The sequence below is a fragment of the Methylobacterium sp. JK268 genome, assembly GCF_054052225.1.
In genome coordinates, this window is the sequence record NZ_JBSVZN010000008.1 from 54,681 (window position 1) to 257,025 (window position 202,345).

The 202,345-nt window shown below is 70.9% G+C and carries 196 protein-coding genes, 2 tRNA genes, 1 other RNA gene and 1 pseudogene; 94 read left to right on the top strand and 106 right to left on the bottom strand.

Annotated elements, in window-relative coordinates; translation table 11 throughout:
- The first annotated feature begins 218 nt into the window (after positions 1-218).
- A complete protein-coding gene (locus ACW9J6_RS10195; protein WP_457116357.1) occupies positions 219-1,016 on the top strand; it encodes a quinoprotein dehydrogenase-associated SoxYZ-like carrier in 798 nt (265 codons plus the stop codon).
- On the opposite strand, the gene ACW9J6_RS10200 is transcribed toward ACW9J6_RS10195, so the two are convergent.
- Complete coding sequence (locus ACW9J6_RS10200) at positions 1,017-1,943, bottom strand: cyclase family protein (protein ID WP_457116358.1); 927 nt, start codon at positions 1,941-1,943, stop codon at positions 1,017-1,019.
- 130 nt (positions 1,944-2,073) lie between these two features.
- Here ACW9J6_RS10200 and ACW9J6_RS10205 point away from each other — a divergent pair, with 130 nt between their 5' ends.
- The 9 genes and pseudogenes from ACW9J6_RS10205 to ACW9J6_RS10245 all read left to right on the top strand — a co-directional run bounded on the left by ACW9J6_RS10205 (position 2,074) and on the right by ACW9J6_RS10245 (position 9,638).
- The gene (locus tag ACW9J6_RS10205; protein WP_457116359.1) at positions 2,074-3,654 is read left to right on the top strand and encodes an ATP-binding protein; all 1,581 of its coding nucleotides are present in this window, start codon (positions 2,074-2,076) and stop codon (positions 3,652-3,654) included.
- A 37-nt stretch (positions 3,655-3,691) separates the two neighbouring features.
- The gene (locus ACW9J6_RS10210; protein ID WP_457116360.1) at positions 3,692-4,396 is read left to right on the top strand and encodes a response regulator transcription factor; all 705 of its coding nucleotides are present in this window, start codon (positions 3,692-3,694) and stop codon (positions 4,394-4,396) included.
- A gap of 239 nt (positions 4,397-4,635) precedes the next feature.
- The gene (pqqA, locus tag ACW9J6_RS10215; RefSeq protein WP_012335429.1) at positions 4,636-4,725 is read left to right on the top strand and encodes a pyrroloquinoline quinone precursor peptide PqqA; all 90 of its coding nucleotides are present in this window, start codon (positions 4,636-4,638) and stop codon (positions 4,723-4,725) included.
- 74 nt (positions 4,726-4,799) lie between these two features.
- On the top strand, positions 4,800-4,889 hold the full coding sequence (pqqA, locus tag ACW9J6_RS10220; protein ID WP_012335429.1) for a pyrroloquinoline quinone precursor peptide PqqA: 90 nt from the start codon (positions 4,800-4,802) through the stop codon (positions 4,887-4,889).
- 46 nt (positions 4,890-4,935) lie between these two features.
- On the top strand, positions 4,936-5,835 hold the full coding sequence (gene pqqB, locus ACW9J6_RS10225; RefSeq protein ID WP_457116361.1) for a pyrroloquinoline quinone biosynthesis protein PqqB: 900 nt from the start codon (positions 4,936-4,938) through the stop codon (positions 5,833-5,835).
- A 490-nt stretch (positions 5,836-6,325) separates the two neighbouring features.
- Positions 6,326-7,410: pseudogene (gene pqqC, locus ACW9J6_RS10230) on the top strand (pyrroloquinoline-quinone synthase PqqC).
- Positions 7,411-7,430: 20 nt separating this feature from the next.
- Positions 7,431-8,570, top strand: coding sequence for a pyrroloquinoline quinone biosynthesis protein PqqE (pqqE, locus tag ACW9J6_RS10235; protein WP_457116362.1), 1,140 nt, complete (start codon positions 7,431-7,433; stop codon positions 8,568-8,570).
- Complete coding sequence (locus ACW9J6_RS10240) at positions 8,567-9,292, top strand: hypothetical protein (protein WP_457116363.1); 726 nt, start codon at positions 8,567-8,569, stop codon at positions 9,290-9,292. The genes pqqE and ACW9J6_RS10240 overlap by 4 nt, the downstream gene beginning before the upstream one ends.
- Entirely contained in the window at positions 9,273-9,638 is a 366-nt protein-coding gene (locus ACW9J6_RS10245; protein WP_457116364.1) for a hypothetical protein, read from the top strand. Before ACW9J6_RS10240 ends, ACW9J6_RS10245 begins: the two co-directional genes overlap by 20 nt.
- Positions 9,639-9,660: 22 nt before the next feature.
- Here the strand turns inward: ACW9J6_RS10245 and ACW9J6_RS10250 are convergent, their stop codons facing one another.
- A complete protein-coding gene (locus tag ACW9J6_RS10250; RefSeq protein WP_457116365.1) occupies positions 9,661-10,659 on the bottom strand; it encodes an NAD-dependent epimerase/dehydratase family protein in 999 nt (332 codons plus the stop codon).
- Positions 10,660-10,750: 91 nt separating this feature from the next.
- Between ACW9J6_RS10250 and ACW9J6_RS10255 the strand changes: the two genes are divergently transcribed.
- Positions 10,751-11,641, top strand: a complete 891-nt coding sequence (locus tag ACW9J6_RS10255) for a LysR family transcriptional regulator (protein ID WP_457116366.1) — start codon at positions 10,751-10,753, stop codon at positions 11,639-11,641.
- A 13-nt stretch (positions 11,642-11,654) separates the two neighbouring features.
- Here ACW9J6_RS10255 and ACW9J6_RS10260 read toward each other — a convergent pair whose 3' ends face one another.
- From ACW9J6_RS10260 to ACW9J6_RS10280, 5 genes are all read right to left on the bottom strand, one after another.
- Positions 11,655-11,900, bottom strand: coding sequence for a hypothetical protein (locus ACW9J6_RS10260; RefSeq protein WP_457116367.1), 246 nt, complete (start codon positions 11,898-11,900; stop codon positions 11,655-11,657).
- A 97-nt stretch (positions 11,901-11,997) separates the two neighbouring features.
- Positions 11,998-12,795, bottom strand: coding sequence for a formylmethanofuran dehydrogenase subunit C (locus ACW9J6_RS10265; RefSeq protein WP_457116368.1), 798 nt, complete (start codon positions 12,793-12,795; stop codon positions 11,998-12,000).
- Positions 12,792-13,727, bottom strand: coding sequence for a formylmethanofuran--tetrahydromethanopterin N-formyltransferase (fhcD, locus tag ACW9J6_RS10270; RefSeq protein ID WP_457116369.1), 936 nt, complete (start codon positions 13,725-13,727; stop codon positions 12,792-12,794). The genes ACW9J6_RS10265 and fhcD overlap by 4 nt, the downstream gene beginning before the upstream one ends.
- Position 13,728: 1 nt before the next feature.
- Positions 13,729-15,363: a formylmethanofuran dehydrogenase subunit A gene (locus ACW9J6_RS10275; protein ID WP_457116370.1), complete on the bottom strand. Its 1,635-nt coding sequence runs from the start codon at positions 15,361-15,363 to the stop codon at positions 13,729-13,731.
- Entirely contained in the window at positions 15,357-16,448 is a 1,092-nt protein-coding gene (locus tag ACW9J6_RS10280) for a formyltransferase (protein WP_457116371.1), read from the bottom strand. The genes ACW9J6_RS10275 and ACW9J6_RS10280 overlap by 7 nt, the downstream gene beginning before the upstream one ends.
- A gap of 322 nt (positions 16,449-16,770) precedes the next feature.
- Between ACW9J6_RS10280 and ACW9J6_RS10285 the strand changes: the two genes are divergently transcribed.
- The 7 genes from ACW9J6_RS10285 to fae all read left to right on the top strand — a co-directional run bounded on the left by ACW9J6_RS10285 (position 16,771) and on the right by fae (position 23,870).
- Entirely contained in the window at positions 16,771-17,769 is a 999-nt protein-coding gene (locus ACW9J6_RS10285; protein ID WP_457116372.1) for a beta-ribofuranosylaminobenzene 5'-phosphate synthase family protein, read from the top strand.
- Between the two features lie 189 nt (positions 17,770-17,958).
- A complete protein-coding gene (locus ACW9J6_RS10290) occupies positions 17,959-18,852 on the top strand; it encodes a methylene-tetrahydromethanopterin dehydrogenase N-terminal domain-containing protein (protein ID WP_457116373.1) in 894 nt (297 codons plus the stop codon).
- 142 nt (positions 18,853-18,994) lie between these two features.
- The gene (locus ACW9J6_RS10295; RefSeq protein ID WP_457116374.1) at positions 18,995-20,122 is read left to right on the top strand and encodes an ATP-grasp domain-containing protein; all 1,128 of its coding nucleotides are present in this window, start codon (positions 18,995-18,997) and stop codon (positions 20,120-20,122) included.
- Positions 20,123-20,134: 12 nt separating this feature from the next.
- The gene (gene mch, locus ACW9J6_RS10300; protein ID WP_457116375.1) at positions 20,135-21,109 is read left to right on the top strand and encodes a methenyltetrahydromethanopterin cyclohydrolase; all 975 of its coding nucleotides are present in this window, start codon (positions 20,135-20,137) and stop codon (positions 21,107-21,109) included.
- Between the two features lie 226 nt (positions 21,110-21,335).
- A complete protein-coding gene (locus tag ACW9J6_RS10305; protein WP_457116376.1) occupies positions 21,336-22,253 on the top strand; it encodes an ATP-grasp domain-containing protein in 918 nt (305 codons plus the stop codon).
- A gap of 5 nt (positions 22,254-22,258) precedes the next feature.
- Positions 22,259-23,107, top strand: coding sequence for a triphosphoribosyl-dephospho-CoA synthase (locus ACW9J6_RS10310; protein WP_457116377.1), 849 nt, complete (start codon positions 22,259-22,261; stop codon positions 23,105-23,107).
- 247 nt (positions 23,108-23,354) lie between these two features.
- Entirely contained in the window at positions 23,355-23,870 is a 516-nt protein-coding gene (fae, locus tag ACW9J6_RS10315; RefSeq protein WP_457116378.1) for a formaldehyde-activating enzyme, read from the top strand.
- Positions 23,871-24,011: 141 nt separating this feature from the next.
- Here the strand turns inward: fae and nadC are convergent, their stop codons facing one another.
- The 5 genes from nadC to ACW9J6_RS10340 all read right to left on the bottom strand — a co-directional run bounded on the left by nadC (position 24,012) and on the right by ACW9J6_RS10340 (position 29,711).
- The gene (nadC, locus tag ACW9J6_RS10320; RefSeq protein WP_457116379.1) at positions 24,012-24,881 is read right to left on the bottom strand and encodes a carboxylating nicotinate-nucleotide diphosphorylase; all 870 of its coding nucleotides are present in this window, start codon (positions 24,879-24,881) and stop codon (positions 24,012-24,014) included.
- A gap of 2 nt (positions 24,882-24,883) precedes the next feature.
- Positions 24,884-26,380, bottom strand: coding sequence for an L-aspartate oxidase (locus ACW9J6_RS10325; RefSeq protein ID WP_457116380.1), 1,497 nt, complete (start codon positions 26,378-26,380; stop codon positions 24,884-24,886).
- On the bottom strand, positions 26,377-27,375 hold the full coding sequence (nadA, locus tag ACW9J6_RS10330; RefSeq protein ID WP_457116381.1) for a quinolinate synthase NadA: 999 nt from the start codon (positions 27,373-27,375) through the stop codon (positions 26,377-26,379). Before nadA ends, ACW9J6_RS10325 begins: the two co-directional genes overlap by 4 nt.
- Before the next feature lie 123 nt (positions 27,376-27,498).
- Entirely contained in the window at positions 27,499-28,446 is a 948-nt protein-coding gene (locus ACW9J6_RS10335) for an NUDIX hydrolase (protein ID WP_457116382.1), read from the bottom strand.
- A gap of 47 nt (positions 28,447-28,493) precedes the next feature.
- Positions 28,494-29,711, bottom strand: coding sequence for a GNAT family N-acetyltransferase (locus tag ACW9J6_RS10340; protein ID WP_457116383.1), 1,218 nt, complete (start codon positions 29,709-29,711; stop codon positions 28,494-28,496).
- A gap of 136 nt (positions 29,712-29,847) precedes the next feature.
- Here ACW9J6_RS10340 and ACW9J6_RS10345 point away from each other — a divergent pair, with 136 nt between their 5' ends.
- From ACW9J6_RS10345 to ACW9J6_RS10355, 3 genes are all read left to right on the top strand, one after another.
- Positions 29,848-29,985 (top strand): hypothetical protein, encoded by a 138-nt coding sequence (locus ACW9J6_RS10345; protein WP_457116384.1) that lies wholly within the window; start codon positions 29,848-29,850, stop codon positions 29,983-29,985.
- Between the two features lie 147 nt (positions 29,986-30,132).
- Positions 30,133-30,369, top strand: a complete 237-nt coding sequence (locus ACW9J6_RS10350) for a DUF6894 family protein (protein ID WP_457116385.1) — start codon at positions 30,133-30,135, stop codon at positions 30,367-30,369.
- Between the two features lie 138 nt (positions 30,370-30,507).
- Positions 30,508-31,905, top strand: a complete 1,398-nt coding sequence (locus ACW9J6_RS10355) for an adenylate/guanylate cyclase domain-containing protein (RefSeq protein WP_457116386.1) — start codon at positions 30,508-30,510, stop codon at positions 31,903-31,905.
- Positions 31,906-31,939: 34 nt separating this feature from the next.
- Here the strand turns inward: ACW9J6_RS10355 and ACW9J6_RS10360 are convergent, their stop codons facing one another.
- Positions 31,940-32,164: a hypothetical protein gene (locus ACW9J6_RS10360; RefSeq protein WP_457116387.1), complete on the bottom strand. Its 225-nt coding sequence runs from the start codon at positions 32,162-32,164 to the stop codon at positions 31,940-31,942.
- A gap of 171 nt (positions 32,165-32,335) precedes the next feature.
- On the opposite strand from ACW9J6_RS10360, the gene ACW9J6_RS10365 reads away from it, so the two are divergent.
- Together ACW9J6_RS10365 and ACW9J6_RS10370 are read left to right on the top strand one after the other, a co-directional pair.
- The gene (locus tag ACW9J6_RS10365) at positions 32,336-33,496 is read left to right on the top strand and encodes a DUF3095 domain-containing protein (protein WP_457116388.1); all 1,161 of its coding nucleotides are present in this window, start codon (positions 32,336-32,338) and stop codon (positions 33,494-33,496) included.
- 52 nt (positions 33,497-33,548) lie between these two features.
- On the top strand, positions 33,549-35,291 hold the full coding sequence (locus ACW9J6_RS10370; protein ID WP_457116389.1) for a patatin-like phospholipase family protein: 1,743 nt from the start codon (positions 33,549-33,551) through the stop codon (positions 35,289-35,291).
- Positions 35,292-35,309: 18 nt separating this feature from the next.
- On the opposite strand, the gene ACW9J6_RS10375 is transcribed toward ACW9J6_RS10370, so the two are convergent.
- From ACW9J6_RS10375 to ACW9J6_RS10410, 8 genes are all read right to left on the bottom strand, one after another.
- Positions 35,310-36,119, bottom strand: coding sequence for an isocitrate lyase/PEP mutase family protein (locus ACW9J6_RS10375; RefSeq protein ID WP_457116390.1), 810 nt, complete (start codon positions 36,117-36,119; stop codon positions 35,310-35,312).
- Positions 36,116-37,249 carry a bifunctional transcriptional activator/DNA repair enzyme AdaA gene (locus tag ACW9J6_RS10380; protein WP_457116547.1) on the bottom strand — a complete coding sequence of 378 codons (1,134 nt, stop codon included), beginning with the start codon at positions 37,247-37,249 and terminating at the stop codon, positions 36,116-36,118. The genes ACW9J6_RS10375 and ACW9J6_RS10380 overlap by 4 nt, the downstream gene beginning before the upstream one ends.
- Before the next feature lie 159 nt (positions 37,250-37,408).
- On the bottom strand, positions 37,409-38,680 hold the full coding sequence (locus ACW9J6_RS10385; protein ID WP_457116391.1) for a hypothetical protein: 1,272 nt from the start codon (positions 38,678-38,680) through the stop codon (positions 37,409-37,411).
- A gap of 268 nt (positions 38,681-38,948) precedes the next feature.
- Positions 38,949-40,202, bottom strand: coding sequence for a cytochrome P450 (locus tag ACW9J6_RS10390; RefSeq protein WP_457116392.1), 1,254 nt, complete (start codon positions 40,200-40,202; stop codon positions 38,949-38,951).
- Between the two features lie 6 nt (positions 40,203-40,208).
- Positions 40,209-41,492, bottom strand: coding sequence for an NAD(P)/FAD-dependent oxidoreductase (locus tag ACW9J6_RS10395; protein WP_457116393.1), 1,284 nt, complete (start codon positions 41,490-41,492; stop codon positions 40,209-40,211).
- Complete coding sequence (locus tag ACW9J6_RS10400; RefSeq protein WP_457116394.1) at positions 41,485-41,700, bottom strand: ferredoxin; 216 nt, start codon at positions 41,698-41,700, stop codon at positions 41,485-41,487. The genes ACW9J6_RS10395 and ACW9J6_RS10400 overlap by 8 nt, the downstream gene beginning before the upstream one ends.
- A gap of 129 nt (positions 41,701-41,829) precedes the next feature.
- Positions 41,830-42,804: a glutathione S-transferase family protein gene (locus tag ACW9J6_RS10405; RefSeq protein ID WP_457116395.1), complete on the bottom strand. Its 975-nt coding sequence runs from the start codon at positions 42,802-42,804 to the stop codon at positions 41,830-41,832.
- Positions 42,805-42,862: 58 nt separating this feature from the next.
- Entirely contained in the window at positions 42,863-43,780 is a 918-nt protein-coding gene (locus ACW9J6_RS10410) for an alginate O-acetyltransferase AlgX-related protein (protein ID WP_457116396.1), read from the bottom strand.
- A gap of 79 nt (positions 43,781-43,859) precedes the next feature.
- On the opposite strand from ACW9J6_RS10410, the gene ACW9J6_RS10415 reads away from it, so the two are divergent.
- From ACW9J6_RS10415 to ACW9J6_RS10435, 5 genes are all read left to right on the top strand, one after another.
- Entirely contained in the window at positions 43,860-44,378 is a 519-nt protein-coding gene (locus tag ACW9J6_RS10415; protein WP_457116397.1) for a 2'-5' RNA ligase family protein, read from the top strand.
- Positions 44,375-45,124 (top strand): phosphatase PAP2 family protein, encoded by a 750-nt coding sequence (locus tag ACW9J6_RS10420; RefSeq protein WP_457116398.1) that lies wholly within the window; start codon positions 44,375-44,377, stop codon positions 45,122-45,124. The genes ACW9J6_RS10415 and ACW9J6_RS10420 overlap by 4 nt, the downstream gene beginning before the upstream one ends.
- Positions 45,125-45,213: 89 nt before the next feature.
- On the top strand, positions 45,214-45,987 hold the full coding sequence (locus ACW9J6_RS10425) for an enoyl-CoA hydratase (protein ID WP_457116399.1): 774 nt from the start codon (positions 45,214-45,216) through the stop codon (positions 45,985-45,987).
- Entirely contained in the window at positions 45,987-46,946 is a 960-nt protein-coding gene (locus tag ACW9J6_RS10430; protein ID WP_457116400.1) for a threo-3-hydroxy-L-aspartate ammonia-lyase, read from the top strand. The genes ACW9J6_RS10425 and ACW9J6_RS10430 overlap by 1 nt, the downstream gene beginning before the upstream one ends.
- Complete coding sequence (locus ACW9J6_RS10435) at positions 46,943-47,467, top strand: prolyl-tRNA synthetase associated domain-containing protein (RefSeq protein WP_457116401.1); 525 nt, start codon at positions 46,943-46,945, stop codon at positions 47,465-47,467. The genes ACW9J6_RS10430 and ACW9J6_RS10435 overlap by 4 nt, the downstream gene beginning before the upstream one ends.
- Here the strand turns inward: ACW9J6_RS10435 and ACW9J6_RS10440 are convergent.
- Positions 47,457-48,242 (bottom strand): trypsin-like serine protease, encoded by a 786-nt coding sequence (locus ACW9J6_RS10440; RefSeq protein WP_457116402.1) that lies wholly within the window; start codon positions 48,240-48,242, stop codon positions 47,457-47,459. The two genes, ACW9J6_RS10435 and ACW9J6_RS10440, sit on opposite strands and share 11 nt — an antisense overlap.
- A gap of 722 nt (positions 48,243-48,964) precedes the next feature.
- On the opposite strand from ACW9J6_RS10440, the gene ACW9J6_RS10445 reads away from it, so the two are divergent.
- The 4 genes from ACW9J6_RS10445 to ACW9J6_RS10460 all read left to right on the top strand — a co-directional run bounded on the left by ACW9J6_RS10445 (position 48,965) and on the right by ACW9J6_RS10460 (position 52,066).
- Positions 48,965-49,552 (top strand): helix-turn-helix domain-containing protein, encoded by a 588-nt coding sequence (locus tag ACW9J6_RS10445; RefSeq protein ID WP_457116403.1) that lies wholly within the window; start codon positions 48,965-48,967, stop codon positions 49,550-49,552.
- Positions 49,553-49,556: 4 nt separating this feature from the next.
- Entirely contained in the window at positions 49,557-50,078 is a 522-nt protein-coding gene (locus tag ACW9J6_RS10450) for an N-acetyltransferase family protein (RefSeq protein ID WP_457116404.1), read from the top strand.
- A 70-nt stretch (positions 50,079-50,148) separates the two neighbouring features.
- The gene (gene kdsA / locus ACW9J6_RS10455; RefSeq protein ID WP_457116405.1) at positions 50,149-51,000 is read left to right on the top strand and encodes a 3-deoxy-8-phosphooctulonate synthase; all 852 of its coding nucleotides are present in this window, start codon (positions 50,149-50,151) and stop codon (positions 50,998-51,000) included.
- A gap of 646 nt (positions 51,001-51,646) precedes the next feature.
- On the top strand, positions 51,647-52,066 hold the full coding sequence (locus ACW9J6_RS10460; protein ID WP_457116406.1) for a PulJ/GspJ family protein: 420 nt from the start codon (positions 51,647-51,649) through the stop codon (positions 52,064-52,066).
- Between the two features lie 70 nt (positions 52,067-52,136).
- Here the strand turns inward: ACW9J6_RS10460 and ACW9J6_RS10465 are convergent, their stop codons facing one another.
- The 5 genes from ACW9J6_RS10465 to ACW9J6_RS10485 all read right to left on the bottom strand — a co-directional run bounded on the left by ACW9J6_RS10465 (position 52,137) and on the right by ACW9J6_RS10485 (position 58,353).
- Complete coding sequence (locus ACW9J6_RS10465; RefSeq protein ID WP_457116407.1) at positions 52,137-53,645, bottom strand: ATP-binding cassette domain-containing protein; 1,509 nt, start codon at positions 53,643-53,645, stop codon at positions 52,137-52,139.
- A gap of 28 nt (positions 53,646-53,673) precedes the next feature.
- Complete coding sequence (locus ACW9J6_RS10470; protein ID WP_457116408.1) at positions 53,674-54,600, bottom strand: branched-chain amino acid ABC transporter permease; 927 nt, start codon at positions 54,598-54,600, stop codon at positions 53,674-53,676.
- Positions 54,601-54,613: 13 nt separating this feature from the next.
- Complete coding sequence (locus ACW9J6_RS10475; RefSeq protein ID WP_457116409.1) at positions 54,614-55,489, bottom strand: branched-chain amino acid ABC transporter permease; 876 nt, start codon at positions 55,487-55,489, stop codon at positions 54,614-54,616.
- Between the two features lie 189 nt (positions 55,490-55,678).
- Positions 55,679-56,938, bottom strand: a complete 1,260-nt coding sequence (locus ACW9J6_RS10480) for an ABC transporter substrate-binding protein (protein ID WP_457116410.1) — start codon at positions 56,936-56,938, stop codon at positions 55,679-55,681.
- A 167-nt stretch (positions 56,939-57,105) separates the two neighbouring features.
- Positions 57,106-58,353, bottom strand: a complete 1,248-nt coding sequence (locus ACW9J6_RS10485; protein WP_457116411.1) for an ABC transporter substrate-binding protein — start codon at positions 58,351-58,353, stop codon at positions 57,106-57,108.
- A 301-nt stretch (positions 58,354-58,654) separates the two neighbouring features.
- Here ACW9J6_RS10485 and ACW9J6_RS10490 point away from each other — a divergent pair, with 301 nt between their 5' ends.
- On the top strand, positions 58,655-59,458 hold the full coding sequence (locus ACW9J6_RS10490; RefSeq protein WP_457116412.1) for a flagellar hook basal-body protein: 804 nt from the start codon (positions 58,655-58,657) through the stop codon (positions 59,456-59,458).
- A 55-nt stretch (positions 59,459-59,513) separates the two neighbouring features.
- On the opposite strand, the gene ACW9J6_RS10495 is transcribed toward ACW9J6_RS10490, so the two are convergent.
- The 13 genes from ACW9J6_RS10495 to ACW9J6_RS10555 all read right to left on the bottom strand — a co-directional run bounded on the left by ACW9J6_RS10495 (position 59,514) and on the right by ACW9J6_RS10555 (position 75,095).
- On the bottom strand, positions 59,514-60,032 hold the full coding sequence (locus tag ACW9J6_RS10495; RefSeq protein ID WP_457116413.1) for a 2,4'-dihydroxyacetophenone dioxygenase family protein: 519 nt from the start codon (positions 60,030-60,032) through the stop codon (positions 59,514-59,516).
- Between the two features lie 11 nt (positions 60,033-60,043).
- Positions 60,044-60,754 carry an SDR family NAD(P)-dependent oxidoreductase gene (locus ACW9J6_RS10500; RefSeq protein ID WP_457116414.1) on the bottom strand — a complete coding sequence of 237 codons (711 nt, stop codon included), beginning with the start codon at positions 60,752-60,754 and terminating at the stop codon, positions 60,044-60,046.
- Positions 60,755-60,840: 86 nt separating this feature from the next.
- Positions 60,841-61,266, bottom strand: coding sequence for a type II 3-dehydroquinate dehydratase (aroQ, locus tag ACW9J6_RS10505; RefSeq protein ID WP_457116415.1), 426 nt, complete (start codon positions 61,264-61,266; stop codon positions 60,841-60,843).
- Between the two features lie 14 nt (positions 61,267-61,280).
- Positions 61,281-63,164 carry a bifunctional sugar phosphate isomerase/epimerase/4-hydroxyphenylpyruvate dioxygenase family protein gene (locus ACW9J6_RS10510; RefSeq protein ID WP_457116416.1) on the bottom strand — a complete coding sequence of 628 codons (1,884 nt, stop codon included), beginning with the start codon at positions 63,162-63,164 and terminating at the stop codon, positions 61,281-61,283.
- 93 nt (positions 63,165-63,257) lie between these two features.
- A complete protein-coding gene (locus ACW9J6_RS10515; protein ID WP_457116417.1) occupies positions 63,258-64,661 on the bottom strand; it encodes an MFS transporter in 1,404 nt (467 codons plus the stop codon).
- Positions 64,662-64,806: 145 nt separating this feature from the next.
- On the bottom strand, positions 64,807-65,664 hold the full coding sequence (locus tag ACW9J6_RS10520) for a shikimate dehydrogenase (RefSeq protein WP_457116418.1): 858 nt from the start codon (positions 65,662-65,664) through the stop codon (positions 64,807-64,809).
- 123 nt (positions 65,665-65,787) lie between these two features.
- Entirely contained in the window at positions 65,788-66,699 is a 912-nt protein-coding gene (locus ACW9J6_RS10525; protein ID WP_457116419.1) for a LysR family transcriptional regulator, read from the bottom strand.
- Positions 66,700-66,738: 39 nt separating this feature from the next.
- Positions 66,739-67,872 carry an N-methyl-L-tryptophan oxidase gene (solA, locus tag ACW9J6_RS10530; protein ID WP_457116420.1) on the bottom strand — a complete coding sequence of 378 codons (1,134 nt, stop codon included), beginning with the start codon at positions 67,870-67,872 and terminating at the stop codon, positions 66,739-66,741.
- A gap of 65 nt (positions 67,873-67,937) precedes the next feature.
- A complete protein-coding gene (locus ACW9J6_RS10535) occupies positions 67,938-68,939 on the bottom strand; it encodes a DUF4167 domain-containing protein (RefSeq protein ID WP_457116421.1) in 1,002 nt (333 codons plus the stop codon).
- Between the two features lie 382 nt (positions 68,940-69,321).
- Positions 69,322-70,209, bottom strand: a complete 888-nt coding sequence (gene prmC, locus ACW9J6_RS10540; protein ID WP_457116422.1) for a peptide chain release factor N(5)-glutamine methyltransferase — start codon at positions 70,207-70,209, stop codon at positions 69,322-69,324.
- Positions 70,206-71,285, bottom strand: coding sequence for a peptide chain release factor 1 (gene prfA, locus ACW9J6_RS10545; protein WP_457116423.1), 1,080 nt, complete (start codon positions 71,283-71,285; stop codon positions 70,206-70,208). Before prfA ends, prmC begins: the two co-directional genes overlap by 4 nt.
- A gap of 140 nt (positions 71,286-71,425) precedes the next feature.
- On the bottom strand, positions 71,426-73,687 hold the full coding sequence (gene ptsP / locus ACW9J6_RS10550; RefSeq protein WP_457116424.1) for a phosphoenolpyruvate--protein phosphotransferase: 2,262 nt from the start codon (positions 73,685-73,687) through the stop codon (positions 71,426-71,428).
- Positions 73,688-73,859: 172 nt separating this feature from the next.
- Complete coding sequence (locus ACW9J6_RS10555; protein ID WP_457116425.1) at positions 73,860-75,095, bottom strand: aspartate kinase; 1,236 nt, start codon at positions 75,093-75,095, stop codon at positions 73,860-73,862.
- A 174-nt stretch (positions 75,096-75,269) separates the two neighbouring features.
- On the opposite strand from ACW9J6_RS10555, the gene ACW9J6_RS10560 reads away from it, so the two are divergent.
- From ACW9J6_RS10560 to ACW9J6_RS10575, 4 genes are all read left to right on the top strand, one after another.
- On the top strand, positions 75,270-76,619 hold the full coding sequence (locus ACW9J6_RS10560; RefSeq protein ID WP_457116426.1) for a glycerophosphodiester phosphodiesterase family protein: 1,350 nt from the start codon (positions 75,270-75,272) through the stop codon (positions 76,617-76,619).
- Positions 76,620-77,225: 606 nt separating this feature from the next.
- Complete coding sequence (gene ubiG, locus ACW9J6_RS10565; protein ID WP_457116427.1) at positions 77,226-77,975, top strand: bifunctional 2-polyprenyl-6-hydroxyphenol methylase/3-demethylubiquinol 3-O-methyltransferase UbiG; 750 nt, start codon at positions 77,226-77,228, stop codon at positions 77,973-77,975.
- A gap of 22 nt (positions 77,976-77,997) precedes the next feature.
- Positions 77,998-79,374: a TAXI family TRAP transporter solute-binding subunit gene (locus ACW9J6_RS10570; RefSeq protein WP_457116428.1), complete on the top strand. Its 1,377-nt coding sequence runs from the start codon at positions 77,998-78,000 to the stop codon at positions 79,372-79,374.
- 151 nt (positions 79,375-79,525) lie between these two features.
- Positions 79,526-79,798: a hypothetical protein gene (locus ACW9J6_RS10575; RefSeq protein WP_457116429.1), complete on the top strand. Its 273-nt coding sequence runs from the start codon at positions 79,526-79,528 to the stop codon at positions 79,796-79,798.
- Positions 79,799-79,805: 7 nt separating this feature from the next.
- Here ACW9J6_RS10575 and ACW9J6_RS10580 read toward each other — a convergent pair whose 3' ends face one another.
- Genes ACW9J6_RS10580 through ACW9J6_RS10595 form a run of 4 tightly spaced genes read right to left on the bottom strand, consistent with a single transcriptional unit; the run spans position 79,806 to position 83,955 of the window.
- A complete protein-coding gene (locus ACW9J6_RS10580; protein ID WP_457116430.1) occupies positions 79,806-80,702 on the bottom strand; it encodes an ABC transporter permease in 897 nt (298 codons plus the stop codon).
- 1 nt (position 80,703) lies between these two features.
- Entirely contained in the window at positions 80,704-81,660 is a 957-nt protein-coding gene (locus tag ACW9J6_RS10585; RefSeq protein WP_457116431.1) for an ABC transporter permease, read from the bottom strand.
- Entirely contained in the window at positions 81,657-82,934 is a 1,278-nt protein-coding gene (locus ACW9J6_RS10590) for an ABC transporter substrate-binding protein (protein ID WP_457116432.1), read from the bottom strand. Before ACW9J6_RS10590 ends, ACW9J6_RS10585 begins: the two co-directional genes overlap by 4 nt.
- A 31-nt stretch (positions 82,935-82,965) precedes the next feature.
- Entirely contained in the window at positions 82,966-83,955 is a 990-nt protein-coding gene (locus ACW9J6_RS10595) for an ABC transporter ATP-binding protein (protein ID WP_457116433.1), read from the bottom strand.
- A 207-nt stretch (positions 83,956-84,162) separates the two neighbouring features.
- Here ACW9J6_RS10595 and ACW9J6_RS10600 point away from each other — a divergent pair.
- From ACW9J6_RS10600 to ACW9J6_RS10610, 3 genes are all read left to right on the top strand, one after another.
- Positions 84,163-84,237: transfer RNA gene (locus ACW9J6_RS10600), tRNA-Thr, on the top strand.
- A 92-nt stretch (positions 84,238-84,329) separates the two neighbouring features.
- On the top strand, positions 84,330-85,529 hold the full coding sequence (locus tag ACW9J6_RS10605) for a DUF6538 domain-containing protein (protein ID WP_457116434.1): 1,200 nt from the start codon (positions 84,330-84,332) through the stop codon (positions 85,527-85,529).
- A gap of 1,372 nt (positions 85,530-86,901) precedes the next feature.
- Positions 86,902-87,384, top strand: coding sequence for a hypothetical protein (locus ACW9J6_RS10610; protein WP_457116435.1), 483 nt, complete (start codon positions 86,902-86,904; stop codon positions 87,382-87,384).
- 85 nt (positions 87,385-87,469) lie between these two features.
- Here ACW9J6_RS10610 and ACW9J6_RS10615 read toward each other — a convergent pair whose 3' ends face one another.
- On the bottom strand, positions 87,470-88,546 hold the full coding sequence (locus tag ACW9J6_RS10615) for an energy transducer TonB family protein (protein ID WP_457116436.1): 1,077 nt from the start codon (positions 88,544-88,546) through the stop codon (positions 87,470-87,472).
- A 533-nt stretch (positions 88,547-89,079) separates the two neighbouring features.
- Here ACW9J6_RS10615 and ACW9J6_RS10620 point away from each other — a divergent pair.
- The 3 genes from ACW9J6_RS10620 to ACW9J6_RS10630 all read left to right on the top strand — a co-directional run bounded on the left by ACW9J6_RS10620 (position 89,080) and on the right by ACW9J6_RS10630 (position 91,103).
- Entirely contained in the window at positions 89,080-89,652 is a 573-nt protein-coding gene (locus ACW9J6_RS10620; protein WP_457116437.1) for a hypothetical protein, read from the top strand.
- Positions 89,653-90,062: 410 nt separating this feature from the next.
- Positions 90,063-90,620: a recombinase family protein gene (locus ACW9J6_RS10625; protein ID WP_457116438.1), complete on the top strand. Its 558-nt coding sequence runs from the start codon at positions 90,063-90,065 to the stop codon at positions 90,618-90,620.
- Between the two features lie 219 nt (positions 90,621-90,839).
- On the top strand, positions 90,840-91,103 hold the full coding sequence (locus ACW9J6_RS10630) for a hypothetical protein (protein WP_457116439.1): 264 nt from the start codon (positions 90,840-90,842) through the stop codon (positions 91,101-91,103).
- A 25-nt stretch (positions 91,104-91,128) separates the two neighbouring features.
- On the opposite strand, the gene ACW9J6_RS10635 is transcribed toward ACW9J6_RS10630, so the two are convergent.
- From ACW9J6_RS10635 to ACW9J6_RS10645, 3 genes are read right to left on the bottom strand one after another with little or no spacing between them, the layout of a single operon-like run.
- Complete coding sequence (locus tag ACW9J6_RS10635; RefSeq protein WP_457116440.1) at positions 91,129-91,659, bottom strand: hypothetical protein; 531 nt, start codon at positions 91,657-91,659, stop codon at positions 91,129-91,131.
- On the bottom strand, positions 91,659-91,988 hold the full coding sequence (locus ACW9J6_RS10640) for a hypothetical protein (RefSeq protein ID WP_457116550.1): 330 nt from the start codon (positions 91,986-91,988) through the stop codon (positions 91,659-91,661). Before ACW9J6_RS10640 ends, ACW9J6_RS10635 begins: the two co-directional genes overlap by 1 nt.
- The gene (locus ACW9J6_RS10645; protein ID WP_457116441.1) at positions 91,939-92,223 is read right to left on the bottom strand and encodes a DUF6626 family protein; all 285 of its coding nucleotides are present in this window, start codon (positions 92,221-92,223) and stop codon (positions 91,939-91,941) included. The genes ACW9J6_RS10640 and ACW9J6_RS10645 overlap by 50 nt, the downstream gene beginning before the upstream one ends.
- Before the next feature lie 186 nt (positions 92,224-92,409).
- Here ACW9J6_RS10645 and ACW9J6_RS10650 point away from each other — a divergent pair, with 186 nt between their 5' ends.
- From ACW9J6_RS10650 to ACW9J6_RS10660, 3 genes are all read left to right on the top strand, one after another.
- Positions 92,410-93,573: a hypothetical protein gene (locus ACW9J6_RS10650; RefSeq protein ID WP_457116442.1), complete on the top strand. Its 1,164-nt coding sequence runs from the start codon at positions 92,410-92,412 to the stop codon at positions 93,571-93,573.
- 242 nt (positions 93,574-93,815) lie between these two features.
- Positions 93,816-94,133, top strand: coding sequence for a hypothetical protein (locus tag ACW9J6_RS10655; RefSeq protein WP_457116443.1), 318 nt, complete (start codon positions 93,816-93,818; stop codon positions 94,131-94,133).
- 122 nt (positions 94,134-94,255) lie between these two features.
- Positions 94,256-94,768 (top strand): CinA family protein, encoded by a 513-nt coding sequence (locus ACW9J6_RS10660; RefSeq protein WP_457116444.1) that lies wholly within the window; start codon positions 94,256-94,258, stop codon positions 94,766-94,768.
- A 280-nt stretch (positions 94,769-95,048) separates the two neighbouring features.
- Here ACW9J6_RS10660 and ACW9J6_RS10665 read toward each other — a convergent pair whose 3' ends face one another.
- From ACW9J6_RS10665 to ACW9J6_RS10675, 3 genes are all read right to left on the bottom strand, one after another.
- Positions 95,049-96,329 (bottom strand): hypothetical protein, encoded by a 1,281-nt coding sequence (locus ACW9J6_RS10665; protein WP_457116445.1) that lies wholly within the window; start codon positions 96,327-96,329, stop codon positions 95,049-95,051.
- A gap of 507 nt (positions 96,330-96,836) precedes the next feature.
- Entirely contained in the window at positions 96,837-97,721 is an 885-nt protein-coding gene (locus ACW9J6_RS10670; RefSeq protein ID WP_457116446.1) for a DMT family transporter, read from the bottom strand.
- A gap of 218 nt (positions 97,722-97,939) precedes the next feature.
- Complete coding sequence (locus ACW9J6_RS10675; RefSeq protein ID WP_457116447.1) at positions 97,940-98,608, bottom strand: GntR family transcriptional regulator; 669 nt, start codon at positions 98,606-98,608, stop codon at positions 97,940-97,942.
- Between the two features lie 90 nt (positions 98,609-98,698).
- On the opposite strand from ACW9J6_RS10675, the gene ACW9J6_RS10680 reads away from it, so the two are divergent.
- Genes ACW9J6_RS10680 through ACW9J6_RS10695 form a run of 4 tightly spaced genes read left to right on the top strand, consistent with a single transcriptional unit; the run spans position 98,699 to position 102,956 of the window.
- Positions 98,699-99,709, top strand: coding sequence for a TRAP transporter substrate-binding protein (locus tag ACW9J6_RS10680; protein ID WP_457116448.1), 1,011 nt, complete (start codon positions 98,699-98,701; stop codon positions 99,707-99,709).
- 11 nt (positions 99,710-99,720) lie between these two features.
- Positions 99,721-101,607 (top strand): TRAP transporter large permease, encoded by a 1,887-nt coding sequence (locus ACW9J6_RS10685; RefSeq protein WP_457116449.1) that lies wholly within the window; start codon positions 99,721-99,723, stop codon positions 101,605-101,607.
- Positions 101,608-101,616: 9 nt separating this feature from the next.
- Positions 101,617-101,955: a cupin domain-containing protein gene (locus ACW9J6_RS10690; RefSeq protein ID WP_457116450.1), complete on the top strand. Its 339-nt coding sequence runs from the start codon at positions 101,617-101,619 to the stop codon at positions 101,953-101,955.
- An 11-nt stretch (positions 101,956-101,966) separates the two neighbouring features.
- Positions 101,967-102,956 carry an NAD(P)-dependent oxidoreductase gene (locus tag ACW9J6_RS10695; RefSeq protein ID WP_457116451.1) on the top strand — a complete coding sequence of 330 codons (990 nt, stop codon included), beginning with the start codon at positions 101,967-101,969 and terminating at the stop codon, positions 102,954-102,956.
- Between the two features lie 212 nt (positions 102,957-103,168).
- Here ACW9J6_RS10695 and ACW9J6_RS10700 read toward each other — a convergent pair whose 3' ends face one another.
- Positions 103,169-105,448: a hypothetical protein gene (locus tag ACW9J6_RS10700; protein WP_457116452.1), complete on the bottom strand. Its 2,280-nt coding sequence runs from the start codon at positions 105,446-105,448 to the stop codon at positions 103,169-103,171.
- A gap of 455 nt (positions 105,449-105,903) precedes the next feature.
- Positions 105,904-106,386, bottom strand: coding sequence for a DUF3280 domain-containing protein (locus tag ACW9J6_RS10705; protein ID WP_457116453.1), 483 nt, complete (start codon positions 106,384-106,386; stop codon positions 105,904-105,906).
- A 300-nt stretch (positions 106,387-106,686) separates the two neighbouring features.
- Here ACW9J6_RS10705 and ACW9J6_RS10710 point away from each other — a divergent pair, with 300 nt between their 5' ends.
- The gene (locus ACW9J6_RS10710) at positions 106,687-106,893 is read left to right on the top strand and encodes a hypothetical protein (protein ID WP_457116454.1); all 207 of its coding nucleotides are present in this window, start codon (positions 106,687-106,689) and stop codon (positions 106,891-106,893) included.
- A gap of 143 nt (positions 106,894-107,036) precedes the next feature.
- On the opposite strand, the gene ACW9J6_RS10715 is transcribed toward ACW9J6_RS10710, so the two are convergent.
- Positions 107,037-108,371 (bottom strand): leucine-rich repeat-containing protein kinase family protein, encoded by a 1,335-nt coding sequence (locus ACW9J6_RS10715; RefSeq protein WP_457116455.1) that lies wholly within the window; start codon positions 108,369-108,371, stop codon positions 107,037-107,039.
- A gap of 152 nt (positions 108,372-108,523) precedes the next feature.
- On the opposite strand from ACW9J6_RS10715, the gene ACW9J6_RS10720 reads away from it, so the two are divergent.
- On the top strand, positions 108,524-108,736 hold the full coding sequence (locus ACW9J6_RS10720; protein WP_457116456.1) for a hypothetical protein: 213 nt from the start codon (positions 108,524-108,526) through the stop codon (positions 108,734-108,736).
- Positions 108,737-108,961: 225 nt separating this feature from the next.
- Here the strand turns inward: ACW9J6_RS10720 and ACW9J6_RS10725 are convergent, their stop codons facing one another.
- The 5 genes from ACW9J6_RS10725 to ACW9J6_RS10745 form a co-directional block, all read right to left on the bottom strand.
- Entirely contained in the window at positions 108,962-109,702 is a 741-nt protein-coding gene (locus ACW9J6_RS10725) for a glycosyltransferase family 2 protein (protein WP_457116457.1), read from the bottom strand.
- On the bottom strand, positions 109,699-111,360 hold the full coding sequence (locus ACW9J6_RS10730) for a phosphotransferase (protein WP_457116458.1): 1,662 nt from the start codon (positions 111,358-111,360) through the stop codon (positions 109,699-109,701). Before ACW9J6_RS10730 ends, ACW9J6_RS10725 begins: the two co-directional genes overlap by 4 nt.
- 2 nt (positions 111,361-111,362) lie before the next feature.
- Entirely contained in the window at positions 111,363-111,743 is a 381-nt protein-coding gene (locus tag ACW9J6_RS10735) for an HAD-IIIC family phosphatase (protein WP_457116459.1), read from the bottom strand.
- A gap of 338 nt (positions 111,744-112,081) precedes the next feature.
- Positions 112,082-112,157: transfer RNA gene (locus ACW9J6_RS10740), tRNA-Phe, on the bottom strand.
- 115 nt (positions 112,158-112,272) lie between these two features.
- A complete protein-coding gene (locus tag ACW9J6_RS10745; RefSeq protein WP_457116460.1) occupies positions 112,273-113,913 on the bottom strand; it encodes a DEAD/DEAH box helicase in 1,641 nt (546 codons plus the stop codon).
- Between the two features lie 238 nt (positions 113,914-114,151).
- On the opposite strand from ACW9J6_RS10745, the gene ACW9J6_RS10750 reads away from it, so the two are divergent.
- A complete protein-coding gene (locus ACW9J6_RS10750) occupies positions 114,152-114,634 on the top strand; it encodes a hypothetical protein (RefSeq protein ID WP_457116461.1) in 483 nt (160 codons plus the stop codon).
- A gap of 84 nt (positions 114,635-114,718) precedes the next feature.
- Here ACW9J6_RS10750 and ACW9J6_RS10755 read toward each other — a convergent pair whose 3' ends face one another.
- The 6 genes from ACW9J6_RS10755 to ACW9J6_RS10780 form a co-directional block, all read right to left on the bottom strand.
- Entirely contained in the window at positions 114,719-115,150 is a 432-nt protein-coding gene (locus tag ACW9J6_RS10755; protein ID WP_457116462.1) for an HIT family protein, read from the bottom strand.
- Positions 115,151-115,166: 16 nt separating this feature from the next.
- Positions 115,167-116,333 carry a M20 aminoacylase family protein gene (locus ACW9J6_RS10760; RefSeq protein WP_457116463.1) on the bottom strand — a complete coding sequence of 389 codons (1,167 nt, stop codon included), beginning with the start codon at positions 116,331-116,333 and terminating at the stop codon, positions 115,167-115,169.
- A gap of 113 nt (positions 116,334-116,446) precedes the next feature.
- Entirely contained in the window at positions 116,447-117,949 is a 1,503-nt protein-coding gene (locus tag ACW9J6_RS10765) for a hypothetical protein (protein WP_457116464.1), read from the bottom strand.
- Between the two features lie 357 nt (positions 117,950-118,306).
- A complete protein-coding gene (locus ACW9J6_RS10770) occupies positions 118,307-120,544 on the bottom strand; it encodes a xanthine dehydrogenase family protein molybdopterin-binding subunit (protein WP_457116465.1) in 2,238 nt (745 codons plus the stop codon).
- A gap of 12 nt (positions 120,545-120,556) precedes the next feature.
- On the bottom strand, positions 120,557-121,570 hold the full coding sequence (locus ACW9J6_RS10775) for an FAD binding domain-containing protein (RefSeq protein WP_457116466.1): 1,014 nt from the start codon (positions 121,568-121,570) through the stop codon (positions 120,557-120,559).
- The gene (locus ACW9J6_RS10780; protein WP_457116467.1) at positions 121,567-122,088 is read right to left on the bottom strand and encodes a (2Fe-2S)-binding protein; all 522 of its coding nucleotides are present in this window, start codon (positions 122,086-122,088) and stop codon (positions 121,567-121,569) included. The genes ACW9J6_RS10775 and ACW9J6_RS10780 overlap by 4 nt, the downstream gene beginning before the upstream one ends.
- A gap of 158 nt (positions 122,089-122,246) precedes the next feature.
- Between ACW9J6_RS10780 and ACW9J6_RS10785 the strand changes: the two genes are divergently transcribed.
- The 4 genes from ACW9J6_RS10785 (at position 122,247) to ACW9J6_RS10800 (ending at position 126,324) form a co-directional block, all read left to right on the top strand.
- The gene (locus ACW9J6_RS10785) at positions 122,247-123,629 is read left to right on the top strand and encodes a M20/M25/M40 family metallo-hydrolase (protein WP_457116468.1); all 1,383 of its coding nucleotides are present in this window, start codon (positions 122,247-122,249) and stop codon (positions 123,627-123,629) included.
- A gap of 478 nt (positions 123,630-124,107) precedes the next feature.
- Positions 124,108-125,418 carry a tricarballylate/proton symporter TcuC gene (gene tcuC / locus ACW9J6_RS10790; RefSeq protein WP_457116469.1) on the top strand — a complete coding sequence of 437 codons (1,311 nt, stop codon included), beginning with the start codon at positions 124,108-124,110 and terminating at the stop codon, positions 125,416-125,418.
- A 61-nt stretch (positions 125,419-125,479) separates the two neighbouring features.
- The gene (speG, locus tag ACW9J6_RS10795; RefSeq protein ID WP_457116470.1) at positions 125,480-126,031 is read left to right on the top strand and encodes a spermidine N1-acetyltransferase; all 552 of its coding nucleotides are present in this window, start codon (positions 125,480-125,482) and stop codon (positions 126,029-126,031) included.
- 59 nt (positions 126,032-126,090) lie between these two features.
- Positions 126,091-126,324, top strand: a complete 234-nt coding sequence (locus ACW9J6_RS10800) for a hypothetical protein (RefSeq protein WP_457116471.1) — start codon at positions 126,091-126,093, stop codon at positions 126,322-126,324.
- Between the two features lie 42 nt (positions 126,325-126,366).
- On the opposite strand, the gene ppa is transcribed toward ACW9J6_RS10800, so the two are convergent.
- Both ppa and ACW9J6_RS10810 read right to left on the bottom strand, forming a co-directional pair.
- Positions 126,367-126,903 (bottom strand): inorganic diphosphatase, encoded by a 537-nt coding sequence (gene ppa / locus ACW9J6_RS10805; protein WP_457116472.1) that lies wholly within the window; start codon positions 126,901-126,903, stop codon positions 126,367-126,369.
- Positions 126,904-127,016: 113 nt separating this feature from the next.
- Positions 127,017-127,523 carry an N-acetyltransferase family protein gene (locus ACW9J6_RS10810; RefSeq protein ID WP_457116473.1) on the bottom strand — a complete coding sequence of 169 codons (507 nt, stop codon included), beginning with the start codon at positions 127,521-127,523 and terminating at the stop codon, positions 127,017-127,019.
- Between the two features lie 233 nt (positions 127,524-127,756).
- On the opposite strand from ACW9J6_RS10810, the gene ACW9J6_RS10815 reads away from it, so the two are divergent.
- Positions 127,757-128,482: a fused DSP-PTPase phosphatase/NAD kinase-like protein gene (locus ACW9J6_RS10815; RefSeq protein WP_457116474.1), complete on the top strand. Its 726-nt coding sequence runs from the start codon at positions 127,757-127,759 to the stop codon at positions 128,480-128,482.
- A gap of 91 nt (positions 128,483-128,573) precedes the next feature.
- Here the strand turns inward: ACW9J6_RS10815 and ACW9J6_RS10820 are convergent, their stop codons facing one another.
- The 3 genes from ACW9J6_RS10820 to ACW9J6_RS10830 all read right to left on the bottom strand — a co-directional run bounded on the left by ACW9J6_RS10820 (position 128,574) and on the right by ACW9J6_RS10830 (position 130,853).
- Complete coding sequence (locus tag ACW9J6_RS10820; protein WP_457116475.1) at positions 128,574-129,467, bottom strand: DMT family transporter; 894 nt, start codon at positions 129,465-129,467, stop codon at positions 128,574-128,576.
- A gap of 135 nt (positions 129,468-129,602) precedes the next feature.
- A complete protein-coding gene (locus ACW9J6_RS10825) occupies positions 129,603-130,367 on the bottom strand; it encodes a carbonic anhydrase (protein WP_457116476.1) in 765 nt (254 codons plus the stop codon).
- A 321-nt stretch (positions 130,368-130,688) separates the two neighbouring features.
- Positions 130,689-130,853 carry a hypothetical protein gene (locus ACW9J6_RS10830; protein WP_457116477.1) on the bottom strand — a complete coding sequence of 55 codons (165 nt, stop codon included), beginning with the start codon at positions 130,851-130,853 and terminating at the stop codon, positions 130,689-130,691.
- Between the two features lie 344 nt (positions 130,854-131,197).
- Here ACW9J6_RS10830 and ACW9J6_RS10835 point away from each other — a divergent pair, with 344 nt between their 5' ends.
- From ACW9J6_RS10835 to ACW9J6_RS10845, 3 genes are all read left to right on the top strand, one after another.
- Entirely contained in the window at positions 131,198-131,884 is a 687-nt protein-coding gene (locus ACW9J6_RS10835) for a cysteine hydrolase family protein (RefSeq protein ID WP_457116478.1), read from the top strand.
- Between the two features lie 25 nt (positions 131,885-131,909).
- Entirely contained in the window at positions 131,910-133,490 is a 1,581-nt protein-coding gene (locus tag ACW9J6_RS10840) for a regulator (RefSeq protein WP_457116479.1), read from the top strand.
- A gap of 283 nt (positions 133,491-133,773) precedes the next feature.
- A complete protein-coding gene (locus ACW9J6_RS10845; RefSeq protein ID WP_457116480.1) occupies positions 133,774-134,682 on the top strand; it encodes a metal ABC transporter substrate-binding protein in 909 nt (302 codons plus the stop codon).
- Between the two features lie 507 nt (positions 134,683-135,189).
- On the opposite strand, the gene moaD is transcribed toward ACW9J6_RS10845, so the two are convergent.
- The 5 genes from moaD to ACW9J6_RS10870 all read right to left on the bottom strand — a co-directional run bounded on the left by moaD (position 135,190) and on the right by ACW9J6_RS10870 (position 139,294).
- Positions 135,190-135,441 (bottom strand): molybdopterin converting factor subunit 1, encoded by a 252-nt coding sequence (moaD, locus tag ACW9J6_RS10850; protein WP_457116481.1) that lies wholly within the window; start codon positions 135,439-135,441, stop codon positions 135,190-135,192.
- Complete coding sequence (pgsA, locus tag ACW9J6_RS10855; RefSeq protein WP_457116482.1) at positions 135,438-136,037, bottom strand: CDP-diacylglycerol--glycerol-3-phosphate 3-phosphatidyltransferase; 600 nt, start codon at positions 136,035-136,037, stop codon at positions 135,438-135,440. Before pgsA ends, moaD begins: the two co-directional genes overlap by 4 nt.
- A gap of 99 nt (positions 136,038-136,136) precedes the next feature.
- Entirely contained in the window at positions 136,137-138,143 is a 2,007-nt protein-coding gene (uvrC, locus tag ACW9J6_RS10860; RefSeq protein ID WP_457116483.1) for an excinuclease ABC subunit UvrC, read from the bottom strand.
- Positions 138,144-138,192: 49 nt separating this feature from the next.
- The gene (locus ACW9J6_RS10865) at positions 138,193-138,354 is read right to left on the bottom strand and encodes a YqaE/Pmp3 family membrane protein (protein ID WP_457116484.1); all 162 of its coding nucleotides are present in this window, start codon (positions 138,352-138,354) and stop codon (positions 138,193-138,195) included.
- An 88-nt stretch (positions 138,355-138,442) separates the two neighbouring features.
- Positions 138,443-139,294, bottom strand: a complete 852-nt coding sequence (locus ACW9J6_RS10870; protein ID WP_457116485.1) for a LysR substrate-binding domain-containing protein — start codon at positions 139,292-139,294, stop codon at positions 138,443-138,445.
- Between the two features lie 126 nt (positions 139,295-139,420).
- Between ACW9J6_RS10870 and ACW9J6_RS10875 the strand changes: the two genes are divergently transcribed.
- From ACW9J6_RS10875 to hisG, 5 genes are all read left to right on the top strand, one after another.
- A complete protein-coding gene (locus ACW9J6_RS10875; RefSeq protein WP_457116486.1) occupies positions 139,421-140,428 on the top strand; it encodes a bile acid:sodium symporter family protein in 1,008 nt (335 codons plus the stop codon).
- Positions 140,429-140,646: 218 nt separating this feature from the next.
- Positions 140,647-141,915 (top strand): O-antigen ligase family protein, encoded by a 1,269-nt coding sequence (locus ACW9J6_RS10880; protein ID WP_457116487.1) that lies wholly within the window; start codon positions 140,647-140,649, stop codon positions 141,913-141,915.
- 112 nt (positions 141,916-142,027) lie between these two features.
- Complete coding sequence (gene hisS, locus ACW9J6_RS10885) at positions 142,028-143,548, top strand: histidine--tRNA ligase (RefSeq protein ID WP_457116488.1); 1,521 nt, start codon at positions 142,028-142,030, stop codon at positions 143,546-143,548.
- Positions 143,549-143,996: 448 nt separating this feature from the next.
- The gene (locus ACW9J6_RS10890) at positions 143,997-145,133 is read left to right on the top strand and encodes an ATP phosphoribosyltransferase regulatory subunit (protein ID WP_457116489.1); all 1,137 of its coding nucleotides are present in this window, start codon (positions 143,997-143,999) and stop codon (positions 145,131-145,133) included.
- Positions 145,130-146,110 (top strand): ATP phosphoribosyltransferase, encoded by a 981-nt coding sequence (gene hisG, locus ACW9J6_RS10895; RefSeq protein WP_457116490.1) that lies wholly within the window; start codon positions 145,130-145,132, stop codon positions 146,108-146,110. Before ACW9J6_RS10890 ends, hisG begins: the two co-directional genes overlap by 4 nt.
- Positions 146,111-146,320: 210 nt before the next feature.
- Here the strand turns inward: hisG and hemA are convergent, their stop codons facing one another.
- Positions 146,321-147,565, bottom strand: coding sequence for a 5-aminolevulinate synthase (gene hemA, locus ACW9J6_RS10900; RefSeq protein ID WP_457116491.1), 1,245 nt, complete (start codon positions 147,563-147,565; stop codon positions 146,321-146,323).
- A 162-nt stretch (positions 147,566-147,727) separates the two neighbouring features.
- Between hemA and ACW9J6_RS10905 the strand changes: the two genes are divergently transcribed.
- Entirely contained in the window at positions 147,728-147,895 is a 168-nt protein-coding gene (locus tag ACW9J6_RS10905; RefSeq protein ID WP_457116492.1) for a hypothetical protein, read from the top strand.
- A 124-nt stretch (positions 147,896-148,019) separates the two neighbouring features.
- Positions 148,020-149,309 carry a UDP-N-acetylglucosamine 1-carboxyvinyltransferase gene (gene murA, locus ACW9J6_RS10910; RefSeq protein WP_457116493.1) on the top strand — a complete coding sequence of 430 codons (1,290 nt, stop codon included), beginning with the start codon at positions 148,020-148,022 and terminating at the stop codon, positions 149,307-149,309.
- Positions 149,310-149,346: 37 nt separating this feature from the next.
- On the opposite strand, the gene ACW9J6_RS10915 is transcribed toward murA, so the two are convergent.
- Complete coding sequence (locus tag ACW9J6_RS10915) at positions 149,347-149,664, bottom strand: hypothetical protein (protein WP_457116494.1); 318 nt, start codon at positions 149,662-149,664, stop codon at positions 149,347-149,349.
- A 172-nt stretch (positions 149,665-149,836) separates the two neighbouring features.
- Here ACW9J6_RS10915 and ACW9J6_RS10920 point away from each other — a divergent pair, with 172 nt between their 5' ends.
- The 7 genes from ACW9J6_RS10920 (at position 149,837) to ACW9J6_RS10950 (ending at position 155,948) form a co-directional block, all read left to right on the top strand.
- Positions 149,837-150,277, top strand: coding sequence for a DUF2948 family protein (locus ACW9J6_RS10920; protein ID WP_457116548.1), 441 nt, complete (start codon positions 149,837-149,839; stop codon positions 150,275-150,277).
- Between the two features lie 47 nt (positions 150,278-150,324).
- Positions 150,325-151,623 carry a histidinol dehydrogenase gene (gene hisD / locus ACW9J6_RS10925; RefSeq protein WP_457116495.1) on the top strand — a complete coding sequence of 433 codons (1,299 nt, stop codon included), beginning with the start codon at positions 150,325-150,327 and terminating at the stop codon, positions 151,621-151,623.
- A gap of 88 nt (positions 151,624-151,711) precedes the next feature.
- Positions 151,712-152,200: a UPF0262 family protein gene (locus ACW9J6_RS10930; protein ID WP_457116496.1), complete on the top strand. Its 489-nt coding sequence runs from the start codon at positions 151,712-151,714 to the stop codon at positions 152,198-152,200.
- 38 nt (positions 152,201-152,238) lie between these two features.
- Entirely contained in the window at positions 152,239-152,703 is a 465-nt protein-coding gene (locus tag ACW9J6_RS10935) for an arsenate-mycothiol transferase ArsC (protein ID WP_457116497.1), read from the top strand.
- A 131-nt stretch (positions 152,704-152,834) separates the two neighbouring features.
- Entirely contained in the window at positions 152,835-154,115 is a 1,281-nt protein-coding gene (locus ACW9J6_RS10940) for an O-acetylhomoserine aminocarboxypropyltransferase (RefSeq protein WP_457116498.1), read from the top strand.
- A 108-nt stretch (positions 154,116-154,223) separates the two neighbouring features.
- On the top strand, positions 154,224-154,637 hold the full coding sequence (locus ACW9J6_RS10945) for a response regulator (protein ID WP_457116499.1): 414 nt from the start codon (positions 154,224-154,226) through the stop codon (positions 154,635-154,637).
- A 9-nt stretch (positions 154,638-154,646) separates the two neighbouring features.
- Positions 154,647-155,948 (top strand): O-acetylhomoserine aminocarboxypropyltransferase/cysteine synthase family protein, encoded by a 1,302-nt coding sequence (locus ACW9J6_RS10950; protein ID WP_457116500.1) that lies wholly within the window; start codon positions 154,647-154,649, stop codon positions 155,946-155,948.
- Positions 155,949-156,421: 473 nt separating this feature from the next.
- Here the strand turns inward: ACW9J6_RS10950 and ACW9J6_RS10955 are convergent, their stop codons facing one another.
- The 3 genes from ACW9J6_RS10955 to ACW9J6_RS10965 form a co-directional block, all read right to left on the bottom strand.
- Positions 156,422-157,171: a hypothetical protein gene (locus ACW9J6_RS10955; RefSeq protein WP_457116501.1), complete on the bottom strand. Its 750-nt coding sequence runs from the start codon at positions 157,169-157,171 to the stop codon at positions 156,422-156,424.
- A 565-nt stretch (positions 157,172-157,736) separates the two neighbouring features.
- A complete protein-coding gene (locus ACW9J6_RS10960) occupies positions 157,737-158,702 on the bottom strand; it encodes a C45 family autoproteolytic acyltransferase/hydolase (protein WP_457116502.1) in 966 nt (321 codons plus the stop codon).
- Between the two features lie 14 nt (positions 158,703-158,716).
- Positions 158,717-159,454, bottom strand: a complete 738-nt coding sequence (locus ACW9J6_RS10965; RefSeq protein ID WP_457116503.1) for an RNA methyltransferase — start codon at positions 159,452-159,454, stop codon at positions 158,717-158,719.
- 282 nt (positions 159,455-159,736) lie between these two features.
- Between ACW9J6_RS10965 and ACW9J6_RS10970 the strand changes: the two genes are divergently transcribed.
- A complete protein-coding gene (locus tag ACW9J6_RS10970) occupies positions 159,737-160,951 on the top strand; it encodes an NADP-dependent isocitrate dehydrogenase (RefSeq protein WP_457116504.1) in 1,215 nt (404 codons plus the stop codon).
- A 213-nt stretch (positions 160,952-161,164) separates the two neighbouring features.
- Here ACW9J6_RS10970 and ACW9J6_RS10975 read toward each other — a convergent pair whose 3' ends face one another.
- From ACW9J6_RS10975 to phaC, 3 genes are all read right to left on the bottom strand, one after another.
- Entirely contained in the window at positions 161,165-161,509 is a 345-nt protein-coding gene (locus tag ACW9J6_RS10975; RefSeq protein WP_457116505.1) for a DUF1330 domain-containing protein, read from the bottom strand.
- Between the two features lie 13 nt (positions 161,510-161,522).
- Positions 161,523-162,236 (bottom strand): orotidine-5'-phosphate decarboxylase, encoded by a 714-nt coding sequence (pyrF, locus tag ACW9J6_RS10980; RefSeq protein WP_457116506.1) that lies wholly within the window; start codon positions 162,234-162,236, stop codon positions 161,523-161,525.
- 74 nt (positions 162,237-162,310) lie between these two features.
- Positions 162,311-164,059 (bottom strand): class I poly(R)-hydroxyalkanoic acid synthase, encoded by a 1,749-nt coding sequence (gene phaC / locus ACW9J6_RS10985; protein ID WP_457116549.1) that lies wholly within the window; start codon positions 164,057-164,059, stop codon positions 162,311-162,313.
- A gap of 158 nt (positions 164,060-164,217) precedes the next feature.
- Here phaC and ACW9J6_RS10990 point away from each other — a divergent pair, with 158 nt between their 5' ends.
- Entirely contained in the window at positions 164,218-164,550 is a 333-nt protein-coding gene (locus tag ACW9J6_RS10990) for a hypothetical protein (RefSeq protein ID WP_457116507.1), read from the top strand.
- A 70-nt stretch (positions 164,551-164,620) separates the two neighbouring features.
- Here ACW9J6_RS10990 and ACW9J6_RS10995 read toward each other — a convergent pair whose 3' ends face one another.
- From ACW9J6_RS10995 to ACW9J6_RS11025, 7 genes are all read right to left on the bottom strand, one after another.
- The gene (locus ACW9J6_RS10995; RefSeq protein ID WP_457116508.1) at positions 164,621-165,634 is read right to left on the bottom strand and encodes a peptidoglycan -binding protein; all 1,014 of its coding nucleotides are present in this window, start codon (positions 165,632-165,634) and stop codon (positions 164,621-164,623) included.
- A gap of 22 nt (positions 165,635-165,656) precedes the next feature.
- Positions 165,657-166,643: a flagellar motor protein MotA gene (locus tag ACW9J6_RS11000; RefSeq protein WP_457116509.1), complete on the bottom strand. Its 987-nt coding sequence runs from the start codon at positions 166,641-166,643 to the stop codon at positions 165,657-165,659.
- Between the two features lie 159 nt (positions 166,644-166,802).
- A complete protein-coding gene (locus tag ACW9J6_RS11005; protein WP_457116510.1) occupies positions 166,803-167,624 on the bottom strand; it encodes a TIGR00282 family metallophosphoesterase in 822 nt (273 codons plus the stop codon).
- Between the two features lie 4 nt (positions 167,625-167,628).
- Positions 167,629-168,210, bottom strand: coding sequence for a 5-formyltetrahydrofolate cyclo-ligase (locus ACW9J6_RS11010; RefSeq protein WP_457116511.1), 582 nt, complete (start codon positions 168,208-168,210; stop codon positions 167,629-167,631).
- A gap of 6 nt (positions 168,211-168,216) precedes the next feature.
- Positions 168,217-168,373, bottom strand: a non-coding RNA gene (gene ssrS / locus ACW9J6_RS11015) — 6S RNA.
- A 57-nt stretch (positions 168,374-168,430) separates the two neighbouring features.
- Complete coding sequence (gene eda / locus ACW9J6_RS11020) at positions 168,431-169,081, bottom strand: bifunctional 4-hydroxy-2-oxoglutarate aldolase/2-dehydro-3-deoxy-phosphogluconate aldolase (protein WP_457116512.1); 651 nt, start codon at positions 169,079-169,081, stop codon at positions 168,431-168,433.
- Complete coding sequence (locus ACW9J6_RS11025) at positions 169,078-170,016, bottom strand: sugar kinase (protein WP_457116513.1); 939 nt, start codon at positions 170,014-170,016, stop codon at positions 169,078-169,080. The genes eda and ACW9J6_RS11025 overlap by 4 nt, the downstream gene beginning before the upstream one ends.
- Before the next feature lie 234 nt (positions 170,017-170,250).
- Between ACW9J6_RS11025 and ACW9J6_RS11030 the strand changes: the two genes are divergently transcribed.
- From ACW9J6_RS11030 to ACW9J6_RS11065, 8 genes are all read left to right on the top strand, one after another.
- Positions 170,251-170,481 (top strand): hypothetical protein, encoded by a 231-nt coding sequence (locus ACW9J6_RS11030; RefSeq protein ID WP_457116514.1) that lies wholly within the window; start codon positions 170,251-170,253, stop codon positions 170,479-170,481.
- Between the two features lie 81 nt (positions 170,482-170,562).
- Positions 170,563-170,916 (top strand): hypothetical protein, encoded by a 354-nt coding sequence (locus ACW9J6_RS11035; protein WP_457116515.1) that lies wholly within the window; start codon positions 170,563-170,565, stop codon positions 170,914-170,916.
- Positions 170,917-171,040: 124 nt separating this feature from the next.
- The gene (gene glmM, locus ACW9J6_RS11040; protein WP_457116516.1) at positions 171,041-172,381 is read left to right on the top strand and encodes a phosphoglucosamine mutase; all 1,341 of its coding nucleotides are present in this window, start codon (positions 171,041-171,043) and stop codon (positions 172,379-172,381) included.
- A gap of 155 nt (positions 172,382-172,536) precedes the next feature.
- Entirely contained in the window at positions 172,537-173,481 is a 945-nt protein-coding gene (locus tag ACW9J6_RS11045) for an outer membrane protein (protein WP_457116517.1), read from the top strand.
- A gap of 184 nt (positions 173,482-173,665) precedes the next feature.
- A complete protein-coding gene (locus tag ACW9J6_RS11050) occupies positions 173,666-174,505 on the top strand; it encodes an outer membrane protein (RefSeq protein ID WP_457116518.1) in 840 nt (279 codons plus the stop codon).
- Between the two features lie 168 nt (positions 174,506-174,673).
- On the top strand, positions 174,674-175,561 hold the full coding sequence (locus ACW9J6_RS11055; protein ID WP_457116519.1) for an outer membrane protein: 888 nt from the start codon (positions 174,674-174,676) through the stop codon (positions 175,559-175,561).
- A 73-nt stretch (positions 175,562-175,634) separates the two neighbouring features.
- Positions 175,635-176,402, top strand: a complete 768-nt coding sequence (locus ACW9J6_RS11060) for a glucose 1-dehydrogenase (protein ID WP_457116520.1) — start codon at positions 175,635-175,637, stop codon at positions 176,400-176,402.
- A 92-nt stretch (positions 176,403-176,494) separates the two neighbouring features.
- Complete coding sequence (locus tag ACW9J6_RS11065; RefSeq protein ID WP_457116521.1) at positions 176,495-176,782, top strand: hypothetical protein; 288 nt, start codon at positions 176,495-176,497, stop codon at positions 176,780-176,782.
- An 82-nt stretch (positions 176,783-176,864) separates the two neighbouring features.
- Here ACW9J6_RS11065 and ACW9J6_RS11070 read toward each other — a convergent pair whose 3' ends face one another.
- Positions 176,865-177,413, bottom strand: coding sequence for an HNH endonuclease (locus ACW9J6_RS11070; protein WP_457116522.1), 549 nt, complete (start codon positions 177,411-177,413; stop codon positions 176,865-176,867).
- A gap of 531 nt (positions 177,414-177,944) precedes the next feature.
- On the opposite strand from ACW9J6_RS11070, the gene ACW9J6_RS11075 reads away from it, so the two are divergent.
- Together ACW9J6_RS11075 and ACW9J6_RS11080 are read left to right on the top strand one after the other, a co-directional pair.
- Complete coding sequence (locus ACW9J6_RS11075; RefSeq protein WP_457116523.1) at positions 177,945-180,566, top strand: DUF3772 domain-containing protein; 2,622 nt, start codon at positions 177,945-177,947, stop codon at positions 180,564-180,566.
- Entirely contained in the window at positions 180,566-181,072 is a 507-nt protein-coding gene (locus ACW9J6_RS11080; RefSeq protein WP_457116524.1) for a CAP domain-containing protein, read from the top strand. Before ACW9J6_RS11075 ends, ACW9J6_RS11080 begins: the two co-directional genes overlap by 1 nt.
- 167 nt (positions 181,073-181,239) lie before the next feature.
- Here the strand turns inward: ACW9J6_RS11080 and ACW9J6_RS11085 are convergent, their stop codons facing one another.
- The 3 genes from ACW9J6_RS11085 to ACW9J6_RS11095 form a co-directional block, all read right to left on the bottom strand.
- On the bottom strand, positions 181,240-181,863 hold the full coding sequence (locus ACW9J6_RS11085; protein ID WP_457116525.1) for an FMN-binding negative transcriptional regulator: 624 nt from the start codon (positions 181,861-181,863) through the stop codon (positions 181,240-181,242).
- 195 nt (positions 181,864-182,058) lie between these two features.
- Entirely contained in the window at positions 182,059-182,892 is an 834-nt protein-coding gene (locus ACW9J6_RS11090) for a flagellar motor protein MotB (RefSeq protein WP_457116526.1), read from the bottom strand.
- 27 nt (positions 182,893-182,919) lie between these two features.
- Complete coding sequence (locus ACW9J6_RS11095) at positions 182,920-183,690, bottom strand: motility protein A (protein WP_457116527.1); 771 nt, start codon at positions 183,688-183,690, stop codon at positions 182,920-182,922.
- A gap of 191 nt (positions 183,691-183,881) precedes the next feature.
- On the opposite strand from ACW9J6_RS11095, the gene ACW9J6_RS11100 reads away from it, so the two are divergent.
- Together ACW9J6_RS11100 and ACW9J6_RS11105 are read left to right on the top strand one after the other, a co-directional pair.
- Entirely contained in the window at positions 183,882-185,669 is a 1,788-nt protein-coding gene (locus tag ACW9J6_RS11100; protein ID WP_457116528.1) for a glucan ABC transporter ATP-binding protein/ permease, read from the top strand.
- Positions 185,670-185,942: 273 nt separating this feature from the next.
- Positions 185,943-186,083, top strand: coding sequence for a hypothetical protein (locus ACW9J6_RS11105; protein ID WP_457116529.1), 141 nt, complete (start codon positions 185,943-185,945; stop codon positions 186,081-186,083).
- Between the two features lie 100 nt (positions 186,084-186,183).
- On the opposite strand, the gene ACW9J6_RS11110 is transcribed toward ACW9J6_RS11105, so the two are convergent.
- Both ACW9J6_RS11110 and ACW9J6_RS11115 read right to left on the bottom strand, forming a co-directional pair.
- Entirely contained in the window at positions 186,184-186,867 is a 684-nt protein-coding gene (locus tag ACW9J6_RS11110; protein ID WP_457116530.1) for a glutathione S-transferase family protein, read from the bottom strand.
- Positions 186,864-187,301 (bottom strand): DoxX family protein, encoded by a 438-nt coding sequence (locus ACW9J6_RS11115; RefSeq protein WP_457116531.1) that lies wholly within the window; start codon positions 187,299-187,301, stop codon positions 186,864-186,866. Before ACW9J6_RS11115 ends, ACW9J6_RS11110 begins: the two co-directional genes overlap by 4 nt.
- 86 nt (positions 187,302-187,387) lie before the next feature.
- On the opposite strand from ACW9J6_RS11115, the gene ACW9J6_RS11120 reads away from it, so the two are divergent.
- Positions 187,388-187,840, top strand: a complete 453-nt coding sequence (locus ACW9J6_RS11120) for a MarR family winged helix-turn-helix transcriptional regulator (protein ID WP_457116532.1) — start codon at positions 187,388-187,390, stop codon at positions 187,838-187,840.
- A 40-nt stretch (positions 187,841-187,880) separates the two neighbouring features.
- On the opposite strand, the gene ACW9J6_RS11125 is transcribed toward ACW9J6_RS11120, so the two are convergent.
- On the bottom strand, positions 187,881-188,138 hold the full coding sequence (locus ACW9J6_RS11125; RefSeq protein WP_457116533.1) for a DUF6894 family protein: 258 nt from the start codon (positions 188,136-188,138) through the stop codon (positions 187,881-187,883).
- An 11-nt stretch (positions 188,139-188,149) separates the two neighbouring features.
- The gene (locus ACW9J6_RS11130) at positions 188,150-188,839 is read right to left on the bottom strand and encodes a hypothetical protein (RefSeq protein WP_457116534.1); all 690 of its coding nucleotides are present in this window, start codon (positions 188,837-188,839) and stop codon (positions 188,150-188,152) included.
- 134 nt (positions 188,840-188,973) lie between these two features.
- Between ACW9J6_RS11130 and ACW9J6_RS11135 the strand changes: the two genes are divergently transcribed.
- Positions 188,974-189,525 carry a DUF4337 domain-containing protein gene (locus ACW9J6_RS11135; protein WP_457116535.1) on the top strand — a complete coding sequence of 184 codons (552 nt, stop codon included), beginning with the start codon at positions 188,974-188,976 and terminating at the stop codon, positions 189,523-189,525.
- A 3-nt stretch (positions 189,526-189,528) separates the two neighbouring features.
- Here ACW9J6_RS11135 and ACW9J6_RS11140 read toward each other — a convergent pair whose 3' ends face one another.
- The 4 genes from ACW9J6_RS11140 to ACW9J6_RS11155 are packed head-to-tail and all read right to left on the bottom strand — an operon-like array spanning position 189,529 to position 193,724.
- Entirely contained in the window at positions 189,529-190,785 is a 1,257-nt protein-coding gene (locus ACW9J6_RS11140; protein ID WP_457116536.1) for an FCSD flavin-binding domain-containing protein, read from the bottom strand.
- The gene (locus ACW9J6_RS11145; protein ID WP_457116537.1) at positions 190,782-191,066 is read right to left on the bottom strand and encodes a c-type cytochrome; all 285 of its coding nucleotides are present in this window, start codon (positions 191,064-191,066) and stop codon (positions 190,782-190,784) included. Before ACW9J6_RS11145 ends, ACW9J6_RS11140 begins: the two co-directional genes overlap by 4 nt.
- A complete protein-coding gene (locus ACW9J6_RS11150) occupies positions 191,063-193,246 on the bottom strand; it encodes a molybdopterin cofactor-binding domain-containing protein (protein WP_457116538.1) in 2,184 nt (727 codons plus the stop codon). The genes ACW9J6_RS11145 and ACW9J6_RS11150 overlap by 4 nt, the downstream gene beginning before the upstream one ends.
- A gap of 10 nt (positions 193,247-193,256) precedes the next feature.
- Positions 193,257-193,724 (bottom strand): (2Fe-2S)-binding protein, encoded by a 468-nt coding sequence (locus tag ACW9J6_RS11155; RefSeq protein WP_457116539.1) that lies wholly within the window; start codon positions 193,722-193,724, stop codon positions 193,257-193,259.
- A gap of 194 nt (positions 193,725-193,918) precedes the next feature.
- Between ACW9J6_RS11155 and ACW9J6_RS11160 the strand changes: the two genes are divergently transcribed.
- Positions 193,919-194,515 (top strand): Uma2 family endonuclease, encoded by a 597-nt coding sequence (locus tag ACW9J6_RS11160; protein ID WP_457116540.1) that lies wholly within the window; start codon positions 193,919-193,921, stop codon positions 194,513-194,515.
- 16 nt (positions 194,516-194,531) lie between these two features.
- Here the strand turns inward: ACW9J6_RS11160 and ACW9J6_RS11165 are convergent, their stop codons facing one another.
- The 3 genes from ACW9J6_RS11165 to scpA form a co-directional block, all read right to left on the bottom strand.
- A complete protein-coding gene (locus tag ACW9J6_RS11165) occupies positions 194,532-194,756 on the bottom strand; it encodes a hypothetical protein (RefSeq protein WP_457116541.1) in 225 nt (74 codons plus the stop codon).
- 137 nt (positions 194,757-194,893) lie between these two features.
- The gene (locus ACW9J6_RS11170) at positions 194,894-196,741 is read right to left on the bottom strand and encodes a M23 family metallopeptidase (protein ID WP_457116542.1); all 1,848 of its coding nucleotides are present in this window, start codon (positions 196,739-196,741) and stop codon (positions 194,894-194,896) included.
- 80 nt (positions 196,742-196,821) lie between these two features.
- The gene (gene scpA / locus ACW9J6_RS11175) at positions 196,822-198,984 is read right to left on the bottom strand and encodes a methylmalonyl-CoA mutase (RefSeq protein ID WP_457116543.1); all 2,163 of its coding nucleotides are present in this window, start codon (positions 198,982-198,984) and stop codon (positions 196,822-196,824) included.
- Between the two features lie 198 nt (positions 198,985-199,182).
- On the opposite strand from scpA, the gene ACW9J6_RS11180 reads away from it, so the two are divergent.
- A complete protein-coding gene (locus ACW9J6_RS11180; RefSeq protein ID WP_457116544.1) occupies positions 199,183-200,187 on the top strand; it encodes an NAD-dependent epimerase/dehydratase family protein in 1,005 nt (334 codons plus the stop codon).
- Positions 200,188-200,191: 4 nt separating this feature from the next.
- On the opposite strand, the gene carA is transcribed toward ACW9J6_RS11180, so the two are convergent.
- Positions 200,192-201,409, bottom strand: coding sequence for a glutamine-hydrolyzing carbamoyl-phosphate synthase small subunit (gene carA, locus ACW9J6_RS11185; protein WP_457116545.1), 1,218 nt, complete (start codon positions 201,407-201,409; stop codon positions 200,192-200,194).
- Positions 201,410-201,573: 164 nt separating this feature from the next.
- On the opposite strand from carA, the gene ACW9J6_RS11190 reads away from it, so the two are divergent.
- Positions 201,574-202,032 (top strand): GatB/YqeY domain-containing protein, encoded by a 459-nt coding sequence (locus tag ACW9J6_RS11190; RefSeq protein ID WP_457116546.1) that lies wholly within the window; start codon positions 201,574-201,576, stop codon positions 202,030-202,032.
- The last annotated feature ends 313 nt before the right edge of the window (positions 202,033-202,345 follow it).

Genomic DNA, 202,345 nt, shown 5'->3' on the forward strand with positions numbered 1-202,345 from the left:
AAGCCCTTGCCGGCGCGCGAACCGTCGAGGGAGTGCCCGTGCGCTTCAGGTTCGCGCGACGTCCCGGCACGCCGGTCGCGGCTTGTGCCGTGGCGGGCCGGCACCACCCAATCGGGGGCATGGCAGCGGGCGGCCCAAGCCCATACATATGAACGCAAACAGAGAGCGGCGCAGCGAGACTGCCGCGTCCGCCGCGGGGAAGCGATGAGGAGTGCGCGATGATCCGAACCGCCTGGACACCGGCCCTTGCCGGTGCGGTCCTGTCCGCTCTCGCGGCGACCGCCGCATGGGCGCAGGAGGACGCGAAGGCCGAAGCCGCCTGGAGCGAATTGCGGCCCAGCGTCACCGGCGACCGGCCGATCCAGGACGGCGCGGGGGTGCTGGCGCTCGACACCCCCAAGCGTGCCGAGGACGCCGCTATCGTGCCGATCGGCATCCACATCGCCCTGCCGGATGGCGACACGCGCGCCATCAAGTCCCTGACCTTGGTCGTGGATGAGAATCCCTCGCCGGTCGTCGGCACCTTCACCTTCCCGACGCCGCAGCACCGGTTCGACCTCTCGACTCGGATCCGGGTCAACTCCTACTCCTTCGTGCGCGCCATCGCGGAGACGCAGGACGGCGCTCTCTACATGACCAAGGCCTACGTGAAGGCGGCCGGCGGCTGCTCGGCGCCCGCCGTGAAGGATCCGGCCGAGGCCAAGGCCAATCTCGGCAAGATGCGCTTCCGGGCCTTCGCGGAGCGCGGCGAGGCGCAGGTGCAGGTCCGCCACCCGAATTATTCGGGGCTGCAGATGGATCAGGTCACCCGGCTCTACACGCCGGCCTGGTTCGTGGAATCGATGAGCGTCCGCCAGGGCGAGACGCCGCTCTTCACCATGACGGGCGGCATCTCGGTGAGCGAGGACCCGACCTTCCGCTTCAGCTTCGCCGGCAACGGCGAGCCGGTAACGGTGGTGGCCAGGGACACCGAGGGCCACACCTTCACGCAGAGCTTCCCGGCCTCCGGCTCCTGATCAGGGCGGCGTGGGGCGCATCACGCCGTCGGCGCCGCGCGTGAGCGGCGCGGCCTGGATCGGCAGCGGCGCGCCCGGGGCCTCCTCGACGCTCACGCCCTCGCGCCAGCCGGGCGGGGCGATCGCCACGTAGCGGGCGAAGCCGCCGGTGCCGCCGAGGGGCTTGGCGAAGCCGATCACGATCAGCGCGCCGGCCTCTGGCACCTTGTCGAGATTCGTGACCCCCTCGGCCTGCGCGAAGTTGTTGTGCATCAGCCACGCCTCGCCCTCCAGGTTCGGCGTGGTGTCGGTGTCGAGCGGCTCGTGGCCGTGGAACAGGATCCTGCGCTCCAAGTGCAGCAGCTTCAGCGCCGCGAGGGCGACGCCCGGGAAGGGCTTGCGCCCGAAGCGCTCGGCATCGGCCCAGCGCTTCGACCAGTCGGAGCGAACCATCACGACGGCGCCCTCCGGGATGCGCCCGTGCCGCGCTTCCCAGGCGGCGACGTCCGCGACCTGAAGGTGGTAGCCCTCGTCGCGGGCGACCTGCGGCGTGATGTCGATGACCACGAGCGGGCGCAAAGCGTAGGTGGCCGGCAGGTCGCTGATCGTGGCGCCGAGAGGGTTCCAGTGGGCCGGCGGATCGAGCTGCGTGCCGTACTGGTCGGTGGTCAGGTCGTAGGCCGTCGCCACGAAGCCGTGCTTCTCGTAGGTGAAGGCCTCGCCCGCCTCGGCGAAGCCCTGGACCGCGCGGCCCGCCCGGGCGGCCTTGAATCGGGCCTGCGCGAAGCCCGGCCAGACCGGCTGGTCGGGCGCGAAGGCGTGGGTGAGGTCGATGTACTTCGCGCGTTTCAGGGCCGTGTCGTAGAGCGACCAGAGAGAGGTGTCGTCCGCGCGGGCGAAGCCGGGCAGGCCGAGAGCGAGGATCGCGATCGTCAGGGTTCGTCTCATCGCACGTCTCCGGGGAAGCGGGTCCGAGCGTGACGCAGCGGGAGGTCCGGCACAATCCGGCTTTTCCAGCCGAGGGCGGCCCTGCCTCCGGCCCGCCGCTGTGGCAGATTGCGCCCGCGGGAGGAGCGGTATGGGCTCGTTGCGGGTACGGTTCGGTCTTCTGGTCGGGAGCGCGGCCGCGCTGGTGATGCTCGCGGCGGTGGGCCTGTTCTGGTCCCTCGACGCGGCCGAGCGCACCCTCGACAGCACGCTCGAGGCACAGGTGCGGCTGGAGCTGATCGCCGAACTCTCCGGGCGCCTCACCGAGTACGGGCTCGCCGCCGTGGAGGCGGTGGGGGAGAATCCGAGCCGGCCCGAGCGCCTCGCCAATGCCCGCGACGAGGTGGACAAGGCGCTCACCGCCGTCGACGAGGGGCTGAGCAAGGCCATCGCCCGCAGCGACGCCATCGTGGACCGCACGCAATACGCCGCCCGCTCGCGGCCCCTGGCGCGCCTGCGCGCCGCCCGCGTGATGCTGGACCGGCAGGTGGCGCAGATCCAGCACGAGCCAGATCCGGGCAAGCGCGGCGACGCGATCCGGGGCGCCCTCAACGCCTTCGGGGCCGTCACCGGGCAGCCGCTGACCTTCCTGGTCGAGGCCGAGCGGCGCGGCGTCGAGAGCGCGGCCGGTCAGGTGCGGGACCTCGCGGTGCGGCTGCGCTCGCTCTCCCTCGGGGTAGCGGGGCTCGCGGTCGGGGTGCTGCTCCTCGTCCACCGCACGCTCACCCGCCCGCTCCTGCGGCGCATCGACGACATCCGCGCCGGCGCCGCCGCCATCGGCCGCGGCGAACTCGACACCCGTCTCACCGTCGCGACCCACGACGAACTCGGCCTGCTGGTGGCGGGCTTCAACCGCATGGCGGCGCGCCTGAAGCGGCGAGAGACCCGCGTCGCCGCCGACCGCGCCGCCCTCGAGGAGACGGTTGCCCGGGCCACCGCCGACCTGCGCGCGGCCAACAGCCGCCTGGAGGAGATCGACCGCTCGCGGCGGCGCTTCTTCGCGGATGTCAGCCACGAGCTGCGCACCCCGCTCACCGTCATCCTGGGCGAGTGCGACCTCGCCGCCCGCTCGCCCGAGACCCCCGACGCGTTCCGGCCGGTCATCGCCACCATCCGCAAGCGCGCGCTGCGCCTTCACCGGCGGGTCGGCGACATGCTGCGCATCGCGCGCTCGGAATCGGGCCAGATCGAGCTGGAGCGCAAGCCCGTCAGCCTCGCCGCGGTCCTCTCCGAGGCGGTGGAGAACTGCGCCACCGAGGCCGCGCGCCGCCGCATCGCCCTCGACTTCCACCCGAGCGAGACCGACGTCGAGGTCCAGGCCGATCCCGAGTGGCTGCGCCAGATCGTCGAGGGCCTGATCGACAACGCGCTGCGCCACGCCGCCGGGGCGACCCGCGTCTGGGTCTCCCTGGCGGAAGGCCGTGGCGGCGCCGAGGTGACGGTGGCCGATGACGGGCCGGGCTTCCCGGCGGAGGCCGAGACGCTGTTCGAGCGCTTCCGCCGCGGTGGCAATTCGTCTTCTGCACAAGGCTTCGGCATCGGTTTGGCCCTGGCGCGCTGGGTCGTCGAGCGCCATGATGGCGTCATCCGCCTCGGATCGGCCGGGGGAGAGGAGCGCGGCGCCCGGGTCACCCTGGTCCTGCCCGCGGAAGCCAGGGAGGATGCGGCGTGACGGCGCCCCAGGATCCGGCCGGCGGGACGGCCACCCGATGACGAGCGTCCTGGTGGTCGAGGATGACGGCGACATCCGGTTCATGCTGGCCCGCGGCCTGACGGCCGAGGGCTTCTCCGTGAACCTCGCGGGCAGCATCGACGAGGCGCTGGCCTCCGCTCGCGACCGGGTGCCGGAGGCGGTGCTCCTCGACATCATGCTGCCGGACGGCTCCGGCCACGAGGTCTGCCGCTCCCTGCGCGAGGGCGGCTACCCGGGAGCGATCCTGTTCCTGAGCGCCAAGGACGAGGTCAGCGACCGCGTCGACGGCCTCGCGGTCGGCGCCGACGACTACATCGTCAAGCCCTTCGTGTTCGACGAGCTGCTCGCGCGCCTGCGCACTCACCTGCAGCGCCGCCGCGCCGCGGGCGAGCCGCGCACCCTGGTGACGGCCGGGCGCCTCTCCCTCGACTCCGCCACCCGTCAGGTGCGGTTCGGCGAGGTCACCGCCCGCCTCACCCAACGCGAGGCGGAACTGCTCTCGGTGCTGATGGAGCGGGCCGGGCGGCCGGTGACGCGGGGCGACATCTTCGACCGGCTCTGGGCCAACCAGGGCGGCCTCTCGCTCAACGTCGTGGACGTCTACGTGGGCTACCTGCGCACCAAGCTCGGCGACGTCGCCCGGGCCGGGGGCCCCTCGATCGTGACCGTCCGCGGCCGCGGCTTCATGCTCGACCTGCACGAGCCCGGCTACCGCCAGTAACCTCTCGTTTGCCGCTCACGAAATTTTTTAGGGCGCGAGGTATCTTGCCCAAGGCCCTGCGGAATCGGCACAATAAGACCGGTTTGAGAGCCCGGACCAATGGGTGGGAGTCTCGCAGGCAAAATACCGCTTGCAACCATCGGGCGGATTGCCGATATATCCCGGGTGACAGAAAACACTGTCATCTCAACATCTTAGGTTTCTCTTATGAGGGGCCTGAGCAGCCTAGGAGAAGCGTCATGAAGTGGGCTCTGCCTGTTGTCGCCGAAGTCTGCGTCGGCATGGAAGTCACCTCCTACGAGTCGGCCGAGATCGATCCCTTCAACTAAGGGCTCGTCCGGCGCCTCCGGCGGTCTCGCCGCCGGGGGACCTTGTCTCGACCATCATCCCGAGGGGTAGCATCATGAAGTGGGCTCTGCCTGTTGTCGCCGAGGTCTGCGTCGGCATGGAAGTCACCTCCTACGAGTCGGCCGAGATCGATCCCTTCAACTGAGGGCTTCTCCGGCCGGAGGGTGGCGACGCGCTGACGTGAGAGGCTCATGCAGGCGATCATCCTCGGCTCCGCGGCGGGTGGCGGCGTTCCGCAGTGGAATTGCCGCTGCCCCAACTGCGCCATGGCCTGGGCGGGCGACGCCCGGGTCCGGCCGCGCACCCAGTCGAGCCTCGCCGTCTCGCCGGACGGAGAGACCTGGCTCCTGGTGAACGCCTCGCCGGACATCCGGCAGCAGCTCTTCGCGACCCCCGCCCTGCACCCGCGCCGCTCCCTGCGGCACTCCCCGATCGGGGCGGTGCTGCTCACGAACGGCGACGTCGACCACGTGGCGGGCCTGCTGACTTTGCGCGAGAGCCAGCCCTTCCGGCTCCACGCCACCCGCAACATCCTCGAATCGGTCTCCGCCAACCGCGTCTTCGACGTGCTGGCGCCCGAGCACGTCTCGCGGCGGGAGGTGGCGCTCGACGCGCCCTTCGAGCCGGTGGCGGGCCTGACCGTGACCCTCTTCGCCGTGCCCGGCAAGGTGCCGCTCTGGCTGGAGGAGGGCACGCCCGAGATCGGCGCCGAGACCGAGACCACGGTCGGCGCGATGATCGAGGCCGGGAGCCGGCGCCTCGCCTACGTGCCGGGCTGCGCCCGCGTGACGGAGGACCTGCGGCGCCGCCTCGCTGGCGCCGACCTGCTGCTCTTCGACGGCACCGTCTTCCTCGACGACGACATGATCCGCGCCGGGGTCGGGACCAAGACCGGCTGGCGCATGGGCCACGTGCCGATGACCGGGGAGGGGGGCTCGATCGCCGGCCTCGCCGCGGTGCCGATCGGGCGGCGGGTCTTCGTGCACATCAACAACACCAATCCGGTGCTGGTGGAGGAGTCGGAGGCGCGCCGCGCGGTGGAGGCCGAGGGCTGGACCGTGGCGCATGATGGACTGACGCTGACGGTCTGAGCGTGGCCGCGACGACGCCGGGCGAAAGGGCGGGCGCGCGAACCCTCCCCCCTCTGCGGGGGAGGGTGGCGAACGGAGTGAGCCGGGAAAGGGGAACCACGCTTCAAGATGTGGCGCCCTGCACCACGGTCCAGCCCGCTTCGGAAGCGTGGGTCCCCTCTCCCGCCCGGCTCCGCCGGGCACCCTCCCCCGCAGAGGGGGGAGGGTGGGGCGGTGGTGGGCCATAAGTACAACTTAAGTACAGGAGCGCTTGCCGCGAGGAGTATTCATCTCTCCTTGATCCACCGCAAAGCATGTCGGCCGCGCCATATGCGATCAGCGCAGATCCGGCGCGCGGGATCATCCGATCCGACATCGACATCACCGGCCGGATTGCCAGGAAAGTGAAGGGCCGAACCCTTGACCGGCGCGGCGGGAGCCGCCACCTCGGCTCCGGGAGGAACGGAGCCGCTAGCGCTTCGAACGATCATCAGAAGGCCACCGACCCGCCATGTCCGCAGCCCTGTCCCTCACGCTCCCGACCGCGCCCCAGCCCGATGACGGGCGCCTGCTCTCGCCCGCCGACCTGGAAGCGGCGCTCCGCGACATCGGCGCCCGCCGCTACCACAACCTGCACCCGTTCCACCGCCTGCTGCACGACGGCAAGCTCGACAAGGATCAGGTCCGGGCCTGGGCGCTCAACCGCTACTATTATCAGGCGATGATCCCGGTGAAGGATTCGGCGATCCTCGCCCGGATGCCCGACGCGACCCTGCGGCGGATCTGGCGCCAGCGGATCGTCGACCACGACGGTGACCATGAGGGCGACGGCGGCATCGAGCGCTGGCTGAAGCTCGCGGAGGGCGTCGGCTTCGACCGGGCCTACGTGACCTCGACGAAGGGCATCCTATCCGCCACCCGCTTCTCGGTCGAGGCCTACGTGCATTTCGTCGCCGAGCGCTCGCTCCTCGAAGCGATCGCGTCGTCACTCACCGAGATGTTCTCGCCGACGATCATCTCCGAGCGCGTCGCCGGCATGCTCAAGAACTACGACTTCATCACCAAGGAGACGCTCGCCTATTTCGACAAGCGTCTCACCCAGGCGCCCCGCGACGCGGACTTCGCCCTCGACTACGTGAAGCAGCACGCGACCACGCCGGCCCTGCAGCGGCAGGCGATGGACGCCCTGATCTTCAAGTGCACCGTGCTGTGGACGCAGCTCGATGCGCTCTACTTCGCCTACGTGTCGCCCGGGATGATCCCGCCGGATGCGTGGCGCCCGGGCGAGGGCCTGGTGGAGGGCCGCGCGTGAGCCTGACCCCCGACGACGTGCCGCGCCTGCCGCGGGGCGTGCGGATGCGCTTCGACGGCGTGCGCGGCGCCCACGTGCTGCTCGCGCCCGAGCGCACCTTCGACCTCGACCAGAACGCCGTGGCTGTCCTGTCGCTGGTCGACGGCGCGCGCAGCATCCGAGAGATCGCCCGGATGCTGTCCGAACAGTACGATGCGCCCGCGAGCGTGATCGAGCCCGACGTCATCACCATGCTGGACGGGCTCGCGGAGAAGCGCGTGCTGGAGACGACACCCGCCGCCTGAGGCGGCGCGAGGATCCCCCGATGAACGCCGTCACCCCGACCCTTCCGGCCCCGATCGGGCTCCTCGCGGAGCTTACCCATCGCTGCCCGCTGCGCTGCCCCTATTGCTCGAACCCGCTCGACCTCGACAAGCGCTCGACGGAGCTCGACACGGCGACGTGGCAGCGGGTGCTGGCGGAGGCGGCGGCGCTGGGCGTGCTCCACGTCCACCTGTCGGGCGGCGAGCCCACCGCCCGGCAGGACATCGTCGAGATCACCAAGGCCTGCGCCGATCTCGGCCTCTACTCGAACCTCATCACCTCGGGCGTCGCCGGGGCGCTCGCCAAGCTCGATGCCCTCTCCGAGGCCGGGCTCGACCACGTGCAGCTGTCGATCCAGGCGGCCGAGGCGGGCAATGCCGAGAGGATCGGCGGCCTGAAGAACGCGCAGCCGCAGAAATTCGCCTTCGCCGAGAAGGTGGTGGCGCTGGGCCTGCCGCTCACCCTCAACGCCGTGATCCATCGCGGCAACATCGACGAGGTGCCGACGATCATCGATCTGGCGATGAGGCTCGGCGCCAAGCGGCTGGAGGTCGCCCACACGCAGTATTACGGCTGGGCCTACGTCAACCGGGCCGCCCTGATGCCGGCCAAGGCCGACGTGGACCGCTCGATCCGCGCCGTCGAGGAGGCACGCGAGCGGCTGAAGGGCCAGCTCGTCATCGACCTCGTGGTGCCGGACTACTACGCCAAGTACCCCAAGGCCTGCGCGGGCGGCTGGGGCCGGCGCCTGATGAACGTGACGCCCACCGGCAAGGTGCTGCCCTGCCACGCCGCAGAGACCATTCCGGGCCTCGAATTCTGGAACGTGCGCGACCGCGCGCTCGGCGACATTTGGGCGAACTCCCCCTCCTTCCAGGCCTATCGCGGCACTTCCTGGATGCAGGAGCCCTGCCGCTCCTGCGACCGCCGGGAGAAGGATTGGGGCGGGTGCCGCTGCCAGGCGCTGGCGCTGGCGGGCGACGCGGCCGCCACCGATCCGGCCTGCTCGCTCTCGCCGCTCCACGCCAAGGTCCAGGCGCTTGCCGTCGCCGAATCGGCGCTGGAGACCGCGCCCGACTACCAGTACCGCACGATCGGCGGCGCGCCGGTGGTGCCGCAACCCGAGGGAGTCACTGCGTGAGGTCCGCCCTTCTCCTCTGCCTGCTCGGTTCGCTCGCCGCGACGCCTGCGCGGGCCCAGGCGAATGCCGAGCCGGCGGCTGCGCCGCAAGCCGCACCGCAATCCGCGCCGCAGGGCGCCGCGCCGAGCGCCGTCGATCTGCTGTTCGACGCCAACCATTACGCGGCGACGCCGCCCGGCAGCCGGATCACCTACCGCTACGTGCGCTTCAGCGGGATCAAGGACGGGCCGTTCGGGCCGCCGATCGAGGACCGCATCGTGGAGAGCGTGGGGCCCGGCAAGGAGCCCGCCAGCCGCGACCTGACGATCGAGGCCTTCACGGGCGAGCGCCGCCTGCCGACCGCCCATTACGAGAACATGTCCGGCAACCCGTTGCTGGCCCAGTTCCTGGAATACCACACCCTCGACCTCGGCAAGGCGCTGGAGGGCAACCCGCGCTACATCAAGAACGCCATCCGCAAGGCCCTGCGCGAAGGCGGACCCGCCGCCCCGACCGAGGTGGTGGTGAAGGGGCAGACGCATCCGGGCTGGCGCGTGGTGCTGCGGCCCTTCGTCAACGATCCGGTGAAGGACAAGCTGCGCGGCTTCGACGGCCTCACCTACACCTTCGTGCTCTCGCCCGCGGTCCCGGGCGAGATCGTCTCGATCGACGTCGAGGCGACGAACCCGGACGGCGGCAAGCTCTTGCAGGAGACGGTGACGTATGAACCGAGCGTGGGTTAAGGGAGCGCTCGGCGCGGGCGCCCTCCTGGCGGGCGTTGCGTGTGCCGCCGCCGACGACAACGACTATCCGACCGAGGCGCGGGCCGACTACGTGTTCGGCTGCATGGCGGCGAACGGCCAGACCCGCGACGCGCTCCAGAAGTGTTCCTGCTCGATCGACGCGATCGCGGCGATCCTGCCCTACGACAAGTACGTGCAGGCCTCGACGATCCTGTCGATGCGCCAGGGCATCGGCCAGCGCGCCAACGAGTTCCGCGCAACCAAGCTGTTCGACGACAAGGTCGCGGAACTGCGCCGCGCCCAGGCCGAGGCCGAGATCCGCTGCTACCGGGCGAGCGTGAACTGAGGGGCCCCGCGGGACGCAACGCTCAGCGGGCCTGCGTCGCTGGCCGCGCCGACGCGGCCGCGTCCGGGAGGGCGCCGAGGGCCGCCAGCGTCGCCCGCACGGCCTTGTCGAGGGGCGTGTGCGGCTCAGCCCCGAGTTCCGCGACCATGCGGGCGTTGTCGAGCCGCAGCGGCACCTTCCAGAGATAGAGCATCTCGCGCACTTCTCGCAGGAACGGGACGAACGGCGCTGCGGGCCGCGTCAGGGCCCAGGGCACGCGGCGGATGGTCAGCGTCTCGCGGCCGATCGCCCGGGCGATCGCCGACACCATGTGGGTGCCGTCGGGATCCCAATGTCCGCCCGCATGGAAGCGTGCGAAGGCCGGGAGGGCCGCATCCCGCTCGGCGAGGCGCACCATGGCTGTGGCGACGTCGGGCAGGTAGGCCCATTGGTGGCCGATGCCCGCCGGTCCCGGGTACCAGACCGACCGCACCGGCCGGCCCCTCTGCGCGAACAGCGTGAACCAGGAATTCCCGGTCATGCCGGGACCGAAATAGTCGCCCGCCCGCACGATCAGGCTGCGCACGCCCTCCCGCGCCGATTCCTCGAGGCGCCGCTCCATGGCGACGCGGATCGCACCCTTCCGGGTCTGCGGATGCTGGGGCGCGTCCTCGTCCGGATGCGGAAAGGCGTCCGGCCCGAAATTGTAGACGGTGCCGGGAAAGAGCAGGCGGGCCTCGGCCGCCCGCGCCGCCGCGAGGCTCGCCTCCAGCATCGGCATCACGAGCCTGTCCCAATCGCGGTAGCCGGGCGGATTCACCGCGTGCACGACGAGGGATGTGCCCCGCGCCGCCGCCGTCACGGCCGCCGCGTCGCGGGCATCGCCCGTGATCCAGGTGACACCGTCGCCCGGCCGCCGGACCGAGTCCGGGGCGCGATGCACGGCCCGCACGCGCCAGCCGCCTTCCTGCAGTCGCCGCGCCACCGCGCCGCCGATCCCTCCCGTCACCCCCAGCACCAGGGCGTCCCGCGTCGTGTTCATGATCCTCTCCTCATTCGCGTTGGAGGGACGATCGCAGAGGAGAGGATATCCGGGAATTGCGGAGGGAAGAGGAACCGATATACAAAATTGTATGACGGATCCGAGTTGGGATCACTGCCGCGCGGTTCTGGCCGTCCTGGAGGAGGGCTCCCTCTCGGGCGCCGCTCGGGCGCTCGGCCTGACGCAGCCCACGATCGGCCGCCAAGTCGCGGCGCTGGAGGAGGCGCTCGGCGTCGCGTTGTTCACGCGCTCGCCCGCCGGCCTGGTGCCGACGGAGGCCGGGCTCGCGCTGCGGCCGCATGCCGAGGCGCTGCGGGCCGCCGCCGCCGCGCTCGTCCGCAGCGTGGCGCCCGCGGGGGAGGGGGTGGCGGGCGCGGTCCGGATCACCGCCTCCGAGATGGTGGGCGGGGCGGTGCTACCGCCGATCCTTGCGCGGCTCCACGCGGCCCATCCGGGGCTGGCGCTTGAGCTAGTGCTGTCGGACCGGGTACAGGACCTGCTGCGCCGCGACGCCGACATCGCCGTGCGGATGACTCCGCCCGTGCAGGAGGCGCTGGTCGCGCGCCGGGTCGGGGCGGTGCGGCTCGGCCTCTTCGCGCGCCGCGACTACCTGGAGCGGACGGGCGTCCCGGAGCGCCCCACCGACCTTCCCCGGCACAGCCTCGTCGGCTTCGACACGCCGACCGCGTTCCTGCGCGGCTTCAGCTTCGGCGACCTGCCCGTCACGCGCGAGCTGTTCGCGTGGCGCAGCGACAGCACGCTCGCGCAATTCGCCGCGATCCGGGCGGGATTCGGTATCGGCGCCTGCCAAGCGGCCCTGGCGGCCAGCGAGCCGGACCTCGTGGCGGTGCTTCCCGAGACCGGTTGGGACCTGCCGACCTTCGTCGTGATGCACGAGGACCTGCGGCAGGTCCGGCGCTGCCGGGTCGCTTTCGACGCGCTCGTCGCCGGTCTGGAGGATTACTGCTCCTCGGTTCGGTGACACCTGTCCTGCATCACCAGACGAGCTGCGCGGCCGATCCCGATGTCGGCGTCGATGCGGTGCCCTCCGAGGCGTCGCGCTCGACCCCGCCGGGCATGGCGTTGTCGATGGCGCTCTCTCGGGCGGCCAGTTCGACCACGCCGAGGCCGCCGCGGCTGTCCCGCTGCGCCTCCGCGACCTTCACGCCGCCGAAGAGCGCGAAGGTCGTCCCGTAATCGGGCGTCAGCGCGTGAGCCCGGTTGTAGCCGCCGAGGACCATCGGCCCTCCCGCGGTCCGACCTTCGGCGCCGATCGAGGAGGGCGACGGCCCACGTCGGCGCAATCGGGCGACACGGGGCGCAAAAGCGCGGGGACGGTCAGCCGAGCGGTGCCAGCAACTCGCCCTTGCCGAGCGTTGCGAGGTCGCCGGCGCGGCGGCCGAGCCGGGCGCGGGCGAGGGCGGCGAAGCGGGCGGAGATCGGATCGAGCGCCTTGGCCAGCAGCCGCAGGAACACGAGGTCCTGCACGCCGGTGTCCACGAAGGTCGGCAATAGGGCGCCGTGGCGCTCCACGAGGAGCGTGCCGCGGCGCATCCCGTAGCCCGGATGATCGCCGATGGCGCCCGCCACGATCGTGCCGGCGATCATCCGCGAGCCCGCCAGCGCGCCCGCGGCGTCGGCGACGATCAGCCCGGCGCGCATCCGGTCGCCGAGCCGGTCGCCCGCCCGGCCGCCGATGATGAGCGTGGCGCCGTCGAGCCCGCCCGCCGCCCCGTGCAGGGCCCCGCCCGCGCTCTCGGCGGCGTCGCCCGCGATGGTGATGGTGCCGCCCTTCGCGGCGGTGCCCGCGAAGGGGCCGGCCGCGCCCGAGACGCGGATCGTCCCGCCGGTCATGCCGGCGCCGAGGCGCTGGCCGACATCGCCCTCGACCTCGATGAGGCCGGTGGTCAGCCCGGCCCCGACATGGTCGAGGCGGTCCGAGCCGCCCTCGATCCGCAGGGTCTCGCCGTCGCGCCGCTGGAGCGCGAAGCAGTCGCCGAGCGCGACGCCGTGACGGCTCGTGCCGACGGGCAGCCGCGCGGCTTCCGCCTCGGAGAGGCCGGCGAGCCGGGCCGGGGTGAGGCCCGCGAGGTCGAGGCGCTCCGGAGGCGCCTGGCGCAGGGTGAGGACGCTCATGCCGCCGCCCCGTCGAGGAGGTCCCGCAGGTGGAAATGGTGGCGGCCGAGATTGCCGCCGTAATTGCCGGCCGTGACCGCGACGAGGCCGAGGTCGCGCCCCGCCGCCGTCGCCGCGTGCAGGGCGGCCCGCATCGAGGCGGCGATCGCCCCGGCCGCGAGCCCGTCGATCACGATCTCCAGCACCACGTTCACCTCGGGCGGTAGGGCCGAGCCCGCGCGGCCCTTGAGCGTCGGGCAGTAGGCGTCGTTGGTGGAGGCCATCATGCCCTTGGTGCGGGCGCCGACCTTGGAGCCCGAGCGCACGATGCCGCCCGGGAAGGGCAGGATCACGTCCGGCACCCCGCGCGCCGCCGCGACGGCGATCTCCGCCACCTTGAGCGTGTCCGCGTGGGCGCGGCCGAGAAACAGCAGGTTGCCCCCGCCCACCGCCCCCTCGACCGTCGGGACCGAGTGCTCGCAGAGGAACTCCCCGTCCATCACCGGCGTGCGCCAGAACCGCCGCCCGCCGAAGCGCTTGGCGACCGAGAAGCCGTCGCCGAACATCTGGATGGCGCCGCCGAGCTTGATCGCCTTGCCCTTGTGCGGATCGTCCCAAGCGATGCCCGCGAAGCAGGCGCTGCCGGGCGCGGTCAGCACGCATTGCCCGACGCGCTTCAGGAGCTGCCCTTTCAGCCCCCCGGCGTCGAAGCCGAAGAGCAGCACCCGCACGCCCGGCCGCCCATCCGGCGTCTGGTCCGGGGCGAGCACCGCGTCGATCCCGGCCTCGACCCCGCAGCCGATCACCGAGGTGGCGAAGCCCGTCATGGTGGTGGCGGCGATCATCGCCCATTCGGGCGTGTCGGCGGTGAGCACGAGGGCCGTGCCCGCCATGTCGAAGGCCTCCGCGAAGGTGTCCTCGACCCGGATGCCGTGGAGAGTGAGGTCCGTCATCTCAGCCCCTCAGGCTCACCGGCGCGAAGGGGTCGCGCTCGCCGAAGGCCGCGTCCGGCACCGAGAAGCTGCCGAGCCCCGCCCCGAACCGCGCCTGCAGGTAGGCGTCGCTGCGCCGCGCCATGCCGGGATCCGCCTCGACCGTGACGCTGAGCGTGCGCCCCGCGCGCCGGGCCACCACCTCGCCGTCCCGCACGATCACCACCCCGTCCTTGAACACCCGGTGCGCCCGCCCGAACATCGCCGTGCGGTCGCGCTGGTCCCGGTAGACCGCGATGTCGGCCTTGGCGCCGGGCCGCAGGTGGCCGCGATCGTTCAGCCCGAGCAGCTTCGCCGGGCCCGAGCGGGTGAGCTGCGCCACCTCGCTCAGGCTGTACTCGCGCGTGAGCGCCTGCAGGCCCGAGCGCTCGGCCGCGACCTTCGGGTGGCCCGCCACCTCGCGGTCGCGCTCCTCCTTGTCCATCAGCAGGTGCAGGATGCGCGGATAGGCCGTGAACGGCCCGCCGTTCGGGTGATCGGTGGTCAGGATGGTGCGCTCGGGGTCGGGCGAGAGCAGCATCAGTTCGAGGCCGATCGCGAATTGCAGCGAGGAGGTCGGGCCGCGGTCGCGGTAGCGGAACGGCACGATGCCGCCGCCCTCCGCGTCGCCCGCGTTGATGATCCACTTCTTCGGGCTCGCTCCCTTGCGCCCGCCATACTGGCGCAGGATGTCCAGCGAGATCGTGCAGGTCTGGCCGAACACCACCTGCCCGACATCGAGCGTGGCGTTGGGATGGCGGGCGAGCGCCTCGGCGAGGCGGGGCGCCGCCGAGGCGAAGCCGCCGCCCATCGGGTTCTGCGGATCGAGGGCCGCGTAGGCGTAGAACTGGGCGTGCGCGAAGTGGATGCGCCGGCCCTGCGCCGCCTCCAGGGTCTCGACGAAGCTGTCGTCGGCCCCCGGCAGGCCGAGATTGCTGCAATGGACGTGGAGCGGGTGGGGCACGCCGATCGCCTCGACCGCGTCGAGGAGGCCGTCGAGAATCTGGCGCGAGGTCAATCCGTAGGCCGGCACCTCGTCGTCGAGGGCGAAGCGCACCGCGCCGTCCTTGAAGGCGTCGGCGCCGCCCGCATTGATCACCTTGACGCCGAGCGCACGGGTCGTGGCGAGATTGAGCGCCACGAGGTCGCGGACGGCTGGCGCGCCCTCCCTGTCGCGCAGGAGCTGGAGCAACTGGTCGTCGTTGCCCATCACGCAGAGCCCGCCGCGGTCGAGGAGCGGGATCGTGGCGAGTTCGAGCTGCGTCGCCAGCGCGTTCGCAGGCGGCATCGCCGGCTCGACGGCGGTGGTGTAGCCCATCCGCGCGTAGAGGGAGCCGATGTCGAGGGCCGAGCCGTGCGGGGAGGGCGCGTCCGCGCTCTCCGCGACGCCGAGCTCCGGCAGCAGCAGGCGCGACAGCACCACGTTGCCGCCGGCGATGTGCGAGTGGACCTCGATCCCGCCGGCCATCACCACGCAGCCCGCGGCGTCGAGGGTCTCGTCGGGCGCGCGGTTCGCGGGGGCCTCGACGATGCGGCCATCCTCGATCCAGACGTCGCCGACGGCGTCGCGCCCGGCGGTCGGATCGACGACCCGACCGCCCGTGATCCGGGTCAGCATGAGGCGGTGCGCTCCTGAGGGATGAGGCGGTCGTGCAGGGCCGCGATCAGGGCGGAAGCCTGCGGCGCGGGGCCGGGCGTCGCCGCCTCGTGCCAGGTCAGCGTCGCGCGGCGCGGGTGCCAGAGCGTGCCGCCATGGCTCTCCCCCGGCACGCCGACCGCGAGCACCACCTCGGCCTCGTCGCCCTTCGGCGCCCCGAGGAGCGCGACGGTCGGCACGCGCGCGACCCAGGCGGGGCAGGGGGCCGGCAGGGCGGCGAGCCACAGCGCCGCGTCGATCTCGCCCGCCGCGGCCTGCCGGGCGGCGTCGAAGCGCCAGGGATCGTGCACCGGGAGGCCATCGTGCACCGGGAGGCCATCGTGCACCGGGAGGCCCTGGCCGAACCCGACCCGGGGCCCCTGCGCGGTCCGCCACGCGGAGACCTGGATGGCGGCCCGGCCCTGATGGGGATCGGAGACCGGCAGGGCGAAGAAGCGTGTCGTCTCGGTGAGATCCTTCACGAGCCCGCTGATCATCTCGGCGCCGAGCGCGCCGGTCTCGGCGGGATCGTACAGCACCACGCCGTAGAGGGCGCCGCGCAGGCGCGCCGCCAGCTCGGAGAGGGGAGTCTCGCCGCCGATCCGCCCGGCGACGAGCGCCCGCAGCAGGCCGATCGCGGCCGGCAGGCCGGCCTCGCCCGTGGCGTAATCGGCGCCCTGTCCGGGCGCGAGGGAGAGGATGGCGCGCCCGGTCCCCGCGGCGCGGCCCCGGGTCGGGCCGGTCGCGGCAAGTTCGGGCAGCAGCGGGCTCCCGGCGGCGCGGTCCCCCAGCACGAGCACGAGGTCCGCCCGGCCGACCGCCTCGCTCGGCGTCGTCGTCATGGATCCGGAGGAGGCGAGGGCGCCGAGATCGGCGTAGAGCCCGTCCGACCCGGCCGGATCCAGCGAGGCGCCGATCGCCTCGGCCAGCCGGAAGGCGGCCTGGATCGCCGCCACGTCAGCGCAGAGCCCCGCCACGACGGGGCTGCGCGCGCCGCTCAACAGACCGGCCGCGGTGGCGAGCGCCGCCTCGGGATCCGTCGCTTGCCCTTTGACCCAGGCTGTCATCCACCCTCGCCCACCAGCCCGGCCGACCGGCCGGCTCGAACCCGTTCCGCGGCGGCCGGCGCCGCCGCCTCGCGCGGATGATGAGGCCCGGCACGCCTCCGCGGGGCCTGCCGGGACGTTTGCACCCCGGTCCTGCGGCAGGCAAGTCCCCCTGAAAGTCGGGGCGGGCCCGCCGTTTGCGGCCGTGAGGTGCGTTGCGCCGGGACCGGCCCCTGTGGGACAAGCGGCACGCGCGCCCACCGGGCCGATGCCCGCGCCCCACCCGGCCGGGTAAGGGCGGGAGCGCGCCGGCGCCCGGGCGCCGCGCAGGCAGGGGACCGGTTTGGCGGAGCGCGACGGCACAGGGCAGGAGCGGGTGCGCGTCTGGGCGCCGGCCCGGCTGCATTTCGGCTTTCTCGACCTGCATGGCGGCCTCGGGCGGCGGTTCGGCAGCATCGGCGTGGCCGTGGACGCTCCGGCCATCGACCTCACGGCCGAGGCCGCCTCCGTCCTGACCGTGACCAGCCGGGAGCCCGGCCTCGCCGCGGAATGCGAGCGGGTGCGGGGCTACGCGGTGGCCGCGGCCACCCGGCTCGGCGTGCCGGCTACGGGCGTCTTTCGGCTTCAGGGGGCGATCCCGGCCCATGCGGGGTTCGGCTCGGGCACGCAGCTCGCGCTCAGCACCGCGGCGGCGCTGGCACGGCTCCACGGGGCGCCCTTCGCGCCGGCCGATTTCGCCGCCGCCCTCGATCGCGGCAACCGCTCGGGCGTGGGGCTCGCGGCCTTCGTCACCGGGGGATTGATCGTCGATGGCGGCCGGGATGCGGGCGACACCCCTCCGCCGATCGTCGCGCGCCTGACCTACCCGGAGGCGTGGCGGATCGTTCTCCTGCTCGACCGGCGCGAGACGGGCGTGCACGGGGCGGCCGAGCGCCACGCCTTCCAGGCCCTGCCGCGCTTCCCCGCCGAGGAGGCGGCCGAGATCTGCCGCATCGTCCTGATGCAGGTGCTGCCCGCCGCGGCGACGGGCGAGGCGGAGCCCTTCGGGCGCGGCATCACCGAGATCCAGCGGCGCATCGGCGACTACTTCGCGCCCTATCAGGGCGGGCGCTACGCGAGCCGCGCGGTGGCGGCGGCGCTCGCCGAGGTGGAGGCACTCGGAATCGCGGGCTTCGGCCAGAGTTCCTGGGGACCGACCGGCTTCGCCCTGGTGGGCTCGGCCCCCGAGGCGGAGACCCTCGCGGGGCGCCTGTCCGCCCGTCATCCCGACCTCACCGTGCTCGTCGCCCGCGGGCGCAACCACGGCGCCGCGATCACCCGCGACACCGCGCCGGCCGATTGAACCACCTGATCGCGCCGGGGCTTGCCCCTAGACGAGCCCGCGCCCCGGAAGCCGGACCATCGTCGGGGTCGGCGGCCCGCCGAAACCCGCTATCACTATCCCTGGGGCAGGGTGGCGTACCGGCGTGCCCGCGGCGAACGCTCGTCCGGCGGCGCGCCCGGCCCGGACAGCGAGCGAGGAGATCGCGCCATGGCCCGTTCGATCCTGCACATGATCACGCCCCTCAAGCACATGAGCCCCTTCGACGTGAACATGGCGGTCGATGCGGGCTTCGAGGTCGTGACGACCTATACGGGCGTGACGGTGCCCGAGGTCGGGCCGCTGGTGCAGGATTCGATCTTCTCCCGCGCGCCGCAGGACGGGGTGCGCACCGGCATCTTCATCGCGGGCAAGAACGCGGAGGACGCCCTCGACATGGTCGACCGCGCCCGCAAGGCCTTCGTGCCGCCCTTCGTCAACCACATCTTCGCGGACCCGGCCGGCTCCTTCACGACGGGCGCCGCCATGGTGGCCCTGGTCACCAAGGCCCTGCGCGACCGCTTCGGGCAGGGCCTCGGCGGGCAGCGCATCGTGATCTTCGGCGGGGCGGGCGTGGTCGCCTACGTGGCGGCGGTGATCGGCGCCGTCGAGGGCGCCCGGCCGATCCTCGTCGGGCATGACGGCCAGGAGCGGGTCAGCAAGATCGCCGCGACGATGAAGTGGCGCTTCGACATCGACGTCGAGGCCGTGGACGGGTCGAGCGGCGAGGCACGGCGCGCCGCGATCGCCGAGGCGGACGTGATCCTCTCGGCGGGGCCGGCGGGCGTCGCGATCCTGTCGGCCGAGGACCTCGCGCACGCGCCGCGTCTCAAGGTGGCCTCGGACGTCAACGCGGTGCCGCCGGCCGGCATCGCGGGCATCGACGTTCATGCCACGGACGCGCCGCTTCCGGGCGGGCGGGGGATCGGGATCGGGGCGCTCGCGGTGGGCGACGTGAAGTACAAGACCCAGGCGGGGCTGTTCCGGCGCATGCTGGCGGCGTCCGAGCCGCTCTGCCTCGATTTTCGCGATGCCTACCGGCTGGCCGTCGAGATCGCGGGGTGAGGCGGAGCGGGCCAGCAGGGGGCGGTCACGCGCCCGCTCCGGCTCCCCGACGCGGGGATTCCTCCCTCGCAGGAGGGGCAGCGACGCGCGCGCCCGAACGTCGCCGGACTGCACCGCCACCTCACCGCTCCGCCTCGTCGCCATGCCCCGCCGCGACGCGATCCTGATCGCCGCCCAGTCGGGGCGCGCTCTCGCCGCGGCGGCGCGGCGGGCGGGGCTGCGGCCGTTCGTGGCCGACCTGTTCGGGGACGACGACACCCGCGGGCTCGCCGCCGGCTACCGGCAGGTCGCGGGCCGGTTCGGGGCCGGGCCGGCCGGGGCGAGCCTGCGCGACGCGCTCGCCGCGCTCGCGGCCGAGGCCGGCGACCCTCTCGGCCTCGTCCTCGGCAGCGGTTTCGAGGGCTCTCCGGCCCTGATGCACGAACTCGACCGGCGCCACCGCCTGATCGGCGCCGCCCCCACTACTGTCTCGGGGCTGAAGGATCCGGCCCGTCTCGCCGCCCTCTGCGCGCTCCACGCGATCCCGCACCCACCCGTCAGCCTCGGGCCCGTCGCGGATCCCGAGGCCTGGCTGTTGAAGCGCCGCGGCGGCTCCGGCGGCAGCCACATCCGTCCCGCCCGGCCCGGTTCCGTCCCGCGGGGCGCCTATCTCCAGCGCCGCGTGCCCGGCACGCCGATGTCCCTCACGGTGCTGGCGGATGGCCGGACCTGCCTCCCGGTCGCGGCGACGGCGCAATGGACGGCGCCGGGTCACCGGACGCCCTTCCGCTACGGCGGCGCAGTCGATCCGGGCGCCATGCCGCCGGGCGTGCGCGCGGCCGCGACGGCGGCCGTGGAGGCGCTGGTGGCGGCCACGGGCCTCGCCGGCCTCGCCAGCGCGGACCTCATGATCGACGGCGCCGACTGGTGGCTCCTTGAGGTCAATCCCCGGCCGGGCGCCACGCTCGACGTCCTCGATCGCCGGGGCGAGCCGCTCCTCGCCCGGCACGTCGAGGCCGCGTCCGGCCGTCTCGGCGGGGCCCTGGCCCTTCCTCCAGATGCGGTCGCCACCGAGATCTGTTACGCCCAGGCCGCCATCCCGCGCGTGCCGGCCGTCGCGTGGCCGGATTTCGTGATGGACCGGCCGCCGGCCGGCAGCCGGATCCGCGCCGGAGCCCCGATCTGCACGGTGCGGGCCGAGGGCGCGGATGCGGAAGCGGCCCGCCGCACGGTGCGTGCCCGGGCCGAGGCCGTGCCGGACCTCGTCGCCGGAAGGGCCGCGTGGCCGTAGGGGAGAGAGTGCATGAGTTCCACCACCGTCCGCCCGAGCGTGAACGCCATCGCGGCGCCCCTGGTCGAGGCGCTGGTCGCCGACGCCGCGAAGCTGCGGCTGACGGTGTCGGCCCATCGCGACCAGGCCCGGCTCGTGGACGCGGGCGCGACCGCGCCCGGTTCGATCGAGGCGGGGCGGCGCATCGCCGAGATCTGCCTGGGCGGTCTCGGCACGGTCTCGATCGCGCCGAGCGGCCCGATCGCCGCCTGGCCGACGACGATCGTCGTTCACACCGCCGATCCGGTGCTCGCCTGCCTCGGCAGCCAGTACGCGGGCTGGAGCCTCGCGGACGAGGGCGGATCCTCGGGGTTCTTCGCCCTCGGCTCCGGGCCGGGCCGGGCCGCCGCGGCGGTGGAGCCCCTGTTCGAGGAGCTGCACTACAAGGACAACGCCGTGCAGATCGCCCTGGTCCTGGAATCCGCGACCGCGCCGCCGGACTCGGTCGTCGCCAAGGTGGCGCAGGCCGCGGGGGTGCGTCCCGAGGCCGTGACCTTCATCTACGCGCCGACGCAGAGCCTCGCCGGATCGACCCAGGTCGTCGCGCGCGTGCTGGAGGTGGCCTTGCACAAGGCCCACACAGTCGGCTTCGACCTGACCCGGATCGTCGACGGGACCGGCGCCGCCCCGTTGAGTCCGCCGCACCCGGACTTCGTCCAGGCGATGGGCCGCACCAACGACGCGATCATCTACGGCGGCCGGGTGCAACTCTTCGTCGACGCGGACGACGCGGATGCGAGGGGCCTGGCCGAGGCCCTGCCGAGCACCACCTCGCGGGACCACGGGGCGCCCTTCGCGGAGATCTTCGGGCGCTTCAACGGTGACTTCTACGCCATCGATTCGCACCTGTTCAGCCCGGCCGAGGTGGTGGTGACCTCCCTGCGCACGGGCCACAGCCACCGGGGCGGGCGGCTGGTGCCGGACCTGGTCGAGCGCTCCTTCGCGTGAGGCGGCACCGCGCGCTCGAACCCTCCCCCCCACCGCGGCGGAGCGTGGCCTGCGGAGCAGGCCGGGAGAGGGGCCACCGCGACGCTGCGGAATCTAGCGCCCTTCGCCACGCTCCCGCTCAAGCCGGAAGCGTGGTTCCCCTCTCCCGCCCGGCTCCGCCGGGCACCCTCCCCCGCAGAGGGGGGAGGGTTTGGTTTCGATCACCTTCCCCCGGAGACTCACCCGCATGCGCATCGGGCTCGCGGCCGATAACGGCGCCTGGCACAAGGGCCGCTTGCGCGCCGCGCTGGCGCGGCTCGGCGCAGAGCCGGTGCTGTTCTCGCTGGCCGACGTGACGGTCGAGACCGGTCACCCCGAGCCCCTGCGGGTCCCGGGCTTCGGCGACGCCCTCCCGGACGGCGTCCTCCTGCGCACCATCGCGGGGGGCACCTTCGAGGCGACGACGATGCGGCTCGGCGTGCTCCACGCCCTCGTGGCGGCGGGCTGCGTGGTCTGGAACGGTCCGGCTTCCATCGAGCGCTCCGTCGACAAGGCCATGACCAGCCTGCTGCTCGCGCGCCACCGCATCCCGACCCCAGAGACCTTCGTCCTCTCCCGGCGCGACGCCGCTGCCGCGCTCGTGGCGCGGGAGGCGGCCCCCGGGCGGCCCCTGGTGCTCAAGCCCCTGTTCGGCTCGCAGGGGGAGGGGCTGCAGCTGATCGTTCATCCCGACGACCTGCCCCCGGAGGAACTGGTCGGGCGCGTCTACTACCTCCAGCGCTACGTCGCCCGGCGCGACGGGGCGTGGCAGGATTACCGGGTCTTCGTCTGCGACGGGCGCGCGGTGGCCGGGATGATCCGGCAGGGAGACGGCTGGATCACGAACGTCCACCGGGGCGGGCGGCCGCTGCCCTGGTGCGTACCGCACGCCGCCGCCGCCCTCGCCGAGGCGGCCGCGGCGGCGGTGGGCGTCGCCTATACGGGCATCGATCTCGTCGAGGACGGGGAGGGCGGCTTCCTCGTGCTGGAGGTGAACAGCATGCCGGCCTGGTCGGGGTTGCAGCAGGTGACGGAGGTCGACATCGCCGGCACGATCGCGGACGGCTTCCTCGCCGCCGTGCGGGCGCGCAGCGGCGCGGGGCCGCGCCTCGTCGCGCAGGGGTGAGGCCGATGGATCCCGGCGCGATCGCGGCGGCCTACCGCGCGGCCTGCCGGGCGGAACTCGCCGCGCTCAAGCCCGGCAACGTCCACGTCTACGCCGACGGCCATCGCATGACGCTGGCGGATTTCGAGCGCAGCGCCGAGGTCTCGGCCGGCCCGCTCACCGCGCCGGGGGCGCGGGTCGGGGCGCGGGCGGAGGCGGCGGTCGCCGCCACGATGGCCGCGGTGGGCCAGAACACGAATCTCGGCATCGTGCTCCTCTGCGCGCCACTCGCCGCGGCCGCGGAGCGGCCGGGTCCGGTGCGGCCCGCCCTCGACGCCGTGCTGGCGGATCTCGACGCCGCCGACGCGGCCGGGGTGTTCGCGGCGATCCGCCGGGCCAATCCGGGCGGCCTCGGGCGCGCGGACCGGCACGACGTGACCGGGTCTGGGCCCCCGCCGCCACTCCTCGCCGCGATGGCCGAGGCGGCGCCGCGGGACCGCATCGCCCGGGCCTACGTCACGGGTTTCGCCGACCTGTTCGAGACGGGGCTGCCGGCCCTGGCCCGCGCCCGGGCGGACGGGCTCGGCCCCCCCTGGACCATCACCGCCGTCCACCTCGCCTTCCTGACCGCCTTCCCGGACAGCCACGTCGCCCGCAAGTTCGGTCCCGCGCGCGCGGAGGCGGTGCGGGAGCAGGCGCAGGCCGCGCTGGGCGACCTGCGTCTCGGCGAGGCCGCGCTCCCGGCTCTGCTCGCGCAAGACCGCCTCCTCAAGGAGGCCGGAATCAACCCCGGGACCAGCGCCGACCTGACCGTCGCGACCCTGTTCCTGGACGCCCTCGAACCCTCCGGGAGGTCGGAAGTCCGGCCAAGTTGAGCGCGCGGCAGGGCAACCTGCCAAAAAGTACAAATCCCTTTCCCGGCAATGCGTTCGTTCGGCGCGGAAATGGCCGCGCTCGACCCAGATGGGCGCTTGTTCGGGATCGGGGGCCGCTGTAGGGTCCGCCCCGCTGTCTGGGAACCGGTTCGGCCCTCCGGCCGGACGCCGCAACAAGGATGGCGCGCTTCCAGCCGTGCCTGCATCGTGGGCGGCTCATCGTTTGGACTCCTGGGAGAAACCCCGCATGGCGACGATCAACAAGGTGCTGGTGGGCGAAGCCCTCGTCGGCGACGGCAACGAGGTTGCTCACATCGACCTCATCATCGGCCCGCGCGGCAGCGCCGCCGAGACGGCGTTCTGCAACAGCCTGACCAACAACAAGCACGGCTTCACCAGCCTGCTCGCGGTGGTGGCGCCGAACCTGCCCTGCAAGCCGAACACCCTGCTGTTCAACAAGGTGACGATCAACGACGCCCGCCAGGCGGTCCAGATGTTCGGCCCGGCGCAGCACGCCGTCGCCAAGGCCGTGCAGGACAGCGTCGCCGAGGGCATCATCCCGGCGAGCGAGGCCGACGACATCTACATCCTGGTTGGCGTGTTCATCCACTGGGAAGCCGCGGACGACGCGAAGATCGAGAAGTACAACTACGAGGCCACGAAGCTGTCGATCGAGCGCGCCATCAAGGGCACGCCGACCGCCGCCGAGGTCACGCAGCAGTACAAGACCGCGCAGCACCCCTTCGCCGCGAACGTCGCCTAGACAGGAAACCGTCCGGAGCAGCCAGCGGCCCCTCCGCCGCCCCCACCGCCGCCGGCGAAGGGGCTGTTCCAGCGACTGGCCTCCATTTTCCTCGGACGTTGACGTAATGGCGGGAGGGCTTCGGCCCTCCCGTTCCTTTTGTCAGGCCACGTCCAGACCCAGATCGATGATCGCCGCGCTGTGGGTGATCCAGCCGGCTGAGATCAGGTCGACACCCGCGGCCGCCACCGCGCCCACGGTCTCGCGGGTGATCCGGCCCGAGGCCTCGCTGACCGCGCGGCCGTCGATCATCGCCACGGCCTGCCGCAGCGTCTCCGGTCCCATGTTGTCGAGGAGCACCGCGTCGGCGCCCACCGCCAGCGCCTCCTCGAGCTGAGCCAGCGTGTCGACCTCGACCTCGATCTTCACGAGGTGGCCGGTCCCCGCCCGTGCCCGCCGGATCGCCGGCCCGACGCCACCCGCCACCGCCACGTGGTTGTCCTTGATCAGCACCGCGTCGTCGAGGCCGAAGCGGTGGTTGGCGCCGCCGCCGGCCCGGACCGCGTGCTTCTCCAGGCCGCGCAGGCCCGGCGTCGTCTTGCGGGTGCAGACGATGCGGGCGTGCCCGTGCGGGCGGGCCGCCTCGACCAGCGAGGCGGTCGCCGTGGCGACCCCGGAGAGCCGGCACAGCAGGTTGAGCGCCACGCGCTCGGCCGAGAGGATCGCCCGGGCCGGTCCGTCGAGCCGGATCACCGCGTCGCCCGGCGCGATGCGGCTGCCGTCCGGCCGCTCGACCGTCACGGCGACCGCCGGATCGAGGAGCGCGAAGGCCAGGGCCGCCGCGTCGGTCCCGGCGACGATCCCCGCCTGCCGGGCCACGATCGCTCCGGAGAAGCGGGCCTCCGACGGCACGATGCTGTCGGTGGTGAGGTCGCCCGCGCGGCCGAGATCCTCCAGCAGCGCGGCCCGCACGACGGGCTCGACCAGGAGGCGGGGGAGGGGCGAAAGGGGAAGGGCGACGGAATCGGACATGGTCACGGGACCTCGGCGACGGTGAGGGTGGCGGCGAGGCGGCGCGCCTCGGACAGGGTGATCTCGGCGTGGCGGGGCGCCTCCTGGGCCGGATGGTCGGCCCGCCAATGGGCGCCGCGGCTCTCGCGCCGGCGCAGGGCCGCGGCGGCCACGAGGAGCGCCACGGCGGCCTCGGGCGAGCCCGCGGCGTCGAGCCGGGCGAGGCGGCGCAGCGCCCGGGCCAGGCCCGCCTCCTCGCGCACGACGCCGACCGCTCGCTCCATCAGGGCGCGGATCTCCGGGAGGGTATCCGGCGCGGGCGGCGCCTCCGCGGCGTGCCCCCGGCCGGGCCGCCCGGCGAAGGCGGCGATATCCGCCGCGATGACTGGCGCGAAGGCGAGGGCTTCGAGGAGCGAGTTGCTGGCGAGGCGGTTGGCGCCGTGCAGGCCGGTGGAGGCGACCTCGCCACAGGCCCAGAGGCCGGGGAGCGAGGTGCGGCCCCGCGCGTCCACGCGCAGGCCGCCCATGTGGTAGTGCGCCGCCGGCCGGACCGGGATCGGGTCCATTGCCGGATCGAACCCGGCCTCCCGGCAGAGCGCCGCCACGGTGGGGAAGCGGCGGGCCACGTCCACCCGGCGGGCGTCGAGGAACACAGCCGCCCCCGCCGCGCGCCGGGAGAAGATCGCCCGCGCAACCACGTCGCGCGGCGCGAGGTCGGCGCCCGCGATCCCCGCCATCACCCGCCCGCCCGCCGCGTCCACGAGCACCGCGCCCTCGCCGCGCAGCGCCTCCGTGGCGAGCGGCAGCGGGCCCTCGCCCGGGACCGCGATGGCGGTGGGGTGGAACTGCACGAACTCGACGTCGCGCAGCACCGCCTCCGCCCGCGCGGCGAGGGCGAGGCCCGATCCCACCGCGCCCGCCGGGTTCGTCGTGGCGCCGTAGAGCCCGCCGATCCCGCCCGTCGCCAGCACCACGGCGCGGGCCGGCAGGTCGGTGGTCCGCGCGCCGGACGCGACGCGCAGGCCGGCGACGCGGCCGTTCGCGTCGCGCAGCAGCGCCACGGCGTGCCCCACCAGGGGGACGATCGCCGGAGAGGCGAGGGCCGCCCGCCGGAGCGTCAGCAGCACTGCGCGGCCGGTCGCGTCGCCGCCCGCCTTGACGATGCGCCGCCGCCCATGGGCGGCTTCGAGCCCCAGCGCCAGGGCGCCGGACGGCGTGCGGTCGAAGGCGAGGCCGAGTTCCGCGAGCCACGCGACGGCGCCCGGACCCGCCTCCGCCACCTGCCGGGCGGTGTCCGGGTCGGACAGGCCGGCGCCGGCCGCGAGCGTGTCGGCGGCGTGGAGCGCGGGCGCGTCGTCCTCGCCGATGGCCGCCGCGATGCCGCCCTGCGCCCAGGCGGTGGCGGTGCCCTCGCCCAGGGGCGCGGCGGTGACGAGCGTGACCGGCAGGGGGGCCAGTCTCAGGGCCGTGGCGAGGCCGGCGACGCCGGCCCCGACCACGATCACGCGATCCGCACTCATGCGCGCACCGCCAGCATCCGCTCGACCGCCCGCCGGGCGGGGGCGACCAGATCCGCCGGCACCGTGACCTCGTGCGTCATGGTCTCGAGGGCGCGGCGGATCTTGGCGAGCGAGATCCGCTTCATATGCGGGCAGATGTTGCAGGGCTTCACGAACCGGACGTCCGGATTGCGCAGCGCGAGGTTGTCGGCCATCGAGCACTCGGTGATCATCACGACCTCGGCGGGACGGCGGGTCTCGACGAAGTCCTGCATGGCGGCCGTCGAGCCGGCGAAATCCGCCTCCGCCACCACCTCCGGCGGGCATTCCGGATGGGCGAGGACCGACACGCCCGGATAGGCCTCGCGCACATCGCGGATATCGGCCGGCGTGAAGCGCTCGTGCACCTCGCAGTGGCCGGGCCAGGACAGGATCTCGACCTCCGGCATCTCGGCCTGGACGTTGCGGGCCAGATACTCGTCGGGGATCAGCAGCACGCGGGGGGCGCCGAGTGAGGCCACCACCGCGCGCACGTTCCCGGAAGTGCAGCAGAGGTCGGATTCCGCCTTCACCGCCGCCGAGGTGTTGACGTAGGTGACCACCGGCACGCCGGGGTGGCGGCGCCGCAGCGCCCTCACGTCGGCGGCGGTGATGGACTCCGCGAGCGAGCAGCCGGCCCCGGGATCCGGGATCAGCACGGTCTTCTCCGGATTCAAGAGCTTGGCGGTCTCCGCCATGAAGTGCACGCCGGCGAGCACGATCACCGCCGCATCCGTCCGCGCGGCCTCGCGAGCGAGGGCGAGGCTGTCGCCCACGATGTCCGCCACCGTGTGGAAGATCTCCGGCGCCTGGTAATTGTGGGCCAACACCACCGCGCCGCGCCGCCGCTTGAGCTCCGCGATCGCCGCCACCTCCTCGGCCAGGACCGGCCACTCCATCGGCGGGACGTGGCCGCGTACCCGGGCGTAGAGATCCGGCAGGGGCATTCCGCCCGTGGTTGCAGAACCGAGCGCCATTCCGGCCTCCGTAGTTTTGCTCATGATGAGCATTTGCCCGGCTAGCCTATGCCTGGTGCCGCAGCCTGTCTAGTTATGTTGGAAGTGAGCATAAGTTCTGGGCGTGACAGCCCGGGCGATTTGTCAGCCCCGGCGCCCAGGCGAGAGGCGCAGACCGGGGGCGGGGCGCTCCAGCAGCACCTCGCGGCGAAAGCGCATGAGGCGGGCGGGGCGGCCGCCGGTCTCGGCGCTGATCGCCTCGGTTTCCTCGACGAGGCCCTGCTGGGCGACGAGGCGGCGGAAGTTCTGCTTGTGCAGGAGAACCCCGGACAGCGCCTCCACCACCCGCTGCAATTCCCCGAGGGTGAAGGCCGGCGGCATCAGCTCGAAGACCACGGGCCGGTACTTGATCTTGCCCCGCAGCCGGCCGAGGGCGGTGGCGAGCATGCGGCGGTGATCGAGGGCCATGGGCTCGCCCGCGACGGCGTCCGACGCGCCCGCTTCGGGCACGAGGCCGGCCTCGAACAGCAATTCGTAGCGTTCGAGCACCCGCTCCTCGTTCCAGCCCGCCTCGGCGCTGCCGAAGGCGAGGTGGATCCGGTCGCGGCGCCGCTGCTCGGCCGATCCGGGCGCGGCGCGGGCCCAGGCGTCGAGCCGTTCGGAGAGCGCGTCGAGCGGGGCGGGGCGGCCCCGCCGCCAATCCTCGTAGGGGAAGTAGCGGTACCAGCCCTGCCAAGCGGCGCCCTCGGCGGACCGCGCCTCCCGCACCAGGGCGAGGTAGGCGATCGAGAGCGCGTGCGCGCCGCCGCCGCCCGGCCGCCGGTCGCGGTCGCCGAAGGTATAGAGCTGCTCGACATAGCCGAGAGTCTGGCCGGTCCGGCGCTCGACCCAGGCCCGCAGGCCGCGCTCCAGGGTCGGGTGGGCGGGCTCCAGCGGCCCGGCGGGCAGGCCCTCGCCGCGGCCCGGCGGCTGGTCGGGCACCAGCACGGTGAGCACCCGCGGCTCGTCCCGGCTCGCCGCCAGGATCACCGCGGCGAGGCCGACCGAGGGCGCCGCATCCGCCTCCCGCGCCTCGTGCCCCGCCTCCGCCATGCCTTGCCCGCTCCCCGTTCCCGGCGCCCTTAACACGGAGCGCGCGATCAGCCCTCGTCGCGGCGATACGGGGAGGATTGCGCGTACTCCTCCAGGGCCTGCCGGACGTAGGACGATTCCCGCCGCAGGTAGTCCTTGATCGCGCCGCGCAGGGACGGATCGGCGATGTCGTGGGCGGAGTGCATCAGAACCGGCCGGTAGCCCCGGGCCAGCTTGTGCTCTCCCTGCGCGCCCGCCTCGACCCGCGCCAGGCCGCGCGCGATCGCGAAATCGATCGCCTGGTAGTAGCAGACCTCGAAATGCAGGAAGGGGTGATCCTCGATGCAGCCCCAGTTGCGGCCGTAGAGGGCAGTGTCGCCGATCAGGTTGATCGCCCCCGCCACGTAGCGGCCCTCGCGCCGCGCCATCACCAGCAGCACGCGTTCCGGCATCCGCTCGCCGAGGAGCGAGAAGAAGCGGCGGTTGAGGTAGGGCCGGCCCCACTTGCGCGAGCCGGTATCCATGTAGAAGCGGTGGAAGGCGTCCCAGTGCGCTTCGGTCAGGTCGGAGCCCGTCACCCACTCCACCGTGATGCCGTTCGCGAGCGCGTCCCGCCGCTCCCGCTTCACGGCCTTGCGCTTGCGGGAGGCGAGCGCGGCCAGGAAATCGTCGAAGCCGCGGTAGCCGGCATTGTCCCAGTGGAATTGCTGGTCGGTGCGCTGCAGGAAACCGAGGTCGCCCGCTTGCGTCCACTGGCCCTCCGGCATGAAGGTGACGTGGATCGAGGAGGCCTTGGTCTCGCGCCGCAGGGCCCGCAATCCCGCCACCAGGGCGGCCATCGCCTCCGCGGCCGGCTCGCCCGGCGCCACGAGGAGCCGCGGCCCGGTGACCGGCGTGAAGGGCACGCTCACCTGGAGCTTCGGATAGTACTCGCCGCCCGCCCGGGCGTAGGCGTCCGCCCAGCCGTGATCGAAGACGTACTCGCCCTGCGAATGGGATTTCAGGTAGCAGGGCGCCACCCCGACGAGGCGGCCCGCGCGCTCCACCGCCACGTGGACCGGCAGCCAGCCCGTCCGCCCGGAGACGCAGCCCGCCTCCTCCAGGGCCGACAGGAAGGCGTGCGTCACGAACGGGTTGTGGGTCTCGCCGGTGCCCGCCAGCGATTCCGCCGAGAGGGCGCAGCGGTCCCAGTCGGCGGCCGCGATCTCGGCGATGCGCGGCACCACCCGGACCGTCAGGGCCTCCGGCGAGGCCGGGCCGCCTTGTGCTTGACCGCCGCTCTCCATCGCCCCGCACCTAAGGCCCGGGCCCCCGCGCAGCAAGGCGCCGCGACGCCGCGGCGGCTGATCTCGGAGGCCGCGCGGCGGGCCGATCCCGGCGGCGGGCCGGCTGGTGCCGGGCGGGCTCCGGTCGATCCTCCCGATGGGCGGCCGGTGGATGCTGCCGCCGGGTTCGGCGCTGCTCGGCGAGGACATGCCCGGGCTGAAAGGGCCGCTCGAACGCCTCGCCCGGGTCGTCGAGCGCGGCTGGCGAAGGGTGCTTCCCCGAAGCGGGGCGTGACGAAACGGCCACGGGTTGTCCCCGATCTTCGCTGCGACGCGGCAGACAGCCATCGTTCAGACTTGTTCCACCATCATGTGACGATCCTCACAGAACGGGGCACCGGATTGCCGGACACTGGCGCCACGTTCGAAAGCGGATCGAGCCATGACCCACCTGTATTTTCACTGCGGTCGCACCGGCGAGCTGCTCCTCGACTATCGCGGGGCGGCGGTGACCGACTTGAACGAGGCCCGTGATCGCGCGCTGGCGGTGGCCCGCTCGATGATGGAAACGGCCTACGGCCACGAGGACTTCTCCGACTGGTTCGTCTGCGTCGGCGACGAGGAGGACGAGGAGGTCCTGCGGATCCCCTTCACCTCGGCCCTGCCGACCCTGCACTGACGGCGCGGCCCACCGCCGCAAGGCCCCTCGCCGCTGCGGAGGGGCGCTCCACCTCTCCGAGGGCCGGGGCCGGACCCGGCCTCGCGAGACGCCGGTGCAGCAGCGGCCCACCATGATCCTCCGGAGCGGGCGCGGCGCGTGACGGCCCCCGTTCTCCTCTCCCGGCTCCTCTCCGGTTTCGGGACCCTGCGCGAGGTCGATGCCGCCGGCCGCATGCGGCGGGTGCTCCGGGCGCAGGAGGAAGCCGGTCTCGCCGTCGCCTTCCGCGCGCGGCTCGGTGCGATCGTGGTCGTCTCGCTCTGGCTGCTGGTCCTGGTCCCGGCCCCGCGCGACCTCTACTACCTCTCCCTCGCCGCCCTGTTCGTCATCCTCGGCTGGATCCCGTATCGCCTGAGGCGGCACCGCCGCGCCTCCGCGATCAAGCTCGCGTTCATCCTGCTCGATGCCGGGCTGGTGACGGCCTTCGTCGTGCTGCCGCCGCCCGGAGGCTTGGCGGTCGACTGGCCGATCCAGACGCGCCTGAGGCTGACCGAATACCTCTACGTCCTGCTCCTCCTCGGGGAGGCGAGCCTGTCCTACTCGCCCCTGGCGGTGGTCTGGACGGGCCTGTCGATCGTGGGCGCGTGGTCCGCGGCGGTGGCGGCCGTCTACCTGCGCGAGGACAGCCTGCGCTACCGCGACGTCGCGCGATCCGGCCCGCTCACCGACGACGCGGCCCTGCGCGTGGTCTTCGACCCGCACTTCGTGAGCCTCGGCTCCTGGTCGACGCAGATGGTCCTGACGGGGCTGCTCACGGCCCTGATCGCCCTCGCCGTGGCCCGGGCGCGGGCGGTGCTCGTGGCGCAGGTGCGCGGCGAGGTGGTGCGCACCGACCTCGCCCGCTACGTCTCGCCCGACGTGGCCGAGGCGCTGGCCGAGCGGGCCCATTCCGGGTTCGGCGCGCCGCGTGAGCGGGTGGTGGCGGTGCTGTTCGCCGACCTCGTCGGCTTCACGAGCCTCACGGAGCAGTTGCGGCCCGACACGGTCGTCGCCCTGCTGAAGATTTTCCGCGAGCGCTGCTGCCGGGTCGTGTTCGAGATGGGTGGGACGCTCGACAAGTTCCTCGGCGACGGGTTCATGGCCACCTTCGGCTGCCTCTCCGACGAGCCGGGCTGCGCGCGGGCCGCGATCGCCTGCGCGATCGCCCTGCAACAGGAGATGGCGGCCTGGAACGCCGAGCGCGAGGCGGCGGGCGAGCCGCCGATCGCGCTCTCGATCGGACTGCATTGCGGTCCGGTCGTCGTCGGCACGATCGGGGCGCGGGAGCGGGTCGAGTTCACGGTGGTCGGCGACGTCGTGAACGTGGCGAGCCGCCTGCAGCAGGCGACCCGCGATCTCGAGGCCGCGATCGTCGCGTCCGACGGCTGCCTGGAGGCCGCGACCCGGTCAGGGTTCGCCGCCGACGGGTTCGATCAGCCCCGCGAACTCACCCTGCGGGGCCGCAGCCAGCCGATCCGGATCCGCGTCTGGCGGCCCGGGATCCCGGGCGGGCGCTGATCCGGCCGAGGCGCGACGGCCCGGACCCGTGCGGTCAGCAGCCGCGGCAGATCGCGGTGGCGATGATCCGGTCGATCTCGCGGCTGCGGCGATCGAGGTCGGGCCGCGTGCCGGCGCGGGCGTCGAGGGGGCTCCCGACGGGCTTGGTGACGCCGAGCGCGGTGACCATGCGAAATGGCTGCGGCATCGCCGTACCCGCCAGGGCCGGACCGGCGAATCCGAGGAGGACGGCGACGAGGAGGGGGCGGGTCGGTGTCATCGGGTCGTCTCCGGGCGTTGCGGCGCGGCCATCGCGCCATGCCCCTGAGTGCCGCCGACCCGCCGGACCCGCGTGCGGGAGCGCACGGGCCCGCGCGGCGGCCCGATTCGGCCCGCGCCCGGCCGTCGTGGTAGGTTTGCACGCGGGAGGAAGGCCATGGCGGAGAGGGCCATGAGGGCGACGACGGGCGAGGCCGGTCCTGGCTTTCGCTACGAGGACCTCGCCCCGATCACGGATTTCCGGAACGTTCTCGATGAGCGGGCCTACCGCCCGGTGCCTGACGCGTGGTGGGTCGCCACGACGGATGTGATCGATTCCACCGCGGCCATCGCGGCGGGACGCTACAAGGCGGTGAACTTCGTCGGGGCCGCGGCGATCGCCGCGGTGCGCAACGCGCTCGGAGGGCGCGACCTCCCCTTCGTGTTCGGCGGCGACGGGGCGGCGCTGCTCCTCGCCCCGGACGAGGCGGAGGCGGGCCGCCGGGCGCTCGCCGCTACGGTGGCCTGGGCCGCGGCCGAGATGGACCTGCGGCTGCGGGCGGCCCTGGTGCCCGTCGCGGCGATCGGCGCGGCCGGGCTCAGCCTGCGCGTCGGGCGCTACGCGCCCTCGCCGCACGTCGCCTACGCGATGGTCATGGGCGGCGGGCTCGCCTTCGCGGACCGGGCACTCAAGGCCGGCCACTACGCTGTGGCGCCCGCCGTGGGCGAGCGCCCGGACCTCAGCGGCCTGTCCTGCCGCTTCTCGCCGGCCCGCGCGCGGCACGGGCTGATCCTCTCGGTCATCGTCCTCGGCCGCGCAGGCGCCGATCCGCCCGCGGTGCGGGCGGTGTTCGGCGAGGTGCTGCGGATCGTGGCGGCCGCGCCCGCCATGGGCCGGCCGCTGCCGGAGGGCGGCCCGCCCCTGCGCTGGCCGCCGGCCGGGCTCAGCGAGGAGGTGCGGGCCGCCGATGCGCCCCGCCCGGCCGCCCGGCTGCGTCTCGGCCTGCGCACCCTCGCGTCCCACCTCCTGTTTCGCTGGCGCATCCCGGTTGGGAGCTTCTCGCCCGCGCGCTACCTGCACGAACTCGTCGTCAACGCGGATTTCCAGAAATTCGACGACGGCCTGCGCATGACGCTCGATTGCGACGAGGCCACCGTTGCGGCGATCGAGGCGGTGCTGCGCAAGGCCGAGGCGGCGGGCCTCGTGGAGTTCGGGCTGCACCGGCAGGAGGCGGCCCTCACCACCTGCATCACGCCGGTGCCGACCGCCAGCGACCACGTTCACTTCATCGACGGCGACGGCGGCGGCTACGCGCGGGCGGCACAGGCGATCAAGGCCAAGCGCGCGGCCTGACACGCGCCGGAGCGCCCGCCGGGAGCCGGCCAAGGAACAGGGGAGGGTGTCCATGGACATCGTCGCGGACACGGTCGCGCCGGAGATCCCGTTCCTGGCCCCGCTCGATCCCGCGGCGGCCTTCGCCCTGCGCGAGCGCCTGGAGCCGATCGCCGTGCCCGGCGGGCAGGTGCTGTTCGAGCAGGACGCGCCGGCCGACGCGCTCTACGCCCTCGTCTCCGGCGCCGTGGGAATCTCGGCGCGGGACCCCGTCACCGGCGCGATGCGGCCCGTCGCCCGGGTGCGCCCGCCGGAGACCGTGGGCGAGATGGCGCTCCTCTCCGGCGAGCCGCGCTCGGCCACCGCGACGGTGCTGCGCGATTCCTCCCTCCTGCGCCTGTCGAAACGGGCCTTCGACGACCTCACCGCCCGCCACCCCGCCACCATGCTGTACTTCGCGCGGCTCCTGGCCGGGCGCCTGCGCAGCACCTCGGCCCAGGCGCCGCTGGCGATGGCGCCGATGACCTTCGCGGTGATCGGCGTCACCGACGGAATCGACGCCACCGCCTTCGCGCAGGCGCTGGCCGCCCTGTTGCCGGGACGCACGACGCTCCTCGGCGCCTGGCCCGACGGCGCCGACGACACCTGGTTCCACCGGCTCGAAACCGCCCACGACCGGGTCGTCTACGCGGCCGAGGCGCCCGGCAGCGGCTGGGCCAATCTCTGCCTTCGGCGGGCCGATCACGTGCTCCTCCTCGCCGCCGCCGGCCGCCCGCCCCGCGCGGCGCTCTCGGGCCGGATCTCCATGCCGGTGCCGGGCTGGACGCATCACGATCTCGTCGTGATCGACCGCCCGGAGGCCGCCCGGCCCGGCCGCCTTCACCCGGAGCTGGAGGCGCTGCCGACCGAGCTGCGCCTCCACGCCCGCGCGGGCCATCGCGCCGACCTCGCGCGGGTGGCGCGGATCGCGAGCGGCACCGCGCGGGGCCTCGTCCTGGGCGGCGGCGGCGCGCGCGGCTTCGCGCATCTCGGGGTGATGCGCGCCCTGGCGGAGGCGGGCCTGCCCGTCGACCTCGTGGCCGGCACCAGCATGGGCGCCGTCACCGCCGCGAGCCTCGCGATGGGGTGGAACCTCGACGAGATCACGGCCCACGTGGTCTCGGCCTTCGTGGCGACCTCGCCCCTCAACGACTACACTTGGCCGATTGCGGCGCTCACCCGGGGCGCGAAGGTCGATCAGCGTCTCGCCCTGCATTTCGGGGACGTGCGGATCGAGGATCTCTGGCTCCCCTTCCTGTGCGTCTCCACGAACCTCACCACCGGCTGCGCCATGGTCCATCGCTGCGGCCCGCTGGTGCCGGCCCTGCGCGCCAGCATCGCGATCCCGGGCCTGCTGCCGCCGGTGCTCCACCCCGAGGGCGTCCTCGTCGACGGCGGCGTGATGAACAACCTGCCGGCCGACCTGATGGCGGCGCTCGGCCGCGGCACGGTGCTGGCGGTCGACGTCGCGGGCGACGTCGCCCTCGACACGATGCCGAGCCGCCCGCTGCGCTCGCGGCTGATGCGCCGGGCCTTCGGCGTGCCGGTCGCGATGCCGGGAATCACCCAGATCCTCCTGCGCGCCGCCACCGTGTCGAGCGACGCCTCCGCCGCCATGGCCCGCGGCCGCGCGACGGCGGTGCTGCGCCCCCCGCTGGCGGGGATCGACCTGCGGGCCTGGCGCAGCTACGCGGCGATCGAGGAGATCGGCTACCGGCACGCGCGGGAGCGGATCGAGGCCGGGGCGCTGGAGGCATGGGCGGGGGGCGTGGGGTGACCCGGCTTGGCGGCCCGCTCAACCGTCCTGAAGCGGACCCAGCGCCGTCCGCGCCGCCGCGCCGACCGCCTGCATGGCCACGGCGTGGGGATGGGGGCCGTGGCTGATGCGGGAGACGCCGGCGCGTGCGAGCGTGTCCCGGGACGGCGCGTGCGGACCGGCCATCACGTTGAGGGGAAGCGCGACCGCGGCGCAGAGCCGCGCGATCAGGTCCGGATCGATCAGACCGGGCACGAAGAACCCGTTCGCCCCGGCCTGCGCATAGATGCGGGCCCGCTCCACGGCCTCGTCCAGGAGGCCCGCGTGGCGTCTCGGTTCGGGTTCCTGCAGGAACAGGTCGGTGCGGGCATTCACGAAGAGCCCCACGCCGGCGCCATCGGCGGCGGCCCGCGCGGCGGCGATGCGGCCCGCCTGGGCATTCGGCGCGTAGAGCCCCCGCTCGCCCACAATCCCGTCCTCGAGATTGAGCCCGACGGCGCCCGTCGCGATGAGGCGCCCGACGCTCTCCCGGACCCCATCGGGCTCGCGTGCGTAGGCCCCCTCGAAATCCACCGTGACGGGAAGGTCCGTCGAGGCGACGATGCGCGCGCAGATGGCCAGAGCCAGCGTCATTGGGATCTGCTCGCCGTCCGGGTAGCCCTGGGCCGCGGCGACCGCCGCGCTCCCGGTGGCGATCGCCGCCGCGCCGGCCCCGGCGACCGCCTTGGCGGATCCCGCGTCCCACACGTTGTAGAGGATGACGGGAGCGCCGGATCGGTGGAGGGCCGCGAACAGCCGCGCTTTCTCGTTCTGCCTGGCGGCGGCCGATTCGGTTTCGACGTGGTTCACGAGGCGATCCTCCGCTCTTCCTGCCCCAACGAGATGTCCGGTCTGTCGTTGCCCGGCGCCGATGCGCTTGCTGGACGGGCGCCGAGGTAGCCGCATTCGAGTTCGATGAGCCGCCGCTTGCGCCACAATCCGCCGCCGTAGCCCGTCAGCGATCCGTCCGCGCCGATGACGCGATGGCAGGGAACGACGAGCGCGATCCGATTGGCGCCATTCGCCCGTGCGACGGCGCGCAGGGCATCGGGTCGCCCCACCGCGACGGCAATCTCGCGGTAGCTGCGGGTCTCGCCGGGCGGAATCGCCCGCGGGGCGGCCCAGACGGCGTGGGAGAAGGCGCTGCCCGGCTGGGCGATCGCCACGGTGAAGCGGGCGTCACGCCCCGAGAAGAAGCAGTCGAGCTCGGTCTCCAGCCGGTCGGTCACCGCCCAACGGCCGATCTGCATCCCGTACGTCGCCGCAGCGACGAGCGACGTCAGTTCGGTCGCGAGCGCCGCGCGATCGATGAATTCGAGGAGGTGGATCGCTGTCTCGTCGGCGACGGCGACCATGGGGCCGAGGGGTGTTCCGATCCAGTCGATGCGAAGCCTCGCGCTCCGTCGAAGGGCTGCGGGCGCGCGGCCGAGGAGGCGGGTGACGGCGTCGCGGAACGCGCTGGCGGAGTCGAAGCCGGCAGTCACCTGCGCGTCGATCACGCGGCCTGCCTCGCCGAGAGCGCGCATGCCCGCTTGGAGGCGCCGGGACCGCGCCATCGCCAGGAAGGTCATTCCGAAATTGCGCCGGAAATTCCGGCGAACCGTGGACGGATCGAGATCCATCGCGGTGATGTCGGCTTCCGTCCAGCGCCGCTCCGGGGCCGCGTCCAGGGCCGCGAGGAGCCGGGCGACCACCGGATCGTCCCCGATCATCGCGCTCAGCGGACGGCAGCGCAGGCACGGACGGTACCCCGCCGCGATGCAGGCCGCGGGACTGTCGCGGAACTGGCAATTCTCGAATCGGGGCTTCCGCGCCGGGCAGGACAGCCGGCAGAAGATCCCGGTCGTCACGACGCAGACGAAGGCGCGCCCGTCGTATCGATCGTCGCGGGCGAGAAGGGCCGCGTAGAGGATCTCGGGGCTTGGAAGGGCGAAGAGCATGGCCGAAGGCATAACGCCTCGCGAGGCGCGCCGCGGCCGGAAAACGGGCACGGATTTCCGTTGCGAGTCGGGGCGGTTTGGCCGTCCAGCCCGAGGCTCGGTCAGGCTCCGCGCGCCGCGCCCGCTCCGCCAGCGGGGTGACGCGGCGCGCGGGCCGCGTCAGGGCGTCGGCCGGGCCGCCTCCGGAGCGGGCGCGAGCAGGTCCTTGACCCGCGCCGGCCAATCGGCCGGAACCACGATCCAGCTCGGCAGGGCGGGCAGCACGCCCGCCGCGGAGCCGTTCCACCGCTCCGCGAGGGTGCGGCGGCTCTGCGCGTCCATCTCGCGGATCTTCAGCGCGAGGAGCTTCTCCTGGATCGGCAGCGTCTGAAGCTGCGCCTGCGCGCTCTGGGCGTTCTTGATCGCCACGAAGGTCATGTCGATCGCCCGCTGGATCTCGGGATTGTCGAAGGTCAGCCCCTCCGCGTAGCCGAGCGTGGTCACGGTGATGCCCATGGGGGCGTAGACCCGCCTGACCTCGGCCTCGACCGCCTCGATGACCGCCGCCTTCTCGCGGATGGCCTCGTCCGTGGTCCGCTTGCCGAACTCCTTGGCCATCGCCGCCTGCACGGTGCGGTGCAGGTTCTCGTCCACGACCTCGGCGAGGGAGCGGCCGTAGATCACGCTGGCGAAGTTCACCTGCGGGTCGCTGGGATTGCCCGGCAAGGGACGGGCGCCGAACCAGTAGACGAACTTCGCCGCGTCCTCCTCCTTCACGAAGGCGGAGATCACGATCCCAGTGCGCAGGGTGACCGATTCGGCGGTCTCGAACCGGATGCCCTGGTCCCTGGCCGAGGTGCCGCGCTCGCTGGCGCTCACCCACTCGCGCGAGACCGGCGAGCGGTCGACGATCATCAGGCGCGCGGCCGGCACGTAGTAGTCCGAGGACCAGCCGGGATTGCGGATCAGCGTGTGCGGGATCTGCACCCGCTTCATCGCCACCTTGCGCTCGCTGAGATAGGCCTCGGACATGAAGGCGGCCTGCCCGGAGCGGTTCTCGCCGATCTCCGGGATCAGGAAGGCGGTCTCGTTCGGCATCACCTCCCGGTACTCGGGATAGTCGCGGGTGTCGTAATAGGCCGCGGCGGACTCCGGAGAGACGTCGAGGAGGATCGCGGCGAGGAGGGCGGCGGCGCCCGGGCCGCGCCGCGCCCCGAGCCAGATCGCCCCGAGCGCGAGGAGCGAGGCGACGGCCACCGCCGTGCCGGTCTGGCCGGCCGCCTGCGCGGCGAGCGCCGTCTCGACGGCCGGCCAGTCGCCGTTCTCGAACTGGCGGGCGGCGATGCGGCCGGCGGCGGCTGCCGCCGCGGTGTCGGCGGGCTGCGCCCGCCAGAAGACGAGATCGAGGCCGACGACGAGCGCCGTCAGGCCGATGCGGACCGGAGAAGTCATGGAATGGAACTGTCGGTGAGACGCTGAGAGCACCCCGGAAGGCCGGGGAACCGTCACCGTGGGCGGAGGACGCCCGGGGTCTCGCCGGGGTCGCGTCGCGCGGTCCGCGCCTGTCCGGAATGGCGGCGCTGGACCGGATTCATCGCGCCGCACGCGCTGCGCCGCAATATGGAACAACCTGCGCCGCACGAAGGCCTGGGCGGCGAGCCATGCCGGCGCCGCGGGTCGGGCCGGGAACCGGAAGCATCCTCGCGCGTCGGCCCGGCCGTCAGGCGACGCCGTCGATCGACAGCCTCAGGTGCTGGGGCCCGCGCAGCGAGGCGCCGGGCCGGTAGGGTGGCGGGTCCTCGATCAGGCGGGGCGCCCTGAGCCGCCGGGCGAGCGCCACCAGGGCCGCTTCGGCCTCCAGCCGCGCGAGCGGCGCGCCGACGCAGAAATGCAGGCTGCCGCCGAAGCCGAAATGCTGGTTGTTCTCCCGGTCCGGATCGAACCGGTCGGGATCCGCGAAGCGCGCCGGGTCGCGGTTGCCCGAGGCGAAGAGGAGCACCACGGGCGCGCCCTCCGGGATGGTGACGCCGTCCATCCGGATCTCGGCCAGCGCCTTGCGGGTGCGGAAATGGACCGGCGGCTCGTAGCGCAGCAATTCCTCGATCAGCCGCGGGGCGATCTCGGGCTCGGCGCGCAGGCGCTCCAGGTGCTCGGGGAAGCGCAGCAGCGTCAGCATGCCGTTGGTGATCAGGTTCACGGTCGTCTCGTGACCGGCGATCAGCAGCAGGATCGCGGTCGCGATCAGGTCGTAATCGCCCATCCGGCCGACCTTCGGATCCTCGCCGGTGGCGAGGCCGGTGAGCAGGTCGTCCTTCGGGTGGCGGCGCTTGTCGCGGATGAGATCCTGCATGTAGGCGGCGATCTCGTCGAAGGTCTCGATGTTGCGCCCCACCGTCTCCTCGTCGTGGCGGGCATCCGGCTCCAGCGCCGTGGCGAGCTGGGTCGCCCAGCCGTGGAACCGCGCCTCGTCCTCGGGCGGCACGCCGAGGAGTTCGCAGATCACCGTGACGGGGAGCGGGTAGGAGAAGTGGTCGACGAGGTCGATCTCGCGCGCGTCCCGGCGCTGGTCGAGGAGGTCGGCCACGAGCCCGTCCACCCGCTCGTGCATCGCCCGGATCCGCGCGGGGGTGAACTCGCGCATCACGTGGCGGCGCAGCACGTCGTGGTCGGGCGGGTCGCGGAAGATGAAGGGCCGGTGCTTGGTCCGCACGTGGTCCTTGATCGGGTTGAGGATCCAGTCCTTGAGCGGGTTGCCGGTGCGCGGATGCGAGGCGGAGGGCAGGTCCTCGGAACTGATCCGCGGGTCGAAGACGAGGGCGCGCAGGGCGGCGTGGGTCGTGACCACGCAGGTGCCGTCGTCCTGCACCGCCACCGGCGCGGCGCGCAGGCGCGCGTAGAGCGGGTAGGGGTTCGGACGGTTGGCCTGGTCCTTCACCGCGGCGAACAGACTGGACTCGGGCGTCGGGTCGGGCATCGGGAACTAGCCTCGCGCCGGGCGCTGGGGGAAGCCGGGATCGGCGGGGACGACGCGGCCCTGGTCGGTCGCGCCGAGGATCGGCGGAAAGGCGTCCCGCGCCGCGATGCGCGCCGCGTAGGCCGGGAGCCAGCGGGTCGAATCGAAGGAGACGGCCGCGACCGTGCGTCCCTGCCGGGCGTAGACCGCCACGAAGCGCCGTTCCGCGAGATCGCCCTGCGTGACCGCCACGCTGTCGGCGCCGTTCGTCAGGCCGACCGACTTGATGTTGACGTCGAACTGGCTCGACCAGAAGGCCGGGATCTCCGCGTAGGGCGCCTGCGCGAGGCCCAGCAGGGTGCGGGCGGCGTGCTCGGCCTGGGCCACGGCGTGGCCCCAATGCTCGAAGGCTACCGGCCCGTCCTCGTAGAGCGGGTGGGGGAAGCGCGCGACGTCGCCCGCCGCCGCCACGCCGGGGACGGGCGTGCCGTCGCGGTCGAGGACGCGGCAGAGCGCGTCGCAGGCAACGCCGCCCGCATCCGCCGCGACGCCGCTGCCGCTGAGCCACTCGGTGTTGCGCAGGGCGCCGAGGGCCACGATCACCACCTCCGCCTCGATCGATCCGCCTCCGGCGAGGCGCGCCGCCCGCACCCGGCCGTCCGCATCGGCCTCCAGGCTCGCGACGCGGGTCGAGGGGCGGTAGTCGATGCCGGCCGCCCGCACCATTGCCGTCACCACGGCGCCGATGCGGGTCCCGAGCACCGAGGCGAGCGGCGTCGGGTTCGGGTCGATCAGGGTCACGGGCAGGCCGATCGACCGGCAGGCCGAGGCCGCCTCGCAGCCGATGAAGCCCGCGCCGATGATCAGCACCCGCTTCGGGCCGGCCGAGAGGGCGGCGCGCAGGCGCTCGGCATCATCGCGGTTGCGGATGGTGTGGACGCCCTGCAGCCGGCCCTCCTCGGGGACCGGCCAGGGCCGCGCCCGCGTGCCGGTGGCGATCAGCAGGCGGTCGAAGGGCAGGCGCTCGCCCGAGGCAAGCGCGACCTCGCGGGCCGAGAGGTCGAGGCCGATCGCGGCGGAGCCGAGGCGCCAGGTCAGGTCGAGCCCGGGGCGCGACGGCAGGGCGATGCGATCGGGCCGCGCCGAACCGGCGAGCACCCCCTTCGAGAGGGGCGGCCGGTCGTAGGGCGGGTGCGGCTCGTCGCCGACCAGGGTGATCGGGCCGCGGTGCCCCTCGCGCCGCAGGGCCTCGGCGCCGCGCAGCCCCGCGAGCGAGGCGCCGACCACGACGATGCGCTCCCCCTCAGCCATGGGAGGCGGCCTCCTCCGGCTCGACCTCCAGCAGGATCGCCCGCACCGGGCAGGCCTGCACCGCCCGCTCGATCTCGCGGCGGCGTTCCGGCGGCGGCGCCGTGTCGTAGACCAGCACCTCAGGCCCGTGGAGCGCGAAGCTGTCGGGCGCCGCGAAGCAGCATTGCGCGTAGGCTTGGCAGCGATTGAGGTCGACGACGACGCGCATCCGATCCTTCCCTCCTGTCCTCGCCGCAGGGCGCTCCCGCGCTGCAGCGAAACACCGCCGACAACGAAACGGCACGCGGCCGCGGTTCTCGCACGGGCGGATTCGTCGCGCCGCCGCGACGGTTACGGGTCAGCCGGCGAAACGCTCCGCGCGACCGTGCGGCGCATCGTAATCGAGGATCGGGCCGAGCGGCACGATCCCGGTTGGATTGATGCTCGGGTGGCTCTCGTAGTAGTGGCGCTTGATGTGGGTCAGGTTCACGGTCGGGCGGATCGCCGGCTGCTGGTAGAGGTCGCGCAGGTAGGGCGCGAGATTCGGGTAGTCCGCGATCCGCCGCAGATTGCACTTGAAGTGCCCGACATAGACGGGATCGAACCGAACCAGGGTGGTGAACAGGCGGATATCCGCCTCCGTCAGGCTTTCCCCGAACAGGAAGCGGCCCCGACCCAGCCGCGCGTCGAGGGCGTCGAGTTCCTCGAACAGGGCCGTCACCGCCTCCGCGTAAGCGTCCTGGCTGGTCGCGAAGCCGGCCTTGTAGACCCCGTTGTTGACGCGGTCGTAGACCCGGGCGTTGAGAGCATCGATCTCGGGCGTCAGGTCCGCCGGGCAGAGGTCCGGGCCGCCTGGGAAGGCGGCATTCAGCATCCGGATGATCTCGGCCGATTCGTTTGAGACGATCGTCGACCGCTCCTTGTCCCAGAGGACCGGCACGGTGACGCGCCCCGTGTAGGACGGATCGGCCTTGAGGTAGACCTCGTAGAGGCGCCGCGCGCCGTTCACCGAGTCCGGCGTCGCGCCCGGCGAGTCGCCGAACACCCAGCCCTCCGCGCCCATATGCGGGTCGACGACGCTGACCGAGATCGCCTCCTCCAGCCCCTTCAGGGCGCGCACGATCAGGGTCCGGTGCGCCCAGGGGCAGGCGAGGGAGACGTAGAGGTGGTAGCGGCCGGCGACCGCCGGAAACCCGCCCTCGCCCGAGGGGCCGGCGGCGCCGTCCCGGGTCACCCAGTTGCGGAAGGCGGAATCCTTGCGCACGAAGCGCCCGCCCGTCGCCTTGGTGTCGTACCACTGGTCCTGCCAGACGCCGTCGACGAGCAGTCCCATAGCGACCTCCTGATAGCCCGCTGCAGAGATGGGTCGCGCCGGGCGCGCGGACCAGCGGTCAGGCCGTGGCGGCGAGTTTGCGGGCCGCGGCGGCCTCGCAGTCGAAGCGATCGTCCGGCACCCGGTAGAGGAACCGTTCCGCCATCTCGACCAGGACGAGGTGCGGCTTCGTCGCCGCCACGTAGCCCCAATCCACGCTCGCTGACCACACGAAGTGCAGCTCGCGGAAGCTCTCGGCGAGCAGGCCGGTCAGGAAGAAGTCGCCGAAATGCGCGCAGGAATCGCCGAACAGCACGACCCGGCGGGGATCGGCATGCGCGCCCTCATTGCGAAAAACCACCCGGGCGCCGACGTGGAGGTCCATCGCCCGCCCCTGCGACTCGTAGGTCGCGACCAGGGCATTCGCCTCGACCCGCGCCGCGTCCCGCAGGTAGTGGAACATCCGGGCCGCCTCGCGCGGCCGTACGGGCAGCTTGGCGCCGAGGTCGAGCACCGCCTCGGACACGGCGTGGGGCCGCTCCGCGAGATCGCCGCGGGGGGAGGCCCCGAGGGCGCGCATGATCTCCGCGTAGGCGAGCCGGCAGCCCCGGTCCGTCCAGTGGGTGTCGGTGCGCAAGTAGAGCGGGGGATCACCCGCGCGGGCCGCCCGCATCGGCCCGACGAGATCGATCCAGGCGCCCGCCGCGGGTGAGCGGGAGAGCGCCTGGCCGAGGCGGCGGGCCGGCGACAGGGCCGGATCGAGGGCGATCCCGTCGAGCCGGTCCTCGTAGATGCTGAGCTTCTCGGGGACGATCACCTGGTGAAAGCGTGCCCCGAGCGCGGCGGCGCGCCTCGCCCGCCGCTCGATCAGGCGCCGCCAGCGCCACCGGAGCCAGGCATTCGGCAGAGTCGCGCGGTATTGCTGCAGCACCCGGTTGGTTCCTCCGATGAGGAAGAGCCAGCCGTCCCGCCCCACATGCACGCCGTGATCCGTCATGCGCGCCGCTGTAGCGGTGCCGCGCCCGCCTGAACAGCGGGCTCGACGGGAAAGGACGGAGCGCCATCTCGCAACGACCATGTCGCAGCCGCCCCTGATCCTGACGCTCTGCCTCGACGAGGCCGCCTTCACCCGCTTCAACGCGGAGCGCCGGGCGCATTTCCCCGCGGCCCTGAACCACATTCCGGCCCACGTGACCCTCTTCCACCACCTCCCCGGCGAGGAGGAGCGCGGCATCGTCGAGACCCTGGCGGCCCTGGCGCGGACCGAGGCGCCCGCCCCCGTTCGGGTTGCGGGCCTGCGCTTCCTCGGACGGGGCGTCGCCTACGACCTCGACGCCCCGGCGGTCGCGCGCCTGCGCGCCCGCCTCGCCCAGGCCTTCGCGCCCTGGCTGACGCCGCAGGACCGGCAGGGCTTCCGGCCGCACGTCACGGTTCAGAACAAGGTGGCCCCCGACGTCGCGCGGGCCCTGCACGGGCGGCTCTCGGCGGCCTTCGCGCCCTTCGACGCGACCGGAACCGGCCTCCTCCTCTGGCGCTATCTCGGTGGCCCGTGGGAGAAGCGGGCCCGCTTTCCCTTCGCCGGATCCGAGGCATGAACGGCATCGCGCAGCACAGCACCTTCCGGCACGCCGCCGCCGGCCTGTGGACGCGCCTGCGCCTGAACGAGGTGGGTCCGCTCGCCTCGCTCCTCGCGGTCAGCTTGTTCGGGTTCGGCTTCCTGAAGGTCGCCGGCGAGGTCTCGGAAGGCGACACCAAGGCCTTCGACGCGAAGCTGCTGCTGGCGCTCCGGCATCCCGGCGACCTCAGCCACCCAATCGGGCCGGCTTGGCTGCCCGAGACCATGCGGGACATCACTGCCTTCGGGAGCGTCTTCGGCATCGTCTACGTGACGGTCAGCGTGGTGATCTACATCGCAGTGACCCGGCGCGGCCGGGCGGCCCTGTTCGTGGCGGCGGCGGTCGGGGGCGGCAACCTCCTCTCGACACTCCTCAAGCTCTATTACCAGCGCCCGCGGCCTGACCTCGTGCCCCACGGCATGGAGACCTTCACGGCAAGCTTCCCGAGCGGGCACGCCACCCTGTCGGCGGTGACCTACCTGACGCTGGCGATTCTGCTCGCCCGCATCTCGAAGGGCCGCCGGGTCAAGGCGCTGGTGATCGCGCTCGGCGTGGCGACGACGCTCCTCGTCGGCACGAGCCGGGTCTATCTCGGCGTGCACTGGCCGAGCGACGTGCTGGCGGGCTGGTGCGTGGGGGCGGCCTGGGCCGCCCTGTGCTGGTTCGTCGCCCTGCAGCTCCAGCGGCGCCGGGTGGTCGAGGCGCCCGACCCGCCGCCGGTCTGACCCTCTCGCCCGAGCCTTGCGGCCCGGCTCCGCGTCTTCTAGCCAAGGGGCTTAAGACAGGGGACTTGGCCTCACCGGGGAGGAACGCGGTGGATTACGAGAACATCCGGGTCGAGACGCGCGGCCGGGTCGCGCTGATCACGCTGCACCGGCCGGCGCAGCTCAACGCGCTCTGCGGGCCTTTGATCGCCGATCTCAACCACGCCCTCGACGGCTTCGACCGCGATCCCGGCATCGGCTGCATCGTCATCACGGGCTCGGAGAAGGCCTTCGCGGCGGGCGCCGACATCACCGAGATGCGCGACCGCACCCATCCGGAATTCGCCATGGCCGACCCGTTCGGCGAATGGGACCGGGTCGGGCGGCGCCGGAAGCCGATCATCGCGGCGGTCGCCGGCTACGCCCTCGGCGGCGGCTGCGAACTCGCCATGATGTGCGACTTCATCCTGGCGGCCGACACCGCGAAGTTCGGCCAGCCGGAAATCAAGCTCGGCGTCATCCCGGGCGCGGGCGGGACCCAGCGCCTGACCAAGGCCGTCGGCAAGGCGAAGGCGATGGAACTCTGCCTCACGGGACGGCTGATGGACGCGGCGGAAGCCGAGCGCTCCGGCCTCGTCGCCCGGATCGTCCCCGCCGCCGACCTGCTCGCCGAGGCCTGGAAGACCGCCGAGACCATCGCGGCGATGTCGCTGCCCGCGGTGATGACCGTGAAGGCCTGCGTCGAACGGGCCTTCGAGACGACGCTCAGCGAGGGCGTGCGCTACGAGCGCGACGTCTTCTACGGGCTCTTCGCCACCGCCGACCAGAAGGAGGGCATGGCCGCCTTCCTGGAGAAGCGCAAGCCGCACTTCGAGCACCGCTGATGACGACGATCACCTTCGCCGACGTCGAGGCCGCCGCACGGCGGATCGCGGGCGTCGCCCACCGCACCCCGGTGCTCACCTCCCGCACCGCCGACCAGCGCATGGGCGCCCGGCTGTTCTTCAAGGCCGAGCCCCTGCAGCGGGCCGGGGCCTTCAAGTTCCGCGGCGCCTACAACGCGATCGCGGCGCTCACCGACGAGGAGCGGCGGCGCGGCGTACTCGCCTTCTCGTCCGGGAACCACGCCCAGGCCATCGCCTATGCGGGGGCGCTGCAATCGGTGCCGACCGTCATCGTGATGCCGCACGACGCACCCGCAATCAAGGTCGCGGCGACGGCGGGCTACGGCGCCGAGATCGTGCGCTACGACCGCTACCAGGAGGACCGCGAGGCGGTGAGCCGCCGGATCGCCGAGGAGCGCGGCCTCACGATGATCCCGCCCTACGACCACCCGCAGGTGATCGCCGGCCAGGGCACGGCCGTGAAGGAGCTGCTGGAGGAGACCGGCCCCCTCGACGTGATCCTGGTCTGCCTCGGGGGCGGGGGGCTGCTCGCGGGCTCGCTGCTCGCGGCCCGGGCGCTGGCGCCCGAGAGCGCTATCTACGGCGTCGAGCCGGAAGCGGGCAACGACGGCCAGCGCTCGCTGGCAGCGGGCGAGATCGTGCGCATCCCGGTCCCGGTCTCGATCGCCGACGGGGCGCTCACCACCCATCTCGGGCAGCACACCTTCCCGATCATCCGCCGGGAGGCCGCCGGGATCGTCACCGTGTCGGACGCGCAACTCGTCGCGGCCATGCGCTTCTTCGTCGAGCGGATGAAGCTCGTGGTGGAGCCGACCGGCTGCCTCGCCGCCGCGGCAGCCTTCGAGGGAGTCGTGCCGGTCGCCGGAAAGCGGGTCGGCGTGGTCCTGTCCGGTGGCAATGTCGACCCGGCGGCGCTGGCCCGCCACCTCGCCGCATGAGTGCGGCGACGCCGGAGGCGCTGTTCGCGTTCCTCGCCGAACTCGGGATCCCGGTGCGCACGGTCGCGCACCGGCCGGTCCACACCGTGGCGGAATCCCGCGACCTCAAGGCGGGCCTCCCCGGCGGGCACTCGAAGAACCTGTTCCTGAAGGACAAGCGCGACCGGCTCTTCCTCGTCACCGCGGAGGCGGAGGCGCGGATCGACCTCAAGCGTCTGCACACCGCCATCGGGGCGACCGGGCGGTTGTCCTTCGGCTCCGCCGAGCTTCTCGGGCAGGTGCTCGGCGTCCAGCCCGGTTCGGTGACGCCGCTGGCAGTGATCAACGATCGGGACCGGCGCGTCACGGTGATTCTCGACGCGGCGCTGATGACGCGGGACCCGGTGAACGTTCATCCGCTCCACAACGCCGCCACCACGGCCATCGCCCCCGGAGACCTGATCCGCTTCCTGGAGGCGACGGGCCACCCGCCCCGGGTGATGGCCCTGCCGGGACCGGCCGAGGAGACGCTCAGCGCCTGAGGGACGCGGCGCGGGTCGTCGCCCGCTCGGAGACCAGGCGGGCGCCGGCGGGCGCGATCACCACCAGGCTGCCGCAGGGCGGCGTGGAGGTGATGACCGCGCTCGCCACGCCCCAGAGGCTGCCGCCCGCGGTGACGACCGGCCCGCCCGAATCGCCGATGCAGACCTGAGCGCCCTGGGTGCGGGCGAAGGTCAGTCCGCTCGCCGTGACGGCGAGGGGCGTGAGCCGCGCGGTCTTGAGCGTGCCGGGCCGCCCGCCCGAGAGCCCGACCCCCGCGAGCACGAGCCGCCCCGGCAGCCGCCGCACCGCGCGGCCGACCGGCACCGGCACCCGGTCGCGGACCGGCCGGGCGAGGCGGATCACCGCGATATCGAGGGACAGGGCCTGGAGGTTGATGCCGAGATCGCCCGCCTCCGCCCCGTCGCGGTCCACGGCGAAGCGCGACACCGCGGCCGCCCGGTAGACCGGGGCGGTCGGCTGGCTGCCGCGGTAGAAGATCACCACGGCGCCGAGCGGGGTCTCGCCGATGCAGTGGGCGGCGGTCAGGACGAGGTCGCGGGCGATCAGCACGCCCGAGCAGCGCGTGACCTGGATATCGTCCTCCTGGCGGTTGACCGTCCCGAGGGCCACGGTGGCGCGGGTGAGGGCGTCGCGTCCGCTCGCGGGGATTCCGCCCTCGATGGCCTGCGCGGGCGGGGCGAGCGCCAGGGCGACGGGCAGCGCGAGGAGCGCGCGGCGCAGCCCGCGGAAGCAATGGCGCGGCGGTGATCCCATGCTGAGGCTCCCGGGCGGGGGTGTTCGATGATCCTACAGGGGCATCGATGGCGGGGCGATGGAATTGCGCTTCAACGACGCCCGAACCGTTCCCTCGTCGCGGAGGAGGATGCCCCACGGAGTGAAGCGGGAGAAGAGAGCCCCGTTGATGGACATCACTGACCCGTGGCGACGGACGCCCCAATCCTGACAATTCCGCCGACGGACCTCCGCAGGGCACCGTGACCGCTCGACTGCGTCGGCTGGGCAGTGGCTGGTATGACATCGCGAGACTTGCTCACCGTCGATCAGGCTGGTGACCTGCATCTCTCCTCCAGCGGAAGGTTCGCAAACCACAGCATCAGTTCCGACCAATGGCAATAAACCCATCTCCTCATGCTGAGGTGCGACCGCAGGGAGCCTCGAAGCACTCCGGAACAGGTTGTCCAAGGCACTCTTCTCCGGGATCTACGGTCAGGGGTGCTTCGAGGCTCCCTGCGGTCGCACCTCAGCATGAGGCGTGTTGTGTCCTTCAGAAGTGCTCAGCCGATCAGCCGGCTACAAAGATGTGTGGACACATTCGCTGCAAGGGGGAGGGGAGATGACGCTCGATCCTCAACGGCCTGGCGCCCGGCGGCGACCTGTGGATCCGCAGGCCCGCAGGGGCGGGAGAGTGCGCGTCGCGCAGCACTTCGCCGCTGCCGGGCCTTGACTCCATCATATTGGAAATTCAATCTCCCATCATGGAAACGGCATCGACCCTCGACCAGCGCCTTGCTGAGCGGCTGCGCTCCCTTCGCGCCGCGCGCGGCCTCACGCTCGACGCCCTCGCGCAGCGTTCTGGCGTCAGCCGCTCGATGATCTCGCTGATCGAGCGTGCCGAGAGCAGTCCGACCGCCTCCGTGCTGGAAAGGCTCGCCGCCGGCCTCGGTCTCCCGCTCGCGGCTCTGTTCGCGGTCGATCCACGGGACGAGGCCTCGCCGCTCAGCCGCCGCACCGACCAGCAGTCCTGGCGGGACCCCGGGACCGGCTATCACCGCCGCGCACTCTCGCCGCCGGGCTTCCCGACGCCCCTCGACCTCGTCGAGGTCGAGCTGCCGCCCGGCGTCACCGTCGCCTACGACAGCACTCGCGCGCCGCCCCTGGAGCAGCAGGTCTGGGTCCTAGACGGTGCCGTCACGATCACGATCGGCGACGCCGTCCACGCCCTCGGGACCGGCGACTGCCTCGCCATGCGGGTCGACAGACCCGTCGCCTTCCACAACCCGACCGACCGTCCCGCCCGCACGCTCGTGGCCGTGGCGACCGGCGGGGCCGACCGCACGAGGTGACGCCGTGACCGATCCGATCCTTCGCGCCCTCACCGGCGCCGAGACCCTGGCGCGCGCCGAGGCGCTGGCGGAGATCCTGATCGATTGCGTCGAGACCGGCGCCTCGGTCAGCTTCATGGCGCCGCTGCCGCGGGACAAGGCGCTCGCCTATTGGCGCGGCGTCGGGGAGAGCGCCGGGCGCGGCGAGCGGGTCGTGATCGTCGCGGAGGCGGAGGGGGAGATCCTCGGGACGGCGCAGCTCGTCCTCGCGCAGCCCGAGAACCAGCCCCACCGCGCCGACGTCTCGAAGGTCCTGGTTCCCAACCGCGCGCGCCGGCGCGGGATCGGCGCGGCGCTGATGCGGGCGCTGGACGCCCAGGCGCGGCAGGCGGGCAAGACGCTCCTGGTCCTCGACACCGCGAGCCCCGAGGCGGAGCGGCTCTACGTGCGGGAGGGCTGGCAGCGGGTCGGGGCGATTCCCGGCTACGCGCTGCTGCCGGACGGGCGCCCCTGCGACACGATCCTGTACTACAAGGCGCTCGCCTGAGGGGGGCGCCTCTCGTTTGCCATCATGGCCTGCGAGGGCGGCCCTCCCGCCCCGTTCCGGAACCCCGCCGATGTCGACCGACCCCTCCACCCCCGGCTCCGTCGTCACGGTCGGCGACGTGCGCTTCGGGAATCACCTCCCGCTCAGCCTGATCGCCGGTCCCTGCGCGCTCGAGAGCCGGGCGCACGCGCTGGAGGTCGCCGCGGCGCTCAAGGAGATGGTGGCGCCGCTCGGGATCGGGCTGGTCTTCAAGAGCTCCTTCGACAAGGCCAACCGCACCTCCGCCGGCTCGGCCCGCGGGATCGGGCTCCCGGAGGCGCTGCCGATCTTCGCGGAGATCCGCGAGCGCCTCGGGCTCCCGGTCCTCACCGACGTGCACGACGCGGGGCAATGCGCGCCGGCGGCCGAGGCGGTGGACGTGCTGCAGATCCCGGCCTTCCTGTGCCGGCAGACCGACCTGCTGCTCGCCGCCGCGGCGACCGGGCGGGCGGTGAACGTCAAGAAGGGGCAGTTCCTCGCCCCCTGGGACATGGCCCACGTGGCGGCGAAGATCACCGGGGCGGGCAATCCGAACGTCATCGTCACGGAGCGCGGGGCTTCCTTCGGCTACAACACGCTCGTCTCCGACATGCGGGCGCTGCCGATCATGGCGGAGGTGACGAAGGGGGCGCCGGTGGTGTTCGACGCGACCCACTCCGTGCAGCAGCCCGGCGGCCAGGGCGCGACCTCGGGCGGCCAGCGAGAATTCGTGCCGGTGCTGGCCCGGGCCGCGGTGGCGGTCGGCGTCGCGGGCGTGTTCATCGAGACGCACCCCGATCCGGATCGGGCGCCGTCCGACGGCCCGAACATGGTGCCGCTGCGGGCCATGCCGGACCTGCTGCGCCGGCTCGTCGCCTTCGACAGGCTCACGAAGGGGCTTTGACTCCTCCGCACGGCCGCCGGCTCGCTCACCTTCGCCCCATGTCGATGTCGCGGGTCGATCGTGCTGCGGCCCGGTCAAGGCGTCGCGTCCCAGCCTCTGCCGCGCCGAATCCGTCGGCGCCGAGCAGACATGGCAGGTCCGGGCACAGGGTGGCGGCTTCCCGATGGTCGATCGGGCGAGCGCGCACCCCAGAGCGCCGGACCATCCCGGCGACACCCCGTTGCGGGCTCTTCGCCGGTCCGAACGGCAAGGTCTTCCGCGCTGGCCTGAGCGCCCAGAGGCACAGGATCACCACGGGCGACGACGGCAACCTGCGCCCCGTCGCCATCAGGCGGCGTGACCGCCGCGAATCAACGGCACCGGCGAGCCGGACCATGTCGGCGACAACGACCAGGCCGGCGGCGTCCCGGCCTTCGACACCACCGACGCGATCTTCTTCAGCTTCACCCGCTATAAACGCGTCCGCCCGACCACGCTCGCAGACCGGTCACTCGCGATTCCGAGATCGCCGGCCCTGATCAGGCCTGCCCCGATGAGGTCGAAACCGAGCATGCCCGCATCCGCAATTCCGCCGCTTGGTCGCACCACCGGGGCGGTGGTGCGCCCGCAATGCTCGGGCAAGACCTCGCTTCGCGGACGCGCGGGCGTGACGAGAAGCACCCTGAGACAGGGCCGTCGCGGCCCCAGGCGCGGCGACGGGGAGGCCGGCTTCACGCTGGTCGAGGTCCTGGTCGCCTTCGCGATCGCGTCGTTGGCGAGCGTGATGGTCCTGCGCCTGGCGAGCGACCTGACCGTGGGCAGCCGCCGGATCGACGCGGCCGCGTTTCGCCTCGACGAGGCCGAGAGCCTCGTGCTGGTGCGGGCGGCGGCCGGCTCTCTGCGCGCGGGCCTCGAGCAGGGTCGCTTCGGCGACGGGCAGCCGTGGACGCTGAGCGTCGTCGATGCGGCACCGATGCTCGGCTGGCACGACGTGCCTCCGCTCTGGCGGGTCCGCCTCACGCTCGGCGGCCCCGATGGGCGCCTGATCTACACCACCCTCGTCGCGGGAGGACTCGGCGGCGGCTAGATCATGGTCCGATGATGGGGACACCGGTTCGTCGCAGACCATGCGGCGAGACCAACTCTCGGCGCCAGCCTCACAGATACCCCGCCCCGGCCTCCGCGGCGAAGCGGTCGGGCGTGCCCTCCCAGACGAAGCGGGCGTGTTCCAGCACGTAGACCCGGTCGGCATGCGGCAGGGCAAAGGTCACGTTCTGCTCTCCGAGCAGCACGGTGATCGGCGTCGTCTGGCGCAGGCGCTCCAGGGCCTTGGAGAGCTGCTCCAGGATCACCGGCGCGAGGCCGAGCGTCGGCTCGTCCAGGATCAGGAGCTTCGGGCGCATCATCAGGGCGCGGGCGATGGTGAGCATCTGCTGCTCGCCGCCCGAGAGGGTGCGCGCCATCTGCCCGCTGCGGCTGCGCAGGATCGGGAAGAGTTCGAGCAGCCAGTCGAGCTGGCGGGCGCTCTCGGCCTTGGGCAGGTGCTGGCCGCCGAGGTCGAGGTTCTCGCGCACGCTCATCTCGCCGAAGAGTTCGCGCGTCTCGGGCACCTGCACGATCCCGCCGCGGGCGATCGAGGCCGGGGTGCGTCGGCTCAGGGTCTCGCCCGCGAACGAGATCTGGCCCGAATAGGGCACCAACCCCGAGATGGCGTTGAAGAGCGTGGTCTTGCCGGCGCCGTTGAGGCCCACCACCGAGACGAACTCGCCCTCGTGCACGCGCAACGTCACGCCCTGCAGCGCCTGGGCCTTGCCGTAGAGCACTCCGACATTCTCCACCGAGAGCAGGGCCGCCCCGCTCCGGGAGGTCTGCGGGCGGGCGGCGGTCTCGATGGCGCCGCCGAGATAGACCCGCCGCACCGTTTCATTGCGCATGACCTCGGCAGCGGAGCCCTCGGCGACGCGCTCGCCGAGATACATGGCGTAGACGCGGTCCACGAGCGCCGCGACGCTCTTCACGTTGTGGTCGACGAGGAGCACGGCCTTGCCCTCGTCCCGGAAGCCGCGGATCAGCTCCGAGAAATCGGCGACCTCGCCCTGGGTGAGGCCCGCGAAGGGCTCGTCCACCAGCACTACCTTCGGGTCGCGGGCGATCGCCTTGGCGAGCTCCATGCGGCGCAGGTCCGCGAACGGCAGGGTGCCGGGGCGCCGGTCGAGAACGTCGCCAAGGCCGACCCGCGCCGCGATCGCGCGGGCGCGCTCCTCCACGTGCGGATCGGTGAAGAGCCGCAGCAGGTTGTCGGGCAGGAGCGCGAGCTTGATGTTCTCCAGCACGGTTTGGCGGTGGAGGGGCCGCGAGTGCTGGAAGACGAGGCCGATGCCCGCCCGGGCGACGCGGTGCGAGGGCCAGCCGGCGATCTCGACGCCGTCGAGGGTGACGCGGCCGGCATTGGGCCGCTCCAGGCCCATGATCAGCTTCATCACGGTCGACTTGCCCGAGCCGTTCGGCCCGATCAGGCCGAGGATCTCGCCCGGGCGGATGCCGAAGCTGATCGACTTCACGGCCACGAGGCCGCCGTAGCGCTTCTGGAGCCCCTCGACCGTGAGGAGCGCCTGGGCCGGCATCGCGGCGGGCGGCGGGGCCTTCTGCAGGGCGGACGCGGTCATACACGCACCTCTTCACGCGGTCGGGCGGTCACGCGCGCTGCCCCTGGCGCGTGAGGATGCCGAGGAGCCCGGCGGGAACGAACAGGATCACGGCGAGGGCCGCGGCCGAGACCACAAAGGTCGAGAGCGAGCCCAGCGGCCGCAGGAGCTCGCCCGCCGCGATCAGGAAGACGGCGCCGAGCACGCCGCCCAGGATGGTGCGCCGGCCGCCGAGCACCGCGCCGATGATCACCTGGACGCCGACCGAGACGTCGACCAGCGTGCCGACCGAGGCCGTGCCCATGTAGAAGACGAACAGCGCGCCGGCGAGGCCGGAGAAGAAGGCGCTGACGCAGAACGCCGCGAGCTTGTGCTTGGCGACGTTGAAGCCGAGCGCGCCGGCCTCCACCGGGTCCTGGCCGCTCGCCTGAAGGATCAGCCCGACCGGCGAGGTGGCGATCGCCACCAGCACGATCCCGGCCAGCGTCATGAAGCCGAGCGCGAGGTAGTAGTTGGTGGCGGCGTCGACGCTGATCACGTCCGGCACGGTCAGGCCGATCTCGCCGCCGGTGGTTTCGGCGAAGACGACGATCAGGTTCTGCAGGATCAGCACCGCCGTGACGGTGGTGAGGCCGAAATAGGGGCCGCGCACCCGCAGCGCCGGCAGGGCGAGGACGAGGCCGCCGATCACCGCCGCGACCGCCCCAGCGACGAGGCAGAGCGGGATCGAGACGCCGTTGCCGTTGAGGATGCCGGCCGTGTAGGCGCCGATGCCGATCAGGAAGGTCGGGCCGAAATTCACCTCGCCGGCGAAACCGAACAGGAGGTCCCAGGCCATCGAGAAGACGCCGAAATAGTAGGCGACGGTGAGGAGCCCGAGGATGTAGCCCGAGACCCAGAGGGGCAGGACGCAGGCGAGCGCCAGCCCGACGACGCTGAGCCAGAAGAGCGGGCTATGGAGGATCTTGCCGATCATGAGCCTGGTCTCCTCAGCGACGCCCGAGCAGGCCCTGCGGCCGCACGTACATGACCGCGACGAGCAGGAGCAGGGCCGGAATGGTCCGGTAGGCGGGATTCACCAGGTAGGCGGTGATGGTCTCGAGGTAGCCGACCACGTAGGCGGCGATGAGCGAGCCCGAGACGCTGCCGAGGCCGCCGAGCACCACGATCGAGAAGGCGCTCGCGGTGAGCGGACCCACGCTGTAGGACGAGACGCCGAGGAACTGGCCGAGCAGCACGCCCGCGATGCCGGCGAGCACGCCGTAGATCGCCCAGATGGCGATGTAGATCTTCGAGAGTTCGAAGCCGAGCAGCGTCACGCCGCGCGGGTTCATCGAGGCGGCGAGCACCACCTTGCCGGTCCGTGTGCGGTTCACCAGCGCCCAGAGCAGCGCGATGGTGCCCCAGCAGACGGCGGCGGTGAGGATCTGGTTCCAGGGGGTGCGCACGCCCGCGATGGTGACCACGCCTTCGACCAGCGGCATCACGGTCTTGGCATTGCTGGTGAACAGGTAGGCGATGAATTCCTGGATCATGATGCCCCAGAGCAGCGTGCCGGTGAGGATGAAGATCTCCTTCTCCTCCCCGGGGATAGCCTTGGAGCGGTCGATGGGCTTCACGACGACGCCGTAGGTGGCGAGCGTGAGGAGCGTGCACACCGCGACGCCGAGGGCCGCGCCCGCATAGGCGCCGAGCCCGTACTCGCTGGACGCCGCCCAGGCGACGACCGCGGCGGTGACCATGAGGGCGCCGTGCGAGAGGTTGAGGACGCCCGAGACGCCGAAGATCAGGGTGAAGCCGGTGGCGCCGAGCGCGTAGAGCGCCGAGATGGCGAAGCCGTCGATGAGAATCTGAAGGGCCGTCATGAGGATCCGGAATCGGGGGATCGCGAAGGGACGGCGTCCCTTCGCCGGGGGTCCCGGGGGCGGCGCCCCCGGGCGGACCGAGGGTCGTCCGCCATCCGATCGATTGCTTCGCAATGCGGATGCCGGCTTCGCTCAGGCGCCGCGCGGGCTTGCTGATCCGATCTCCGCTCTGATCGAGCGGATCCCGGATCAGTTCGCGGGGGTGCCGGTCTTCACGAAGCTCGGGAACTTCATGGACCCGTTGGCGACGTTCTGCGGCCAGACGGCGAGCTGCTTGCCGTCCTGCCACTGCATCATCATGCCGGAAACGAGGCCCGGCCCGTACTTGATCGAGTGAGTGAATTGATCGTCTTTGCCGTAGAACTGGATGCGCCCGAGGGTGCCCTCCCAGTCGGTGGTCTCCAGCGCCTCGACCAGCTTCTCGGCATCGGTCGATCCCGCCCGCTTCACGGCGTCGGCGATGTAGTAGACCTCGTCGTAGGCGGTGTAGCCGGCGTAACCCGGATAGCTGCCGAACTTGGCCTTGAACGCCTCCGCGAAGGGCGCGGTCTTCGGGGTCACGTTGGTGCCGGGCGCGGCGAACATCTCGAAGAGCACGCCCTCGGTCGAGCCGTTCGTCTCCTTCCAGAAGGTGGCATTGGTCGCCTGCGAGGCGATGCCGATCATCGGGATCGGCACCTGCTGGCTCGCCCATTGCACGGTCGGCTGCACGCCGACATGGGAGATGCCGGTGACGATCACGTCGGGCTTGGCGCCCTCGACGCGGCTGAAGATCGGGCTGAAATCCGTGGTGCTCGGCGAGAACCGGATGTGGTCGAGCACCTTGAGGCCGATCTTCGGCAGGCACTCCTCGTAGCCTTCGTCCAGAGGCTTCGTCCAGGCGGCGTCCTCGCTCATGATGACGGCCGTCTTCATCTTGCGGCCGTCGACCAGGATGGCCTTCGCGGCGTCGCAGACGGCCTGGGACTGGGCCTTCGAGGTCAGGTAGCCGTGGAAGGAGTACTTGTTGCGGGCGTAGTCCTTGTGGACGTTGAGCGGGATCTCGTTCGAGGCGGCGCCCGGCGTCACGAAGGGCAGCTTCAGCCGGGCCGACCAAGGCTGAAGCGCGAGCACCACCTCGCTGATGTAGCTCGCGATGACGGCGTGGACCTTATCCTCGCTGGCGGCGCGCTGGAAGGCGCGGACGGCGTCGGCGGCGGAACTCTTGTCGTCGTAGGGGAAGAGCTCGATCTTGCGGCCGTCGATCCCGCCCTTGGCGTTGATCTCGTCGGCGGCGAGCTGGGCGGCCTGCGGGATCGAGGCGCCGGCGATGGCCTGGGCCTCGGCGATCACCGCGATGCGGATCGGGTCGGCGGCCCGTGCCCCGGACGAGGCGGCGGTCACACCGAGCGTCGAGGCCAGAAGGGCGCGGACGAGCCGCCGCGACGCGGCCGGCGCGGGCATGGTCATGGGCATTTCTCTCCGATGCCGCTTCTCGCGTCGGACGCTGCGGCTTGGTGTGCAGTGTACCGCCTGCTTCCCGGACAACAAGGCCCGGAACCCGCATTCCCGGCGCAGAATGGCAGCGCTGCCGTCGCCATGCGCGGGCTGCATGGCGACGGCTTTCGCGGCGAGCCTCAATCGGAGGGCGTGCCGGCTTTCACGAAGGCCGGGAAGGTGAGCTTCGCATTGCTGACGGAGGCCGGCCAGACCGCGGCCTGGCGGCCGTCCTGCCACTGCATCATCATGCCGGCGATGAGACCCGGCCCGTACTTCACCGAGTGGGTGAATGGGTCGTCGCGGCCGTAGAACTGCACCCGGCCCATCGTACCGACGTAGTCGGTCTTCTCCAGGGCATCGACGAGCTTGTCCGGGTCGGTCGAGCCCGCCCGCTTCACGGCCTCGGCGATGTAGTAGACCTCGTCGTAGGTCGTGTAGCCGGCGTAGCTCGGGTAATTGCCGAACCGGGCCTTGAACGCGTCGGCGAAGGGGGCAGTCTTCGGGGTCACGTCGGTGGCGGGTGCGGCGAACATCTGGAAGAGCACGCCCTCGGCAGCACCGTTCGTCTCCTTCCAGAAGGTGGCGTTGGTGGCCTGCGAGGAGATGCCCAGCATCGGGATCGGCACCTGCTGGCTCTTCCACTGCACGGTGGGCTGGACGCCGACATGCGAGATGCCGGTGATGATGACGTCCGGCTTGGCGCCCTCGATGCGGCTGAAGATCGGGCTGAAGTCGGTCGTGCTCGGCGAGAACCGAATGTGATCGAGCACCTTCAGCCCGACCTGCGGCAGGCATTCCTCGTAGCCGGCATCCAGGGGCTTCGTCCAGGCGGCGTCCTCGCTCATGATGACCGCTGTCTTCATCTTGCGGCCATCGACCAGGATGGTCTTGGCGGCGTCGCAGACCGATTGCGACAGGGCCTTCGAGGTGAGGTAGCCATGAAAGGAGTACTTGTTGCGCTCGTAATCCTTGCGGACGTTGAGCGGGATGTCGTTCGATGCGGCGCCCGGGGTGATGAAGGGCATCTTCAGCCGGGCGGACCAGGGCTGGAGCGCGAGCACGACCTCGCTGATGTAGCTCGCGATGACGACGTGGACCTTGTCGTCGCTGGCGGCGCGCTGGAAGGCACGGACCGCGTCGGCCGCGGAGCTCTTGTCGTCGTAGGTGACGAGCTCGATCCTGCGGCCGTCGATACCGCCCTTGGCGTTGATCTCGTCGGCGGCGAGCTGAGCGGCCTGGGGGATCGAGGCGCCGGCGAGGGCCTGGGCCTCCGCGATGATACCGATGCGGATCGGGTCGGCGGCTTGAGCCGGGGCGGCGAGCAGGGTCGAAGCGAGGAGCGCGCCGAGGAGGCGGCGCGGGGGCGGATTCGGTGTGGGCGTCATGGGAATTCCTCTCCGGCCACTCGTCGTTGGGATGCGGCGGCTGAGGCGAAGAGTACCGCAGGACCCGCCGGTCACAAGCGCAGCCCGGCAGCGGCCTGCCCTCCCGTCTCCATTCGGGATCGGCAACGATCTTCCGGTTGAAAGACCGTCGATAACAGACAAATTCTCGATTTCACCACCATTGTTTCGCGATCATCTCTAGAAAAATCTGCTCGTTAAACGAATTTTAAGCGTGCCGAGTGATCGTTCCGACCCGTCGAGAGGGCGGTGGCCCGCGCAGACAACCTCGGGAGACGGGACGATGGGCCTCTTCGATGCGATGTCCAACTCGGTCACGGGGCTCAACGCCCAGTCCTCCGCCCTGAACACCATCTCCGGGAACATCGCCAACGCCTCCACGCCGGGCTTCAAGGGCGTCGACACGCGCTTCGCCGACCTGCTGACGGAGGCTCCCTCGGGCGGGGCCGCGGGGGGCGTCGCCCCGCGCGCGACGCTGACCACCGCGATCCAGGGCACCATCGCGACCACCGGCGTGCCCACGAACCTCGCCATCACCGGCGATGGCAGCTTCATCGTGAAGCAGAACACCGGCACGACCGCGTCGCCGAGCTTCACGGGCGAGGCGCTCTACACGCGCCGGGGCGACTTCACGGTCGGCGCGAACGGCTACCTCGTGAATGGCGCGGGCGACTACCTCGTCGGCGCCGGCGGGTCGGGCACGGGCGACGCGACGTCGACCCCCCTGATGCTGGCGGGCGCGGACGGGCTGTCCGACCTCTCCGTGTCGAGCGGCGGCACGCTCACCGGCACGTTCGCGGACGGGTCGTCGCGCGTGGTCGGCCGGATCACGCTCGCGCATTTCGCGTCATCGGACGGTCTGCAGGGCCTCGACGGCGGCACCTACGCGGCCACCGATCAATCGGGCCCGCCGACCTACGGCATCGGCACCGCGACGCTGACGAGCGGCGCGGTCGAGCAGTCGGACACCAACCTGTCCGACCAGTTCGCCAAGATGATCGTGACGCAGCAGGCCTACTCGGCGAACACCAAGGTCCTGACCGCGACCAACGAGATGCTGCAGGACGCCATCACGATGTACGTGTGACGGCTGAGGAAGCGTGGTGATCGCTGGGCGGGCGAGGGCACCCGCCCGGTCCCCGTCACCGCACGAATTGCGTCACGAACTCCGCCCCGAGCCCGATCTCGGAATAGTGCCGCCGGCACATCTCGATCTTGGTGAAGACGTCCTCGTAGCCGGTCTGCTTGCCCCAGGGATCGACGTAGATCATCACGCCGGTGATGTGAAACAGCGTGATCATCTCCGGGCAATCTTCCGGCACCACCAGGGTGTGGGTCTCGCCCGGCGGCTCGAAGACGTAGGAACCCGTCTCCGCCACCCAGTCGTGTTCCAGATAGTGCCAGCGACCCCGCAGGACGTGGCCGTGAACCGGCGCGGGATGACGGTGGCGGCTGAGGACGCCGGCGCGGCGGACCCGCAGCAGGTTCACCCAGTAGCCCTGCGAGGCGTTGAGGCAGAGCGGCCGGAACCAGACGTTCTCCGCCTGCGGCACCCACACGCGCTCGTCCTCGGGGATGGCTCGGGGAACCACGATCTCCTCCCCGGCTTCCGGCGGGAAGGGGAGCTGGTAGGGCATGCGGCGCGTGTCGGTGTCGGACATCGGGACCCCCGTCAGTAGATCAGGTAGCCGCCGTCGACCGGGAGGATGACGCCGGTGACGAAGGAGGCCGCGGGCGAGGCGAGGAAGACGGCCGCTCCGGCCACGTCCTCCGGCGTGCCCCAGCGCCCCAGCGGCGTGCGGGCGCGGATGGCCTCCTGGCGGGCGGGATCCTCCTGCAGGGTGCGGGTCAGCGGCGTCTTGATCCAGCCCGGCGCGATGGCGTTGACGCGGATGCCATCCTGCGCCCAGCCCGAGGCGAGGCTCTTCGTGAGCTGCGCGACGCCGCCCTTGCTCGACGAGTAGGCGGGCGCGAGGCCGGCGCCGAAGAAGCTCGTCATCGAGGCGATGTTGACGATGCTGCCGCGGCTCTTGGCGAGGTGCGGCCGGAAGGCCGAGGCCACGCGCATGGTGCCGGTGAGGTTCACAGCCACGACCTGCTCGAACAGGGCGAGGTCGTATTCCGATTCGCGACGGATGATGCCCGCCGCGTTCACCAGGATGTCGAGGGACGCGATCGTCCCGGCCAGCGCATCCACGGCCGCGCCGTCCGTGACGTCGAGCCGGTGGGACGGGTTGCCGGCCGCGTCCGGCGTCTCGCCCCCGGCGATGTCCGCGACGATCACGTCGGCGCCGGCCGTCCGCAGTCCGGCCGCGATCCCGGCGCCGATCCCGCTCATGCCGCCCGTCACCAGGGCGGTGCGGCCCGTCAGGTCGAAATTCATGCTCCCCCCCGTTCCATTCCTTGACACCTCTTATGCCACGCCGCGACCGGGCGTACACCCGGGGAGCACCTCGGGCCGGTGTCGCTTCACTCCGCCAGCAGGGCCTCCAGCGCGAGGTCGTAGGAGAGGGGGCCGAATCCCGCGATCACGCCCTTGGCCACCGGGGCGAGGTAGGAATGGTGCCGGAAATCCTCGCGGGCATGGACGTTCGAGAGGTGGACCTCGATGACCCGGGCCTTGGCACCGGAGATCGCGTCGCGCAGGGCGACCGAGGTGTGGGTGTAGGCGCCGGCGTTCAGGATCACGCCGGCATCCGCCGCACCCGCCTCCTGCACCCAGGTGACGAGGTCGCCCTCGTAATTCGACTGGTGGAAGGTGAGGGTGGCGCGGGCGCCGGCCCGCGCGCGCAGCCGCGCCTCGATGTCGGCGAGGGTGAGCGCGCCGTAGATGCCCGGCTCGCGGGTGCCGAGCAGGTTGAGGTTCGGTCCGTTGAGGACGTGGATCGGACGCATGACGGGCCTCTCGGTCAGCGGGTGGGGAGCGCCGGGTGGGGCGCCAGGCGGGTCTGGGCGGCAAGCCGAATCGGCGCGTTGACGGCGCCGTAGCCCCGGTAGCCCCGCCGCTCCACGATCTCAAAGGCGAAGCCCCCCTCGAGGAGGCTGCGGGTGTAGACCTGGAAGAACTCCGCGTCCCCGTCCCGGTCGTACAGGATGTTCCCCGCCCGCATGCGGGCGATCGTCTCGGCGGAGAGGTCGGTGCGCGTCTCGAGGTCGTCGTAGTAGTTCTCGGGGATCGGGAGCAGCGCGACCCCGGCCTCGCTCAGCCGCGCCACCGTGGCGAAGATGTCGTCGGTGGCGAGCGCCACGTGCTGGACGCCCCCGCCCAGCGCCTCCGACAGGAAGCGCGAGGAGAGCGTGCGCGCACTCTGCGAGGCGTTCAGCACGAGCCGCAGCCGCCCGCCCGGGGCCTCGACGACCTGGCTCTGGACCACGCCCCCGGGATCGACCACGTCCTGCACCGGCTGCTGCGCGAGGTCGAACAGGCCGGTGTAGAACAGGAGCCAGGTCAGCATCTCCTCGTGGCGCATGCTCTGCGCGAGGTGGTCGACCCCGGTGAGGCCCGCGTCTCGCGCGGGCTCCGGATCGAGGGGCGCGAAGTCGATCTCCCAGAGCCGGTCGAGGCCGCTGCGCGCATCCACGAAGTAGAGGAGGCTGCCGCCGACGCCCCGGATCGCCGGGATGTCGAGTTCGCCCGGCCCGACCGCCTGTCGATAGGGCTGGTCGAGGAGCGCGACCGCCCGGTCCACGGCGGCGCCCGCGTCGTCGACCTTGAGGGCGACCGCGCAGACCGAGGCGCCGTGCGTGACCTGGAAGGAATGGGCGAAGCCCTCCTTCTCCGTGTTGATCACGAGGTTGATCCCGCCCTGGCTCCAGCGCGTCACCGCCTTGGAGCGGTGCCGCGCGGTCCGGGCGAAGCCGAGGCCGGCGAGCACCGCCTCGAAGGCTTCCGCCTCCTCGTCGTCCATGGCGAACTCGACGAATTCCACGCCGGCGCAGGCGGCCCGGGGCGGCAGGGCCGGCAGATGGGCCGCGCCGGATCGGTTGCGCAGATCGTCGAGCAGGATCAGCAGGGAGCGGTGCCCGTCGAGGGCGACGCTGCGGGCCGAACCCGCCCGGAACCGGTCGCTGAAGATCTCCAGGGACATCAGGCCGTCGAAGCCGGTCGCCCCGAGCGCGTCCACGAAGGCCGCCACCGGCAACTCGCCCTGTCCCGGGAAGCAGCGGTAGTGCCGACTCCACGACAGGTAATCCATCGCGAGGCGCGGCGCATCGGCCATCTGGACGAGGACGATCTTCTCCTTCGGCACGGAGCGGATCGCCCCGAGATCGGTGCCGCGGGCGAGCACGTGGAAGCTGTCGAGGACGAAGCCGACCGCCGGGTGGTCGGCCCGCCGCACGATCTCCCAGGCGTCGCGGTAATCGTTGACGTGGCGGCCCCAGGCCAGCGCCTCGTAGCCGACCCGCAGGCCGCGCCGGGCCGCCCGCTCGCCGAGTTCGCGGAAATCCGCCGCCGCCCGGTCGAGCCCGCCGAGGCTGTCGGGCGAGACGTTGGAGCAGACCATGAGCAGGTCGCAGCCGAGGTCCTGCATGGTGTCGAACTTGCGCTCGGCCCGGGCGAAGACCTTCGCCCGCTGCGGCTCGGGCATGCCCTCGAAGTCTCGGAACGGCTGGTAGACGGCGACCGCGAGGCCGAGATCGGCCGCCATGCGGCGCACGTCCCGGGGCGTGCCATTGAAGGAGAGGAGGTCGTTCTCGAAGATCTCCACCTCGCGGAAGCCCGCCGCGGCGATGGCCTCCAGCTTCTCGCCGAGCGTCCCGCTCAGGCAGACGGTCGCGATCGCCAGCTTCATGCTCCGGTCTCCTCGGCGGGGTGATGGTGGTGCTAACGCCGGCGCCCCCTCGCGGCAAACCCTCCCCCGCGGCGGGGGAGGGTTCGGGTGGCGTCAGGCCCCGGCGAGCTGGCGGCCCGACAGCACCTGCTCGCGCAACCGGTCGTAATCCTGCTTCGGCAGCGGCTCGGCGCCCGGCCGGCCGAGATCCTTCATCGGGATGCGGTAGGTCTCGCGGGCGCTCAGCGCCGCCAGGGCGGCGATGACGGTGATCGCGAGGGTCAGCGCGCCGATGGTGAGCGGGATATTCGTGGCGCCGGGAGGCGCCACCGCCGTGAACAGGGCCGGCAGCATCGCGGTGATCGCCGTGCCGACGTTCTGCGAGATCGCCATCGCCGAGACGCGGGTCCGGGTCGAGAACAGCTCCGGGTAGAAGCTCGGATAGACCGCATTGTAGCCCTGGTAGACCACGCCCCACATCACCAGCGACATCACGACCGCGAGCGGCACGTTGTGGATGCTGATCGCGTAGAGGTAGCCGAAGGACAGGAGGCCGGAGCCCACCGCGCCCACCACGATCGGCAGCCGGCGGCCGATCCGGTCCGACAGGTTGCCGACATACGGGATCACGATCACCGCCACGATGTTCCCGAGCACCGGGATCCAGAGGTAGACGTCCTTCTCGAACCCGATTCCGTAGGCGGCCTGCACCGCGTAGGCGGCGCCGAAGATCGTGGCGACGACCGGGATCACGTTCATCAGCGCCATGCAGACGACCCGCAGCATGTCCGCCCAGCTGGTGCGGAACGCCTCCGTCACCGGCGAGTGCGGCACGCCGCCCTGCGCGCCCTCCTCGGCGAAGGCCGGGGTCTCCTCGACCTCGCGGCGGATGATGAAGCCCGCGATGATGACGACGAAGCTCAGCACGAACGGGATCCGCCAGCCCCAGCTGTTGAAGGCGTCGGCCGGCATGTAGTGGGCGAGGGGGAGGAAGACGGCCGCGGCCAGGATCTGGCCGGCCTGGACGCCCTGCAGCGTGAAGCTGGCGTAGAAGCCGCGCCGTCCGAACGGGGCGTGCTCCACGATCATCGAGCTCGCGCCCGAGATCTCGCCCGCCACCGCGAAGCCCTGGATCAGCCGCAGGATCACGAGGAGCACCGGTGCCAGGATGCCGACCTGCTGGTAGGTCGGGAGCAGGCCGACCGCGATGGTCGAGAGGCCCATCAGGAACATGCACAGGATCAGCACGTTCTTGCGGCCGTGGGTATCGCCCCAGTGGCCGAGCACGAAGGCGCCGATCGGCCGGCTCACGTAGCCGACGCCGTAGGTCGCCAGCGACGCCACGATCGCCACCGTCGGGTTGCCGGCCGGGAAGAAGATCTGCGGGAAGATCAGCGACGCCGCCGTGGCGTAGATGAAGAAGTCGTAGTATTCGAGGGCCGACCCGATCCAGCCGCTCGCCGCGGCCTTCCTGGATTGATGCGCCTTGTGCGGCGCGTGGTCGAGCGTCGTGTCCATGGCTGTTTCCTCCGGTGTGGGGATCGGTCGGTTCTTGTTGGTCTTGGTGGGCGGGAGCGTCGCCGGGGCTGCAGGCCCGGGTTCTCCCGCCGAGGGGACGCGGGGCGCGTCCCGGGGCTCCGTCGCCGGACCCGGCCGTCCGGCCTCAGGCCGCGCGGGCGGCGATGATGGCGTCGAATGCGGTCTCCATGGCCGCCTGCGGTGCCTGGAGGCCCGTGAACAGCCGGAACGCGTCGAGGGCCTGGTGGAGCGCGAGCGCCCGCCCGGTCATGGTCGGGGCGCCGACCGCCTTCGCGGCGGTCAGGAGCGGGGTCCAGAGCGGGGAGTAGACGGCGTCGGCGACCCAGAGCGAGGGACGCAGCAGAGCGGCGGGGACCGGCGTGTCGCGGTTGGGCAGCATGCCGATCGGGGTGCCGTTCACGACTCCCTGGGCGCCGTCGAGCGCGTCCTCGACGCGCTCGCAGACGCGGATCTCCACCTTCTCCGACAGGGCGGCGGCGAGAGCCCGGGCCTTGGCCGCGTCGGTGTCCACGAGGCGGATCGCCATGCCGGGGAACTCGCTGAGCGCCACCGCGATCGCCTTGCCGACCCCTCCCGCACCGATCAGGGCCACGGGACCGGTAGAGTCCGGTCCGAAGGTCTGAACCATGGCGCTGTGGAAGCCGCTCGCGTCCGTGTTGTGACCGATGAGGCGCCCGTCCCGCACCACGACGGTGTTCACGGCCCCGACCGCGCGAGCGCCGGGGGAGAGGTCGTCGAGAAGCGGGACGACCGCTTCCTTGTACGGGAAAGTGACGTTGACCCCGGAGAAGCCGAGGTGGCGCACGCCGTCGAGGAGCGTACGCAGCAGCCCCGTATCCGCCCCCGCGATCTCGATGAGCTGGTAATGGGCCCGCATCCCGAGGGCCTCGGCGGCCGCCTCGTGCATGGCCGGGGACGCCGAATGCTTGATCGGCGCGCCGATCAGGCCGAGCAAAACACGCTTCTGCTGCGCTTGTGCCATCGCCGGTCTCGCCTCTTCAGGCCTGATTTGCGCTCGGCCGGACCGAGCCTCCCTAGAGGCATGGATAGCGCAGTCGCGGCGCCTATCACAAATACCAAATCGAGCGAAGATCGTAACATGATGTTACGGTCGCGGGGTGGACACGGCCGCCTCCCGGGTCATCTCCTCGCGCAGCATGCGCACGAAGCTCGACGCGAACAGGCTCGGCGTCGCGCCTGCCTTCGCGGCGATCCAGGTGCGGAAGCTGGGCGCCTCGGCGATGCGCAGCACCCGGATCCCCGGGAAGGCCCCCTGCGCGATGGTGAACTGGTCGATCACGGCGACGCCGAGCCCAGCCCGGACGAGGGCGCAGACCGTGGTGCCGAAGCGCGCCCGGATCGTCGTCTCGTAGGAGAGGTGCCGCTCGCGGAAGATGTCGGCCATGATCCGGCCGTAGGGATCGTTCGGGTCGATGCCGATCAGCGGGTAGCGGACGATCTCCTCCGCGGCGATCGTCTCGCGGGCGGCGAGCGGATGCGCCTCGGGCACGATGCAGAGCAGGTTGCCGGTGGCGAGGGGCTCGAAGGTGAGGCCGGGATGGTCGAGGCGGTAGCTCATCGCCACGACCTCGCCCTTGCCCAGCAGCAGGTAGTCGATCGCCTCTTCGAGCTTCAGGATGTTGATGTCGATGAGCAGCTGCGGGTGCTTGGCGCGCAGCCGCTCGATGGCCCGGGGCACCATGACGTGGCAGATCGACGGCACGGAGCCGATCCGCAATTCCTGGCCGCTGCCGCTCTGGGCGTGATCCACGACGTAGCGGAGATCCTCGACCTTGTCGAAGACGGCGTTGATCTGCTCGAACACCGCCCGCGCCTGCTGCGACGGGACGAGGCGTCCGCCCTGCCGGTCGAACAGGCGGATGCCGATCGCGTTCTCGGTGTACTTCATCAGCCGGCTGATGCCGGGCGCCGAGACGTTGAGGAGGCGGGCCGCCCCCGCGATGCTGCCGGTGATCATCACCGCCCGGGCGACCTCGATCTGGCGCAGCGTCAGCATCGGCGGCCCCTGGATGGTCGAGGATGCGCCGCCCGGGACCTAACCGAGCCGGCCGAGGCGGAACAGATCGATGTCGAAGGGCGTCGCGCCGGCTGTCGCCAGGTCGGCCAGGATCTCGCCGACGACGCTGCAGAACTTGTAGCCGTGGCCGGAGCAGGGCGAGGCGACGATGACCTGCGGCAGGTCGGGAACCGCGTCGATCACGAAGTGCTCGTCGGGCGTGTTGGTGAACAGGCAGGCGCGCAGCGCCATGGTCGGCCCGTCGGCCCCGGGGAAGTAGCGGCGCACGGCCTCGCGCAGCACCGCCTCGTCGCGCGGATGCACGTCGCGGTCGATGGTCTCGGCCGGGCCCGTCTCGTTGAAGTGGTGGTAGCGCCCGATCTTGAAGCCGGGCTGCCCCCAGGCGGGGAAGCCGTAGAAGTGCCCCTCGTCGAAGAGCGCGTTGAAGACCGGGAACCGGTCGAGGGCGAAGGCGGCGGGCTCGGCCGGCTGGAACCAGCCCAGCACCTGCCGCTCGGGCACGGCGCGGCCGGCCAGGGCCGGGACCAGGTCCTGCATCCAGGCGCCGGCCGAGAGGATCAGCCGTCCCGCCTCGTAGGTGCCGCGCTCGGTCCGCACCCGGACGCCGCCGGAGGCGGTGGGCTCCCAGGCGAGGGCGCGCTCGCGGGCGCGGATCTCGGCCCCCTCGCCCTGCGCGAGCGCGACGTGGGCGACGATCGCGCGCTCCGAGGCAACGAAGCCGCCCTCCGGCTGCAGGAGCGCGAGGTGACCCTCCGGCAGACGGTAGCCGGGGCAGCGGGCATTCAGCTCGGCGGCGCTGAGGAGGTCGTGCGGCAGCCCGTGCACGCGGCAGGCGTCGAGGGCGCCCGCGACGACGCGGCTCCCCTCCGGCCCCGCATCGACGGAGCCGGTGATGAAGAGGAGCTGCTCCCCGAAACGGGTCTGCGCCTCGCGCCAATTGGCGTAGGCGCGCCGCAGGAGCGGCACGTAGGCGGGATCCTCGAAATAGGCGAGGCGGATGATCCGGTTGACGCCGTGCGAGGAGCCCATCGCGTGCGGGATGTCGAACCGTTCGAGCCCGAGCACGCGCTGCCCGCGGCGGGCGAGATGCCAGCAGGCGGCCGATCCCATGCCGCCGATTCCGAGCACGATGACGTCGTAGGTCTGCGACACCGATCTGGTCCTGTCCCGTGATACGGCCGACGACCCTCCCCGCAGAGGGGGAGGGTGGGGGGCGCTCACTCCGAGGGCGCGTCCGAGGCGGCCTTCGGGAACAAGTCGCTGCCGCCCTCGGTGCCTTCCGGCGCCGCGCCCTCGTAGCGGGTGCGGCGGCGGCGGCGCTGCCGGGCCGGGGCCTCCGCGTCGACCGGCGGGGAGCCGGCGATCGCGGGTTCCTCGATCGGCTCGGGCGTGGCGGGCGCGGGAGCGGGCGGGCGCACCGGGTTCATCAGGAAGGCGGGGAGCCCCGTCTCCTCGGCGGCCGGCAGGTCCTGGCGCGGCTCCTCGCGGCGCGGCCGCTCCCGGCGGAACTCGCTGCGGGCACCCTCGGCCCGGCCGTTCTCCCGGTAGCCGTCCTGACGGGATTCACCCCGGAACTCCTGGCGGGGCTCTGCCTGCCGCTCCGGCCGGTCCTGACGCTCCGGGCGATCCTGACGCTCCGGGCGATCCTGCCGCTCGGGCCGGTCCTGACGCTCGGGTCGGTCCTGACGCTCTTGGCGCTCGGGACGGTCCTGCCGGTCCATGCGCTGCGGCCGCTCGCGATTCTGGAAGCGGTCGCGACGGTCCTGTTGCCGGTCCTGCTGGCGGTCGAAGCGGCCGGAACGGTCGTCCCGGGCCTCGTAGGGCTGCGGCTGCTGGGCCGGGTCGACGTAGTCGTCGGGCTGGCCGTAGCCGTTCGGCGCGTAGCCGTGGCCGCCGCGCTCGGCGCCGGGGCCGTAGCCGTTCGCCTGCATCCCCTCGTCGTCGCCCTCGTCGTCCTCGTCGAAGGGCTGACGGAAGCCGCCGAATTGCTGCCGATACTGCTCGTTCGCCGCCGCGATGATCCGCACGTAGTGCTCGCCGTGCTGGAAGTAGTTCTCAGCCATCACCGGGTCGCCGCTGGCCTGGGCGTCCCGCGCGAGCTGCGCGTACTTCTCGGCGATGTGCTGGGCCGTTCCGCGGATCTTAACGTCGGGACCGTTCGATTCGTAGGCCCGGGTGAGTGGATTCGGGCCCTTGTTGTTGCGGTTGCGGCCGCGCATACGCCGGTTCTGGTTTGGTCTCATCGGTCTCGACTGACCCTCGTTCGACTTGAAACTCATGGGGACACCACGGGACGGACAGCGCGTCTGCGGCAGTCCGGCAGACCGTCAGGCCCGTCCGCGGTCCCGCGACGATGTCCGTCGTTCACTGCACGGCCGCGGGCTCACGCGAAATCGGGTCGCCCAGCACGTGTCAGTACGGACCACCGAACCGGACCGCTTCATGCCCCTTGGTCTGTCCGGTGGGGAAGATCGTCCAAGTTCCGTGCCTGGAGAAACGTGCCTCACTTAGCCAGGCTTGTCTTACCGGACCGTTCACGATCTGCGTCGCGACCCTAGCGGGTTCGGCCGGCCGAGCCAAGCGAAATTGCGCGCAACGGCATCAGGAACTTGAGGAATCTGCCGCAGAAGCCAGGACCACCGCCCGGGGATGGCCCGCGAGGTCGCGCCGGACCTCGATCACCCGCAGCGTGGCGGCCTCGGCGACGTGACGCAGCGCCTCCTCCTGGTCGTACCCGATCTCCACGATCAGTCGTCCTTCCGGTCCCAGCAACGTCCCGGCCTGCCCGAGAATCGACCTGTAGGCGTCAAGTCCATCGGTGCCGCCATCGAGGGCGAGGCGCGGGTCGTGAAGACGGACCTCGTCGGCGAGACCCTCGATGATTCTGGTGGCGATATAGGGCGGATTCGCGACGACCACGTCGAAGCGGCCGGTCAGGGACGCCGCCCAATCGCCCTGCAGCCACAACGCGCGGGCGCCGACGCCGTTCTGGTGCGCATTGTCGCGGGCGGTGAGAAGGGCCTCGCGGGACCGATCGAGCCCGACGCCGCGGGCGAGCGGCCACTCGCTGAGGAGGGCCACCAGGAGGCAGCCGGTGCCGGTGCCGAGGTCGAGGAGCCGGAGGCGGGCGTTCCGGGGATGGCCCAGCGCGAGCGCCGCCTCCACGACGGTCTCGGTGTCCGGGCGCGGCACCAGCGTCGCCGGGGAGAGCCGGAAGGGCAGGCCCCAGAACTCCCAGGACCCGAGGATCCGCGCGACGGGCTCGCCCGCGGCCCGTCGCGCCAGCGCGGCGGACAGCGCCCCGGCCTCGGCCTCGTCGAGGGGCGTCGTTCCGGCGAGGACGAGGTCGACGGTTCGAAGCCCGAGCCGGTCGAGCAGCAGCAGCCGGGCGTCGAGGGCGGCGGTCTCGATGCCGTTCTCCGCCAGGAAGGCCGCCGCCCGTCCCTGCGCGTCCGCGCGCGCGAGCCCCGCCGCGATCGGCGCGCTCACCCGAGCCCCTCCGCGGCGAGGAGCGCCGCCTGGTGCTCGGTCACGAGGGCGTCGACGAGTTCGTCGAGGGCGGTGCCGGCCAGGACCTCCTCCAGCTTGTAGAGGGTGAGGTTGATGCGGTGGTCGGTGACCCGCGCCTGCGGGAAGTTGTAGGTGCGGATCCGCTCGGAGCGATCGCCGCTGCCGACCTGGGCCCGCCGGTCGGCGGCCCGGGCGGCGTCCTTCTGGCTGCGCTCCTGCTCGTAGAGCCGCGCGCGCAGCACCGCCATGGCGCGGGCGCGGTTCTTGTGCTGGGACCGCTCCTCCTGGACGAAGACCACGATGCCGCTCGGCACGTGGGTGATGCGGATGGCCGATTCCGTCTTGTTGACGTGCTGGCCTCCCGCGCCCTGCGCCCGCATGGTGTCGATCTTCAGGTCCGCCTCGTTGACGTGGATGTCGACCTCCTCGGCCTCGGGCAGCACCGCAACGGTGGCCGCCGAGGTGTGGATGCGCCCCTGCGTCTCGGTCTCGGGTACGCGCTGGACCCGGTGGGCGCCGCTCTCGAATTTCAGCCGGGCGAAGACGCCGCGGCCCTTCACCTCGGCCACCACCTCGCGGTAGCCGCCCATGGTCCCGGGGCTCTCCGAGATGGTCTCGATCCGCCACCCCTTCAGGTCGGCGTAGCGCGCGTACATGCGGAAGAGGTCGCCCGCGAACAGCGCCGCCTCGTCGCCGCCGGTGCCGGCGCGGATCTCGAGGATCGCGCTCTTCTCGTCGGCGGAATCCTTGGGCAGGAGCAGGATCTGCAGCGCCTTGGCGGCGGCCTCGCGGGCCGCCTCGGCCTCCGGCTTCTCCTCGGCGGCAAGCGCCCGCATCTCGGGGTCGCCCTCCTGCAGCATGGCCTCGACGCCGCGCAGCTCGGCTTCCGCCGACCGGTAGGCGCGGATCGCCGCCACCACGTCGTCGAGGTCGGAGAGTTCGCGGGAGAGCTGGACGAAGCTCTCGGAATCGGCCTCGCCGGCGCTGAGGGTCGCGGTGACGATGTCGTGCCGCGCCAGAATGGCGTCGAGCTTTTCGGATGGGATCGCGATCATCGGAACGGTTATATGGGCTCGGGCCTGGCCGGATTCAGCCCGCGGCGGCCGTGCGCGCCGCCGGCCGGGAGGGTGGCGTATAGCAGGTCTGCGCCGGCTGGCGAGACGCCGAAGAGTGCAACCCCCGCCTCGGCGCAGGCTCAGACGGGGATGCCGCGGGCCTCCGCGAAGGCAGCGAGCGCCGGCCGCAGGGAGGTCCCGTCGCCGGTGCGCGCGAGTTCGTCCTTGACGAAAGCCGCGACCTCCGCGGCGTCGAGCGCGAGCACCATCGCCTTCACGGGGCCGATCGCGGCGGGCGACATCGACAGGGCACGGTAGCCGAGCCCGATCAGCGCCATCGCCTCGAGCGGCCGCCCGCCGATCTCGCCGCAGACCGTGACCGGCGTGCCGGCCACAGCGGCCCGCTCCGTGATCAGCCCGAAGGCGCGCAGAGCCGCCGCGGAGAGCGGATCGAAGCGGTTGGCGACCTGGCGGTTCTCGCGGTCGACCGCGAACAGGAACTGCATCAGGTCGTTGGAGCCCACCGAGAGGAAATCCGCGGCTTCCGCGATCTCGTCCATCTGGAACAGCAGCGAGGGCACCTCGACCATGACGCCGAGCCGGCACTCCTCGGGCAGGGGATGGCCGTGACGGGCGAGGTGGGCCTTCTCGCGCTCGACGATGGCCTTGGCGCGGACGAACTCGTCCACCGTCGCCACCATCGGGAACATGATCTTGAGCGGGCGCCCGCCCGCCGCCTTGAGGAGGGCGCGCAACTGCATCCGCAGCAGGACCGGCCGGTCGAGGCCGATGCGGATCGCCCGCCAGCCGAGCGCCGGGTTCTCCTCCTCGGGCGCCTTCATGTAGGGCAGGATCTTGTCGCCGCCGATGTCGAGGGTGCGGATGGTGACCGGAAGGTCGCCCGCCGCGGCGTAGACCGCCTCGTAGAGGCTCTGCTGCTCGGCCGCCGAGGGCATGCGCTCGGCCACCATGAACTGCAGCTCCGTGCGGAAGAGGCCGACGCCCTCGGCGCCGGTCTCGTGCAGGTGCGACATGTCGACGAGCAGCCCGGCATTGAGCTGGAGCGCGATCGCCACCCCGTCGCGGGTCACCGAGGGCAATTCGCGCAGCGCCCGGTACTGCTCCTGGCGCCGCGCGCGCAGGCGGGCTTTCTCGGCGTAGGCCGCCTCGACCTCGGGGCCGGGACGGATCTGCACCTCGCCCGCGCCACCGTCCACGATGATCGCGTCGCCGGATTCGACGAGCGCGGTCGCGTTCGCGACCTCGCCGACCGCCGGGATGCCGAGCGCCCGGGCGACGATCGCGATGTGGCTGGTCGGGCCTCCCTCCTCCAGCACGACGCCGCGCAGGCGCGCCCGGTCGTAGTCGAGGAGGGCGGCCGGGCCCATCGAGCGGGCGACCAGGATGGCGTTCTCGGGCATCGCCTCGCTGCCGATGATCTGCGTGCCCACGAGCTGCCGCAGCAGCCGGTTGGCGAGATCGTCGAGGTCGTGCAGGCGCTCGCGCAGGTAGGGGTCGCTCTGGCGGAGCATGCGGGCGCGGTTGTCCGACTGCACGCGCTCCACCGCCGCCTCGGCGGTGAGGCCAGAGAGCACCGCCTCGCGCATCCGCCGCAGCCAGCCCTGGTCGTGGGCGAACATGCGCACGGTCTCGAGCACCTCGCGGTGCTCGCCCGCGCCCGCCACGTCGCCGCGCTCGACGAGGTCGTCGATCGCCGAGCGCACCTCGGCGATGGCGCTGTCGAGGCGCGCCACCTCCCGCTCGACATTCTCGGCGATGAGGTTGCGCACCACGATGCGCGGCTCGTGCAGCACCACGTGGCCGAGCCCGACCCCGTCCGCCAGCGCCACGCCGGCCTGCGCCAGCGGCCGGCGCGAGGCGTTCACGGTGCCGGGGGAGAGGGCCTGCAGCTCGCCCGAGGCGATCATCTCCGCCAGCACCATCGCGGTGGTCTGGAGCGCCTCGATCTCCTCCTCGGAATAGACCCGGTAGGTGCGGTTCTGGACGACCAGAACGCCCATCGTGTTGCCGGCCCGCAGGAGCGGCACGCCCAGGAAGGCGTGGTAGATCTCCTCGCCGGTCTCGGGCCGGTAGGAGAAGGCCGGATGGGACTGCGCGTCGGAGAGCGAGAGCGGTTCGGCCGTGGCGGCGATCAGGCCGACGAGGCCCTCGCCCGCCCGCATCGTCGTGAGGTGCACGGCCTCGCGGTTGAGTCCCTCGGTGGCGAAGAGCTCCAGCATGCCGTCGTCCCGCAGGACGTAGACCGAGCAGACCTCCGCGACCATGTTGGCCGCGATGATGACGACGATGCGGTCGAGGCGCGCCTGGGCGCTGACCGGCTCCGCCATGGCTTCACGGAGGCGGCGCAGAAGCAGGCGCGGGCCTCCAGGCGCAGCGGGCATCGTCTCGACTTCCACCCCTTGAGCGAGCCTGGCCCGGTTCCGAGCAACCGGAGGATGAAGGTGCGCGCGGCGCGACCGGACCGGCCCTGTCATGGCCGTATAGCGACTCCCGCGCCCGGCGGGCAAGCGCCCCGTCCCGCGGCGCGGGCGGAGCGCTCGAAAGTCGGAACCCTCAGGCCTGGTCGAGCCCGTAGAGCGCGTGCAGCGTGCGCACCGCGAGCTCCGTGTAGGCGGCGTCGATCAGGACCGAGAACTTGATCTCCGAGGTGGTGATCGCCCGGATGTTGATGCCCTTGTCGGCGAGCGCCCGGAACGCCTTGGCGGCGACGCCGGCATGGCTGCGCATCCCGATCCCGATCGCCGAGACCTTGACCACGTCGGTGGCGCCCTCCAGGCGCTCGAACTCGATCTTGTCCGATTGCGCGTCGAGGATCGCGCGGGCCCGTTCGTAATCGGCCGCCGGCACCGTGAAGGTCATGTCGGTGGTCGCGCCGTCGCCGGACACGACCTGGATGATCATGTCGACGTTGATGTTGGCGTCCGCGAGCGGGCCGAAGATGGCGGCCGCGATGCCAGGCTTGTCCTTGACCCGGCGGAGCGTGATCTGGGCCTCGTCCTTCGAGAAGGCGATGCCCGTGATGATCTGCTGTTCCACGATATCGTCCTCGTCGCAGATGAGGGTGCCGGGGCGGGCGTCGTCGGGGTCGTCGAAGGAGGAGCGCACGGTGGTCGGCACCCGGTGCACCATGGCGAGCTCGACGGAGCGCACCTGCAGCACCTTGGCCCCGAGGGAGGCCATCTCCAGCATCTCCTCGAAGGCGACGCGCTCGAGCCGCCGGGCCTTCGACACGACCCGCGGATCGGTGGTGTAGACGCCGTCGACGTCGGTGTAGATGTCGCACCGCTCCGCCCCGATCGCCGCCGCGATCGCCACCGCGCTGGTGTCCGAGCCGCCGCGGCCCAGCGTGGTGAGGCGCCCCGTCTCCGGGTGGATGCCCTGGAAGCCGGCGATCACCGCCACCTCGCCGCGCTTGAATCCTGCGTCGAGCCGCGCCCCGTCGATCCTGGCGATGCGGGCCGAGCCGTGCTGGTCGGAGGTCTCGATCGGGATCTGCCAGCCCTGCCAGGACCGGGCCTTGATGCCCATCTCGGCGAGTACGATGGCGAGCAGGCCCGACGTGACCTGCTCGCCCGAGGCGACGACGGCGTCGTACTCGGACTGGGCGTAGAGGGGCGAGGCCTCCTTGCACCACGCCACCAGCTCGTTGGTCTTGCCGGCCATCGCCGAGACCACGACCGCCACCTCGTAGCCCGCCCGCACCTCGCGGGAGACGTGGCGGGCGACGTTGCGGATGCGGTCGACCGTGGCGACGGACGTGCCGCCGAACTTCATCACCAGGCGGGGCATGGCACCGAGGATCTTAGCCGGGGCGGCGGCCGTACGGGCCGCCGCGGAATGGGCGGCCGGTAAACGCGAGGGGAAGGCGTGTCAATGTCGCGCCGCCGCGGGGGCGTTCCCGCCGGGTCACGCGGGCGTCACCCGCACCGCCTAGATCGACTCGGCTCACACAGGAGATCCGCGATGTCCCTGCGCTCCGTCCGGCGGTCGATCGGCCGCGCCGGCCTCGTCCTCTCCCTGGCCGCCACCGCCGCTGCCGCGGCGGACCAGCCGACCCTCGACGGCAAGCCGCCCCTGGTGATCGGCCATCGCGGGCTGCCGGGCCTCGTGCCGGAGGAGACCGCGCCCGCCTACGAACTCGCCGCGCATCTGGGCACCGACGCCTTCGAGGAGGACCTGCACCTCACCAAGGACTGCGTCCTCGTCGCCCGGCACAATCCCTGGCTCAGCGACAACACCAACGTGGCGGAGGTCGCGCGCACGAACCCGGAGGTGGCCCGCCGCCGCCGCACCGTGCCGGGCCGGACGGTGAAGGTGGCCTGGCCGCAGACGCCGGATTCCGGCCCCTCCGAGTATCTCACCGACCTCACCGATCCGGCGGATCCGAAATCGGTCCTGCGCACGCTCGTCGTCGACGGCGAGGACCACACGGGCGATTGGTCGATCACCGACTTCACCCTCGCCGAGCTGAAGGCGTGGCTCGGGGGAACCACCTACGACGCCGCGTCCGAGCGCCCGAAGAGCCTCAACGGCCGTTTCCCGGTCCTGAGCTTCCAGGAGATCATCGACCTCGCCAAGGCGGAGAGCGCGAGGACCGGCCGGCCCATCGCGGTCTATCCCGAGACCAAGAACCCGACCTGGAACAACGCGCAGGCCCGCGCCAACGGCTGCCCCGGCGAGAGGCCCCTCGAGGACGCGCTCCTGAAGATCGTCGAGGCGAACGGGCTCAACGCCAAGACGGCGCCCATCTTCGTGCAGAGCTTCGAGCCGGGGAGCCTGAAGTACCTCGTCGCGCACGGGCTGAAGACCCGGATCGTGCAGCTCATCGACGCGCCGAGCGTCGACCTCAAGACCGGCGCCGTGCGCTACGACGAGATCACCGAGAGCCGGCCCTTCGACTGGACGGTGGCGGGCGACCCGCGCTGGTACAGCGCGATGCTCACGCCGCAGGGGCTCGCCGAGATCAAGACCTACGCGGACGGGATCGGCCCCTGGAAGCCGATGGTGCTGCCGCTCAAGATCGCCCCGTGGCCCGAGCACAACCCCGACGGCACGCCGTTCAAGGGCGCGACCCCGCAGGCGCGGGCCCAGGCGCCGACGAACCTGATCGGCGACGCGCACAAGGCCGGGCTGTTCGTGCACGTCTTCACCTTCCGAGACGAGCCGAAATACCTGGCGGCGGATTTCGCGGGCGACCCGCGGGCGGAGTACCTCGCCTTCTTCCGGCTCGGGGTCGACGGCGTGTTCACGGATTTCAGCCACACGGCGGCGGCGGCGCGGGAGGCGTATCTGCGGGAGTTGGTGGGCCGCTGACGGAACGGCGCGAGGCGGAGCCTCGATGATGGCTGTGCTCCTCCCTCCCAATTACAACCTGGCTCGCGGAGCGGTGGAGACGGCTTGGGCTCACATCAGACTCCCCCTTTTCCGGACGACTGAAGCGCCAGCGGAAGGAGATCCGGAAACCAGCACAGGAATCGCCGCGCAGCGGCTCCGGCTTCCGGAACCGTCGCTGACGATCGGACGCTTCGCGGAGTCTTGCTCTGGTTTCCGGGTCGCATTCCGCTGTCGCTGCATGCGACCGGAAAAGGGGAATGCCCATCGCCACGCCGGTGTGTCCTGGTTTCATCTGCCAGGGTCCGCCGCGCCGGTGGGACATCATTCTAAGGTGAGTCCGGAGGGAGCCTCGAAGGAGGCTTGAACGCGGTCGCCAACGCGCCCTTCTTTTCGGTCAGGGGTGCCTGCGCTCGGCCGGAGGCTGCTGCACAGCACCTCGGCAGGAGCGTGTTGCGCCCTCAAGCGCCGACCGGCTGACGCACCGGCGACATGGCCGTTCGCACGTCATCGTGCGTGCGCGGGAGGGTTCATGCAGGACGCGCGATGCGCTACCTGCGGGCGGGCACAGCCTGGAGTGAGTGGCGCATGAGCGCACCGACCGGACCCTCGATCGACCGCGACGAGGTCGACCGCTTCGAGCGGATCGCCGCCACCTGGTGGGACGAGGCGGGCCCGATGCGGGTGCTGCACCGGTTCAACCCGGTCCGGCTCGCCTATATCCGCGACGCCGTCTGCCGGCATCTCGGCCGCGACCCGCGGGCGTCGGCGCCCCTGGCGGGACTCACCCTCGTGGATATCGGCTGCGGCGGCGGCGTGCTGTCAGAGCCCCTGGCCCGGCTGGGCGCCACCGTCACCGGCCTCGATCCGGCTCCGACCAACGTTCGGGTGGCGCAGGCCCATGCGGACGCGGCCGGCATTCCGGTCGTTTACCGGGCCCAGACGATCGAGGCCGCAGTGGAGGCGGGCGAGCGATTCGACGTCGTCCTCGCCATGGAGGTGGTGGAGCACGTCGCAGACCGGCCCGCCTTCGTGCGGACGGCCTGCGCGGCGGTAAGGCCCGGCGGGCTCCTCTTCGCCGCCACCATCAACCGCACGATGCGCTCCTTCGCGCTGGCGATCGTCGGCGCGGAATACGTGCTCGGCTGGCTGCCGAAGGGGACTCACGACTGGGAGAAATTCGTCACGCCGGACGAACTGACACGGGACGTCGAGGAGGGCGGGCTCACGGTGTCCGATGTCACCGGCGTCGTCTTCAACCCTCTAACCGGACGCTGGGGCGCGGCGCGCGACACGGCGGTGAACTACATGATCACGGCGGAGCGCCCCGCAACCTGAGCGCGCGAGGGGGGAGGGGTCCATGGGCCGCAGGCGACGCCGGGGCTACGAATTCCTCTTCCTCGCCGTCACGATCGTCCTGGTGGCGGCGGGCGCCCTCGCCCTCTTCCTCACCCGGGCGACGACCCTGACGGTTGCGGTCGCGCCGAGCGGGGGCACGGAGCCGGTTCTGCTGCGCGCCTACGCGGAGGCGCTCAAGCATCAGCGCACGGGCGTGCACCTCAAGATCCTGGCCTTCGACGGGGTCAAGGAGAGCGCGCAGGCGCTCCAGGACGGACGGGCCGACCTCGCGGTGGTCCGGCCCGACATCCTGATGCCCGGCAACGGTCTCACGCTGGCGATCCTGCGCGAGCAGGCCCTGCTGGTCGCGGTGCCCGAGCCCTCGCCGGTCAAGGCGATCACCGATCTCGGTCGCCGCCGGCTCGGCATCCTGGCGGCGCGCATCTCGGACGGGGCGCTGATCCGCGCCGTGCTGGAGCAGGCCGGGCTCGTTCCCGGCGAGGCCGCGCCGGCCGTGGCGGACGCCGCGCGCGCCGTCACGCTGGTGCCGATCGAGGAATCCGAGATCGCGGCGGCGATCGCGGGCAAGCGCATCGACGCGCTGGTGCTCCTCACCACGCCGACGACGCCGGCGGCCTCCCGCATCCTCGGCCTTGTGCGGGGCGCCGCGCGCAACCGCAAGATGAGGCTGCTGGGCGTCGAGGACGGGGACGGCTTCACCCTGCGCCATCCGCAGTACCAGACCGTGACCGTGGCCGAGGGGCTGTTCGGCGGCCAGCCGAAGCTGCCCGAGGACGACCTCGCCACCGTCGGCACGTCCTACCGCCTGGTGGCGCGCGAGAGCCTGTCGCGCCCGCTCGCCGCCGAGGTGACGCAGCACCTGTTCGAGTTGCGCAGCCGCCTCGCCGAGACGACGCCCGCCGCGAACGCCGTTGCCGCGCCGAGCTACGACTCGACGGCGGCGGCGACCAGCGCCCGGCTGCCGATCCACCTGGGCGCCATCGACTATTTCGAGCGCGAGCAGCAGAGCGTCATCGAGCGCTACGAGACCTGGATCTACCTCGTCGCGTTCCTGGGCGGCGGCCTCGGCTCCACCTTCGCGTGGCTGCGGCAGCGCTGGAGGCGGCTGCGCCGCGAGCGCGTCGAGGTCGCGACGCGCCGCCTGCTGCACATCCGCACCGCGGCCCGTCGGACGACGGAGCGCGACGCCCTCGACGCGATGGCCGCGGAGATCGACGACCTCGCGGGCAACATCGCCCGCTACGCCCTCAACCGGCCCACCGAGGCGCTGACCATGATGGCGGCCACCATCGCCATCGACGCCGCCCGCTCCACGGTCCGCCGCGCGCGGGCCGGAGAGGCGGCGACCCCAAATTCGCGCCTGCGCGCGGCGGAGTGAGACGGGAGCCGGATCGCGAAGCGAACGACCGGACGGTGGTGGAGCGGGCCGTCAGCGCGCCCGTCGCGGCACTTTCGGCAAGCTCAGCCGTTGAGGGGGTGAGCCGCCGCCGGGGCAACCGGGGCGGCGGTGTCCCCACGGAGTCTCGACCATGAAGCGTTCTCTCCTCCTCGCCGTGCTGCTCCTGGGCACGGTCGCGGGCGCCGCGCAGGCGCAGGGCATCCCGGGCGGCATCCGGCGCGGCGCCGCGGAGGGCGACCGCATCGCCGGCCCGGTGGGCGGGATCGTCGGCGGGGCGGTCGGGGGCGCCGTGGGCGGCGTCAACGGCGCCCTCGGCATCGATCCGGGCCGCCGCGCCTACCGGACCGGGTATCGCGGCCGTCACCGCTATTACCGCCACCGGCGCTACCGGCACGGGTACTGAGGGCCGCTCAGGCGCCGGGCAGGACGGTCCGCCGGGCCCGGCGCCGCTGCAGCCAGGTGAAGGTCGTGAAGGCGAGCGCGATCACCAGCAGCGACACGCCCGTGGTGACCGTGCCGAGGGCGTAGATCTCCGGCGTGGTCACCGTGGTGGTGAGCCCCTGGAGTTCGAGCGGCAGCGTGTTGCGGCCGCCGATCGCCTGGCTCGTCCGCGCCAACTCGTCCCAGGACAGGGTGAAGCCGAACAGGGCCACGCCGACGAGCGAGGGCAGCAGGATCGGGATCACCACGTGCCGGAGCGTGCGCGGCCCGTCCGCGCCGAGATCCCGGGCCGCCTCCTCGTAGGCCGGGTTGAAGCGGTTGAAGACCGCGAACATGATCAGGAGCCCGAAGGGCAGGGTCCAGGTGAGGTGGGCGCCGAGCGCCGAGGTGAAGAGCCCCATGGCGGTGCCGTGCTCCTGCAGGAACCCCCAGCCGGTGGAGGCGGCGAGGCGTTTGATGCCCTCGTCGAGGAGCCGGAACTCCAGGCCGATCCCGAGCGAGACCACGATCGAGGGCACGATCAGGCTCGCCACCGCCGCGTAGAACAGCAGGCCCTGCCCGCGGAACCCCTTGCGGAAGGCGAGCCCGGCGAAGAACGCCAGCGTGACGGTCAGCGCCATCACCACGAGACCGAGCGCGAAGGAGCGCCGGAAGGCCGCCCAGATGTCGATCACGCCGACCCCCGCCCAGAGCCGCGCGAACCAGTGGGTCGAGACACCGTTCAGCGGGAAGGTCAGGCCGCCCTGCGGGCCCTGGAAGCTCAGCACCAGGATCGTCAGCGTCGGCCCGTAGAGGAACAGCACGAACAGCGCGAAGAAGGCGGCGAGGACGTAGAAGGCGAGGGGGCGGGGGCCGTCCCGGACCATGTCAGAGCTCCCGCCGCAGGTCGATCAGGCGCGTGAGGCCGGCGATCGCCACGATCACGGCCGCGAGCAGCACCACGGCGTTGGCGGCAGCGGCCGGGAACTGGAGGTAGGACATCTGTACCTGGATGACCTTGCCGACCGAGGCGATCTGCTGGCCGCCCATGACGCCGACGGTGACGAAATCGCCCATCACCAGGGTGAGCACGAAGATCGACCCGATGGCGATGCCCGGCTTGCACAGCGGCAGGATCACCGTCCAGAGGGTCTGCCAGCCGCTCGCCCCCGCGTCCCGGGCCGCCTCAAGGAGGGCGCGGTCGATGCGCATCATCGAGTTGAAGATCGGCACGATCATGAACACCGTGTCGAGGTGCACGAAGGCGAGCACCACGGCGAAGTCCGAGTAGAGCAGGCCCTCCAGCGGCTGGCGCGTCAGGCCGAGGCCCATGAGCGCGTCGTTGACGAGCCCGTTGCGGCCGAGCAGCGGGATCCAGGCGATCATCCGGATCACGTTCGAGGTCCAGAACGGGATCGTGCAGAGCAGGAACAGCACGGTCTGCATCGTGCTCGTGCGCACGTGGAAGGCCACGAAGTAGGCGACCGTGAAGCCGATCGTCAGCGTGAAGCCCCAGGCCAGCAGGCAAAACTTCAGCGTCGACAGGTAGGTGCGCAAAGTGGTGCAGAGGTCGCCGCCCGAGAAGCAGCCGTCGAACACGTCCGCGTAGTTCTGGAGCGTGAAGGACGGGATGATCTCGTACTCGTTGTACTCCCAGAAGCTGACGATCAGCGTGAGCGCCAGGGGCACCACGAAGAACACCAGGAAGACGAGCGCCAGCGGCGCCGCCTGCAGGGTGGCGAGGCGGCGGCGCCGCCGCTCCTCCGCCGCGAGCCCGGGCGCGGCGGCGCGGGGCGCCGCCGGGACCTCGGGCAGGGCCGCCGCCCGCCCGATCGCCTCGCTCATGCGGCGATGAACTCGTTCCACTTGCGCACCATGTAGGTGTTCTCGTCCATGACCGAGTTCCAGCAGGCGACGGCACCCATCCGTTGCGCGAAGGAGCCGCCGTCGCGCACGGCGCCGGCCTTCTCCATCACGGTGCCGTCCGGGGCCTTGATGTCCTTCTCGGCGGGCTTGCCCTCCATCCAGTAGGCCCACTCGTAGGGCTCCATCTGCGCCTTGGCGGTCTCCAGCACCGCCGAGTAGTAGCCCTGGCGGTTGAGGTAGGCGCCGGCCCAGCCGGAGAGGAACCAGTTGATGAAATCATAGGCAGCGTCGAGCTTTTTGCCCGACAGGGTCTTGGGCAGGCCGAAGCCCGAGGCCCAGGCCCGGTAGCCTTCCTTCAGGGGCTGGTAGGTGCAGGCCACGCCCTGGGAGCGCACCTTGGTGACGGCGGGCGACCACATCGACTGAATCACCGTCTCGCCGGAGGCCATGAGGTTCACGGATTCGTTGAAATCCTGCCAGAAGGCCCGGAACTGGCCCGCGCGCTTGGCCTCGATCAGCACCTTCATGGTGCGGTCGATCTCCGCCTTCGTCATGTTGCCCTTGTCGGGATACTTGTACTCGCCCATGGCCTCGATCACCATGGCGGCATCCATGATGCCGATCGACGGGATGTTGAGGATCGAGGCCTTGCCCTTGAACTCGGGGTTCAGGAGCTCCTTCCAGCTGGTGATCGGCCGCTTGATCAGGTCGGGCCGGATGCCGAGCGTGTCGGCGTTGTAGGTGGTCGGGATCAGCGTGATCCACTCCGTCGGCGAGGTCGCGAACTTCGTGGAGGTCTGGCCTTCCAGGTAGAACACCTTCTTGGGCGCGGTGCCCTGGTCGCCGATCGTCTTGCCGTCGACCTCGCCCTTCGTGAAGACCGGTGTGATCTTGTCCGCGTACTTGATCTTGCGGGCGTCCATCCCGACCAGGTTGCCGGAGGGCATCAGCTTCTTGAGGCTGAAATACTCCGAATCGACGATGTCGAAGGAGTTCGGCTGGGTGACGACCCGCTTCGCCACCTCGTCGGTGACGACCGGGACGTACTCGATCGTGATCCCGAGATCCTCCTTCACCTTGCGGGCGATGTCGGCGCTCTGGTTCACGGCGGTGCCGAGATAGCGCAGCGTCACCGGCTCGGCCGCGATGATGGCCGGGAACCCGGTGATGGCGCCCGATCCGGCGGCGGCGCCGGCCGCCCCCGCGAGCAGCCCGCGCCGCGTGATCCCCGATTGAGTCTGCCTGTCGGTCATCGTGTCTCCCCGTGACGATGAATGGGTTGCCTCACGCGTCGAGGCGGTGGGCCTCGCCCGTCCGCCAGCCGACCCGCACCGTGTCGCCCGCCGCCAGCGGCCGGGCCGCGAAGGCGCTGTCGCTGAGGATGGCGGTGAGCGGCGTCGCCGCCTCGGCCGCGAGGTTCGGCGCGTCGAGGGCGAGATGGACGCTGCTGCCCTGGTACTCGACCGCCACCACCCGGGCCGGCACGGCGTCCGGTCCGGCCTCCTCGCCGAGCAGCATCCGGTCCGCCCGCACGGCGACGCGCCGGTCGGGGAGGGTGATGACGTTGTGCCCGCCGATGAAGCGGGCCACGAAGGCGGTGGAGGGGCGCTCGAACACCGTGCGGGGATCCGCCGCCTGCTCGATCCGGCCCCCGTTCATCACCACCACGAGGTCGGAGAGGGCCATCGCCTCCTCCTGGCTGTGGGTGACGTGCACGAAGGTGAGCCCGAGTTCCGTCTGGATGCGCTTGAGTTCGGTCCGCATCCGCACCCGCAGGAAGGGGTCGAGGGCGGAGAGCGGCTCGTCGAGGAGCAGCACCTTCGGCCCGGTGACGAGGGCACGCGCCAGCGCGACGCGCTGCTGCTGGCCGCCCGAGAGCTGGGCGGGCAGGCGGTCGGCGAGGGCCTCCATCTGCACGAGGGCCAGCATCGCCTCGGCGCGCGCGCGGCGCTCGGCCCTGCCCACGCCGCGCATGCGCAGTCCGAAGGCGACGTTGTCCCGGCAGGTGAGGTGGGGGAAGAGCGCGTAGCTCTGGAACATCATGGCGGTGCCCCGCTTAGCCGGGGGCAGGTCGCCGACGGCCTTCGGGCCGATGATCACGTCGCCGCTCGACACGGTCTCGTGCCCGGCGATCATCCGCAGCGTCGTGGTCTTGCCGCAGCCGGAGGGGCCGAGCAGGCAGCAATAGGATCCCGAGCGGATCTTCAGGTCGATGGCGTCCACCGCGAGGGTGTGGCCGTACCGCTTGGTGAGGCCGACGAGTTCGATGTCCATGGGCGTTCCCTTGCGCCGCGTCGGGTGCAAGGGCCGGGCCAGCGCGGGGGCGGCGGGCCCGGGTGTCTCGCCCGCGCCACAGGGCGCGCGGTGGCTGCGACGCCGCGATTGCAATGCCCGCGGCGATCCGCTAAAGCCCCTCCCGTGTTCGGCGGCCCCGCCGCGGCGCCGCCCTCCGGGCGGTTCGCCTGATCCGGACACCGGTTCGCCGTTGTAGCTCAGTGGTAGAGCGCGTCATTGGTAATGACGAGGTCGGGAGTTCAATCCTCCCCAGCGGCACCACCTGTTTGATGTGCCCCGTTTCCCTACGCCCGTTTCAGACAACGTTTTGACCTGGGCTCACGCGCACCCTGTCTCACACATGGGGTGCACACATGGGGACACGTATGGCACGGCCTATTCGCCTCCATGGAGGCAAGACTTGGTATCTGAGGCAGCGCACGCCGCTGGACGTCGCTGCCGCAGTTCGTGGCGTTGTGGTCGACTTGCCGGTCGGCGCGCAGCGGTTGCCCGTGCGGATCGGCGATGTCGTCCAGATCTCACTCCGGACGAGTGATGACCGGGAGGCGAAAGCGCGGCACGCTGAGGCTGACGCCGCGCTCCGCCGCTACTGGGACGATGTGCGGCGCAACGGCTCGTCCGGCGGTGAGCCGACCACGGATGTGGAATTGTCGCGCGACACGCGTCCGGATCGCAGCGATCAGTCGGCGGCAAAGCGCGGCAGTGTGCATGACGAGTGGTCGCGCGGCGTGAAATCGGTTCTTCATAAATTCGCGGAGATTAAGGGTCATAATACGCTTGCGGAATCGATTGTTAATTTCGTCAGTCTCCTCAACCAAGTGCTGCTTGATGTAGATCATGGGGCTTCGGTCCAAAACGAAGGCGATAAGCCGATAGATGTAAATGAACTCTGGGTTCTTTGGTTGCGGTATCATGAAGATAAAATTGCGAAAGGTACCATCAAACGTTACTACACCAGCATAAAGAGTCTTTCGAAATTCGTTGGGGATAAAAATGTCAATAAAATTTCCAGCGATGATATTTATGAATGGGCACTGAAGCGCGCAAATCAAGACGGTGTGAAGGCCGAATCTGTAAACCGCACAGATCTGGTCGCCGTAAGCTCAATTTTTCGGTGGGCAACGACACGGCAGGGAGGGCGAATTCTGACCAGAAACTCGGCAGCGAAAATCAAGCTGGATCAACCTCGTGTCGGCATCCGCCGGGAGAAGACGTTTCGTCATTCCGAGATTTCAGCGATCCTGCGGCGTGCGCGGGACGTCCGGCGCGGTGGACGGAATCCGAGCTTCGAGCGAGCCTGTCGCTGGTGTCCGTGGATCGCGGCCTACACGGGCGCTCGGATTTCTGAAATTACGGGGTTATTGAAGCAGAATATTCGTAAAGAAGGTGACGAATGGATTTTCGAATTCGTTGAAACGAAGACACGACTGCCTCGTGCTGTTCCGATTCATGAGCATCTGATCGAGCAAGGGTTTGTCGAAGAGGTAGCCGCATTGCCGGATGGGCCGGTCTTCTACGATGAAATGCGCCATCGATCTAATGCTGCGACGTAAGCGAAAGAAATCGTCTCTTCAAAAATCTCCGAGTGGGTGAGGAAATCGGTTGATATTCCGAGAGGAGTTCATCCTAACCACGGTTGGCGTCACACTTGGAAAACGAAGGCTCTCGAAGCAGGCATCGATCCCCGCTTGAGAGAAGCAATTACTGGTCATGCGCAGGCGTCGGTGGCCCGACGGTACGAAACGCCGACTGTTCGAATGCTGGCGGAGGCTATGCGTTGCTTCCCGAGGTACGATGTCGCGTCCGAATGATCCCGACCTGTTTGACCACTTAGTGCCGCAGAACGCGCGTGTCCGGGAACGGTGATCCGCCTGACCAACTCATTGACCCGATCCGGATGGTGCGCGAACTGAGACGATCGGAGACACGAGACTTTCCTGATCTCCTCACGGATGATCGCCGGGCCTGCTCGACCACTCCCCGGAGCGCGGCGGTGGAGCCTTGTCGGGTTGAGCCCAGCGCGTTCGACGAGCCACGCCACGACCTCCGCGACTGCGCGGTCGGGCTTGTTGATCGCGTGCTCCGTTGACTATCCACCCCAATCGCCGAACAAGTGTCGAGATCTGGCTACCGACGAGACCCGCGTGATCCGTTCTCTCCTGCCTGTCGCCGTCCTATTCGTCCTCGTCGCCTCGCCCGCCATGAGCGACGCGACGGTGTCGGGGGAGTGCCTGATCCAGGTGAGCGGCCGGACCTACCGCGATGGGCTGTGCCGCATCCGGTTGTACCCGGGCGGCGGATTTCAGAAGGAGGGCGCGATCTTCGCTGCCGTCGACATCGACCCGAGTAGTGGCACGGCGACCGCGTACTGGACCGGCCCCGGACCCGCCTCACACGCGCACGAGCCCCTCGGGGCCGTAGTCCGGCAGGGCGGCTGCTGGGTCAGTGACTCGGCGCGCGTGTGCGCGTGGCGTCCCGGCACGCGGCCCCGATGAAGTCCGCGGCACGTAGTCCTCACGGGCTATCGAGACAGAAAAGCTAATCCAGTTTGCACCAGGGTGCGAGCTTCACATCCCGCGCTGGGTACGAACCCAGCCTGTACAAGCCGACCGCCTTGACCCCATCAACTGGATCACGATCGACGATGTCCGCCTTTTCTCCTTTTTTCTTTGGATAGACACACGGTTGGCCGTTGCCCGAGCCGACCATGCACGCGTCACGCACAAAAACACCGACGCATGGCCGTGCAGTCGCTCGAACAGGAGCGAATGCAACGAGACCAGCGATCAAGAACAATCCTTTTCTCATGATCGTTTCCTTGGCGGCATTGATTTGCGGTGAAAAACTCTTATCGACCTTCCTGATCGGTTCATTCGCGATATACTCCCGACCCGATTACGGCAAGCCGAAAGGCCACAAACGATCATGCGTTCAATCCGCTCTTCAGTTGTCGCTCTGGTCTGCGTCATCGCAACGACGCTTTTTCATGCCGGATCGGCAAATTCGCAAAATATCCCCGATTTGCAGAGCATGATTTCAGCGCAAGGAAACTGCTCGAAGTTTGTCATTCGAGGTGAAAATTACACCTGCACCTCAGTCGTCTACGCGCATTTCCGAAACGGTCGGACCGCATGGAACATCCCTCTGCCCCACGGAGCGATCATGCTCTCAGGTGGTCGTGACAGCCAACTGGACCCGACCCGGTACGTCCTCGCGATCGACACAATCCGGGCAGGACGCGGTGACGGCTCCAGCGATAGCTACCGAGCGTCCGGTGAATGCGTAACACGACCTTCACCTGATGGTGAATTCCTCTATTCTCTCACCTGCAAAGCTGGAAACGGTGTTGAGTCAATAACTCTCGAATTTAAAGGTAATGGCAAGAAAGTCGCCAAAAAATTCTTCTGACCAGCCCTCAAATAATGTATTTGATTGGCTCGTTCATGAGCGTGCCGGGCGACCTTTCATCCACGGCTGGACTGCTTTGACGGCCTCACCCACTGACCCGTTCCATGACCTGAGCCCAGGCCGGCATCTCCTCAGGCATTGGCAGGTACAAGATCTTGCTGAACTTACCGTGCTCGAACCTGTAGAAGTGCATGCCCATGGGGCCGTCGTCTCCATCTCCGCCAGACACCACTAGAAGGCGGCTGTCCGAACGGAAACGGAATCGCTCAAATCGGTCATCGTTTGAGAGCCCACCAACTGCGGTGGTCGGCAGGAACTCGGCTATCCCGGTGACGTGGTCGACGATCGCACCGGTCTCACAGGAAGTTCCACACCCCCAAGTCGCGATTGTGTACCGGCCTCCGAAATTGATGGGTGCCCGAGCAGCCTCGCGCAGGCGTGTGCGGTAGGCGGCCTTGTCCCGCGTGTCGAGGAGCGCTGGGGCGTCGGGACCTCGGTAGATCCCTTCTGCCGGGAACTGGCGATAATGTGGGACGCGATCGAAGAACTGGGGCACCGTGTCCGAGCGCGAGGAGGTACCCGCAGTGACAGCGGGCGTGGCAGCGATTGGCGGGAGGCTTGCTCCTTGAACCGGCGCAGGAAGCTCGACTCCCTGTGTCGCGGCAGACGCCGTTCGAGGCTCATCTCCTCGGAAAAGGACGGGTACACTAAATGACTGCCGCTCCACGTTGAGTTCGCTCGGCATTCGCGCAAATTTCTCTCCCGATCTGAGTATTCTAAGGACTTCATCGTCAACATGTCCATTGCCTGACGTTTCAGTAATTCGTGATTGCTCAACAATCCCCGCATGCGATACAACAAATCTAACTTTTACTAAACCACCACCGCCGACGTCATGCGTGCGCTCTTGTATTTGTCCTCTCAATAATGACCCGTATTTCTCCAAAAAAATCCGTTGCTCATCTTTATTCGATCCAGTAGCAGTTGATATTTTTATCGAATCGCCTTCGTCTTTCAATCGCGCGAATGAAATCCTGATCCGTCGAAATATTGACAAATTTACTTGATCGAAAGGGGGAGGAGAGATCGATAATCCGATAACAATCCCGACGGCCAGCGATAATGCCATTGGGACGAGAAGACCGATCGTGTTTTTGATCACGGAGGATCCTCGCAGATTGGGAACGACGCAGCCTTACATCAGAGTCTCTGGTAACAGGTCACTGAAGAACTTCAAGTGCCGAGTGGGACGATCAGCCAGTTCATCCACTGACGAGCAGGCCGGTGCTCCAGATCGTTGATGCGACAGACTGCAAGATCATCCTGATCGTCAGCGTTTCGCATGTTCACTCCACTACTTGTTGACAACAAGAAATTCGACTTGCTTGTGTCGTCAAGATGATTTATCCGATTTCTTACATCATCAGAAGGCGCATTTATATGTGGTTGTTCAGCCGCCTCGCCATGTTTCTTGCAGCCGGATGTACTCCGAACCTAGCGCATGCCGTCGACGTTACAGAGTTTGCCGGATCTTGCACGAGTTTTAAGGCCGGACCGCGTGATCTCTCTCGGGATTGTCGTCCCAATATGCTGCGAAACATTCATCCGGATGGACGAGTTGGGTTTCTATTTGCTTCCCAGGGCCGTGCGATATCTTTCGCTGGGCCGGCGTCGAACCGAACCTTCGACGGGTGGATGACGACTCAAATCATCGACCGCGTCATATTCCACGACGGAAACGATGTTCGCCCGATGACTGCTGTTGGTCGGTGCAAGTACGGCGAGAGGAAGCCCGGAGAAGCCTATCCCATCATTTGTGACGCGCAGACGAACGAGGGGCACTTCGAAGCGACATTTATCGTTGACGCGGCCAATGCGCATGTTCAGCGGGCCCCGTCAGCGGCAAATCCGGCAAGCAAGTACCCGCGTCTACCACTCCGTCAGGGTGAGTACACTCGTGGCAAGTGTACCCCCTCATCAAACGATGAGGCTGCCAAGCAGGAGGAAAGTATCGGCGTTTACGATGTCGCCGACGAGCGACCTCCGTATCAGTTCATATCGCCAATGGGCGATGGCAAGGAAGGTGACTGCAAAATCGACCGATTGAATGTTGATGGAAATCGGTTCTCTGGAAGTCCTGCATGCAAGGACGGGGGCATGAAGGTCAAGTACTATACAGGTCGCTACGCATTCAGTTACGTGGTTCTTGACGCCCAGACCTTTGTTTCGCACGAGCACACCTACCGCTGGTGCAGCCCTCATCGGTGAAGAGGTTGTTGACACAGCCGATAGCCGTTCGAGGCGGTGCAATGTGGCCGACCGTAAGGATGGTCTTCGACCTGTTCGACCAGTATCCACCGGGCATGTCGGTTGATTTCCATCGGATCGAGCCCGGTGCGTGCACCCCCGTTCCACTGGACCTTGCTCCAGTTGAACGATCCAGGGACTCCCCAGGCCAAGGCACCAATCACGATCCTGAATCTCGATCGCGAACGCGCGTTCGCGGCGACCGAGACGCTACTGGAATAACCGCAAGCCGGTGTTGTCGCCGAAGGGTATACCGCTGCGCGACAGCCGCATGGGACGTCGGCGCGACGTGACAAAACGGTTGACTCACGATTTTAGTTACGTCATGGTGAGTGGGTCTAAAGAGTTTTGTTACACCGGAGCCCAAGACCATGGCGACTTACGGCTACGCGCGGGTGAGCACGACGGATCAAGATCTCTCGCTCCAGATCACCGCGCTCAAGGCCGCCGGCTGCGACGTGATCCGCTCTGAGAAGGTCTCCGGCACAAGCACCAACGGCCGTGCCGAACTCGCCACCGTGCTCGACTTCATCCGGGCCGGCGACGCCCTGGTGGTGACGCGCATCGACCGGCTCGCCCGGTCCATCGGCGACCTCCAGGACATCGTGCGCACGCTGAAGGCGAAGGGCGCGATCCTGAGGGCCACCGAGCAGCCGATCGATACCAGCACCGCGGCTGGCAAGGCGTTTCTCGACATGCTGGGGGTGTTCGCCGAATTCGAGACGAACCTACGCCGCGAACGGCAGATGGAGGGGATCGCGAAGGCCAAGGCCGCGGGCGTCTACGCCGGCAAGGGCCGCCCGACGAAAATCGCGCCCGACCGGATCCGCGACATGGCGGCGTCGGGCATGGGTCCATCTGGCATCGCGAAAGCTCTCGGGATCAGCCGGATGAGCGTCCATCGTGCCCTCCACCCGAAAGCGATGTGACCATGCGCTATGCGATACGGGATCGCCAAAACCATGTTCTCGGCTGGATCGAGGAGGAGCATGGCCTGAAACGCGTGAAACTGACTGACCGCGGCAGTAGGACTCTCGGCTTTTTCTTTACTGATCGAAATGTCACCGTCGATGACCGTGGGCGCGTTGTAGGCCCGGGCGATCAACTTCTGCGACTTCTACGGGATTGACGTACGTCCTAAATACGTGATGCGTTACCACGAACTCATCGGCGAAATCACTCCCGCCCTGGACCAGCGCGAAGATTTGCTCGCGGAGGTCAAGCCACGTCAGCCGATCAAGCCGAAGCAAGCCGCCGCACCGTCTGGCGGCGTTCCACCAATGACGCCAGCGAAGGCGCGTGCGGAGGCGGCGCGAAAGCAAGGTATTCAAGCGAAAATTTCTGACGAACGCCGCCGTTCATCAGAGCGGCAGGCCGACCTTCGAGCGCAGATGAATCGTCGACCGGCCTGAAAACGCCTTAAAATCCAATTTTTGCCTACATCAGCCACGGCATAGGGTCGCGATAGACATGCACGAGATCGCGCGCACGGATACCCGGTGATTGCGGACTGCGCGAGCCGATAACGACTCGCCTCGATCCGGCATCAGGCCATGCGACCGCCCCCCACGCCTCGATCATCTCGGCTGCGGCGGCACGCGCCTCACCGGCCGTGAGCGGTCCATCGACCGTGATCACGTCCTGCCACGTGCGGGAGCAGGCGAGCGCGTCGGCGACGGCCGGCGCGTCCACGTCCGTGGTTGCGAGTAGCCCCTCCAGGAGCCCGTAGACGCGTCCCCCTCTCGGGGCGAGGTCGACCACCCAGACGCGGACCTCGACCGCCCTCCAGGCACGACGTGCGCGCCGCTGCGTGTCGACGGCATTCCGCAGAGCGCAGCGCGCTCCATAGACCGTCATCGCGGCACTGTGCCCGGCCACGTCCACGCTGAGTCGGTGCCAGACCGTGCCCGCGGGTGCGCCGTCGATCCACTCGTGAACGATGTCCGTCTCGGCCGTCCGGGACCGCACTACTGCCAGGCCTCCCAGATCGCGTGCGCAGCCGGGTGCATAAGCGCACCCGTGATGGGCCCCTGCCATGTCGGCGATAGGTCGGATGACACATTCTCAGCCGGTGCGATGATGACCGTCCACCCTGCGTAGGCGACGACCTGCGCGTCTGCTCCCGCGATTTTCAATCGATCGTACAGTGCTCGTCTCCAGCTATTGTACGCGAGCAGCCGGTACGTTTCACCGATGATTTCGACATCACACGGCGAGATGCCGAGCGCGTCGATCCGGTCGATCGTCTCATCCATCGACATGTATGCAATCACGTTGGTCCACCGGTGCGCTCTCACGGCCATCTCCTCCTGAGAGCACCGCCCGCTTGACCCGATCCGCCAGATCACCCCGCCCGCGCGCGTCCAGCGCGCGCGCGAGCCGGACGAGTACATCCACACTTGGGCGGGCGCGCCGTGCGACGAGCCCGCGGCAGTAAGATCGCTCGCATCCCAGATACTCGCGACAATACTCAGCGGTCGATCGCACCGTGCGGTCTCGAATAAGGACCTCTCGGATTTCGTTTAAAATCATTCTTGTGCTCCAGATCTATTTATGTTTTGCCGTGGTTTTCGGATAAAATGATGGGGTTTTCAGGATAAATTTCTAAATACGCTCATGCGAGACTCTGCCGATTGGCGACACCTGCGCGCACAGGTGCGACAAACCTTTCAAGTCTTTTCACGCACGCCGCACGCTGCACTCCGATGGGTGACGACCGTGATCGCTGCGTACGTCGTCGATCTCAACGACGACATTCGCGATCAAGTCCGGCGAGATGTCGAAGAATATCATGAGCGCCGCCGCGCCGTATACAGAAAATCTGGGTACATCCGCCGGAATATTAAGACCGGTCAGACGCGGTGGGCGGGTGTAATCGAGCTTGATCTATTGCATCCGCGGATGATCGCATCGTGCAGCAAGATGAAATTGGGACTTCTGCTTGAAATGGGCGTCGATGTATTCACGATAGATCGCAACCGACAGCGCATCCTCATACTGCACGAGCATGCAATCGTCGATGGCAGAGGGCACCCGTCGATCGACCATCTCGCACGAGATCTTCGCGAGACGTGGCCGGGTCCTCGAAGACTTCATTTCGACACGACCTATCCGACCAATACAGTCGCCGAGAGTGCGGATAATTTGGCGCGCCTCGCCGGTTACTGCACAAAAAACCGGCTTGAATATAGCATTTCTTGGAACGGATCCAGAACTCGATACCACGTCGACTACGAAGACACCTGGAAAGAGTATGTTCTCGGTTGTTACGCCGCGATCGGCTCCGCTGACATGCTCGACGCCAATGTTTCACATCAAGTAAAAACTTCATGCCCGATGTACGTTTCTTTCCACGGGCATCTCATGGGTACGACTGACGATCACGAGATTTTGGCCGAAAAACAGACTGAAGAGCCTGAAAACCTGCACGATCGATCCGATTTGGGTACGAAAACGGGTGAAAATGGGATCTTTCCGAGTTTGCAGAGAACCATGCGGAGAACCGACAGAAAATCGGTCGAGGAATTGCAGTTGTGTCTATTAGAAGATCTTCCAGACCAACACTCACCCACACAACTGTACGAAACCTCACGATCATCCCACACGCTCTGCGACGATGATCAGCACGATCTGCAACTACCTCCCGCACCAGAGCCCGCCGAGAACATCCCAGACGATGATCGTGGAGCGTCGTCGACGCGATCGACTTCCGGTCCTCGGATGACTCCCGGCGATCTGATCGCCCGGATCCGTGCGATCCGAGGCTCTGGGCAGGACGAACCGGCCGCGACGACCCGCGCGACCGCGCCGATAACGAGCCCGCGCGCGAGCGTGCACGACGTGCTTGCCCGGATCCGAGCGGACAGGTCGCCCCGACCATGACGAACCGCGCGACGACGCCTCGACCGCGCGCCTCCGAGGAGCCCGGGCCGTGAACGCCGTCGAGGACGGCGGGAGGGGGCCGCCCCGGCCCTCGCGAACACGCGAACACGCAGGTAGACCAAATCGTTTGACAGTTCATTTGACAACAATGCCCCGGTTGGATAGCAATCGACGTCCATTATCTGGATGATTACCGATCGTCGGATCACATGATCGTGCGAAATATTGCTGGTCTACATGACGTGCACACAACGTGGAGGCGCGTCTGCTCGAAGAGCCCATTTCCGTCGGATCGAGCGATCGCCCGCGACGGCTACCAGCCGGAACTGACCAACCAGGATGTCCTGTTCGGCACGACCGCGGACGTCCGTGGCCTCAGGGTCTATCTGCGCGAGCGCCGCATCGTCCACGACCTCTACCAGCGGGTCTGGCTCGTCACCCACCGGTTCCAGGTCGATCGCCGCCTGCTCGGCTACCGGATCACGGTGGGCGACGCCGCGACGGCAGCCCGCATCGCCCGGCTCTGGGGCGGCCGACAGGGACCGTCGATCGCGCACTGAGTCGACTTGCGCGACCGACCCGACGACGAGCCCAGGCCGTGAACGCCGGCGAAGCGGTCATCGAGGGCCAGGAGGCGATACCAGCAGTAGGATCCCATTTCCGTACGAAGCGTTGACCGTGCATGTCCGCCGATCTGAAGAGCTTAGCTGCTCAGCTTGCCTCCAGCCTCAAGCGCCGCGGCGAAACAATCGCGGTTTCGGAGTCGTCCGCCGGTGGGCTGATCTCAGCCGCGCTGCTGGCTGAACCGGGCGCGTCGGCATACTTCGTCGGTGGCGCGGTCGTCTACACGGCGACGGCGCGAGAGGCCCTGCTCGGCGTCACTCCCGCGCTGATGGACGGGATGCGGTCCGCCTCCGAGCCGTACGCGCAACTCCTGGCGAGAACGGTGAGGCAACGGCTCGGGACGACGTGGGGTTTGGCCGAGACGGGCGCTGCTGGCCCGTCCGGAAATCGCTACGGCGACGCGGCTGGGCACACCTGCTGCGCGGTGAGCGGGCCCCGAGACCTCATCAGGACCGTGGAGACCGGATCAGCCGCGCGGGCAGCGAACATGGAAATGTTCGCCGCGACCGCCCTCATGCTGATCCTCGACGCGATGGATGAGACGCGCGCCGATCCGCCTCGCAACCCGTAGCTGCTATGCCAGGGTGAAGACCACCGTCGCCGCGACCTCTTTCCGATCGCTGAGCGGCCGGATCGTCGCCCATGCGTCCTGGTTGACGTGTGCTCGGCCCGCACGACGCCTTGGGTGACCTCGCACCGCCACCCGTGCATGACGATCGGACCGCCGTCGCCCACCGTCCCGACGACGCGCCGCCACGCCCGGGCGGCGATGCTACCGGGCGTCTGTTTGCCCGATCGGTAGATCGACGAGTCCATGTGCTCCCCCGCTTGTGTCGGCGCGCCCGATGACATCAACTGCCACGCGGGATTGACGGCGATTTCCTTGATCCCCCATTGATCCTGGCGTTATGGTATCGTGCATTCGCCCGACCTTCGGCAAGTTGCTCAGGCGTTGAGACGAAAACCGAGAGTGTATGCTCCCACCTATCTATTCCTTGTAGGTCGAACTCCACAGAAATTTCCAATTTCTGGTCCTTTAATTCGAACGTCGGCACTTCGACACGGTTAACTCGGTTCACAGCTTGAAAGGGCGTCAACGGCTCGTCCTGTGGAATGGAAGCGAGGCGTATCATCTCCATCATGGCCAAGCGCTCGAACCAGGGAGAGCCGTGATAACGCCAGTACAGGTCGGAAAGATCGCTGCCGCTGCTGAGGTCAGCGAACCAAGTACCCTGAGCCAGACCGAGCATGTTTTCGAAGATCTGGGTGTAAGCATCAAGGCCGCGGATCATTTGCATGGTTTCTCGGCACATGGTTGCGATGTTCGCGGTCGCGTCCTGACGCGGCACCTGCTCCTGGAGCCTGAACTGGACCTCGAAGGCGCGCTCCACCCGCTCGATGATGGGCGGTTCGGCCAGCGAAGCGCCATACCCAAGCTCGTTGAACAGCACGTAGCGCCGTTCCGGGGGCCATTTGCTAAAGTCCCGGCTCAGCGACCAGAGATCGCGTCCTGAGCCGTTCACGAAATGGGAAAGGCGGACCCGGGTGCCGTTGGGGCCAGAACGGATGATGCGGCCCAATGCGATGATATCAGGGCCGATCGCTATGATGTCGCCCTCATCCTCCGCGCCTGCGCGCCCCAGGCGACGCGAGCTTTCATGCTCGCGTTTGAGCCGATGAAGCTCCTCGACCGTAAAGTGCTCCTCGTCACGGTCGATCAGGACGCTACACGATGCGCACAGCCATACCCCGTTATCGATGTGGGACCGCTGTTCGGGCGACATCGCCGGGTCGTAGCGGCGTGCGCCCGGACCCGGCGCAGCCGCGCAGATATGGGCTGCCACGCCGATCATCGTGACAGCGCTTGTCCCCTCGTCACTCGGCCCCACAGTCGAGCAGTTGCACAGCGAACAGAGATAGCTGGCGCGCAGTGCCAGATCGTTCTTCGTCCGGGCGCTGAAATTGTCTCGGGTTTGTGACATCGGTATTGGCTTTAATGGATCCGTGGAGAAGCCGACTGCACGGCACGAACCTAGCTCATGCGGTGCTGGCGGACGAGATCGCCGCCGGTTCATCCCCTCACGTCGAGCCTCCCCAGTCCCCGGCAGCCCGTCGCGGCGGGTCTGGATCACGACTCGCGGGTCCAGACCGCACCCGATCTACCCGTGCGCAACCGAGCAGATTTTTCTCGTACTCTTAGGAGGGCGTGCCCGCGCCCCCACCCCCCGACTACCCTCGACGCTCGATCCACCGCCTGAAGTCGCGGTTGACCACCGTCACGATCGTCGTCTCCGATTGCCGGCCCCGCCCTGTCGATCGACGACAACGAGACCTCGTAACGACTATCAGCGATCGGCCGGATCCTCAACCACCCGCCTGCCGCCGCAGCATTTCGCTCAGTCTTCCGTTCGGGTGCGAACGTATCACGGCCGAAGCTGGCCGGGTGGCGCGACGATGCTAAATCGCGTACACACGGCGTTCACACACGGCGTTGTTCACGAGGATAGGTAAACGCGCAAAAGCCCAGTGTTCCGAGCGGTTTAGGCGAGATGGCGGGGTATTCAATCCTCCCCAGCGGCACCATCCCAAAATCTTCCTGTTCGTTCTCTCACGTCAAGTTCGCCGCTCACTCCGCGCGTTTACGGAAGTGCTTTGGAACCGCGCCGCTCGTGCTGGAGCAGGTAGAGCCCCGAGCCTGCCACGACGGCACCGCCGACCAGCGTCCACCGATCCGGCAGGGTGTCGAAGACGACGTAGCCGAGGAGGGCGGCCCAGAGCAGATGGGCGTAGGCGAAGGGCGCGAGGGTCGAGGCCGGCGCGTGGCGATGGGCCAGGATCAGCAGCCAGTGCCCAAGGGCGCCGAAGACGCCGACCGCGACGATCCCGACCCAGAGCCAGGGATCGCCGGGCGTTTCCCAGAGGAAGGGCAGCACCGGCAGCATCAGGGCGGAGCCGACGAGGCTGGTGTAGAGCATCGTCGTCTCGGGCCGATCATGGCCGGCGAGGAGGCGGGTCACCACGATGTAGACGCCGTTGACGCAGGCCGTGACGACCGCAAGCCCGGCCGCCGGATTCAGGCCGCCGAGACCGGGGCGGCTGACGATGAGGACGCCGCCGAACCCGACGAGCACCGCCGCCACCCGGCGCCAGCCGATCCGCTCGCCGAGGACGGGCCCGGCGATCAATGCCACCACGAGGGGTGACGCGAAGGTGATCGACGTCACCTGCGCCAGAGGCAGATAGCGCAGCGCGAAGAAGGAGCAAAGCGTCGCCACCACCAGGCAGAGCGAGCGCAGCACCTGGAGCAGGGGCTTGCGCGTCCGCAACAGGCCGAGATCGGCCCGCGGCGCCAGCACGGCCGCGACGACCAGGAAGCTGCCGATGTAGCGGATCGCCACGATCAGGAGCGGGTTCATCGCGCGATTGAGGTACTTGGCCGATGCGTCGATGCAGGCGAAGCCCGCCACCGCACCGATCATCAGGGCGATCCCGATCAGCGTACTCCGCTGGCCCGCCGCGCGCATGCCTGGATCCCCAACCGCCGAGCCTCCCGCGAGCCCCGCCTCACCTCCTGCCGCGCACGGGCACGGCTGTCACTCCCGAGAGCTCCGCCGGGAGGGACATGCCGGACATGCGGATTCCACACGATGCTGGCGTCACCGCGCTGTCGCGGTCCTCGCTCCGCGGCGCCGCACCTCTCAAGCCCACCCGCGACCCACCGCGCCCACCGGCGCAGTGCGCTCTACTCGAACAGGTGCGGGTACTGCGCCTCCGCCTTGGGCAGGGCGCGCACGATCTCCCACAGGTGGTGCTGCATCGCCGCCGCGGCCTCCTCCGGCGCCCGGGCATCCACGGCCGCCATGATCGCGCGGTGCTGGTCCACCAGGGGCAGCATCGCGGCCGCGTCGGGCAGGGTGAGCTGGCAGGCGCGGTCGAGATGCGCCTTCACGTCCTGCACCGCCTCCCAGGCGAGCGCGCAGCCCGCGCCCTCGGCCAGCGCGGCGTGGAACAGCGCGTCGGCGCGGTGGAAGCCCGCCGGGTCCCCCGCCGCCGCCCGCTCGGCCTGGAGGCCGAGGAGGTCGTCGATGCGGCGCCGGCTCGCCGGGTCGAAGGCCGCGCAGGCCCGCCGCGCCACCGCCGTCTCGATCGCCTCGCGCACGAAACGCGCCTGCATAAGCCGCGACACCGAGATCTTGGCCACCACCGTCCCGCGCTGCGGCCGCACCTCGACGAGGCGGGTGCGAGAGAGCCCGATGAAGGCCTCGCGCACCGGCTGGCGCGAGACGCCGTGGCGCGCCGCGATCTCCTGTTCGGAGAGGCGCGTGCCCGGCAGCACGTCGAGCGCGATGATCGAGCGCCGCAACGCCGCCTCCACCCGCTCCGCCGCCGAGCCCGCCATCGCCTCGATCATTCCGCTTCACAGCCTCCGCACGATGTGCATACACTACCATACAAGCCGGGCGCTCCACCAGAAGAGCGCCGCCCGTGCCTGGAGGAAACCGTGACCCAAGGTCGCCCCACCCGCCGCGCCGTCGCGCTCGGCCTCGGTTCGCTCGCCGCCGCGCCCGTCCTGCGGGCCCGCTCCGCCGCCGCCGCGCCGGTGACGCTCCGGCTCTCCTCCTCGCTGCCCGCGGACCCGAACTCGGCCCACTGGCTGTGGTACGACCGATTCGCGGCGAGCCTGAAGGCCAAGGCCGGAGACGCCGTGCAGGTGCGCTACTTCCCGGACAACCAGCTCGGCAAGGAATCGGACGTCGTCGGCTCCGTGAAGCTCGGCGTCGTCGACATGATGATCTCGGGCTCCTCGATCTGGTCGACCCTCGCGCCGGAGATCGGCGTCCTCGATCTCGGCTACCTGTTTCCGACCATGGACAGCGCCGGGCGCGTCCTCGATGGGCCGGCGGGCGCGCAGCTCGACCGGATCTTCACCGACCGGATCGGCGTGAAGGTGCTGAGCTGGGGCTACAGCCTCGGCGGCCGCAATGTCACGGCGCGCGAGCCGGCCGAGACCCCCGCGGCGATGCGGGGCAAGAAGATCCGGGTGTTGCCGGTGGCCAATTTCGTGGCGACCCTGCGCGCCATGGGCGCCTCGCCGACCCCGATGTCGCTGGGCGAGGTCTACACGGCGCTCCAGACCGGCGTGATCGACGGGATGGAGCACGACGCGCCCACCATCCTCGCGATCAAGGCCTACGAGGTCGCCAAGCACGTCACGCTGACCCAGCACATCTGCAACCCCCAGACGATCGTGATCGGCACTCGGGCCTTCAGCAAGGTGCCGGCCGAGCACCGCGAAGCGTTCCTCGCCGCCGCCGCCGAGGCGACCGCCTTCCAGCGGAGCCAGGCCGCCGCGATCGAGGCCGAGGCCCTGGCGACCCTGAAGGGGAACGGCGTCGGCATCCACGAATGCGACCGCGTCGCCTTCCGCGCCCTCGTCACGCCGCTGTGGGACGAATTCGCCAAGTCCTACCCGGCGACGAAGCCGATCCTCGCGGCGATCACCCAGGCCTGAGGCGCGCGCCCGTGCTCGTCGAGACCGGCCCGGCGGCGCAGACCGCCCCTCCCGCCCGCGCCTCCCTGCCTGCCGCGATGGTCGTGAGCCTGCTGCGCGCCGTGCAGGCTCTGGCGGCGCTGGCCCTCGCCGCCGACCTCGCGGTGGTGGTCGGCGCCGTGCTCTGGCGCTTCGCCTCCGGCGACTCGCTCGAATGGGCCGACGAGGTCGCCCGCATGCTGCTGATCGACGTGGCCTTCCTGGGCGGCGCGGCGGCGGTGGCGCAGGGGCGCCACGTGGGCATCCGGGTGGTGCGCGACGCGGTGCCCGAGCGCGTGCGCGCCGTCATGGAGGCGGCCGGCCTGCTGGTCGAACTCGGCGTCGCCCTGGCGCTCGCAGCTTGCGCCCTGTCCTACGCGGCCACCGCGGCGACGCAGGTCACGCCCTTCGGCCTGCCGCAGAACCTGTTCATCTATCCGATGGTGGTGGGCGGCGCCTGCATGGCGGTGTTCCTCGCCGCGCGGCTCGGCGCCCACCGCCTCCGGGACGTCGCGCTGGCTGCGCTGACGCTCGCCGGCATCGCGGGCCTCGTCGCGGGCTGGGCCCTCCTCCTGCCGGATTCCGCCCCGAGTCCGCTCGCGCTCCTCCTCCTCGGCTTCGCGCTGGCGCTCGGCTCCGGCATCCCGATCGCCTTCGCGCTCTCGGTCGGCGCCCTCGTCTTCCTGGCGGCGGATGGCGGCATCGACCCGGCGGTCTTTGCCCAGCAGGCGTCGAGCGGCATCGACAACTTCGTGCTGCTCGCGATCCCGTTCTTCGTCCTCGCCGGCCTCGCCATGGAGGTCAACGGCATGTCGGTGCGGCTGATCGAGCTCCTGCGCCGCGCCATCGGCGAGCGCCGCGGCGGGCTCGGCATCGTGACGATCCTCGCCATGGTGCTGTTCTCCGGCATCTCGGGCTCGAAGCTCGCGGACGTGACCGCGGTCGGCACCGTGACCGTGCCGGCGATGCGCCGCTCCAACCAGGATCCCGCCGAGGGCGTGGCGCTGCTGGCCGCGAGCGCGATCATGGCCGAGACGATCCCGCCCTGCATCAACCTCATCATCCTCGGCTACGTGGCGAACCTGTCGATCGGGGGGCTGTTCGCGGCCGGCATCCTGCCGGCGATCCTGATGGCCGCGGCCCTCATCCTCGGCGTGGCGGTCTTCTCCGCGCGGGCCCGCCCGGTCCCGGTCGAGCGCTCGCACCACACGCTCACCCACCTGATCTGGTCGAGCGCGGTCAGCCTCGGCGTCATCGTCATCATCTTCGGCGGTTACCGCTCGGGCTTCGCCACCGCCACCGAGATCGGCGCCTTCGCGGTGGTCTACGCCGTCGCGGCCGGCATCCTGTGCTTCCGGGAACTCTCCGTCCGGGCGCTCGCCGATCTCTTCGTGCGCTCCGCAACGCTCGCCGGCATGATCCTGTTCGTGGTCGCGGCCTCGCAGACGATCGCCTTCTCGCTCACCATCAACCAGGTGCCGCACGCGCTCGCCGAGGCGATGATCGCGCTCAGCCACGGCGGGGGCGCCTGGATCTTCCTCCTCGTGTCGATCGCGCTCCTCGTGGTGATGGGGGCGGCGCTCGAAGGGGCGCCGGCCCTGATCATCTTCGGGCCGCTGCTCCTGCCGGTGGCGCAGGGCTTCGGCATCGCGCCGCTGCACTACGGGATCGTGCTGATCATCGCGATGGGGCTCGGCCTGTTCGCCCCGCCGCTCGGCCTCGGGCTCTACACCGCCTGCGCGGTGGGCGGCGTCTCGCTGGAGGAGACGGTGCGGCCGATCGGCAAATACCTGCTGCTGCTGCTCGTCTGCCTCGTGCTGATCGCCCTGGTGCCGGAGATCACGATGGTGCTGCCGCGCAGCATGGGTTTCGCCAAATAGGAGTTCGGGATGGTGCGGCGCGGACAGGTCTTCACCCGCGGGGCCGAGGTGGCGTGGGAGCCGGCGGGCGAGGGCGTGCGCCGGCAGGTCCTGGCCTACGAGGATCGCGTGATGCTGGTGCGGGTCGCCTTCGAGGCCGGCGCGGTCGGGCCGGCCCATTCCCATCCCCACGTGCAGTGCACGCTGGTGGAGCGGGGCGTGTTCGACATCACCATCGCGGGCGAGACCGCCCGGCTGGTGGCGGGGGACACCTTCCTGGTCCCCTCCGGCGCCGTCCATTCCGCCGTGGCGATCGAGGCCGGGGCGCTCACGGACGTGTTCACGCCCATGCGGGAGGATTTCGTGTAGGGGAGGCGCCCATGCGGATCCTGCTCACCCACACCCCCGCCATGCGCGAGCGCTACTACGGCGCCCGCGCCCTGTCCGGCCTGGACGCGCTCGGCGAGGTCATCCGGCACGAGGGCGAGGCGCCGCTCACGCCGGCCGCGCTGGTGGAGGCCGCGGCGGGAGCCGACCTGATCGTGTCGGACCGCCAGACCCCCGGCCCGGCCGAGATCTTCGCCAAGCTCCCCCGCCTGACGGCCTTCCTGCGCTGCGCCGTCGACATCCGCACCATCGACGTGGAGGCGGCGAGCGCGGCGGGGGTGCTGGTGACGCGCGCGAAACCCGGCTTCGTCGCCTCCGTCACCGAACTGGCCCTGGGCTTCCTGGTCGACCTCTCGCGCGGCGTCTCGCGCGCCGCCGCCGCGTACCATGCGGGTCGGGTGCCGGAGGCGCGGATGGGGCGGCAGCTGCGGGGCAGCCGCATCGGCATCATCGGCTACGGCGGCATCGGCCGCGCCCTGGGGGAGGCGGCCCTGGCCCTCGGCATGGAGGTGCTGGTCACCGATCCCTACGCCCGGGTCGCGGGACCGGGCCTGCGGCAGGTCGGGTTCGAGACGCTGATGGCGGAATCGGACTACGTCGTCTGCCTCGCCGTCGCCACGGCGGAGACCGAGAACCTCATCGACGCGGCGGCGCTCGCGCGGATGCGGCCCGACGCGTTCTTCATCAATCTCTCGCGGGGCGACCTCGTCGACGAGGCGGCCCTCGCGGCCGCCCTGCGCGAGGGCCGGATCGCCGGCGCCGGCCTAGATGTGGGCCGCGCGCCCGACCAGATGCCGTCCCCCGCCCTCGCGAGGCTGCCGAACGTGATCGCCACCCCCCATCTCGGCGGCCTGACGCCCCCCGCCATCGAGGCGCAGGCCTTCGACACGGTCGAGCAGGTGCGGGCGATTCTGAAGGGCGAGGTGCCGGAGGGGGCGGTCAACGCGGAGCGCTGGGCGCGACGGCCGGCCCGGAAAGCCTGATACGGTTTCCGGACGATCCGTTCGGAAACCGTATCACCAGCCCGCGCGGCGCCTGAGCGAAGCCGGTTTCTGCATTGCGAAGCAATCAATCGGAAACCGTATGACGCGGCCCGCTGGTGCCGCCCGGACGGCCCCCGCTCGCGACGCGATCGATCCCCGGAGTCGTGCCGGGGACCCGCTTCGCTCCCCGCGCGTGGATCCTGGGCAGCCGCTCAAAGGCTCCAGACTTGCGTGCCCGCCGCGCCGCTGAGCACGAGACTGTCGTGCCCCGAACTGTCGACATCGCCGAGCATCCGCAAGGTGCGGGAGTCCCAGCCCTCGTTGTAGCCGAAGTCGTTGATGGTCTTCGAAGGATCCAGCGTGAAGGTCAGGGTGCCGACCGCATCCCGCGAGCCGACCGCCACCAGGGTCGCGTCGGCGCCGAACCCGACGATGTCGGGAGTGCCGTCGCCGTTGATGTCACCCACGCGCCGCGGCGTGAGGTCGTTCGACCATCCCTGCGCCACTCCGAAATCCGCGATCCCGAGGTGGATGGGGCCGAAGGGCTGGCCCTGATGGGCCGTCGGGTCCTGACCCTGCGCCACGAGAACGCCGTTGGCCCCGAACGCGATGATGTCGTCGTAGCCGGTCACGTCGTCATGGACCACGAGGCGCGTGGTGCCCTGATCGGTCCACCCCTGGGCTCGCCCGAAATCGGACGCGTTGCCGTTGAACGTCGCGGTTTGAAGGGGCCCGAGGCCATAACGTCCGCCGCCGTCCTTCGTTCCGAGGGCGAATGAGGTTCCGCCCGGTCCCATTCCGAGGAAGTCGGCGATCCCGTCGTTGTTCAGGTCGATGATCGCGCCATCGTTGTCCTGGAAGGTGCGGATGTCGGTGAGCTGGTCCCACCCGTTCCCGTTCCCGACCGCCGGCAGGACCGTGTATCCGGTCGACGCGTCCGCGGTCGGTGCGAAGGCCTGATTGCCGACCAGCACGCCGCCTTGCGCGAAGCCGAGGATCGACGCGTAAGGGTCGCTCGCTTGCGTCCTCACGATCTGAAAACCGTTATGGGCCGTCCAGCCCTGACGCCTGCCGTAATCGGCATAGAGGTGCGGCGCGGTCTCGTACACCTGCGCACCGAAGATCCCGCCGAGCGCGTCGTAATTCGCGTCCTGCCGCGTCGCGCCGTACCAGTAGATGCCCGCGTCGCCCTGACCATAGAGGATGTCCGCGACACCGTAGCCCGCCGCGGCGGATCCCCTCTGCGAAGCGGCATCGTAGCCCTGGCTCGTCCCGAAATCGTGGACCACTCCCGCCGGGTTCGTGAAGCCGGGCCCGGGGAACGAGATGCCGTTCGAGACGAACGTCGTGTCGGACCCGAAGCCGAGATAGTCGACGCTGCCGTTGTGATCGATGTCGTGCAGGGACCGCGCCGTGTCGGCGGATCCCCATCCCTGCGCCACGCCGAAATCGTTCAGCACCGGCGCGCTGCTGCCCGTGAGGGGCGTCCGGTCGGTCGCCGACTGGCCGGCCGCGACGGTGAGAAAGTGGGCGAAATCCTTCGTGCCCGACGCGTAGATCGGATTCGTCGTCGGGGACGGGGCGAGGGCGGTCTCGATGGAGGCGGACGAGGTCACGACGGCGAGAACCTTCCCGTCCGCCAGGGGCGTGAGCGCGGGCGCGCCGTGGCTGTAGAAACCACGCCCGCCGGTCGAGACCGTCTCCCTCGAACCGACGACGAAGGTGGAACTCGGGCCCGAGAAACCGCCGGTCGCGGCGTGAATCTGGGCCACCTCGATCCCGTGAGAGCCGGCCGCATCGTAGGCGGCGACGAGAACGCTGCCGTCGGCCAAGGTCGACACTTGGTTCACGACGGTCTGCCCCGTCAGCAGCGGGGGCCACGACCTCGCCGGAGCGTAGCTGCTCCCGCTGACCTGCCAGAGGGTCGTGACACTCTGATGGGTGGCGCCGGGTATGCCGAACGCGACCGCGAACCCCCCGTCCTGCAGCGCGGTGACGCTGTCCTGTCCGCTCGGACCGACCACGGTCGCCCCGATGTCGATGCTCGCCAGGGCCAGGTTCGCGGCGATGACCGTACCGGCGTCATCGACGACCGCGCCGACGAGATCGATGCGATCGTAGATCCGGTTGCCGCCTCCGTCGACGGCGCCTGTGGGACGCAGGGTCTGCCAAGTCGCGAGGTAACGATTGTTGGCGAGCGCGGTGAGCGTCACGTCGCCGGTGCTGGTCGCCTCGTCCGTCTGAAGCGTCACCGTCCGCGCGATGCCGGATCCTGGAGTGACCTCCAGGACCCTCGACAGGCTCGCGCCGGCCGCCACGTCGTGCAGAACAGCAAAGCCGCCATTCGGGACGACGGCCGTTGCGACTGATAGCGCCGCTTCGGCGAGTGGCTTCGGCTCTGTATAGGCTGGATTGATGCCGTAGGTTGCCGTATTGTCCGACAGGATGATTGATGTTGCCGCCGACGGTTGATTTGAATCTGGTCGCAGCAAAGTATAAACAAAATACCCGTTCGGCGGACTAAAATCTACATCGCTAAATTGGGAATCTGACGTAGTGATTACTGCGTGCGGAGTGCCGACCGGCTTTCCGTTGGTGTCATAATCATAAGATCTGACCGGTTTTATTCCCCCTCGGATCAAATTTCCTCTGATAAAGACTGTGAATCCGGACCCTGGGTCGGCTGCGTATTTGGCCTGCGTTCCATCTTGAGGCGCGACGGTAAAGAAATTAGAAGAGCTTCGGATCAGAACTGACATGATAGTCTCTGCCTTCAGAGATAAGATTCCAATCTATAAATGGATTATAGATCGATAATTATCTCGTTATATCCTTATCAGAGCTGAGGCACCCGTCCGAGAACATTGTTGTATGCACGCGCGTCAGACAAAGTCGGTCCTGACAGCGACATTCCGTATCAATTGCTCGCATTGATAGCAGTGTCTTGCTACTTCGCCAACAGCTTGTTTTTGACGAGATAGCGTAGTCCGCGGTCGAACGATTCGTCGTTGTCGCCGCGGATGTCGACGCTGTAGCCGCGCTCCGGCCCATCGGCCGTCACCGGCTTCACGTAGACATTGATGTTCAGGATCAGGTTCGAGACCTTCTGCACCTCACCGGTGACGGCGACATCGGCGCCGAGCTTGCGCGCCAGGTCGTCCACGCAGCCGTTGCAGTGGCGCAGGTCGCTCTTGGCGGCCTCCGCCTCCACCGGTGCGACGGGAATGATCGTGTAGCGCCCGCTGCCGCTCAGTTCGGAGCGGAGCTGCTCGGTGAGGCGCCCGAGCCGCCCGTAATCCGCGTCGGTGGGCGGGGAGGCGCCGAGATTGGCGAACTGGAAGCCGAAGACGGCGGCCTTCTGCGGGTCGGCGAAGCTCGCGGTCGCGCCGAGCGCCAGGGCGAGGGCGGACAGGACCAGGGTTCGGATCATCGGGCACTCTCAACCGGCGTGACACGGTCTCGACGCGGGACGGGGGCCTTCGGTTGCAGGCCCGCTCGCCGGAAGGACGGATTTACCCCGAGCTGCGCCCGGCGGAGCGGGACCGCCCTGCTTGAGCGGGGCGGGGCAGCGCTCCATCGCCTCGCCTTGCCGGGACGCCATCCGTCTCGATCAAGCGGACGGCGTCCCATCCGGGCCAGCCCGCCATGATGGCTTGTGCTCAGCGGCACATCCTCTTCTTCCGGATCGACGACCATGATCTCGCGTAGCGAACTCATTCGGAGGCCCGCGATGTCACGTCTCATCGTCACGAGGCTCAAGGGCAAGGCGCTCCGGTCCTTCGGTGGATCGCGCTCAGCAGACGATGCGCGGCAGTCCGACGAATTTCCCGACGCTCTGCTCGACAATGTCGTCGGAGGCACAAAGCCCGGCGGAACGCTCTATGGAGCCTGCTCCGGAGGTAAGCACTTCGGCAATGTCGTCATCACGACTTGGTAAGGCGCCTCTTTGAGACATCGATGGTGTACCAAAGAGTATCTCTTTGGAGATGCGGAGCGAACGGGCCGCCGTCCCAGCACCGGCTGTGGCCCGATCCTGCGCGGCGCCCAATCCCGGAGAGCACGACACCTGTCGACGGTCCATCACGGCCTCGCGCCGTCGCGCGGCGCGAGGCCGTCGAGCAGGGCCGCGGCCTCCGGCAGGCTCGGCCGCGCGGCCGGGTCGGAGGCGAGGCAGGCCTGCGCCAGGGCGCTCATCTCCGGCGAGGGCGGGCCGGCCACACGGGCGAGGAGCTCGTCCAGCAGGATCCCGAGCGCCAGCACCTCGGTCCGCCGCAGCCTTTCGCCCTCGCGGCCGGCTGGAAGCCGCGAGGCAGCCCCGAGATCGCTCAGCACCGCATGGCCCGGACCGCCGTCCCAGAGCACGTTATGGGCGTAGAGGTCGCCGTGCAGGATGCCGCGCGCCTGCAGGTGGGCCGCCCCGGCCGCGACGCCGCAGGCGATCCGCAGCGCCGCCTCCGGCGCGAGCGCGAGGGCGGGGTCGTAGACGTCCCGGCTGCAGGTCGCCAGGCTCGGCGGCCCCGCCAACGGCCGCCAGTCCGGCGGCAGGAGCCGCAGCAGCAAGCCCCATGCCCCGTCCGGATGCCCCGCGACTTGCCCCAGGGCGCCGGTGAGGTGCGGATGCGCCCCCGCCGCGAGGCTCGCCGCCATCTCGTGCTCGGGCAGCCCGTCGCTCGTCATGGCGCCCTTGAACAGCTTGAGGGCGACGGGGAGGTCCGCCGCTCCCGGCCGCCGCCAGAGCGCCCGCCGCACGACGCCCGAGGCGCCTTCGCCCAGGATCTCGCCGGGGCATAGCGCCGTCCAGGGCACCGTCGGCGCGGCCGTCGCCCCGGCGCCCGGCTCGCAGGGATTGCCGGACCACGCCACCCACGCGAGGCGCGGCAGGTCCGCGAGCCAGGCAGGCAGCGCCGTCAGGCGGTTCGAGGAGAGGCGCAGCAGCTCAAGCCCCGTCGCGTCTGCCAGGGTATCCGGCAGGGCCTCGAGGGCGTTCCCGGACAGCATCAGCTTCGTCAGCTGCGGGCGCGCGCCGAGGGCGCGGGGCAGCGCCGCGAGACGGTTGTCGGTGAGCGTCAGCCAGCGCAGCCGCGGCGGCAGGGACTCCGCCGGGACCTCGCTCAGGCCCGCGGCCCGGAACCCGACCTGGCTCAGGGCCGGGCAGTCTCCCAGGCACGGAGGCAGCCGCGCGAACCGGTTGCCGGAACAGAACAGCACCCGCAGGCGCCGCAGCCGGCCGAACTCCGCCGGGAGCGCGCTCAGGCGGTTGTCGCTGAGGTCGAGGATCTCCAGGGTGTCGGCGAGGCCGAGGATCTCCGGCGGGAACTCGGCGAGGTCGGCGGCGAGGCGCAGCTCCCGCGCGCCCGCGAGGTCTCCGCGCCGCAGGGCCGCGAGCCGATCCGGACCCGACATCGCCATCGTCATGGTGACCATCCCGGCCGCGGCCCCTCTGGACGATGGCCGCCGGACCCGGGTGATGGCAGGGCTGGCCGGTCCGGTCCAGGCCGCGGAGCCCGCGCGCGCGTCGCGCGTTGGTCCGCACCGGACCAGAGGTTCCGGGAACGGGGAGGGGCGACATGTCTCATCGGGGCTATACGCTGCGGAGGGAGAATGGCGGCTGGGGCGTCTATGCGCGCGACACGGGCGAGCCGGTCCGCGTCAACGGGCGCCTTCAGACGGGCCTCCCCCACGAGACGGCGGCGGAGCTCGCCGAGGCCCTGCAGGCGCTGATCCAGCCCGGCCCGGCGACGGCGCCACCCTCAACGCCCAAGACCGGCCTGTCGGGATGACGCGCGGCGGCCGCGGCCCGGCCCGGCCCGTCGCCTCGGCCTCGACGTTGAGTGCCAGAGCCCGACCGCGCCGTGGCCCGTGCTGACCGCACCCGTCGTGCGGCTGACGGATTGCACCCTCGCGCAGCAGGGCGGCGGAGAGGATCGGGCAGGGCGTAGACCCCGCGCCCCCTCACCCGGACGGGGTCGCTGTGAGGGCGGGCACCACCGATCCCGCCGCGGTGATCACGCCTCGGCGAAGAGGTCCGGGCGCTTCTGGAGGTCCTCGTACTGGGCCGGCGTGCCGCAGAACAGCACCTCCGGGACGGGCACCTCGTGAAAGCGCACGTCGCGGCCCTGCGCGATCATCGCGTTGTACATCGGCGCCACATAGAGTTCCGGCGCGCTCGGCGCCCGCCGCTCGGCCTCGAAGGCCGCGTGGTAGTCGCCGGCCCGGCGGAAATAGTAGAGGCCGGTGCTCGCGAGCCGGGAGATCACGCGCTTCTCCGCCGTCTCGGCCACGCGCTCGTCGCCGTCCGGGTGCGGCCGGGCGTAGGAATAGCCCGGATCGTCGGCGTCCATCACTTCGAGGTAGCCGTCCGCCTGCGCCATCCAGGACCGGTCGGGATAACGGAAGCCCGGGCGGATCGTGTCGATGTTGAAGATGGTCACGGGCTCGTCCGCCGCCACGCCAGCCCCTTCGAGGCCGAGCCGGACCGTGTCGGCCTGGCCGAGCGTCGGCTCCGAGAGCATCACCACCTGCATCCGCGCGACCCCCATCCGGGCCACCTCCCGGCCGATGAAGGCTTCCGTCTCGGCCTCGTGCCGGGCGATGAACAGGAAGGGCTCCGTCGCGAAGTAGTGCGCGAAGCTGCCGACCGTCCGCTCGAACAGGCTGCGGCCGTGCAGGTCGAGCATGTATTTGGGCAGGGCATACCCGGCGTTGCGGAAGCGCTGGCTCAGTCCGGCCATGGGAATGACGATCACAGCGGTCCTCCTGCCAAGAACTCCGTGCGGCGGCGGCGCCTCACCGGACCCCTCGCGCGCGGTCGGTGTCGAGCCCGGCATAGAGGCGCAGGGCGTTGGCGATGAAGGCCCGCTGCCGGTCCGGACGGTCGCCGTGGAGCGGCAGCATCGACAGGAACAGCCCGACCGTGATCGCCCGGATCGCTGCCCCCGCTCACCCCGCCGACCTCGAACTCGCGCCAGGCCTCCTCCAGCCAGGCGTGATGCGGCGCGGCCTCGAAGGTGATCGAGAACCGGCCGTTATCCTCCGCCGGCATCGCGTAGCGCCCGGCGATGATCTGGTCGTAACGGCCCACGATCGAGTGGCACATCTTGGCGAGGTCGTAGCGCGTGTCGCCGTAGATCGAGTGCTCGCCGGCCTCCACGTAGCCGCGCGGGTCGATGACCTTGATCCGCTGCACCCGCGAACTGTAGAGCACGTTGCTGAAGCAGAAATCCCCGTGCATCACGGTCTGGCGGCGCCCGCCGCCGAGGTCGATGCCGGTCTCCAGATCCTCGGCGATCTGCATCAGCGAGGGCATCGGGTGCCCGTCGTAGCGCAGCATGTGGTGGATGTCGAAGCCGGTCTCGTCGGAGAAGCGGCGCAGGCGGTCGGCGGTCTTCACCGTGGCGAGCTGGCGCAGGGCGGCGCCGGCCGGGCCGGGACCCTGCGCGTTGGCGCAGGTCGCCAGGAACTCGTGGCAGGACTGGAGCACGCGCAACCAGGTGGCGCGGCCGAGCGTGCCGAAGACGAACAGCTCGGAGAGCGTCGGCAGGTGCTCGTACTCGGTCTCGTAGAAGGCGGTGCCGTTCTCCTCGCCGCTGTCGATGAGGCGAGCCGTGTAGACGCGCAGGGCGGGCGGCAGGCTGGCAAACCACGAGGCCTCGGCCACCATCTTCTCGGTGTCCGCGCTGAGCTTGCGCACGGTGCGCCCGTCGATCCGCAGCGTGTTGAAGGCCCGCGCGCTCGCCAGCAGCCGGCGTGAGCGGAAGAAGGTCTGCAGGTGCCCGAAATCGAGCCAGTTCGGCACGTCGACCGCGCGCAGGCCACCCTCGCGGGCATAGGCCTCGATGCCCTCCACGAAGGAGCCCCGCGCCCGCACGATGGCGCGGACCAGGGCTGAACTGCGGGCGAAGGCGAAGTAGCCGCAGGCAACGAGCCGCGGATGCGACACGGGCAGGCCGGCCGCGAAGGTCTGCAGGCCCAGGACGCGGTCGCCCTCGAGGCGCACCTCGGCCCAGGAATATCCCTCCTCGCTCGTCGCGACGCCGACCTCGTCGAGCCCGGTCGGCAGGCCGGTGACGAGGGTGTCGCCGTGGAGGATGCGCACGGGCTGCTCGGGGCCCCCGATCAGGTTGAGCGCGAACACCACGGCGTCGCCGAGGCTGAGCCCGTCCGGCACCGTCAGCACCGTCGCGCCCGCCTCGCTCAGCCGCCGCTCGTCCTCGGGCGGGACGACGTAGCTCTCGGGCAGGGTGTAGTAGACCTGCCGCCCGCGGCCGAGCTGCTCGAGCTGGTACTCGTAGAGGCGCTTGGTGCCCACCGGCAGGAAGGCCGGGGGCAAGTGGCCGAACTCGGCGGACAATTCCTGGTCGACGAAGGCGCTCGACGTGACGAGCCACAGACCGTCCGAAGCCATCGTCACACCGCCGAAGTTGGCCCGATCAGGGCGAGGATCTGCTCCCGCGTGAGCGAGACGAACTCGGAGGGCCGCACCGCGCGATCATCCACGTAGAACCCCTCCGTCCCGCACCACGGTTTGCCGACGTGGATCTCATCGTACGGCACGTCGTGGCGCTTCAGCCAGTCGATGATGACCGGCAGCGTATGGGCCGTGATCTTGCCGACGGAGTTCTCGTAGGTGCGCATATTGCGCGCCGAGTAGATCACGATGGTGAAGCCCATGGCGCGGTACTCGCGCATCCGCGCAACCACCTCGGGATCGGGCTCCTTGTCCGCGTAGCCGACGGACGGATCCTCGCGGGTGATCGTGCCGTCGAGATCCATGACGAGGCGCTTCATGGTGCGGAATGTTCCTGCTGGGAGAGCCGGGAGGAGGCGGGATGACGCCCGGGCCGGCGGGCTTCGCCGGATCGTGCGTGGTCGTCACACCCTCTCCCCGGCCGCGCCTGCTCGGCGGGCGCTGTAGCATCCCGAACCCGTCCCGTCACCCGCCAGAGCCGCAAAGCGCAACCGCGCGTTCCAAGGCCGATGGGACGCACGGAGAGAGACGGTGCCGAGCGCATGCGAGGGGATGGCGGCGAGCATTGCGCTCCGCTCCCGCCGATCCGGCGGCCGACTAACTGCACGGGACCCTCAAACTACGCCGTTGCGGCGTCACATCCCGAGATCAATGGATGTGGTGCCCAGGGGCGGAATCGAACCACCGACACTGCGATTTTCAGTCGCATGCTCTACCAACTGAGCTACCTGGGCTCGCCGGGCTGCTGCGGGGCAGCGGCGATGGCGGGGGTATAGTCAGGCGCGGCCCGGCTGTCCAGCCGTCTCGTGAAGGTTCTTCGGGTTTCGAAGCCGCCGAAGGGACGCCGCCTCAGCCGCGGCGCCGCACGGGCCGGCGGGGCAGGTCGGGCACGCCGTCCAGGGGCTCGACGCGCAGCTCCGCCGAGCCGGTCCGTCCGAAGCTGTCGGCGAAGCGCTCCGCGGCAGACCCACGGATCTCGAACTTCGTCTCGCGATCGAAGATCCGAATGGCGCCGACCTCCTCGCGGGAGATGCCGCCCCGGCGGCACAGCATCGGCAGCAGCCGGCGCGGGTCGGCATTGTCGCGCCGGCCGATATTGAGGCGGAACCAGATCCCGGGTCCGGTCGATGCGGCGCGCGGCCCCTCGGCGCGGGGCGCATGCGCCCGGCCGGTCGCGAATCCGGGATCGGTCACCTCCTCGGGTGCGGGCAGCCGCGCCCGGTAGGCCCGCACCAGGGCCGCGGCGAGATCCTCCGCCGAGCGCTGGGCCAGGAGGGCCTGCGCCATCGCCCGATCCTCGTCGCTGGTCTCCTCGGAGAGGAGCGGGTCCGCGAGCAGGCGCTCCTGGTCGAGGGCGCGGATCTCGTCGGCGGGCGGGGGACCCGACCAGACCGGCACCACCCCGGCCCGCGCCATCAGGTCCTCGGCCTTGCGGCGCCGGGACGGAGGAACCAGCAGCACGCTGATGCCCTTCTGCCCGGCGCGCCCGGTGCGGCCCGACCGGTGCTGCAGCACCTCCGCGTCGTTGGGCAGTTCCGCGTGGATGACGAGGCCGAGGCCGGGCAGGTCGATGCCGCGGGCGGCGACGTCCGTCGCCACGCAGACGCGGGCGCGCCCGTCGCGCAGGGCCTGGAGCGCGGCATTGCGCTCCCCCTGGCCGAGTTCGCCGGAGAGGGCGACCGCCGCGAAGCCGCGCTCGGTGAGCACCGCCTGCAGGTGACGCACGGCGTTGCGGGTGTTGCAGAACACGATCGCGGTGCGCGCCTCGACGAGGCGCAGCGTGTTGACCACCACGAGTTCGGTCTCGCGCGGCAGGATGCGCAGGGCCCGGTACTCGATATCGGCGTGGCCCCGCGTCTCGCCCGCGACGGCGATCCGAAGCGCGTCCCGCTGGTAGTGCTCGGCCAGCGCGACGATGCCCTTCGGCAGCGTGGCGGAGAACAGCAGCGTGCGGCGCTCCGGCGGCGTGGCGCTGAGGATGAATTCGAGATCCTCGCGGAAGCCGAGATCCAGCATCTCGTCCGCCTCGTCCAGCACCACCGCCCGGAGCGCCGAGGGGTCGAGGTTGCGCCGCTCCAGGTGGTCGCGCAGGCGGCCCGGGGTTCCCACCACGATGTGCACGCCCTCGGCCAGGGCGCGGCTCTCGCGGCGGGGATCCATGCCCCCGACGCAGGGAACGACCCGCGCCCCCGCCGGGCCGTAGAGCCAGGCGAGTTCCCGCTGAACCTGCAGGGCGAGTTCGCGGGTCGGGGCGATCACCAGGGCGAGGGGCGCCCCGGCCGGCCCGAAGCTCTCGGCGTCGCCGAGAAGCGTGTCGGCCATGGCGAGGCCGTAGGCGACGGTCTTGCCCGATCCGGTCTGGGCCGAGACGAGGAGGTCGCGCCCCGCCGAGGCGGCTTCGAGCACCGCGGCCTGGACCGGTGTCGGGTCGGCGTAGCCGCGGGACTCGAGCGCGCGGGCGAGGGGGGCGGGAACGGGAGGAAAGGACAAGACGGAACGAATCCCAGGTATCGACGCGCGGGAAGAAGCTCGGCGAGCCGGCGCGCATCCGATCGTGGCGCCGCCGCCGGAGCGGCCCGGACCCTCGCGCGCAGGTCCCACGGGTCATCACGAGAATGGGCTGCCCGTAGCGCGTCCGACGCGGCCGGTCCAGCCCCGCCCGCATCGTTAACGCAGCATTAACCCTAATGGTCTCTGCTCGCAGTCAGCCACCTTCAGGAGACGCGGCGTGTCCGAACCCGCCTACAAGCCTTCGCCCAGCCCGGCCCGCCAGCCCGCCGGACCGCTCAGGGATTGGCTCGCGACGATCTCCCGCATCGACGATTCCGCGCCCCCCGCCCGCGCCGCCGAGCCGGCGCGTCCGGCCGAGCCGCCGCGCCGCGCCCCGGAGGTCCCGCTGCCGGCCTGGGAGCCGCGCATCGTGACGGCCCCGGCCGCGCAGGAACCCGCGCCCGCGAAGGCCCCCGAGGCGGCCCCCGTGCAGGACGAGGACCTCGCCGCCCTGATGGCCGAGAACATGATCCTCAAGGCGCGCCTCAAGACCGAGGCGGACCGCTACGAGACGCTCCAGGCCATCGTGGCGGACGAGCTGCGGGCGCTGCGCCACCACGTCGAGGCCGAGATCCAGCGCGGCGACGAGATCCGGGCCGAGCGCGACCTCTGGATGGCGCGCGCCGAGGCGCTCGCCCAGCCCCTGTTCCAGAAGCGCTGAGGGGCCCCCCGCCCGTTCCGGGCGGAGGATGAAGAAGCCCGGGCCGGCGGGTGGATCGCCCGCCGCGCCGGCGCGGCCCGCGCGCTACGCCCCCAGGGCCGACCTGATCCTCTCCGCATGGGCCGCGAGCACGGCGCCGTCGGCCATGCCGCGCGCGTGCTGGCGCAGGGGGACGCCGTCGTGCCGAGGAATGACGTGGACGTGCAGGTGGAACACCGTCTGGCCCGCCGCCGCCCCGTTGAATTGCGTGATCACCACCCCGTCGGCGTCGAAGGCCCGCGTCACCGCCGCGGCGACCTTCTGCACGGCCGCGAAGAGCGGGCCGAGCGTGGCTGGATCCGCGTCGAGGAGGCCCCGGCTCGCGGCCTTCGGCACGACGAGCGCGTGGCCGTCCGCCTGGGGCATCACGTCCATGAAGGCGACCGTGTCCGCGTCCTCGTAGATCTTGTGCGAGGGGATCTCGCCCCGCAGGATCTTGGCGAAGATGTTGTTCGGGTCGTAGGCGGGCATCGTCATCGGGTGGCTCCGGGGCTCAGAGGCCGGCGGCCGAGCGGCGCTCGACGAGTCGCGCCAGGTAGGCGGCGCCGAGCGGGATGATGCTGTCGTCGAAATCGTAGGCCGCGTTGTGGAGCGCGGCGCCGGCCCGGCCCCCGAGCCAGGCATAGGCCCCGGGCACGGCGAGCAGCATGTCGGCGAAATCCTCGCTGCCCATCTTCGGGGTGGGATCGGCCTCAACCTTCTCGGCGCCGAACAGCTCGCGGGCGACGTCGAGCGCCGCCTCCGCCTGCGCCTCGCTGTTGCGCAGGACCGAGAACACGTCCTGGATCTCGACCGCGATCTCGGCCCCGAAGGCCGCCGCGATCCCCGCGCAGGTCTCGCGCAGGCGCCGGCCCACCAGCGCCCGGACGCCGTCGTCGAAGGTGCGGATCGTCCCGGCGAGATGCGCCCCTTCCGGGATCACGTTGTAGGCGGCCCCCGCCTGGACGCGGGTGATCGACAGGACGGCCGATTCCACCGGGTCGGTGTTGCGGCTCACCACGGCCTGCAGGGCCTGGACCAGGGCGGCCTGGACCACCACGGGGTCGACGCCGCGATTCGGCTGCGCCGCGTGGGCGCCGCGGCCGGTGATGCGGATGTCGAAGAAATCCGCCGCCGCCATGGCGGGGCCGCGGCGGATCGAGAGCTGCCCGTGCCGCCCGTTGGGCTGGTTGTGCAGGCCGTAGACCTCGTCGCAGGGGAAGCGCTCGAACAGCCTGTCCGCCAGCATGGCGCGGGCGCCGCCCAGGCCCTCCTCGGCGGGCTGGAAGATGAACACCGCCGTGCCGTCGAAGTCGCGGGTCTCGCTCAGGTACTTGGCGGCGCCCAGCAGCATGGTGGTGTGCCCGTCGTGGCCGCAGGCATGCATGGTGCCGGGCCTCGTCGAGCGGTAGGGCAGGTCCGTCGCCTCCTCGATCGGCAGCGCATCCATGTCGGCGCGCAGGCCGATGCGGCGGGCGCTGGTGCCGCGCCCGCTCAGGATTCCCACCACCCCGGTCCGCCCGATTCCGCGATGGACCTCGATGCCCCAGCCGGCCAGTCGCTCGGCGACGATCGCGCTGGTGCGCGTCTCCTCGAAGCCGATCTCCGGATGGGCGTGGAGGTCGCGGCGGAGGGCGGTGAGTTCGTCGGAATCGGCGGCGATGCGGTCGAGGAGAGACATGCGCGGGGAGGCCTCGCTCTGTGGATGGAGCCGGCCGGCATCCTTGGCGGGCGTTTCCGGCTTGTCCAGGGGGCGCGGCGCCGACCGGCGATGCGGTGCCGACGGCCCCTCCCTCACTCGCGGGGCATGGCGGCTACCTCCCGCGCGGCCGCGACCGCCGCGGATCCGGGGAAGAGGTGGGCGCGCAGGCGATCGGCCGCGTCCGGCCGCGCCAGCGCCCGGGCGAGCGCCTCGCTCTGCGCGGCGCAGGCGAGGGGGAGGATGGCGGCGGCGCGCCCGCGCCGGGATCTGCGCGGTGAGGCGGACGCGCCGCCATCATCGAGGGCGCGCGTGATCAGCCCGCCCGCCGTGTCGGCCGCGTGCGGATCTCCGCGGCCGAGGATCTCCGCGGCGGCCGGCAGGTCCGCGTCCTGCGCGATGGCGAGGCACTCCTCCGCCTCGTCCGCGGCCGCCGCCCGCGTGGCGGCGAGAAGGAAGCGGCCGAGGTCGATGACCACGGCGTCGGAGCCGCCCGCGAGGATCGCGGCGACCTGCCGGCCAGCCTCGCGGCGGATCAGGTCGAGGCCGTCGGCCTCGCTCCGGCCCTGCCGATAGGCCGCGAGGTAGTCCTGCGCCACTGCGTCGAGGCTCTGCGGCGCGCGGGCCGCCAGGGGAGCGAGCACCGGCACGGCGCGCAGCACCGCGGCGCGGGCGCCAGCGAGGGTCGGGTCGTCGTCGAGGGTGGAATCGGGGAGCCGGTCGGGCTCGACGATCTCCGTGATGGCGCCCGCCGCCCGCAGGCGCTCGGCGGAGGGCGTCCAGATGTCCTTGGCGGCGACCCTGAGCACCGCGTCGACGAAGTCGGCGGCGAGGCCGGCATCGAGATAGGCGCGGCGCTCCGGCGCGCTGTCGACCGCCAGGGTCTCCCCGAAGACGCCCGTCTCGTAGGGCGCGTGGAAGCCGAGCCGGGCGTCGGACGCGATCAGCCGCTCGCGTCCGCGCAGGAACGCCAGGGTGCAGGCCGACACGCAGTAATCCGGCACGTAGGTCGTGAGGTGGTGCGCCGCGATCGCCCGGCCGAGGGCGAGCCCCTCGTCGACGAGGCCGCCATCGCTGGTGAGGTGGATCCGCTCCACCTGGGGGTTCTCGGCGAGCAGGGCCGCGAGCCGCGCCCCGGCGCCCGCGGTAAGGGTCCCGGCGAGGCGGATGTCGCGGCCCCGCGGCCCGAGGGTCACGCCCGTCTCGGGCCCGTCCTCGTCGGCGCCGAACTGATCGGCGAGGCCGCGGGAGAGGGCAGGATAGACCTGCGTTGCGAGACCGCTCGCCCCGGCGACGAGGAGGGCGAGGGCCGCCACGGCCGGGCCGGCTCCCCGCGCGCGGAACAGGGCGACCGTCAGGGCCAGGAGGCAGCCCGCGAGCAGGAGCAGGGCGGAGGCGGCCTCCACCAGCAGTTCGGCCGGACCGTCGAACCCGTCGAGGAGGTGACCCGCTGCCCCGAGCGTCAGGCAGACCTTCGCGGCCAGATCCGCCCCCGCGCCGGTTCGCAGCCGCGCGGCCGGCTCGCGCGGGCCCCTCGGCCAGGCTCCGCCCTCGACTGCCCTGTGCGCCGCTCCTGCGCGAAGCGGCCCCTCGCTCACCCTCATCTCCCCGCGCCCCGCGTTCCGCTCATCGGGCGATCATCATCGCCACCTGGCCACCGATGAGAAGAAGGCAAGTTTCCGACCACGCGCGGACGGGTCCGCCACGACGGCTGCGAGAGAAGCTCATGTGCGGCCCACCCGCATCGGCGGGAAGCGAAGCAGTGGCAGGAGGGATGTTCGGAGAAGGATCATGTCCCGGCCCGCGCCACCGTGCCGCGGACCGGGATCAGTCCTTGAGAGGATCATGGCCCCCGTTCGTCACGGGTCGCGCTCGGTCGGCGCCATGGTGGCTCACGCCGAAGGCCGTCCCGGTGTCCTCGCCCGCAGCGGCGTCGTGCTCCGTCCGGAACAGGGTCAGCCGATGATCTTGTCGATCGTGATCGGCAGGTCGCGGATGCGCTTGCCGGTGGCGTGGAAGACCGCGTTGGCGATCGCCGCCGCGGTGCCGACGATGCCGATCTCGCCGAGGCCCTTGACGCCGATCGGGCTGACCTTGTCGTCCTCCTCGTCGACGAAGATGACATCGATGTCGTGGATGTCGGCGTTCACCGGAACATGGTACTCGCCGAAATTGTGGTTCATGAAGCGACCGAGCGCGTGGTCGAGCATCGACTCCTCCTCAAGGGCCGCGCCGATCCCCATCACCACGCCGCCCAGGATCTGGCTGCGCGCCGTCTTGAGGTTCAGGATCTTGCCTGCCGCGATCGCGCTGACGACGCGGGTCACCCGCGCGACGCCGAGATCCTCGTCGACCCGCACCTCGGCGAAGACCGCCGAGTGGGTGTAGGCCGCGTAGCGCAGCCCGGTGAGCAGGCTCGGCTTCACGGTCTCGGTGGCCTCGACGCTGTCGACGCCGCCGGCCCGCAGGGCCTGGTCGATCGTGACCTTTCGGGACGGCTCCTCCGTCAGCCGGATCTCGCCGTCCGCGAAGGTGACGTGGGCGAGATCGGCGTTGGCGAGCGGAGATTCGTCGATGCGGCGGGCGAAGCCGAGCAGCTGCTCGGCGACGGCTCGACAGGCCATCTCCACGGCGGAGCCCGCGGAGGCGGCCGTCCAGGACCCGCCGGCGAGCGGCGCTTCCGGCAGGTCCGTGTCGCTCAGGAGCGTGCGCACACGCTCCATCGGCAGGCCGAGCGCGTCGGCGCCGATCTGGTTCAGGATCGTGTAGGTGCCGGTGCCGAGATCGGCGGTGGAGCAGGCGAGTTCGAGCGTGCCGTCCGCCGAGAGCCGGGCGCGGGCGCTCGCCTTCATCATGAAGGCTTCCCAGACGCCCGTGGCCAGGCCCCAGCCGACCAGCTCGCGGCCCTCGCGCATTGAGCGCGGCGCCATGCTGCGCCGCGCCCAGCCGAAGCGCTCCGCGCCCTGCGCGTAGGCCGCCCGCAAGGCCTTCGAGGTGAAGTCCTTGTTCTCGGCCTCGTCGCGCTCGGCGTAATTGCGCAGGCGCAGCTCAAGCGGGTCCGTGCCCGTCGCGTAGGCGAGTTCGTCCATCGCCACTTCGAGGGCGTAGACGCCCGTCACGGCTCCGGGCGCGCGCATGTCGGCCGGCGTGTATGTGTCGAGCTTCGCCAGCTTGTAGTCGAACTTCGCGTTCGGGCAGTGGTAGAGCAGGCCCGACCAGTTCACGACGGATTCCTGGTAATCCTCGAAGGTCGAGGTTCCGGCGATCGCCTCGTGGCTGAGCGAGAGGAGGCGGCCCTCGCGATCCGCCCCGAGGGCGACGGTCTGGATCGTCTCCGGCCGGTAGCCGAGGGTGAACATCTGATCGCGGCTCAGCACCACCCGCACCGAGCGCTTCAGGTCGAGTGCGGCGGCGACCGCCAGGAAGAGCTGGTATTGCGGCCGCAGCCCGGAGCCGAAGGCGCCGCCGATGAAGGGCGAGATCACCCGCACATTGTCGGGCTTCAGGCTGAACACGCTGCAGACGTAGGATTGCGTGTTGTTCACGCCCTGGATCTTGTCGTGGATGGTGAGCCTGCCGTCGCCCTCGTAGATCACGGTCGAGGCATGCGGCTCCATCGGGTTGTGGTGCTCGGCCGGCTGGGAATAGGCCTGCCGCAGCTGGATCGGCGCGGACGCGAACGCGCCGTCGGGGTCGCCTCTGGGGTTCGGGGGCGGCTTGATGCCGGAGCGCTTTTTCGGCGGCACGTAGGCCGCCTCCAGGTTGGACTCGAGGTCGGTGTTGGGGACCTCCTCGGCATAGGTGACCTTGACCAGCGAGGCGCCGTGGCGGGCGAGTTCGAAGCTCTCCGCCACCACCAGGGCCACCGGCTGGCCGCCGAAGGTGATCTCCGGCCCGTTCAGCGCCCGGAAGGGCGACCCCGGCGGGGCGACCTGGTCGCGGTAATTGTAGTCCAGCCAGGCGGTGCGCGGCCGGTTCTCATGCGTGAAGACCTGGACCACGCCCGGGACCGCCAGCGCCGCCGAGGCGTCGATGGCGGTGACGCGGCCGCGGGTGATCGCGCTCGACACCACCACCCCGGTGAGGAGGTCGGCGGCCTTGAACTCGGCGGCGTAGGTCGCGGCGCCCGTGACCTTGGCGGGGCCGTCGACCCGGCTGCGCGCGGCGCCGACGTGGCGGTGTGGGGTGGCCATGCGGCGAGATCCTCAGCGGATGCGCTTGTCGGTCTGCGATTGCGGCGTGCCGGCGGCGGCCTGCGCGAGGCCGCGCACGATCGCGCGCCGCGCGAGGTCGATCTTGAAGGCGTTGTGCGCGTAGGGCCTGGCCTCGGCCAGGATCAGGTCGGCGGCCTCCCGAAAGGTCTCGTCCGTCGCCAGACGGCCCTCCAGCCGCGCCTCGGCCTCCCGGTTGCGCCAGGGCTTGTGCGCGACGCCGCCGAGCGCGAGGCGGGCCGTGCGGATCTCCTCGCCATCCATCTCGACCGCCGCCGCCACCGAGACCAGGGCGAAGGCGTAGGAGAGCCGGTCGCGCAGCTTCAGGTACGTATAGTGCTGCGGGAAGCGCTCCGCCGGCAGGTCGACCGAGAGCACGATCTCGCCCGGCGCCAGGGTGGTGTCGCGCTCCGGTGCGTCGCCCGGCAGGCGGTGAAAGTCGCCGATCCGGATCGCGCGCGATCCGGCCGGGCCCTCGACCTGCACCACGGCGTCCAGCGCCGCGAGGGCCACGCACATGTCGGAGGGATGCGTGGCGATGCAGTGGTCGGAGGTGCCGAGGATGGCGTGGATGCGGTTGACGCCGCTGATGGCCGGGCAGCCGCTGCCGGGCACCCGTTTGTTGCAGGGCGTGCCCTCGTCGTAGAAGTAGTAGCAGCGGGTGCGCTGGAGCAGGTTGCCGCCGGTCGAGGCGGCGTTGCGCAGTTGCGGCGAGGCGCCGGCCAGGATCGCGCTCGCGAGGAGCGGGTAATGCTCCTCCACCCGGGGATCCTCCGCGACGGCGCTGTTCGGCACCAGGGCGCCGATGCGCAGGCCGCCCGCGTGCTCCTCGATCGCGCCGAGGGGGAGGCGGGTGATGTCGACGAGCCTTTCGGGCCGCTCGACATTGTACTTCATCAGGTCGACGAGGTTGGTGCCGCCGGCGATGATCCGGGCGGCCGGATCGGCGGCGAGCGCGCTCACCGCCTCGGCGACGCTGCCCGCGCGGGTATAGGCGAAGCGGTTCATTCGGCGGCCTCTCGCGCGCCGCGCGCCTGCGCGGCGATCACGTCCTCGATAGCGTCCACGATGTTGGTGTAGGCACCGCAGCGGCAGAGATTGCCGCTCATGTGTTCGCGGATCTCTTCGCGGGTGCGGGCGCGGCCCTCCCGGATCAGCGCCACCGCCGACATGATCTGGCCGGGCGTGCAGTAGCCGCACTGGAAGGCGTCGTGCTCGACGAAGGCGGCCTGAAGCGGGTGGAGGGTGTCGGAGGACAGCCCCTCGATGGTCGTCACCGCGGCGCCGTCCTTCATCACCGCGAGCTGCAGGCAGGAATTCACCCGCCGGTCGTCGACCAGGACCGTGCAGGCGCCGCACTGGCCGTGGTCGCAGCCCTTCTTGGTGCCGGTAAGGTCGAGGTCTTCGCGCAGCAGGTCGAGGAGGGTCGTCCACGGCGCCACCTGCAGCTCCCGCCGCTCGCCGTTGATCGTCAGCGTGATGGCGATCCGCTCGGCCGTCGCGCCGGTGCCGCTCTCGGTCAACATGGAGCCTCGTGGGGTCTGTCTCGGCGCGCGATCGCGCCCCGGCGTCCGGATTGGAACCATAACGGATCGAGCCTGCGGCCGTTCCCGGCCCGCGCCGGACGGGGTTCCTGCCGCGGGGAGACTGCGTTAGGCCTGGTCCCGTGCCACGGAGGCTCCGCATGTCCGCACTCGACCCGATCCTCGCCGATATCGACCGCGACCTCGACACCTCGCTGGAGCGGCTGTTCGCCTTCCTGCGCATCCCGTCGATCTCGACCGATCCGGCCTACGCGGCCGAGTGCCGGCGCGCCGCCGAGTGGCTGCGCGGCGATCTCGCGGCGATCGGGTTCGAGGCCTCGCTGCGCGAGACCGGCGGCCACCCGGTGGTGCTCGCCCACGCACCCAAGCCTGGCGCGCCGCACGTTCTCTTCTACGGCCATTACGACGTGCAGCCAGTCGATCCGCTCGACCTCTGGGAGCGGCCGCCCTTCGAGCCGCGCCTCATCGACCTGCCCGATGGCCGCCGCGCCATCAGCGCCCGCGGCGCCTGCGACGACAAGGGCCAAGTGATGACCTTCGTGGAGGCCTGCCGGGCCTGGAAGGCGATCCACGGGGACTTGCCGGTCGGCGTGACGCTCCTCGTCGAGGGGGCGGAGGAGGACGGCTCCAAGCATCTGCCCGAGTGGATCGCGGCGAACCGCGACGCGCTCAAGGCCGACCTCGCCCTCGTCTGCGACACGGGCATGTGGGACAGCGACACCCCGGCCATCACCACCTCGCTGCGCGGAATGGCCTATTTCGAGGTCTTCGTGACCTGCGCGGACCGGGACCTGCATTCGGGCCTGTTCGGCGGCGCGGCCGCGAACCCCATCCACGTCCTCTCGCGCATCATCGCGGATCTCCACGACGACCAGGGGCGCGTCACCCTGCCGGGCTTCTACGACGCGGTGCGCGAGCCGCCGGTCGACGTGCTGGAGGGATGGCGCGCCCTGAACCTCACGCCCGAGAACTTCCTCGGCCCGATCGGGCTGCGGCTCCCGGCGGGCGAGCGGGACCGGATGCTGATCGAGCAGGTGCAGTCGCGCCCGACCTGCGACGCGAACGGCATCATCGGCGGGTACACGGGGGAGGGGACCAAGACGGTGATCGCCGGCAAGGCGAGCGCCAAGGTCTCCTTCCGCCTGGTCGAGGATCAGGACCCGGAGGCGGTGGATGCGAGCTTCCGCGCCTTCGTGCAGGCGCGGATCCCGGAGGATTGCTCGGTCGAGATCGTCACCCACAAGGGGTCGCGAGCGATCGCTCTGCCCTTCGACATGCCGGCGCTCGGGGCCGCTCGCCGCGCCCTCCAGGATGAGTGGGGCGTGGCGCCGGTCACCATCGGCTCGGGCGGATCGATCCCGGTGGTGGGCGATTTCAAGCGCAGCCTCGGCCTCGACACCCTGCTGATCGGTTTCGGCCTGGACGACGACCGCGTCCACTCGCCCAACGAGAAGTACGACCTCAAGAGCTTCCACAAGGGCATCCGCAGCTGGGCGCGGGTGCTGGCGGCGCTGGCGGGGTGAGGACGGGGCCGCCGCGGCGCGCGCAAACCCTCCCCATCTCTGCGGCTACCGTGTGCACACATCTCTGTCGCCAGCTCATCGGCTGAACGAATCTGGAAGGCACAACACCCCTCATGCGGAGGTGCGACCCCAGGGAGCCTCGAAGCACCCCAGAGCGTCTCGTCCAAGGCGCCCTTTCTCTTGGATGAACGTTCTGGGTGCTTCGAGGCCGCTGCGCGGCACCTCAGCATGAGGATTGTCGCGCACTCCAGGCGGGGTCATTCGATGAGACGGCTATCGAGATGTGTGCACACGGTAGCCCGCAAGAGGGAAGCGGTTGGGTGGGCCTGCCAGCCCCTCGCGACGGCCCACACCGCGACGGCAACCGGCCGCAATCCTTCCGTCAAGTCCAACGGGGACGGGATGAAAATGCCCTACCGCGCATGCGGCTTTGGCGATACGGATGCTTCACCAACAAAGCCGTCCAGGGAGGTTTGAGATGGCTGGTCCGAGTCCCGATGCGTCGGCATCCAAGGTCGCCACCGTGCTGCGCGTCACGAGCGGCAACTTCCTGGAGATGTTCGATTTCTTCCTGTTCGGCTTCTACGCGAACTACATCTCGAAGGCCTTTTTCCCGGCCGACAACGAATTCGCCTCGCTGATGTTCACCTTCATGGCGTTCGGGGCCGGCTTCCTGATGCGTCCCCTCGGGGCCGTGTTCCTCGGCGCCTATGTCGACCGGGTCGGACGCCGCCAGGGCCTGATCGTCACGCTGGCGATCATGGCGCTCGGCACCATCCTGATCGCCTTCGTGCCCTCCTACGCGACGATCGGCCTGTTCGCCCCGTTCCTGGTGCTGGTCGGCCGGCTGCTGCAGGGCTTCTCGGCCGGCGTCGAACTCGGCGGCGTGTCCGTCTACCTCGCCGAGATGGCGACGCCCGGGAACAAGGGCTTCTACGTGGCCTGGCAATCCGGCAGCCAGCAGGTCGCCATCATGGTGGCCGCCGTGATCGGCTACCTGCTGAACAAGGCGCTGATGCCGGACGCGATGCAGGATTGGGGCTGGCGCGTGCCGTTCTTCATCGGCTGCATGATCGTGCCGTTCCTGTTCTACATCCGGCGCTCGCTGGAGGAGACCAAGGAGTTCCTCGCCCGCCGCCACCGGCCGAGCGGCGCCGAGATCATTCGCTCGCTCGGCGAGAATTGGCAGATCGTGCTGCTCGGCATGCTGCTGGTCGCCATGACGACGATCTCCTTCTACACCATCACCGTCTACACCCCCACCTTCGGCAAGAACGTCCTCAAGCTGACCTCCGAGGACAGCCTGATCGTCACGTTCTGCGTGGCGCTCTCGAACTTCATCTGGCTGCCGGTGATGGGCGCGGTGTCGGACCGGGTTGGCCGCAAGCCGCTTCTGATCCTGTTCTCGGGCCTCGCGCTGCTGACCGCCTACCCGGCGCTCGCCTGGCTGATCGGGCACATCTCCTTCGCCAACATGCTGATCGTGCTCTTGTGGCTCTCCTTCCTCTACGGGAGCTACAACGGCGCCATGGTGGTGGCGCTGACCGAGATCGTGCCGGCGACCGTGCGCACGGCGGGCTTCTCCCTCGCCTATTCCCTCGCCACGGCCCTGTTCGGCGGGTTCACCCCGGCGGTCTCGACCTGGCTGATCGAGGCACTCGGCGACAAGGCGGCGCCGGGCCTCTGGATGAGCTTCGGCGGCCTCGCCGGCCTCGTCGCCACCTTCCTGATCTATCGCCGGGCGGCGATGGCGCCCGCGGGCGTGGTCCGGCCCGTCGCAGGCGAGTGACGGAAGCGCCCGAGGGGATTAAGATCCCGGCCCAACGACAGCCTGCGGGCCGGGATCCGTCATGACCGTGAAGTTGCGTCCGCTGGAGCGCGAGGACCTGCTCTTCGTGCACCAGCTCAACAACAACGACAGCATCATGCGCTATTGGTTCGAGGAGGCCTACGAGTCCTTCGCCGAGCTGGCGCAGCTCTACGAGCGCAACATCCACAACCAGACCGAGCGGCGCTTCATCGTCAGCTCGCCGGAGGCCGAGCGGGCCGGCATGGTCGAGCTCGTGGAGATCAACCACCTCCACCGGCGCTGCGAGTTCCAGATCGCCATCCACCCGGCCTTCCAGGGCCGCGGCTACGCCTCGCAGGCGACGCGGATCGGCATCGACTACGCATTCAGCGTCCTGAACATCCACAAGCTCTACCTGCACGTGGACAAGGACAACCGCCGCGCGGTGGGGATCTACGAGCGCGCCGGCTTCACGATCGAGGGCGTGCTGAAGGACGAGTTCTTCGTGAACGGCCGCTACCGCGACGCGGTGCGGATGTGCCTGTTCCAGCCGGCCTACCTGGCGCGGCGGGGCGGCGGCGACGTCCAGGAATCCGTTCTCAAGACCGCCTGAGGCCCCTTCGCAGGGCGGGGGCGGTGCCGTAAGGAGGGCGCCCCCGAGGAGCCCCGGCGTTGCGCGAGACCTTCCACATCGAGATCACCGGCCCGGAGGGCCTCGTCCAGCGGGCCTCGATCCGCGTGTCGGGGCTCGACGCCGCCCGGGACCGGGCGCTGCGGCTCTTCCGCCGCGCCCGGGTTCCCCAGCGCCTGGGCCCGCCGGCCGAGCAGGTGCGCGTCGTCGACGGGGCCGGGCGGGAGGTCTTCGCCTGGACCGCCTGGGACGAGGGCGGCGCGCGGACCCGGTGATCGGGGCCTCGCGCGCCCGGGGCGTGGGAGGGCGGTCCGTGCCTACGCCTTGGCGCCCTTGGCGCGCTCGATGCCTTCCAGGATCAGCCGCTGGGCGTCCGCCTTGTCGCCCCAGCGCACGATCTTCACCCACTTGCCGGGCTCGAGATCCTTGTAGTGCTCGAAGAAGTGCTGGATCTGATGCAGCGTGATGTCCGGGAGATCGGTGTAGTTCTCGATCCGGTCGTACCGCTTGGTGAGGTGGCGGGACGGCACGGCGACGATCTTCTCGTCCTCGCCGGCATTGTCCTCCATCACCAGCACCCCGACCGGGCGCACGCTCATGATCGCGCCGGGAACGATCGCCCGCGTATTCGCGATCAGCACGTCGCAGGGGTCGCCGTCGCCCGACAGGGTGTGGGGAATGAAGCCGTAATTCCCCGGATAGTGCATCGCCGTGTAGAGGAAGCGGTCGACGACCAGGGTCCCGGCCTCCTTGTCCATCTCGTACTTGATCGGCTCTCCGCCGACCGGTACTTCGATGACGACATTGACATCCTCGGGCGGATTGGCACCGATGGCGACGGCGTCGAGACGCATGACCGCACTCCCCTCCAGGCGGGGCGGCTCGCCCCGGCAGGCCCGGTGCTTAGAGTTCCGCAGCCGTCAACACAAGCGCATTGCCCCGGTGCTAGGCCGGGCGGGCGATCCCCTCACGCGAACAGGTAGGCCACCTTGGCGAGGCTCGCGCCCGCGATCCGGTCGACTGCTTCCGCCGCCACCACGCCGCCCAGGCGCTCGTAGAAGCGGCGCGCGCGCAGGTTGTCCGTGAGCGACCACAGGGCCACCCGCGCTACGCCCCGGTCCGCGAGGTCGTTGCGCACCGCCCGGAACAGCCTTGTGCCGTAGCCGAGCCCCTGGAATTCCGGCGACAGGTAGATCTCGTCGATCTCGCCCTGCGCCTTGAGGCTGCGGTCCCGGCAGCGGCCGTAGGACACGTAGCCGACCACGGCCTCACCGACCTCCAGCACCACGAGGGGACGGCCGCGCGCCGTCGTGGCGCGCCACCAGTCCGGGCCCCGGCGGGCGAGCATGCGATCGAGAGCGACGCCCGGAATGATGCCCTGATAGGCCTCCCGCCACGCGGCGTCGAAGACATCCGACAGCATCCCGGCATCGTCCTGGCGCGCCCGGCGGATGCTGACGACCTGTGTGCTCACGGCGAAACCTCCTGTCCGGCCGACCGCCCGCGCGGCGAGCGTGGCCGCGAAGGATGCGGGAGGCAGGCCAGCAAACGCAATGCCAGGGTGGTGAGCCGGCTCGTGGATCGGCACATCGTTGCGGAACCGTCACGCGGCTGCTACAGGCGACGGCGATCCAGGGCATCGGCCGGTGGGCGGGCTCGCCGCGGCCCCGGGACGGCCCGGACCCCTCTCGTCACGATCCGGCGCGCGTGTTCAACCGTTTCCTCTCGACAGAGACCCGCAACGACCGGCGCATGGCGCGGATCGCCCGCTGGGAGAAGCCCATCACGGGGCGCAGGAACCGCCTGCGCGCCTGGGTGAACATGCTCCTCGTGGACCACGGCGTCCTGCGGCTGGCCTACCTGAACCGGCACCGGGTCGGCCGCGGGCTCGTCTGGCGGTCCGCCCAGCCCGCCCCGCACGACCTCGCGTGGTTCAAGCGTCAGGGCGTGCGCACGATCATCTCGCTGCGCGGGGGGCGGGAGCACGGGTCCTGGCAACTCCAGCGCGAGGCCTGCGAGCGCCAGGGCCTGACCCTGCGCGAGTTCGTGGTGCGCTCCCGGGAGGCACCCGACCGGGAGATGCTGCTGCGCGCCGCCGCCTTCTTCACGAGCGTCGAGTACCCGGCCGTGCTGCACTGCAAGTCGGGCGCGGACCGGGCGGGCTTCGCCGCGGCGCTCTACCTGATCCTGCACGAGGGCAAGCCGGTCGCGGAGGCGGCGCGCCAGCTGTCGCCCCGCTTCGGGCATATCCGCTTCGCGAAGACCGGCATCCTCGACGCCTTCTTCGAGAGCTACCTCGCCGAGGGCGAGCCGCGGGGACTGGGCTTCCTCGACTGGGTCGAGACCGAGTACGACCCTGCGCGCCTGCAGCGCGAGTTCCGGGCCGGCTTCTGGTCCGACGTCCTGGTCGACCGGCTCCTGAAGCGGGAGTAGGAGCGGCGCTCGGCGCACCTCACAACACTCCCGCCGCGCTGGAGGCGCCACGGCGCGCGACGGCGGTGCGCGGGAGTTTCGTGAGAGACACTCAGCCGCGCGCCGTCAGCAGCACTCCGAGGCCGATCGCGGCGACCGCCGCGCCGTCGAGCAGGCTCGGCACCTCCCCGAGGATCGGGATCGCCAGCAGCGTCGCGCTCACCGGCACCAGCGCCGTGAAGGCGGGCGTGCGCCGCCCGATCAGGGCCAGCGAGCGGTTGAAGGCGACGAGGGCGACCACGCTCACCAGCACGCCCTGATAGACGCCCTGCAGGACCAGTTCGCCGAGCGGCGCGAGCGGGATCCGCGAGATTCCGAGCGTCAGGTAGGCGGGGAGATAGAGGACGAGGGAGACCACGCAGATCAGCGCGGTCGCCTCGACCGGTTTGAGGGCGGAGCGGCGCAGCCGCACTGTACCGGCGGCCCAGAGAAGGGCCGCCGTCAGGAACAGGCCGTGGCCGAGGAGCGCCTCGCGCGTCTCGGCCGTGCCGGCGAGCGTCAGCGCCCCGACCAGGATGAGGGCGAGGCCCGCCAGGGCGCCGCGGCCCGGACGGTCGCGGAGCAGCAGCATGCCGAGCCCTGCCGCCATCAGCGGCATCGTGCCGGGGGTGAGGGCGGCCCCGTGGCCCGCCGGGGCGTAGCGAAGGGCGATCGAGATCAGCAGCGCGAAGGGTGCCCCCTGGCCCAGCACGAGCCAGGCCGCGTCGACGCGGTCGCGGCGGTCGAGCCGCCGCATCCGGAGCACGACGGGCAGGAGGATCAGGCCGCTGCACAGGAACCGCAGGGCGACGAGATCCGCCGGGCCGAGCACGCCGGTGCTGCCGACGGCGCGTCGCGTCACCACGAACCAGCCGCCCCAGATCGCGACCGCGAGAAGCGCCCAGGCCGATCCGACGACGAGCGACCGCTCGCGGCCGGGCGCGGCCGGCGGCGGAAAGGGTTTCACACCCGTTCCAGGCCCGATCTCATCGCGGCATTCCCCCTCCCTCGGCATGAGGAGGGCGCTATCACGCGCGAAGGCGCCTCGGCAACTGCGCTCCGGGCCGGGGCGTCCCGCGCGGCGCGGGACCCTGCCGCTCGGTCAGCGCGAGACGAGCACGAAGCGGCGGTGGCGCTCCTGCACCGGCCGGGCGTTCATCGGGTAGAGGGCCGTGAACCGCCGGATGTCCTCGACCGCGACCTCGACCGGCTCCACGCAGACGCGCCAGTCGACCGTCTCGCTGCAGGGGGGCGTCGTCAGGGAGCCCTCGTAGGAGAAGTAGCGCCGCGAGGCCGGCAGGAGCGCCTCCATGGCGATGCCGGCCGGGACGTCGGCGGCCTCTCCGGCCGCGCGCGGCATCACGGCGGCGAGCGCCTGGAAGGCCGGGTTGGTCCCGCCCTCGACCATGAACACGCCGAGAACGCCGAGCGCGCCGCTCGCCGCGTCGCGATGGACGAAATGGGCCTCCATCGGGAATGAGCGGCCGTCGATGCGGTGCTCGCTCGGCGCGTGGAAGTGGAATTGCACGAGGTCGTAGCGGGCGCTCCCGACCGCCATGGACCCGCCTGACGCGACGTCCACCTGGATCGTGTGGCCGTTGTTGAGGATGCGGCCGGCGAGCGGCTTCCAGGCCAGCGCCACGTCCGGCAGGTCGGAGCGCGTCGATCCCACGATGTCGATCGGCGATTGCTGGCCGCCCACGGCGCAGACCCGCGCCGCCGGGTCGATCTCCGCCCAATGGTCAGGCCCGCCCGGCCCCTCGTAGCTCCAATGGGCCGCCTCGGAGGCGAAGCCCCGGGAGCCGGCGCAGAGCGCGCAGCCCGCCATACCGCCGAACCCGGCCAGAAACGCGCGTCGCCCGATCATCTCTTGCTCCCGGATGCGCGACGAAGGCGAGGCGACGCGGCTCTCGGTCGCCATGCTTGAGTCGTCGAGTTATCCTTCCGTAGAGTGATTCAAGCTGAAGGGCAATGGTGGTGAGTGCGGAGTGACCCGCGATCACTGGATGGTGCCGGCTTGGCAGGATTGCGGTGGAGCGGAGATCTTGGCGTGACTGCGACGGGGCGGATGCGCGACTGCCGGAGCCGGTCCCGGCGGCGCCGAGCAGGATGGGGCGCTGGACCTGGGACGAGCCTGAGACGAGCAGCGGCGTCCGATCGCCTGCAGGTTGCGCGCGCTGCGACGGGATCAGTGCCAGCCGTGGCCGAAGCGCCCGGTGGAGTGCATCAGCGTGTGGCCGCATTCCAAGCAGACGTAGCGCGTCTCGATCCCGCCCCCGAACGCTTCCACGACCGGGGTCGAAGCCACGACCATCAGGCGGGCGTGCGGAAGGCTGTCGGAACGCGCGCCCATCTGGAGGATGCAGGCCCGACATGCGGCATCGTCCGCACTCATCAGGCGCCGGTCACCCGGCTGGGTCTTGCGGGCGCTGGGCGCCATTGGTCCGCCTTGAGCAGCTCGCGCTGTCGGGTCGCGGATGAGACGCGAGGCCGCGGCGGGCGTCAACCCGCCCCTCGGTGCGGCAGAGAGCGGCGCCTCGCGCGGCCGGTCCGCCCAAAAGCGCGGCAAGTGCAGCGAGGTTAGGCATGGCGGCCTAACCTTTCGTCGTGCGTCCGAAACCATGTCCTGACATGCTTCGCTAAATTCTCGTCTTGCTCGGTATCAATCGAGTCCCGGTCGATCCGGAGGTTTCGCGCATGCCCGTCCTCATCGATGCCGAGCCGGCGCCCCTCGCCCTCGACCCCGCGACGACGGCCCTCGTCCTCATCGACATGCAGCGCGACTTCCTGGAGCCCGGCGGGTTCGGGGAGACGCTGGGCAACGACGTGTCGCTCCTCGCCGCGGCCGTCGAGCCCTGCCGGGCCGTCCTCACGGCGGCGCGCAGGGCCGGGCTTCTGGTCGTCCACACGCGGGAGGGACACGCGCCGGACCTCTCCGACGCGCCGCCCGCCAAGGTCGAACGCGGCGCGCCCAGCCTGCGGATCGGCGCGCCCGGCCCGATGGGCCGCATCCTGATCCGGGGCGAGCCGGGCCACGCCATCGTGCCGGCCCTCGCGCCCGGGCCGGGCGAAGCGGTGATCGACAAGCCCGGCAAGGGCGCCTTCTACGCGACCGGGCTCGACGACCTGCTCCGGTCCCGCGGGATCGCAACGCTCCTGGTCTGCGGCGTCACCACCGAGGTCTGCGTCCACACCACGGTGCGGGAGGCCAACGATCGCGGCTTCCGCTGCGTCGTGCTGGCGGATGCCTGCGCCTCCTACATCCCGGAATTCCACGCGGCGGGCCTCGCCATGATCACGGCGCAGGGCGGGATCTTCGGCTGGGTGTCGACGACGCGGGCCGCGATCGCCGTCCTGGACACGGCGTCGAGCGCGGCGGCCTGAGCGCGGCCGAGAGGGAGGAACCAGAATGACGATCGCGGCGACGACACAGAGGGGCGGCCGGCCGGCGCTCTGGGTTCCGGGCGACTGGAACGCCCTGTTCGGCTTCGGCACCAACATCCTGGTCAACCTGCTGGTCCTGACCGGTCTGCTGCGCTTCGTGCTCGGCATGCCGGACGCGATCACCTTCGGGCGGATCCTGCCGGCGGTCGGCCTGATGCTGTGTCTCTCGACCGCCTACTACGCGTGGCTGGCGTGGCGGCTCGCCGCGCGGACCGGCCGCGACGACGTCTGCGCGCTGCCCTCCGGGATCAGCGTGCCGCACATGTTCATCGTCGTGTTCGTGATCATGCTCCCGATCAAGCTCCAGACCGGCGATCCGGTGAAGGGCTGGGAGGCGGGCCTCGCCTGGGTGTTCGTCCAGAGCTTCATCCTGATGGCCGGGGGCTTCCTGGCCCCGCTCGTGCGCCGGATCACCCCGCGGGCGGCGCTGCTCGGGACGCTGGCGGGCGTCTCGGTCACCTTCATCGCGATGCGGCCCGCGCTGGAGCTGATCGCCACCCCGGTGATCGGGGTCGTGGCCTTCGCCATCATCCTGCTCGCGTGGTTCGGCGGCGTGCGCTACCCCGGCCGCCTCCCGGCGGGGCTCGTCGCGATCCTGTTCGGCATGGTGGTGGCGTGGGGCGCCCGCCTCGTCGGGCTCGACGTCGGGGGCGTCAGCGGCCCGGGCGTGTTCGGGGCCCTGTCCGGCATCGGCTTCTCGGTGCCGCTGCCGGCGGTCGACCACGTCTTCGGCGGCTTCGCCTTCCTCGGCGTGATCCTGGTGACGGCGATCCCCTTCGGCATCTACGACCTGGTCGAGGCCATGGACAATGTCGAGAGCGCGGAGGTGGCGGGCGACCCCTACCCGACCACCCGCGTGCTGACCGCGGACGGCGTCGTGAGCCTGATCGGCTGCCTGATGGGCAACCCCTTCATCAACGCCGTCTATATCGGCCATCCGGGCTGGAAGGCGATGGGCGGGCGAATCGGCTACTCCTTCGTCACCGGCCTCGTCGTGCTGGTGCTCGCGTGGCTGAACCTGATCTCGCTGCTGTCGAGCCTGGTCCCGGTGGTCGCGATCGCCCCGATCCTGCTCTACATCGGCATGCTGATCGGCGCGCAGGCCTTCCAGGAGACGCCGCACAGCCACGCGCCGGCGATCGTGCTCGCCTTCGCGCCGCATCTCGCGGCCTGGGGCAAGACGCTGATCGACGGGGCGCTCGGTGCCGCCGGGACCAGCGCGGGCGCGGTGGGCCTCGACAAGCTGGCGCAGGCCGGCGTGCTCTACGGCGGTCTCGACGTGCTCGGGGAGGGCTCGATCCTCGGGGGGCTGATCCTGGGGGCGACCGCGGTCTTCATCATCGAGCGCGACTTCCGCCGCGCCGCGGGCTTCGCCGCCGCGGGCGCCGTGCTGACCTTCTTCGGCTTCATGCACGGGCCAGCGGTCGGGCTCGCCGTCTCCCCGGCCCTGGCCGCCGCCTACCTGATGGTGGCGGGCCTCCTCTACGCGGCCTCGCGCGCGGCGGAGGCCGTGCGGCCGATCGGGCAGGCGGTGCCTGCCGAGTGATGATCGGCCCCGTGGAGGGCGGCCGGGCGAAGGCCGGAGGCGCGCGCACCGACCTCGCCGGCCATCCCGCCGGGCCGACCCGCCCGTGGGCGGATGCCGGGACCGGCGTACCGACCTCGCCCTCCCCATGAACCGTCGAGTCTCACTCTCCGCTCCGATCATGGATTTCTGACCGAGGGGATCGCCGCCGGCTCAGGGCTCTCGCGCTCGCCTTATGTAATAACGTTGCATCATCTGACGCACTCGCTAAGGTCTCTCCGCACACCGAAAGGGGGACCTTCTGATGCGTCAATGGCGTTTCGCGGCACTCGCTCTCGCGGCCGTCCTCTCCGGGATCGCGCCGGCGGCGGCGGCGCCACTCAAGGCGGTGGCGAGCTTCTCGATTCTCGGCGACCTCGTGCATCAGGTCGGCGGCGACCGCGTGGCGGTCTCGGTGCTGGTCGGGCCGAACGGCGACGCGCACACGTTCTCGCCCTCGCCGAGCGACGCCCGCAAGCTGGCCGACGCGCAGCTCGTCGTCGTGAACGGGCTCGGCTTCGAAGGCTGGATCGACCGCCTGGTCAAGGCGTCCGGGACGAAGGCACCGATCGTGGTCGCCTCCGCCGGCGTGGCGCCGATCCGCGAGGAGGACGAGCACGGCCATGGCGGGCAGGGCGCGCATCCGATCGATCCGCACGCGTGGCAGAACGTCGCCAATGCCAAGCTCTACGTGGCGGCGATCCGCGACGGGCTGGTCCGCGTCGATCCGGAGGGGCGCGCGACCTACGAGGCGAATGCGGGCGCCTACCTGGCGAAGCTCGATGCGCTCGACGCGGAGGTGCGGGCGGGGATCGCCGCCATTCCCGAGGCGGGCCGGAAGGTCATCACCACGCACGACGCCTTCGGGTATTTCGCGAAGGCCTACGGCATGCAGTTCATCGCCCCTCAGGGCGTCTCCAGCGACAGCGAGGCGACGGCCAGGGATGTCGCGCGCATCATCGCCCAGGTGAAGCGTGAGACGATCCCGGCGGTGTTCCTGGAGAACATCGCCGATCCGCGGCTGATGCAGCAGATCGCCCGCGAGAGCGGCGCCAAGGCCGGCGGACGGGTGTTCTCCGACGCGCTCTCGGAGCCGGACGGCCCGGCCGCGACCTACATCGCCATGATGCGGCACAACCTGCGGGAGTTCACGGCCGCGCTGGCGGGGCGGTGATGGTGTCGCGGGTCGCGCGCGGGACGCCCGCCGCCTGAACCCTCAGCCGCAGAGGCTTGCTATGCGCGCGCAGTGATCGAAAAACCGTGCCGAGACAATCGTTTATTCAAGCGCATGACGCGGTGAGCCCGGCGCCAAGATCCCCTCGCCCGTGCGGGCTTGCGGTTTCACATTTCGGGTCGTGCGCATGCCCGCACCCCGCAGGCCGTTTGCAGAGTCAGACGTCGCAGTCGTGGCTTCGTGGACGGAACGCCCCTGGAAGTCGCACCCTTCCTCATGCTGAGGTGCGAGCATCGCGAGCCTCGAAGCACCCCTGACCACAGGTCCAAGCCAAGGCCGCTTGGGATTAACCGTTCCGGGGTGCTTCAAGGCCGCGCGCGATCTTCGATCGCCGCGGCACCTCAGCATGAGGAATGTCGCAACACCCGGCCACGTCCCGCCGACGCGCCGAAAACCGGATTGTGTGAACCGGCAAGCCCGTGCGGGAGAGGGCTGACTCGCCGGCCCTCAGCCCCCGGTCATGGGCGGGAAGAAGGCGACCTCCCGCGCGCCGGCGAGCGGCGTCCCGGGCTTGGCGTGGACGCGGTCGACGGCGGCCCGCACCACCCCGTCATTCTCGAAGGCGTAGGCGTATTCCTCGCCGCGGGTCCTGAGCCAGGCGACCAGATCCGCCACCGTCGCCACGGAGGCCGGCGGATCGATCGTCTCCTCGGGGCGGCCGATCCGCTCCCGCACCCAGGCGAAGTAGACGAGCTTCATGCCTGCTCGTCCATCATGTGGCGAAGGCCCGCCCGCAGGTAGTCCCAGCCGGTGAACAGGGTCAGCGCCGCGGAGATCCACAGCAGCGTCAGCCCGATCGTGACGGTGCCCGGCAGGATCATCTCGCCCGCCGGCCCGGCGATCAGGAAGCCCAGGGAGACGAGCTGCGCCGCCGTCTTCCACTTGGCGACGCGGCTCACCGGCACGCCGACCTTCAGCTCCGCGAGGTACTCGCGCAGGCCCGAGACCAGGATCTCCCGGCACAGGATCACGATCGCGGCCCACAGGGAGGTGCCCGGGATCGAGTGGTCCGCGGCGAGCATCAGCAGGCAGGCCGCCACGAGAAGCTTGTCGGCGATCGGGTCGAGCATCCGGCCGAGCGCCGAGGATTGCGCGTAGGTCCGGGCCACGTAGCCGTCGAGGTAGTCGGTGATGGCCGCCGCGATGAACACGGCGAGGGCCGCGAACCGCGCCGACGGCTCCTGCGGCCAGAACAGGAACCCGGCGACCACCGGCACCGCCGCCACGCGGCCGTAGGTCAGCAGGTTGGCGAGGTTGAAGGCGACCGACCGCCGCCGAGGTACGACCATGGTCATCGCGGCCGGACAAACCACGGGGGCGCAGGCCCGTCAACCGAGACTCCCGTCGCCCGTCGCCGATTCCGGTCGTTCCCGTCGGGCCGGCGGAGCGGCGCCTCAGCCATTGGCGTGGAAGAAGTCGTAGACCGCCCGCGCCGTCGCGGCGTTGACCCCCGGCGTCCGCGCCAGATCCTCCAGCGCCGCGCGCTCGATCGCCTTCACGGTGCCGAAATGGTGGAGGAGGGCGCGCTTGCGCGTCGGGCCGATGCCCGGGATCTCGTCCAGCGGGTTCTTCACGAGTTCGCGCTTGCGCTTGGCCCGGTGCGCGCCGATCGCGAAGCGGTGCGCCTCGTCGCGCAGGCGCTGCACGAAGTAGAGCGTGGGATCGCGCGGCGGCAGCTTGAAGGGCGGCTGCCCCGCGGCGAAGAAGGTTTCGCGGCCCGCGTCGCGGTCGCGGCCTTTGGCGATGCCGACGAGCGGCACGTCCGTGACGCCGACCTCGGCCAAAGCCGCGCGCGCCGCCTCGACCTGGCCCTTGCCGCCGTCGATGAGCACGAGGTCGGGCCAGGCCGGGAAGGAATCCGCGTCCTCGGCCGGCCCCGCCTCGGCCTCCCGGGGCGCCTCCTTGACCAGCCGCGCGAAGCGGCGGTGCAGCACCTCGCGCATCATCCCGAAATCGTCGCCGGGTTTCACCTCCGGCGACTTGATCGTGAAGGTGCGGTAGTGGGTCTTCATGAAGCCGGTCGGGCCCGCCACGATCATCGCGCCGACCGCGTTCGTGCCCATGATGTGCGAGTTGTCGTAGACCTCCACCCGCCGCGGCGCCCGCCTCAGGCCGAAGGCCTGGCCGAGCGCCCCGAGCAGCTTGCCCTGCGAGGCGGTGTCCGCGAGGCGCCGCGCCAGCGCCTCCCGGGCGTTGCGGGCGGCGTACTCCATGAGATTGCGGCGCTCGCCGCGCTTCGGCTGGTGGATCTCGACCCGCGCCTCGGCCCGGGTCGAGAGGGCGGCGGCCAGCAGCTCCGCGTCGTCGATGTCGTGCGAGACCAGGATGAGGCGCGGCGCCGGCTTGTCGTCGTAGAACTGGCCGATGAACGAACCCAGCACCTCGGAGGCGGTCATGCTGCGGTCGGCCTTCGGGAAATAGGCCCGGTTGCCCCAGTTCTGCCAGTTCCGGAAGAAGAACACCTCGATGCAGAACTGGCCCGCCTGCTCGTCGAGGGCGAAGACGTCCGCCTCCTCGATGTCCTGGGTGTTGACGCCCTGCACGCCCTGGATGGCGGCGAGCGCGGCGATGCGGTCGCGGTAGCGCGCCGCCTTCTCGAATTCCCAGGTCTCGGCCGCCTCCTGCATCTCGGCAGCGAGGCGCTCCTTCACGCTCGTCGATTTGCCCGACAGGAAGGCGCGCGCCTCGTCGGCGAGCAGGGCGTAATCCGCGGGCGCGATCTCGCCCGTGCAGGGTCCCGAGCAGCGCTTGATCTGGAACAGCAGGCAGGGCCGGCTGCGGTTCTCGTAGTAGCTGTCCGAGCAGGAACGCAGCAGGAAGGCCCGCTGCAGCGCGTTCACGGTGCGGTTCACCGCCCAGACCGATGCGAAGGGGCCGAAATAGTGGCCCGGCCGGCGGCGCGCGCCGCGATGCTTGACGAGCTGCGGCGCCTGCGTGTCGGCGGTGAGCAGGATGTAGGGGAGGGACTTGTCGTCCCGCATCAGCACGTTGAAGCGGGGCTTGAGCTGCTTGATCAGGTTGGCTTCGAGCAGCAGCGCCTCGGTCTCCGTCGCCGTGGTGACGAACTCCATCGAGGCCGTCTCGGCGATCATCCGGGCGATGCGGTTCGAATGCGCCTGGCCGCGGGCGTAGGAGCCGACGCGGTTCTTCAGATTCTTGGCCTTGCCGACGTAGAGCACGTCGCCCTTGGCGTCGAGCATCCGGTAGACACCGGGCGAGGGCGGCAGCGTCGACCAGAAGCGACGGATGACCTCGGTCCCGGCCCGGACGAGGCCCGCCCCGGTCTCCGGATCGAAGTCGATCTCCGGGGCGTCGTCGCGGGCATCCACCGCCGCGTCACCGCCCTCGTCGTCGAGGTCGAGGGCGTCCGGCGGTACGTCGTTCCCGGTGTTGCGGATCATCGCCCCGATGTAGGCGAGAGCGCCCGGCGACGGAAGGGCGTGCGGAGCCTCAGTTGCGGGTCACCACCCACACGGCGTGGATCAGGCCCGGGATGTAGCCGAACAGCGTCAGGACCACGTTGAGGATGAATTGCAGGCCGAAGCCGACCGTGAACAGCACCCCGACGGGCGGGATGATGACGAGGAGGATGATGCGGATCAGGTCGCCCATGGTGCTCTCCGTGTCGGCCGGTACGGCCAAGCTCGCTGAAAACGGCTTCGCCTCCACCGGGTTCCCGAGAGGCAGGGAGCCGGCCGGCCTAATCCCAGATGTCGGCGTTGAGGATCCGGTGGGCAAGGCTGCGGCTCGGCTCGCGGTTCAGGCCGGGCCCTTCCAAGATGAACTCGACCTCTGGGAGCCGCGGCAGGTCGGCCCCGGCGAGTTCCTGCAGCCCCTCGGGGACGAGGCTGCGCGCCTGGACCATCAGCCCGAGCCCCGCGAAGGCCGCGGCCCGCAGGCCGCTGAGGCTCGCGCAGGTGCAGGCGATGCGCCAGGAGCGGCTCTCCCGCGCGCAGGCATCTAGCACCGCATGGCGCGTGATGCTGGGCGCCGGAAAGGAGAGGAGCGGGATCGGCTCGTCCCGCTCCGGCAGCGCGTCCGGCAGCCCGCACCAGACCAGCCGGTCGCGGCGCACCAGCACGCCCTGCGTCTCGCCGACCCGGCGCTTGCCGAGGAAGAGGTCGAGTTCGCCCCGCTGCACGGCCTCGGCGAGGAGGTGCGTGAAGGAGACGCTGAGTTCGAGGTCGACCGACGGGTAGCCGGCCCGGAAGTCGCGCAGCACCTCGGCGAGGCGGGTCGCCACGAAATCCTCCGAGGCGCCGAAGCGCAGCCGCCCGCGCACCGCGTGCCCCGACAGCGTGCGGTCCAGGCGCTCATGCGCATCGAGGATCGTGCGCGCGAAGCCCAGCACCGCCTCGCCCTCCGGGGTCGGCGCCACCGCGTGAGTGTCGCGGGCGACGAGGCGGCGGCCGAGCTGCGCTTCCAGCCGCTGGACGTGCTGGCTCACCGTCGACTGGCGCAGGCCGAGCTCTGCCGCCGCGCGGCTGAAGTTGCGGTTCCGCAGGACCGCGGCGAGCGTCCGCAGCAGGGTCGGATCGATCAGCGGCGTCATCCCGGCGGCAATCTGCATAAGCGACGACCAGGCTATCATGAAGCGTGATAGCTGTAATTGCGCGCTGCAGCATGGCCTTCGATGCGGTGCGGGATTAGATCCAGGCCATCCCGTCAGGACTCCCCGATGCTCTCCCGTCTCCGCCTCGACCGTTTCACGGTCATGCTCGTCGCCTGCCTGGCCCTCGGCTCGCTCCTGCCCGCGGACGGGACGGCGGCGGAGCGTCTGGCGCAGGTGGCGAATGCGGCGATCGCGCTGCTGTTCTTCCTGCACGGCGCCCGCATCGACCGGCGGACGGCGATCGCGGGCCTCTCGCATTGGCGGCTGCACCTCGTGGTGCTGGCCGCGACCTTCGTGGTGTTCCCGCTGCTCGGCCTCGGAGCGGGCCTGCTCGCCCCCGGCCTGCTCACGCCCGCGCTCGCGGCCGGGATCCTGTTCCTCTGCGTGCTGCCCTCGACGGTGCAGTCCTCCATCGCCTTCACGTCGGTGGCGGGCGGCAACGTGCCGGCGGCGGTCTGCGCGGCCTCGGCCTCCAACATCCTCGGCATGGTGCTGACGCCGCTCCTGGTGTCGCTCCTGTTCCGGATCCATGGCGGAGCCCTCGATTGGTCGGGGGTCGGTTCGATCCTTATGCAGCTCCTCCTGCCCTTCGTCCTCGGCCAGGCGCTGCAGCCGCGCCTCGGGCCGGTCCTGGCCCCGCGCAAGGCCCTGACCTCCCTGGTCGATCGCGGCTCGATCCTGCTCGTCGTCTACCTCGCGTTCAGCCACGCGACGGTGAGCGGGCTGTGGTCGCACACGCCGCTGCCCGCGCTCGGGGCGATGATCACGGTCGACGGCCTCCTGCTCGCCGCGGTGCTGGCCATCACCACGGGGGCGAGCCGGCTGCTCGGCTTCTCGCGGGAGGACGAGATCACCATCGTGTTCTGCGGCTCGAAGAAGAGCCTCGCGGCGGGCCTACCGATGGCGAGCGTGATCTTCGCCGGGCAGGACATCGGCAGCCTCGTCCTGCCCCTGATGCTGTTCCACCAGGTTCAGATCCTGGCCTGCGCGGCGCTCGCCCGCCGCTACGCCGCGCAAACCCGCGAACCCCTTGTCCCGGCGGCCCTGCCCGGACTGTCTCTCGCGCCGCGTTGAGGAAACATTCACCGCTTTCGGCGATGGTGATCGCGAGCCAGGTGGCGTATCGGCTCCGTTCCCCGAAGTCTGGCCCCGTCATGCCGGCGCATGGCGGGGCCGCGCTTTTCAGGGGATAGGCTTCCGTCCACAACGATTCCTTCACCACGTTGCTTCAGGCCGCGCTGAGGTTTCCTGCGGCAGGATCCGCCCGGATGCACATGTCCGGAGCCGGCCGAATGACCACCGCGACCCTGCCGCACCGGGGATTGGCCGCCCTGCCGCTCCGGCGCCTGCTGCGGGGTGCGGGGCTCGGGCTGTTCGCGGCCTTCGTGTTCTTCGCCTGCTTCGCCTTCTCGGACGCCTCGCCCTACGACCTCGTGGCGTTGCCGACCATCGCCCTGTGGCTGCTGCTCGGGGTGCGCCTGTACCGGGGCGCGATGCCGCTCGTCCTGCTGCTCGGCGTCTTCCTCGGCGCCACGATCCTGGCGCTGCTGCCCTATCTGGGGGAGGACAGGCCGGTCCAGTGGACGATCCAGCTTGCCTATCTCTGCCTCACCACCGTCTTCTTCGCGATGTTCTTCGCGGACGAGACCGAGCGGCGGGTCGAACTCGCGCTCAAGGTCTACACGGCGAGCACCCTGTTCTCGGGCGCCCTCGGCATCGGCGGCTACCTCGACCTCATCGGCAACGAGGATCTGTTCAGCAAGTACGGGCGCGCCTCCGGCACCTTCCAGGACCCGAACGTGTTCGGGTCGTTCCTGACGCTCGGCGCGCTCTACCTCATGCACAACCTGCTGACCGGCCGGGCGCGGCGGCCGCTGCTGTCGCTGGCAGGGCTGGTGATGCTGCTCGCGGGCATCTTCCTGTCCTTCTCCCGCGGCTCCTGGGGCGGGTCCGCGGTGGCGATCGCCCTCATGGTGGTCGCCATCTACCGCACCTCCGCGTCCGGCCGGCTGCGCCGCCGGATCCTGCGCAGCACGGCGGTCACGCTGGTGCTCGGCGGCGTCGCCTTGGGCGGGCTCCTCTCGATCCAGTCGGTGGCCGAGACCTTCCACAAGCGCGCCGCCGTCACGCAGGATTACGACGAGGGCGAGACCGGGCGCTTCGGCAACCAGATCCACGGCTTCGGCCTGCTGATGGAGGAGCCGATGGGCTTCGGGCCGCTGCGCTGGCGCCTGATCTTCAACCTGGAGCCGCACAATTCCTATCTGGGCGCCTTCGCGAATGGCGGCTGGGTGGCGGGCGTCGCCTTCATCCTGCTGGTCGTGTTCACGTCCCGGGTGGGCCTGCGCCTGATGACGGCGGACACGCCGGTGCGGCGTCATGCGCAGATCGTTGTGCCGGCCCTGATCATGTTCTTCCTGCAGGGCTTCCAGATCGACATCGAGAAGTGGCGGCACGTGCACATGATGCTGGGGCTCGTCTGGGCGCTCGAAGCCGCCCGGGTGCGCTGGCAGGTGCGGGCGGGTCCGGCCGCGGTTTCCTCGCGCGGGCAAATGGTCTAGAGCGCGCCAGCGGCCTCGGCGGGCCGATCCCGGGGCGGCCGCGCGCCGCCGCGCCCCGCTGGTCAGCCCCCGCCGGGGACGCCGCCCCAACGACGACCGGATGCCCGCCGCCATGTCCAAGCCTGCGAAGGCCAGCACCCTCAAGCCCCGCCTGCCGCGCGGCCTCGTCGATCGCGGCCCGGCCGAGATCGCGGCCACGCAGCGCATGCTGCAGACGATCCGGGAGAGCTTCGAACTCTACGGCTTCGAGGCGGTCGAGACCCCGTTCATCGAGTACACCGAGGCTTTGGGCAAGTTCCTGCCCGACCTCGACCGCCCGAACGAGGGCGTGTTCTCCTTCCAGGACGACGACGAGGCGTGGCTGTCGCTGCGCTACGACCTCACGGCGCCCCTCGCCCGCTACGTGGCCGAGCATTTCGACGCCCTGCCCAAGCCCTACCGCAGCTACCGGGCTGGCTACGTCTTCCGCAACGAGAAGCCGGGGCCGGGCCGCTTCCGCCAGTTCATGCAGTTCGACGCGGACATCGTCGGGGCGCCGAGCGTCGCGGCCGATGCCGAGATCTGCATGATGGCCGCCGACACCCTGGAGAAGGTCGGCATCGCCCGCGGCGACTACGTGGTGAAGGTCAACAACCGCAAGGTGCTCGACGGCGTCATGGAGGCGATCGGCCTCGGCGGCGACCAGGCCGGGCGGCGCCTCACGGTGTTGCGGGCCATCGACAAGCTCGATCGCCTCGGCGTCGACGGCGTGCGCCTGCTCCTCGGGCCGGGCCGCAAGGACGAGAGCGGCGACTTCACCAAGGGGGCGGGCCTCCCGGATGACGCCATCGACCGCATCATCCGCTACGTCTCGTTCCAGGCTGCGCCGACCGAGGGCGGCGACCGGCTCGCCTTCTGGGAGAATTTCTTTGGGGGCTGGGCCGAGGTGGTCGGCGGCTCAGAGACCGGCCGCCAGGGCATCGCGGAGCTTCATGCCATCCTGCGCCTGTGCGAGGCGGCGGGCTACGGCCACGATCGGGTGCGGGCCGATCCGTCCGTGGTGCGCGGGCTCGAATACTACACGGGCCCGGTCTACGAGGCGGAGCTGACCTTCCCGGTCGTGGGTGAGGACGGCCAGACGGTGCGGTTCGGCTCGGTGGCCGGGGGAGGGCGCTACGACGGCCTCGTCGGGCGCTTCCGCGCCGAGCCGGTGCCGGCGACCGGCTTCTCGATCGGCGTCTCGCGGCTGTTCTCGGCGCTGCAGATCGTGAAGAGCCCGATCGTGGCTGGCGCGGCCGGTCCAGGGCCGGTGGTGGTGCTGGTCCTCGACCGGGAGGAGGTGGCCTCCTACCAGGCCCTGGTCGCATCCCTTCGCGCGGCCGGCATCCGCGCGGAACTCTATCTCGGCGGCGCCGGCCTCAAGGCGCAGATGAAATACGCGGATCGCCGCGGCGCCCCGGCGGTGGTGATCCAGGGCAGCGACGAGCGCGCCCGGGGCGAGGTCCAGATCAAGGACCTGATCGAGGGCGCCCGCGCGGCCGAGGCCATCGCCAGCAACGCCGAGTGGAAGGCCGCGCGGCCGGCGCAGCTCTCAGTGCCGGAGGGCGAGATGGTCACCCGGGTGCGGGAGGTGCTGGCGCGGCATTTCGGGTGAGGGGGGGAAGGGCACATGGGCAGCGCTTTTCCCGAGCGGGCTACCGTGTGCGCACAGCACGCGAAAGGTAATGAGAGAACAGACACTTATCCAATCGCATGGCGCGTCCAGTGAGGCGCGGGGAACCCCTCTCCCGTGCGGGAGAGGGGCAGGGGTGAGGGTCCCGGACCGTTCAGAGTCTGACTCGCAGTGTCGTGTTGGCAGCGGGACGGTTCGGTCTTCTTGCTGAACCACCTGGGCCCTCACCCCTACCCCTCTCCCGCACGGGAGAGGGGATCCCGCGCCACGATTGAGCTTCGCGGTGCCCTTCGCTGGTTTCCGGGTGTCGTTGCGCTAACGCGGCATGCGCCCGAAACAGAGCGGTGAGGGGGCGTGGCGCTTACGCAATCGCGGCCGTCGCCACGTCGGCGGCAAGCCGCTAGAGGACAGTGAAGAGAGACCCCTCGACATGACAGGCAACGGAGCCGCCCCGATCACCACGCCCGCTCACGCGCGGCTCATCGCCCTGTTCGAGGGAAGGGGCTACGCGCGCGTCGAGCCGCCGGTGCTCCAGCCGATCGAGCCGTTCCTCGAACTCTCGGGCGAGGACATCCGGCGACGCATCTTCATCACCCAGGACGCGGGCGGCATCGAACTCTGCCTGCGTCCCGAATACACGATCCCGGTCGGACGCCATCACCGCGCGGCGGCCGGGACGGCAGCCGCGGATTACTGCTACCTCGGTCCGGTCTTCCGGCTGCGCGGCGATGAGCCCGACGAATTCCACCAGGCCGGCATCGAGTCGATCGGGCGGACCGACATCCCGGCCGCCGATGCGGACATCCTCAGCCTCGCCGCCGAGGGCCTCGGGCGGCTCGGCCGGGGCGACCTGCCGGTGCGCCTCGGCGATATGGGGCTGATCACCGCGCTCCTCGACGCCCTCGGCGTGACGCCGGCCGCCAAGCGGCGCTGCCTGCGCGCCGTCGCGGCCGGGCGCTCCCTCGACGAGATCGCCGCGCCGGTCCCCGTCGGCGAGGCCCATGCGGGCCTGCTCAGCGCGATCCAGGGCCAGGATCCCCAGGGCGTGCGCGCCTTCGTGGAGGACGTACTGGCCATCGCGGGGATCAGCCGGGTCGGCGGGCGCAGCGCTGGCGAGATCGCCGAGCGCTTCCTGGCCAAGGCGGCGGCCCAGGCGGGCGGCGGCGCCGGCCTCACCGCGCAGGCCCGGGAGGTGATCGAGGCCTATCTCGCCATCGCGGGCGATCCCGATCGCGCCGTCGGGGCGGTGCGCGACCTCGCCCGCGGTGCGGGGCTCGACGCGCCGGCGCTCGCCGAGGCGATCGCGCTGTTCGAGGAGCGCAACGGCTTCATCGCGGCGAGCGGCCTGCCCCTCGACCGCTTCACCTTCACGGGCCGCTTCGCCCGCAACCTCGACTACTACACCGGCTTCATCTTCGAGATCGTCGAGGCGGAGGGCGGCCGGCCGGTGGTCGGCGGCGGGCGCTACGACGGCCTGCTCCAGCATCTCGGCAGCCCGGCGCCGGTGCCGGCCGTCGGCTGCTCCTTCTGGCTCGACCGCCTCGCCCCCCTGGAGAGCGCCCGATGACCGACGGCCCCCTCGTCCTCGCGGTCCCGTCGAAGGGGCGCCTGCAGGAGAACGCCGCCGCCTTCTTCGGCCGGGCCGGGCTCGTGCTCGCCCAGACCAGCGGCGCCCGCGACTATCGCGGCCACCTGAAGGGCGTGGAGGGGGTGGAGGTGCGCTACCTCTCCGCCTCCGAGATCGCCGGCCAGCTCGCCAGCGGCGCCGCCCATCTCGGCATCACCGGCGAGGACCTGATCCGCGAGACGCTGCCGGATTCCGAGGCGCGGGTGGAGCTCCTGACGCCCCTCGGCTTCGGCAACGCGACCGTGGTGGTGGCGGTGCCGCAGGCCTGGATCGACGTGCGCAGCATGAGCGACCTCGACGAGGTCGCCATCGACATGCGGCTGCGTCACGGCAAGCGCCTGCGCATCGCCACCAAGTACGTGAACCTGACCCGGCGCTTCTTCGCCCGGCACGGCGTCGCCGATTACCGGATCGTCGAGAGCCTGGGCGCCACCGAGGGCGCCCCGGCGGCCGGGAGCGCCGAGATCGTCGTCGACATCACCACCACGGGCGCCACGCTCGCGGCCAACGCCCTCAAGGTGCTGGACGACGGGATCATCCTGCGCTCGGAGGCGAACCTGGTCGCCTCGCTCTCCGCCCCCTGGGGGCCGGCGGCGCGCGGGGCGATGCAGACCGTGCTGGGGCGGATCAGCGCCGAGGAGCGGGCGCGCACCAGCCGGGAGGTGCGGGCCGGCATGCCGGAGGTCCCGATCGACCTTGCCGGGATCGCCGCGTCCCACCGGGCCGAACTGCCCTACGGCCTGCCCGAGGCCCGCGCCGAGATCGTGCTGCGCTGCCCGGCCGAGGCGGTGTTCGACCTCGCCGAGGCCCTTGCCCGCGCGGGGGCGCTGGGGGTCAGCGTGGGGCGCATCGACTACGCCTTCGCGGCGGAGAACCCGCTGATCGAGCGGCTGGTGGCGCGGATCGGGGCGTCGTGAGATGCGGCGCTCATGAACCCTCCCCCCTCTGCGGGGGAGGGTGGCGAACGAAGTGAGCCGGGAGAGGGGCGGCGCGACGCTGATCCAGGTGGCGCCCCTGACCACTCTCCCGCTTGATCCTGAAGCGTGGTTCCCCTCTCCAGGCCCGCTCCGCAGGCCACCCTCCCCCGCAGAGGGGGGAGGGTTCAGGCCATGCCGGTGAGGGCCGCCCTAGGCGGCCTTCTCGGCGAACACCGTTCCGGCCCGCGGCAGGTCGAGGGCGTCCCAGACCTCGACCAACGCTGCGGTCAAGCGCGCGATATGCGCCTCGTCGTGGAAGGGCGTCGGCGTGATGCGCAGGCGCTCGGTGCCGCGGGGCACCGTCGGGTAGTTGATCGGCTGGATGTAGATGGCGTGCCGCTCCAGCAGCCGGTCGGCCGCCGCCTTGCACAGTTCCGCGTCGCCCACCATCACCGGCACGATGTGGGTGTCGGTCGCCAGCACCGGCAGGCCGGCCTCGGCCAGCGCCGCCTTGGTGCGCGCCGCCTGCCGCTGATGCGCCTCGCGTTCCGCCTGCGAGCGCTTCAGGTAGCGGATCGACGCGGTCGCCGCCGCGGCGATCGACGGGGGCAGGGCGGTGGTGAAGATGAAGCCCGGCGCGTGGCTGCGCACGGCGTCGCAGAGCACGCGGGTGCCGGTGATGTAGCCGCCCACCACGCCGAAGCCCTTGGCGAGCGTGCCCTCGATCACGTCGATCCGGTGCATCACCCCGTCGCGCTCGGCGATGCCGGCGCCGCGGGGACCGTAGAGCCCGACCGCGTGCACCTCGTCGATGTAGGTCATGGCGCCGTAGCGCGCGGCGAGGTCGCAGATCGCCGCGATCGGCGCCACGTCGCCGTCCATCGAGTAGACGCTCTCGAAGGCGATCAGCTTCGGCCGCCCGCCGGAGGCCCGCAGCAGCTCCTCGAGGTGGCCGAGGTCGTTGTGGCGGAAGACCTTCTTCTCGCAGCCGGACTGGCGCACGCCCTCGATCATCGAGTTGTGGTTGAAGGCATCCGACAGGATCAGGCAGTTCGGGATCAGCCGGGCCAGGGTCGAGATGCCGGTCTGGTTCGACACGTAGCCGGACGTGAAGACCAGGGCCGCTTCCTTGCCGTGCAGGTCGGCGAGTTCGTGCTCCAGGTCCACCAGCGGGGAAGTGTTGCCCGCGATGTTGCGCGTGCCGCCCGCCCCGACGCCGCAGCGCCGCGCCGTCTCGGTGAGGGCGGCGACGACCTCCGGATGCTGGCCCATGCCCAGGTAGTCGTTCGAGCACCAGACCGTGATGTCGTGCGTGCTGCCGTCCGACCGGCGCCAGCGGGCGGCCGGGAAGCGGCCGGCCACGCGCTCGATGTCGGCGAAGACGCGGTAGCGCCGCTCGTCGTGCAGACGGTCCACGGCAGACCGGAAGATGGCCTGGTAGTCGGTCACGGACATCGGGATCCCTTCGGCTCGCCGGAATGCGCGACGGGGCATCGTTCTGCCCGGGTCACGCCTTGATGTCGCTCAAATCCGGCTGGCTTTGTATCTGGATCAGGTTAAGGCGGGGTGGGCCGTATCTGACGCCTCCGGGCGGGGTGCGGAAGGCGGAAAAGCGCGATGGCGACGATGGGTCGCGAGACGGACGAGAAGAGCAAGGATTCCCGCGCCGAGCGGCTGAAGGCGGCGCTGCGGGACAACCTGCGCCGCCGCAAGGCGCAGAGCCGCGGGCGGAGCGCGGCCGAGGCGCCCCCCGCGACGGATCCGCCGGGCGAGGATGAGCGTTAAGGCAAGCTTGGCCTTAAGGGTGGCCGTGGAGTCTGCGCGTGCGGCATCGCGCCGACGGCGCGGGCGGGTGGGTCGATGAGGCGAGGGGCGGCCGCGAGGCGGTGCGGCCCCGCAGGGAACGACGATGGACCGAATTCACATCACCGGTGGCGCGCCGCTCCACGGCGAGATCCCGATCTCGGGCGCCAAGAACGCGGCGCTGCCGCTGATGATCGCGAGCCTGCTGACCGGGGAGACGATCGAGCTCGCCAACGTGCCGCGGCTCGCCGACATCTCCTCGCTGCTGCGGATCCTCGGCAACCACGGCGTCGACCACATGGTGGTCGGCAAGCGGCCGGGCCAGACCGCCGAGACCGGCCAGACGATCCGGCTGACCGCCAGCAACGTCATCGACACGACCGCGCCCTACGAGCTGGTCTCGACGATGCGGGCGAGCTTCTGGGTCATCGCGCCGCTGCTGGCGCGCTTCGGCGAGGCGCGGGTGTCGATGCCGGGCGGCTGCGCCATCGGCACGCGGCCGGTCGACCTCCTGCTGATGGCGCTGGAAAAGCTCGGCGCCTCGATCGAGATCGACGGCGGCTACGTGGTCGCGCGCACGCGCAACGGCCTGCGCGGCGGCGAGGTCACTTTCCCGAAGGTGACGGTCGGGGGCACCCACGTGGCGCTGATGGCGGCCGCGCTGGCGCACGGCACCACGGTGATCGAGAACGCCGCCCGGGAGCCGGAGGTGGTCGACCTCGCCGCCTGCCTCACCAAGATGGGCGCGAGCATCGAGGGTGCGGGCACGCCGCGGATCGTGGTCGAGGGCGTCTCGCGCCTCGGCGGCGCGCGCCACGAGGTGCTGCCCGACCGGATCGAGACCGGCACCTACGCCATGGCGGTGGCGATGACGGGCGGCGACGTGGTTCTGCGCGACACCCGCGCCGACCTCCTGCACAGCGCCCTCGACGTGCTGGCGACCACCGGCACCGAGGTCACGGTCCTGCCGGACGGCATCCGCGTGCGGCGCAATGGCGCCGGCGTGGCGGCGGTCGACGTGACCACCGACCCGTTCCCGGGCTTCCCGACCGACCTCCAGGCGCAGTTCATGGCGCTGATGACCCGCGCCAAGGGGCAGTCTCGCATCCGCGAGACGATCTTCGAGAACCGCTTCATGCACGTGCAGGAACTGGCCCGGCTCGGTGCCCGCATCCGCCTGGAGGGCGACCTCGCGGTGGTGGAGGGCGTCGAGGTGCTCAAGGGCGCCCCCGTCATGGCGACGGACCTGCGCGCCTCGGTCTCCCTCGTCATCGCGGGCCTCGTGGCCGAGGGCGAGACCACCATCAACCGCGTCTACCACCTGGATCGCGGCTTCGAGGCGCTGGAGGCCAAGCTCGGGCGCTGCGGCGCGCAGATCCGGCGCGAGCGGGCCTGAGGCGGCAGGGGCGGGCGTTCGCCCGCCCCCCGTCGCATCAGTAGCCGATCTGGCCGCGCTTGGGGCCGAAGCCCGGGATCTGGCAGCCGCAATAGGAGTTGAGCGGCGCCGGCCGGGACGGGCAGTTCCCGCGCGCCGTCACGCAGACCCGTCCGAAGCCCTCCCGCCGGAAGACCCGCTCACGCTCGTAGTAGCCGGGGCCAGGCGGCGGACGGCGCGGATAATCCCCCTCGTCCCGGTACTCGTAGCGGCGCCGCGGACGGTCATCGTCGTCCCCGTAATACTGGGCGAAGGCCGGCGCGATGCTGCCGCCCAGGGTGAGGGCGGCCAAAGTCGCGAGCATCGTCGATTTCACGTCGGTGTCTCCTCCTGGTTCGATCCGCCCTAACCTAGGGCACATGAACGGCCGGTGATGCGGGCCGGGCGACGGTTGTCGTCGGCCGGAGGCGTCGCTACCTGAGGTGAAGAGCCGGTCCCCGGGACCGGAACCGACCACAACAGGGACGCCGACGGTGAAGGACGTGGAGATGGAGCTGCTGAAGCTCGCTGCCCTCGATGCCGACGACCTCGCGGTCATCTCGACCCATCTGCAGGACGCGGTGCTGCGGGTCGGGGACATCGCCTACCTGCCGCGGGAGCGGCGCTTCGCCCTGGTCGCGCGCCGCTTCGACTGGACCGCGCCGGAGCGCGGGCGGCCGCAGCGACGGCTCACCGGGTTGCATTTCGACCGCGTGCTCTCGGTGCGTTGCCGCAACATTCCGCGCGAGACGCCGGAGGCGGCGCTGGAACTCCTCGCCGTCACCTTCGAGCCCGGCGAGGCGCCCTCCGGCACCGCGACGCTGGTCTTCGCGGGCGGCGGCGCGATCCGGCTGGAGCTCGAATGCGTCGAGGCGGGCATGAAGGATCTCGGACCGGTCTGGGAGGCCGAGAGCCGTCCCGCCCACGCGGTCCCCCTCGACGCCGCCTAGATTCTCTGCCATCGGGCGCTCCCGCTCCCGCTCCCGGACCTGACGCGATGCAGCGCCTCGATTCCCGCGATCCGACCTTCGACGCCGATTTCGCCCGGCTGCTCTCGGCCAAGCGCGAGGTGGCGGAGGACGTGGACGAGGCCGTGCGGGCGATCATCGCCGCGGTGGTGGCCCAGGGCGACGACGCCCTGGTGGCCTATACGCGGCGCTTCGACGGGTATGGGGCGGAGTTCACCGCCGGAACGCTGCGGGTCACCGCCGAGGAGGTCGATGCCGCGGTCGCTGCCGCGCCGCGGGAGGCCCTGGAGGCGCTCCACCTCGCCCGCGAGCGGATCGAGACCTATCACCGGGCGCAGATCCCGGCCGATCACCGGGAGACCGACGCCCTCGGCGTCACCCTCGGCTGGCGCTGGACCGCCCTCGACTCGGTCGGGCTCTACGTGCCCGGCGGCACCGCGAGCTATCCCTCCTCGGTCCTGATGAACGCGATCCCCGCCAAGGTCGCGGGCGTCGGGCGGGTCGCCATGGTGGTGCCGACCCCCGGCGGGATCACGAACCCGCTCGTGCTCGCCGCCGCGCGCCTCGCGGGGGTCGACGAGATCTTCCGGGTCGGCGGCGCCCAGGCCGTCGCGGCGCTCGCCTACGGCACGGCGACCATCGCCCCCGTCGCCAAGATCGTCGGCCCGGGCAACGCCTACGTGGCGGCGGCCAAGCGCCGGGTCTTCGGGCAGGTCGGGATCGACATGATCGCGGGTCCCTCCGAGGTGCTGATCCTCGCCGACGGGGAGGCCAATCCGGACTGGGTCGCGGCCGATCTCCTGGCCCAGGCCGAGCACGACCCCGCCGCCCAGGCGATCCTGATCACCGACAGCGACGACCTCGCCGGATCCGTCGCCCGCGCCGTGGAGGGTCAGCTCGCGACGCTGCCCCGTGCCGAGATCGCCCGGGCGAGCTGGCGCGACTACGGCGCGATCCTGCGGGTCTCCACTCTCGCCGAGGCGATCCCGCTCGTCGACCGCCTCGCGCCCGAGCATCTCGAGATCGAGGCCCGGGACGCCGAGGCCCTCGCCGCGCGGGTCCGCAATGCCGGAGCGATCTTCCTCGGGGCGCATACCCCGGAGGCGATCGGCGACTATGTCGGCGGGCCGAACCACGTGCTGCCCACCGCCCGCTCGGCGCGCTTCTCCTCGGGCCTCGGGGTGCTCGACTTCATGAAGCGCACCTCGGTCCTGTCCTGCTCGCCGGAGGCCCTGCGGGCGCTCGGCCCTGCCGCCGTCACGCTCGGCCGCGCCGAGGGGCTCGACGGCCACGCCCGCTCGGTGGCGATCCGCCTGAACCTGCCATAACGCCAGGCTTGCGCGGCCGGCCGCTCTCGCGTCAGGTGGGCGCGCGGGCCGGTCTCGTGCCGGCGGCCGACCATCCGGGGAAGACCACATGTCGAGCGACGCTCCCGATCCGCGCAAGCGCCTCGCCGCGGTCTCGCTGGACGAGGAGTCGATCGGGCGGGGCAACCCGGACCAGGAGCACGAGCGCGCCATCGCGATCTACGACATCCTGGAATCCAACCACTTCGCCGTCTCCAACCACGAGGGCGGTCCCTACGCGCTCCGGCTCGGCCTCGTCGAGAACAAGCTCGCCTTCGCGATCTCGACGGCGGACGGCGCGCCGGTGATGACGCACCTTCTGTCGCTCACCCCGTTCCGGGGGGTGATCCGCGACTACGAGATGATCTGCGACAGCTACTTCAAGGCGATCCGGACCGCCTCGCCGAGCCAGATCGAGGCGATCGACATGGGCCGGCGCGGGGTCCACAACGAGGCGTCCGAACTCCTCAAGCAGCGCCTGGAGGGCAAGGTCGAGGTCGACCACGATACGGCGCGGCGCCTGTTCACCCTCATCTTCGCCCTGCACTGGAAGGGCTGACGGCGAGAGGCGGGGGCGGCCGCGACGGGAGGCGGGCCGTGACGGACCATCCGGGCGGGTCGGAGAGGGCGGGACGGCGCGTGCAATCCGTGCTGTTCGTCTGCAACTTCAACGCGGTGCGCTCCGCCGCCGCCGAGGCCCTGGCCCGCCACTATTTCGGCAAGTCGGTCTACGTGCAGTCGGCGGGCGTGCGCTCGGGCGAGCCGACCGATCCCTTCATGATCGCGGCCCTCGACGAGATCGGCATCGACGCCCAGCGCCACCGCCCCCGGACCCTGGAGCAGCTGGAGGAGTGGGAGGGGCTGAACTTCGACCTGATCGTCTCCCTGTCGCCGGAGGCGCACCACGCGGCGCTGGAGCTCACCCGCACCGTGGCGGCGGAGGTCGAGTACTGGCCGACCCCGGATCCAACCGCCGTCCAGGGCTCGCGCGAGCAGCGGCTCGACGCCTACCGGGAGGTGCGCGACGGGCTCACGGCGCGGATCCGGCGGCGGCTGCGCTGAGCGCCGTCCCGGTCGCCCGCAGCGAAGAGGAGTGCGGCGGAGCGGTCCATCCTTCCGCGTCCTCGCGGCGGCCTTGACCCCCGCGGCGGCCCCGCCCTAGAGCACGGGAAAGCCCTTCGAGGAGCCGCCCCATGACCGACCGCCTGCCCGGCTTCAACACCCTCGCGATCCATGCCGGGGCGGCGCCGGACGCCGCCACGGGCGCGCGCGCGACGCCGATCTACCAGACCACCTCCTTCGTGTTCGACGATGTCGACCACGCCGCCTCGCTGTTCGGCCTGCAGGCCTTCGGCAACATCTACACGCGCATCGGCAACCCGACGAACGCGGTGCTGGAGGAGCGGGTCGCCGCGCTGGAGGGTGGGACGGCGGCGCTCGCGGTGGCGTCCGGCCACGCCGCCGAGTTCCTGGTGATGCACGCCCTGATGCAGCCGGGCGACGAGTTCGTCGCGGCCAACAAGCTCTACGGCGGCTCGATCAACCAGTTCAACCATTCTTACAAGAACTTCGGCTGGACCGTGGTCTGGGCCGACACCGATGATCCGGCCTCCTTCGAGGCCGCGATCACGCCGCGCACCAAGGCGATCTTCGTCGAGTCGATCGCCAATCCGGGCGGCGTCATCACCGACATCGCGGCGATCTCGGCGGTGGCCAAGCGCCACAACATCCCGCTCATCGTCGACAACACGATGGCGACCCCGTACCTGATCCGGCCCTTCGAGCACGGCGCCGACATCGTGGTCCACTCGGCCACGAAGTTCCTGGGCGGCCACGGCAACTCGATCGGCGGCCTGATCGTCGACGGCGGCAGCTTCACCTGGGCGGGGGACGACCGCTACCCGATGCTCTCGAAGCCGCGTCCCGAATACGGCGGCATGGTCCTGTCGGAGACCTTCGGCAATTTCGGCTTCGCGATCGCCGTGCGGGTGCTCGGCCTGCGCGATCTCGGGCCGGCGCTCTCGCCGTTCAACGCGTTCCTGATCCTCAACGGCATCGAGACCCTGCCGCTGCGCATGCAGCGCCATTCGGACAACGCCCGGGCGGTGGCCGAGCACCTCGCCCGCCACGCCGAGGTCTCCTGGGTCAGCTACCCGGGCCTGGAGAGCGACCGCTACCACGCCCTGCACAAGCGCTACTGCCCCCTCGGGGCCGGCGCGGTCTTCACCTTCGGCCTCAAGGGCGGCTACGAGGCCGGCGTGAAGCTCGTCTCGAACCTCAAGCTGTTCTCGCACCTCGCCAATATCGGCGACACGCGCTCCCTGGTGATCCATCCGGCCTCCACCACCCACCGCCAGCTCACCGACGAGCAGAAGGCGCGGGCGGGCGCCGGGCCGGAGGTGGTGCGGCTCTCCGTCGGCATCGAGGACCCGGCCGACCTGATCGCCGATCTCGACCAGGCGCTCGCCGGATAGGGGGCCCCCGATCGGCCGGGGTGCCGGAATGATTCCTCCGGCCACGCTTGACCCGAGGGGAGGCTGCCCATACGCAGCCAGATCCCTTTATCCCAGCCCCAGCACCCGATGACATCCAGCCCGGTCTCGGATCCCGCCGCCCCGGCCTCCGCCGAGGCTCCGGTCGTTCTCCTCGTCGAGGATGACGGCCTCCTCCTGATGGAGGCGTCCGACACGCTCGCGGAGGCGGGGTTCCAGGTCGTGGAGGCGCCGCATGCGGACCGCGCCCTCCAGGTGCTGGAATCCGCCCAGGAGGTCGACGCGCTGATGACCGACGTCGACATGCCGCTCGGCTCCATCGACGGGCTGGCCCTGGCGCGGCTGGTCGCCCGGCGCTGGCCCTGGATCCCGGTCCTGGTGGTCTCCGGCATGGGGACGCCTGGACCCCACGACATGCCCGAGGGTGCGGTCTTCATCCCGAAGCCCTACGCCCCGACCGACCTCGTCCAGACGCTGCACGATCGCGTGCGGCGCGCCGCCTGAGACCACCCGATGCCGTCCTTCGACCCGTCGACCCTCGCCTTCGCCACTCGGGCGGTGCATGCCGGCACCGCGCCCGACGGGGCGACGGGCGCCCGCGCACAGCCGATCTACTTCACCAACGGCTTCGTGTTCGACTCGAACGAGCAGGCGGCCGACATCTTCGCCATGCGGGCGACGGGCTTCTCGTACTCGCGCGGCTCCAACCCGACCGTGGCGGCGCTGGAGCGGCGCGTCGCCTCCCTGGAGGGCGCCAAGGCGGCAGTGGCGGTGGCCTCCGGCCAGTCGGCCGTGCTCCTCGTCCTCCTGACGCTGATGCAATCCGGGGAGGCCTACGTGGCCTCGGCGCGGCTGTTCGGCGGTTCGCTCGGGCTGATGCGGCGCCTGGAGACCCGCTACGGGCTCCTGCCGCAATTCACCCGCGGCCTGACGCCGGAGGATTTCGAGGCGGCGATCACCGAGAAGACCCGGGCGATCGTCTGCGAGTCGATCGTCAACCCCTGCGGCACGGTCATCGACCTTGCGGGCGTGGCGGCGGTGGCGCGCCGCCACAACCTGCCGCTCATCGTCGACAACACGCTCGCCTCGCCAGCCCTGATCCGGCCCATCGAGCACGGGGCCGACATCGTCGTGCACTCGACCTCGAAGTTCCTGTCGGGCTCCGGCACGGTGATCGGCGGCATCATCTGCGACGCGGGCCGCTTCGACTGGCGCGCCCGCGGCGGCTACACCCTGATCAACGCGCCCTGGCCGGATTACGACGGCCTCGTCGTGTCCGAGCGCTTCCCGGAGACCGCCTTCGCGACGGCCTGCCGGCTGTTCGGCCTGCGCGACCTCGGGCCGGGCCTGTCCCCGATGAACGCCTTCCTGACGCTCACCGGCATCGAGACGCTGCCCCTGCGCATGGAGCGGCATTGCGCCAATGCCAGGGCGGTGGCGGCGTCCTTGAAGGCGCACCCGAAGGTCGCCTGGGTCAGCTACCCGTCTCTGCCGGGCCAGCCCGGCGAGGCCGTGGCCGCGCGCTACGCGCCGCAGGGCGCCGGATCGATCTTCACCTTCGCCCTGAAGGGGGGTGAGCGCGCGGCGCTCGACTTCATCTCGGGCCTGGAGCTGATCTCGCACCTCGTGAATATCGGCGAGATCAAGTCGCTGGCGATCCACCCCGCCACCACCACCCACCGCCAGTTGCGCGAGGACGAGAAGATCGCCGCCTGCGTCGGTCCCGACACGGTGCGGCTCTCGATCGGGCTCGAGACCGTGGCGGATCTGATCGACGACATCGAGCAGTCGCTGGCGAAGCTGCCGCAAGTTTAAAGCATTTTCCGACGAAGTGGATACCGGTTCGTCGCAGAAAATGCGCGAAAGTCGAAGACCTAGAGCAGTGTCCGACTCCAACGTGATCGGGTGCTGCTCTAGAGGCTGTGCTGGGCCGTCCTGCGCGGGGCCGCGATCGGGCTGACGTCGGTCGGACGCGGCGAGGGCGGTCATGGTCCCGTGCGGCCGGGAGCCTGTCGACCCCTGTCGGTGACAGGCGGACTTCGCCCCGAACGTCCGCTGATGCGGACGGCGACGCGAAATGGGGCCGAGGCCGCCATCCGCTCTCCGGCTGACGGTGATGGGCAGGAACGCATCGACGTTCCCGCGGCTCGTCGTGACGTGGTCGGGTGGCATGCCGACGAGCCCCCGCGACCGAGCCACGGCGATTCGATCGACTGCGCGAGCGCGTCACCGCTGCGCAGGAGAGGAGCGGTCACGCGCGACAAGGCCTGAGGTCCCGCGCGGATGATTCAGAGCCTGGAACAGCCGAAAAACTCGATCACTTCGTCGATGTTCTCGATCTTTTCGGACGATCTTCCGCGAACTTGCTTACAAAATCTAGGTCTTTTATCTAGGTGAGTCAGATCGATGCTGAGTAGATCGGATAACTCCCGAAGGCATTCCTCCGAAAGGGAGTGCTCATCGGTGAATATCTCTTCATAGTAAATCACTTTTGAAAACGTGTAACCCGTAAAATAGTCAGCAAAAAACCTATCCTCACGGACTGCATTTCGGAGAAAGGCCGCAAAATCAGGGATATTGATCGTCAGTCTTTGCTGATAATTACTGCCGTGATCCGTGATGTGCCAGGCTCCATTGAGCTCCGCAAGCTTGCCGGACACGTAGGCGTCGAGCAAATTGCGCCGCCTGAGATTGATGATCGGCGCAGGGATGCTCGCGAAATATTCGAGTATCCATGGCGCTTCGCGCATGCCATAGGATGGAGGTGAGAACATATTCAAGAAATTATATTTGATATCGATAATATGTACCTTTTCGTCCGATCGAAAGGTGTCCATGAAGTCCGCGAAACGGCGATGCATGTTTTCCGGCTTCAGGTCGTGAATCGCATTTGTGTCGATCCATTTCGAGAAGCTACCCAACGCGGAGTGGCTATCCAGCACCTCGCCCGCGTAGGTGATGGCCGGATGCCGCTCGATGACGGAAACGAGGGCGCCAGTGCCGGATCGCTGTCGTGAGAGCAGAAGGACGACACTCATGCTGTGTTCTCGATGTCCGGTGATCACACCGCTCATGCTGATGGAGTCGATCGATCATCGCGCGGGAGAGGTATCACGCCCTGGCGGTCCTGCGCGATCCGGGATGGGACGGCGCCGGCTCCCTGCCGCGGTACGCTCTCACCCGTCGCCCGGGGATCGAAGGCCGGGTCGGCACCGACGGCAGCCTCGGCCGCCGATGCGCGGGATGGCGTTGTGGCTGGGTGGCGTCATGTCTCTCGTGCGCGTGCCAAAATCGTCAGTGCATTCTTCGTCGTGAACGGGCCGCTCGCCACATCACCGGCCGGCGCATTGTCCTCCCGCAATGGCGACAGCGAATCGGCGACCATTTTGTCTGAAAATGCGCCAACCGGATCTCTGTTCCGTTAACATCCGCAGACGGTGTGTGGGCTGAAAAGCCATCGATCAGTCATAGTGATACAGGAGAGATCGTGGCGTCGCTCGCCTATGATCGCGATGTGCTTCTCCGGCGAGCGGACGCCGACGGCGCCGCGCATGTCTGCCCGCCTGCCGGACCGTCCGTCCCTCGGCTGCCCGGGCGTCCTGGTCAGCGATCCAGGTCCCCGAAATCGTGGGTGTACGCCCCCTCCTCGAAGCGATCGAAGCTCTGGCTCCACCGGCGGCCGGGCCAGAGATAATCGACCCGACCCTCCGCGGGCCGGTACACGGCCGTGTAGGCGGTCGTGAAGCGCGGGTGGCGCGAGGCGAGAGGGGGCTCGAGGAAGCGGGCCGTCAGGGTCGCGAGCGTGGCCGATCCCTCGGCCAGCGCGTCGTCGAGGACGCGCTGGCGCAGGGCGGAGCGCGAGGCCGGCGACGCCCGCTCCTGGTGGTTCGTGCAGGTCCGCAAGCCCGTCACGGCGGGCTCGCGGTTCGGCCCGATGAAGAGCGTGGCGTGCGCCCCCGTGCGATCGAGGAGCGTGACGTTGTGGAGTTGCGTGACCGGAAGGCGGCAGAGCGCGGCGGTCGCCTCGCCGACGGACCGGCAGGTCTCCAGCACGTAGCGCAGCATCAGGATGATCGCGAAGCCCGCCCGGCGCCGGGCGAGGCCGCCGAGCGTGAGGCTGGCCGCGAGCCCGTCCTCGTTCATCCCGTCGAGGCACCCGCCCCACGGCCGCTGCGCCATCCCGATCACTCGCTTGCCCGACCACGCGCTCATCTCGATTCGGCCGGTGATGACGGCGAGCGGGAAATCGTAGTTGCGCACGAGCGCCGGCCCGTCCTGGCCGAGCCACACCGCCTGGCTGCAGCCCTGCGCCTGCGCCGCCGGCCGGTAATGGCTGAGGATGCGGTGGGCGAGGTCGTCGTCGCCGACCATCGCGCAGGCTTCGTCGTAGCGGGGCAGGAGTTCGGGCATGTGGCGCCGCAGGGCCGCTCGGCACTCGGCCGCCGTCGGCAGGTCGCGCGCGCCGTCGCCGAGATACCACCGCGCGGCCTCCTCCCGCCCGTCGCGGAACCGGGCGAGCCACGCGCGTCCGGGGCGGTCCTCCCGCGCGGCGGTGAACGTCTTCTCCATGGCGACCTCGGACCCTACTCCCTGCCGCGCTCCGTCAGGGCCCGCAGCGCGCCGCGCAGGCTGCGCACGTCCTGCTCGGTCATCCCCATGCGGTGGAAAATGTCGCGCAGGTTGCGCACCATCCCGCCGCGCTTCTCCGGCGGGAAGTAGCCGGCGGCGTCGAGCGCGCCCTCCAGGCTCTCGAACAGCGACAGGATCGCCTCCCGGGGAGCGGGCGGGGAATGCATCTCGCCGTCGAACGGGAGGGTGGCGAGCCCGGCCGCCCGCCGCCACTCGTAGGCGACCAGGAGCACGCTCTGGGCGAGGTTGAGCGAGGAATGCTTCGGGTCGACCGGGAAGGTGATGATGGCGTCGGCGAGCGAGACCTCGTCGTTCGACAGCCCGACGCGCTCCCGCCCGAACAGGAGGCCGACCCTCTCGCCGCCGGCCTGACGCGTCACCACCGCCTGCATCGCCTCGTCGGGTCCCATGACGCGCTTCATCTGCCCGCGCTCGCGGGCAGTGGTGGCGAGCACGTGGTGAAGGTCCCCGATCGCCTCCGCCACCGTGGCGTGGATGGTCGCGCCGTCCAGGACGTGGGTGGCCCCGGAGGCGGTCTCGCGCACGCCCTTCTTGGGCCAGCCGCCCTTCGGGGCGACGAGGCGCAGCTCCGAGAGCCCGAAATTCGCCATCGCGCGGGCGGTCATGCCGATGTTCTCGGCGAGCTGCGGCTCGACCAGGATCACGATGGGGCGGGGCGGGGACTCGGACATGACGGGCCGTGCGGATGCGTGACCCCGCGGTTCTAGGGGCGGATGACCCGCCGGACCAGTCCGGGCGGCGGAACCTCCCGGGTGCGGCCGCGTTTCCTCCACGAGACCTCCTGCGCCCCGGCCCCCGCCGGGGCCTTTTTTCTCGTGCGACATTGCGCGGGACGGACGGCTTCCCCCTCATGGTGCAGCGCGCTATGACCGCGCAACGGCGTGGCTCACGCCGACGGAGATCGTCCGCGGCGGCAGCCGGCGCGGTCGCGGCACAGGGAAGGCTGGTCGATCATGGCGAAGATCAAGGTGACGAATCCTGTCGTCGAGCTCGACGGGGACGAGATGACGCGGATCATCTGGCAGTACATCAAGGACAAGCTGATCCATCCGTATCTCGACATCCCCCTGGAGTACTATGACCTCGGGGTCGAGCATCGCGACGCCACCAACGACCAGGTGACCATCGACGCCGCCAACGCGATCAAGAAGCACGGCGTCGGCGTGAAGTGCGCGACCATCACGCCCGACGAGGCGCGCGTGAAGGAATTCAACCTCAAGGAGATGTGGAAGTCGCCGAACGGGACGATCCGCAACATCCTGGGCGGCGTGATCTTCCGCGAGCCGATCATCTGCAAGAACGTGCCGCGCCTGGTTCCGGGCTGGACCCAGCCGATCGTGGTCGGCCGCCACGCCTACGGGGACCAGTACCGCGCCACCGACTTCAAGGTGCCGGGCAAGGGCCGCCTGACCGTCAAGTTCGAGGGCGAGGACGGCACCGTCATCGAGCGCGAGGTCTTCAAGTTCCCGGGCGCTGGCGTCGCCCTGTCGATGTACAACCTCGACGACTCGATTCGCGACTTCGCCCGCGCCTCGATGAATTACGGTCTCGCCCGAAAGTTCCCGGTCTATCTCTCGACCAAGAACACCATCCTCAAGGCCTATGACGGCCGGTTCAAGGATATCTTCGAGGAGGTGTACCAGAACGAGTTCAAGGCGAAGTTCGACGCCGCCGGCATCACCTACGAGCACCGGCTGATCGACGACATGGTGGCCTCGGCGCTGAAGTGGTCGGGCGGCTACGTCTGGGCCTGCAAGAACTACGACGGCGACGTGCAGTCCGACACGGTGGCGCAGGGCTTCGGCTCGCTCGGCCTGATGACCTCGGTGCTGCTCACGCCCGACGGCCAGACCGTCGAGGCGGAGGCCGCGCACGGCACGGTGACCCGGCACTACCGCGAGCACCAGAAGGGCAAGGAGACCTCGACGAACTCGATCGCGTCGATCTTCGCGTGGACCCGAGGTCTGTCGCACCGCGCCAAACTCGACGGCAACGCGGAGCTCGCGAGTTTCGCCTCGACCCTCGAGAAGGTCTGCGTCGACACCGTCGAGGCCGGCCACATGACGAAGGACCTCGCGCTCCTCGTGGGCGCCGACCAGCGCTGGCTCTCGACCACCGGGTTCCTCGACAAGATCGACGAGAACCTCAAGGTCGCGATGAAGGCCTGATACCATCGGTCACTTTTAATGACCGATGGTTCCGTTCTCGAATTTTCGTCAAGCCCAGAACCGTGACCCTTGGGCTTGGCATCGGACATTCGAGAGGGTCAACGGCCCCGTCGATCTCGGGCCTGCCCGAGATCGAATCGATGCGTCAGCATCCTGGGCCGTTGGTGTGACGACGCGAATCCCGCGGGGCGCACGGCGCCCCGCGGGTCCGCCTCACTCCGAGGCAGAATTGGGCGGCACCGGCGGCGCGGAGGCGGTCGGCTGCGCGCCGTCGTAGCCCTCGATCACCACCAGGTCGATCTCGGCCCCGCCCTTCTGCTTGGCCCGCGCCGCCTGGTACTCGGGCGAGTTCCAGCAGGCCATGGCGTCGGCGTAGCTCGGGAATTCCAGCACCACGTTGCGCTGGCGGCTCGTGCCGAGCACGGCCTCGAAGGCGCCGCCGCGGACGAGGAAGCGCCCGCCGAACTTGGCGAAGGCCGCGCCGTTCGCCGCAACGTAATCCTTGTAGGAGTCGGGGTCGTTCACGTCGACGCGGGCGATCCAGTACCCTCTCGGCATTCTGCTCTCCTCTTCAGGCACTCGCCGCGATCTCGGACACGATCGCCCGCGCGACGGCGCGCGGATCGGCGGCTTCGGTGATCGGCCGGCCGACCACGAGGTGGTCCGCCCCGGCCCGGATGGCGTCGGACGGCGTGACGACGCGCTTCTGGTCCCCGGTCGCCGTGCCGGCCGGGCGGATCCCCGGCGTCACGATCAGGCGGCCGGGCCCGACGATCGCGCGCACCGGGGCGGCCTCCGTCGCCGCGCAGACGATGCCGTCGATCCCGATCTCGCGGGCGGCGAGCGCCCGCATCCGGACGAGATCCTGGACGCCGAGCGCGTAGCCGGCCTCCCGCGCGTCGGCATCGTCGTAGGAGGTCAGCACCGTGACGGCGAGGAGCCTGAGCGCGCTGCCCGCGACGGAATCCCGGCCCCGCACGGCCGCCCGCATGGTCTGCGGGTAGGCGTGCACGGTCAGCAGATCCGCGCCGAGCCGCGCCAGCGACTGCACGCCCTCCTCGACGGTGTTGCCGATGTCGTGGAGCTTGAGGTCGAGGAAAACCTTGTGGCCCTGCGCGACCAGCCGCTCGGCGAGGACGAGCCCGCCCGCGTAACCGAGGCGGTAGCCGATCTTGTAGAAGGACGCCGCGTCGCCGATTCGCTCGATCAGGCGCTCGGCCTCGTCGGTGGTCGCCATGTCGAGGGCGACGATCAGGCGGTCGCGGGGCGGGATCGGATCGGTCATGGCTGCTCGCGGATCGGGGACGCGTCACCGATCCACGGGCGGCCCGGGGAAATCAAGGGCGGCGGCCCGCCCCGTCACGCCTTCACCCGCACGTAGGTCCCGGGTGCCGGGCCGAGCGAGGGAAGCGTGCCGCCGCCGGGTTGCCGGGCCGGCACCCGCTCGGGGGCCTGCGCCTCCAGCCAGGAGAACCAGTAGGGCCACCACGAGCCCTTGTGCTCCGTCGCCGCCGCGATCCAGTCGGTCAGCGTGCCGTGTGCCGGCCCGCCGGTCCAGTACTGGTACTTCGGCTTGGCGGGCGGGTTCACCACGCCCGCGATGTGGCCCGATCCCGCGAGCACGTAGTCGACCGGACCGCCGAAGCAGCGGCAGCCCTCGAAGACGGAAACGGCGGGGGCGATGTGGTCCTCCCGCGTCGCGAGGTTGAAGATCGGGATCGTCACCTTCGACAGGTCGAGGCGCTGGCCCCCGACCTCCATCTCGCCCCGCGACAGCCGGTTCTCCAGGTAGCAGTTGCGCAGGTAGAAGGAGTGGTTCGCGGCCGGCATCCGGGTCGCGTCGGAGTTCCAGTAGAGCAGGTCGAACGGCAGCGGCGCCTTGCCCTTGAGGTAGTTGTTGACGACGTAGGGCCAGATCAGGTCGTTCGGCCGCAGCATGTTGAAGGCGTTCGCCATCTTGGAGCCGTCGAGGTAGCCGCGGTTGCGCATGCTGGCCTCGACCGCCTGGATCTGCGACTCATCCACGAAGACCTTGAGGTCGCCGGCATGGGTGAAGTCGACCTGAGTGGTCAGGAAGGTCGCGCTGGAGATGCGCGAGTCGCCGGTGGCGGCCATGTAGGCCAGCGTCACGCCGAGCAGAGTGCCCCCCACGCAGTAGCCCGCCGCCGTCACGTCCCGCTCGCCGGTGGCCGTCTCCACCGCGTCGAGGGCCGCGAAGATGCCCTCCCGCATGTAGCTCTCGAAATCCTTCTCGGCGTGCCGCTCGTCCGGGTTGACCCACGAGATCACGAACACGGTGAGGCCCTGCGCCACCGCCCAGCCGATCAGGCTCTTCTCCGCGTTCAGATCGAGGATGTAGAACTTGTTGATCCAGGGCGGCACGATCAGCAGCGGGCGCTTGAGCACCGTCTCGGTCTGCGGCGCGTACTGAATCAGCTCCATGAGGTCGTTGCGGAAGATGACCTCGCCCGGCGTGCTCGCCATGTTGACGCCGATCTCGAAGCGGCCGGGATCGGTCTGGCGCAGGCGCAACTCGCCCCGCCCGGCCTCGACGTCCTCGGCCAGCATCCGCATCCCGCGCACGAGGTTGGCACCGCTCTCCTTGAGGGTGTCGCGGATCAGCTCCGGATTCGTCGCGACGAAGTTGGAGGGCGACAGGGCGCCCGCGAGCTGGCGCACGTAGAACCGCGCCTTGGCACGGGTGTGCTCGTCGAGCCCCTCGGCCTCGTCGACGAGGATCTCCGCCCAGCGGGTGGTGATGAGGTAGCCTTGCTTCAGGAAGTCGAACATCGGGTTCGTCGACCATTCGGGCGAGGCGAACCGCTTGTCGCGGGGGTCGGGCATCACCACCGGCGGGACGGCTTCGCCCTGCATCCGCTGCAGTGTCGAGCCCCAGAGCGCCAGGAACTGGCCGCCGATCAGCGTCTGGGCCTCGGCCGCCTTCTGCGGGTCCGCGAACCAGCGCTCCGCCACCGTGCCGAGGGTGCGGACCACCTCCGCTACGCCGTTCGCCATGCCGTTATCGGCCTTGCCCCGCTCCAGGGGCTTGGCGTAGGCGACCATCGCCCGACTGAATTCCTCCACCAGCAGGCCGGCGTTGCGGGACATCGACTCGACGTCCACGGCCGGCGCCGCGCTCTTCTCGCCCGTCACGCCACACTCCTCCCCGCGCATGCCCCGTCCCCGAGGGACGAGCCGCCTTTCGGACAAATTAACGCCTCACAATCGGTTTCCGCCAGATCGCCACCGGGTTTTATCAAGTCCCCATGTCACTCAAGCGGCTCCTCTCCCTCGGCGCGCTCGCTCTCACGCCCGTCCTCTCGGCCTGCGTCCTCGACGGCGGGTCGACGCGCGACCTCGCCACGTCGGCCGGGCTCGTGGCCAAGCCCGTGGAGGCGCCGGACTTCGTCGCCCAGAGCCGCCGCGAGGGGATCGACTACCTGCCGGTCGGCGTCTCGGCGCCGGCCCGGCCGATCCGGGCGCGATCGGCCGCCGGCACCGAGAGTCTCGCCAAGGATCTCGACGCGAGCCGCCGCCGGAATGAGTCCCGGGGCCGGGAGGCCGCGAAGGTCGGCGCGGCGGCGAAGCCGCCGGAATAGTGCATCGTGCGATGCGCAGACCGGTCGGCCCGCGGCGAGAACGAAGGCGTGGGGGCGTTCTCGCGGCCGCTCAGCGCTCGGTCAGCTTGAGCTCGATGCGGCGGTTGCGGGAATAGGCCTCGTCGGTGGTGCCGGGATCGAGGGGCTGGAACTCGCCGAAGGCCCCCGCGAGCAGGCGCTGGGGCGGGATGCCCCGTCCGACCATGTACTGCACCACGGCGATGGCCCGGGCCGCCGAGAGCGCCCAGTTCGACGGGAACGCGGCCGAGTTGATCGGCCGCGAATCCGTGTGGCCGTCGACCCGCAGCACCCACGGGATGTCGGCCGGGATCTGGCGGTTGAGTTCCACGATCGCGCTCGCGATGCGGTCGAGTTCCGCCCCGGCCTCGGGACGCAGGATCGCCTGGCCGGCGGCGAACAGCACCTCCGATTGCAGCACGAAGCGGTCGCCGACGATGCGGATGTCGGGGCGGTTGCCCAGGATTTGGCGCAGGCGCCCGAAGAAGTCCGAGCGGTAGCGGTTGAGCTCCTGGACGCGCTGGGCGAGGGCGATGTTGAGGCGGCTGCCGAGATCGGCGATGCGGGCCTGGCTCTCGCGGTCGCGCGTCTCGGAGGCGGCGAGCGCGTCCTCCAGCGCCGCGAGCTGCTGGCGCATGGCCGAGATCTGCTGGTTGAGGAGGTCGACCTGCGACAGCGCCCGGTTGGTGGCGCCCTTCTCGGCCTCCAGCTGGCGGTCGAGTTCGCCCGCCTTGCCCTGCGCGCCCGGGTCGGTCGTCAGCGCGTCCTGCAGGCGCCGCCGCTCCTTCTCGGAATCCTGCAGGTTGGCGCGCAGGGAGGCGGCACTCTCCTCCAGGGTCCGGCGGCTCGACCGTTCGAGGGCGAGGAGGTCGGTGAGGTCCGAGATCTGGCGGTTGAGCCGCTCCAGCACCGTGTCGCGGCCGGAGAGTTCCTGCGACAGGAAGAACTGCCCGGTCACGAAGATCGTCAGCAGGAACACCACCGAGAGCAGCAGGGTGGTGAGCGCGTCGACGTAGCCCGGCCAGACGTTGAGGCTGCGCTCGCGGCGCAGGGCGCGGCCAGCCATCAGCGGGCTCCCTCGCGCCGCATCAGCCGACGCGCTCCCGGCCGAGGCGGTCGAGCACCTGCTTCAGGTCGCGCTCCCGGCTCGCCTGCGCCTCGACCCAGTCGCGGATCATCTGCTGCTCGGCGCGCATGTGCTGGACGAGGCCCTGGATGCCCTCGGCGAGGTTCGCCATCGCCTGGGTGCTGGCGCGGCTGTTGCCGGTGGTGTCGCCGACGAGGGCGGACAGGCGCGTTACCGCCTCGGTGAGGTCGCGCAGGGCGGTCTCCGAGCCGCGGCTCGGCGCCGGCGCGCCCGCCACCGGCTCCGGACCGGCGCGGCCCAGGAACCAGTCCTCCAGCTCGTTGACGAAGCGGGAATGGGCCTGGCCCGCCTGGAGGTCGAGGAACCCGATGGTGAGCGAGCCCGCGAGCCCGAACAGCGAGGCCGAGAAGGCGAGGCCGATCCCGGAGAGCGGCACCGCGAGCCCGCTCTTGAGTTCGTCGAACATCACGGCGGCGTCGCCGCCCCCGGCTCGCATCGAGCGGATGACGTTCCCCACCGCCGAGAGCGTGTCGATCAGGCCCCAGAAGGTGCCGAGCAGGCCGAGCAGGATCAGGATGCCGGCGATGTAGCGCAGGGCCTCGCGCCCCTCGTCGAGCCGGGACGCGATGGTGTCGAGGAGCGGCCTGAAGCCGGAGGCGGGCAGCGCCTCGCCCGCGACCGCCTCTCGGAGCACGGGCGCGAGGGGAGCGAGCAGCCGCGGCTCTCCCGGGGCGGCATCCCCCGCGGCGGTGCGGTTCACGAACCGGACCTCGCGAAAGAGGCGCTGCACCTGCCCGAAGGCGAGCAGGATGGCGATGAACAGCACGCCCAGGATCAGGCCGTTGAGGCCCGGATTCGCCAGGAAGGCCGGCACGATCTGCCGGAAGAGCACGAAGGCGAGGAACCCGACCAGGATCAGGAACACCGCCATGCGGACGAGGAAGATCCGCGGCGAGGTCAGGGGAGGGGACGCAGCACTCGCCGCCATCGCGTCGTTCGTCTCACGCTCGGGTGGGCCGCGGCGCGCGGCGCCGCGGGGACGGGTCTCCGACCCGGAGCGAACCCGGCGGAACCCGCGGCACTCTGCCGGTTGGCCGGTCCTGGATCAAGCGCCGGCCGTCCCGGGCGCGACCGCAATCCGTGCCGTTCACTCCCAATGCCGCGGCCAGGTCTCCTCCAGGTGCGGCCCGAGCCGCACCGGGTGGACGCGCGTGGCGAGCCCGGTCGCGTCATCGGTCTCGACCGCGAGGCCGCAGAGCGTGCCCTCGCCGGTCGCCGCTTCGAGCCGCGCGCCCGGCGTCTTCTGCAGGAATCGCCGCAGCGGCTCGTCCTTCTGCATGCCGAGCACCGAATCGAAGTCGCCGCACATGCCGGCATCCGACTGGTAGGCCGTGCCGCCGGGCAGGATGCGGTGGTCGGCGGTGGGCACGTGGGTGTGGGTGCCGACGACCAGGGTCGCGCGCCCGTCGAGGAAGTGGCCGAAGGCCTCCTTCTCGCTCGTCGCCTCCGCGTGGACGTCGACGATCACCGCGTCGGCGGCGGCCCCGAGGGGGCAGGCTGAGACCTCGCGCTCCGCGGCCGCGAAGGGATCGTCCAGGGGATCGAGGAAGATCCGGCCCATCACGTTGACGATAAGCACGCGGGCCCCGGCGCGGGTCTCGACCACGGTGGCCCCGCGGCCGGGCGTGCCCGGCGGGTAGTTGGCCGGCCGCACGAGGCGGGGCTGGCGCTCGATGAAGACGAGGGCCTCGCGCTGATCGAAGGAGTGGTTGCCGAGCGTGACCGCGTCCGCCCCCGCATCCAGGAGTTCGTCGCAGATCGTCTCCGTGATGCCGAAGCCGCCGGCCGCGTTCTCGCCGTTGATGACGACGCAGTCGAGCCGCCAGCGCTCGCGAAGGCCGGGCAGGCGCTCGGCGACGGCCGTGCGGCCCGGGCGCCCGACCACGTCGCCGAGGAACAGGAGGCGCATCGCTCTAGGCTCCGGAGATGTCGAGGAGGCCGGCCTCGGTGACGACGCGGTCGAGGCGGCGATCATGGGGCGAGTCGGGCACGGCAGCGACCTCCTGCGCCGCGAAGGCGACGCCGATCGCCAGGACGCGCCCCTCGGTGTCGAGGGAGGCGAGCGCCCGGTCGTAGTAGCCCTTGCCGTAGCCGATGCGGTGACCGCGGCGGTCGAAGGCGGCGAGCGGCACCAGGAGCGCGCGGGGCCGCACGACGGGAGCGTCGGGGCCCGGCTCGCTGAGGCCGAAGCCGCCCGCCGCCAGCGCCTCGCCCGGCGCGACCTGCCGGAAGAGGAGGCCCTCCGGCGTCACCTGCGGCAGGGCCACCGCCTGCCCGCGGGCCCTCAGCGCCTGGATCAGCGGCCGGACGTCGACCTCGCTGCGGATCGGCCAATAGGCCGCCACGAGGGGGGCGCGGGCGAGAACGGGGAGGGACAGCAGCGTCGCGGCGATGCGCGCGCTCGCCGCCTCGCGCAGGGCCGGATCGAGTCCGTCCCGTCGGGCGAGCGCCTCCTTGCGGAGGGACGCCTTCGGGATCGGGACGGAATCGGACATGGAGAGCGCGGAGCCACGAAAGCCGTTGGAGGATCGATCCCGGGAACCTACAGCGTAGGTGGGCGCCGTGTGCCCCGGTCCACGGACCGGGGCGGGGACAGCTCCCGAGGGAGTCGATAAGGCCCCGGGGATATGTGTCTCCTGACGCACCCCGCAGCCCCGCCCCCCTCATGTAGCGTTCCCGACCCGCCTGCGCCAGGGGCTCGCGCGGCCGAACCGCTCAGGCGAGGCCCGCGAGGGTGCGGCGCGCGCGCTCGGTGATGGCGTCGAAGCGCCCCTCGCGGATCTCGGCCTCGGGCGCCAGCCAGGATCCGCCCACCGCGACCACGTTCGGCAGGGCGAGCCAGGACTTCGCCTCGGCCTCGCCGATCCCGCCGGTCGGGCAGAACCGCGCCTGCGGGAAGGGGCCGGCGAGGGCCTTCAGCGCCGCCTGGCCGCCCGCCGGCACGGCCGGGAAGAACTTCGCCACCGAGAAGCCCGCCGCCAGAACCTGCATCAGGTCGGAGGGGGTGGCGATGCCCGGCATGAAGGCCATGTCGCTGTGGGCCGCGGCCCGCAGCAGGTCCGGCGTGGCCCCGGGGCTGAGCGCGAAGCGGGCGCCGAGCGCCTGCGCCGCGTCGAGGTCGGCCGGGGTGAGCACGGTCCCGATCCCGACCACGGCCTCCGGCACCTCGGCCATGATCGCCCGGGCGGCCTCGCGGGCGACCGGCGTGCGCAGGGTGATCTCCAGCGTGCGGATGCCCCCCGCCACCAGCGCGCGGGCGAGGGGCACCGCGTGGGCGAGCTCGGGCACGGTGATCACCGGGATCACCGGCGCCGCGGCGAGGAGGGCGTTGAGGCGCTCGAGGCGGGTCTCGGCTGGGCTCGTCATGCGGTCTCTCCGGAGGGGGTTCCGAGGGCGAGGGCGGGCATCGCCTCCCGGGGGATCACGGCGCCGCGGTGGCGGATCACGGCGCCCGCGAGGGTGTGGGCGAGGCCGGCGGCCGAAGCGGGGGCGAGGCCGGCGAGGCGACCGGCGATGTAGCCGGCCGCGAAGCTGTCTCCGGCCGCGGTCGTGTCGACGACCGTCGCGACAGGCGGCGCCGGGACCGTCTCGTCGGACGTCCCGTGCAGCAGGCGCGCCGAGGGCCGGCCGTCACTCGCCTGCTTGAGGACGATCTCGGCCCGGCCGCGGTGGCGCAGCACCTCCTCCTCGCCGCTCTCGCCGTAGAGCCAGTCGAGATCCTCGATCGAGGCGAAGATCAGGTCGGCCCGCGCCAGGGCGGCCCGGAAGACGCGGCGCGCCTCGTCCCGGTCCGGCCAGCCGCGCGGGCGGTAATTGGTGTCGAAGGCGACCGTCCCGCCGCGGGCGCGCAGCGCGGTCAGCGCCTCGTCGAGAACCGCCCGGCCCCTCTCTCCGTAGAGCGAGAGGCTGATCCCGGACAGGTAGACGAGGCCGTAGGCGGCGAGGGCCGCGCAGGTCGCCGCAGCCTGCGGCTCCGTGAACAGGTCGCGGGCGGCGGCGCTGTCGCGCCAGTAGTGGAAGCTGCGCTCGCCCGCCGCGTCGGTGCGGATGATGTAGAGGCCGGGCATGCGGCCGGGCAGGCGGCGGATGCGGTCGAGCCCGATCCCTTCCCGCGCCCAGGCCTCCGCCATCTCGTCGCTCCAGGGATCCTCGCCGAGAGCCGTGACGTAGTCGACGGCGACGCCGAGACGCGCGAGGTAGAGCGCCGTGTTGAGCGTGTCGCCTCCGAAGCCCCGGGTCAGCGCCCCGTCCGCCCGCTCGGAGAGTTCCACCATGCATTCGCCCAGGCAGGCGACCCTCATCGGCTCCTCCGCGCTCCCTCGCCGGTCCCGGGTCCGGCCGCGCTGCCGGCCGGACGACGCCGTAGGCTCTTGTGTTTGCGAAATTTTCCGCGGCGCCCGGGGCGCCCCGCTCGACCTGGATGCTCTAAGCCCACCGGCCGCCTTGTCAACGGCCGGACGCTGTTTACCCTTGCGCGAGCGGCCGGTCCGGCGGTACACGCGGTCCGGTTGACCTTACGGGAGTGGCGTGTCGGCATGCCGACCTACCGGCTCAGAGCCGCGGCGCGCGGTCGCTACGGAACGGTGGGACGCGCTCTGCGCGATCTGCCGATCGAGGCGGCGAACATCCGCCAAGCCACGGCGCGCGCCCTCGGCCGCGCCGACGAACTCCTGTGCAAGGAGGCGAACCTGGTCTGGTTGGTGGACGAGGCGGGGGATCTCGTCTGGACCCTGCCGATCGAGGAGGCGGAGGCGGCGGAGGCCTGAGCCGCACGCCATTCTGGCGCCGCATTGGCGGGGCGAATGCACGGCCGTCAGCGCCGACGGGCGCGCCGGACTCTGCCCGTGATGCGACTGCCCCTCATCTCCGCTCTCGCGATACTCGGTCCCGCACTCCTCGCGGGGCCGGCGCGGGCCGATTGGCGTTACTGCCTGGCGCGCGCGCCCCAGCAGGTCGTCTACGTCTCACCGGCGTTCCGCTCGGTGGATGCGGTCGACCGGATCGGCGCGGCCTTCGCCCGCCGGCTCGACGGCGACCACCACGCGCATGACCCCGTGCAGTGCCCGCGCGCCGACGAGGCCGGGCCATTGCGGGCGATGCGGCTCTCGGCCCTGCGATTCAACCGCGAGGACGGGTTCGCGATCGTCGAACTGGACTGGGCGCCGGACGCCGCTTCGCACTCCGCCGAGGTCCGGCCTTAACGCAAACGCCGCGTTCGGATTGTCGACCCGCGCGCCGCTCCTGTATGACACCCCGCGAAACACGATGGCCGCGACGCCCGCCGCAGGGTGGGCGGGACGATACGGCCGGGCGAGGAGGACGACGTTGCGCAAGTACTTCGGTACCGACGGCATCCGGGGCCGCGCGAACGGCGTCATCACCCCGGAACTGGCGCTCAAGGTGGGGCAGGCGGCCGGCCTCCTGTTCCAGCGCGGCGACCACCGCCACCGGGTGGTGATCGGCAAGGACACGCGTCTGTCCGGCTACATGATCGAGACCGCGCTGATCGCCGGGTTCACCTCGGTCGGCATGGACGTGCTGCAGCTCGGTCCGATGCCGACGCCCGCCGTGGCGATGCTCACCCGCTCCATGCGCGCCGATATCGGCGTGATGATCTCGGCCTCCCACAATCCCTACGAGGACAACGGCATCAAGCTGTTCGGCCCGGACGGGTTCAAGCTCAACGACGAGGTCGAGCGCGAGATCGAGCGTCTGCTGGATTCCGACCTCCAGAAGCGCCTCTCCGCCGCGCCCGATCTCGGCCGGGCCAAGCGGATCGAGAGCGTGCATGCCCGCTACATCGAGTTCGCCAAGCGGACCCTGCCGCGCACGATCACCCTCGAGGGACTGCGCGTCGTCGTCGACTGCGCGAACGGCGCCGCCTACCGGGTCGCCCCCGAGACGCTGTGGGAACTCGGCGCCGAGGTGATCGCCATCGGCACGGAGCCGGACGGCTTCAACATCAATCGCGACGTCGGCTCGACCGCCCCGGACGCCCTGGTGCGCAAGGTGCGAGAACTGCGCGCCGATATCGGCATCGCCCTCGACGGCGACGCGGACCGGGTGCTGGTGGTGGACGAGAAGGGCCAGCGGGTCGACGGCGACCAGCTGATGGCGGTGGTGGCGCGGTCGTGGAAGGAGGACGAGCGCCTGACCCAGCCGGGCATCGTCGCCACGATCATGTCGAATCTCGGCCTGGAGCGCTATCTCGGCGGCCTCGGCCTCGGCCTCGTGCGCACGGCGGTCGGCGACCGCTACGTGCTGGAGCACATGCGGGAGCACGGCTACAACCTCGGCGGCGAGCAATCCGGCCACATCATCATGTCGGATTACGCGACCACGGGCGACGGGCTGGTGGCGGCCCTCCAGCTCCTCACCGTGGTGCAGCGCCAGCAGCGGCCGGTCAGCGAGGTCTGCCACTGCTTCGACCCGCTGCCGCAGATCCTCAAGAACGTGCGCTACGGCGCCGGCGAGCCGCTTCGCCAGGAATCCGTCGTCACCGCCATCGAGGGTGCGCGCCAGCGCCTCGGCAATGCCGGCCGCCTCGTGATCCGCCCCTCGGGGACCGAGCCGGTGATCCGGGTCATGGCCGAGGGCGACAACCGCGACCTCGTGGTCGAGGTCGTCGATGAGGTAGTCGAGGCTCTGCGCAAGGCGGCCGCATGACGGGCCGGGCTCTCAACACACGCACCGCGCACTTCAATCAAATAAAGAAGCCTAAGGTTTAACGTTAAGCCGGGGTTTACCGGTTCTCGCGAAACTCATGACGTTTTCAGGGTTGGGCCGCCCCGATCGCGCGGCCCGTCAACCGAGGATTCGTCATGGGCCGCTTCAAGCCACGCGCGTTGGCGCGCATCGTCACGCTCGCCGCTGGCGTCTGCGTGCCGAGCCTCGTCCACGCCGCCGACCTGTTCCCGCTCCCGGCACCCCCGCCGCCCCCGCCCCCGCTCCTCGAGGTCGGCGGCGGCTGGTACCTGCGCGGCGACGTCGGCGCCAGCATCTACACGCAGCCCAAGCTCTCGACCGTGGCGCAGCCCGACGCGGTCAATTACTACAACACCGATCTCGCGGGCGGCGGCTTCGCGGGCGTGGGCGTCGGCTACCAGTTCAATCCCTGGCTGCGCGCCGACGTCACCGGCGAGTACCGCTTCTCGGCGGGCCTGCGGGCGAACGACCGGATCGACGCCAAGGTGCCCTACACCTCCGCGGATGGCCTGCGGCAGGTCACCTACGACCACACCGACGAGACCACGAACGGCAATCTCTCGTCCGGCGTCGTGATGGCCAACGTCTACGCGGATCTCGGCACGTGGTACGGCGTCACGCCCTTCGTCGGCGGCGGCGTCGGTGTGGCCTTCAACCACCTGTCGGGCTTCTCGGACAACAGCATCAACCTCGTCAAGTACAACGACTTCGACATCAATAGCGCCTGCAACGCGGTCGAGTGCCAGCAGGGCGGGGCGAGCGGCGGCTCCTACCGGGCGAAGACGCAGACGAGCCTGGCCTGGGCGCTCCATGCCGGCTTGTCCTACGCGGTGACCCCGAATCTGAAGCTCGAACTGGCCTACCGCTACCTGAACCTCGGCCAAGCGAGCACCGGCGTCCTGAACTGCTTCTGCGGACAGACCTTCGCGCCGATCAAGGTCAAGGAGATCGAGTCCCACGACATCAAGATCGGCATGCGCTGGATGTTCGGCGCGCCGGTGGTCCCGGTCGCGGCCTACGAGCCGCCCCCGCCCCCCGGCCCGATCGTCCGCAAGTACTGACGCGCGATGAGGGCGGCGGCGCGGCCGGAGGGCGCGCCGCCGCTCCCGCTCCCGCGGGTGGGGGGCACCGATCCGCGTCGCCGCCCGGCCATTAGGGTTAAGTCCTTCCTAACTTCTTCGGATTAAGTCTCGACGTCACGGTTCCGGGCGCTGCGGCGCGGATCTTCAGACAAGAGGGTGTGTGATGCGTGGATGGCTTCAACGCCGGTCGGCCGTGGCGCTCTGCGCGGCGCTGCTCGGGGTCGCTCCGGCGGCGGCGGCCGATCTGCTCCCGCCTCCGCCCCCGCTGCCCGCCCCGCCCGAGCCCCCGGTCGCCATCGGCAGCGGCTGGTACCTGCGCGGCGACTTCACGGCGAGCGACTTCTACCATCCCGGCGACGACACGCTCCCCGGCACGCCCGGCGCCAAGCTCGAGCATCTGCGCCTGAGCAACACCACGGGCGGCGGCGGCGGCATCGGCTACCGCTTCACCAGCTTCCTGCGGGCCGACGTGACCGTCGACGCGCGCACGTCGAGCCGCTTCCACGATTACAGCTCGCGCACGCATTTCGTGGAGGGCTTCAACGAGGAGGGCGGCAAGCTCGACCTCCTCACCGGCCTCGTCAACGTCTACGCGGATCTCGGCACGTGGTGGGGCTTCACCCCCTATGTCGGCGCGGGTGTCGGCGTCGCGGAGAAGCGGTTCAACGGCGGCTGGACGCAGACGACCTGCCTGACGGTGACCTGCGGCGACACCCAGCCGATCTACGCGATCGGACCGCAGACCCGGGATCTGCGCGCGAACCACACGACCACGACGCTCGCCTGGGCCGCCATGGCCGGCATCGCGTATGATTTCGGCAACGGCCTGAGCCTCGACGCGAGCTACCGCTACCTCGACGTCGGCAAGGCGCGCAGCGGCGTCGACGCCTACGGGCAGAATACCCGCCTCAAGGACATCACCGCCAACGAGGTGCGGGTCGGCCTGCGCTGGGCCTTCGGCGCGGCCCCCTTCGCGGGGCTGTTCAACGCGGCCGCCTACTGAAGACCGCATCGCCGCTTCAGAACGAGGGCCCGGAGCCACGCTCCGGGCCTTGCTCGTTTCCGGCACAATTTCAAATGGGCGGCTGGAAGGACAATGTTAAGGTTACTGTGCGAACTTTGGGTCATCGAAGCTCGCATCGCGCCGACGGGCCGTCGGGGGATCAGCCACATGCGTATCGTGACCTCTGGATTCCTGGCCGGCCTCGTCGTCGCCGGCCTCACGCCGGCGAGGGCGGCCGACCTCGACTTCGCCGCGCTTCGCGGCAGCGCCATCGAGGCGGCGGCGCCGACCGGCAACTGGGAGGGCGTCTATTTCGGCGGCCACGGCGGCTGGACGAGCACCAGTTTCGGCTTCGGCAACGTCTTCCAGGAGCCGGTCGCCACCTATCTGCGAGACACCCGCACCGAGAAAAACCTCAATGCGTCGCAGCTGCTGCGGCCCTACGGTGATCGGCGGGACGCGACGACGTTCGGTGCCTATGCGGGGATGAATTTCCAGTTCGACGAGATCGTCGTCGGCGCCGAACTCGACTATACGCATCTTGGGAAGACGGGTTCGACGTCTGACCAGATTTGGCGAGAGCTCGTCGCGAGCGACGGCTTCCTCGATGGCGTCAAGCTGAATGGCACCGCGAAGACCCGCATCGACGACTACGCGACCCTGCGGGCGCGCTTCGGCTACGATCTCGGCAATTTCCTCCCCTTCGTGACCGGCGGCTTCGCGATCGGACGAGCGCAGATCACCGACACCACCTACGTTCGGGACTACGGGTACGATCAGAAGCAGCAGAAATCGAACCAGGCCACCGGCCAGAACGTCGAGGTCACGTCTTTCGGATACTCGGATGTCCCTGGCGGGGCCCTCGCGGCTCCCGTGGCACTCTCCAAACGCAAGGAGAAGATCGTCGGCGGCGTCGCGGCGGGTGGCGGCCTCGAATTCGCGCTGACCGCCAACATCCTGCTCCGCGCCGAGTACCAGTGGGTGCAGTTCAACGATTTCGACGGCCACAAGGCGAACCTCAACACCGTCCGGGGCGGCGCGGCCGTGAAGTTCTGAACCGGCTTGCGGCCGGGCGCGAACCGCCCCAGTCTCGCGCGCCGCCCCGGAGCGGCGCAGGGCGGGGGAGGGCATGGAGCGTCTGACCGGCAAGGTCGCCCTGATCAGCGGGGGTGCGCGCGGGATCGGCCTCGCGACGGCCCGGCGCTTCGCCCAGGAGGGCGCGGCGGCGATCATCCTCGCCGACATCGACGCGGAGGAGGGCGCCCGGGCCGCGGCCACGCACCCGGCCTTCCGCTTCGCGCATCTCGACGTGACCCGCGACGGATCCTGGCAGGCGGCCGTCGACGCGGCGGCGGAGCGGCACGGCGGAATCGACGTCGTCGTCAACAGCGCCGGCATCGCGGTCGTCGCGACGATCGAGTCCGTCACCCTGGAGCAGTGGCGGCGGGTGCAGGACGTCAACGTGGACGGCACCTTCCTCGGCTGCCGCCACGCCGTGCGGATCATGAAGCCGCCCGCGGGGCGCGGCGGGTCCATCATCAATCTCTCGTCGGTGTCGGGCATCGTCGGCGGGCACAACCTGACCGCCTATAACGCCTCGAAGGGCGCGGTTCGGCTGCTCACGAAATCGGTGGCGCTGCACTGCGCCCGGCAGGGCTACGGCATCCGCTGCAACTCGATCCATCCGGGCTTCACCGAGACCGACATGCTGACCTCGCTCGCGGCCGGCGGGCGCGATCCCGAGGCCCTGCGCGAGCGCCTGCGCGGCGCGGTGCCGCTCGGCCGCAACGCGGGACCGGACGAGATCGCGGCGCTGGCCGCCTACTTGGCCGCCGATGAATCGAGCTTCGTCACCGGGGCCGAGTTCGTAATCGACGGCGGCGTCACCGCGCAGTGAGCCGGAAACCATACGGTTCAATCGGCGACCCGCCTTAACCGCCCGGTCGCCGGGATGCGCGACGCTCCGGCGCATCTCCGGAGACCCCGCCCATGCGTCGCCCGCTCCTGACCGCGTCCGTTCTGCTGCTCTCCCTCGCCGCGCCTGCGGCGGCGGATGGGATGCCGGAGGATGCGGCCCTGCCGCCCGAAGGATACGGGCCGGGTCCGGCCGCCCCGCGGCACTGGCGGCCCGCGGCGAGGCCGCGCTTCGCCCGATCGTTCCACGTCCAGCCCGTGGGTTACGGCGTGACGGACGGCGTCGTCTACCACGCCTGGATGCCCCGCAATGACCGGCTGCCGGTCTACAACGTGCCGCCGCCGTTCTTTCCCGAGGAGTGACGGCGGCCCCGCGGTGGCGCGGTCGTGGTGATGCGCCGCACCGCCGCGACGCCCCTCCGCGACGAGGGGCGCCCGGATGCCATCAGGTCTCCAGCTCGCTGTCCCAGTACAGGTAGTCGAGCCAGGTGTGGTGGTACTGCCGGTGATCGAATTCCGGCTGGCGGCGGTGCAGCTCGTAGCGGCTCGGCCGGCGCGGCTCGTTGAGGAGAGGCATCTCCGCCTCCTCGGGGGTCCGGTTCGCCTTGCGCAGGTTGCACGGGCTGCAGGCCGCGACCACGTTCTCCCAACTCGACTGTCCGCCGCGCGAGCGCGGCACCACGTGGTCGAAGGTGAGCCCGCCGGCGGGAAGCCGGAGGCCGCAATACTGGCAGCTGAACGTGTCGCGCAGGTAGATGTTGTAGCGGGTGAAGGCCGGCGAGCGCGCCATCGCCACGTAGTTCTTCAGCGCGACGACGCTCGGCACCTTCAGTGAGCGGCTCGGCGAGCGCGCCTCGACGTCGTAGCTGGCGACGAGGGTGACGCGATCCAGGAACAGGGCGGTGAAGGCGTCCTTCCACGACCACAGCGAGAGCGGGTTGTACGAGAGCGGGCGGTAATCCGCGTTCAGCACGAGGGTTTGAAGATCCAGCATCATCCTTCCCTGGCGACTGGCCGGACGCCGCGAGAGGATCCGGCGGGGTGCCGGGCCTCGCGGCGCTCGCGGAGGGAGGAGATGGGAGCCATCGCCTACCTCACGCGCTGTCCGGGGGGAGTGAGGGGACACGGCGGAAGGCCGGCACGGCCGCCCTCGGGGCGGTTGCCGCGGATCGCCGGTGCCCGGTGTCGTGCCGGGCCTCTGTGCTGCTGGACCGTGATGAGCGACGCCATCGGCTCACAGCAGACCGGAAGGGCCGAGTCCATTGCGATGTCATTCTAGAAGCAGCATGACAGGGTTGTGAAGGTTTCGACGCTCTCCTGCGGCGTCGCACCCTGAGAATCGCCGGGATGCCCACAGCGATCCCTGCCCCGGCGATTTTTCGCCCCATTGCTCGGCGATGTCCCCGGCCGAGCCACACCCCTTGCGTCATCTGCCCCTTGCGTCATCCGCGCGAGGGACCAGATCGGCGGGGCGCGCCGGCCACCCTCCTCCGGGACCGCGCGCCCACCGACCAGAAGGATCGCCATGACCGGACCGCGCCGTTGGATCGCCGCCCTGCTGGCCGTCGCCGTTCTGGCGCCGGGTGTCGCCTGCGCGCAGCCCGAGACGCCCGCCAAGGCGCAGCCGGTGAAGGCGGCCCCGGCCCCCGCTCCGGCGGCGCCGGCCCAGGGCGCAGCCGCGCCGGCGGCCGCTGAGGCGCCCAAGCCGCCCCCGACGCCGATCTCCGAGCAGATCAAGCAGATCCGCGCCCAGCTCGACGCCGAGAAGGCGGATCTCGACCAGCGCGAGCAGGCCCTGACGCATCACGACCTGAGCAAGGACGACCTCGCCCTTCTGCGGGAGGGGATCGACCCGGTGGCGGAGCGGCTGCGCCACGTCATCGACTTCCTGTCGCCGCGCCTCGACGCCGCCAAGGAGCGCCTGAATCAGCTCGGGCCCAAGCCCAAGGAAACCGCCGAGACTCCCGACGTGGCGCAGGAGCGCGCCCAGCGCGAGGCGGGCGTCGCCGAGGTGGACGAGACCATGCGGCTCGCCCGCTCGCTCCTCGTCCAGAGCGACCAGATCAGCGAGCAGATAAGCCGCCGCCGCCGCGCGGCCTTCACCCGCGCGCTGTTCGAGCGCACCGACGGGCTCGTCAGCCCGAACCTATGGTCGCGGGCGGCCGCGACGCTGCCGCGCGACCTCAAGACCGCGCAAAGCGCCCTCGACGACACGATGGCGCAGCTTCGCCGCAACGGCACCCCCCTGCGGCTCGCCGCGGTCGCCCTGGCGATCGGCGTCTCGGTCGCCCTCTATATCGGCCGCCGCCACATCGCCCCGCGCCTCGGCCGCCGCCGCGCGCCGATCGAGGGAGGCGCCGCCCCGTCCCGGCGCGCCAAGGTGCTGGCGGCCTGGCGGGTCGTCCTGGCGGGGGCGGTGCCCGCGGTCGTCGGCAGCGTGGTCGTCGGCACCGCCGTCGAGGCGACCGGCCTGGTACCGGACCGCTACACGGTGGTCGTCCACGGGATCCTGATGGCGCTCGCCTTCGTGGCCGTGGTCGAGGCGGTGACGGACGCGCTGCTCTCGCCCGGCAAGCCGGGCTGGCGCCTCGTGGCCATGGAGGACGAGACCGCCGAGCGCCTGACGCGGCTCGTGGTGGGCATCGCCTTCGTGATCGTCGTCGGGCGCACCATCGAGGAGGTGAACGAGGCGATCTCGGTCGGTCTGCCGATCAGCATCGTGACCCGCGGCGTCTTCGCGGTGGCGGTCTCGGTGGTGCTCGCGGAGGGCCTGCGGCGCTTCGCGGCCCGCGCGGATTCCGAGGAGGCCTGCTTCGGTCCCTACGTGGCGGCCGAGTCCAATACCGGCATCGGCGGTCCGCTGCGCATCCTCGGCTGGATCGTGGCGGCGGCAGTCGCCCTCTGCGCCCTGTCGGGCTACATCGCGCTGTCCTCCTTCCTCATCGACCAGCTCCTGTGGACGGCGATCGCGGTGGCGCTGCTCTACCTTGCGATCAGCAGCGCGGACGCCTTCATCGCCGGCACCCTCCAGGCGGATTCGCGCATCGCCACGGCGCTCCAGGCCAATACCGGCCTGCGCAAGAAGTCGCTCAACCAGATCGCGGTGCTGATGGGCGGCCTCGTGCGGGTGGCGCTGATCACCGCCGCGGCGGTGCTGCTCCTCGCCACCTGGGGCGTCGATTCCACCGACATCTACGCGTCGGTGCGGGCGGCGTTCTTCGGCTTCAAGGTCGGGGACGTCACGATCTCGCTCTCCACCATCGTGGTGGCGATCGGCCTGTTCATCCTCGGCCTCGCGATCTCGCGGGTGGTGAAGAGCTGGCTGGAGAACACCTACCTGCCGGCGACGGACCTCGATCCCGGCCTGCGCAACTCGATCGCGACCGTGACCGGCTATGTCGGGTTCCTGGTCTCGCTGGCGATCGCCTTCTCGTATCTGGGCCTCAGCCTGGAGAAGATCACGATCGTGGCCGGCGCGCTCTCGGTCGGTATCGGTTTCGGCCTGCAATCGATCGTCAACAACTTCGTCTCGGGCCTGCTGCTCCTGTGGGAGCGCCCGATCCGGGTCGGCGACCTCGTGGTGATCGGCGACAACGAGGGCTACGTGCGGCGCATCAGCGTGCGCTCCACGGAGATCCAGACCTTCGACCGCTCGTCGGTGATCGTGCCAAACTCCAACCTGATCTCCGGCGTGGTGAAGAACCGGGTGCGGGGCGACCGCACCGGCCGTGTCACGATCTCGGTGAGCGTGCTGCGCAACCAGGACCCCGTCCGTGCGGCCGACCTGATCGCCGGCTGCGCCAAGGCCCACCCGGACGTGCTGAAGGAGCCGCCGCCCCGCGTGGTGTTCCGCAAGATCGGCGACCCCTTCCTCGAATTCGAGATGTTCGCCATGATCACCGACGTCGGCCTGCAGATGAAGGTGCAGAGCGACCTGAATTTCGCGGTGTTCAAGACCTTGTCCGAGGAGGGTCTCATCCCCAATCTCGGACCGGGTGCGAGCATCGTCACCGTGCAGGGGCTGGAACCGGTGCAGGACGCGCTGGGGCGGATCGCGCAGGCGGTGGTGCCCGCGGCGGCCTTGGCCGGCGGCTCCGGCAGCACGATGGCGGGCGAGCGCCGCAGGAGCCCCGAGACCGTGCCGTGATGCCTTCCCGTTCCCTCCTGCGCCTCGCCTCCCTCGCCGGGCTCGCGCTCGGTCTCTCCGCCTGCGCGGGGACGGAGGTGGTTCGCCAAACGCCAGCCGGTCCGAGCCTGTACTGGCCGATGACGAGCGCGAGCGCGCAGCTCGATCTCGACACGGCCCGCGACATGATCGGGGCGTACCGGCGCAACAAGGGCCTGCCGATGCTGGCCCTCGATCCGGGGCTGCAGCGCCTCGCCGAGACCGAGACCGCCGCGATGGCGGCTGCGGACAGGCCGAGCCAGGCGGACATCGTCAAGACGGTGGCGGCCCGGATGGGGTTCGCCGATCCCAAGGCGAACCTCTCGGCCGGCTACCACACGCTGGCCGAGGCGTTCTCGGGCTGGCGCGACAGCCCCGCCCACAACGCGGTGCTGCTCTCGCCCGACGCCACCCGCATGGGCATCGCGACCGCCTACGCGCCGGGATCGAAGTACAAGGTGTACTGGGCGCTGCTGGTAGCGAAGTAGAAGGGGGTGGCGAGGGGAATCATAGAAAGCGCTGTGATTCCTGAACCATCCGTTGGCGATAAACCCGCTTCCTCACGCTGAGGTGCGCTGTGTCGTCCAGACACGCTCATCTGGCGGATCGACGACAGAGATCTGCACACGTCGTCAGAGGCCGGACCCGGGCCGCGTCAGCCCGGGATGAGGCCGGCCACCACGCGGTCCGATTCCCTCTCGCTCTCGGCCAACCCCGCCACCACGCCGGCGCGGTCCGTCGCGGTGCGGTTCTGGCTCATCTTCCGCTTGCCTTCGAGGCGCGTGATCGGCAGGCGCAGCCCGACGATCCCGCGCAGCTGGGCGGCCACGAAGTCGGGCGGCGCGTCGCCCACCGCCCAGGGGGCCTGCCGCTCGCCCTCGTGCAGGTTGGTCAGGCGCGTGACCACGGCGAGCAGGCGGTCGGCATCGTGGAAGAACTCGACCGGCCCGTGCGCGTGCACCGTCACGTAGTTCCAGGTCGGCACGACCTTCCCGGTCTCCTGCTTGGTCGCGTACCACGCGGGCGTCACGTAGGCGTCCGGCCCCATGAAGATCGCCAGAGCCTCGCCGATCGCCGGAACCCGCCAGTGCGGGTTGGCCTTCGCCACGTGGCCGTAGAGCACGCCGTGCTCGCCCTCGTCCTCGGCGAGGAACAGGGGGAGGGGGGTGACCAGCGGCCCCTCGGCCGTGGCGGTGACGAGGTTCGCCAGGCGCGAGGCCCGGATCGTCGCGCGCAGGCTCTCCCGGTCGTCGTCGCGGAAGGCGGGGGGCATGTACATGGCGGACCTCGATGCGTCGGCACAAGAGATGCCGCCGCGCGGGCCCGCTGGGAAGAGCCGTCACCGCCCGGGGGACGCGGCCCGCGAGGGGCGGCGACATCCTATCGCATGCGCTCGGGTCCCGCCGGGACGCGGATGCTGCTGTCGTGGCGGCGCGCGGATCCGCCCTCCGCCGCGATCACCCGGCGGACCGGCTCACGGAAATCCGCTCTCGGGCGCCACGGGCGGTGCATCGCGCAGGAGCGTGATCGTCACCCGGCGGTTGGCCGCGATGTAGGGGTTGTCCGGGAAGAGCGGGTCGGTGTCGGCCCTGCCCGACACCACGGTGAAGCGCTCGTCCGGCACCCCGCTCGACGCCAGGATCTCGCGGACGCTGATCGCCCGTCCGGCCGAGAGTTCCCAGGGCGGAGCCGGGGGGCGCTGGCCCGGCCGCGTCGCCGAGGTGTAGCCCGCCACCGCGATCCGGTTCGACATCTGCCGCAGCACCGGGGCGATCCGCTCCAGAACCTGCCGGGTGCGGTCGTTGGGCCGCGTCGAGCCGTCCGGGAACATCGAGCGGTTGTCCTGGTCGACGATCGAGACGTCGAGGCCGCGCTCGCTCTCGTGGATCAGCACGTTCTTCGACAACTCGGCGATGTCCGGCAGGTCCTGGAGCGCTTGGCGCAGGCTCGCCATGGCGAGGCCGAACCCGTCCCGGTAGCCGTTCTGCGGAACGCCGTTGTCGAAGACCTCGTCGGGCTTGGGCGGCGTCGTGCGGTCGGAGGCTTTGTCGGGCGTGATCGGGCGCAGGTCGCGCAGCCGGGTGGCGCTCGGCAGCCCGTCCTTCTCGATGATGCCGTTGAAGCGGCTCTCCTTGTTGACGCCGAAGGCGTCGCGGAACGAGCCGGCGATGGCCTGGAGCTTGCGCTGGTCCTGCGTCGAGTAGGCGCAGACCATCACGAAGAAGCTCATCAGCAGCGCCATGAGGTCCGCGAAGGTCACGAACCAGCCGTGCCCCCCGTGGGCGCCGCCCCGCTTGCGTCTGGCCACGGCTCTCCCCCCGTCCCGGTCCGAGGCTCAGGCCGCCTCGGCCAGTTCCTCGCGGTTGTTGTGGGGCAGGTAGGCGACCAGCATCTCGCGCACGAGCGAGGCGCTCTTCGCGTCGCGGATCAGCAGGATCCCGTCGATGATGAGGGAGCGCGACGTGTCCTCCTCCTCCAGCTTGACGTGCAGCTTGTCGGCGAGCGGCAGGGCGATCATGTTCGAGATCAGCGCCCCGTAGAGGGTGGCCAGCAGCGCGGTCGCCATGGCCGGGCCGAGCTTCGAGGGGTCGGACATGTTGGCGAACATCGACACCATGCCGGTGATGGTGCCGATCATGCCCCAGGCCGGCGCGCAATCGCCGAAGGCCCGGTAGACCTTCGAGCCCTCCTCGAGATGCATCAGGAAGTTGTCGCGGTCGCGCTCCATCGTGTCGCGGATGAAGTCGCGGTCGTAGCCGTCCGCGATGTAGCGCACCCCCTGGGCCAGGAAGGGGTCGGCGATGGCGAGGTTCTCCAGGGCCATCGGGCCGGACTTGCGCACCGTCTCGGCGATCTGGGTGATCTCCTCGATCAGCTCGCGCGGGCGCACGGCGCGCATGCTGAAGGCGTAGCGCAGCCCCATCGGCACGCCGTGCGCGATGACCGAGAAGGGGAAGCGCAGCATGGTCGCGGCGGTGGAGCCGCCGAAGATCACGACGAGCGCGTGCTTGTCGTAATAGGCCGCGAAGTGGCCGCCATCGAGGAGGATCAGCACCACGACGACGCAGACGCCGCCGATGAGGCCGAGGCCGGTTGCGAGATCCATGGCGCCCAGAGGTCCCTCAGGCCCCGCGACGAGAAGGGGGCTTCCACAGGGTAGGGCGATCAGGCTCAACGAAGGGTAAAGCGTCGGCGCCGTCATGCGGCGTTCAGCCATTGCGGGCCATAAGGTGTTGGTCGGCGTGACGGATCCGAGCCGAAGATCCGCGCCGGTGCTTTCTCGGAGTCCCTCATCCCATGCGGCTGCTGCGTCTCTACGGGCGGGTCATGCGCCAGCTCGGCCCCGACCTGCGCCTCGGCATCGTGCTCACCCTCGCCAACGTGGCGCTGGCGGCGGCGGCCTTCGCCGAGCCGGTGCTGTTCGGGCGCATCGTCGACCGGCTCGGCCATACCCCTTCGGGCGCGGAGGGCGGCGCGTCCACCGGCTCGCTGCTGCTGATGGTCGGCGCCTGGGTGGGCTTCGGCCTGTTCACCATCGCGGCGAGCGTGCTGATCGCGCTCCACTCGGACCGGCTCTCGCACCGGCGCCGCCTCGGGGCCATGGCCGGCTACTTCGAGCACGTCCTCGACCTGCCGCTCGCCTTCCACGCCGTGCACCATTCGGGCCGCGTGCTCAAGGCGATGCTGGAGGGCACGAACGGCATGGCGTGGCTGTGGCTCGGCTTCTTCCGCGACCATTGCGCGGCCCTCGTCTCCCTCACCGTGCTGCTGCCCCTGACGCTGATCCTGAACTGGCAGCTCGGCGCGATCCTGCTCGTCCTCGTCGCCGCCTTCACGGTCCTGACCGCCTTCGTGCTGCGCCGGACCGAGACGATGCAGGGGCGCGTCGAGCAGTACCATTCTGGGCTGGCGGCGCACGCTTCCGACGCCCTCGGCAACGTCGCGGTGATCCAGTCCTTCACCCGCGCCAAGGCCGAGAAGGAGGCGATGCACGGCATCATCCGCGATCTCCTCGACGCGCAGACGCCGGTCCTGTCCTGGTGGGCGCTGGCCTCGGTCGCCACGCGCGCCTCCGCGACCCTGACGATGACGGCGATCTTCGTCACCGGCCTCGTGCTGCACGAGCGCGGCGAGGCCAGCGTCGGCGACGTCGTCTCCTTCATGAGCCTCGCCACGCTCCTCGTCGGGCGCCTCGACCAGGTCGTGTCCTTCGTCAACGGGCTGTTCATGCAGGCGCCCAAGATGCAGGAATTCTTCGACATCCTCGACACGGTTCCGTCGGTTCGCGACCGTCCCGGCGCCCGCCCGGTGGAGCGCATCGCCGGCGCCGTCGCGTTCGAGAACGTCACCTTCTCGTATGACGGCCGGCGCAACGCCCTCGACGGGATCGACTTCGCGGTGCCCCCGGGCGAGACCGTCGCCCTCGTCGGCACGACGGGCTCTGGCAAGTCGACGACGCTGAGCCTCCTCCACCGCGCCTTCGACCCCGAGACCGGGACGATCCGGATCGACGGGGAGGACATCCGCGACCTCTCGGTGGCCTCGCTCCGGCACAATATCGGCGTCGTGTTCCAGGAGCCGATGCTGTTCGCCCGCTCGATCCGCGAGAACCTGCAGGTCGGGCGCCCCGACGCCACCGACGCGGAGATGCTCGATGCCCTGGAGCGCGCCCAGGCGGCCGATTTCCTCGCCCGTCAGCCGGACGGCCTCGACACGGTGATCGGCGAGCGCGGCCGCTCGCTCTCCGGCGGCGAGCGCCAGCGCCTGTCGATCGCCCGCGCCCTCCTGAAGAACCCGCCGGTGCTGATCCTCGACGAGGCGACGAGCGCCCTCGATGCCGCCACCGAGCGCAAGCTCCAGGCGGCCCTGGAGGAGGTCATGCGGGGCCGCACCACCTTCGTCATCGCCCACCGCCTCGCCACGATCCGAAGCGCCGACCGCATCCTGGTCTTCGACCACGGCCGCATCGTCGAATCGGGTCGCTTCGACGACCTCGTGGCTCAGGGCGGTCGCTTCGCGGAACTCGCCCGCGCCCAGTTCATCGCCGCGGACACCCCCGCCGAATCCTATCCGCTCGCCGCGTGACGAGGGTGCGGCCGCGGTCTTCGCCGCTGCCGCCCGTCGACCCCCGGGGGCGATTCGTTACCCTGTTTTTCTCTGGCGATTAATTGGATTTTAAATATTATATTTGCCGATATCGGCAAGAATATCAGATGAATTCGCTGTCGATTACTTGACCTTGGTTCTGCCGAAATCTCATCTCAAGACTGTCATCGGCGCGGTGATCTTGACCAGCGGCGCCCTGACGAGCCGCCGCGGAGATCCCTGGCGGACGATGATCACGGATACGAGTTCTCCATGACGGATGCGTCGCTGTTCCTGAAACTCGCCGCCGCGATGACGATGGTGGCGGCGGCCGGCCAGGGCATCCGCTTCGCCCTCGATGCCTGGATCCGGCTCGCCCCCGCCGGCGCGGCGGAGGAGGCGATCGGGGATTGACGCGACCGGGCCGGGCCACGCCCGGAATCGTCGGCCGCGCGGCCTGGGGGATCACCGGTTGCCGTCCCTGGGCGGGCGAACCGGCGAGGGGCGCAGATCCTCAACCGTCCTGCCGGAGCAGCCACGCATCGTTGTCGGCCAGGAAGGCCAGCAGCAGCGTGGCGTAATCCGGTCCGACCGCGTCGCGGACGCTCGGACGCGCCGCGAGGGCACGGGCCCAGGCCGTCACCTTCGGCAGCCCGTCGAGCACCCGGGCCGGTCCCAGCCTGTCGAAGACTTCGAAGTACCGGAAGATCGGCGCGAACACCGCGTCGACCAGGCTGAAAGCCTCCCCGGCGAAGAAAGGGCCTGACGCGAGTTCGGCCTCGACCCGCGAGAATTTGGCGACCAGCGCCGCTTGCGTCGCCCGGAAGGACGCGCCATCGCGCGCTGTTTCGAAACCCCAGAGGTCCGACAGGATGGCGGACCCGAACTCGATCCAGCCCCGGTGCCGCGCCCGCGCGAGGGTGTCCGCGGGATGAAGGCGTCGGCCGGGCTGCGTCTCTTCGATGTACTCGCAGATCGCCGCGCTCTCGAACAGCGCCGTCTCGCCACCGTCCTCGCCGCGAACGAGCAGGAGCGGCACCTTCCCGCGCGGGGAGACGGCCAGGAACCAGTCGGGCTTGGCCTTGAGATCGACCATCCGGCGGTCGAAGGCGATGTTCTTCTCCGCCAGGGCGATGGCCGCGCGCTGAACGTAGGGGCACAGGGGGTGACTGATCAGCGTGAGGGGCGGGACGGTCATCGGAGGCTCCACGCGGCGGGTGAGCGGGGAAGCGGCGACGAGCGGCGCAGGGCGAGGGCCCCGTCGCCGATCAGGGCCTGCGCGACGGACAGCACGACGAGGTAGGCCGGGTATTCCCACCCCCCGCCGGGCGCGGTGAACACCCAGCCGCGGCCGCCATGCGCCCAGATGACGGCGCCGATCAGGGCCGGCGTCAGCGCGAGCGCGACCCGGCGGGCTTCGATGCCGAGGACCAGCATGATCCCGCCGGCCGCCTCGGCCGCGAAGGTCGCGTAGGCGAGCCAGCCGGGCAGGCCGAGGGACTCGAAATACGCCGCCGTGCCCGGCAGGCCGTAGACCCAGAGCTTCAGGACGAGGCTGTGCGCCAGGTACATGGTGCCGAGACTCACCCTCAACAGCGCCGCACCCCAGGCGACTCCGTCACGCCGCCTCATCCGCGCGTCCTCGCTCCTCGAGATAGATGCAGATGCATCCATATTCGCGGCTTGCGGTCGTCGTCAAGATGGATGTAATTGCATCGATGTCGGCGATCCCGAATATCGACCCGCTGCCGCGCCCCGTCATGAATGCCTGGATCGGGCTGATGCGCGCGCAGCGCGCCATCCTGGCCGCGGTCGAGGGCGACCTGAGAGCGGCGGGATTGCCGCCCCTCGGCTGGTACGACGTCCTGATCGAGCTGCACCGGGCGCCGGAGGGACGCCTGAGGCCCTACGAGATCGAGCAGCGGACCCTGATGGCGCAGTACAACCTGTCGCGGCTCCTCGACCGCCTGGAGGACAGCCAGCTCGTCCGCAAGGACGCCGCGCCGGAGGACCGGAGAGGCCGCTGGATCGCGATCACGGACCTCGGGAGGCAGGTCCGGGAGCAGATGTGGGAGGTCTATCGCGAGTCTCTTCGGCACAACCTCGCCGAGAAACTCGACGAACGGGAGGCCGAAGAGCTCTCGCGGTTACTGGGCTTGCTGCTGAAGTGAGACAACCCTCGGGCTGATCGGACGGGCCGGGAGCGGGGCCTCAATGCAGCGTGTCACCCGGCGTCCCGCCCGGCTCGATCGCCTCCGCGAACGGAAACTCGAAGATCACCAGACCCGTCTCGTCGGTGACCTCCAGGCTGGCCGACAGGAGGCGCGACGAGGCCGCGCTGTCGCGCAGGATCTCCCGGATCAGGACGCGGGCAACCTCCCAGGCCTCGTCGGGGTCGCGCAGGACGCGGCCGTCGGGGTCGGGCAGGCGATCGTCGCCCACGCGGGTGGCGAAGAAGTAGCGCGGCATGGCGGTCGATCTCACGGCTTCGGGCAGGAATCCTGACGGCGCGGCGCCCGCGGGAAATCGAGGACGGCGCGCGCGTAGGTCTCCACCACTTCCGAGAAGGGCTGGCGGGCCGCCGTGAACAGCACGGCCCGGTGGCTGAAGAGTTCGTCCGGGATGGCGAGGGGTCCGCAGGAATCGGCGGGCGGCGCGGCTTGGTCCCAGCCCTCGGGGAGCGGCTGCCAGATCAGGCGGCTCTCCACCGTCTGGCGCGTGGGCTTGAGCGCCTGCACGGCGCGACCGAAGGGCGTGTCCGTCTCCTCCAGCAGGCGGTTCATCTCCGGCGTCAGCCGTCCCGGCACGTACCAATTGTCCGCCTCCGAGAGCACGTGCGCGCCGCAGGCGAGGCGCACCCGGCGGTAGCGCACCGGCTCGTCCGGTCCGACCTGCAGCCGCTGGCGCGTCTCGGGACTCGCCGGGCGGTCAATCTCCCGCACGAGCTGCGCCGAAAGACGGGGCTCGGGCGCGAGGTGATGGGCGCCGCACCACGCTTCGAGGGTGGCGGTCGCGCTCCGCGAGGCGAGGAGCTGCGCGTGCAGGGTCTGCACCACCGCCGTGGCCTCGACGCGGCTCAGGTAGGTGTCGGTCCAGGTTGGCGGGGTGGCGGCCCGGGCCGGCAGGGCCGCCAGGGCGGCGAGGCAGAGGAGCGGGCGCATCGGGACCATCGCATCGTCCTTACGGGAACCACCCGCCTGGATTGCTCGGGGCGCGGCGGAAGGGAAGTGGGGTGCCGTCATCATCCTCTGGCGCATCCCGCGCCGTTGCGGCAGACAGGCCGCGCTGACGCGAGGAGACGGCGATGTCGGGCGGGCACGGGGCGGTCGAGGGATCGAACAAACGGGTGGCGCTGCTGATCTCGGTGCTGGCGCTGTTCCTGGCGCTGGGCGAGACCTTCGGCAAGAGCGCGCAGACCGAGGCGCTCGGCGCCAACGTCGAGGCGAGCAACCTCTGGTCCTTCTTCCAGGCGAAGACGATCCGCATGACGGTGGTGCGCACCGCGACCGAGCAGGCGGCGCTCGAGGCCGGCGCGGGGCCGGACGCGGTGAAGAAGCAGGTCGAGGAGTGGCAGAAGACCATCGCGCGCTGGGAGTCCGAGCCCTCGACCGGCGAGGGCCGCAAGGAGCTGTCGGCGCGTGCCAAGGCGGCGGAGGAGCGCCGGGACCTCGCGCTGGCGCGCTACCACCATTACGAGCTCGCCTCCGCGGCCTTCCAGATCGGCATCGTGCTGGCTTCCGCCGAGGTGATCACCGGGATGGTCGCCCTGGCGGTGGCGGGTGGCCTCCTCGGGGTCGCCGGGATCGGCATGCTGGCGGTCGGCCTCTACGCGCCCCACGCCATCCACCTGTTCTGAGGCTCAGCCGAACACGTCGCCGGTGATGGTCCGGTACCAGGCGGCGGCCTCGTTCGCCTCCTCGACCCGCACCTCCGGCCCGGCATCGAGCGGGCTCGTCCCGCCCGCACCCTCGACATCGGCCAGCACGCCGTTCGCCGGCTGGTAGACGCCGGCGACGGAGATGCCGTAGCCGGGCGCCACGAGGCTGTAGCAGGTGTTGATCAGCTTCGGGGCGCCGGGCGCGCGGCCGGACAGGAGGTCGATGACCGCCTGCGCGCAGACCTTCGCCTGCGCGTTGGCCGAGAAGGCGGATTTCGGCATCGCGCCCGCGATGGCGGCATCCCCGATCACGTGGATGCCGGGAACGAGGCGCGATTCGAAGCTGACCGGGTCGATCGGGCACCAGCCGGTCCGGTCGGCGACGCCGGCCGAAGCGGCGATCGGCGCCGCGCGCTGGGGCGGGATGATGCAGGCGACGTCGGCCTTGTAGTCCTGGAAGTCGGTCTTCACCGTCATGCCGCCGGGATCGACCGCCGTGACCTGCCCGCCGCCGGCGAGCGGCACGTATTCGAGGTGGTCGGGGTAGAGCGCCTTCCAGGCCGCCTGGAACAGCTTCTGCTTCGAGAACGTGTCCTTCGCGTCGAGCACGATCAACTTCGCGCGCGGCTTCGTCGTCTTAAGGAGGTGGGCGATCAGGCTCGCCCGCTCGTAGGGGCCCGGCGGGCAGCGATAGGGATTGCCGGGGACGGACATCACCACCGTGCCGCCGTCGGGCATCGCCGCGAGCTGGCGGGAGAGGAGTTCGGTCTGCGCGCCGGCCTTCCAGGCGTGGGGCATTACCTCGGCCGCGGCCTCGTCGTAGCCCGGCAGGGCGTCGAAGCGCAGCGCGATCCCGGGCGACAGGATCAGGCGGTCGTAAGGGACGCTCCCGCCATCGGCGAGAGCCACGCGCTTGGCGTTGCCGTCGATCCCGGTGGCGCGGGCGCGCACCACCGTGACGCCCGCCGCGCTCAGGCCCTCGTAGCCGAAGCGCTGCGCCGCCATCGGCTGGAGGCCGACGATGACCTCGTTGCTGAACGGGCAGGCGACGTAGGTCTCCTCGGCCTCGATCAGCGTCACGGGGAGCCCGGCCTGCCGCAGCGCGCGGGCGGCGGAGGCACCCCCGAACCCGCCGCCGAGGACGACGACGCGCCCGGCCGCGCCCTGCGCCAGGGCGGGGCGGGCCAGGGTGAGCCCCGCCAGCCCGCCGAGCAGGCTGCGTCGCGTGGTCCTCGTCACGGAGCCTCCTGATGCGAGAGGTACTCGGCGATGGCACGGCTCTCCGGCTCCGTGAAGCCCTTGGCGATCCGGGTCATCACGCTCGCCGGGTGCGCGCCCGACCGGTAGGCGGCGAGCGCGGCGGCGATCTCGTCGGCGGGCTTGCCCGCGAGGGGCCCGAAGGCGCCCTCGCCGTGGCGGCCGTGACAGCCCGAGCAGGAGGAGGCGCCGGGCGGCGCGTCGACCGGAGCGGCCGCCGCCGCCCCGGAGACGAGCAGGAGGGCGAGGGCGAGGGCTCTCACGCGCGCCGCAGGTCCGTGTTCCGGAGCGGGATCTGCCGCACCCGCTTGCCGGTCGCCGCGAAGACCGCGTTGAGGACGGCCGGCGCCGCCACCGCGATGGTCGGCTCGCCCACGCCGCCGATGAAGCCGCCCGACGGCATCAGGATCGCCTCCACGGCCGGCATCTCGTCCAGGCGCAGCACCGGGTAGCTGTCGAAGTTCGTCTGCTCGATCCGCCCGTCCTTGACGGTGCACTCCCCGTAGAGCGCCGCCGAGAGGCCGTACACGAAGGAGCCCTCGACCTGCGCGGCGATCTGCTGCGGGTTGACGGCGACGCCCGGATCGGTCGCCGCGACGATGCGGTGGATCTTGAGGCTGCCATCGTCGCGCACGGTGACCTCGGCGGCCCCCGCCACGTAGCTGCCGAAGCCCATGATCTGGGCGATGCCGCGATGCACGCCCTCTGGCGGCTTGCGGTCCCAGCCGATCCGCTCGGCCACCGCGTTCAGCACCGCGAGGTGCTTGGGGTGCTTCGCCATCAGCTTGCGCCGGAAGGCGAGGGGATCCTGGCCGGCCGCCAGCGCCACCTCGTCCATGAAGCATTCGAGGTAGATGGCGTTCGGGTTGGTGTTCACGCCCCGCCAGAAGCCCGGGATGATGTGCGGGTTGCGCATCGCGTGATCAATCAAAAGGTTCGGGACCGTGTAGCCGAACGCCGCCTCCACCCCGCCCGGGTTGAGGCCCTGGAAGGTCACCGGGTCCTTGCCGTCCGGAGCGAGGCGCCCCGGCGCGATCGCCGCGACGATCGACTGGCCGGAGATGCGCATGTGCAGCGCAGTGAGGTTGCCATCCCGGTCGAGGCCGGCCCGCATCCGGCACTGCGTGACCGGATGGTACCGGCCATGCGTCATGTCCTCCTCGCGGGTCCAGATCAGCTTGATCGGGGTGCCCGGCATCTCGCGGGCGATCAGCACCGCCTGGCGCACCCAGTCGTGGGTGGCCCCGCGCCGCCCGAAGCCGCCGCCGAGGAGGAGCTTGTAGACCTCGCATTGCCGCGGCGAGAGCCCGGCGGCCTCCGCGGCCGCGGCGAGCGCCGCCTCGCCGTTCTGGGTGGGCGTCCAGACCTCGCAGCGCTCCGGCGTCCACCGCGCCGTGGCGTTCATCGTCTCCATGGTGGCGTGGTTCTGGAACGGGACCGCGTAGGTCGCCTCCACCACCTTGGCGGCGTTGCCGAGCGCCGCCTTGGCGTCGCCGGTCTTGTTGCCGACGAAGGCCTCGTCCGCGTCGAGCCCCTCCTTCAGCATGGCGGCGATCGTGGCGCTCGACACCGCGGCGTTCGGGCCCTCGTCCCACACGATGGGCAGCGCCTCGACGGCCGTCTTCGCCCGCCAGAACGTGTCGGCGATGACGGCGACGCCGCTGTCGCCGACCTGCACCACCTTCTTGACGCCCGGCATCCCGGCGACCGCCGCCGCGTCGAAGCTCTTCACCCGGCCGCCCGTCACCGGGCAGTCGCGGATCGCGGCGTTCAGCATGCCGTCGAGCGTCAGGTCCATGCCGTAGACCTGGCTGCCGTCGAGCTTCGGCGCCGTGTCGAGGCGCTTCAGCGGCTTCCCGGCGATCGTCCAGTCCTTCGGGTCCTTGAGCGGCACCTCCTTCGGCACCGGAATCGCGGCGGCGCGCGCGGCGACCTGGCCGAAACTCGTCGTCCGTCCGGATCCGGGATGCGCGATGACGCCCTTCTCGACCCGGCACTCGCCGGGCGGCACGCCCCAGCCCTCGGCCGCGGCGGCGACGAGCATCAGCCGGGCGGCGGCCCCGCCCTGGCGGACGGCGCTGTAGGATTCGCGGATGCCGCGGCTGCCGCCGGTCGAGAAGTCGCCCCAGACGCGCTGGCGGGCGAGGTTCTGGCCCGGCGTCGGATACTCGGTCGTGACGCGGTTCCAGTCGCAGCCGAGTTCCTCGGCGACGAGCTGGGCGAGGCCCGTGAGGGTGCCCTGACCCATCTCCGAGCGGGCGATGCGGATGACCACCGTCTCGTCCGGGCGGACCACCACCCAGGCATTGACCTCGGGTGTGGCGGCGGGCGCGGCCTGCGCCGGATCGGGAAGGTGGAAGCCGAGGCTGAAGGCCCCCGCTGCGGCGGCGGAGCCGGTCAGGAAGACGCGGCGGGAGAGGGCGGGGCGGATCTCGCTCGTCATGCCGTCCTCCTCAGCCGCGTCCGGCCTCGCCGCCCTCGGCGGCGAGGCGGATGCCGGCGAGCACGCGATTGTAGGTGCCGCAGCGGCAGATATTGGTGATCTCCCGCCGGATCTCCTCGTCCGACGGCTTCGGGTTCTGCGCGAGGAGCGCGGCCGAGGCCATGATCATGCCGGACTGGCAGAAGCCGCATTGCGGCACGTCGAGCGCCGCCCAGGCCTTCTGAACCGGGTGCGAGCGGTCCTGGCTCAGCCCCTCGATGGTGACGATCTTCTGCGCCTCGGTCACTGCCGAGAGCGGCAGCGAGCAGGAGCGCACCGCCTGCCCGTCGATATGGACCGTGCAGGCGCCACACTGCGCGATGCCGCAGCCGTACTTGGTGCCGGTGAGCCCGACCTGCTCGCGGATCACCCAGAGCAGCGGCGTGTCAGGCTCCGCGTCGACCTCGCGCACGGATCCGTTGATCGTGAGACGCGTCATCCTCGGTCACCCTCCCCGGCCTGACCGAGCGCGCATCGCACCGCGTTCGGCCCGCTCCATTTGCGGGTGAGAACTAATCCATATGGACAGGGCGTCAATTGACGGATGCGCGAGGGGAGGGGTGCATCTCGCGGTTGCTGTACGCGCAAACGCGCCGGATGCTAATGTTTCGCCATCCCACGAGGCGGGATCGCATGAACTTCCACGCTCCACCCGGCCGCGCGGACCCGGCCCTTCGCCGCTTCAGCACCGATGATCTGCGGAGAATGACCGAGGCCGGCATTCTCGACGAGGACGAGCGGGTCGAACTGCTGGACGGAGAACTCGTGGAGATGGCCGCGAAGGGGCACGCACACGAGGTCGTCAAGAACGCGCTCCTCCGGCTGATCATTCCGGCCGTCTCGTCGGACGTTTACTTGGCTTCGGAGAGCACGTTGCGATGCGGGCCGCACTCGTTGATCGAGCCCGACATCCTGTTGGCACCTCGGGCTGCGCTGAGTGTCTCGACGGACGGTTTCAGTACGATCTCCGGACCAGAGATCCTGCTGGTGATCGAGATTGCCGCGTCGAGCCTCGCCTACGACCTCGGCCGCAAGGCGCGCCTCTATGCCCAGTACGGTGTGCGCGAATACTGGGTGATCGCCGCCCAGGAGCGCGCGGCGCGGATGCATCTCGGGCCGCGGGAGGATGGGAGCTACGGTGAGGTCAATGACCACGCCGCGGACGCGATCCTGGTTCCCCGGGCCGAGGACCTCGCCGGGCTCAAAGTCGCTCTCGCGGATCTCGCCTGACGGCGCGCCGGGGACCTCAGCGAATGACGGAGCTGACGGCTGCGGCCGCCTGCGCCAGCAGGCCGGTGTGCGGCTCGGCGCTCACGTAGACGCGCCCGGCGACGAGCAGCAGGGCGAGAGCCCAGAACAGCCCGATGGCCGCCCGGCGGGCACGCCGATCCCCGGCCGCGCCCGCGCAGGAGGGCACGGACGACAGCGTCTCGCCGTAGGGATCGAAGGCGGTGTCGGAGCGCTGGGTCATGCGGAGAATCTCGCGTCCGAGGCCCGCGTGATCAATGGATGTGTTTTTCGAAGTTCGCTCCATTTGGGGGAGGTTCTCCTCCCGTGAGCGCGCCAGGGGGAAGATCGTTCCCAGTCGCCCCGAAGACGGTGCGCCCCTCAGCTCCGGGCCGCCGCGACCCGGCCGCCGCGGTGCTGGCGCAGGCCGTCGACCTGCTCCTCGACGGCGCGGAAGGCCGCGAGGGCGGGGCCGGTGAGTTCGTGCGCGCTGGGCAGCCGGATCTTCATCGGGTCGACGAAGCGACCGTTGATGGCGACCTCGTAGTGGACGTGCGGCCCCGTGGAGAGACCGGTGGTGCCCACCGCCCCGATGACCTGGCCGAGTCGCACCCGCGCGCCCGGCCCGATGCCGCGGGCGATCCGGGCCATGTGGTTGTAGGCGGTCACGTAATTGTTGGCGTGCTGGATCTCGACGCGGTTGCCGTAGCCGGAGCGGGCGCCCGCCGCGACCACGATGCCGTCGCCGGTCGCCATGATCGGCGTGCCGCGGGTGGCGGCCCAGTCGACGCCGTTATGCATCCGGTAATAGCCCAGGATCGGGTGCTTGCGGGCGCCGAACGGCGAACTGATCCGCCCCTCCGCCACCGGCCGGCGGATCAGGAACTTCTTGGTGGAGCGGCCGTCCGCATCCAGGAACTCCGCCTCGCCGCTGCCCGGCGGGCGGTAGCGGTAGAGGCTCTGGGTCTCGCCGCGGCTGCGCAGGGCCGCGAACAGCAATTCGGGCTTCGAATCCTCGTCGTTGGTGAAGACGAGCTCGATGTGGTCGCCCGGCCCGACGCGGCTCTGCAAGTCGCTGCCCGAGGCCAGCGCCATCACGAGGTCCTCGATCAGGCCGCGCGGGACGCCGTTCTTCAGGCCCGTGCCGTAGACGCTCTCGTAGAGGCTGGCGCCGCCCTCGTCGTCCTCCGCCGCGGCGGCCCCGGCCTTGGGCGGCGCCACGGAGACGAAGCTGCCGCGGTCGTTCGCCGCCGCGATCTCCTCGATCCCGTCCTCGCCGTAGAGCGTCACGCGCCCGATGCCGGCGGCGGGCCCCTCGCGGGTCACGAGGAGGCGCAGGTGCTGGCCCTCCGGCAGGTCCGTGCGGACGCGCGGGCTCAGGACGGCGAGGATCGCGGCGATCCGCTCGGGATCGGCGCCGTTCTCCCGCAGGACCGATTCGAGCGACTGGTCCTTGCCGATCACGACCTCCCGGGTCTCGAACAGCGCCGCCGTGGAGATCCCCTGCGTTTGCGCGATCTCCGTGAGGTTCTCGGGCAGGATCTTCACCTCGATGCGTCCGGAGGGCGCCTCGACCGGGTCGCTCTCGGCGCCGAGGCGCAGGGCCCGCGACAGCATGCGCTCGGGCGGGAAGGCGGGAGGCAGGGCGCCCGATCCGCCCGCGAGGCGCTGCGTCTCGGCCACCAGGGCGTCGACCTCGTCGTCGGTGAGGGCAGGGGCCTCCGCGGTCTCGGCCAGCGCGAGCGGACTGCGCACGAGGGTCACGGCCGTCTCGGCCGGGTCGCTGCCCCCCTCCTCGGCGGGCGCGGTCTCCACCTGCACGCTGCGCATCGGGTCGAAGGGCGGGATGTCCGCGTCGGGCACGCGCTGCGGCAGGTCGGCCGCGATCTGCACGATCGAGTGCACCCGGATCACCTCGCGCTCGCCCGCGCGCTCGGTGATGGGCGCCCGGAACGCCCGCTTCTGGGCGACCACGACCTCGTCGCGGACCAGCCGGTCGCCCTTGCGGGCGACGTCGCCGGGCAGCCCCTCCCCGCGCGGATGCACCGCGAGATCGGGCGCCACCGCCTCGATGCCGTCCGAGGCGGCGAGGTCGAGGGCGACGCCGAGGAGCCCCGCCCCGGCGAGACCGGTGAGAAGGCAGGCCGCGAGCCAGCGCAGGCTCACCGCCTGCCCGCCGGGCCGCGAGAAGGCGGTGTCGTCGAGGGAATCGGGGGCGCGGGCCTGCACGCGGGGTCCTGCGGGGAGGGGGGTGAGTCGGGACGGACCCTCGCCTCAGGCCGCAGAACCGTGACCGTTTTGAGACCGCTCTACTCGGCCGCCTGCCGGGGCGCGTAGCCGAGGCGCTGGTTGAGTTCGGCGATCAGGGTCGCGGCGGCCTCCGCGATCACCGTGCCGGGCGGGAAGATCGCCGAGGCGCCCGCCTTGCGCAGGGCGTCGAAATCGCCCGGCGGGATGACGCCGCCGACCACGATCATCACGTCGGGGCGGCCCGCTGCCACCAGGGCCTCCTTGAGGGCCGGCACCAGCGTCAGGTGGCCCGCCGCGAGGGAGGAGACCCCGACGATGTGGACGTCGTTCTCCACCGCCTGGCGCGCCGCCTCCTCGGGCGTGGCGAAGAGCGGCCCGATATCGACGTCGAAGCCCAGATCCGCGAAGGCCGAGGCGATCACCTTCTGGCCGCGGTCGTGCCCGTCCTGACCCATCTTGGCGACGAGGATGCGGGGCCGGCGGCCATCCGCCTCCTCGAAGGCCTCGACGAGCCCGCGCACCCGCTCCACCGCGCCCGCCATGCCGCCCATCTCCCGCTTGTAGACGCCCGAGATCGAGCGGATCTCCGCCTGGTGGCGGCCCCAGGCCTGCTCCAGGGCGGCCGAGATCTCCCCGACCGTGGCCTTCGCCCGCGCCGCTTCGACGGCGAGCGCCAGCAGGTTGCCGGTGCTCCCCGCCGCAACCGTGAGCGCGCTTAGGCAGGCCGCGACCGCCGCCTCGTCGCGCTCGCCGCGCAGGCGGCGCAGCTTGTCGATCTGCATCGCGCGGACGTTGCCGTTGTCGACCCGCAGGAGGTCGATCGGCCGGTCGCCGTCGGGCTTGAACTTGTTGACGCCCACGATGGTCTGCTGCCCGGAATCGATCCGGGCCTGGGTGCGGGCCGCCGCCTCCTCGATGCGCAGCTTCGGGATGCCGGCCTCGATGGCCTTGGCCATGCCGCCCAGCGCCTCGACCTCCCGGATGTGCTCGGAAGCCCGCGCGGCGAGATCGGCGGTGAGGCGCTCGACGTAGTAGGAGCCGCCCCAGGGATCGATGATCCGGGTGGTGCCGCTCTCCTGCTGCAGGAAGAGCTGGGTGTTGCGGGCGATCCGGGCGGAGAAGTCGGTGGGCAGCGCCAGCGCCTCGTCGAGGGCGTTGGTGTGCAGCGACTGCGTGCCGCCCTGCGTCGCGGCCATCGCCTCGATGCAGGTGCGGGTGACGTTGTTGAACACGTCCTGCGCCGTCAGCGACCAGCCGCTGGTCTGCGAGTGCGTGCGCAGGGCCAGCGACTTGTCGGACCGCGGGGCGAAGTCCTTCACGAGATTGGCCCAGAGCAGGCGCGCGGCCCGCATCTTGGCGACCTCCATGAAGAAGTTCATGCCAATCGCCCAGAAGAAAGACAGGCGCGGGGCGAACTGGTCGATGGTGAGCCCGGCGGCGAGGCCGGCCCGGATGTACTCGACGCCGTCGGCGAGCGTGTAGGCGAGTTCGAGGTCCTGCGTCGCCCCGGCTTCCTGCATGTGGTAGCCGGAGATCGAGATCGAGTTGAACTTCGGCATGTGCGCCGAGGTGTAGGCGAAGATGTCCGAGATGATCCGCATCGACCCGGCCGGCGGGTAGATGTAGGTGTTGCGGACCATGAACTCCTTGAGGATGTCGTTCTGGATGGTGCCGGCGAGCTTCTGCGGCGGCACCCCCTGCTCCTCGGCGGCGACGATGTAGAGGGCCATGATCGGCAGCACGGCGCCGTTCATGGTCATCGACACGGTCATCTGGTCGAGGGGGATGCCCGCGAACAGCGTGCGCATGTCGTAGATCGAGTCGATCGCCACGCCCGCCATCCCGACGTCGCCCGCGACGCGCGGGTGATCGGAATCGTAGCCGCGGTGGGTGGCGAGGTCGAAGGCGACCGACAGGCCCTTCTGGCCGGCCGCGAGGTTGCGGCGGTAGAAGGCGTTCGAGTCCTCAGCGGTCGAGAACCCGGCATATTGCCGGATCGTCCAGGGCTGAGTGACGTACATGGTCGGGTAGGGGCCGCGCAGGAAGGGCGGGATGCCCGGATAGGTGGCGAGGAAGTCGAGGCCCTCGCGGTCCTGCGGGCCGTAGGCGCCCTTCACCGGGATGCCCTCGGGCGTCATCCAGGGGTCCGCGGCCCGCGCGGGCGCCGCGGCGGGGCCGGACGCCGAGAAGGCGATCTCCGAGAAATCCGGGATGCGGGTCATCGGCCGGCGGCCTCCTGCGTGCTGCACGATCGTTCTTATAGGCGCCGACGCCGGATGGGCCAATCGGCCTGAAGGGGAGGACGCGGGCGCGGGCGGCCGCGCCTCGCTGACAGGATGCCGTTCCTGGCGCATATGGGGGCGGCCGCGCCGGCCCTCGGGCGGGCGGGGCCTGCGTGGCGCGTGCGGAGGTGTGACGGGATGCAGTGCGTGGTCACCGGGACGGCCGGCTTTATCGGCTTCCACCTCGCCCGGCGCCTCCTCGCCGAGGGCCACGCCGTCATCGGCGTCGACGCCGTCACGGACTATTACGACGTCGCCCTCAAGCGCGCGCGCCTCGCCGCCCTCGACGGGCCGGGATTCGCGAACCACGAATTCCGCCTGGAGGAGCCCGGTCGCCTCGCGGCGATCCTGAGGAAGGCGCGGCCGGACGTGGTCGTCCATCTCGCCGCCCAGGCCGGCGTCCGCTACAGCCTCGAGAACCCCGCCAGCTACGTCGAGGCCAACATGGTCGGGACCTTCCAGGTCCTGGAGGCCCTGCGGCAGCACCCGGTGCGGCACGCGCTCCTCGCCTCGACCTCCTCGGTCTATGGCGGCAACCCCCGCATGCCCTTCCGCGAGAGCGACCCGGTGGCGACGCCACTGACGATCTACGCGGCCTCCAAGATCGCCGGCGAGGCGATGGCCCACGCCTACGCGCATCTCTGGAAGATCCCGATCACCGCCTTCCGGTTCTTCACCGTCTACGGCCCCTGGGGCCGGCCCGACATGGCCCCGTTCCTGTTCACCCGCCGGATCCTAGCGGGCGAACCGATCGAGATCTTCGATCACGGCCGCGCCGTGCGCGACTTCACCTACATCGACGACCTGATCGAGAGCATCCTGCGCCTGATCGCCGTGCCTCCCGGGACCGTGCCGGTCTCGGCGCGCGACACCCTCAGCCCGGTGGCGCCCTACCGGGTCGTCAATATCGGCGGGGGCCAGCCCGCCTCGGTGGCGGAGTTCGTCGCCGCCCTGGAGGCGGCGCTCGGCGTCACCGCCATCCGGCGGTTGCGCGAGCTTCCGCAAGGCGACGTCCCGCGCACAGAGGCGGACACGGCGCTCCTGCAGGACCTGATCGGCTACGTCCCCGCCACGCCGCTCGCCGAGGGCGTCGCGGCCTTCGCGGCCTGGTACCGCGCCCGTTACGGCGCGGCGCCGGGCTGAGCGCTCAGGCGTTGGCGCCCTTGGTCTGCCGCATCAGCGAGACGAAACGGTCGAACAGGTAGTGGCTGTCGCGCGGGCCGGGCGAGGCCTCCGGATGGTACTGCACCGAGAAGGCGGGCCGGTCCGTGAGGGCGAGGCCGCAATTCGAGCCGTCGAAGAGCGAGACGTGGGTCTCGATTGCGGTCCCCGGCAGGCTCTGCGGGTCGACCGCGAAGCCGTGGTTCATCGACACGATCTCGACCTTGCCGGTGGTCTTGTCCTTCACCGGGTGGTTCGCCCCGTGATGGCCCTGGCCCATCTTCACGGTCTTGCCGCCGAGCGCGAGGCCCATCAGCTGGTGGCCGAGGCAGATCCCGAAGGTCGGCACCTTGCGCTCCAGGAGCTCGCGGATCACCGGCACGGCGTAGGCGCCGGTGGCCGCCGGATCGCCGGGGCCGTTCGACAGGAACACGCCGTCGGGCTCGAGCGCCAGCACCTCCTGGGCGCTCGCGGTCGCCGGCACCACGGTGACGTCGCAGCCCGCATCGGTCAGGAGGCGCAGGATGTTGCGCTTGACCCCGTAATCGATGGCGACGACGCGCAGGCCCTCGCCCGGCGCCCGCTTGCCGTAGCCGGCGCCGTGGGTCCAGACCGTCTCGCCCCAGCGCGCGGTGGCCCGGCTGGTCACCGGCGGCACGAGGTCGAGCCCCTCCATGGAGGGGAGGGCGCGGGCCTTCTCCTTGAGGGCCTCGCGGTCGAAGCGGCCCTCGGGGTCGTGGGCGATCACCGCGTTCGGCATGCCCTTGTCGCGGATCAGCGCCGTGAGCGCCCGGGTGTCGATGCCCGTGATGCCGAGGATGCCGCGGGCCTTGAGCCAGCCGTCGAGATGGCTGGACGAGCGCCAGTTCGACGGGTTCGTCACCGCGGCGGCGATCACCGCGCCGCGCACCCCCGAGGCCGGCGCCGCGTCGAGGCTCTCCAGATCCTCGTCGTTCGTCCCCACGTTCCCGATATGCGGGAAGGTGAAGGTGACGATCTGGCCGGCATAGGAGGGGTCCGTCAGGATCTCCTGGTAGCCGGTCATCGCGGTGTTAAAGCAGACCTCGCCCGCCGCCTCGCCGGTCGCGCCGATGCCGAAGCCTTCGAGAACGGTGCCGTCGGCCAGGACCAGGAGGGCGGTGGCGACCGGCTCGGCCCAGCCGTCGGTGGACGCGGGGGCGCCCGCGGCGTCGTCTTGCAGCATGATCGTGAACTCGCTTATGTCGCGCGGACGGCCGGGCCGCCCGAGGGCGGTCGGCGCGGGGCATGTCCGGCAGGGCGTCTTTAAGGGGCGTCCCCCGACGGGGTCAATCTGGGGATCCCCCGCTACGGCCTCAAGTTCCTCGATCGAAACGGAGATCCGACACCATGCTGCGGGAGCGCCTCACCGCCGAGATGAAGGAGGCCATGAAGGCCCGCGACCAGGCGAAGCTCGCCACCATCCGCCTGATCCAGGCCGGCCTGAAGGACCGGGACATCGAGGCGCGCGGCCTCGGCAAGGAGCCGCTGTCCGACGAGGACATCCTCGCGCTGCTCCAGAAGATGATCAAGCAGCGCAACGAATCGGCGGCGCTCTACGAGCAGGGCGACCGGCCCGACCTCGCCGCGGCCGAGCGGGCCGAGGCGGCGATCGTGGCGACTTTCCTGCCCCAGCAGATGGACGAGGCCGAGACCCGCGCGGCCATCACGGCGGCGATCGGCGAGACCGGCGCGGCGAGCCCGAAGGACATGGGCAAGGTGATCGCGGCGCTGAAGGCCAAGTACACGGGTCGCATGGATTTCGCCAAGGCGAGCGGACTCGTGAAGGAGCAGCTGGCGCAGGGGTAAGGCCCCCCAACCCTCCCCCGCAGAGGGCTTGCGCATTCACGGTTCGGGTGGCGCGCATGCCCTCTCCCCGCGTGCGGGGAGACGGTCGAGCCCCCCTTGCCGGGGGCGAGACGAGGCGGCGCACCGATCGCGAAGCGATCGGCCCGAGGGTGAGGGGGCGCTTCCGGAGGAGCCACATCCGGAACCGCCCCCTTGTATCTGGAAGCCGGCCCTTTTGGATGATGTGATGAGGGCTGCGCGGGGACCGGCGGCCGCCGGTCCCCGCGCGTGGCGGACGGCTCCCGCGCCCCCTCTGGCTGCAACCGCTGGTGAG

What these genes read in the sequence shown, in the direction of transcription:
- ACW9J6_RS10905 (WP_457116492.1), top strand. Translation starts at nt 147,728, where the DNA reads ATGGCGACGATGGGTCGCGAGACGGACGAGAAGAGCAAGGATTCCCGC.
- ACW9J6_RS10610 (WP_457116435.1), top strand. Translation starts at nt 86,902, where the DNA reads ATGCGTTCAATCCGCTCTTCAGTTGTCGCTCTGGTCTGCGTCATCGCA.
- hisD (WP_457116495.1), top strand. Translation starts at nt 150,325, where the DNA reads ATGCAGCGCCTCGATTCCCGCGATCCGACCTTCGACGCCGATTTCGCC.
- ACW9J6_RS10515 (WP_457116417.1), bottom strand. Translation starts at nt 64,661, where the DNA reads ATGGACACGACGCTCGACCACGCGCCGCACAAGGCGCATCAATCCAGG.
- ACW9J6_RS11085 (WP_457116525.1), bottom strand. Translation starts at nt 181,863, where the DNA reads ATGTACATGCCCCCCGCCTTCCGCGACGACGACCGGGAGAGCCTGCGC.
- nadC (WP_457116379.1), bottom strand. Translation starts at nt 24,881, where the DNA reads ATGTCCGATTCCGTCGCCCTTCCCCTTTCGCCCCTCCCCCGCCTCCTG.
- ACW9J6_RS10930 (WP_457116496.1), top strand. Translation starts at nt 151,712, where the DNA reads ATGTCGAGCGACGCTCCCGATCCGCGCAAGCGCCTCGCCGCGGTCTCG.
- ACW9J6_RS10830 (WP_457116477.1), bottom strand. Translation starts at nt 130,853, where the DNA reads ATGGGCGCGCGTTCCGACAGCCTTCCGCACGCCCGCCTGATGGTCGTG.
- ACW9J6_RS11165 (WP_457116541.1), bottom strand. Translation starts at nt 194,756, where the DNA reads ATGACCCAGCGCTCCGACACCGCCTTCGATCCCTACGGCGAGACGCTG.
- ACW9J6_RS10715 (WP_457116455.1), bottom strand. Translation starts at nt 108,371, where the DNA reads ATGACGATGGCGATGTCGGGTCCGGATCGGCTCGCGGCCCTGCGGCGC.
- ACW9J6_RS10420 (WP_457116398.1), top strand. Translation starts at nt 44,375, where the DNA reads ATGAACGGCATCGCGCAGCACAGCACCTTCCGGCACGCCGCCGCCGGC.
- ACW9J6_RS10960 (WP_457116502.1), bottom strand. Translation starts at nt 158,702, where the DNA reads ATGGAGAAGACGTTCACCGCCGCGCGGGAGGACCGCCCCGGACGCGCG.
- ACW9J6_RS10390 (WP_457116392.1), bottom strand. Translation starts at nt 40,202, where the DNA reads ATGCCCGACCCGACGCCCGAGTCCAGTCTGTTCGCCGCGGTGAAGGAC.
- ppa (WP_457116472.1), bottom strand. Translation starts at nt 126,903, where the DNA reads ATGCGTCTCGACGCCGTCGCCATCGGTGCCAATCCGCCCGAGGATGTC.
- ACW9J6_RS10965 (WP_457116503.1), bottom strand. Translation starts at nt 159,454, where the DNA reads ATGTCCGAGTCCCCGCCCCGCCCCATCGTGATCCTGGTCGAGCCGCAG.
- pqqA (WP_012335429.1), top strand. Translation starts at nt 4,636, where the DNA reads ATGAAGTGGGCTCTGCCTGTTGTCGCCGAAGTCTGCGTCGGCATGGAA.
- ACW9J6_RS10555 (WP_457116425.1), bottom strand. Translation starts at nt 75,095, where the DNA reads ATGCCCCGCCTGGTGATGAAGTTCGGCGGCACGTCCGTCGCCACGGTC.
- ACW9J6_RS10690 (WP_457116450.1), top strand. Translation starts at nt 101,617, where the DNA reads ATGGTGCGGCGCGGACAGGTCTTCACCCGCGGGGCCGAGGTGGCGTGG.
- ACW9J6_RS10500 (WP_457116414.1), bottom strand. Translation starts at nt 60,754, where the DNA reads ATGAATTTCGACCTGACGGGCCGCACCGCCCTGGTGACGGGCGGCATG.
- ACW9J6_RS10380 (WP_457116547.1), bottom strand. Translation starts at nt 37,249, where the DNA reads ATGCTCTTCGCCCTTCCAAGCCCCGAGATCCTCTACGCGGCCCTTCTC.
- ACW9J6_RS10890 (WP_457116489.1), top strand. Translation starts at nt 143,997, where the DNA reads ATGACAGGCAACGGAGCCGCCCCGATCACCACGCCCGCTCACGCGCGG.
- ACW9J6_RS10760 (WP_457116463.1), bottom strand. Translation starts at nt 116,333, where the DNA reads ATGTCTCTCCTCGACCGCATCGCCGCCGATTCCGACGAACTCACCGCC.
- ACW9J6_RS11110 (WP_457116530.1), bottom strand. Translation starts at nt 186,867, where the DNA reads ATGACCGTCCCGCCCCTCACGCTGATCAGTCACCCCCTGTGCCCCTAC.
- ACW9J6_RS11105 (WP_457116529.1), top strand. Translation starts at nt 185,943, where the DNA reads ATGACGGATGCGTCGCTGTTCCTGAAACTCGCCGCCGCGATGACGATG.
- pyrF (WP_457116506.1), bottom strand. Translation starts at nt 162,236, where the DNA reads ATGACCGATCCGATCCCGCCCCGCGACCGCCTGATCGTCGCCCTCGAC.
- ACW9J6_RS11010 (WP_457116511.1), bottom strand. Translation starts at nt 168,210, where the DNA reads ATGTCCGATTCCGTCCCGATCCCGAAGGCGTCCCTCCGCAAGGAGGCG.
- ACW9J6_RS10405 (WP_457116395.1), bottom strand. Translation starts at nt 42,804, where the DNA reads ATGGGACTGCTCGTCGACGGCGTCTGGCAGGACCAGTGGTACGACACC.
- ACW9J6_RS10335 (WP_457116382.1), bottom strand. Translation starts at nt 28,446, where the DNA reads ATGGCGGAGGCGGGGCACGAGGCGCGGGAGGCGGATGCGGCGCCCTCG.
- ACW9J6_RS10845 (WP_457116480.1), top strand. Translation starts at nt 133,774, where the DNA reads ATGCGTCAATGGCGTTTCGCGGCACTCGCTCTCGCGGCCGTCCTCTCC.
- speG (WP_457116470.1), top strand. Translation starts at nt 125,480, where the DNA reads ATGACCGTGAAGTTGCGTCCGCTGGAGCGCGAGGACCTGCTCTTCGTG.
- ACW9J6_RS10370 (WP_457116389.1), top strand. Translation starts at nt 33,549, where the DNA reads ATGGACATCGTCGCGGACACGGTCGCGCCGGAGATCCCGTTCCTGGCC.
- ACW9J6_RS11155 (WP_457116539.1), bottom strand. Translation starts at nt 193,724, where the DNA reads ATGACGCGTCTCACGATCAACGGATCCGTGCGCGAGGTCGACGCGGAG.
- ACW9J6_RS10625 (WP_457116438.1), top strand. Translation starts at nt 90,063, where the DNA reads ATGGCGACTTACGGCTACGCGCGGGTGAGCACGACGGATCAAGATCTC.
- mch (WP_457116375.1), top strand. Translation starts at nt 20,135, where the DNA reads ATGAGTTCCACCACCGTCCGCCCGAGCGTGAACGCCATCGCGGCGCCC.
- ACW9J6_RS10520 (WP_457116418.1), bottom strand. Translation starts at nt 65,664, where the DNA reads ATGGCACAAGCGCAGCAGAAGCGTGTTTTGCTCGGCCTGATCGGCGCG.
- ACW9J6_RS10780 (WP_457116467.1), bottom strand. Translation starts at nt 122,088, where the DNA reads ATGTTGACCGAGAGCGGCACCGGCGCGACGGCCGAGCGGATCGCCATC.
- ACW9J6_RS11045 (WP_457116517.1), top strand. Translation starts at nt 172,537, where the DNA reads ATGGGCCGCTTCAAGCCACGCGCGTTGGCGCGCATCGTCACGCTCGCC.
- ACW9J6_RS10675 (WP_457116447.1), bottom strand. Translation starts at nt 98,608, where the DNA reads ATGATCGAGGCGATGGCGGGCTCGGCGGCGGAGCGGGTGGAGGCGGCG.
- ACW9J6_RS10940 (WP_457116498.1), top strand. Translation starts at nt 152,835, where the DNA reads ATGACCGACCGCCTGCCCGGCTTCAACACCCTCGCGATCCATGCCGGG.
- ACW9J6_RS10510 (WP_457116416.1), bottom strand. Translation starts at nt 63,164, where the DNA reads ATGAAGCTGGCGATCGCGACCGTCTGCCTGAGCGGGACGCTCGGCGAG.
- ACW9J6_RS11115 (WP_457116531.1), bottom strand. Translation starts at nt 187,301, where the DNA reads ATGAGGCGGCGTGACGGAGTCGCCTGGGGTGCGGCGCTGTTGAGGGTG.
- ACW9J6_RS10770 (WP_457116465.1), bottom strand. Translation starts at nt 120,544, where the DNA reads ATGGCCACCCCACACCGCCACGTCGGCGCCGCGCGCAGCCGGGTCGAC.
- ACW9J6_RS10325 (WP_457116380.1), bottom strand. Translation starts at nt 26,380, where the DNA reads ATGAGTGCGGATCGCGTGATCGTGGTCGGGGCCGGCGTCGCCGGCCTC.
- ACW9J6_RS10580 (WP_457116430.1), bottom strand. Translation starts at nt 80,702, where the DNA reads ATGGTCCGGGACGGCCCCCGCCCCCTCGCCTTCTACGTCCTCGCCGCC.
- ACW9J6_RS10210 (WP_457116360.1), top strand. Translation starts at nt 3,692, where the DNA reads ATGACGAGCGTCCTGGTGGTCGAGGATGACGGCGACATCCGGTTCATG.
- ACW9J6_RS10630 (WP_457116439.1), top strand. Translation starts at nt 90,840, where the DNA reads ATGCGTTACCACGAACTCATCGGCGAAATCACTCCCGCCCTGGACCAG.
- ACW9J6_RS10590 (WP_457116432.1), bottom strand. Translation starts at nt 82,934, where the DNA reads ATGACCGACAGGCAGACTCAATCGGGGATCACGCGGCGCGGGCTGCTC.
- ACW9J6_RS10920 (WP_457116548.1), top strand. Translation starts at nt 149,837, where the DNA reads ATGGAGCTGCTGAAGCTCGCTGCCCTCGATGCCGACGACCTCGCGGTC.
- ACW9J6_RS10445 (WP_457116403.1), top strand. Translation starts at nt 48,965, where the DNA reads ATGGAAACGGCATCGACCCTCGACCAGCGCCTTGCTGAGCGGCTGCGC.
- ACW9J6_RS10950 (WP_457116500.1), top strand. Translation starts at nt 154,647, where the DNA reads ATGCCGTCCTTCGACCCGTCGACCCTCGCCTTCGCCACTCGGGCGGTG.
- ACW9J6_RS11055 (WP_457116519.1), top strand. Translation starts at nt 174,674, where the DNA reads ATGCGTATCGTGACCTCTGGATTCCTGGCCGGCCTCGTCGTCGCCGGC.
- ACW9J6_RS10955 (WP_457116501.1), bottom strand. Translation starts at nt 157,171, where the DNA reads ATGAGTGTCGTCCTTCTGCTCTCACGACAGCGATCCGGCACTGGCGCC.
- hisS (WP_457116488.1), top strand. Translation starts at nt 142,028, where the DNA reads ATGTCCAAGCCTGCGAAGGCCAGCACCCTCAAGCCCCGCCTGCCGCGC.
- ACW9J6_RS10620 (WP_457116437.1), top strand. Translation starts at nt 89,080, where the DNA reads ATGACGACTCAAATCATCGACCGCGTCATATTCCACGACGGAAACGAT.
- ACW9J6_RS10470 (WP_457116408.1), bottom strand. Translation starts at nt 54,600, where the DNA reads ATGATCGGCAAGATCCTCCATAGCCCGCTCTTCTGGCTCAGCGTCGTC.
- ACW9J6_RS10365 (WP_457116388.1), top strand. Translation starts at nt 32,336, where the DNA reads ATGAGGGCGACGACGGGCGAGGCCGGTCCTGGCTTTCGCTACGAGGAC.
- ACW9J6_RS10290 (WP_457116373.1), top strand. Translation starts at nt 17,959, where the DNA reads ATGGCCCGTTCGATCCTGCACATGATCACGCCCCTCAAGCACATGAGC.
- ACW9J6_RS10870 (WP_457116485.1), bottom strand. Translation starts at nt 139,294, where the DNA reads ATGACGCCGCTGATCGATCCGACCCTGCTGCGGACGCTCGCCGCGGTC.
- ACW9J6_RS10360 (WP_457116387.1), bottom strand. Translation starts at nt 32,164, where the DNA reads ATGACACCGACCCGCCCCCTCCTCGTCGCCGTCCTCCTCGGATTCGCC.
- ACW9J6_RS10410 (WP_457116396.1), bottom strand. Translation starts at nt 43,780, where the DNA reads ATGACGGATCACGGCGTGCATGTGGGGCGGGACGGCTGGCTCTTCCTC.
- pgsA (WP_457116482.1), bottom strand. Translation starts at nt 136,037, where the DNA reads ATGACCATGGTCGTACCTCGGCGGCGGTCGGTCGCCTTCAACCTCGCC.
- pqqA (WP_012335429.1), top strand. Translation starts at nt 4,800, where the DNA reads ATGAAGTGGGCTCTGCCTGTTGTCGCCGAGGTCTGCGTCGGCATGGAA.
- phaC (WP_457116549.1), bottom strand. Translation starts at nt 164,059, where the DNA reads ATGTCCCGCAACGCCGGCCTGCTGGTGGAGGAATTCAGTCGGGCGATG.
- ACW9J6_RS11005 (WP_457116510.1), bottom strand. Translation starts at nt 167,624, where the DNA reads ATGCGCCTCCTGTTCCTCGGCGACGTGGTCGGGCGCCCGGGCCGCACG.
- carA (WP_457116545.1), bottom strand. Translation starts at nt 201,409, where the DNA reads ATGCTGCAAGACGACGCCGCGGGCGCCCCCGCGTCCACCGACGGCTGG.
- ACW9J6_RS11080 (WP_457116524.1), top strand. Translation starts at nt 180,566, where the DNA reads ATGCCTTCCCGTTCCCTCCTGCGCCTCGCCTCCCTCGCCGGGCTCGCG.
- ACW9J6_RS10400 (WP_457116394.1), bottom strand. Translation starts at nt 41,700, where the DNA reads ATGCGCGTCGTCGTCGACCTCAATCGCTGCCAAGCCTACGCGCAATGC.
- ACW9J6_RS10275 (WP_457116370.1), bottom strand. Translation starts at nt 15,363, where the DNA reads ATGCTGACCCGGATCACGGGCGGTCGGGTCGTCGATCCGACCGCCGGG.
- ACW9J6_RS10995 (WP_457116508.1), bottom strand. Translation starts at nt 165,634, where the DNA reads ATGGCTGGCCGCGCCCTGCGCCGCGAGCGCAGCCTCAACGTCTGGCCG.
- ACW9J6_RS10595 (WP_457116433.1), bottom strand. Translation starts at nt 83,955, where the DNA reads ATGGACATCGAACTCGTCGGCCTCACCAAGCGGTACGGCCACACCCTC.
- ubiG (WP_457116427.1), top strand. Translation starts at nt 77,226, where the DNA reads ATGAGCGCACCGACCGGACCCTCGATCGACCGCGACGAGGTCGACCGC.
- ACW9J6_RS11100 (WP_457116528.1), top strand. Translation starts at nt 183,882, where the DNA reads ATGCGGCTGCTGCGTCTCTACGGGCGGGTCATGCGCCAGCTCGGCCCC.
- ACW9J6_RS10775 (WP_457116466.1), bottom strand. Translation starts at nt 121,570, where the DNA reads ATGAACCGCTTCGCCTATACCCGCGCGGGCAGCGTCGCCGAGGCGGTG.
- ACW9J6_RS11120 (WP_457116532.1), top strand. Translation starts at nt 187,388, where the DNA reads ATGTCGGCGATCCCGAATATCGACCCGCTGCCGCGCCCCGTCATGAAT.
- ACW9J6_RS11035 (WP_457116515.1), top strand. Translation starts at nt 170,563, where the DNA reads ATGCGACTGCCCCTCATCTCCGCTCTCGCGATACTCGGTCCCGCACTC.
- ACW9J6_RS11190 (WP_457116546.1), top strand. Translation starts at nt 201,574, where the DNA reads ATGCTGCGGGAGCGCCTCACCGCCGAGATGAAGGAGGCCATGAAGGCC.
- ACW9J6_RS10395 (WP_457116393.1), bottom strand. Translation starts at nt 41,492, where the DNA reads ATGGCTGAGGGGGAGCGCATCGTCGTGGTCGGCGCCTCGCTCGCGGGG.
- ACW9J6_RS10475 (WP_457116409.1), bottom strand. Translation starts at nt 55,489, where the DNA reads ATGACGGCCCTTCAGATTCTCATCGACGGCTTCGCCATCTCGGCGCTC.
- ACW9J6_RS10945 (WP_457116499.1), top strand. Translation starts at nt 154,224, where the DNA reads ATGACATCCAGCCCGGTCTCGGATCCCGCCGCCCCGGCCTCCGCCGAG.
- ACW9J6_RS10440 (WP_457116402.1), bottom strand. Translation starts at nt 48,242, where the DNA reads ATGGGATCACCGCCGCGCCATTGCTTCCGCGGGCTGCGCCGCGCGCTC.
- ACW9J6_RS10880 (WP_457116487.1), top strand. Translation starts at nt 140,647, where the DNA reads ATGACCACCGCGACCCTGCCGCACCGGGGATTGGCCGCCCTGCCGCTC.
- ACW9J6_RS10485 (WP_457116411.1), bottom strand. Translation starts at nt 58,353, where the DNA reads ATGACGCCCACACCGAATCCGCCCCCGCGCCGCCTCCTCGGCGCGCTC.
- ACW9J6_RS10975 (WP_457116505.1), bottom strand. Translation starts at nt 161,509, where the DNA reads ATGCCGAGAGGGTACTGGATCGCCCGCGTCGACGTGAACGACCCCGAC.
- ACW9J6_RS10970 (WP_457116504.1), top strand. Translation starts at nt 159,737, where the DNA reads ATGGCGAAGATCAAGGTGACGAATCCTGTCGTCGAGCTCGACGGGGAC.
- pqqB (WP_457116361.1), top strand. Translation starts at nt 4,936, where the DNA reads ATGCAGGCGATCATCCTCGGCTCCGCGGCGGGTGGCGGCGTTCCGCAG.
- ACW9J6_RS10255 (WP_457116366.1), top strand. Translation starts at nt 10,751, where the DNA reads ATGACGGATCCGAGTTGGGATCACTGCCGCGCGGTTCTGGCCGTCCTG.
- ACW9J6_RS10825 (WP_457116476.1), bottom strand. Translation starts at nt 130,367, where the DNA reads ATGATCGGGCGACGCGCGTTTCTGGCCGGGTTCGGCGGTATGGCGGGC.
- ACW9J6_RS11135 (WP_457116535.1), top strand. Translation starts at nt 188,974, where the DNA reads ATGTCGGGCGGGCACGGGGCGGTCGAGGGATCGAACAAACGGGTGGCG.
- fhcD (WP_457116369.1), bottom strand. Translation starts at nt 13,727, where the DNA reads ATGACGGACCTCACTCTCCACGGCATCCGGGTCGAGGACACCTTCGCG.
- ACW9J6_RS11050 (WP_457116518.1), top strand. Translation starts at nt 173,666, where the DNA reads ATGCGTGGATGGCTTCAACGCCGGTCGGCCGTGGCGCTCTGCGCGGCG.
- ACW9J6_RS10785 (WP_457116468.1), top strand. Translation starts at nt 122,247, where the DNA reads ATGTCCGCACTCGACCCGATCCTCGCCGATATCGACCGCGACCTCGAC.
- nadA (WP_457116381.1), bottom strand. Translation starts at nt 27,375, where the DNA reads ATGGCGCTCGGTTCTGCAACCACGGGCGGAATGCCCCTGCCGGATCTC.
- ACW9J6_RS10575 (WP_457116429.1), top strand. Translation starts at nt 79,526, where the DNA reads ATGAAGCGTTCTCTCCTCCTCGCCGTGCTGCTCCTGGGCACGGTCGCG.
- ACW9J6_RS10265 (WP_457116368.1), bottom strand. Translation starts at nt 12,795, where the DNA reads ATGAGCGTCCTCACCCTGCGCCAGGCGCCTCCGGAGCGCCTCGACCTC.
- ACW9J6_RS10735 (WP_457116459.1), bottom strand. Translation starts at nt 111,743, where the DNA reads ATGAAGCGCCTCGTCATGGATCTCGACGGCACGATCACCCGCGAGGAT.
- uvrC (WP_457116483.1), bottom strand. Translation starts at nt 138,143, where the DNA reads ATGATCCGCAACACCGGGAACGACGTACCGCCGGACGCCCTCGACCTC.
- ptsP (WP_457116424.1), bottom strand. Translation starts at nt 73,687, where the DNA reads ATGCCCGCTGCGCCTGGAGGCCCGCGCCTGCTTCTGCGCCGCCTCCGT.
- ACW9J6_RS11160 (WP_457116540.1), top strand. Translation starts at nt 193,919, where the DNA reads ATGAACTTCCACGCTCCACCCGGCCGCGCGGACCCGGCCCTTCGCCGC.
- ACW9J6_RS10695 (WP_457116451.1), top strand. Translation starts at nt 101,967, where the DNA reads ATGCGGATCCTGCTCACCCACACCCCCGCCATGCGCGAGCGCTACTAC.
- ACW9J6_RS10480 (WP_457116410.1), bottom strand. Translation starts at nt 56,938, where the DNA reads ATGACCATGCCCGCGCCGGCCGCGTCGCGGCGGCTCGTCCGCGCCCTT.
- ACW9J6_RS10730 (WP_457116458.1), bottom strand. Translation starts at nt 111,360, where the DNA reads ATGGCTTCGGACGGTCTGTGGCTCGTCACGTCGAGCGCCTTCGTCGAC.
- ACW9J6_RS10260 (WP_457116367.1), bottom strand. Translation starts at nt 11,900, where the DNA reads ATGGTCCTCGGCGGCTACAACCGGGCTCACGCGCTGACGCCCGATTAC.
- ACW9J6_RS11180 (WP_457116544.1), top strand. Translation starts at nt 199,183, where the DNA reads ATGCAGTGCGTGGTCACCGGGACGGCCGGCTTTATCGGCTTCCACCTC.
- ACW9J6_RS11000 (WP_457116509.1), bottom strand. Translation starts at nt 166,643, where the DNA reads ATGGCGGCGAGTGCTGCGTCCCCTCCCCTGACCTCGCCGCGGATCTTC.
- ACW9J6_RS11070 (WP_457116522.1), bottom strand. Translation starts at nt 177,413, where the DNA reads ATGCTGGATCTTCAAACCCTCGTGCTGAACGCGGATTACCGCCCGCTC.
- ACW9J6_RS10205 (WP_457116359.1), top strand. Translation starts at nt 2,074, where the DNA reads ATGGGCTCGTTGCGGGTACGGTTCGGTCTTCTGGTCGGGAGCGCGGCC.
- ACW9J6_RS11025 (WP_457116513.1), bottom strand. Translation starts at nt 170,016, where the DNA reads ATGAGGGTCGCCTGCCTGGGCGAATGCATGGTGGAACTCTCCGAGCGG.
- ACW9J6_RS11125 (WP_457116533.1), bottom strand. Translation starts at nt 188,138, where the DNA reads ATGCCGCGCTACTTCTTCGCCACCCGCGTGGGCGACGATCGCCTGCCC.
- ACW9J6_RS10490 (WP_457116412.1), top strand. Translation starts at nt 58,655, where the DNA reads ATGGGCCTCTTCGATGCGATGTCCAACTCGGTCACGGGGCTCAACGCC.
- pqqE (WP_457116362.1), top strand. Translation starts at nt 7,431, where the DNA reads ATGAACGCCGTCACCCCGACCCTTCCGGCCCCGATCGGGCTCCTCGCG.
- hemA (WP_457116491.1), bottom strand. Translation starts at nt 147,565, where the DNA reads ATGTCCGTGACCGACTACCAGGCCATCTTCCGGTCTGCCGTGGACCGT.
- ACW9J6_RS10755 (WP_457116462.1), bottom strand. Translation starts at nt 115,150, where the DNA reads ATGACGATGCCCGCCTACGACCCGAACAACATCTTCGCCAAGATCCTG.
- scpA (WP_457116543.1), bottom strand. Translation starts at nt 198,984, where the DNA reads ATGACCCGCATCCCGGATTTCTCGGAGATCGCCTTCTCGGCGTCCGGC.
- ACW9J6_RS10710 (WP_457116454.1), top strand. Translation starts at nt 106,687, where the DNA reads ATGTCACGTCTCATCGTCACGAGGCTCAAGGGCAAGGCGCTCCGGTCC.
- ACW9J6_RS10560 (WP_457116426.1), top strand. Translation starts at nt 75,270, where the DNA reads ATGTCCCTGCGCTCCGTCCGGCGGTCGATCGGCCGCGCCGGCCTCGTC.
- ACW9J6_RS10465 (WP_457116407.1), bottom strand. Translation starts at nt 53,645, where the DNA reads ATGACCGCGTCCGCCCTGCAGAAGGCCCCGCCGCCCGCCGCGATGCCG.
- ACW9J6_RS10720 (WP_457116456.1), top strand. Translation starts at nt 108,524, where the DNA reads ATGTCTCATCGGGGCTATACGCTGCGGAGGGAGAATGGCGGCTGGGGC.
- ACW9J6_RS11030 (WP_457116514.1), top strand. Translation starts at nt 170,251, where the DNA reads ATGCCGACCTACCGGCTCAGAGCCGCGGCGCGCGGTCGCTACGGAACG.
- ACW9J6_RS11095 (WP_457116527.1), bottom strand. Translation starts at nt 183,690, where the DNA reads ATGGATCTCGCAACCGGCCTCGGCCTCATCGGCGGCGTCTGCGTCGTC.
- ACW9J6_RS10495 (WP_457116413.1), bottom strand. Translation starts at nt 60,032, where the DNA reads ATGTCCGACACCGACACGCGCCGCATGCCCTACCAGCTCCCCTTCCCG.
- prfA (WP_457116423.1), bottom strand. Translation starts at nt 71,285, where the DNA reads ATGATCGCGATCCCATCCGAAAAGCTCGACGCCATTCTGGCGCGGCAC.
- aroQ (WP_457116415.1), bottom strand. Translation starts at nt 61,266, where the DNA reads ATGCGTCCGATCCACGTCCTCAACGGACCGAACCTCAACCTGCTCGGC.
- ACW9J6_RS10865 (WP_457116484.1), bottom strand. Translation starts at nt 138,354, where the DNA reads ATGGGCGACCTGATCCGCATCATCCTCCTCGTCATCATCCCGCCCGTC.
- ACW9J6_RS11130 (WP_457116534.1), bottom strand. Translation starts at nt 188,839, where the DNA reads ATGGTCCCGATGCGCCCGCTCCTCTGCCTCGCCGCCCTGGCGGCCCTG.
- ACW9J6_RS10305 (WP_457116376.1), top strand. Translation starts at nt 21,336, where the DNA reads ATGCGCATCGGGCTCGCGGCCGATAACGGCGCCTGGCACAAGGGCCGC.
- ACW9J6_RS10875 (WP_457116486.1), top strand. Translation starts at nt 139,421, where the DNA reads ATGCTCTCCCGTCTCCGCCTCGACCGTTTCACGGTCATGCTCGTCGCC.
- ACW9J6_RS10245 (WP_457116364.1), top strand. Translation starts at nt 9,273, where the DNA reads ATGAACCGAGCGTGGGTTAAGGGAGCGCTCGGCGCGGGCGCCCTCCTG.
- ACW9J6_RS10990 (WP_457116507.1), top strand. Translation starts at nt 164,218, where the DNA reads ATGTCACTCAAGCGGCTCCTCTCCCTCGGCGCGCTCGCTCTCACGCCC.
- hisG (WP_457116490.1), top strand. Translation starts at nt 145,130, where the DNA reads ATGACCGACGGCCCCCTCGTCCTCGCGGTCCCGTCGAAGGGGCGCCTG.
- tcuC (WP_457116469.1), top strand. Translation starts at nt 124,108, where the DNA reads ATGGCTGGTCCGAGTCCCGATGCGTCGGCATCCAAGGTCGCCACCGTG.
- ACW9J6_RS10570 (WP_457116428.1), top strand. Translation starts at nt 77,998, where the DNA reads ATGGGCCGCAGGCGACGCCGGGGCTACGAATTCCTCTTCCTCGCCGTC.
- ACW9J6_RS10435 (WP_457116401.1), top strand. Translation starts at nt 46,943, where the DNA reads ATGAGTGCGGCGACGCCGGAGGCGCTGTTCGCGTTCCTCGCCGAACTC.
- ACW9J6_RS10585 (WP_457116431.1), bottom strand. Translation starts at nt 81,660, where the DNA reads ATGAGCGAGGCGATCGGGCGGGCGGCGGCCCTGCCCGAGGTCCCGGCG.
- ACW9J6_RS11150 (WP_457116538.1), bottom strand. Translation starts at nt 193,246, where the DNA reads ATGACGAGCGAGATCCGCCCCGCCCTCTCCCGCCGCGTCTTCCTGACC.
- ACW9J6_RS11060 (WP_457116520.1), top strand. Translation starts at nt 175,635, where the DNA reads ATGGAGCGTCTGACCGGCAAGGTCGCCCTGATCAGCGGGGGTGCGCGC.
- ACW9J6_RS10195 (WP_457116357.1), top strand. Translation starts at nt 219, where the DNA reads ATGATCCGAACCGCCTGGACACCGGCCCTTGCCGGTGCGGTCCTGTCC.
- fae (WP_457116378.1), top strand. Translation starts at nt 23,355, where the DNA reads ATGGCGACGATCAACAAGGTGCTGGTGGGCGAAGCCCTCGTCGGCGAC.
- ACW9J6_RS11065 (WP_457116521.1), top strand. Translation starts at nt 176,495, where the DNA reads ATGCGTCGCCCGCTCCTGACCGCGTCCGTTCTGCTGCTCTCCCTCGCC.
- ACW9J6_RS10280 (WP_457116371.1), bottom strand. Translation starts at nt 16,448, where the DNA reads ATGACAGCCTGGGTCAAAGGGCAAGCGACGGATCCCGAGGCGGCGCTC.
- ACW9J6_RS10835 (WP_457116478.1), top strand. Translation starts at nt 131,198, where the DNA reads ATGCCCGTCCTCATCGATGCCGAGCCGGCGCCCCTCGCCCTCGACCCC.
- ACW9J6_RS10840 (WP_457116479.1), top strand. Translation starts at nt 131,910, where the DNA reads ATGACGATCGCGGCGACGACACAGAGGGGCGGCCGGCCGGCGCTCTGG.
- murA (WP_457116493.1), top strand. Translation starts at nt 148,020, where the DNA reads ATGGACCGAATTCACATCACCGGTGGCGCGCCGCTCCACGGCGAGATC.
- kdsA (WP_457116405.1), top strand. Translation starts at nt 50,149, where the DNA reads ATGTCGACCGACCCCTCCACCCCCGGCTCCGTCGTCACGGTCGGCGAC.
- ACW9J6_RS10430 (WP_457116400.1), top strand. Translation starts at nt 45,987, where the DNA reads ATGACGACGATCACCTTCGCCGACGTCGAGGCCGCCGCACGGCGGATC.
- ACW9J6_RS10345 (WP_457116384.1), top strand. Translation starts at nt 29,848, where the DNA reads ATGGGCGGCCGGTGGATGCTGCCGCCGGGTTCGGCGCTGCTCGGCGAG.
- ACW9J6_RS10350 (WP_457116385.1), top strand. Translation starts at nt 30,133, where the DNA reads ATGACCCACCTGTATTTTCACTGCGGTCGCACCGGCGAGCTGCTCCTC.
- ACW9J6_RS10340 (WP_457116383.1), bottom strand. Translation starts at nt 29,711, where the DNA reads ATGGAGAGCGGCGGTCAAGCACAAGGCGGCCCGGCCTCGCCGGAGGCC.
- ACW9J6_RS10415 (WP_457116397.1), top strand. Translation starts at nt 43,860, where the DNA reads ATGTCGCAGCCGCCCCTGATCCTGACGCTCTGCCTCGACGAGGCCGCC.
- ACW9J6_RS10310 (WP_457116377.1), top strand. Translation starts at nt 22,259, where the DNA reads ATGGATCCCGGCGCGATCGCGGCGGCCTACCGCGCGGCCTGCCGGGCG.
- ACW9J6_RS10670 (WP_457116446.1), bottom strand. Translation starts at nt 97,721, where the DNA reads ATGCGCGCGGCGGGCCAGCGGAGTACGCTGATCGGGATCGCCCTGATG.
- ACW9J6_RS10385 (WP_457116391.1), bottom strand. Translation starts at nt 38,680, where the DNA reads ATGACTTCTCCGGTCCGCATCGGCCTGACGGCGCTCGTCGTCGGCCTC.
- ACW9J6_RS10200 (WP_457116358.1), bottom strand. Translation starts at nt 1,943, where the DNA reads ATGAGACGAACCCTGACGATCGCGATCCTCGCTCTCGGCCTGCCCGGC.
- ACW9J6_RS10705 (WP_457116453.1), bottom strand. Translation starts at nt 106,386, where the DNA reads ATGATCCGAACCCTGGTCCTGTCCGCCCTCGCCCTGGCGCTCGGCGCG.
- ACW9J6_RS10250 (WP_457116365.1), bottom strand. Translation starts at nt 10,659, where the DNA reads ATGAACACGACGCGGGACGCCCTGGTGCTGGGGGTGACGGGAGGGATC.
- moaD (WP_457116481.1), bottom strand. Translation starts at nt 135,441, where the DNA reads ATGAAGCTCGTCTACTTCGCCTGGGTGCGGGAGCGGATCGGCCGCCCC.
- ACW9J6_RS10295 (WP_457116374.1), top strand. Translation starts at nt 18,995, where the DNA reads ATGCCCCGCCGCGACGCGATCCTGATCGCCGCCCAGTCGGGGCGCGCT.
- ACW9J6_RS10535 (WP_457116421.1), bottom strand. Translation starts at nt 68,939, where the DNA reads ATGCGCGGCCGCAACCGCAACAACAAGGGCCCGAATCCACTCACCCGG.
- ACW9J6_RS11075 (WP_457116523.1), top strand. Translation starts at nt 177,945, where the DNA reads ATGACCGGACCGCGCCGTTGGATCGCCGCCCTGCTGGCCGTCGCCGTT.
- ACW9J6_RS10645 (WP_457116441.1), bottom strand. Translation starts at nt 92,223, where the DNA reads ATGATTTTAAACGAAATCCGAGAGGTCCTTATTCGAGACCGCACGGTG.
- ACW9J6_RS10605 (WP_457116434.1), top strand. Translation starts at nt 84,330, where the DNA reads ATGGGGACACGTATGGCACGGCCTATTCGCCTCCATGGAGGCAAGACT.
- eda (WP_457116512.1), bottom strand. Translation starts at nt 169,081, where the DNA reads ATGACGAGCCCAGCCGAGACCCGCCTCGAGCGCCTCAACGCCCTCCTC.
- ACW9J6_RS10525 (WP_457116419.1), bottom strand. Translation starts at nt 66,699, where the DNA reads ATGCTGACGCTGCGCCAGATCGAGGTCGCCCGGGCGGTGATGATCACC.
- ACW9J6_RS10660 (WP_457116444.1), top strand. Translation starts at nt 94,256, where the DNA reads ATGTCCGCCGATCTGAAGAGCTTAGCTGCTCAGCTTGCCTCCAGCCTC.